Source organism: Kaistella sp. CFF1-2 (genome assembly GCF_059509915.1).
In genome coordinates, this window is record NZ_JCAKLF010000001.1 from 1 (window position 1) to 230,686 (window position 230,686).

Annotated in this window: 216 protein-coding genes, 1 other RNA gene and 1 riboswitch; of the genes, 141 read left to right on the forward strand and 76 right to left on the reverse strand. The window is 35.3% G+C overall.

The window, feature by feature from the left end:
- The 4 genes from AC5XHR_RS00005 to AC5XHR_RS00020 all read left to right on the forward strand — a co-directional run.
- A partial coding sequence (locus AC5XHR_RS00005; protein ID WP_495948711.1) for a phosphatase PAP2 family protein occupies nucleotides 1–244 on the forward strand: 244 nt, incomplete at its 5' end.
- 50 nt (nucleotides 245–294) lie between these two features.
- Nucleotides 295–711: an EamA family transporter gene (locus tag AC5XHR_RS00010; RefSeq protein ID WP_495948712.1), complete on the forward strand. Its 417-nt coding sequence runs from the start codon at nucleotides 295–297 to the stop codon at nucleotides 709–711.
- 119 nt (nucleotides 712–830) lie between these two features.
- On the forward strand, nucleotides 831–2,627 hold the full coding sequence (locus tag AC5XHR_RS00015) for an ABC transporter ATP-binding protein (protein ID WP_495948713.1): 1,797 nt from the start codon (nucleotides 831–833) through the stop codon (nucleotides 2,625–2,627).
- A 66-nt stretch (nucleotides 2,628–2,693) separates the two neighbouring features.
- The gene (locus tag AC5XHR_RS00020; RefSeq protein WP_495948714.1) at nucleotides 2,694–3,335 is read left to right on the forward strand and encodes a hypothetical protein; all 642 of its coding nucleotides are present in this window, start codon (nucleotides 2,694–2,696) and stop codon (nucleotides 3,333–3,335) included.
- Between the two features lie 2 nt (nucleotides 3,336–3,337).
- Here the strand turns inward: AC5XHR_RS00020 and AC5XHR_RS00025 are convergent, their stop codons facing one another.
- Nucleotides 3,338–5,533 (reverse strand): B12-binding domain-containing radical SAM protein, encoded by a 2,196-nt coding sequence (locus AC5XHR_RS00025; RefSeq protein ID WP_495948715.1) that lies wholly within the window; start codon nucleotides 5,531–5,533, stop codon nucleotides 3,338–3,340.
- A 1-nt stretch (nucleotide 5,534) separates the two neighbouring features.
- Between AC5XHR_RS00025 and AC5XHR_RS00030 the strand changes: the two genes are divergently transcribed.
- From AC5XHR_RS00030 to AC5XHR_RS00060, 7 genes are all read left to right on the forward strand, one after another.
- Nucleotides 5,535–6,572, forward strand: coding sequence for a M20/M25/M40 family metallo-hydrolase (locus tag AC5XHR_RS00030; RefSeq protein WP_495948716.1), 1,038 nt, complete (start codon nucleotides 5,535–5,537; stop codon nucleotides 6,570–6,572).
- Between the two features lie 281 nt (nucleotides 6,573–6,853).
- Nucleotides 6,854–7,498, forward strand: a complete 645-nt coding sequence (locus AC5XHR_RS00035) for a hypothetical protein (protein ID WP_495948717.1) — start codon at nucleotides 6,854–6,856, stop codon at nucleotides 7,496–7,498.
- Between the two features lie 142 nt (nucleotides 7,499–7,640).
- Nucleotides 7,641–8,534, forward strand: a complete 894-nt coding sequence (locus tag AC5XHR_RS00040) for a hypothetical protein (RefSeq protein WP_495948718.1) — start codon at nucleotides 7,641–7,643, stop codon at nucleotides 8,532–8,534.
- Between the two features lie 64 nt (nucleotides 8,535–8,598).
- Complete coding sequence (locus tag AC5XHR_RS00045; RefSeq protein ID WP_495948719.1) at nucleotides 8,599–9,420, forward strand: hypothetical protein; 822 nt, start codon at nucleotides 8,599–8,601, stop codon at nucleotides 9,418–9,420.
- A 19-nt stretch (nucleotides 9,421–9,439) separates the two neighbouring features.
- A complete protein-coding gene (locus AC5XHR_RS00050) occupies nucleotides 9,440–10,294 on the forward strand; it encodes a hypothetical protein (RefSeq protein WP_495948720.1) in 855 nt (284 codons plus the stop codon).
- Nucleotides 10,295–10,619: 325 nt separating this feature from the next.
- Entirely contained in the window at nucleotides 10,620–11,036 is a 417-nt protein-coding gene (locus AC5XHR_RS00055; RefSeq protein WP_495948721.1) for a transposase, read from the forward strand.
- Entirely contained in the window at nucleotides 11,012–11,344 is a 333-nt protein-coding gene (locus AC5XHR_RS00060) for a helix-turn-helix domain-containing protein (protein WP_495948722.1), read from the forward strand. Before AC5XHR_RS00055 ends, AC5XHR_RS00060 begins: the two co-directional genes overlap by 25 nt.
- Before the next feature lie 143 nt (nucleotides 11,345–11,487).
- On the opposite strand, the gene AC5XHR_RS00065 is transcribed toward AC5XHR_RS00060, so the two are convergent.
- The 5 genes from AC5XHR_RS00065 to AC5XHR_RS00085 all read right to left on the reverse strand — a co-directional run bounded on the left by AC5XHR_RS00065 (nucleotide 11,488) and on the right by AC5XHR_RS00085 (nucleotide 16,387).
- Entirely contained in the window at nucleotides 11,488–12,330 is an 843-nt protein-coding gene (locus AC5XHR_RS00065) for a hypothetical protein (protein ID WP_495948723.1), read from the reverse strand.
- A gap of 18 nt (nucleotides 12,331–12,348) precedes the next feature.
- Nucleotides 12,349–13,194, reverse strand: a complete 846-nt coding sequence (locus AC5XHR_RS00070) for a hypothetical protein (RefSeq protein WP_495948724.1) — start codon at nucleotides 13,192–13,194, stop codon at nucleotides 12,349–12,351.
- Between the two features lie 49 nt (nucleotides 13,195–13,243).
- Nucleotides 13,244–14,068 carry a hypothetical protein gene (locus AC5XHR_RS00075; protein WP_495948725.1) on the reverse strand — a complete coding sequence of 275 codons (825 nt, stop codon included), beginning with the start codon at nucleotides 14,066–14,068 and terminating at the stop codon, nucleotides 13,244–13,246.
- 39 nt (nucleotides 14,069–14,107) lie between these two features.
- The gene (locus tag AC5XHR_RS00080; protein ID WP_495948726.1) at nucleotides 14,108–14,707 is read right to left on the reverse strand and encodes a hypothetical protein; all 600 of its coding nucleotides are present in this window, start codon (nucleotides 14,705–14,707) and stop codon (nucleotides 14,108–14,110) included.
- Between the two features lie 153 nt (nucleotides 14,708–14,860).
- The gene (locus AC5XHR_RS00085) at nucleotides 14,861–16,387 is read right to left on the reverse strand and encodes a helix-turn-helix domain-containing protein (RefSeq protein WP_495948727.1); all 1,527 of its coding nucleotides are present in this window, start codon (nucleotides 16,385–16,387) and stop codon (nucleotides 14,861–14,863) included.
- A 373-nt stretch (nucleotides 16,388–16,760) separates the two neighbouring features.
- Here AC5XHR_RS00085 and AC5XHR_RS00090 point away from each other — a divergent pair, with 373 nt between their 5' ends.
- The 6 genes from AC5XHR_RS00090 to AC5XHR_RS00115 all read left to right on the forward strand — a co-directional run bounded on the left by AC5XHR_RS00090 (nucleotide 16,761) and on the right by AC5XHR_RS00115 (nucleotide 24,083).
- Nucleotides 16,761–17,306, forward strand: coding sequence for a hypothetical protein (locus tag AC5XHR_RS00090; RefSeq protein ID WP_495948728.1), 546 nt, complete (start codon nucleotides 16,761–16,763; stop codon nucleotides 17,304–17,306).
- Nucleotides 17,307–17,351: 45 nt separating this feature from the next.
- Nucleotides 17,352–17,447: riboswitch (SAM-I-IV-variant riboswitch) on the forward strand.
- Between the two features lie 44 nt (nucleotides 17,448–17,491).
- Nucleotides 17,492–18,811 (forward strand): Na+/H+ antiporter NhaC family protein, encoded by a 1,320-nt coding sequence (locus tag AC5XHR_RS00095; protein WP_495948729.1) that lies wholly within the window; start codon nucleotides 17,492–17,494, stop codon nucleotides 18,809–18,811.
- A gap of 122 nt (nucleotides 18,812–18,933) precedes the next feature.
- On the forward strand, nucleotides 18,934–20,409 hold the full coding sequence (locus AC5XHR_RS00100; protein WP_495948730.1) for an ankyrin repeat domain-containing protein: 1,476 nt from the start codon (nucleotides 18,934–18,936) through the stop codon (nucleotides 20,407–20,409).
- A gap of 6 nt (nucleotides 20,410–20,415) precedes the next feature.
- Nucleotides 20,416–20,907 carry a DUF2271 domain-containing protein gene (locus tag AC5XHR_RS00105; RefSeq protein ID WP_495948731.1) on the forward strand — a complete coding sequence of 164 codons (492 nt, stop codon included), beginning with the start codon at nucleotides 20,416–20,418 and terminating at the stop codon, nucleotides 20,905–20,907.
- Nucleotides 20,908–20,910: 3 nt separating this feature from the next.
- Nucleotides 20,911–23,097, forward strand: a complete 2,187-nt coding sequence (locus tag AC5XHR_RS00110) for a PepSY domain-containing protein (protein WP_495948732.1) — start codon at nucleotides 20,911–20,913, stop codon at nucleotides 23,095–23,097.
- Between the two features lie 14 nt (nucleotides 23,098–23,111).
- Nucleotides 23,112–24,083 (forward strand): FAD:protein FMN transferase, encoded by a 972-nt coding sequence (locus AC5XHR_RS00115; protein WP_495948733.1) that lies wholly within the window; start codon nucleotides 23,112–23,114, stop codon nucleotides 24,081–24,083.
- A gap of 6 nt (nucleotides 24,084–24,089) precedes the next feature.
- Here the strand turns inward: AC5XHR_RS00115 and AC5XHR_RS00120 are convergent, their stop codons facing one another.
- The 6 genes from AC5XHR_RS00120 to AC5XHR_RS00145 all read right to left on the reverse strand — a co-directional run bounded on the left by AC5XHR_RS00120 (nucleotide 24,090) and on the right by AC5XHR_RS00145 (nucleotide 30,635).
- Nucleotides 24,090–24,830, reverse strand: a complete 741-nt coding sequence (locus tag AC5XHR_RS00120) for a hypothetical protein (RefSeq protein WP_495948734.1) — start codon at nucleotides 24,828–24,830, stop codon at nucleotides 24,090–24,092.
- A gap of 10 nt (nucleotides 24,831–24,840) precedes the next feature.
- Complete coding sequence (locus tag AC5XHR_RS00125; protein WP_495948735.1) at nucleotides 24,841–25,527, reverse strand: hypothetical protein; 687 nt, start codon at nucleotides 25,525–25,527, stop codon at nucleotides 24,841–24,843.
- Between the two features lie 9 nt (nucleotides 25,528–25,536).
- A complete protein-coding gene (locus tag AC5XHR_RS00130) occupies nucleotides 25,537–26,229 on the reverse strand; it encodes a hypothetical protein (protein WP_495948736.1) in 693 nt (230 codons plus the stop codon).
- 201 nt (nucleotides 26,230–26,430) lie between these two features.
- Nucleotides 26,431–28,008, reverse strand: a complete 1,578-nt coding sequence (locus AC5XHR_RS00135) for a tetratricopeptide repeat protein (RefSeq protein WP_495948737.1) — start codon at nucleotides 28,006–28,008, stop codon at nucleotides 26,431–26,433.
- Nucleotides 28,009–28,171: 163 nt separating this feature from the next.
- Nucleotides 28,172–30,202: a TonB-dependent receptor domain-containing protein gene (locus AC5XHR_RS00140; protein WP_495948738.1), complete on the reverse strand. Its 2,031-nt coding sequence runs from the start codon at nucleotides 30,200–30,202 to the stop codon at nucleotides 28,172–28,174.
- Between the two features lie 73 nt (nucleotides 30,203–30,275).
- Nucleotides 30,276–30,635, reverse strand: coding sequence for a hypothetical protein (locus AC5XHR_RS00145; protein WP_495948739.1), 360 nt, complete (start codon nucleotides 30,633–30,635; stop codon nucleotides 30,276–30,278).
- Nucleotides 30,636–30,819: 184 nt separating this feature from the next.
- Between AC5XHR_RS00145 and AC5XHR_RS00150 the strand changes: the two genes are divergently transcribed.
- The 24 genes from AC5XHR_RS00150 (at nucleotide 30,820) to AC5XHR_RS00265 (ending at nucleotide 52,508) form a co-directional block, all read left to right on the forward strand.
- The gene (locus AC5XHR_RS00150; RefSeq protein WP_495948740.1) at nucleotides 30,820–31,251 is read left to right on the forward strand and encodes an RrF2 family transcriptional regulator; all 432 of its coding nucleotides are present in this window, start codon (nucleotides 30,820–30,822) and stop codon (nucleotides 31,249–31,251) included.
- Nucleotides 31,252–31,305: 54 nt separating this feature from the next.
- Nucleotides 31,306–31,791 carry a hypothetical protein gene (locus tag AC5XHR_RS00155; protein ID WP_495948741.1) on the forward strand — a complete coding sequence of 162 codons (486 nt, stop codon included), beginning with the start codon at nucleotides 31,306–31,308 and terminating at the stop codon, nucleotides 31,789–31,791.
- 1 nt (nucleotide 31,792) lies between these two features.
- Complete coding sequence (nirK, locus tag AC5XHR_RS00160; protein WP_495948742.1) at nucleotides 31,793–32,833, forward strand: copper-containing nitrite reductase; 1,041 nt, start codon at nucleotides 31,793–31,795, stop codon at nucleotides 32,831–32,833.
- A 56-nt stretch (nucleotides 32,834–32,889) separates the two neighbouring features.
- On the forward strand, nucleotides 32,890–33,708 hold the full coding sequence (locus AC5XHR_RS00165; protein ID WP_495948743.1) for a formylglycine-generating enzyme family protein: 819 nt from the start codon (nucleotides 32,890–32,892) through the stop codon (nucleotides 33,706–33,708).
- A 10-nt stretch (nucleotides 33,709–33,718) separates the two neighbouring features.
- Nucleotides 33,719–34,297 (forward strand): SCO family protein, encoded by a 579-nt coding sequence (locus AC5XHR_RS00170; protein ID WP_495948744.1) that lies wholly within the window; start codon nucleotides 33,719–33,721, stop codon nucleotides 34,295–34,297.
- Nucleotides 34,298–34,323: 26 nt separating this feature from the next.
- Complete coding sequence (locus AC5XHR_RS00175; protein ID WP_495948745.1) at nucleotides 34,324–34,731, forward strand: c-type cytochrome; 408 nt, start codon at nucleotides 34,324–34,326, stop codon at nucleotides 34,729–34,731.
- 83 nt (nucleotides 34,732–34,814) lie between these two features.
- Nucleotides 34,815–35,543 (forward strand): iron-sulfur cluster repair di-iron protein, encoded by a 729-nt coding sequence (ric, locus tag AC5XHR_RS00180; protein ID WP_495948746.1) that lies wholly within the window; start codon nucleotides 34,815–34,817, stop codon nucleotides 35,541–35,543.
- Nucleotides 35,544–35,554: 11 nt separating this feature from the next.
- On the forward strand, nucleotides 35,555–37,798 hold the full coding sequence (locus AC5XHR_RS00185) for a nitric-oxide reductase large subunit (RefSeq protein WP_495948747.1): 2,244 nt from the start codon (nucleotides 35,555–35,557) through the stop codon (nucleotides 37,796–37,798).
- 298 nt (nucleotides 37,799–38,096) lie between these two features.
- On the forward strand, nucleotides 38,097–38,549 hold the full coding sequence (locus tag AC5XHR_RS00190) for a hemerythrin domain-containing protein (RefSeq protein WP_495948748.1): 453 nt from the start codon (nucleotides 38,097–38,099) through the stop codon (nucleotides 38,547–38,549).
- Between the two features lie 72 nt (nucleotides 38,550–38,621).
- Nucleotides 38,622–39,005 (forward strand): hypothetical protein, encoded by a 384-nt coding sequence (locus AC5XHR_RS00195; RefSeq protein WP_495948749.1) that lies wholly within the window; start codon nucleotides 38,622–38,624, stop codon nucleotides 39,003–39,005.
- Nucleotides 39,006–39,131: 126 nt separating this feature from the next.
- Entirely contained in the window at nucleotides 39,132–40,724 is a 1,593-nt protein-coding gene (locus AC5XHR_RS00200; RefSeq protein WP_495948750.1) for an ABC-F family ATP-binding cassette domain-containing protein, read from the forward strand.
- A 70-nt stretch (nucleotides 40,725–40,794) separates the two neighbouring features.
- Complete coding sequence (locus AC5XHR_RS00205) at nucleotides 40,795–41,475, forward strand: response regulator transcription factor (RefSeq protein WP_495948751.1); 681 nt, start codon at nucleotides 40,795–40,797, stop codon at nucleotides 41,473–41,475.
- Nucleotides 41,475–42,824, forward strand: a complete 1,350-nt coding sequence (locus tag AC5XHR_RS00210) for an ATP-binding protein (RefSeq protein ID WP_495948752.1) — start codon at nucleotides 41,475–41,477, stop codon at nucleotides 42,822–42,824. The genes AC5XHR_RS00205 and AC5XHR_RS00210 overlap by 1 nt, the downstream gene beginning before the upstream one ends.
- Nucleotides 42,825–42,895: 71 nt before the next feature.
- Complete coding sequence (locus AC5XHR_RS00215) at nucleotides 42,896–44,149, forward strand: TolC family protein (RefSeq protein ID WP_495948753.1); 1,254 nt, start codon at nucleotides 42,896–42,898, stop codon at nucleotides 44,147–44,149.
- Between the two features lies 1 nt (nucleotide 44,150).
- Nucleotides 44,151–45,242, forward strand: coding sequence for an efflux RND transporter periplasmic adaptor subunit (locus tag AC5XHR_RS00220; protein ID WP_495948754.1), 1,092 nt, complete (start codon nucleotides 44,151–44,153; stop codon nucleotides 45,240–45,242).
- Between the two features lie 3 nt (nucleotides 45,243–45,245).
- Nucleotides 45,246–48,362, forward strand: a complete 3,117-nt coding sequence (locus tag AC5XHR_RS00225) for an efflux RND transporter permease subunit (RefSeq protein WP_495948755.1) — start codon at nucleotides 45,246–45,248, stop codon at nucleotides 48,360–48,362.
- Between the two features lie 113 nt (nucleotides 48,363–48,475).
- Nucleotides 48,476–49,075: a TlpA family protein disulfide reductase gene (locus AC5XHR_RS00230; RefSeq protein ID WP_495948756.1), complete on the forward strand. Its 600-nt coding sequence runs from the start codon at nucleotides 48,476–48,478 to the stop codon at nucleotides 49,073–49,075.
- 57 nt (nucleotides 49,076–49,132) lie between these two features.
- A complete protein-coding gene (locus AC5XHR_RS00235) occupies nucleotides 49,133–49,558 on the forward strand; it encodes a hypothetical protein (RefSeq protein WP_495948757.1) in 426 nt (141 codons plus the stop codon).
- Nucleotides 49,559–49,588: 30 nt separating this feature from the next.
- Nucleotides 49,589–49,960: a VOC family protein gene (locus AC5XHR_RS00240; protein ID WP_495949700.1), complete on the forward strand. Its 372-nt coding sequence runs from the start codon at nucleotides 49,589–49,591 to the stop codon at nucleotides 49,958–49,960.
- 11 nt (nucleotides 49,961–49,971) lie between these two features.
- Nucleotides 49,972–50,529 (forward strand): DUF5655 domain-containing protein, encoded by a 558-nt coding sequence (locus AC5XHR_RS00245; RefSeq protein ID WP_495948758.1) that lies wholly within the window; start codon nucleotides 49,972–49,974, stop codon nucleotides 50,527–50,529.
- 9 nt (nucleotides 50,530–50,538) lie between these two features.
- On the forward strand, nucleotides 50,539–51,132 hold the full coding sequence (locus AC5XHR_RS00250) for a YdeI/OmpD-associated family protein (RefSeq protein ID WP_495948759.1): 594 nt from the start codon (nucleotides 50,539–50,541) through the stop codon (nucleotides 51,130–51,132).
- A gap of 17 nt (nucleotides 51,133–51,149) precedes the next feature.
- Nucleotides 51,150–51,578 (forward strand): DUF1801 domain-containing protein, encoded by a 429-nt coding sequence (locus tag AC5XHR_RS00255; protein ID WP_495948760.1) that lies wholly within the window; start codon nucleotides 51,150–51,152, stop codon nucleotides 51,576–51,578.
- Nucleotide 51,579: 1 nt separating this feature from the next.
- The gene (locus AC5XHR_RS00260) at nucleotides 51,580–52,038 is read left to right on the forward strand and encodes a DUF1569 domain-containing protein (RefSeq protein ID WP_495948761.1); all 459 of its coding nucleotides are present in this window, start codon (nucleotides 51,580–51,582) and stop codon (nucleotides 52,036–52,038) included.
- A gap of 20 nt (nucleotides 52,039–52,058) precedes the next feature.
- Nucleotides 52,059–52,508 carry an SRPBCC family protein gene (locus AC5XHR_RS00265; RefSeq protein ID WP_495948762.1) on the forward strand — a complete coding sequence of 150 codons (450 nt, stop codon included), beginning with the start codon at nucleotides 52,059–52,061 and terminating at the stop codon, nucleotides 52,506–52,508.
- Here AC5XHR_RS00265 and AC5XHR_RS00270 read toward each other — a convergent pair whose 3' ends face one another.
- The 3 genes from AC5XHR_RS00270 to AC5XHR_RS00280 form a co-directional block, all read right to left on the reverse strand.
- Nucleotides 52,509–53,456 carry a serine hydrolase domain-containing protein gene (locus AC5XHR_RS00270; RefSeq protein WP_495948763.1) on the reverse strand — a complete coding sequence of 316 codons (948 nt, stop codon included), beginning with the start codon at nucleotides 53,454–53,456 and terminating at the stop codon, nucleotides 52,509–52,511.
- A 123-nt stretch (nucleotides 53,457–53,579) separates the two neighbouring features.
- The gene (locus AC5XHR_RS00275; RefSeq protein ID WP_495948764.1) at nucleotides 53,580–54,908 is read right to left on the reverse strand and encodes a sensor histidine kinase; all 1,329 of its coding nucleotides are present in this window, start codon (nucleotides 54,906–54,908) and stop codon (nucleotides 53,580–53,582) included.
- The gene (locus AC5XHR_RS00280) at nucleotides 54,908–56,245 is read right to left on the reverse strand and encodes a sigma-54-dependent transcriptional regulator (RefSeq protein ID WP_495948765.1); all 1,338 of its coding nucleotides are present in this window, start codon (nucleotides 56,243–56,245) and stop codon (nucleotides 54,908–54,910) included. The genes AC5XHR_RS00275 and AC5XHR_RS00280 overlap by 1 nt, the downstream gene beginning before the upstream one ends.
- A gap of 167 nt (nucleotides 56,246–56,412) precedes the next feature.
- On the opposite strand from AC5XHR_RS00280, the gene AC5XHR_RS00285 reads away from it, so the two are divergent.
- From AC5XHR_RS00285 to AC5XHR_RS00315, 7 genes are all read left to right on the forward strand, one after another.
- Nucleotides 56,413–57,657 (forward strand): efflux RND transporter periplasmic adaptor subunit, encoded by a 1,245-nt coding sequence (locus AC5XHR_RS00285; RefSeq protein ID WP_495948766.1) that lies wholly within the window; start codon nucleotides 56,413–56,415, stop codon nucleotides 57,655–57,657.
- Entirely contained in the window at nucleotides 57,658–59,070 is a 1,413-nt protein-coding gene (locus tag AC5XHR_RS00290; RefSeq protein ID WP_495948767.1) for a DUF4932 domain-containing protein, read from the forward strand.
- A 216-nt stretch (nucleotides 59,071–59,286) separates the two neighbouring features.
- The gene (locus AC5XHR_RS00295; RefSeq protein ID WP_495948768.1) at nucleotides 59,287–60,006 is read left to right on the forward strand and encodes an ABC transporter ATP-binding protein; all 720 of its coding nucleotides are present in this window, start codon (nucleotides 59,287–59,289) and stop codon (nucleotides 60,004–60,006) included.
- Nucleotides 60,007–60,100: 94 nt separating this feature from the next.
- Nucleotides 60,101–62,530, forward strand: coding sequence for an FtsX-like permease family protein (locus AC5XHR_RS00300; protein ID WP_495948769.1), 2,430 nt, complete (start codon nucleotides 60,101–60,103; stop codon nucleotides 62,528–62,530).
- 91 nt (nucleotides 62,531–62,621) lie between these two features.
- Nucleotides 62,622–65,042: an ABC transporter permease gene (locus AC5XHR_RS00305; RefSeq protein ID WP_495948770.1), complete on the forward strand. Its 2,421-nt coding sequence runs from the start codon at nucleotides 62,622–62,624 to the stop codon at nucleotides 65,040–65,042.
- An 82-nt stretch (nucleotides 65,043–65,124) separates the two neighbouring features.
- Entirely contained in the window at nucleotides 65,125–67,539 is a 2,415-nt protein-coding gene (locus AC5XHR_RS00310) for an FtsX-like permease family protein (RefSeq protein WP_495948771.1), read from the forward strand.
- A gap of 197 nt (nucleotides 67,540–67,736) precedes the next feature.
- Complete coding sequence (locus AC5XHR_RS00315) at nucleotides 67,737–69,029, forward strand: TolC family protein (protein ID WP_495948772.1); 1,293 nt, start codon at nucleotides 67,737–67,739, stop codon at nucleotides 69,027–69,029.
- Nucleotides 69,030–69,031: 2 nt separating this feature from the next.
- Here AC5XHR_RS00315 and AC5XHR_RS00320 read toward each other — a convergent pair whose 3' ends face one another.
- Nucleotides 69,032–69,640, reverse strand: a complete 609-nt coding sequence (locus tag AC5XHR_RS00320; RefSeq protein ID WP_495948773.1) for an alpha-ketoglutarate-dependent dioxygenase AlkB family protein — start codon at nucleotides 69,638–69,640, stop codon at nucleotides 69,032–69,034.
- 327 nt (nucleotides 69,641–69,967) lie between these two features.
- On the opposite strand from AC5XHR_RS00320, the gene AC5XHR_RS00325 reads away from it, so the two are divergent.
- The 4 genes from AC5XHR_RS00325 (at nucleotide 69,968) to AC5XHR_RS00340 (ending at nucleotide 76,890) form a co-directional block, all read left to right on the forward strand.
- On the forward strand, nucleotides 69,968–74,275 hold the full coding sequence (locus AC5XHR_RS00325; protein ID WP_495948774.1) for a S8 family serine peptidase: 4,308 nt from the start codon (nucleotides 69,968–69,970) through the stop codon (nucleotides 74,273–74,275).
- A 246-nt stretch (nucleotides 74,276–74,521) separates the two neighbouring features.
- Nucleotides 74,522–74,653 (forward strand): hypothetical protein, encoded by a 132-nt coding sequence (locus AC5XHR_RS00330; RefSeq protein WP_495948775.1) that lies wholly within the window; start codon nucleotides 74,522–74,524, stop codon nucleotides 74,651–74,653.
- Nucleotides 74,654–74,787: 134 nt separating this feature from the next.
- A complete protein-coding gene (locus AC5XHR_RS00335; RefSeq protein ID WP_495948776.1) occupies nucleotides 74,788–75,171 on the forward strand; it encodes a GreA/GreB family elongation factor in 384 nt (127 codons plus the stop codon).
- 135 nt (nucleotides 75,172–75,306) lie between these two features.
- Nucleotides 75,307–76,890, forward strand: a complete 1,584-nt coding sequence (locus tag AC5XHR_RS00340) for a S8 family serine peptidase (protein WP_495948777.1) — start codon at nucleotides 75,307–75,309, stop codon at nucleotides 76,888–76,890.
- Nucleotides 76,891–76,995: 105 nt separating this feature from the next.
- On the opposite strand, the gene AC5XHR_RS00345 is transcribed toward AC5XHR_RS00340, so the two are convergent.
- On the reverse strand, nucleotides 76,996–77,445 hold the full coding sequence (locus AC5XHR_RS00345) for a methylglyoxal synthase (protein ID WP_495948778.1): 450 nt from the start codon (nucleotides 77,443–77,445) through the stop codon (nucleotides 76,996–76,998).
- Nucleotides 77,445–79,745, reverse strand: a complete 2,301-nt coding sequence (locus AC5XHR_RS00350; protein WP_495948779.1) for a GH92 family glycosyl hydrolase — start codon at nucleotides 79,743–79,745, stop codon at nucleotides 77,445–77,447. The genes AC5XHR_RS00345 and AC5XHR_RS00350 overlap by 1 nt, the downstream gene beginning before the upstream one ends.
- A gap of 124 nt (nucleotides 79,746–79,869) precedes the next feature.
- On the opposite strand from AC5XHR_RS00350, the gene AC5XHR_RS00355 reads away from it, so the two are divergent.
- The 4 genes from AC5XHR_RS00355 (at nucleotide 79,870) to AC5XHR_RS00370 (ending at nucleotide 83,413) form a co-directional block, all read left to right on the forward strand.
- Nucleotides 79,870–80,214, forward strand: a complete 345-nt coding sequence (locus AC5XHR_RS00355) for a phage holin family protein (RefSeq protein ID WP_495948780.1) — start codon at nucleotides 79,870–79,872, stop codon at nucleotides 80,212–80,214.
- A gap of 3 nt (nucleotides 80,215–80,217) precedes the next feature.
- Nucleotides 80,218–80,616: a hypothetical protein gene (locus AC5XHR_RS00360; protein WP_495948781.1), complete on the forward strand. Its 399-nt coding sequence runs from the start codon at nucleotides 80,218–80,220 to the stop codon at nucleotides 80,614–80,616.
- A gap of 18 nt (nucleotides 80,617–80,634) precedes the next feature.
- Nucleotides 80,635–82,629, forward strand: coding sequence for a S9 family peptidase (locus AC5XHR_RS00365; protein WP_495948782.1), 1,995 nt, complete (start codon nucleotides 80,635–80,637; stop codon nucleotides 82,627–82,629).
- 121 nt (nucleotides 82,630–82,750) lie between these two features.
- Nucleotides 82,751–83,413 (forward strand): hypothetical protein, encoded by a 663-nt coding sequence (locus AC5XHR_RS00370; protein WP_495948783.1) that lies wholly within the window; start codon nucleotides 82,751–82,753, stop codon nucleotides 83,411–83,413.
- Here AC5XHR_RS00370 and AC5XHR_RS00375 read toward each other — a convergent pair.
- Genes AC5XHR_RS00375 through AC5XHR_RS00385 form a run of 3 tightly spaced genes read right to left on the reverse strand, consistent with a single transcriptional unit; the run spans nucleotide 83,389 to nucleotide 86,700 of the window.
- Nucleotides 83,389–84,420: a phosphotransferase enzyme family protein gene (locus AC5XHR_RS00375; protein ID WP_495948784.1), complete on the reverse strand. Its 1,032-nt coding sequence runs from the start codon at nucleotides 84,418–84,420 to the stop codon at nucleotides 83,389–83,391. The two genes, AC5XHR_RS00370 and AC5XHR_RS00375, sit on opposite strands and share 25 nt — an antisense overlap.
- Nucleotides 84,411–85,319, reverse strand: a complete 909-nt coding sequence (locus AC5XHR_RS00380; RefSeq protein ID WP_495948785.1) for a nucleotidyltransferase family protein — start codon at nucleotides 85,317–85,319, stop codon at nucleotides 84,411–84,413. Before AC5XHR_RS00380 ends, AC5XHR_RS00375 begins: the two co-directional genes overlap by 10 nt.
- Nucleotides 85,306–86,700 carry a Gfo/Idh/MocA family protein gene (locus AC5XHR_RS00385; protein ID WP_495948786.1) on the reverse strand — a complete coding sequence of 465 codons (1,395 nt, stop codon included), beginning with the start codon at nucleotides 86,698–86,700 and terminating at the stop codon, nucleotides 85,306–85,308. Before AC5XHR_RS00385 ends, AC5XHR_RS00380 begins: the two co-directional genes overlap by 14 nt.
- Before the next feature lie 182 nt (nucleotides 86,701–86,882).
- Between AC5XHR_RS00385 and queA the strand changes: the two genes are divergently transcribed.
- From queA to AC5XHR_RS00440, 11 genes are all read left to right on the forward strand, one after another.
- Entirely contained in the window at nucleotides 86,883–87,932 is a 1,050-nt protein-coding gene (gene queA / locus AC5XHR_RS00390) for a tRNA preQ1(34) S-adenosylmethionine ribosyltransferase-isomerase QueA (protein WP_495948787.1), read from the forward strand.
- A 127-nt stretch (nucleotides 87,933–88,059) separates the two neighbouring features.
- Nucleotides 88,060–89,097, forward strand: coding sequence for a dual-specificity RNA methyltransferase RlmN (rlmN, locus tag AC5XHR_RS00395; protein WP_495948788.1), 1,038 nt, complete (start codon nucleotides 88,060–88,062; stop codon nucleotides 89,095–89,097).
- A 9-nt stretch (nucleotides 89,098–89,106) separates the two neighbouring features.
- A complete protein-coding gene (locus tag AC5XHR_RS00400; protein WP_495948789.1) occupies nucleotides 89,107–90,012 on the forward strand; it encodes a hypothetical protein in 906 nt (301 codons plus the stop codon).
- Nucleotides 90,013–90,377: 365 nt separating this feature from the next.
- Nucleotides 90,378–91,355 (forward strand): polyprenyl synthetase family protein, encoded by a 978-nt coding sequence (locus AC5XHR_RS00405; protein ID WP_495948790.1) that lies wholly within the window; start codon nucleotides 90,378–90,380, stop codon nucleotides 91,353–91,355.
- A gap of 289 nt (nucleotides 91,356–91,644) precedes the next feature.
- Nucleotides 91,645–94,074 (forward strand): alpha-ketoacid dehydrogenase subunit alpha/beta, encoded by a 2,430-nt coding sequence (locus AC5XHR_RS00410; RefSeq protein ID WP_495948791.1) that lies wholly within the window; start codon nucleotides 91,645–91,647, stop codon nucleotides 94,072–94,074.
- 219 nt (nucleotides 94,075–94,293) lie between these two features.
- The gene (locus AC5XHR_RS00415; RefSeq protein ID WP_495948792.1) at nucleotides 94,294–94,809 is read left to right on the forward strand and encodes an RNA polymerase sigma factor; all 516 of its coding nucleotides are present in this window, start codon (nucleotides 94,294–94,296) and stop codon (nucleotides 94,807–94,809) included.
- A gap of 18 nt (nucleotides 94,810–94,827) precedes the next feature.
- On the forward strand, nucleotides 94,828–97,239 hold the full coding sequence (locus AC5XHR_RS00420; protein ID WP_495948793.1) for a vWA domain-containing protein: 2,412 nt from the start codon (nucleotides 94,828–94,830) through the stop codon (nucleotides 97,237–97,239).
- A gap of 87 nt (nucleotides 97,240–97,326) precedes the next feature.
- Nucleotides 97,327–98,718 (forward strand): dihydrolipoyl dehydrogenase, encoded by a 1,392-nt coding sequence (lpdA, locus tag AC5XHR_RS00425; RefSeq protein ID WP_495948794.1) that lies wholly within the window; start codon nucleotides 97,327–97,329, stop codon nucleotides 98,716–98,718.
- A gap of 78 nt (nucleotides 98,719–98,796) precedes the next feature.
- Complete coding sequence (locus AC5XHR_RS00430) at nucleotides 98,797–99,573, forward strand: patatin-like phospholipase family protein (protein WP_495948795.1); 777 nt, start codon at nucleotides 98,797–98,799, stop codon at nucleotides 99,571–99,573.
- Nucleotides 99,574–99,681: 108 nt separating this feature from the next.
- Entirely contained in the window at nucleotides 99,682–99,954 is a 273-nt protein-coding gene (locus AC5XHR_RS00435) for a hypothetical protein (RefSeq protein WP_495948796.1), read from the forward strand.
- A gap of 43 nt (nucleotides 99,955–99,997) precedes the next feature.
- Nucleotides 99,998–100,573 carry a hypothetical protein gene (locus AC5XHR_RS00440; protein ID WP_495948797.1) on the forward strand — a complete coding sequence of 192 codons (576 nt, stop codon included), beginning with the start codon at nucleotides 99,998–100,000 and terminating at the stop codon, nucleotides 100,571–100,573.
- A 91-nt stretch (nucleotides 100,574–100,664) separates the two neighbouring features.
- On the opposite strand, the gene AC5XHR_RS00445 is transcribed toward AC5XHR_RS00440, so the two are convergent.
- Nucleotides 100,665–101,498: an ion transporter gene (locus AC5XHR_RS00445; protein WP_495948798.1), complete on the reverse strand. Its 834-nt coding sequence runs from the start codon at nucleotides 101,496–101,498 to the stop codon at nucleotides 100,665–100,667.
- A gap of 70 nt (nucleotides 101,499–101,568) precedes the next feature.
- Between AC5XHR_RS00445 and AC5XHR_RS00450 the strand changes: the two genes are divergently transcribed.
- The gene (locus tag AC5XHR_RS00450; RefSeq protein ID WP_495948799.1) at nucleotides 101,569–102,666 is read left to right on the forward strand and encodes a Nif3-like dinuclear metal center hexameric protein; all 1,098 of its coding nucleotides are present in this window, start codon (nucleotides 101,569–101,571) and stop codon (nucleotides 102,664–102,666) included.
- 2 nt (nucleotides 102,667–102,668) lie between these two features.
- On the forward strand, nucleotides 102,669–103,451 hold the full coding sequence (locus tag AC5XHR_RS00455; protein WP_495948800.1) for a zinc ribbon domain-containing protein: 783 nt from the start codon (nucleotides 102,669–102,671) through the stop codon (nucleotides 103,449–103,451).
- 52 nt (nucleotides 103,452–103,503) lie between these two features.
- Here the strand turns inward: AC5XHR_RS00455 and AC5XHR_RS00460 are convergent, their stop codons facing one another.
- Complete coding sequence (locus AC5XHR_RS00460; protein WP_495948801.1) at nucleotides 103,504–105,279, reverse strand: AMP-dependent synthetase/ligase; 1,776 nt, start codon at nucleotides 105,277–105,279, stop codon at nucleotides 103,504–103,506.
- A gap of 145 nt (nucleotides 105,280–105,424) precedes the next feature.
- On the opposite strand from AC5XHR_RS00460, the gene AC5XHR_RS00465 reads away from it, so the two are divergent.
- On the forward strand, nucleotides 105,425–106,567 hold the full coding sequence (locus AC5XHR_RS00465) for an acyl-CoA dehydrogenase family protein (RefSeq protein ID WP_495948802.1): 1,143 nt from the start codon (nucleotides 105,425–105,427) through the stop codon (nucleotides 106,565–106,567).
- A 30-nt stretch (nucleotides 106,568–106,597) separates the two neighbouring features.
- Nucleotides 106,598–106,966 (forward strand): hypothetical protein, encoded by a 369-nt coding sequence (locus AC5XHR_RS00470; protein WP_495948803.1) that lies wholly within the window; start codon nucleotides 106,598–106,600, stop codon nucleotides 106,964–106,966.
- Nucleotides 106,967–107,008: 42 nt separating this feature from the next.
- On the opposite strand, the gene rdgB is transcribed toward AC5XHR_RS00470, so the two are convergent.
- Both rdgB and AC5XHR_RS00480 read right to left on the reverse strand, forming a co-directional pair.
- Nucleotides 107,009–107,590 (reverse strand): RdgB/HAM1 family non-canonical purine NTP pyrophosphatase, encoded by a 582-nt coding sequence (gene rdgB / locus AC5XHR_RS00475; RefSeq protein ID WP_495948804.1) that lies wholly within the window; start codon nucleotides 107,588–107,590, stop codon nucleotides 107,009–107,011.
- 11 nt (nucleotides 107,591–107,601) lie between these two features.
- Nucleotides 107,602–108,444, reverse strand: coding sequence for a CPBP family intramembrane glutamic endopeptidase (locus tag AC5XHR_RS00480; protein ID WP_495948805.1), 843 nt, complete (start codon nucleotides 108,442–108,444; stop codon nucleotides 107,602–107,604).
- Between the two features lie 79 nt (nucleotides 108,445–108,523).
- Between AC5XHR_RS00480 and AC5XHR_RS00485 the strand changes: the two genes are divergently transcribed.
- The 4 genes from AC5XHR_RS00485 (at nucleotide 108,524) to AC5XHR_RS00500 (ending at nucleotide 112,636) form a co-directional block, all read left to right on the forward strand.
- Nucleotides 108,524–110,119, forward strand: coding sequence for a peptide chain release factor 3 (locus AC5XHR_RS00485; protein WP_495948806.1), 1,596 nt, complete (start codon nucleotides 108,524–108,526; stop codon nucleotides 110,117–110,119).
- Nucleotides 110,120–110,174: 55 nt separating this feature from the next.
- A complete protein-coding gene (locus AC5XHR_RS00490; protein WP_495948807.1) occupies nucleotides 110,175–111,104 on the forward strand; it encodes a ribonuclease Z in 930 nt (309 codons plus the stop codon).
- 4 nt (nucleotides 111,105–111,108) lie between these two features.
- The gene (locus tag AC5XHR_RS00495) at nucleotides 111,109–111,882 is read left to right on the forward strand and encodes a TIGR02757 family protein (RefSeq protein ID WP_495948808.1); all 774 of its coding nucleotides are present in this window, start codon (nucleotides 111,109–111,111) and stop codon (nucleotides 111,880–111,882) included.
- 112 nt (nucleotides 111,883–111,994) lie between these two features.
- On the forward strand, nucleotides 111,995–112,636 hold the full coding sequence (locus AC5XHR_RS00500; protein ID WP_495948809.1) for a DUF1003 domain-containing protein: 642 nt from the start codon (nucleotides 111,995–111,997) through the stop codon (nucleotides 112,634–112,636).
- Here the strand turns inward: AC5XHR_RS00500 and rsmA are convergent.
- Nucleotides 112,633–113,403, reverse strand: a complete 771-nt coding sequence (gene rsmA, locus AC5XHR_RS00505; RefSeq protein WP_495948810.1) for a 16S rRNA (adenine(1518)-N(6)/adenine(1519)-N(6))-dimethyltransferase RsmA — start codon at nucleotides 113,401–113,403, stop codon at nucleotides 112,633–112,635. The genes AC5XHR_RS00500 and rsmA overlap by 4 nt on opposite strands.
- A 91-nt stretch (nucleotides 113,404–113,494) precedes the next feature.
- On the opposite strand from rsmA, the gene AC5XHR_RS00510 reads away from it, so the two are divergent.
- From AC5XHR_RS00510 to AC5XHR_RS00530, 5 genes are all read left to right on the forward strand, one after another.
- Complete coding sequence (locus AC5XHR_RS00510; RefSeq protein ID WP_495948811.1) at nucleotides 113,495–114,394, forward strand: cell division protein FtsX; 900 nt, start codon at nucleotides 113,495–113,497, stop codon at nucleotides 114,392–114,394.
- Nucleotide 114,395: 1 nt separating this feature from the next.
- Nucleotides 114,396–114,707, forward strand: a complete 312-nt coding sequence (locus AC5XHR_RS00515; protein WP_495948812.1) for a DUF3098 domain-containing protein — start codon at nucleotides 114,396–114,398, stop codon at nucleotides 114,705–114,707.
- A 72-nt stretch (nucleotides 114,708–114,779) separates the two neighbouring features.
- On the forward strand, nucleotides 114,780–115,598 hold the full coding sequence (locus AC5XHR_RS00520) for an undecaprenyl-diphosphate phosphatase (RefSeq protein ID WP_495948813.1): 819 nt from the start codon (nucleotides 114,780–114,782) through the stop codon (nucleotides 115,596–115,598).
- 28 nt (nucleotides 115,599–115,626) lie between these two features.
- Nucleotides 115,627–116,325 (forward strand): tRNA pseudouridine(55) synthase TruB, encoded by a 699-nt coding sequence (truB, locus tag AC5XHR_RS00525; protein ID WP_495948814.1) that lies wholly within the window; start codon nucleotides 115,627–115,629, stop codon nucleotides 116,323–116,325.
- Nucleotides 116,326–116,883 carry a hypothetical protein gene (locus AC5XHR_RS00530; protein WP_495948815.1) on the forward strand — a complete coding sequence of 186 codons (558 nt, stop codon included), beginning with the start codon at nucleotides 116,326–116,328 and terminating at the stop codon, nucleotides 116,881–116,883.
- 7 nt (nucleotides 116,884–116,890) lie between these two features.
- On the opposite strand, the gene AC5XHR_RS00535 is transcribed toward AC5XHR_RS00530, so the two are convergent.
- Together AC5XHR_RS00535 and AC5XHR_RS00540 are read right to left on the reverse strand one after the other, a co-directional pair.
- Complete coding sequence (locus AC5XHR_RS00535; RefSeq protein WP_495948816.1) at nucleotides 116,891–118,198, reverse strand: helix-hairpin-helix domain-containing protein; 1,308 nt, start codon at nucleotides 118,196–118,198, stop codon at nucleotides 116,891–116,893.
- A 76-nt stretch (nucleotides 118,199–118,274) separates the two neighbouring features.
- Nucleotides 118,275–118,616, reverse strand: coding sequence for a MerR family transcriptional regulator (locus tag AC5XHR_RS00540; protein WP_495948817.1), 342 nt, complete (start codon nucleotides 118,614–118,616; stop codon nucleotides 118,275–118,277).
- A gap of 65 nt (nucleotides 118,617–118,681) precedes the next feature.
- On the opposite strand from AC5XHR_RS00540, the gene AC5XHR_RS00545 reads away from it, so the two are divergent.
- The 3 genes from AC5XHR_RS00545 to AC5XHR_RS00555 all read left to right on the forward strand — a co-directional run bounded on the left by AC5XHR_RS00545 (nucleotide 118,682) and on the right by AC5XHR_RS00555 (nucleotide 120,817).
- Nucleotides 118,682–119,566 (forward strand): SMP-30/gluconolactonase/LRE family protein, encoded by an 885-nt coding sequence (locus AC5XHR_RS00545; protein ID WP_495948818.1) that lies wholly within the window; start codon nucleotides 118,682–118,684, stop codon nucleotides 119,564–119,566.
- 100 nt (nucleotides 119,567–119,666) lie between these two features.
- On the forward strand, nucleotides 119,667–120,203 hold the full coding sequence (locus tag AC5XHR_RS00550) for a hypothetical protein (RefSeq protein ID WP_495948819.1): 537 nt from the start codon (nucleotides 119,667–119,669) through the stop codon (nucleotides 120,201–120,203).
- Between the two features lie 2 nt (nucleotides 120,204–120,205).
- Nucleotides 120,206–120,817 (forward strand): OmpA family protein, encoded by a 612-nt coding sequence (locus tag AC5XHR_RS00555; RefSeq protein ID WP_495948820.1) that lies wholly within the window; start codon nucleotides 120,206–120,208, stop codon nucleotides 120,815–120,817.
- A gap of 49 nt (nucleotides 120,818–120,866) precedes the next feature.
- Here the strand turns inward: AC5XHR_RS00555 and AC5XHR_RS00560 are convergent, their stop codons facing one another.
- Nucleotides 120,867–122,174 carry a DEAD/DEAH box helicase gene (locus AC5XHR_RS00560; RefSeq protein ID WP_495948821.1) on the reverse strand — a complete coding sequence of 436 codons (1,308 nt, stop codon included), beginning with the start codon at nucleotides 122,172–122,174 and terminating at the stop codon, nucleotides 120,867–120,869.
- 251 nt (nucleotides 122,175–122,425) lie between these two features.
- Between AC5XHR_RS00560 and rpsA the strand changes: the two genes are divergently transcribed.
- The gene (gene rpsA, locus AC5XHR_RS00565; RefSeq protein ID WP_495948822.1) at nucleotides 122,426–124,213 is read left to right on the forward strand and encodes a 30S ribosomal protein S1; all 1,788 of its coding nucleotides are present in this window, start codon (nucleotides 122,426–122,428) and stop codon (nucleotides 124,211–124,213) included.
- A 177-nt stretch (nucleotides 124,214–124,390) separates the two neighbouring features.
- Nucleotides 124,391–125,353: an EamA family transporter gene (locus AC5XHR_RS00570; RefSeq protein WP_495948823.1), complete on the forward strand. Its 963-nt coding sequence runs from the start codon at nucleotides 124,391–124,393 to the stop codon at nucleotides 125,351–125,353.
- A 137-nt stretch (nucleotides 125,354–125,490) separates the two neighbouring features.
- On the opposite strand, the gene rplS is transcribed toward AC5XHR_RS00570, so the two are convergent.
- Nucleotides 125,491–125,844, reverse strand: coding sequence for a 50S ribosomal protein L19 (rplS, locus tag AC5XHR_RS00575; protein ID WP_495948824.1), 354 nt, complete (start codon nucleotides 125,842–125,844; stop codon nucleotides 125,491–125,493).
- 306 nt (nucleotides 125,845–126,150) lie between these two features.
- Between rplS and AC5XHR_RS00580 the strand changes: the two genes are divergently transcribed.
- Together AC5XHR_RS00580 and AC5XHR_RS00585 are read left to right on the forward strand one after the other, a co-directional pair.
- Nucleotides 126,151–126,852: a CoA transferase subunit A gene (locus AC5XHR_RS00580; protein WP_495948825.1), complete on the forward strand. Its 702-nt coding sequence runs from the start codon at nucleotides 126,151–126,153 to the stop codon at nucleotides 126,850–126,852.
- A 1-nt stretch (nucleotide 126,853) separates the two neighbouring features.
- Nucleotides 126,854–127,510, forward strand: a complete 657-nt coding sequence (locus tag AC5XHR_RS00585) for a CoA transferase subunit B (protein WP_495948826.1) — start codon at nucleotides 126,854–126,856, stop codon at nucleotides 127,508–127,510.
- 42 nt (nucleotides 127,511–127,552) lie between these two features.
- Here the strand turns inward: AC5XHR_RS00585 and AC5XHR_RS00590 are convergent, their stop codons facing one another.
- From AC5XHR_RS00590 to AC5XHR_RS00600, 3 genes are all read right to left on the reverse strand, one after another.
- On the reverse strand, nucleotides 127,553–128,572 hold the full coding sequence (locus tag AC5XHR_RS00590) for a zinc ribbon domain-containing protein (RefSeq protein WP_495948827.1): 1,020 nt from the start codon (nucleotides 128,570–128,572) through the stop codon (nucleotides 127,553–127,555).
- A 41-nt stretch (nucleotides 128,573–128,613) separates the two neighbouring features.
- Nucleotides 128,614–129,120, reverse strand: a complete 507-nt coding sequence (locus tag AC5XHR_RS00595; RefSeq protein WP_495948828.1) for a helix-turn-helix domain-containing protein — start codon at nucleotides 129,118–129,120, stop codon at nucleotides 128,614–128,616.
- 152 nt (nucleotides 129,121–129,272) lie between these two features.
- Nucleotides 129,273–130,364 (reverse strand): TerC/Alx family metal homeostasis membrane protein, encoded by a 1,092-nt coding sequence (locus AC5XHR_RS00600; RefSeq protein WP_495948829.1) that lies wholly within the window; start codon nucleotides 130,362–130,364, stop codon nucleotides 129,273–129,275.
- Between the two features lie 352 nt (nucleotides 130,365–130,716).
- Between AC5XHR_RS00600 and AC5XHR_RS00605 the strand changes: the two genes are divergently transcribed.
- The gene (locus AC5XHR_RS00605) at nucleotides 130,717–131,829 is read left to right on the forward strand and encodes a M14 family zinc carboxypeptidase (RefSeq protein WP_495948830.1); all 1,113 of its coding nucleotides are present in this window, start codon (nucleotides 130,717–130,719) and stop codon (nucleotides 131,827–131,829) included.
- 50 nt (nucleotides 131,830–131,879) lie between these two features.
- On the opposite strand, the gene AC5XHR_RS00610 is transcribed toward AC5XHR_RS00605, so the two are convergent.
- On the reverse strand, nucleotides 131,880–132,386 hold the full coding sequence (locus tag AC5XHR_RS00610) for a DUF4920 domain-containing protein (RefSeq protein WP_495948831.1): 507 nt from the start codon (nucleotides 132,384–132,386) through the stop codon (nucleotides 131,880–131,882).
- Between the two features lie 161 nt (nucleotides 132,387–132,547).
- On the opposite strand from AC5XHR_RS00610, the gene AC5XHR_RS00615 reads away from it, so the two are divergent.
- The 6 genes from AC5XHR_RS00615 to AC5XHR_RS00640 all read left to right on the forward strand — a co-directional run bounded on the left by AC5XHR_RS00615 (nucleotide 132,548) and on the right by AC5XHR_RS00640 (nucleotide 137,950).
- Nucleotides 132,548–133,960: an APC family permease gene (locus AC5XHR_RS00615; RefSeq protein ID WP_495948832.1), complete on the forward strand. Its 1,413-nt coding sequence runs from the start codon at nucleotides 132,548–132,550 to the stop codon at nucleotides 133,958–133,960.
- A complete protein-coding gene (locus AC5XHR_RS00620) occupies nucleotides 133,960–134,172 on the forward strand; it encodes a putative signal transducing protein (RefSeq protein ID WP_495948833.1) in 213 nt (70 codons plus the stop codon). Before AC5XHR_RS00615 ends, AC5XHR_RS00620 begins: the two co-directional genes overlap by 1 nt.
- A gap of 99 nt (nucleotides 134,173–134,271) precedes the next feature.
- A complete protein-coding gene (locus AC5XHR_RS00625; RefSeq protein ID WP_495948834.1) occupies nucleotides 134,272–135,111 on the forward strand; it encodes a 1,4-dihydroxy-2-naphthoyl-CoA synthase in 840 nt (279 codons plus the stop codon).
- Nucleotides 135,112–135,208: 97 nt separating this feature from the next.
- Nucleotides 135,209–136,138 (forward strand): 1,4-dihydroxy-2-naphthoate octaprenyltransferase, encoded by a 930-nt coding sequence (gene menA / locus AC5XHR_RS00630; protein WP_495948835.1) that lies wholly within the window; start codon nucleotides 135,209–135,211, stop codon nucleotides 136,136–136,138.
- A gap of 312 nt (nucleotides 136,139–136,450) precedes the next feature.
- Nucleotides 136,451–137,131, forward strand: a complete 681-nt coding sequence (locus tag AC5XHR_RS00635; RefSeq protein WP_495948836.1) for a metal-dependent hydrolase — start codon at nucleotides 136,451–136,453, stop codon at nucleotides 137,129–137,131.
- Nucleotides 137,132–137,164: 33 nt separating this feature from the next.
- The gene (locus AC5XHR_RS00640) at nucleotides 137,165–137,950 is read left to right on the forward strand and encodes a hypothetical protein (protein ID WP_495948837.1); all 786 of its coding nucleotides are present in this window, start codon (nucleotides 137,165–137,167) and stop codon (nucleotides 137,948–137,950) included.
- A gap of 1 nt (nucleotide 137,951) precedes the next feature.
- Here AC5XHR_RS00640 and ffs read toward each other — a convergent pair.
- Nucleotides 137,952–138,049, reverse strand: an RNA gene (gene ffs, locus AC5XHR_RS00645) — signal recognition particle sRNA small type.
- Nucleotides 138,050–138,124: 75 nt separating this feature from the next.
- Here ffs and AC5XHR_RS00650 point away from each other — a divergent pair.
- From AC5XHR_RS00650 to AC5XHR_RS00690, 9 genes are all read left to right on the forward strand, one after another.
- The gene (locus AC5XHR_RS00650; protein WP_495948838.1) at nucleotides 138,125–138,706 is read left to right on the forward strand and encodes a DUF4199 domain-containing protein; all 582 of its coding nucleotides are present in this window, start codon (nucleotides 138,125–138,127) and stop codon (nucleotides 138,704–138,706) included.
- Between the two features lie 63 nt (nucleotides 138,707–138,769).
- The gene (locus tag AC5XHR_RS00655; protein WP_495948839.1) at nucleotides 138,770–139,723 is read left to right on the forward strand and encodes a glycosyltransferase; all 954 of its coding nucleotides are present in this window, start codon (nucleotides 138,770–138,772) and stop codon (nucleotides 139,721–139,723) included.
- 143 nt (nucleotides 139,724–139,866) lie between these two features.
- Nucleotides 139,867–140,586 (forward strand): GIN domain-containing protein, encoded by a 720-nt coding sequence (locus AC5XHR_RS00660; RefSeq protein ID WP_495948840.1) that lies wholly within the window; start codon nucleotides 139,867–139,869, stop codon nucleotides 140,584–140,586.
- Between the two features lie 17 nt (nucleotides 140,587–140,603).
- A complete protein-coding gene (locus AC5XHR_RS00665) occupies nucleotides 140,604–142,316 on the forward strand; it encodes a phospho-sugar mutase (RefSeq protein ID WP_495948841.1) in 1,713 nt (570 codons plus the stop codon).
- 171 nt (nucleotides 142,317–142,487) lie between these two features.
- Complete coding sequence (locus tag AC5XHR_RS00670; protein WP_495948842.1) at nucleotides 142,488–143,741, forward strand: pyridoxal phosphate-dependent aminotransferase; 1,254 nt, start codon at nucleotides 142,488–142,490, stop codon at nucleotides 143,739–143,741.
- Nucleotide 143,742: 1 nt separating this feature from the next.
- Nucleotides 143,743–144,315, forward strand: coding sequence for a hypothetical protein (locus AC5XHR_RS00675; protein WP_495948843.1), 573 nt, complete (start codon nucleotides 143,743–143,745; stop codon nucleotides 144,313–144,315).
- Between the two features lie 6 nt (nucleotides 144,316–144,321).
- Nucleotides 144,322–145,065, forward strand: a complete 744-nt coding sequence (kdsB, locus tag AC5XHR_RS00680; RefSeq protein WP_495948844.1) for a 3-deoxy-manno-octulosonate cytidylyltransferase — start codon at nucleotides 144,322–144,324, stop codon at nucleotides 145,063–145,065.
- Nucleotides 145,066–145,129: 64 nt separating this feature from the next.
- Complete coding sequence (locus AC5XHR_RS00685; protein ID WP_495948845.1) at nucleotides 145,130–145,792, forward strand: histidine kinase; 663 nt, start codon at nucleotides 145,130–145,132, stop codon at nucleotides 145,790–145,792.
- 11 nt (nucleotides 145,793–145,803) lie between these two features.
- Complete coding sequence (locus tag AC5XHR_RS00690) at nucleotides 145,804–146,379, forward strand: glutathione peroxidase (RefSeq protein WP_495948846.1); 576 nt, start codon at nucleotides 145,804–145,806, stop codon at nucleotides 146,377–146,379.
- 30 nt (nucleotides 146,380–146,409) lie between these two features.
- On the opposite strand, the gene AC5XHR_RS00695 is transcribed toward AC5XHR_RS00690, so the two are convergent.
- A complete protein-coding gene (locus tag AC5XHR_RS00695; protein ID WP_495948847.1) occupies nucleotides 146,410–147,063 on the reverse strand; it encodes an NAD(P)H-binding protein in 654 nt (217 codons plus the stop codon).
- Between the two features lie 45 nt (nucleotides 147,064–147,108).
- Between AC5XHR_RS00695 and AC5XHR_RS00700 the strand changes: the two genes are divergently transcribed.
- The 8 genes from AC5XHR_RS00700 to AC5XHR_RS00735 all read left to right on the forward strand — a co-directional run bounded on the left by AC5XHR_RS00700 (nucleotide 147,109) and on the right by AC5XHR_RS00735 (nucleotide 152,603).
- Nucleotides 147,109–147,477: an MmcQ/YjbR family DNA-binding protein gene (locus AC5XHR_RS00700; RefSeq protein ID WP_495948848.1), complete on the forward strand. Its 369-nt coding sequence runs from the start codon at nucleotides 147,109–147,111 to the stop codon at nucleotides 147,475–147,477.
- Nucleotides 147,478–147,695: 218 nt separating this feature from the next.
- Nucleotides 147,696–148,010 carry a hypothetical protein gene (locus tag AC5XHR_RS00705; RefSeq protein ID WP_495948849.1) on the forward strand — a complete coding sequence of 105 codons (315 nt, stop codon included), beginning with the start codon at nucleotides 147,696–147,698 and terminating at the stop codon, nucleotides 148,008–148,010.
- A 10-nt stretch (nucleotides 148,011–148,020) separates the two neighbouring features.
- Nucleotides 148,021–148,350 carry a hypothetical protein gene (locus AC5XHR_RS00710; protein WP_495948850.1) on the forward strand — a complete coding sequence of 110 codons (330 nt, stop codon included), beginning with the start codon at nucleotides 148,021–148,023 and terminating at the stop codon, nucleotides 148,348–148,350.
- A gap of 3 nt (nucleotides 148,351–148,353) precedes the next feature.
- Nucleotides 148,354–148,761: a GLPGLI family protein gene (locus tag AC5XHR_RS00715; protein WP_495949701.1), complete on the forward strand. Its 408-nt coding sequence runs from the start codon at nucleotides 148,354–148,356 to the stop codon at nucleotides 148,759–148,761.
- A gap of 309 nt (nucleotides 148,762–149,070) precedes the next feature.
- Complete coding sequence (locus tag AC5XHR_RS00720) at nucleotides 149,071–151,149, forward strand: glycoside hydrolase family 2 protein (RefSeq protein WP_495948851.1); 2,079 nt, start codon at nucleotides 149,071–149,073, stop codon at nucleotides 151,147–151,149.
- Between the two features lie 37 nt (nucleotides 151,150–151,186).
- Nucleotides 151,187–151,705 carry an alpha-L-fucosidase gene (locus AC5XHR_RS00725; protein ID WP_495948852.1) on the forward strand — a complete coding sequence of 173 codons (519 nt, stop codon included), beginning with the start codon at nucleotides 151,187–151,189 and terminating at the stop codon, nucleotides 151,703–151,705.
- 117 nt (nucleotides 151,706–151,822) lie between these two features.
- Nucleotides 151,823–152,167, forward strand: coding sequence for a hypothetical protein (locus AC5XHR_RS00730; protein ID WP_495948853.1), 345 nt, complete (start codon nucleotides 151,823–151,825; stop codon nucleotides 152,165–152,167).
- On the forward strand, nucleotides 152,073–152,603 hold the full coding sequence (locus AC5XHR_RS00735; RefSeq protein WP_495948854.1) for an alpha-L-fucosidase: 531 nt from the start codon (nucleotides 152,073–152,075) through the stop codon (nucleotides 152,601–152,603). Before AC5XHR_RS00730 ends, AC5XHR_RS00735 begins: the two co-directional genes overlap by 95 nt.
- Before the next feature lie 85 nt (nucleotides 152,604–152,688).
- Here the strand turns inward: AC5XHR_RS00735 and AC5XHR_RS00740 are convergent, their stop codons facing one another.
- Nucleotides 152,689–153,615, reverse strand: a complete 927-nt coding sequence (locus tag AC5XHR_RS00740) for a bifunctional riboflavin kinase/FAD synthetase (protein ID WP_495948855.1) — start codon at nucleotides 153,613–153,615, stop codon at nucleotides 152,689–152,691.
- A gap of 99 nt (nucleotides 153,616–153,714) precedes the next feature.
- Here AC5XHR_RS00740 and atpD point away from each other — a divergent pair, with 99 nt between their 5' ends.
- The 4 genes from atpD (at nucleotide 153,715) to AC5XHR_RS00760 (ending at nucleotide 160,722) form a co-directional block, all read left to right on the forward strand.
- On the forward strand, nucleotides 153,715–155,226 hold the full coding sequence (gene atpD / locus AC5XHR_RS00745; RefSeq protein WP_495948856.1) for a F0F1 ATP synthase subunit beta: 1,512 nt from the start codon (nucleotides 153,715–153,717) through the stop codon (nucleotides 155,224–155,226).
- A gap of 89 nt (nucleotides 155,227–155,315) precedes the next feature.
- Nucleotides 155,316–155,597: a FoF1 ATP synthase subunit delta/epsilon gene (locus AC5XHR_RS00750; protein ID WP_495948857.1), complete on the forward strand. Its 282-nt coding sequence runs from the start codon at nucleotides 155,316–155,318 to the stop codon at nucleotides 155,595–155,597.
- 296 nt (nucleotides 155,598–155,893) lie between these two features.
- Nucleotides 155,894–158,806: a SusC/RagA family TonB-linked outer membrane protein gene (locus AC5XHR_RS00755; RefSeq protein ID WP_495948858.1), complete on the forward strand. Its 2,913-nt coding sequence runs from the start codon at nucleotides 155,894–155,896 to the stop codon at nucleotides 158,804–158,806.
- A gap of 14 nt (nucleotides 158,807–158,820) precedes the next feature.
- Nucleotides 158,821–160,722 (forward strand): SusD/RagB family nutrient-binding outer membrane lipoprotein, encoded by a 1,902-nt coding sequence (locus tag AC5XHR_RS00760; RefSeq protein ID WP_495948859.1) that lies wholly within the window; start codon nucleotides 158,821–158,823, stop codon nucleotides 160,720–160,722.
- A 90-nt stretch (nucleotides 160,723–160,812) separates the two neighbouring features.
- Here the strand turns inward: AC5XHR_RS00760 and AC5XHR_RS00765 are convergent, their stop codons facing one another.
- From AC5XHR_RS00765 to AC5XHR_RS00775, 3 genes are all read right to left on the reverse strand, one after another.
- A complete protein-coding gene (locus tag AC5XHR_RS00765) occupies nucleotides 160,813–161,589 on the reverse strand; it encodes a 3-keto-disaccharide hydrolase (RefSeq protein ID WP_495948860.1) in 777 nt (258 codons plus the stop codon).
- 110 nt (nucleotides 161,590–161,699) lie between these two features.
- Nucleotides 161,700–162,974, reverse strand: coding sequence for an aminotransferase class I/II-fold pyridoxal phosphate-dependent enzyme (locus tag AC5XHR_RS00770; RefSeq protein WP_495948861.1), 1,275 nt, complete (start codon nucleotides 162,972–162,974; stop codon nucleotides 161,700–161,702).
- 107 nt (nucleotides 162,975–163,081) lie between these two features.
- Complete coding sequence (locus AC5XHR_RS00775; protein ID WP_495948862.1) at nucleotides 163,082–164,122, reverse strand: PLP-dependent cysteine synthase family protein; 1,041 nt, start codon at nucleotides 164,120–164,122, stop codon at nucleotides 163,082–163,084.
- 207 nt (nucleotides 164,123–164,329) lie between these two features.
- Between AC5XHR_RS00775 and AC5XHR_RS00780 the strand changes: the two genes are divergently transcribed.
- From AC5XHR_RS00780 to AC5XHR_RS00800, 5 genes are all read left to right on the forward strand, one after another.
- Nucleotides 164,330–167,833 carry a glycosyltransferase family 117 protein gene (locus tag AC5XHR_RS00780; protein WP_495948863.1) on the forward strand — a complete coding sequence of 1,168 codons (3,504 nt, stop codon included), beginning with the start codon at nucleotides 164,330–164,332 and terminating at the stop codon, nucleotides 167,831–167,833.
- Between the two features lie 93 nt (nucleotides 167,834–167,926).
- Nucleotides 167,927–168,463: a DUF1697 domain-containing protein gene (locus tag AC5XHR_RS00785; protein ID WP_495948864.1), complete on the forward strand. Its 537-nt coding sequence runs from the start codon at nucleotides 167,927–167,929 to the stop codon at nucleotides 168,461–168,463.
- Between the two features lie 43 nt (nucleotides 168,464–168,506).
- Complete coding sequence (gene kdsA, locus AC5XHR_RS00790; RefSeq protein ID WP_495948865.1) at nucleotides 168,507–169,316, forward strand: 3-deoxy-8-phosphooctulonate synthase; 810 nt, start codon at nucleotides 168,507–168,509, stop codon at nucleotides 169,314–169,316.
- A gap of 18 nt (nucleotides 169,317–169,334) precedes the next feature.
- Entirely contained in the window at nucleotides 169,335–171,560 is a 2,226-nt protein-coding gene (locus tag AC5XHR_RS00795) for a TonB-dependent receptor plug domain-containing protein (RefSeq protein ID WP_495948866.1), read from the forward strand.
- Nucleotides 171,561–171,595: 35 nt separating this feature from the next.
- On the forward strand, nucleotides 171,596–172,375 hold the full coding sequence (locus AC5XHR_RS00800) for a hypothetical protein (RefSeq protein WP_495948867.1): 780 nt from the start codon (nucleotides 171,596–171,598) through the stop codon (nucleotides 172,373–172,375).
- 128 nt (nucleotides 172,376–172,503) lie between these two features.
- Here AC5XHR_RS00800 and AC5XHR_RS00805 read toward each other — a convergent pair whose 3' ends face one another.
- The 3 genes from AC5XHR_RS00805 to AC5XHR_RS00815 all read right to left on the reverse strand — a co-directional run bounded on the left by AC5XHR_RS00805 (nucleotide 172,504) and on the right by AC5XHR_RS00815 (nucleotide 175,876).
- Nucleotides 172,504–173,874: an MATE family efflux transporter gene (locus tag AC5XHR_RS00805; protein ID WP_495948868.1), complete on the reverse strand. Its 1,371-nt coding sequence runs from the start codon at nucleotides 173,872–173,874 to the stop codon at nucleotides 172,504–172,506.
- Nucleotides 173,875–173,954: 80 nt separating this feature from the next.
- The gene (locus AC5XHR_RS00810) at nucleotides 173,955–175,139 is read right to left on the reverse strand and encodes a sigma-54-dependent transcriptional regulator (protein WP_495948869.1); all 1,185 of its coding nucleotides are present in this window, start codon (nucleotides 175,137–175,139) and stop codon (nucleotides 173,955–173,957) included.
- Between the two features lie 68 nt (nucleotides 175,140–175,207).
- Nucleotides 175,208–175,876 carry a YggS family pyridoxal phosphate-dependent enzyme gene (locus AC5XHR_RS00815; protein ID WP_495948870.1) on the reverse strand — a complete coding sequence of 223 codons (669 nt, stop codon included), beginning with the start codon at nucleotides 175,874–175,876 and terminating at the stop codon, nucleotides 175,208–175,210.
- Nucleotides 175,877–175,979: 103 nt separating this feature from the next.
- Here AC5XHR_RS00815 and AC5XHR_RS00820 point away from each other — a divergent pair, with 103 nt between their 5' ends.
- Genes AC5XHR_RS00820 through AC5XHR_RS00835 form a run of 4 tightly spaced genes read left to right on the forward strand, consistent with a single transcriptional unit; the run spans nucleotide 175,980 to nucleotide 178,582 of the window.
- Nucleotides 175,980–176,495 (forward strand): hypothetical protein, encoded by a 516-nt coding sequence (locus tag AC5XHR_RS00820; protein ID WP_495948871.1) that lies wholly within the window; start codon nucleotides 175,980–175,982, stop codon nucleotides 176,493–176,495.
- Nucleotides 176,496–176,509: 14 nt separating this feature from the next.
- Nucleotides 176,510–177,154, forward strand: a complete 645-nt coding sequence (locus tag AC5XHR_RS00825) for a hypothetical protein (protein WP_495948872.1) — start codon at nucleotides 176,510–176,512, stop codon at nucleotides 177,152–177,154.
- Nucleotides 177,154–177,951 carry a sensor histidine kinase gene (locus tag AC5XHR_RS00830; RefSeq protein ID WP_495948873.1) on the forward strand — a complete coding sequence of 266 codons (798 nt, stop codon included), beginning with the start codon at nucleotides 177,154–177,156 and terminating at the stop codon, nucleotides 177,949–177,951. Before AC5XHR_RS00825 ends, AC5XHR_RS00830 begins: the two co-directional genes overlap by 1 nt.
- Nucleotides 177,938–178,582 (forward strand): response regulator, encoded by a 645-nt coding sequence (locus tag AC5XHR_RS00835; RefSeq protein ID WP_495948874.1) that lies wholly within the window; start codon nucleotides 177,938–177,940, stop codon nucleotides 178,580–178,582. The genes AC5XHR_RS00830 and AC5XHR_RS00835 overlap by 14 nt, the downstream gene beginning before the upstream one ends.
- A gap of 185 nt (nucleotides 178,583–178,767) precedes the next feature.
- Here AC5XHR_RS00835 and AC5XHR_RS00840 read toward each other — a convergent pair whose 3' ends face one another.
- From AC5XHR_RS00840 to AC5XHR_RS00855, 4 genes are all read right to left on the reverse strand, one after another.
- Nucleotides 178,768–179,445, reverse strand: a complete 678-nt coding sequence (locus AC5XHR_RS00840; protein WP_495948875.1) for an SIR2 family NAD-dependent protein deacylase — start codon at nucleotides 179,443–179,445, stop codon at nucleotides 178,768–178,770.
- 24 nt (nucleotides 179,446–179,469) lie between these two features.
- Nucleotides 179,470–182,322: a heavy metal translocating P-type ATPase gene (locus tag AC5XHR_RS00845; protein ID WP_495948876.1), complete on the reverse strand. Its 2,853-nt coding sequence runs from the start codon at nucleotides 182,320–182,322 to the stop codon at nucleotides 179,470–179,472.
- 85 nt (nucleotides 182,323–182,407) lie between these two features.
- Nucleotides 182,408–182,968 carry a helix-turn-helix domain-containing protein gene (locus tag AC5XHR_RS00850; protein ID WP_495948877.1) on the reverse strand — a complete coding sequence of 187 codons (561 nt, stop codon included), beginning with the start codon at nucleotides 182,966–182,968 and terminating at the stop codon, nucleotides 182,408–182,410.
- 3 nt (nucleotides 182,969–182,971) lie between these two features.
- Entirely contained in the window at nucleotides 182,972–183,364 is a 393-nt protein-coding gene (locus tag AC5XHR_RS00855; protein WP_495948878.1) for an acyl-CoA thioesterase, read from the reverse strand.
- Nucleotides 183,365–183,516: 152 nt separating this feature from the next.
- Between AC5XHR_RS00855 and AC5XHR_RS00860 the strand changes: the two genes are divergently transcribed.
- Complete coding sequence (locus AC5XHR_RS00860; RefSeq protein ID WP_495948879.1) at nucleotides 183,517–184,386, forward strand: aldo/keto reductase; 870 nt, start codon at nucleotides 183,517–183,519, stop codon at nucleotides 184,384–184,386.
- Nucleotides 184,387–184,422: 36 nt separating this feature from the next.
- Here the strand turns inward: AC5XHR_RS00860 and AC5XHR_RS00865 are convergent, their stop codons facing one another.
- The 4 genes from AC5XHR_RS00865 to AC5XHR_RS00880 form a co-directional block, all read right to left on the reverse strand.
- Nucleotides 184,423–185,031: a DUF4230 domain-containing protein gene (locus AC5XHR_RS00865; RefSeq protein ID WP_495948880.1), complete on the reverse strand. Its 609-nt coding sequence runs from the start codon at nucleotides 185,029–185,031 to the stop codon at nucleotides 184,423–184,425.
- 6 nt (nucleotides 185,032–185,037) lie between these two features.
- Nucleotides 185,038–185,595, reverse strand: a complete 558-nt coding sequence (locus AC5XHR_RS00870) for a TlpA family protein disulfide reductase (protein WP_495948881.1) — start codon at nucleotides 185,593–185,595, stop codon at nucleotides 185,038–185,040.
- 12 nt (nucleotides 185,596–185,607) lie between these two features.
- Complete coding sequence (locus AC5XHR_RS00875) at nucleotides 185,608–186,075, reverse strand: pyrophosphohydrolase domain-containing protein (protein ID WP_495948882.1); 468 nt, start codon at nucleotides 186,073–186,075, stop codon at nucleotides 185,608–185,610.
- Between the two features lie 88 nt (nucleotides 186,076–186,163).
- Nucleotides 186,164–187,306 carry an acyl-CoA dehydrogenase family protein gene (locus AC5XHR_RS00880; protein WP_495948883.1) on the reverse strand — a complete coding sequence of 381 codons (1,143 nt, stop codon included), beginning with the start codon at nucleotides 187,304–187,306 and terminating at the stop codon, nucleotides 186,164–186,166.
- A gap of 214 nt (nucleotides 187,307–187,520) precedes the next feature.
- On the opposite strand from AC5XHR_RS00880, the gene AC5XHR_RS00885 reads away from it, so the two are divergent.
- The 4 genes from AC5XHR_RS00885 to purF all read left to right on the forward strand — a co-directional run bounded on the left by AC5XHR_RS00885 (nucleotide 187,521) and on the right by purF (nucleotide 191,142).
- Entirely contained in the window at nucleotides 187,521–188,126 is a 606-nt protein-coding gene (locus AC5XHR_RS00885) for a SatD family protein (RefSeq protein WP_495948884.1), read from the forward strand.
- 1 nt (nucleotide 188,127) lies between these two features.
- Complete coding sequence (locus tag AC5XHR_RS00890; RefSeq protein ID WP_495948885.1) at nucleotides 188,128–188,826, forward strand: DUF3307 domain-containing protein; 699 nt, start codon at nucleotides 188,128–188,130, stop codon at nucleotides 188,824–188,826.
- A 64-nt stretch (nucleotides 188,827–188,890) separates the two neighbouring features.
- Nucleotides 188,891–189,613, forward strand: a complete 723-nt coding sequence (gene purC, locus AC5XHR_RS00895) for a phosphoribosylaminoimidazolesuccinocarboxamide synthase (protein ID WP_495948886.1) — start codon at nucleotides 188,891–188,893, stop codon at nucleotides 189,611–189,613.
- Between the two features lie 35 nt (nucleotides 189,614–189,648).
- On the forward strand, nucleotides 189,649–191,142 hold the full coding sequence (gene purF / locus AC5XHR_RS00900) for an amidophosphoribosyltransferase (protein WP_495948887.1): 1,494 nt from the start codon (nucleotides 189,649–189,651) through the stop codon (nucleotides 191,140–191,142).
- Nucleotides 191,143–191,216: 74 nt separating this feature from the next.
- Here the strand turns inward: purF and porV are convergent, their stop codons facing one another.
- The gene (gene porV / locus AC5XHR_RS00905) at nucleotides 191,217–192,377 is read right to left on the reverse strand and encodes a type IX secretion system outer membrane channel protein PorV (protein ID WP_495948888.1); all 1,161 of its coding nucleotides are present in this window, start codon (nucleotides 192,375–192,377) and stop codon (nucleotides 191,217–191,219) included.
- 16 nt (nucleotides 192,378–192,393) lie between these two features.
- Entirely contained in the window at nucleotides 192,394–196,305 is a 3,912-nt protein-coding gene (gene porU / locus AC5XHR_RS00910) for a type IX secretion system sortase PorU (RefSeq protein ID WP_495948889.1), read from the reverse strand.
- A 152-nt stretch (nucleotides 196,306–196,457) separates the two neighbouring features.
- Between porU and gldJ the strand changes: the two genes are divergently transcribed.
- Together gldJ and AC5XHR_RS00920 are read left to right on the forward strand one after the other, a co-directional pair.
- Nucleotides 196,458–198,068 (forward strand): gliding motility lipoprotein GldJ, encoded by a 1,611-nt coding sequence (gldJ, locus tag AC5XHR_RS00915; RefSeq protein WP_495948890.1) that lies wholly within the window; start codon nucleotides 196,458–196,460, stop codon nucleotides 198,066–198,068.
- Between the two features lie 61 nt (nucleotides 198,069–198,129).
- On the forward strand, nucleotides 198,130–199,398 hold the full coding sequence (locus tag AC5XHR_RS00920; RefSeq protein WP_495948891.1) for a UDP-N-acetylmuramoyl-tripeptide--D-alanyl-D-alanine ligase: 1,269 nt from the start codon (nucleotides 198,130–198,132) through the stop codon (nucleotides 199,396–199,398).
- A 9-nt stretch (nucleotides 199,399–199,407) separates the two neighbouring features.
- Here the strand turns inward: AC5XHR_RS00920 and AC5XHR_RS00925 are convergent, their stop codons facing one another.
- Entirely contained in the window at nucleotides 199,408–200,010 is a 603-nt protein-coding gene (locus AC5XHR_RS00925) for an NUDIX hydrolase (RefSeq protein WP_495948892.1), read from the reverse strand.
- 38 nt (nucleotides 200,011–200,048) lie between these two features.
- On the opposite strand from AC5XHR_RS00925, the gene AC5XHR_RS00930 reads away from it, so the two are divergent.
- Nucleotides 200,049–200,435: an SRPBCC family protein gene (locus AC5XHR_RS00930; RefSeq protein WP_495948893.1), complete on the forward strand. Its 387-nt coding sequence runs from the start codon at nucleotides 200,049–200,051 to the stop codon at nucleotides 200,433–200,435.
- A 30-nt stretch (nucleotides 200,436–200,465) separates the two neighbouring features.
- On the opposite strand, the gene AC5XHR_RS00935 is transcribed toward AC5XHR_RS00930, so the two are convergent.
- The 3 genes from AC5XHR_RS00935 to bamG are packed head-to-tail and all read right to left on the reverse strand — an operon-like array spanning nucleotide 200,466 to nucleotide 203,393.
- Nucleotides 200,466–201,512 carry an anhydro-N-acetylmuramic acid kinase gene (locus tag AC5XHR_RS00935; RefSeq protein WP_495948894.1) on the reverse strand — a complete coding sequence of 349 codons (1,047 nt, stop codon included), beginning with the start codon at nucleotides 201,510–201,512 and terminating at the stop codon, nucleotides 200,466–200,468.
- 17 nt (nucleotides 201,513–201,529) lie between these two features.
- Nucleotides 201,530–202,117: an LPS export ABC transporter periplasmic protein LptC gene (lptC, locus tag AC5XHR_RS00940; RefSeq protein WP_495948895.1), complete on the reverse strand. Its 588-nt coding sequence runs from the start codon at nucleotides 202,115–202,117 to the stop codon at nucleotides 201,530–201,532.
- A gap of 4 nt (nucleotides 202,118–202,121) precedes the next feature.
- A complete protein-coding gene (gene bamG / locus AC5XHR_RS00945) occupies nucleotides 202,122–203,393 on the reverse strand; it encodes a BamG family beta-barrel-assembly machinery protein (RefSeq protein ID WP_495948896.1) in 1,272 nt (423 codons plus the stop codon).
- A 160-nt stretch (nucleotides 203,394–203,553) separates the two neighbouring features.
- On the opposite strand from bamG, the gene AC5XHR_RS00950 reads away from it, so the two are divergent.
- Complete coding sequence (locus AC5XHR_RS00950; protein WP_495948897.1) at nucleotides 203,554–204,681, forward strand: DNA polymerase III subunit; 1,128 nt, start codon at nucleotides 203,554–203,556, stop codon at nucleotides 204,679–204,681.
- Between the two features lie 187 nt (nucleotides 204,682–204,868).
- Here AC5XHR_RS00950 and rplI read toward each other — a convergent pair whose 3' ends face one another.
- The 7 genes from rplI to AC5XHR_RS00985 all read right to left on the reverse strand — a co-directional run bounded on the left by rplI (nucleotide 204,869) and on the right by AC5XHR_RS00985 (nucleotide 210,074).
- Nucleotides 204,869–205,387: a 50S ribosomal protein L9 gene (rplI, locus tag AC5XHR_RS00955; protein ID WP_495948898.1), complete on the reverse strand. Its 519-nt coding sequence runs from the start codon at nucleotides 205,385–205,387 to the stop codon at nucleotides 204,869–204,871.
- A gap of 166 nt (nucleotides 205,388–205,553) precedes the next feature.
- A complete protein-coding gene (rpsR, locus tag AC5XHR_RS00960; protein ID WP_495948899.1) occupies nucleotides 205,554–205,856 on the reverse strand; it encodes a 30S ribosomal protein S18 in 303 nt (100 codons plus the stop codon).
- Nucleotides 205,857–205,884: 28 nt separating this feature from the next.
- Entirely contained in the window at nucleotides 205,885–206,226 is a 342-nt protein-coding gene (gene rpsF / locus AC5XHR_RS00965) for a 30S ribosomal protein S6 (RefSeq protein WP_495948900.1), read from the reverse strand.
- Nucleotides 206,227–206,312: 86 nt separating this feature from the next.
- Nucleotides 206,313–207,656: a chloride channel protein gene (locus tag AC5XHR_RS00970; RefSeq protein ID WP_495948901.1), complete on the reverse strand. Its 1,344-nt coding sequence runs from the start codon at nucleotides 207,654–207,656 to the stop codon at nucleotides 206,313–206,315.
- Nucleotides 207,657–207,670: 14 nt separating this feature from the next.
- Entirely contained in the window at nucleotides 207,671–208,150 is a 480-nt protein-coding gene (locus AC5XHR_RS00975; RefSeq protein ID WP_495948902.1) for a GNAT family N-acetyltransferase, read from the reverse strand.
- Nucleotides 208,151–208,189: 39 nt separating this feature from the next.
- On the reverse strand, nucleotides 208,190–208,684 hold the full coding sequence (locus AC5XHR_RS00980; protein WP_495948903.1) for a SixA phosphatase family protein: 495 nt from the start codon (nucleotides 208,682–208,684) through the stop codon (nucleotides 208,190–208,192).
- A gap of 88 nt (nucleotides 208,685–208,772) precedes the next feature.
- Complete coding sequence (locus tag AC5XHR_RS00985) at nucleotides 208,773–210,074, reverse strand: dihydrolipoamide acetyltransferase family protein (protein ID WP_495948904.1); 1,302 nt, start codon at nucleotides 210,072–210,074, stop codon at nucleotides 208,773–208,775.
- Nucleotides 210,075–210,301: 227 nt separating this feature from the next.
- On the opposite strand from AC5XHR_RS00985, the gene AC5XHR_RS00990 reads away from it, so the two are divergent.
- The gene (locus AC5XHR_RS00990; protein ID WP_495948905.1) at nucleotides 210,302–210,592 is read left to right on the forward strand and encodes a putative quinol monooxygenase; all 291 of its coding nucleotides are present in this window, start codon (nucleotides 210,302–210,304) and stop codon (nucleotides 210,590–210,592) included.
- A 46-nt stretch (nucleotides 210,593–210,638) separates the two neighbouring features.
- Here the strand turns inward: AC5XHR_RS00990 and lipB are convergent, their stop codons facing one another.
- The 8 genes from lipB to AC5XHR_RS01030 form a co-directional block, all read right to left on the reverse strand.
- A complete protein-coding gene (lipB, locus tag AC5XHR_RS00995) occupies nucleotides 210,639–211,361 on the reverse strand; it encodes a lipoyl(octanoyl) transferase LipB (RefSeq protein WP_495948906.1) in 723 nt (240 codons plus the stop codon).
- 34 nt (nucleotides 211,362–211,395) lie between these two features.
- Nucleotides 211,396–212,127, reverse strand: a complete 732-nt coding sequence (gene trpA / locus AC5XHR_RS01000; RefSeq protein ID WP_495948907.1) for a tryptophan synthase subunit alpha — start codon at nucleotides 212,125–212,127, stop codon at nucleotides 211,396–211,398.
- 75 nt (nucleotides 212,128–212,202) lie between these two features.
- A complete protein-coding gene (trpB, locus tag AC5XHR_RS01005) occupies nucleotides 212,203–213,390 on the reverse strand; it encodes a tryptophan synthase subunit beta (RefSeq protein ID WP_495948908.1) in 1,188 nt (395 codons plus the stop codon).
- Nucleotides 213,391–213,462: 72 nt separating this feature from the next.
- Nucleotides 213,463–214,116: a phosphoribosylanthranilate isomerase gene (locus tag AC5XHR_RS01010; protein WP_495948909.1), complete on the reverse strand. Its 654-nt coding sequence runs from the start codon at nucleotides 214,114–214,116 to the stop codon at nucleotides 213,463–213,465.
- A gap of 1 nt (nucleotide 214,117) precedes the next feature.
- The gene (gene trpC, locus AC5XHR_RS01015; protein ID WP_495948910.1) at nucleotides 214,118–214,897 is read right to left on the reverse strand and encodes an indole-3-glycerol phosphate synthase TrpC; all 780 of its coding nucleotides are present in this window, start codon (nucleotides 214,895–214,897) and stop codon (nucleotides 214,118–214,120) included.
- A gap of 11 nt (nucleotides 214,898–214,908) precedes the next feature.
- Nucleotides 214,909–215,895: an anthranilate phosphoribosyltransferase gene (gene trpD / locus AC5XHR_RS01020; RefSeq protein WP_495948911.1), complete on the reverse strand. Its 987-nt coding sequence runs from the start codon at nucleotides 215,893–215,895 to the stop codon at nucleotides 214,909–214,911.
- A 21-nt stretch (nucleotides 215,896–215,916) separates the two neighbouring features.
- Nucleotides 215,917–216,483, reverse strand: coding sequence for an anthranilate synthase component II (locus tag AC5XHR_RS01025; RefSeq protein ID WP_495949702.1), 567 nt, complete (start codon nucleotides 216,481–216,483; stop codon nucleotides 215,917–215,919).
- A gap of 23 nt (nucleotides 216,484–216,506) precedes the next feature.
- Nucleotides 216,507–217,925, reverse strand: a complete 1,419-nt coding sequence (locus AC5XHR_RS01030) for an anthranilate synthase component I family protein (protein WP_495948912.1) — start codon at nucleotides 217,923–217,925, stop codon at nucleotides 216,507–216,509.
- Between the two features lie 457 nt (nucleotides 217,926–218,382).
- Between AC5XHR_RS01030 and AC5XHR_RS01035 the strand changes: the two genes are divergently transcribed.
- The 4 genes from AC5XHR_RS01035 to lysS all read left to right on the forward strand — a co-directional run bounded on the left by AC5XHR_RS01035 (nucleotide 218,383) and on the right by lysS (nucleotide 221,779).
- Nucleotides 218,383–218,610, forward strand: a complete 228-nt coding sequence (locus AC5XHR_RS01035) for a hypothetical protein (protein WP_495948913.1) — start codon at nucleotides 218,383–218,385, stop codon at nucleotides 218,608–218,610.
- A gap of 7 nt (nucleotides 218,611–218,617) precedes the next feature.
- Complete coding sequence (locus tag AC5XHR_RS01040) at nucleotides 218,618–219,004, forward strand: c-type cytochrome (protein ID WP_495948914.1); 387 nt, start codon at nucleotides 218,618–218,620, stop codon at nucleotides 219,002–219,004.
- A gap of 84 nt (nucleotides 219,005–219,088) precedes the next feature.
- Complete coding sequence (gene rlmF, locus AC5XHR_RS01045) at nucleotides 219,089–220,021, forward strand: 23S rRNA (adenine(1618)-N(6))-methyltransferase RlmF (protein WP_495948915.1); 933 nt, start codon at nucleotides 219,089–219,091, stop codon at nucleotides 220,019–220,021.
- Between the two features lie 63 nt (nucleotides 220,022–220,084).
- Entirely contained in the window at nucleotides 220,085–221,779 is a 1,695-nt protein-coding gene (lysS, locus tag AC5XHR_RS01050) for a lysine--tRNA ligase (protein ID WP_495948916.1), read from the forward strand.
- A 66-nt stretch (nucleotides 221,780–221,845) separates the two neighbouring features.
- Here the strand turns inward: lysS and AC5XHR_RS01055 are convergent, their stop codons facing one another.
- From AC5XHR_RS01055 to AC5XHR_RS01065, 3 genes are all read right to left on the reverse strand, one after another.
- Nucleotides 221,846–222,532, reverse strand: a complete 687-nt coding sequence (locus tag AC5XHR_RS01055) for a DUF2490 domain-containing protein (RefSeq protein ID WP_495948917.1) — start codon at nucleotides 222,530–222,532, stop codon at nucleotides 221,846–221,848.
- 81 nt (nucleotides 222,533–222,613) lie between these two features.
- Nucleotides 222,614–223,621 carry a cytochrome d ubiquinol oxidase subunit II gene (locus AC5XHR_RS01060; RefSeq protein ID WP_495948918.1) on the reverse strand — a complete coding sequence of 336 codons (1,008 nt, stop codon included), beginning with the start codon at nucleotides 223,619–223,621 and terminating at the stop codon, nucleotides 222,614–222,616.
- Nucleotides 223,618–224,961: a cytochrome ubiquinol oxidase subunit I gene (locus AC5XHR_RS01065; protein WP_495948919.1), complete on the reverse strand. Its 1,344-nt coding sequence runs from the start codon at nucleotides 224,959–224,961 to the stop codon at nucleotides 223,618–223,620. Before AC5XHR_RS01065 ends, AC5XHR_RS01060 begins: the two co-directional genes overlap by 4 nt.
- A 221-nt stretch (nucleotides 224,962–225,182) precedes the next feature.
- Between AC5XHR_RS01065 and gyrB the strand changes: the two genes are divergently transcribed.
- The 3 genes from gyrB to AC5XHR_RS01080 all read left to right on the forward strand — a co-directional run bounded on the left by gyrB (nucleotide 225,183) and on the right by AC5XHR_RS01080 (nucleotide 228,848).
- The gene (gyrB, locus tag AC5XHR_RS01070) at nucleotides 225,183–227,117 is read left to right on the forward strand and encodes a DNA topoisomerase (ATP-hydrolyzing) subunit B (protein ID WP_495948920.1); all 1,935 of its coding nucleotides are present in this window, start codon (nucleotides 225,183–225,185) and stop codon (nucleotides 227,115–227,117) included.
- A 70-nt stretch (nucleotides 227,118–227,187) separates the two neighbouring features.
- Nucleotides 227,188–227,976, forward strand: coding sequence for a DUF3298 and DUF4163 domain-containing protein (locus AC5XHR_RS01075; protein WP_495948921.1), 789 nt, complete (start codon nucleotides 227,188–227,190; stop codon nucleotides 227,974–227,976).
- A gap of 17 nt (nucleotides 227,977–227,993) precedes the next feature.
- Complete coding sequence (locus AC5XHR_RS01080) at nucleotides 227,994–228,848, forward strand: diacylglycerol/lipid kinase family protein (RefSeq protein WP_495948922.1); 855 nt, start codon at nucleotides 227,994–227,996, stop codon at nucleotides 228,846–228,848.
- 75 nt (nucleotides 228,849–228,923) lie between these two features.
- On the opposite strand, the gene ggt is transcribed toward AC5XHR_RS01080, so the two are convergent.
- Nucleotides 228,924–230,612 (reverse strand): gamma-glutamyltransferase, encoded by a 1,689-nt coding sequence (ggt, locus tag AC5XHR_RS01085; RefSeq protein ID WP_495948923.1) that lies wholly within the window; start codon nucleotides 230,610–230,612, stop codon nucleotides 228,924–228,926.
- Nucleotides 230,613–230,686: the final 74 nt, after the last annotated feature.

The following is a 230,686-nucleotide window of genomic DNA, read 5'->3' on the forward strand; positions in this document are numbered from 1 at the left end:
ATTGAGTATTTCAGGCTATTCTTTTGCTGTTTTTACGGCAATTTATCGGATGATTAATAACAAACATTGGTTCGGAGATGTCGTTGGTGGTGCCGGTTTTGGTATTCTTTCTACGGAATTGGCCTATTGGTTATATCCGAAAATTCAAGGTCTTTTTACAAAAAAATCAGCCAATTCCACCACGATGATAATGCCGATGTATCAAAACAAAACTTTTGGTTTTGGATTGGTGAAAACTTTCTAACTTTAATTCATTCGTTCACTTTTTTCAGTGAATATTTAAATTTCGTTACCATGTGGATTGCTTACGCCTTACTTTCGGCTTTTTTTGCTGCGTTAACTGCTATTTTTTCAAAAATTGGAGTCGCAAATGTCAACTCAAATTTAGCTACGGCTATTCGTACCATTGTTGTTCTATTCATGATTTGGGGAATTGTTTTAACTAAAGGTGAAGCCAAAGAATTAGGAAGTTTATCCAAGCAGAATTTACTTTTCTTAGTGATTTCTGGCATTGCTACTGGACTTTCGTGGATTTTCTATTTCAAAGCCTTGCAAATCGGAAATGTCTCACAAGTGGCAGCAGTTGATAAATTAAGTATTGCACTCGGAGTTGTGTTTTCAATTATTTTTTTGAAGGAAGAACTAACTCTAAAAACCGCTATAGGAGCAGGTTTAATTGTAGTTGGGACCATAGTATTGGCTCTTAAATAAATCGCAAAAAGAGTTTTAATCTACAAACATAATCACGATTGTTTCATTCTATCGATTTTCAAAAATTCTGTGCTTTCTGCTGAAAATATATCTCTACTTTTGCAGCATTATTTTTGAAAATGAAAACGCTTTTTAAATATTTAAAACCATATAAATGGCTGATTGTATTGTCTTTACTTTTGGCAACCATCAACCAAGTTTTTTCTTTGTTTTCGCCTGCGATTACGGGGAATATCCTCGATCATTTGGTGACGCATCCTAATTTTTTTGATAAAGAAAATACACTTCCAAGAAATCTAAATCAATATTTGTACGGCGACGGAATTTACCACGGTGTCTTTTATTTCTTGCTTTTATTGATTGGAACCGCGATGGTAAGCCGAATTGCAAAAGCATTCCAAGATTATGTTGTGAATGTGATTACGCAAAAATACGGTGCAAAAATTTTCACTGATGGTTTGAAACATTCTATGGCATTGCCTTTTCAAGAGTTTGAAGACCAAAGAAGTGGCGAAACGCTTTCTATTTTAACCAAAGTTCGCGAAGATTCGGTGAAATTTATTACCAGTTTTGTGAACATCTTTTTCGGGATTTTGGTGAGCATTATTTTCGTTTCCGTTTACGCGCTGCGCTTGCATTGGTCGATTATGCCAGTTTACATCGTCGGGATTTTCTTCATAGCGTTTGTCACCAATTTATTGAGTAAAAGAATTAAAAAAATCCAGAAAAATATCGTTTCGGAAACGACAGCTTTGGCTGGAAGCACCACAGAAAGTCTTCGAAATATTGAGATTGTAAAAAGTTTGGGTTTAACGAATCAAGAAGTGAATCGTTTAAACAATAATACGTACAAAATTCTAGGTTTAGAACTGAAAAAAGTAAAAAGCATCCGTTCTTTAAGCTTTGTGCAAGGGACTTTGGTGAATTTTCTTCAACAAGTCATTACGTTCACGCTTTTGCTTTTAATCTTTAAAAATATTGTGACTCCAGGTCAATATTTGTCGCTGATGTTTTATGGTTTCTTTATTTTTGGGCCGATGCAGGAAATTGGAAACATCATAATTTCGTATCGCGAAGCGGAAGCATCTTTGAATAATTTTGATACATTGATGAAAAAACCTGCAGAAGAAAAACCGGTTCATCCAAAACACATCGGAAGCATTGAAGAATTGGAGTTTAAAGACGTTTCCTTCAAACATAAATCGGCTCAATATAAAGCTTTGAACGGAATTTCTTTCGATGTTAAAAATGGAGAAACCATCGCTTTTGTTGGACCAAGTGGTTCTGGAAAAAGTACGCTCGTAAAACTTCTTGTTGGTTTGTACAGACCGCAAGAAGGAAGTATTTTCTACAATGACATCAACGGAAAAGATTTTGATTTTGATGAATTACGTAATCAAATTGGCTTCGTAACTCAAGACACGCAACTGTTTTCTGGAACGATAAAAGAAAATTTACTTTTCGTAAATCCTAACGCAACAGAAAAAGATTTGCAATTGGCATTGAAAAAATCCAGTTGTACAGCACTTTTGGAACGTGCAGAAAAAGGAATCGAAACCGTAATCGGCGAAGGTGGATTAAAATTAAGCGGCGGCGAAAAACAAAGAATTGCAATAGCAAGAGCTTTATTAAGAAAACCACATTTATTAATTTTTGATGAAGCAACTTCTGCGTTAGACAGCATCACAGAAGAGGAAATCACGACAACAATTAAAGATATTTCTAAAAATAAAGAACAAATCACCGTTCTCATCGCGCACCGATTAAGTACGATTATGCACGCCGACAGAATTTATGTTTTAGAACGCGGAAAAGTCATCGAAACTGGCTCTCACGAAAACTTACTTGCCGAAAACGGCTTATATTACGCAATGTGGCGACAGCAAATTGGGGAAAGGAAAACGCTCTCATCTTAATTAAAATTGATGAGCTTATTTCGTTGAATAATATTATTTTTAATTGATAAATATTATATCCAAACAATGAATTCCAAATCAATTATACTGCTATTTCTTGTTGTAATTTCTTTCTATTTCTCATTTAGAATTACTAAGAAAATAGTTTCAAAAAATGATAAAGGCAAAATTTGGCAAACAGGATTTTTGTTTTTTTTCACGTTTTTAATTGTTGGAAGCTTAAACTTATTCTCAATTTTCTTTTCTTATACATTCATTTGGGAAAAAGGATTTCGTGCGGTTGTTGAACAAAAACATGAAGCTGTAGTTGTCGATTATGTGATTGAAAAATCTTATCGTAAAAGTACCACAGGATCTGGATCGTACCCAATACTGCTTTATTTTCCAGTAGTAAAATTTAAAAATGACAAAGGAATTGAAACTAATAAGAAGCTGGATTTAACAAGTAATCATCCCTATAAAATTGGACAAACCATAAAGATAAGCGCTAACGATGTCTCCAAAAACGCCAACAGCATTGAGTTTGAACCCTTATTCAGTGTTATTGCAATTTCGTTAACTAGCGTTGCAATGTTCTTTTTTGTGTTGGTAGCGAGTTTCGGGTTTAATAAAACAATGAAAGAGCGGGTTAAAATAGCAAGAAACATAAGTGTTTTACTGTTGCTAATCAACGGAATTATATCACTTTGGATGTATTTCGTTATCTAAAATTACACCACTAACAACGCCACTTCTTTCAACTTTTCTGCAGGTTTTGAGTAAATGAAAACGTCAAAATCCATTTGCAGGTTTTCTTCGAAATCGGATTTCATTTGTTGGAAGGTGATGCTTTTCGGATTCTGTTTCAAATCTTTGATAAACTGAACAAACCATTCTCCAATTTTCTTTTCTACACGAATTTCAACTGCTTCATTTTTGGTGTGGATTTCAAGCATTGCGTTTTCGTACGTGATTCCTTTTTTGGTTTTGGTCGTCATTTTAAGATTTGGAATTCCGCCAAGCCAAACGATTTTTTGATTCGGTTTATGTCCAGAAAATGTTTCGTTATTGAGAACATCTTCAATATAAAATTTCGGAACCGTTGTTCTCGGAACTTTAAAATCAAACCATTCTTGGAGCGACAAATCAAAGCCAACGCCATGCATATAATTGAACAAAGATTTCTTCAATCCATACGAAAATTGTTGATGATCCATTCCTGATTTCTCCTCGTGAATCATATCGTTATTCGCAAAAGCACCAACTTCTACGCTGTGATTGATGACGTTATATTTTTCAGGATTAATTCCCACTGGACTGTGAGCCGTCATCGCAAATTGATGCCAAAATCCAGACTGTAAAATTCCAATTTCAAAAAGTTGACGAACCATTTCTAAGCTGTCAATCGTCTCTTGCGCGGTTTGCGTCGGAAATCCGTACATCAAATATGCATGAATCATAATTCCAGCTTCGGTGAAATTTCGGTTGACAATCGCCACTTGATCCACAGTTACGCCTTTATCAATCAATTTTAATAATCTGTCCGAAGCCACTTCCAAACCACCTGAAACTGCAATACAACCTGAAGCTTTTAATAATCGACATAAATCGTAAGTGAAACTCTTTTCAAAACGGATATTCGTCCACCAAGTAACACTTAATTTGCGTTTTAAAATTTCTAAAGCTACTTCGCGCATTAAAGCTGGTGGCGCCGCTTCATCCACAAAATGAAAACCTGTATTTTGAGTGGATTCTATCAATTCTTCCATTCTATCAACGATTTGCTTCGCCGCAATTGGCTCGTAAACCTTGATGTAATCGAGGGAAATGTCGCAAAATGTACATTTTCCCCAATAGCAACCATGTGCCATCGTCAATTTATTCCAACGTCCATCGCTCCAAAGTCGATGCATTGGATTTACGACTTCAATCACAGAAATATATTGATTGAGCTTTAAATCCGAATAATCGGGCGTTCCAACTTCCGAAAATTTATAATCTCGAATTGTTGAATTGTTGATGTAAACAACTTCATTATTTTGAAGAACAAAAGTTCGTTTCAAATCTGAAATTTCGATTTCGTTATTGACGTATTTTAAAACTTGTTCGGTTGGCGCTTCACCATCATCCAAAAGAATAAAATCAAAAAATTCAAACACACGAACATCGCTCAAAGAACGCAATTCCGTATTTGGAAAACCGCCGCCCATGCTGACCTTTACGTTCCGATAAGTTTGTTTGATGTATTGCGCACATCGAAACGCAGAATACAAATTCCCTGGAAAAGGCACCGAAAATCCGACCATTTTTGGATTGGTTTTCTGAATTAAATCTTCCAATTCCGAAAGTGTAATTTGATCAATATAAGTCGGTTCTTTTTGAAGTTCAGCATACATTTCATCAAAAGAATTTGCAGAACGTCCCAATCTTTCGGCGTATCGACTAAAACCGAAGTTTTCATCCACAGCTTCGATAATTAAATCAGATAAATCCTCCAAATATAAAGTCGCCAAATGTTTGGCCTTATCCTGAAACGACATTGCTCCAAAAGCCCATTCCAAATCATCCAACTGCGAAAAGCGAGAAGCTTCGGGCAAATAACCATCTTGAACAATAGAATCCGCCAAAGTCGAGTTTTTACCTTGCAGAAAGTGAATCACGGCATCAATGCTCGAAATATAATCGTCTTTCAACATTAACATTCGTTGTGCGTTTTCACTTAATTGAACGTCTTGAAATTCAACATAACTGAATAAATCGGCCAAACCTTTTTTGGAAAACAATTTCAGAATCACATCCAAACCTAAATCCGCCTGAAACACCTTGTAGGAAAGCGTATTCAAGAAACCTTTTAGATAAACCGTGCCCGGATAAGGCGTGTTAAGTTGCGTAAAAGGCGGCGTAATAAGGACTAGATCGGTTTGCAATGTGAAATATTTGCTGCAAAAATACGGAGGATTTTTACGATGGCAAAAATCCGATTATTTCACTACTTTTGTTTTTATGACATCTACACTCTATAAAGGTCTTCTTTTATTAAGTTTCCTATTATTTGCTTCAAAAATTTCTGCGCAAAATATCGAAGTGAAAAATCTCAAAAAGCATGTGTATTTTCTTGCGGATGATGCTATGAAAGGTCGTGGAACAGGAAGTAAGCAGAATTTGAAAGCCGCAAAATACATACGAAAGGAATTCAAAAAATATAAGTTGCAGCCTTTAGGGACAGAGGGTTATTTTCAAGAATTCGATGCCAAAATTAGAAAAGTGAAAGTTCCAGACAGCATTCGAAAAGCTCGAAATGTTATTGGATTTCTTGATAATCACGCTGACAAAACGATAGTGATTGGAGCGCATTACGACCATATTGGAGAAGGTAAGCAAGGAAGTTCTTTAGCAAAAGATAGTTACGGAATTATTCATAATGGTGCGGATGACAACGCTTCGGGAGTTGCTGGTTTGTTAGAATTGGCGCGCTTTTACACTCAGAATAAGACTAAAGAACCCGTTAATTTCCTGTTTATTGCTTTCGGAGCCGAGGAATTAGGTTTAGTTGGATCTCGATATTTTGTTAAAAATCCAACATTTGACTTAGCTAAAGTTCATTGGATGTTAAATATGGATATGATTGGTCGACTTAATAAAGAATCAGGAGTTTCCATAATTGGTTATGGAACTTCGCCGTCTTTTGAAGCTATTTTTAATTCAATTCAACCAAAGGATTTTGTGAAATTTTATACGGGTTATGAAGGTCGTGGAGGCTCGGATCAGACCTCATTTTATGAGAAAGACATACCGGTTTTGTTTTTTCATACAGGTGGCCACGATGATTATCATAGACCAACGGATGATGCCAACAAAGTAGATTATGAGTCTTTGAAGGGAATATTAAAATTAGAACAAGCTGTTATTGAAGGTAGTTTTAAACAACAAGAAATGCTTTTTCGAAATACGGATAAAAAGAAGTAGAACTTCAAAACTAAAATCGCTAAATTTTAGTTTCATTATGCATCAGACTTTTCATTTCTTTTTTACTTTTCGTAATAAAAAACTGCTTTTTAGTTTTTCTATATATAGTATGGTTTTGATTTTGGGTTCACTGATTTTACAAAAATACACAATTGTAAATCAGTATGTTATCGATTTTTATTGTTTTGGGTTTAACCGTCTAAACAAAATCCTTTTTCTTTTTTCTGTTCCTACTTTTAAATTTATTTGTGTTGTCAATTAGATATTGATTTAAAACACAAATGAAGGAATTGAAGAAAAAATCAGGAAAATTCTATCCTCTCTTTTTTATTCAGAGGATAGTTTTGTTTTTGTTATTTTTCTTAAGCTCACTAAGTTATTCTCAAATTTATGTTTCTTCTAGCGATGCTTTATTTATATCTGAGGAAACGGAAGTGTATTCATGTGATTCAAATGTTGATAAAGTAAATGTTGAAGATCGAAAAGTAAAGGAAGGAGAAATTTTTATTATTGGAGATGTTGAAATTTTCGATATAGAACATCAAGTTTTTGCAAAAGAAGCTGTTGTTTTGGCAGCAGAAGATATAAATAGGTCGCAAATTCATAGAAAAAAGGTTAGAAATTTAAATGAAAACCTTTCGTTAAAAAAGTCCTCTACAGTTAAGGAACCTAAACCAGAATTTACACCAAAACTTAATTCTTCGGAATCTTCTTTTGATTTTTTATTAAGTTCAAATTCATATAAAGCAATAGCCAGTACAAATCCTGATATATTACTGAATGGTTTGTTACTTAGTTCTTCAGAACTATTTCTTCCTTTCACCACTATAATAAGCAAGGTTCAAATTTTTTATAATACAAATTATCAAGGTCGAGTTTCTAATTATTATTTTTCGATCCGTCCACCGCCTTTTTCTATTGGTTAAAACACTATGTAAGTTATACTTACAGAATTTTCACTAATGTAATTTCCTATCGCTTATATAGTGCATTTTTTTAAGAATCAATTATTGTTCTATTGTATTGTTTATAGGGCATTACAAATGCTAATTTATTAAAACAGAAAAAATGAAAAAAATACTATTTACGGTAAGTTTTTTAACTTTTATTTTTCAATCCTATGCGCAGGTTGGAATCAAAACACAAAAACCAATTGGAGTTTTTAATATAGATGGAGCGAAAGATAATAATGGATCGATGAATCCTGCAGCCAATCTTCAGGTAAATGATGTAACTGTTTTATCAACAGGATTTACGGGAGTCGGTGTAACAGCACCTACGCATAAACTGCATATTAATACGGGCGGAACCGCTGCTTCACCTATTAAAGGAATAAAAATAGTAGATGGAAGTCAAACCGCTGGATATACAATGACAAGTGATGCTAATGGTGTCGGTTCATGGAAATATCTTGATCAAGGTGCAAGTGCAAAGACCGCTGCAATTACAAGTTTTGGAACAACAGTTATCACATCGGACAATACTAATGTAGGTCTAAAAAACTCCGGTTTAATGTTACACGTGTCACCAGGAAGATGGATTCTAAATATTGGTATTAAAGTGAATTTTACGGCATCTAGTAATACGGTTGGACAGCCTTCAGCCAATACAATTCCTTATCAAACCAGTTATTTTTTGGAAGGTTATGTATCTTCTAGCCAAACAGCGAATCAGCAAGTAGGCTTTACTGCAGAAAACATTTCAGGAACCACTGAAGTTAAATTCGGTGGAGTTGTAATGAGAGGTCCTGGAGCAAATGACCCTACACTTGTTAACAATAATTCAGGAAACTATATTTCAGGTTCTGCAATAATTAATGTACCAAATGGTCCTGGAGTAGATTTGTACCTACTTATTCAAAATGTTGCTAGTCCTTCAGGAACTAAAAGTGGTGAAGCATGGTCTTTTGATCCTACGAGTATTGAGAATACATTTTATGCAGTTCCCATCAATCCTCAATAGAATTTAACTTAACATCAGATGTTTAAATAAGGTAAGAAATTACCTAATAAAATAATTTAACAAAATGAAAAATAACATAATACTATTGTTTTCTTTTATTTTTTGCGGAAGTTTCTATTCGCAAGTAGGAGTAAACACACCAAACCCACAAGGCGTTTTTAATATTGATGGAGCGAAAGACAATCCAAAAACAGGAACAGCGCACACTGCAGCACAGCAGTTAAATGATGTTACAGTTCTTGCCAATGGAAATGTTGGTTTAGGAACTATTAACCCGTCCGCAAAACTTGAGATCCAAACTGGCGGAACAGCTAGCGCACCAGTTGCAGGATTTAAACTTGTAGACGGCTACCAAGCAAACGGAGCAGTATTGGTAAGTGACGCCGCTGGAGCTGGACTTTGGACTATTCTTGGAAGTGCGAAAGGTACCATTAATGGAACGATAGACGGTGGAGGAACTGTGGCTTCGGATCAGTCTGGTGGGACTAAATACACAATGTACAAATTAGACTTAACCCAAGGAACTTATATTGTAAACATGGGACTTGTTCTACATAATACAATGAATGCTCCTATTGGAGATGGAACTTGGTTGCATGGTTACATATCATCTGATCCAGGATCATGGGTGAAAAATGGTTTTAAATTGGATGGTCCTGCTGGAGGTGTTACTGGCTACGCAAGTGTCCAAGTAAAAAATAGCACACCTAATTCACCCAATTTCTTTTCAGGAACAATTAACCTAACAGTATTAAATCCCACTATTACTCTTTATCTACTTATTGAAAATATCGGACGAGGTGGTGGTGCGACAACAGGCTCTTTATGGGAGCATAACACAGCAAGGTCGGGTAATTATTTTTACGCTATTCCAGTAAATAAGTAATATTAAAATTAGAATTATTATGAAAAAAAACATATTAGTAGTAATGTCACTTATTTCATTTGGCATGGCTTACTCTCAGGTAGGTGTTAACACAAACAACCCACAAGGGGTCTTTAATATAGATGGAGGAAAAGATAATCCCACAACAGGTGCGGGAAGTACTTTTACACCCCAACAACAATTGAATGATGTTGTCGTGCTTCCCAATGGAAATATGGGAATTGGAACAATAAATCCTAACACAAAACTTGATATTAGAATTGATACGACGCCACCGCTTCCTAATACACCTGTGGCAGGTTTTAAATTAGTAGATGGAAATCAAGGTACGGGAAAAGTTTTACAAACGGATGCAACAGGACTTGCCACTTGGGTTGATGTTGGTAAACGAGATGTTGTCCTAGGTAAATACACTAATAGTGTTATTTATTCAGACAATGTGGTGACATCAGCAAACCAGTACAAATATTCGGGTGCTTATATTCAGCTAAAGCAAGGAAAGTACGTGATTAAAGCTGGGTTAACAACCTATATACCTGTTGATTACCCAACTGGATACAGTTATTATTGGTCTATCTATTTAAGTTCATCAAATTCAGATGTACAACAAAATGGGTTCAGTTTTATAAATGGAGCTCCAGCAGGTACAGCTGCATTTGGTGCGAGAATGATAAAAAACCGAGGAAATACCAGTCCAAATCTTTTTCAAGGTTCCGTTGTGGTAAATGTAACAAATCCTGCGGGAGTTACCTTATACCTAATGTTGCAAAATATTCCATTATATACCGATGTACCTACGACTAACGGACTTACAAGCTTTAGATATCACACCGGTAATTATGAGAATTATTTCTATGCTTTACCAATAAATTAATAGAAAAAATAAAGATTAACAAACGAAAGTTGCTTCGAAAGGAGCAACTTTTTTATTTACGTTAAGCAACGTAAAGTTACAAAATTGAGGATCTTAGTAATCCTATATTTCGCATTACAGTGTAAACTTTAAGTCCAAAAATTATTCTATTTTAAAATTGATGTATGATTAAGTAGGTTGTTGAAAATCAATTCTTTTTTTGTTTTTTCTATTATCGTTTAAGCGTCCAAACAAAACCCTTTTTCTTTTAAAAATCAATTAATTTTAGTATATTTGTTGACATATAATAGAAGAAAGGTATAGCAATTTGTAGCACGATATTAAAATGAATTTTAAAGAAATCCATATTGGAAAATTAATAAAAACCAAAGTAGAGGAAAGTTCTATTGATTCTGAAAGATTAAGTAGGTATTTGAAATGTTCTGAAGAAGATTTGGAAACGTTTTATAAAGCTAAAAACTGTACAACTGAAGAATTATTAAAATGGAGTAAGATATTGGAATATGACTTTTTTAGGATTTATTCGCAGCATCTCATTTTTTATTCACCTGCATCGGCGATAAAAGAGAGCAAAAAGCAATCTTCATTACCCAAATTTAGAAAAAACATTTATACGCAAGAGGTTATCGATTTTATTTTAGAATTAGTTAAGGAAGGCAAAAAAACAAAAAAGGAAATTATCACGGAGTATCATATTCCCAAAACGACTTTATACAAATGGATCAGCAAACATCAAAAATAAACCCGAATTATCACAAAATTTATCGTGACCTTATTGCGTCTAAATTTCCAGATCGAGTAGAAGAGTTTAGATCGTTTTTACTAAAAGAGGTTTTGTCGGCAATAGATATCATTATGATTAATCAGCGTTTGTTTGGTGTTTCAGAGGAAACGAATAATCAACGATTGAGATCGTATTCGACGAATGATATTATACAGATTTTAGAATATCAAAAAAAATCTAAAATGAATAATTCAGAATTGGCAGCTCATTATAAATTGAGTAGAAACACCATTAGCAAGTGGAAAAAGAAATTTTTAATTTCATAACTAGGCGTTTTTTTTCTTTTTAATATCTTGTTCCCTTCCAGAGCTTTCTGTGAAGGGAATTTTATAATAAAGAAAAACCTCAAAACATAGTTTTGAGGTTTTTTCCATTTGTGAATTTGGAATCTTATTTTAAAGAAAATTGTTTAATTAATTGGCATTGCATATAAATAGTTTTCCCAATTTCCAGTGGAGAAAAACCAAGATAAGGTTGTTGCTCCTACATTGCTAGGAAGTGGATATGAACCCTCTCTTTTTATTAAAACCTTTAAAGTTTGCCCTTCTGGTTTCGTTACATCAACAATGTTTGAACCATACATAAATGAAGGACCACTTCCTGCCGTATTTCTAATCATTTGACCTTGAAAAGAGTTTGCTCCAATAAAAGAAAAACCATCTTGAACTAATGCAAATTCATCTGTAGACAAGAAGGCTTTGATGCCATAGTTTGTTCCTAAAGGAGCACTACCATCATGATGCAGCGTATAACCAAGGTTTACAAGCCATTTCCCAAAAGGTAGGAAGATGTAAACATTAGAATATTGGTAAGGATATACTGCAGGATCTTGGTCTTTCGCATGTACAACAGTATTGGCACTAGGGAAAACGCCTTTCTTTACACTTCTTGTAATATTGATATCAGACCAAAAACCAATTCCATTTCCTTCACCATTATCTTTTAAAACGCGGCCATTGGATTGGGTTCCATCAACAAGTTTAAACCCTGGTACTTGTGTTGTTGCCGTACCATTTGTGATAATTTCTAGTTTATTTGTAGGAGACGTTGTTCCTATACCCGTATTTCCATTCGGTAGCACAATGACATCATCCGCTTGCTGAGCAGGTGTTGGTGCGCCGGTATCGGCGTTTTTTACTGTTCCTCCATCAATATGAAATGCACCTTGTGGGTTTTTAGTGTTAACACCCACTTGAGCTGTTAAATAATTTGCAATACTTAAGACTAATGCAAATGTGATATGTTTTTTCATTTTTAAATCTTTTGGTATTTATGAATTAACTGGTATTGCGTAGCAAAAGTTTGCAGGATCAAGAGGATCTACCTTCCACATACTATTTGTGTCAGTTTGTGGAAGTATAGTACTATCTGTGCCATTTGTTAGGTTATAATTCTCTAAAAATATATATACCGTCATGTCTTGAGCAAAAGTAGCCAAGATTGTTCCTGTGAAAAAATTACGATTTCCAGAATTTGGATCTTTTAAAATTGCTCCCGCATAACAAGTTCCGCCACCAGCAGGTCCGTTTAAGGTAATTCCAGCTCCTGAGTGGGATGTTTCACTGCTTGAAATATAGCCATGCAGCCAATAAGGTCTAGAATCTGAAGAAGAATCTGTATTGTATTGAACTACGAGTCCTACTGAAATTAGCCATTGACCTTTTGTTACATTTACTTTAACCTTGGTATACGTTCTACTTGTGTTGCTGGAGATAACGCTTCCCGCGGGTCCAAAAACGCCCGTTGCTAGTCCTTTTGCTGCATTTAATGCATACCAACTTCCAACACCTTGTGCATCAGATTGTAAAACTCTGTTTTGTTTTTGGTTTCCATCAACCAACTTAAAACCGCTTGGTGCTACCGTTGAAGATGCTGCAGGCGCCACAATATGCACTTTGTGAGTGGGAGAGATTGTTCCAACGCCTACATTACCATTTGCTAAAACCGTCACGTCATTCATTTGCTGCGCAGCTGTATGCGCAGATCCTGTTTTTGGATTGTCTTTTGCACCATCTATATTGAAAACTCCTTGCGGATTTGGGGTGTTTACACCAACTTGTGAGAAAAGTGCTCCTGAAATTAATAGAGCAACTAATCCTATGATATTTTGTTTCATCTTATAATTAATTAAATGATTGTACTTTGTAAGAATAACCTAAGCAATCTTACTCGTTTACAGGAACACCTGTGAAATAATTTGATGTAATTTGAGGATCAAATTTCCACATCGAACCAGTTGTTCCAGCAATTCTGGCCTTATTCTCTACAAGTACATAAATAGTAGCAGCAGCACTAGTTACGTTGACAATTAAAGTCCCGCCCATAAAATTATGAGAGCTATTAATATTTCCTTTCATCATTCTAGCAGCATAAGAAGAATCTGGGGTGTTAATACCTTGTGTTCCTACGATATTAAATCCAGATTGCGTCACACTTGTTGGGCTAGACGACAAATAACCTTTTAGCCAATAAATAGAATTATCGGGTAAGTCAGCAGTTATTTCTAGGTCTATTCCAAGATTTAAAAGCCACTTTCCTTTTGTTAAATTAATGGCCATTGTTGTGTTTTTATAGGATACAGAAGTCTCATCAGATGAAACTGCAGCTTTAGCAGATGATCCATTAATAATTGATTTAGTAGATCCTAATTCCTTCCATGTCGCAACTCCATTGTCATCACTTAATAAGTATTTGTCTTTACCTTGGTTACCATCCTCCAGTCTAAACCCTGGAACTGGAGCGTCACCTGGTTTTACGGATTGTATGTTTAGTTTTTGAGTTGGTGAAATTGTTCCAACTCCAACATTTCCGTTTGGTAAAACAGTTACATCGTTTAATTGTTGGTCAGGCGATGGCGTTAATGAACCTGCATTATCTTTTGCACCGTCAATGTTAAAAACCCCAATAGGTGTATTCGTTCTAATTCCTACTTGACTGAATCCCAAGCTGAACAGACAAATTGAAAATAGGGTGTATATGTTTTTTTTCATTTTTCTATAATTTAATAATTTTTGAAATTTTTGTCGACTTTAAACTAAAAATGGAGGAGGACGAATAGAATTTGTTTGAATTGTCCAATTAGAAAAAGGTTGACTATTAAAAATTATTCTAGTAGTTTTTTCCTCGAAATGAGTTCTAAGAGGAAGACCAACTTGCGTAATTATAGTTCCGAAATACGTGCTATTGCTTGAACCAAGCGCTACAGTGTTCTGATTTTTAGGATTACTAGCGAATGTACCGCTTTCTTCAGTAGAAACCTTTGGTGTGTATTTTACAGTTAGCTTCTTCAGTTTTTTCTGAAAAGCTTGTCCATCATTTTTGAACTTTATTTTTGTTGCTTTAGACGAACCATTTTTTGAAGTTATTGTTTGTTCGTTTAACTGTTCACGGGGAAGAGTCTTTGCACTTATTAAACTTTCCTGATCAGTTTCGCTTTCATGTATTATTTTTCCTGAAACAATTTGTCCTTCATTAAAAATTTGAGCACCATCACTAACATAGATTTGTCCCTGAATTTGAATGGAACCACTCATCAGAATAAAAAACAAGCTCACCCATAAAATTTCTAGTATAGAAAATTTATTAGAAAAGGATGTTTTTGATTTAGTAAAAAAGTCGTTTTTATTCAATGTTGTGAGTATGTTTCTAGGTTTTTATAACGCGATGCAAATTTAGATAGAATTGATGGTACTTAATAAGATTAAACTATCGTTTGGGTGCTTAAAGTAAAATGTTTTATATAGTTTATTGTATTGATTATCAGTTGTGGAAAATTGTAAAATCTATTTTGGCTTAAAATGTGAGTTTTCTGAGGTATTTTCCTCTTTTAAATAGTTGATATATTGTGATGGAGAAATTCCGTTTTTTGCTTTAAAGTTTATTGCAAATTGCGTGTGCGAACTGTAGCCAGCCATTTCCGAAATCACAGCAATTTTGTACTTAAATAGTTGCGGGTTTTTCTTTAGCTCTTTTGATATGTAATCGATTCTAACCGAATTTAGATAGCTGTAAAAATCTTCACCTCGATATTTTTTTAAAAAGTAACCTAGATTTCTTGGCGTAATTTTTAAAATAGTTGCCATTTTGGTTGCTGAAAAATTGAGCGCTGTAAACAAAATTTCCCTTTCAAAAGCTTCCAATCGTTGCAAGATTTCAGCTTCATTATCGAGCTCTTTCTTGAGATTTGTTTGTGTCGTTAGTGTTTTTTCTTTTTCTGAGATTGTATTTTCAGAACTATGATTTTCTTCTCGATTAAGGCGATCTCGCAAGTCTTCGTAGCGCTTTCTTCTTTTTCTAGCAGTGCGAGTTTTATAAAGAATATAAATGGATATCAGAACTATGGATGCAATACAATAGACCATCCATCCCGTGATTTTTGTTTTTTGGCTTTGTAATTTTTTGAGTTCTTTTTTTGATTCATGTAAGGTCAAATCTTTCGAAACCTCCGATTCTTTGTTCGTTAAATCGTTAATTTCATGCAGGATTTTTGTTTGTATAGATGCAGGATCAATTTCGGACTTTAAACGTTCTTCTAAAATTTGTTTTGTCAGAGCTTTTGTCCCGTTCTTTTTTGATGTTTGATACGCTTTATTAAAGAGTTCTAAAGCTTGATCTTTTTGATTTTCTTCAACTAATACTAACGCTTTAGAAAGCTCTAAAATTTCGGATAGTGTTGGATTTTTAGATGGTATCTGACTTATAAGCTGATCAGCTTTGGAAATTGTTTTTTTAGCTTCTTCCGTTTTTCCGCACTTTAATTGTGCAAAAGCCAATTGCGCATAGACCGCAAAAATAAAATTAAGGTCTTTCTTGCGTACTTGGGGTGGAATTAAATTCAAATATTTTTCTTTTTGGATGGCGGATTGGCAATACTTTTCATCAATATCATTAATTTTTGAAAGTATATAATGGGTTTCTGCTTCTTTATAAGGATCATTTGATTGGCCAATTAATTTCTTTTCGCGATCAAGCGCCTCATTAGATTGCATTATAAGTCCTGCTCTTCGATAGGCCAAAAGTAAGGTTAGAGTATAATCGCGTTTTAATCGTGTTGAGTCTGTTTGGTTTCCAAAATGCTCTGCAGATTCCAGTAAATTTACGGCATTTGCATATTCCCCTTGACGAAATTTATTAACTCCTAAAATATAGTACGAATAAGAAAATTCATATGGAGTTTGCGCGTTTTTTAAAGCTTGTAAGCCGTTGTATTCTAAATTTAGATTACTCTCTTTTGCTTGTTTTTGGTGGAACAGAAATCGCTGATGTTTTTCTTCATTAGGATTGCTTTGGCTATATATAGGTATAGCCATTATAAGTAAGAATACTATAATGGGAGTTCTAAGGCACATATTAACACAGATACAAAGAGAAAGATACTCTTTGTATTATGCAAAAATATAGTATTTATTTTGGGAATATTCAATTATTAAGTTAAGATTTGTTCTAAATAATTAATTTAGATTGCTATTATTTTTGATTTCTTGCAATGTAATGGATGTTTCATCTTATAAACTTTGACATTATTCTATTTATCACTTAAATGTAGATTTGTAGTAGACTTATTTTATTGTCCATATTTCGGTGTAGGAATCTGCTTTTTAGAATATAAGCATAATTGATAATTGTGTACTATTTTCAAAATATTTTAATTGTATCTTGCTTGCAGAACGAAAATATAGATTTATGAAAAAGGGATTAGTTCTAATAACCAGTTTGTTTTTGTTGCAATCGTGCGTCGTTTCTACGGCAGCCAAAGTTGTAAAAGGTGCTACAAAAGTGGCTTATAAAACCGTTAAAGGAACCGTTAATGGAATAAGTTGGGCGGTCAAAAAAGCTGAAGGCAAAATTAATGAAGATGGCTTGGATGGAACTTGGAAAATAGTTGGAGTGTATCATGGTACTTTCGACGATTTTCAAAAAGATTCAAATCCAGCAACATCCTTTGAAAGTGAGTGCGGAGAAGCTTTTGATCAGTTAGTTTTTAAAACCAATAAATCCAAATTCAAACAAGCTCATTGTTCATCCGAAGATCAAGATTGGACAAAATATAAATTGAAATTTGGAAAAAATCCGTTAACTAGAGATAAAGAAAATTTTATTGAATACGGGAATAATTCTTATATTTCGGTTATTGATGTTTCTAACAAAACGTTAGTTTTAGAAGGAAATGTGCTTCCCAAGCTTTATTTTTCTGGAGCCAAACTCTATTTATTAGAAAAAGTAAAATAGGTAAGAAAGGTGTTTTTTTCATCTTTCTAATTTTTTATATCTTTGCGGCATTATCAAGAACCCCGAAAGTCGGGTAGCAACCTGCAACAACAAGCAAGGTGCTAAAAACGATAAGCCATTTCTGGAAAAAACGTTGATGCTTCTCTGAATTGTGTTTATCGGATTGATGTAAGAATTACTGATGCATGAACACAATTTTTAAAAATCCTATTTGGGCTTTATTTCCATTTTTCGTTTTTATCCTGGTTTTTCTAGGAGCTGGTATTTATTATAATGATTTTTACGCAATGCCTTCCCCAATCGCAATTATTGTGGGAATTATCGTGGCGTTTATCATGTTAAAAGGTTCCATGAAAGAAAAAACAACTACTTTTTTGGAGGGTTGTGGCGACCGGAATATATTAACAATGTGCATCATCTATATTTTGGCGGGTGCTTTTGCAGCAGTTTCCAAATCCATTGGTAGTGTTGATGCCATTGTGCAATTGGGAATTCAGACGCTTTCCCCTCAATATTATCCCGCGGGAATATTTCTTATAGCTTCATTTTTATCTATTGCCTCAGGAACATCGGTCGGGACAATAGTGGCTCTTGGTCCAATAGCAGTTGGACTTTCAGAGGCTGGAGGTTGCGATATTAATATTGTAGGAGCGGCGCTTTTAGGGGGTGCTATGTTTGGGGATAATCTTTCCATAATATCAGATACAACGATTGCGGCAACTCAAATTATGGGTTGTGATATGCGAGATAAGTTCAAGAATAATTTCAGTTTTGTATTTCCAGCAGCGGTTATTGCGTTTCTAATCTATATTTATATTGGTTCAGGGAATACGGATGGTGTTCAAAATACATTGAGCTCGGAGGCTCAGTCGCCCATACTTATTATTCCTTATCTCGCCGTAATTTTATTGGCTTTCTTTGGATTGGATGTTTTTCTCGTTTTACTTATAGGTATTGCTTTAAGTGGAATTTTCGGTTTTATTTATCATGATTTTAGCTTTTTGGAGTTTGGGAAGAAGGTGTATGAGGGTTTTACAAGCATGACGGAGATTTTTCTTTTGTCGTTATTAACAGGTGGTTTAGCGGCATTGGTTGAAAAAGCTGGTGGAATTGACGCTTTATTAGGTTCAATTCGAAAGAAAATTTCAGGACCAAAGTCCGCTTTATTAGGAATAGGAACTTTTGTGGGATTAACAGATGCTGCAACAGCGAATAATACAATTTCTATTGTCATTACAGGTAAGGTTGCCAAAAAAATTACTGAAGAATTTAATATAAAGCCTAGAGTTACAGCTTCTATTTTAGATACATTTTCGTGTTTTGTACAAGGGATTATTCCCTATGGAGCACAAATTTTAATACTAACGGGTTACAGTAAAAATTCGATTAGTTATCCTAGTTTATTACAAAACAGTTTCTACTTGTTTCTATTACTTATTGCTGTTTTCATATATATAGGAGTCGCTAAAATCCGTAATTCGGATAATTTTACAGCCGCTGAATAAATTTATTTCCTGCATTTTATCACTTTTTTAATATTTCTTTTGGAGGTGTTATTTTTATTCTTAATTTTGTTATTTATAATTATTATAAATAAAATTAACGAATCAATCATACCATATACCTTATGAAAAAGATCTTTTTTGCTGCTGTTTTTTTAGTAGCTGTTGCTTTCGGGAAAGCTCAAAAAAATACCTTATTAGATGGTGCTTTTTGGAAAAATAACCCAACTTTAGAGACTGTAAAAGCAGAAATCGCAAAAGGAAATAGTCCGTCACAACAGAATGGAGGATTCTTTGATCCCGTTGTAATGGCGATTAACAATAAGGTTTCAACGCCTGTTATTCAATTTATGATCGAGCAGGAAGGAAATTCGATTGATAAAAAAACGCACCATTCAAGAACGTATTTGCAGTGGGCTGCGGCTTCTGGAAATTTAGAATTGGTAAATTATCTTTTGGCGAAAGGTTCGGATGTGCATTATAAAGACAGTCATGGTTCGTCTGTTATCGAGTATGCAGCCGAAGCTGGAAACAAAAATACGGCAGTTTTTGATGCGTTAATTAAAGCTGGAGCCAATCCAAAATTGAAGCATGAAGACGGTTCAACTTTAATCATGATGAGCATTGCGAATGATGACGATTTAAAGTTGGCGAATTATTTCGTTTCTAAAGGTTTGTCGCTTCAAGATAAAGATGCAGCGGGAAGAACGGTTGCAGATTATGCAATGAAGTTGGGGAATTTCAAAATTTTGGATCAATTAATTGCGAAAGGTGTAAAACCAACCGACCAAGCTTTGTTTTTTGCAACTCAAGGTTCGCGCGCAAAATCAAATGGATTGGATGTTTTCCAAACTTTAGTAGAAAAATATAAGTTGAATCCAAAGGCCTTAAATCCAAATGGAGCAACGATTTTAAATTCATTGATGAGAAGACCAAATCTTGAGATTATTCAATATTTCTTGAACAAAGGTGTTGATGCAGGAATTGCCGATAAAGAGGGAAATACAGCGTTAATGATGGCTTCTCAAGGAAAAGATGCGAAAGTAATTGAAACACTTTTAGCAAAATCTAAAAACGTAAACGCAGCCAATGCAAAAGGCGAAACTGCGCTAATGAAGGCTATTGAAAGCGGTTCTGCTGATGTTGCAAGTCTATTAATTAAAAACGGAGCCAACGCAAAAGCGACTGATAAAGCTGGAAATTCTTTAGCGTATTATTGGTTTAATTCCTATAAATCAAATCCAGAAGCGATTGCCGATTTCGCAGCGAAACAAGCTTTGTTGCAAACGGCTGGCGTTGATTTTAAATCGACTCCAAAAAACGGAAACTCGTTGTTGTTATTGGCGGTTGACAAAGGCGAAATCGATTTAGTGAAAAAAGCAGCGGAATTGGGTGTTGATGTAAATGCTCAAGATGCCGATGGAAACTCAGCTTTGCACAAGGCGGCGCTGGTTTCTAAAGACGATAAAATGCTAAAAACTTTGGTGGATTTAGGCGTTAAAAAAGATTTAAAAACAGAATTTGAAGAAACGGCATACGATTTGGCTAAGGAAAACGAATTCTTAACAAAAAATAAAGTGTCAATCGACTTTTTGAAATAAAAGATTATGAAAAAGAAATGGAAAGTTATGGTTTTGAGCGTGTTTGCATTGGTTTTGTCCAATTCAATTTTCGGTCAAACAACGAAGTACAAAACAATGATTCAGATGAATGCGTATTCGGGGAAAGAAGCCTATGTGGTGATTTCGCTAATCAATCCGAAAGGGCAGTACGAGCAGACTTTGGGCGTTTTAGGAACCGATAATGAGTGGTACAACACGCTGAAAGAATGGGACAAATTTCAAAAAGTTAAAAAGCAAAAATTAAACGGAATTACAGGCGCTTCGGTTGCTGGTGGAGCGAGAGCAACACGTTTAATTGAATTTGACACAGCTAAACTAGACAAAGGTTACAAGCTTCGTTTCGAATCTGCCGTTGAAACTCAAAAATACTACGCAAAAGATGCTGAAGTTGCTTTATCATCGGCGGTTTTAGACAATAAAGCGGGCGTTACAGGCGGCGGTTACATCAAAGCGATTCGATTTTTAAAAGTTCAGTAAAAAATGACCGTATCCATTTGGCGGTATGCTCATTTGGCGTTGGCGATTATTTCGTCCGCTTTCCTTTTGATTTTGTCGGTTACGGGCGTTATTTTGGCGTACGATGAGATAGATGAAAAAGCTCCGGCGTACCGTGTAGAAAATTTTCAAGAACTCAATCTGGGACAGGTTTTGCCCACACTTCGTGACTCATATTTTGAAGTGATTGAAGTGAAGGTGGATCACAACGATTTTGTGACCATCGATGCTTTGGACGAAAACGGAAATCCCGTAAAATCCTATATTGATCCCAATTCTGGAAAGAAAATTGGTGAAATAAAACCCAAAAGCGACTTCATCAATTGGACGACTGCTTTGCACCGTTCTTTGTTTTTAAAAGAAACTGGAAGAGCGATTGTCGGCGTGGTTTCCTTCATTTTATTTTTGATTTCGATTAGTGGTTTTGTCCTTATTTTAAAGCGTCAGCAAGGGCTAAAACATTTTTTTACCCGAATTCGAAAAGATTTTTTCTCCCAATATTTTCATGTCGTTTCGGGACGATTGTTGTTGATTCCGATTTTGATTGTTGCCTTAACGGGAACCATTATTTTCATGGTTCGATTGGACTTTTTCAAAGGTGAAAATCAAGAGATAAAACATACTGCAAAAGCTGGTGAAGCCAAGCATTTAAAAGATATTCCTTTCTTTAAAAATACGGCTTTGGATGATGTCGAACGCATCGAATTTCCTTTCGTTCCCGATGATGAAGCCGAACCGTTTATCGTTCATTTAAAAGATCGTTCGGTGTCGGTAAATCAAGTCACAGGCGAAATTATTTCCGAAACTAAATATCCATATTCCGCAGTTTTAGAAAAGATAAATCTTGATCTTCATACTGGGAAAACCAGCCGTGTTTGGGCATTTATCTTAGGTTTAGCTTCATTGAATATTATATTTTTTATTTACACAGGTTTCGTGATTATGTTCCGCAGAACACGAACTAAAATTAAAAATCAATACAAAAGTAAAGACGCCGAAATCATCTTATTGGTCGGCTCTGAGAACGGAACAACGCTAACTTTTGCCGATAATATTCATAAACAATTGTTGGGACAAGGGAAAAAATCCTTTTTGGCTCAAATGAATCAATACGAAGCCTATCCAAACGCCCAACATTTGGTGATTTTTACATCAACCTACGGACTTGGAGAAGCGCCAACCAATGCCAATCGTTTTGAAAATTTGGTTAAAAAATTAGCTCAAGATCATCCGATTTCGTTTTCGGTGGTTGGTTTTGGTTCAAAATCCTATCCCGATTATTGCGAATTTGCAGTTTCGGTTAATCGACTTCTGAACGAGCAATCTTGGGCAACCAAATTGGTGAATTTATGCACAGTAAACGATCGGTCAACGCAAGAATTTGTCCATTGGGCGCAACTTTGGAGCGAGAAAAGTTTATTGGCTTTAGCAACAGCGCCAACGGTTTATGAAGCTAAAATTCCAAATCTTAAAGAGTTTGAAGCGGTTGAAAAATCAATTCCAACAGAAGAGAATTCGACTTTTAAAGTCATTTTAAAATCAACTAATAAACAAAATTTTGAATCTGGAGATTTGCTTGCGATTTATCCTGAAAACAATAATAAAGAACGTTTTTATTCGGTTGGAAAAGTTGGACAAAACATTCAATTGCTGGTTAAATTATTTCCTGGTGGTTTAGGTTCTGAATATTTGAATCAATTAAAAATCGGTTCCTTAATCAACGGTCGAATCATGGAAAATGCAAAATTCCATTTACCGAAAGATGTTCAGAAAGTAGCGATGATTGCAAACGGAACTGGGATTGCACCGTTTCTAGGAATGATCGATGAGAATTCGAGCAAGAAAAATATTCGATTGTATTCTGGTTTTAGATTTGATAATTCGCAAGCCAAAGAATATCAAAAATTCGGTCAAGAACAGCAATCGAAAGGTCATTTAGAAAGTTTGCACTTGGCTTTTTCTCGTGAAGAAAATAAGCAATACGTCATGGATTTAATTAGAAATGATGAAACTTATTTCGCAGATTTATTGAAAAATGGCGGAATTATCATGATTTGCGGCGCTTTAAAAATGCAACGCGACGTTGAAAAAGTTTTAGAAGAAATCACTTTAAAATACCATCAACAGCCGCTAAGCTCCTACGAAAACCAAATTCTAACGGATTGTTATTAAATAAAAAATATAAAATGTACCAAAACAGAATCGTTCTTGCGCTTCTGTTTTTGGTTTTTTCAAGCAACTTTGTTTTCTCTCAAAAACCAGTTGTAGTCGAACGTCAAGTAACTTTGATGGGTTCGGTTTTTAATATTACTTTGGTGGATAAAGATTCTGCAAAAGCGAACAAAAACATCGATTTAACCATTGAAGAAATTTCTCGAATTGAAAATTTAATTTCGGAATGGCAACCTCATACACAGATTTCACAAGTCAATCAAAATGCGGGAATCATACCTGTGAAAGTTGATAAGGAGGTTTTTGATCTTACAAAACGTGCTATTGATTATTCTAAAATGTCGAATGGTGCGTTTGATATTTCTACGGTTTCGATGGATAAAATTTGGCGTTTTGATGGTTCAATGACCGAAATGCCAAATCAGGAATCCATCAAAAAATCTATAAAAAATGTTGATTACCGAAATATTATTTTAGATTCCATAAACTCTACTATTTTCCTGAAAAATAAAGGCATGAAAATCGGTTTTGGCTCGATAGGAAAGGGCTATGCTGCGGACAAAGGTCGAGAATTAATGCAAAAAAGAGGCATCAAAGCAGGAATTGTCAACGCTTCTGGAGATATTGCGACTTGGGGAACGCAACCCAACGGAAAACCTTGGGCAATCGGTATTCGAAATCCTTTTAAGCGTCAAAAAGTTGCTAAAATTTTAAAACTTAAAAACTCCGCCGTTGCCACTTCGGGAAGCTATGAAAAGTACGCCGAAATCGATGGAGTGCGTTATTCTCATATCATCAACCCGAAAACGGGATTTCCCGCAACGGGACTAACAAGCGTCACAATTTATGGACCTTCATCTGAATTTTGTAACGCGCTAAGCACTTCCATCATGGTTTTAGGCGAAAAAGAAGGACTGAAATTAGTCCGAAAATTCCCAGAGTACCGTTATTTGTTGATAACGGATGAGGGGAAAGTTCGGCGATAATTTCCTCTAGAAATTCATCGGATACGCGATAATAAAATTCTCTGGTACGAGTTCTTGGGTTACTCCAAAATTTACTATTTGCACATTAGAAGCTATCGGCGAAAAATAATCATAATGATATTTTAGAAAATATGTTTTTGGCGTATCGGAAGTTTGATTAATAAAAAACTCCCCTGTAATTAATCCACTTGGATTTGGTCCTATGATGGAAGTACTTGAGAATACAGCGTTTGTAACGATATCTGCAGTTGGTGTCGGAGTTATATTGTCTGAATTATCGTCATAAAAACTAGCTCTAATCCAAATATTTCGTCCATCTTGAAGCGGATAATAATTAACTTCTGTTGTTTTCTTATTTTGAACATACACACCAATTGAAGCGACTACTAACCATTTCCCTTTGGGTAAAGTCAACGTAGTTCCTGTATTTCGAGCGTTACTTCGTCTTACGGTGAATGGATATGAGTCAAAAGTTTCCGTTTTCGTATAAGCGGTTTGATTAAATTTGGCTAAAATAGAAGGTTTAGAAAGATTTATATTTTGCCAAGTTGCATTTCCTAAATTGTCAGAGACCAAGGTTTTGTTAGCTGCAGGGAGATAATTAGGATCGGTTGCTTCGAATCGTATTTTTCCCTTTACATGAAGTCTTTCTTGTGGATTTTTTGTGTTAATTCCCACATTTCCTTTTTGAGCAAAGACAAGCAAAGAGGAGCTTAAAAATAGATATGATAGTAGGTGTTTTTTCATCGATTTTGTATTAAAAAATGGGTAAAGCAAAAATTTGATTTTCAGGTTCTGAAGCAGATCCAAAATTTGTGAATCCCGCTGAAGAATTATTGATTCGATTAATATTTGCAATAAAATAATAGATTTTGGTTGACCCTGACGAGTTGGATACAAAAATATTTCCTTTCATCATTTGATAGGTCGAAGGCGAATAGTATGAACCATAAAAATAGCCTTTTCCAGATGTCGCGCCAGTAAGAATATCTTTGGAAGGTACTAAGCCCGTTGGAGAATCAGCCACTGAAAATTGACAGTTTAAGACCGTATTTGAATTTTTTGATAAATCTATAGTGGGACGTAATACGACGGCGCCCGTTATTTGCCATTTTCCAGGTGGAAGTGCAATTTGTATCAAGGTTGATTGCCATCCTGGACCAACTTGATTAATAGTAGAACCAGCTGTAGGTAGCTTAACAATTTGGATTCCTCGAAACACATCCGTCGGAACTTTTTTAAATGTTCCAAATTCATCTTCGCTTTGTACCGTATAAAAGCTTGTGGAGGTATTTACACCATCTTCTTGTCTAATAATGTATTTGGCATCTCCTTTTACGTGAAGCGTTGTTGTAGGTGATGTGGTTCCGATTCCAACATTTCCGGTTTGTGCGTAGGTACTAAAAGCCCAAGCAAGAAAGACTATTGTAGATAATTTTTTCATGAATTTGGTTTAATTCGTTGTAGAAATAGGGTAGGCATAAATTCGGTTTTCCCCCCAGAAAGCTGACAGTTTGAACAATGGTAGAATATTGGGATCGCTCGTTACTGCAGTGCGATCTGATTTTCCCCATAAGTAATAGGTTTTATTTTGTGTCGATGCATTTTCTAGTAATGCATATCCTTCAACCATACCGTACATACTTGGCGTAATTAATGAACCTGTAATTTTGGTTGCTCCTCCTGGAATGTAATCACTAGTAGCGTTTGCATTGGTATTGGAATCTGTAAAATACGACGAAACCCGATTAACAATATCATCATATCGAAGAGAAGATGATGTGTTGTTGGTTGCATTGGCATTATAATCGGTTGGGATCAGTAATGAAACCTTAACCAACCATTTTCCAGGTGAAAGTGTGATGTTTCCATTCAAATAGGTATTTGTAGGGATATCACCACTATAACCAGTCGAATTTCCGATAGAACCCATTACAGCGTTTGGAATTAATGGCGACCATTTCATGGAACCATTATCAAATACTTGCAGTAAATAGCCATTTCCTTTCGAAGGATGATCAAGTCGTAAACTTCCTTTAATGTGAAGTTCAGATTGAGGATCGTTTGTTCCAATCCCAACTTTTCCAGTTTGAGAATAGAGAATCGAAGAAAATAAAAAAGAAGAAATAAGGAAAATTATTTTCATCATTTGTGTTTTTAAAAGTATAGAACAACTGTTTTTTTGTTCGAATTAAATTTTAAGAACAATGCTTGAAATGTTGAGAAGCACTGTTTTTATTTCGAATCAAAAATACATGCTCTTTGCCTTTAAAAACAAAGGTTTACCTTGCCAAATCTTAAAAAAAGATAGTGTGAATTAATACGTAAAATATTTATAATCAATGTTTTAAAGCGGATTGTTTTCTTTTGCGTTGGCAATGAAAACGGAAGGTGAAATGCCTGTTATTTTCTTGAATATTTTAGCAAATGCGGTGTGTGAAGGGTAGCCCGTTAACTCGGCCAAATGACTAATTTTATAATTTTGATAGACCGAATTTTCATAAATTTTCTTGCAGATGTAATCTATTCGAAGTTCGTTGATATACTGATTAAAACTTTTTCCACGAGACGCATTTACCAATTCTGAAATATAACTTTGGTTAGTCCCGAATTGAGAAGCCACATAAGAAAGGCTTACTCTCGGACTCAAAAATGCTTCCGATTTTTCAAACTTTTCTAATTTTTGGAGCAGTTTATTTTCCGTGTCTTCGGTCGCAGACGAAGTTGTCTTTTTGATTTTTACATGAGGAATGTCAACTTCACTTTCTTTACGTTTGGTATCGTCTATCGTGTTTTGAAGCTTGTTTATGGTTATCTGGAAAAGACGTTTTTCTTCTTTCCTTTTCCGATGTAACTTCATATTGACAAATAATGCCAAGGAAATAATGAAGCTCACAAGAACACCAGAGATAATGAGGTTGATTTTTTTGCTTTTTTCTTGCTCCTGAACGATACGCATTTCATTTTTAATCGATTCGGAAAGCGCATTTTTTTCTTCGTTACTTATTTGATTTTTTAGTGCAAGATATTTTTCATTATAAAGCGTATAATTCTTTGGCTGGTCAATTTTAGAATACGCTTGAGCTAAAGTATAGTTTATCTCAGCTTCGATGTACGAACGATTGTTATCATTGAATTTGGCTGCTTCTTTTAGGATTTTTATGGCTTTTTCATAGTCACCTTGATGAAAGTAGATTTTCCCCAAAAAACTATAATTGAAGGCGCGTTCAAAACTATAATTTTCTTTTTTTTGCGCCGCATAGCTCAATGCTTTATTAAAAGCCACTTCGGCCTCTTTCCAACTGTTATTGTTGTATAATGTTTCGCCAATAGATGAATAAATCATGGAATATTCACCATGCACACTTCCTTCTTTTCTAATCTTTTCGTAACGATCGGTGTATTTTAGAGCTTCTTGATAGCTATGTAAGGATTCATCGTATCGAAGTTGCAGATTGAGATTTTGCCCTAATTGTGTAGAAATTCGCATGGCACTAAAAGTCCGAATAACCTCATTGGGTTCATGCTGTATTTCCTCTTTTGCCTTCAAAATGTAATGGTAGGATTGCTCATGCAAATTCATTTTGGTGTACAAATTGGCCAAGGCAAGGTTCGAGTTCACACGAAGTTCATAATTGGTGGTCTTTTCAGCAACTTTAATGGCTTGCGTAAGATAGGGAATCGCTTTCGAAGATTTTCCCATAATGGAATACGAAGTTCCTATCCCTATTAAAGCATACGATTGTTCAAGAGGACTTGCATTTGGATATTTCAGGATTTTGTTTCCTAAATCAACTGCTTCCTGAGGAGAATCGAATTGAATTTGAAACAGTTTTCCAACCCAATCAAAGGCTTCGGATTTTTGAGAAAAGGCAAGGTTGGTAGTTAGTATAAAAACTAATATGAGCAATCGATTTTTGATCATCTTTGATGGAGATTCTTGTGTTTTTGTTTTTTTTGAAAAATGTAGGCCGCATTTTTCGCTTGTAAAAATACTAAATATTTGATTAGTTTGAATTTAGAATTATCCAGAAAAAACGAATCCAAATTTAAGGTTACAATTTAGATTCGTTATTCTGCTGTTGAATTTAAAAATTCACAAAAACGCCAATATAAAAACTTCGTCCGCGTTCTAAAATTCTTTGTTGATTATTGCTGCTCAAAGTTCTGCTCAAATGTTCTGCGTATGCTCTGTTAAATAAATTACTGACTTCCACTTGAAATTTAATATTCTCTTGAATTTTAAAATTCGTGTACAAATCAACTACTGAAAAATCAGGCGTTTTCAATTCTTTAAAATCGGTATTCACACGGTTTTGAGCGCCCGAAAAACGGTAATTAATTCCGTATGAAAATTGTTGATACTGACCTTCAACATTCCATTTTAGGTTGAGTGGTGCGATTTCTGCCAAAGGCGTTTTTTTGTCCAAATCCTCGGCATAGGTGTAGGCAACGGCAACATCGGTTTTGTAATTCGGTAAGAATTGCCATTGCAAACGAGCTTCAACACCAGCTTTCATTGCTTTTTTAATATTTTGAATTTGTCTTACACCAGGACTTTGCATGGAATTCGATTTAATATCAGGATTGACAACAGCCCCAATATAATTTTTCATAAAAGCATAAAAGAAATCCGTTTGAAAATGGAAATTCGAGGTATGAAAGGTGTAAATTAAATCTGCTTGATTGTTAGTTTCTGGCTTTACTAAAGGATTTCCGACCACATCATAATTGTCATTTCCAACGGGGAAACGGTTGATAAATCGCTCTGTCAAACTTCCGCTTCGCTGCGCACGTCCTAGCCAAATCGCCAAATCTGAATGTTTTCCAAATTTTTGTTGATAACCCAAACTAAAACTGTGATTCAATTGCTCGCTCTTCATTCCGCCGTACAATTGTTCAAATAGTTTGGACATTTCGCCAGCGTTTGCTGTGTTATAATCCATTCGATAAGAAGCTGTAAGTTTTGACGTTGCGAAATTCTTTGAAAATTCATTAAACCAACCAATTTGTTCGATGTGAGAATCTTGCCACGAACTCCCATCTTTTGGCATCATCATGGGCGAGCTCATCGTCATGCTTTCGTTTTCGGCTTGCTCATGCTTGTAATCGAAACCCGAATAAAGATTCCACGAATTTTTCCCCCATTTGCTTTCAATTCTTCCGCCATAGGTTTTGGAAGCGACGTTACTTACCATCATTCTTTTGGGATCGCCCATCGAGTGGTGAACCTGTGTGAAATAAGCATTGTAAGCCATTTCTTTTAAAAGCGAATTTTTATAAATGCTTTGATGGTTCAGTTGCGCCATCCAAGTTTTATCGTAAATTAAATCCATTTTTAAAGCCGCAAATTCAACATTTCGACCTTGATTTGTGTTCACTTGCAAACTTGTCATTTTGTCATCCGACCATTTGTATTGAATTTTCGAACCTATCGAATAACGTTTAAATGCGGAACGAACTTCGTCTCCGTTTCCGTCTTTGTATCGGTCGCCATCGTTGTAACTTCCGAACAAATCAATATTGAATTTTTTAGAAGTTAATTGCGACATCAATTCATTTCTGAAAATAGATCCATTGCTATCATAACTGCTAGAAAATCTGTTTTTTAGCTTAGTTTTATTCGTAAAAATTGGTTTTTCTGAAACGAAATTAATCGTGCCGCCCAAAGTCGAACCAAAGCGAAATTGATACGGTCCTTTGTAGATTTGAGCTTCGGCAACGCTGTTCATATTAATTTGCGAAATCGAAGGATCCATGCGACTTGGACAAGCATTAATGACATAAACAGCGCCGTCGGTAACGATGTTGAGTTGTTCATATTTAAAACCTCGTAAAACGGGATCTGTACCGAAATTTCCAGCTTTTTTGATTCCTGAAATTTCAGGTAAAGTTTTTAAGAAATTTCCAGCATCGTGATCGAGAAGTTGGGTTGAACTTACCTTTATTTGCTTTGAATTTTGATGATTTTGAATATTTATTTTCGTGATTTTTACGACTTCGATATTCTGAATTTTTATGCTGTCTTGGTCTTGAGCTTGCGCAAAATTAAAGCTCGCCACCGAGCAGAATAAGCCTAAACCTATTTTGCAAATAGCTTTTTGATGTTTTAGTAACATGATTTTTGAATTGTTGAATGATTACTTTGCTGGATTCATTGTAAATCCAACTTCGAAAAAATAATTTTAAAAATTATCCAACAATAGGAGGCTCGTCCAACAATTTTGCGGTTGGAGATTGGTAATGTGAGGTTGTTATTTCATTAATTTTTGTTGAAATAGAACAAGTCTTTTTTTCAACGGAAAACTGTGATTGAATAGGTTTTGTAAAACTAAATCCACAGCAAATAAGAAGTAATTGAGATTGCGGTTTTTGGTTCTCTGGTTTTGTTACTTGACATTTTCCATGGCACTCTAATTCCGGTTTGCTTTTGTTTTCACAATGCAATTCGTAGAAATCTTTGTTTACATAATAGTCCATCCAAACCAAAGTGGATTGGTTACTACATAATAGTAACATGGATGAATAGAGTATGGATAACCAGATTTTCATGTTTAGGAATTAGAAGACAGATTTCTGTTAATTATGTACAAGAAGAAATTCCAACCAATTTTAGGGCAAAATTAGAGATTCTTACTTGGGATTTCCAATATGATAGAAATCAGTATTAAATAAAAGACTAAAATATCTTTTATTAAAAATTACTTTTTATCTTTGTCAAAGAAATATATGAAAGATGTTTTCCAAAACTTGTGAATATGCTTTACGCGCCTTGATTTACATCACCCAACAAACGAAGGATGGTGGAAGAGTGGGGATTAAAGATATTGCAAACGGAATAGATTCTCCAGAATATTTCATCGCAAAAATTTTGCAAGATTTAAGTAGAAAAGGATTTGTACAATCGTTGAAAGGCCCCACAGGGGGGTTCTATTTGGATAATGAAAGTCTTAATAGATCGTTGATCGAAGTGGTTCGTGAAATTGATGGAGATAAAATTTTTTCAGGTTGTGCTTTAGGTCTGAAGTCATGTTCAGAAACACATCCTTGTCCGGTACATAACGAATTCAAGCATATTCGAGATAATCTTAAAGAGATGCTTGTAGAAATGAAAATTGGTGATTTTGTGAATCAACTTGATGAACATAAAGCATTCTTAAAAAGATAAATAGAATAGTCGATTTATTATATAATAAGATATAAAGATATTAAAGTATTTAATATGAAAACTCAGATAAAATATCTTGCAATTTTCGCCATCAGTTTTTTCTGGTTGGGATTGGTTTTGGCAATAAGTTTTTTAGAAACGCCTTTAAAATTTCAAGTGCCAGGAATGACGCTTCCAATTGCATTAGAATTAGGAAAAATCATGTTTGGAGTTTCAACAAATATTCAACTGGTTTTACTGCTTTTGATCGGAGCTTGTATCGCTTATGATTGGGAAAAATGCACAAAGAAAATTCTTGTCACCGTGGTTTTACTAGCAACTTTAGTTGCTTTAGAAAAATTTTGGATGCTACCAATTTTGGATGCTCGAGCAGATGTTTTAGCTTCAGGAAAAGGGCTTCCACCAACGCCTTTGCATGACTATTTCATCTATGCAGAAGTTTTGAAACTTATTTTATTAATCGCGCTTCCGATATTTCAATTAGAACGAAAAAGACAAGATAAAACACACGTATTTAACACTTTAAAAATAACCAATTAACATGAAAAAGTTCCTTTTTCCAGTAGCAATTGTCCTTGCAGGACTTACAGTAAGCGCTTGCAAACAAAATTCAACAGAGAAACCTTCAAACGGTTCTGATACCGAAAATATAGCAGTTTCTGGTGCTGCCGAAGAAGCAAAATTAACTTCCGCACCCAATGTTCCTGCACCAATCGGTGATCGTGCGGCTAAAAAATTAATCGTTCGTATGGAAACCATCGAAAAAGTTGGTGAATTAGCCGATGGTACTCAGTATAATTTCTGGACGTTCGGTGGAACAGTTCCTGGGAATTTTATCAGAGCAAGAGTTGGCGATGAGATAGAATTTCATTTAAAAAATAATGAGAACTCGGTTTTCCCGCACAATATTGATCTTCATGCAGTAAATGGTCCCGGTGGTGGAGCAGAAGCAACTTTCGTAGCTCCTGGAAAAGAAGCGGTATTTAATTTTAAAGCTTTGAATCCTGGTCTGTATGTCTATCATTGTGCGACGGCGCCTGTGGGAATGCACATTGCGAACGGAATGTACGGTCTAATTTTAATTGAACCAGAAGGTGGACTTCCGAAAGTGGATAAAGAATATTACATTATGCAAGGCGATTTCTACACGAATGGGAAATTTGGCGAGAAAGGAATGCAGGAGTTTGACATGGATAAAGCCATTGCAGAAAATCCAGATTATGTTGTGTTCAACGGGCATACAGGAGCTCTTTTAGGAAAAGGCGAGTTGGAAGCTAAAGTCGGGGAAACGGTACGATTCTTTGTTGGAAATGGTGGACCGAATTTAACATCATCCTTCCACGTTATTGGTGAAATCTTCGATAGAGTCTATATAGAAGGTGGTTCTAAAGTAAATGAAAACGTACAAACAACGGTAATTCCGCCTGGTGGTGCAGCGATTGTTGAATTTAAAGCGACAGTTCCTGGTGAATACGTTATCGTGGATCACGCCATTTTCAGAGCCTTCAACAAAGGAGCATTGGGTAAAATAAAAGTTACCGGTGCTGATAACCCTAAAGTTTATAAATCAATTAAAAAATAATCCATAGTAGTAGTTTTTTGAACTTTTGGTTCATCATTGAGGATTCAATTTTAAAAATGAAAAATCTCGTTTACATATTAAGTTTGATTTTAGTTTTTAGTTGTAGTAAAAAACAATCTATAACAAAAATTGAAAGTGAAAAACCATCAATCATTCGTATTACAAGCCATAAAAAAATGATGAAAGTGGATGGTGGACAGTACAGAGCTTTTGTAGGAAAAGAAAGTGATAGCTTGACGACTGTAGAATCTTTTATGCTAGACGAGACTGCTGTTACTAATTTTGAATACCTCGAATTTTTAAAAGCAAATCCTCAATGGACCAAAAGTAAAGTTCTGAAACTCTACGCAGATAGCACGTATTTAAAACATTGGAAAAGTGATTTTGAAATTCCCGCCGATGTAAGTCCAGATGCGCCAGTAACCAATGTTTCTTGGTTTGCAGCGAAAGCCTATGCAGAAAGCGTAGGAAAGCGTTTGCCAACCGTTGATGAATGGGAATATGCCGCTCGTGCCAATGAGAATCTAAAAGATGCTACCAAAGATCCCGAGTTTACAATACATATTTTGAATTTGTATCAAGAAAAAGGAAAGTATAAACAAGCCGTAAAGCAACACCAGCCGAATGCTTGGGGAATTTACGATATGTACGGAACGATTTGGGAATGGACGGAAGATTTCAATTCGGTGATGATTACAGGAGAATCTCGAAAAGACAATGCAGCAAACGAAACCTTGTTTTGTGCAGGCGCTTCGGTAACGTCTTCGGATTTGAGAAATTATGCCGCCTTTATTCGTTTCGCGATGCGTGGAAGTATGAACGCCGATTATACCGTTAACAATCTCGGATTTCGTTGTGCAAAGGATTTAAATTAAAATTTTAAAAATGAAGAACCTACTAAAAATTATCGCAACCGCTTGTTTAAGTTTGATCATTCTCAATAGTTGTCAAGAAAAATCAAGCGAGAATCTGGACCCGAATTCCATATTTAATTTGTCGTCAAAATGGGAACAAGCAGACGGAACCAAAATAAAATTGGAAGATTTAAAAGGAAAAGTCTTAACGATGGTGATGGTTTACACTTCTTGTAAAACGGCTTGTCCAAAGTTAACTCTTGATATGAAGGCGATTGAAGCGAAAGTTGGACATGAAAATCCTGAAGATTTGCGCTATGTTTTGATTTCTATTGATCCCGAACACGATACGCCAGAAAAGATGCAGGAGTTTTTAAAAACCTATCAACTTAACGGCAAGCAATGGTTGTTTATTCGAAGCAGCGAAACCAATACCAGAGAATTAGCCAATGTTTTGGCGATGAAATACAAGCAAATTTCGCCAATGGATTTTTCGCATTCCAATATAATTAGTGTGTTTTCGAAGGAAGGATTGTTGGTTCATCAAAAAGAAGGCATCAACATCGATATCGATAAAACCGTTTCAGCCGTGAAAAATGAACTTAAATAAATTAAAAATAAACAAATAAATCAGCTATGAAAAAATTAGTATTAACAGCATTAGTAGCATCATTAGCCATCGTTTCTTGTTCTAAAAAAACAGAACCTGTTGTAGAACCAGAATCTAACGTAATGTTACCAGAACCAAGTGAAAAAGCAGCAGAAAGTGCACCAGTAGCAGCTTTGACTCCTGAAGAGGAAGGGAAAAGTTTAGTTGAAGGAACCGATTGTCTTTCTTGTCATAAAGTGGATGCGAAATTAGTTGGTCCGTCGTATCAAGAAGTGGCAGCAAAATACACCGAAGCCGACATCGATCATTTGGCAACGAAAATTATTGAAGGCGGAAAAGGTGTTTGGGGCGAAATTCCGATGACGCCGCACGCTGGATTGAGTCAAGACAATGCTAAACTGATGGTGAAATATATTTTAGCACAGAAAAAATAGAAACTAATGCCTCATTGGTTGAATTTCCAATGAGGTTTTTTCAAAAAAAATTACAACAATAAAGGATAAAAAAGTATTTTATTATGAACACGAGAACAGATTTAATAGGAGATATGGTTGCAGAAGATTTCAGAACGGCAGCTATTTTTAAAAAATTTGGAATTGATTTTTGTTGCAAAGGTGGGCGAACCATCGAAGATGCTTGTGATAAAAAGGATTTGGACCCAAATAAAATTTATTCTGAATTAGAAAATCTTCCAACTTCAGGAGCAAGCGGAATAGATTTTAAATCTTGGCCATTAGATTTATTAGCAGATTATGTAGAGAAAACGCATCATCGTTATGTTGAAGAGAAAACACCGATTATTCAGGAGTTTTTAGACAAACTTTGCAAAGTACATGGCGATAGACATCCCGAACTTTTTGAAATTCGAGACTTGTTTAATGCTTCTGCACAGGATTTAGCGGCGCATCTTAAAAAAGAAGAATTGGTTTTATTTCCATTTGTTCGAAAAATGATGAACTCTAAAATTTCAGGTCAACCGATTGAGCAACCTCATTTCGGAACGGTAGAAAATCCTGTTGAAATGATGAAACATGAACACACTGTTGAAGGCGAAAGATTGGAAAAAATCGCACAGTTGACCAATAACTACAATCCTCCAGCAGATGCTTGCAACACGTATCGAGTGACGTTTGCAATGCTTCAGGATTTCGAAAACGATTTGCACACGCACATTCATTTGGAAAACAACATTTTGTTCCCAAAATCTATCGAATTGGAGAAGGAATTCTCTGTGGTTAACAACTAAAAAGCAAAACTATGACACCTAAAAAACTATGGGGTTGGCTGGCGTTTGTCATTATTGCCTCCTTTGCAGTTCTCATTTTTTACGGCGTAGACATCTATCGTAAAGTCCCGCCAATTCCCGAAAAAGTGGTTACTACGGATGGAAAAGTACTTTATACAGGGCAAGATGTAAAAGATGGACAAAATGTTTGGCAATCGATTGGTGGACAAACGGTTGGAAGTATTTGGGGACATGGCGCCTACATTGCTCCCGATTGGACTGCCGATTATCTGCATCGCGAATCCACACTTTTACTGGATGAATTGGCTAAAAAAGATGGAAAAGTTTACAAAGATCTTCCAGACGAAGAACAAGCGAAATATCAAACTTTATTAAAGAAAGAACTTCGTACCAATACGTTGGATGAAGCTACGCAAACCATTACGATTTCACCTGAACGAGCTAAAGTTCAGGTGAAGTTGGCAGATTATTATTCTAAATTATTCATGGGAGATCCGTCGATGGCAAAACTTCGAGATGCGTATGCTATCCAGAAGTTTACTGTTAAAGATCAAGCAAGAATGGATAAAATGAACGCTTTTTTCTCTTGGACAACTTGGGTTTGTATCACGAATCGACCAAATGATAATGTTTCGTACACCAACAACTGGCCTCATGATCCAACTGTTGGGAATATTCCGTCGAGTTCGTTGCATTTATGGTCTGGATTTAGTGTTTTGATGCTGTTAGTGGGCGTTGGCGCATTGGTTTTCTATCATGCTAAAAATAAAGAAGAAGAAATCGCAGAAGCTTTGCCTTTAGATGATCCACTTCGAAATATGAAACCAACGGCTTCCATGCGAGCAACCTTAAAATACATTTGGGTGGTTGCACTTTTAATTTTGGTTCAAATGTTAGCGGGCGTTATCACAGCGCATTACGGTGTGGAAGGAAGCGCATTTTACGGAATTCCGTTGGATGAAATTTTACCACAATCCGTATCTCGAAGTTGGCACGTACAATTAGCCATTTTTTGGATTGCAACATCTTGGTTAGCAACAGGATTGTACATTGCACCAGCTGTTTCGGGCTACGAACCAAAATATCAAAAATTAGGTGTCAATATTCTCTTTGGTGCTTTGTTAATCGTTGTTTTCGGTTCTTTAGCCGGACAATGGTTAGGAGTAATGCAAAAGTTGGGTTATGTTGATAATTTCCTTTGGGGACATTCTGGTTACGAATACGTTGAATTGGGAAGAGTATGGCAAATTTTGTTATTAGTAGGCTTAATTCTTTGGTTGATTTTAATGATTCGTGCCTTGCTTCCAGCCTTGAAGAAAAAAGACGAAAACCGGCATATGCTTACGCTTTTCGTAATTGCATCAGTAGCTATTGCGATGTTCTACGGAGCAGGACTAATGTACGGAAGACAAACGCACATGGCAATCGCCGAATATTGGAGATGGTGGGTTGTTCACCTTTGGGTAGAAGGTTTCTTCGAAGTTTTTGCTACCGTTGTTGCCGCATTCTTGTTCACAAGATTAGGTTTGTTACGATTAAAATCAGCAACGATTTCAGTATTATTTTCAACGATAATTTTCCTTGCAGGAGGAATTTTAGGAACATTCCATCACTTGTATTTCTCGGCAACACCAACTGCGGTTTTGGCTTTGGGAGCGACGTTTAGTGCATTAGAAATTGTTCCGTTGGTGTTAATTGGTTACGAAGCCTATCACAACTATCAAATCAGTAAATCTACAAAATGGATCAAAGCCTACAAATGGCCAATCTACTGCTTCATTGCGATGTGTTTTTGGAACTTTTTAGGCGCAGGAATCTTCGGATTTGCCATCAATCCACCAATTGCATTGTATTACATTCAAGGTTTAAATACAACCGCAGTTCATGGTCATGCCGCATTATTTGGAGTGTACGGAATTCTCGGAATTGGTTTAATGCTCTTCATTTTGAGAGGTTTGTATCCAGATAGACAATGGAATGACAAATTAATTGGTTGGGCATTTTGGTTGACGAATATCGGATTGTTTGTGATGACGACGATCAGTATTCTCCCAATCGGAATTATGCAAGCTGTAGCGTCAATTCAAGAAGGCTATTGGTACGCAAGATCCGCAGAATTTATGCAAACCGAAATCATGCATTTCCTACGATGGATGCGTGTGCCGGGAGATATTCTTTTAGCTGTTGGTGAATTGTTATTGGTGATTTTCATCATCGGATTAAAATTCGGATGGTCTTTAAAAGAAAAGAGATAAACTAAATTTAATAGTGTTGCCTCATCAGTTTTTTCTAAAATTGGTGAGGTTTTTAGTTTTTCCTATTAAAAATGTTTATTGTTAAATTAATGACCTAGAAAACGGAAGCGTTAAGAAAATTTGAATTAAATCCGCTAAAAATTTCTAGTGTTTGAGCAAGGATGGGATTGTATTGGAGCGAGTTTTAGAAATTTTAGGATTTCATTTGAATTTTTAGCTGAGTTTTCAAGTCTTGATTTTTTGGTTCTTTTTTATCAAGAAAAAAGAATAATTAACAGTAATTTAAAAAATAAAAAACATGAAACGTAACGAAAACATCATTCCACTTTCACACGACCATCATTTTGGTTTGCTGTGTTGCTGGAAAATCCGTCAAGGTTTAAAGAAAGAAGTTGAACTTTCTCGAATTCAAAAGTATGTTGATTATTTCTGGAATCAGCATTTGAAGGAGCATTTCAAAGAAGAAGAGGGAATTTTATTTCCGTATTTAAAAGACGAATTCTCAACTAGAGTAGCCAAAGAACATCAAGATTTGGAAGATTTATTCAACGAAATTTCGAAAGATCTTAGCATTCAAAATCTTGAAGCATTTGCGAATTTATTGGACAATCATATTCGATTTGAAGAACGACAATGGTTTCCACATTTAGAAGAAAATTTAACTGAAAATCAACTTTTAGAAATCGGAAAAACGCTTGCAGAAGTTCATTCCGACGAAAAAGATAATTTTGAGGATGAGTTTTGGAAATAATTATTTCTAGATTAAATTTCTATTAACCGCCTTTAATAGCACCATTTTTGTTTGTTCAAAGAAAATTTGAAAATGAAAAATACAATCTTATTAGTAGCTATCGGAAGTTTAATGGCTTGCAACGCACCGCAAAAAATGGTGGGAAATGATCAAGATAGACATGGATGTAAAGGTTCTGCAGGACAAACTTGGAGCGTTTTAAAGAACAATTGTATTCAGGTTTTTAATGAAGGAACTCGTTTGAATCCTATCGAAACCAAAGAAGGTGAAGCCATTATCAGCGCATTTGTTTTAATGAATGACGATAAATCCAAAGCTGAACTTTTCCTAGGAAACGAAGCGAATATTATTTTGGAAAAGAATTCGGAGGGTAATTTCGCTTCTAAAAAATATGTGTACAAGCCATCGGAAGCTACTTTGTATGTTGATGGTCATGCACTTTATCAGAAAGATTAATTGTCAAAAAATAATATTCCTATCTTTGTAATTCAAAATTAACGCGTAAACATGTAGAATTCATTTTCTTTCAACGACTTTTCAGAGCCCAATTCAGGGCCTCAAGTTTCATTTTAAAGAAAAAACATGTTTACGTTACACAATATTACCTATCTGCATCTAGATAAAGAGATGCTGTTTCATTCCCTTAATTTTACGTTGAACAAAGGCGAAAAAGTCGCTTTAATTGGTCAAAACGGCGTTGGGAAATCCACTTTATTAAAACTTATTTCGGGCGAAATTTCACCTTCTGACGGTGAAATTAGTTCCGATGAAAAAATCTATTTTGTTCCACAGATTTATGGTCAGTTGGATGAAATTTCGGTGGCTGAAGCTTTAAAAATTGATTCTAAATTAAAAGCCTTACACGCAATTTTGGAAGGCGATGCTTCCGAAGAAAATTTTGAAATTCTAAATGACGATTGGGATTTAGAAAATCGAGTAGTAGAAGCTTTTTCCAAGTGGAAAATTGAAAATATTTCGCTTTCCGATTCAATGAAAACCTTGAGTGGCGGACAAAAGACCAAAGTTCTTTTGGCGGGAATCGATATTTGCGAAGCCGATTTCGTGATTTTGGACGAACCCAGCAATCATTTGGATTTTGAAGCTCGACAATTGTTGTACAATTTCGTTTCTGAAACTTCAAAAACCTTATTGGTGGTGAGTCACGACCGAACGTTACTCAATTTATTGGATAAAGTTGCGGAGCTTACTCCTAAAGGAATTCAAGTTTTTGGTGGAAATTATGAGTTTTATAAAGCGCAGAAAGAAGGTTCGGATTTGGCTTTATCAAACGAAATTAAAAGCAAAGAGAAATCTTTGAAAAAAGCCAAAGAAATAGAGCGTGAAACAGTGGAACGCCAACAAAAATTGGATTCACGAGGAAAGAAGAAGCAAGAAAATGCTGGCGTTGCCCGAATTATGATGAATACGCTTCGCAATAAGGCTGAAAATTCAAGTTCGAAAATGAAAGACGTTCACGCAGAGAAAATTGGCGGAATTTCTGAGGATTTGTCGAAGTTAAGACGAGAAGTTTCGCAACTGCAACAAATGAAATTTAATTTTGATGATTCCGCTTTGCATCAAGGAAAAATTTTGTTTGAAGTGAAAGAACTTAATTTTAAATACAATCAAGATTTTTTGTGGAAAGAAGATTTAAATTTCCAGATTTTAAGTGGCGAACGTTGGGCAATTAAAGGAAATAATGCTTCTGGAAAATCAACGTTGGTAAAACTTCTTCTCGGCGTTTTAGAACCATCAAAAGGAACTATTGAAAAAGCAGATTTCAAATCCATTTATTTAGATCAAAATTATTCGATTTTAAATGAAAATCTTAGTGTTTTAGAACAAGCTGAATCATTTAATGAAACTCCAATTCCCGATCACGAATTAAAAACAATTTTAACTCGATTTTTATTTCGAAATGAAGTTTGGGACAAAAAAGTATCGAGTTTAAGCGGTGGCGAAAGAATGCGATTGTTGCTCGCTTGTCTTTCAATCATGGGAAAAGCGCCTGATTTAATCGTTTTAGACGAACCAACCAACAACCTCGATTTAGAAAATGTTGAAATCCTAACTTTCGCTTTGCAAGAATACAAAGGAAGTTTGCTCGTTATTTCACACGATCGAGAATTTTTAAAGGATTTGAAAGTTGAAAAAGAGAGCATTCTTAAAGGTTAAAAATTCATTAGAAATTTAAAATTATAGTACTCAAAACGAGGGTTTTGAATAATTTTGTAAAAAAAGAAACATGCAAATATTGGTTGTTGAAGATGATAAGCGAATTAGTGATTTTCTAATTAAAGGGTTAGAAGAGCAAAACTATTTGGTTACGCTTTGCAAATCAGGAGAAGCAGTTGTTGAAGGTTTTTTAAACCTTCAATGGGATTTAATTATTTGCGACATTATGCTTCCCGGAATGGACGGTTTTCAGTTGGTACAAACGCTTCGTTACAAGAAAATTTATTCACCAATATTGATGCTTAGTGCCTTGAATGCTGTTCAAGACAAAGTTTCGGCGTTAGATTATGGCGCTGATGATTATATCACGAAACCATTTCATTTTGATGAGTTATTGTCAAGAATAAAAGCGTTAACTCGAAGAAATCAATATTCGCAGAAACAAATTCCCGATAATAAATTAGATTTGGGCGAATTGGTTTTGGATCTTGATCAATACAAAGTTTTTTTGAAAGGGGAGGAAATTGAACTGTCACCACGAGAATTTAAGCTTCTAAATTATTTGATTGACAATGCTGATAAAGCGGTGACTCGCTTCCAAATTCTAAATGCTGTTTGGGGAATTACTTTTGACAATCACACCAATGTTGTGGACGTTTACATATCGTATCTTCGTAATAAAATAGAGAAAAACACCAAATATATTCACACCGTAAAAGGCGTTGGTTATATGTTTATGAAAGAAAAATAATGAAACTTAGAAATCGATTATCGCTTTATTCATCAGCTATTTTCAGTGTAATCATTTTGGTTATTTCTGCGATTATCTATTTTTCATTTTACGAGTCGATGGAGCGTAAAGAGATGCAAGCCCTTCACAGCAAATCCCTTTTGGCTGGCGTTTTTTATCTGGATCAAGATGAATTGTCTGCAATCGAACATAATCAAGTTAAAAATCAACTACTAAAAACAATTTCGAGAAAGAATATTGCGATTTATAATGATGCTAATCAACACATTTTGGGCAATATGGTTCAAGATTCGTCTATTTCTGTATCGTTTTTAAAGAATTCTAGAACTCAACAATCGGCTTCGTTTACGACAAAAGACTATTTCTACAACGGGATTTTTTACAAAGATAATCAAGGTGATTTTGTGGTGGTTACTCGCGAATCCAAACGTGATTTCAACGATCAAATGAATTCGCTTTTGACGATTTTAATTTTGGCTTCGTTGGGTGGTTTGGTGGTTATTTATCTGTTTTCCCAGTATTTGGGTTTTATCGCATATAAGCCGATTATGCAAATGAATGAACAGATTAAAAAGAGAAATTTAGAGAATTTTAGCACGCCTTTGGAAGTAAAAAATTCTTATTCTGAAATTGAAGATTTACTTAAAACATACAACCATTTTATCGAACAAATTTCTCGGACTTTTGGTGTACAGAAAAACTTTATCGATTACGTTTCCCATGAGTTGAGAACACCAATTACGGCTCTCTTAGGGACTTTAGAAGTTACCGACCATAAAAAACGAAGCTTAGAAGAATATGAAGGGGTGATCCAGAATTTGAAACAATACACCAATGATCTTCAAGAAACTTTAGATCAAATGATGTTGTTGTCCGGTGTTAAAACCAATTTTGATTTGAAACCAATACGGATTGATGAAGTTGTTTGGCAGGTTATTGAGAATTCTGTTTTGTACCATCATGCCCAAATTGAAGTGGATTTACAGGTGGAAGACGATCGTTTATTGACCATTCAAGGAAATGATAAATTACTGGAAGTTGCGATCGGAAATATTATTGGAAACGCAATTAAATATTCTAATAATCAGAAAATTAGAGTTGTGTTTTTACAAGTCAAAGACAAACTTCAAATTCAAATTATTGACCAAGGAATTGGAATTCTTCAAGACGATTTGGACCGAATCAAACAAAGTTTTGTGCGTGGAAACAACACGCAGAATTATCAAGGAAAAGGAATTGGACTTTCCATTGCCAATATCATTTTTAAACTTCATCACATCGAAATGGCGTTAAAGCCCAACCAGCCTAAAGGAACGGTCGTTTTACTCGATGTTTCCTCAGCTTTTTAATCCGTTTTTAATCTACTTTAACCTTAGCCTTAATCTTTGAAAGATAATTTTGGCGCTTGAAAATGAATCAAGTGAAAAATTATTTTTTACCCATTTGGGCGTTATTTAGTGTCGGTTTTATTCAAGCGCAAGAATACAGCATTCAAGATCTTGAACATCAATTTATCACCAAGAATACCCAAATCATCGCTCAGAAATATAATTTGGACATTGCTGATGCCGAAATTATTCAAGCTAAATTTTTACCCAATCCAACATTAAGCGTTTCGGAAGTCAATCTTTGGAAAACCTATAAAGTGGAGGAACAACCCAACTTATTTTCCAATTACGGGAGAAACCAACAGGTTGCTGTCGAATTGGAACAAGTATTAGAAACTGCTGGCAAAAGAAAGAAGCGTGTTGCTTTAAAAGAGGTTGAAAAAAACTCCGCAATTCTAGAATATCAAGAAACGGTTTTGGAGTTGAAAAAAGAATTGCGAACGCAGTATTGGAACCTTAATCGAATTTCTCAGCAAGAAATTTCGTTGCAAGAAACGATTTCCGTTTTTGAAGAATTGAAAAATCAGTATCAAAGACAATCTCAGCTTCATAACGTTTCTAGAGCTGATTTTTTTCGAGTTCAAACGGAATTAAGTCAACTTCAAAAAGAGTGGATTACTCTTCAAAACGAGAAAGCTCAAGTTCTAACGACATTGCGAGTTTTAACGAACAATGAATCTTTAGAAACTAATCAAATTAAATTCCCAGCGGAAACGAGGGTATACAGTTCTTTGGTTCCTCTAGATATTAAGCAAACCGCTTTGTCTCAAAATATTGGTTTGCTTCAAAATGATAATCAATCCGTTGTTGCGAAGAAAAATTGGGAATTGCAATACGCTACTCGCGTTCCTGATTTGGAATTTAGCTTGAATTATGATCGAGGTGGAAATATCATGCGTGATTTTGTTGGTTTTGGAGTTCAAATGGATCTTCCGGTTTTCAACAAGAACAAAGGAAATATTAAGGCTGCCGAGTATAAAATGCAGCAAGAAAAAGCGAAACGGAATGTTTTAGAATTCAATTTACTTCGATCGATTGATCATCTCATCGAACAGCTAAAACGTTTGGAAAGTTCAATAAAAAATGAAGAAAGTATTCAGGAAGCTGAACATCGCAAAATGATTGAAACCTACCGCCGACAAATGCAAAATAAGCAAGTGACGATGCTGGAATTTATTGATTATACTCAGGCGTTTCGAGAATCTCAAAAAGCATCATACGAAATTCAAGAACTCTACAATTTAACCTACGAAGAGTTGCAATACATCACTGGAAAAGATTTTTAAGATGAAAAAAAACAAGTTACAATACCTTCTACTTCCGATTTTGCTTTTAAGTTGTTCTAAAGCAGAAGTTCCAACAACACAAGAAAAAAAAGAAAAATATTGCGTTAATGCCGAGTTGAAAAAAGCAATGCAAATGCAATTAGTGAGCGAGCAACCAATTCAGGAACAACTCATGTTGTCTGGGAAAATTGAGTACAACGAAAACGACTTAGTTGGATTCAAAAGTTTATTGCAAGGCGTTGTAGATCGTGTGTATTTTGAGCAAGGCGATTATGTGAAAAGAGGGCAAGTTCTGGCGGTGGTTCAATCGGCTCAAATTCAAGATTTGGCCTTACAGAGACGATATTTTCAAAATCAGATTACGTTACTTCATAAGCAAATTAAAACTAAAAAGGAACTTTTATTGGATGGAATGGCTTCGTTACCTGAAGTGACCCAGTTAGAGCACGAATTAAACTCTAATAAAATTGAAATTGACAAGATTAATGCGGCTTTGCAATTGTATAAAGCCGTTGGGAATGGTCAGTTTCAAATTTTAGCTCCAAAAAACGGCTATATCGTTCAGAAAAAGATTAGTGTTGGACAAACAATTACGGATAATGAAGATGAAAAGCTGTTTTCGATTTCCAATTTGAAACAAGTTTGGGTGATGGTCAATATCTATGCAAGTAATCTTCAATATGTTCATTTAGGAGACAACGTGAAAGTACGTAGTGTAGCTTATCCAGATAAAATTTACGCTGGAAAAATTGATAAAATTTACAATGTTTTTGATGATAACGAACATGTGATGAAAGCGCGTGTTGTTTTGGATAATCAGAATTTGGATTTAATGCCTGGTTTGAGTTCGGATATTATTATTGACAAAAAGAATGTTCTGGGGCAAGGTTATGCCATTCCTAAAGAAGCTAAAATATTCGAAAACAATAAAGAATACGTCGTTGTATATCGTAACGATTGCGATATGGAGGTTCGTAGAATTACGCAAATTGGTCAAAATGAAGAATATATCTACGTTCAAGAAAATTTTAAGCCGAATGAAAAAGTGGTGACTAAGAACGCCCTTTTGTTGTATGAAGAATTAAATAAATAAGTAATGAAAAAGTTAGTACAATCTTTAGTAACCTTTTCGTTACGTAACACAACGGCCGTACTTTTTGCCACGATGGCGCTGTTTTTCGGCGGTTTGTATGCTTTGAAAAATACACCCATCGAAGCATTTCCTGATGTTACCAATACTCGAGCACGAATTATCACGCAATGGCAAGGTAGAAGTGCGGAGGAAATGGAAAAAATGGTCACGCTGCCCATCTCAAAAGTGATGAATAGCATCCCAAGAAAAACCAATATTCGCTCTATTTCTTTGTTTGGTTTGTCTGTTGTGACGGTTCAGTTTGAAGATGGTGTTTCCGATTTTTACGCGCAACAATATGTCTCAAATAAACTAAATGGAGTTGATTTGCCATCTGGTGCTGACGCGGATATAGAGCCGCCTTCTGGAGCGACAGGAGAGATTTTTCGCTATGTGATAAAAAGTGATTTGCCATTGAAGGAAATCACGGCAATCCAAGATTGGGTTATTGAGCGGGAATTGCTTTCGGTTCCTGGTGTTTCTGATGTGGTGAGCTTTGGTGGCGAAGAGAAAACCTACGAAATAAAAATTAATCCGACGGAGCTTAAGAACTTCGACCTTTCGCCTTTGGATGTATATGAAGCGGTTTCCAAATCGAATATTAATGTTGGTGGAGATATGATTCAGCAAGGAGATCAGGCATATGTTGTGCGTGGCGTTGGTTTGTTGGATAAGATAGAAGATATCGGAAACATCACAATTAAACTGAACGGTTCTACACCAGTGTTAATTAAAAATGTTGCTGAAGTTGTGGTTTCACATAAACCAAGATTAGGTCAAGCTGGATTTAATGAAGCGGACGACTTGGTGGAAGGAATTGTCGTGATGTTGCGAGGGGAAAATCCATCTGCTGTTGTTGAAAGTTTAAAAGCAAAAATTGAGGAACTTAATACGCGAACGCTTCCTGATAATGTGAAAATTGAAACGGTTGTCGATCGTACGAAATTAGTTGATAATACCGTAAAAACCGTTGCTAAAAACATTATTGAAGGGATTCTTTTGGTTTCGTTGATTGTATTTATCTTCTTATACAACTGGAAATCCACGTTTATTGTGGCTTCCGTGATTCCGCTTTCGTTTTTGTTTGCGATTATCATGCTGAAAATTCAAGGCTTGCCAGCGAATTTAATTTCGATGGGAGCACTAGATTTTGGACTTTTATTGGAAGGGACTTTGGTTATCGTGGAAACCGTATTTGTAGCACTTGCAAGCATGCAACATCGAGTTGGTCCAGAACGTTTTGCGAAAATGAGCAAAATGGGTGTTATCAAGAAAAGTGCAGGAAGCGTAGCTTCGTATATTTTCTTCGCTTTAATTATTCTAATCGTTGCATTACTTCCTATTTTCTCGTTCCAAAAAGTCGAAGGGAAAATGTTTACACCTTTAGCTTTTACGCTTGGTTATGCACTTTTAGGCTCGTTAATTTTGAGTTTAACGTACGTTCCGGCGATGTGTAAATTGCTTTTCACGAAGAATATTGAAGAAAATGAAAATTTTATTTCTCGCTTCTTTTCAAAATCTATTTATGCTCTGTATTCGATTTCATTTCGATACAGAAAAACAACAATAATCGGGTTTTTAGGAATTTTGACTATTTGTGCCGTTAAATTCATGCATTACGGTTCTGAATTTCTTCCCCAGCTGAATGAAGGCGCAATTTATGTTCGTGCAACCTTACCAAATAGCGTCAATTTAAAGGAATCTGCGAGGTTAACAAAGGAAATGAAAGTTTTGTTGCAGAAAGATTGTGACGAAATTGATTTCATATTAACACAAACGGGTCGTCCAAACGATGGAACCGATCCTACGGGATTTTTTAATATCGAATTCAACATTCAGCTAAAAGATGAAAGTGATTGGAAACGGAAGATTTCGAAAGACGAAATTATCCAAGAAATGCGTCAAAAACTGAATCACTATCCGGGAATTACATTTGGATTCTCCCAACCGATTCAAGATAATGTGGAGGAATATGTGGCTGGGGTAAAAAGTTCGCTTGTAATCAAGATTTTTGGAGACGATTTGTACGACTTAGAAAAATATGCATCAAAAGTCGCGACTTCCATTGAAAAAGTGAATGGAATTACGGATATCAATGTGTATAAAAATATTGGTTTGCCAGAACTTAGAATCATGTTACATGATACCAAAATGGCTCGATATGGTATTAGTACAGCCGATGTTCAGGCGGTAATCGAAATGACAATTGGTGGACAAGCCGCAACCAAATTTTACGAATCCGATCGTCAATTTGATGTTATTCTGCGTTTCAAAGAGGAATATCGAGATTCTCCAGAAAAAATTGGAACAATCTTAATTCCAACAAGTAACGGACAAAATGTACCACTTCAAGAAATCGCTTCAATTGGCTATCAAACGGGACCCGCGTTTATTTATCGTGAAGGAAATAGCCGCTACATTGGGGTTGGTTTCAGTATCGAAGGTCGAGATTTAGGAAGTACAATAGAAGAAGCGAAAAAAGTGGTCGCCAAGGAAGTAAAACTTCCAAAAGAAAACTATATGGAATGGGCAGGGGAGTTTGAGAGCAAGGAGCGTGCTTCAAAGCAATTAATGATGGTGGTGCCCATTTCTTTAGTCTTAATTTTAATCTTGTTGTACAGCAATTTCGGAAACGTAAAAGACACCGCAATTGCAGCGATAACCATTCCTTTTGCCTTTATTGGTGGATTTATTTCACTTTGGATAACCAACACGATTTTCGGAATTTCAGCGGGAATTGGACTCATTATTTTGTTTGGGGTGAATACAATTAACGGGATTATTTTGATCGCGGTGATGAAAGAAAATTTACATCAACATTCTCTAAAAGAAGCGCTTGATTTAGGGGTTAAAAGTAGAATTCGATCCATCGTCATGATTGCATTAATGGGCTCTATGGGACTTTTGCCAGCCGCTTTATCTACGGGAATGGGATCCGAAATTCAAAAACCATTAGCAATTATGATTGTCGGTGGATTGTTGATTTGTTTGGTGTTATCCTTCACCGTTTTACCAGCAGTATTTTATTATGTGTATCGCAAAGACAAGCGATATCTAAAAAGGATAAAAAAAGAAAGTTAGTTTCATTGTTATTTTATTTTTTTTTCATTTTGGGAGTTGTTTCAACCTAGTTGAAGCAACTCTTTTTTTATAGTATCTTTGAGACTAATCTAATTCAAAAAAGATTTCTATTTATGGAGAAAGTAACAATGTGGCTTAAGAAAAATTGGCAAAATGTAATCGCATTTGTTTTTATTGCGATGTTTATTTTTAGTCCCGATGCCAAAGCTTGGTTTATTCGTCAAGTGGCTTCAACTGGACTTTTTAATTCAAAAATTCAAGAAAAATCAACCGAAACTGATGCGAAAAAAATGACCAATGCATCTCAAATGACGGTACTTAATGAAAAAGGTGAATCTATAAACCTGGAACAACTTCGAGGAAAAGTTGTTTTTATCAATTTCTGGGCATCGTGGTGTCCGCCTTGTCGTGCCGAATTTCCTTCTATTCAGAAGTTTTATAAAGATTACAAAGACAATCCAAACATCGTGTTTCTATTGGTTAATCTGGATGAAAATCAGAAACTTGGAAAAGATTATTTTCTAAAGGAGCATTTCAGTTTACCATTTCACGTTCCGCAAGGTGCAATTTCAGAGACCTTATTTTCTGGCGCACTTCCTACGACTTTGGTTTTAGATAAAAAAGGACAAATCCGAATGCAACATACCGGTTTCGCAGATTATGGAAAAGCTTCGTTTTATAAGCAAATTGACGACTTACTTGCTGAAAATTAATTGGAATTTTTTAAAAAAAACTATTGTAGAATTTAGAGAGAAATTTTAAATTCGAATATGGAGAAATCAAATCAAGCCCCAAATCTGTTTATCACGAATTTGGATGAACCTTTTAGATCGGAGTTTCAGGTTTTGGATGAGATGATTTCAAAACATTTTCCGAATCACGAAAAAATCCTTTGGACAGGTAAATTTTGGGGTGGAAGTGAACAAAATATAATTGGATATGGAACATGGTCGTACACCAATTCCGCAAAGAAGAAGGTAGAATGGTTTCTCATCGGATTGGCTTTGCAGAAAAACTATATTAGTTTGTATGTGAATGCGGTTGAAAACGGAAAATATGTTTCCGAGATTTATGGAAACGATCTTGGAAAAGTTAAAATTGGAAAGAGTAGTATTAGTTTTAAAAGCATTTTAGATTTAGATATTTCTAAACTTAATGAGTTCCTAAAGTATACTTCAACTATACTACAAGCTTAAGTAATAAATACAAAATATATAATGGATTCAATAAAATTAGGTGCTTTTTCTGTGAGTCTTGCGGTGAAGGATATTCACGTTTCGAAAGAATTTTATGAAAAACTAGGTTTCACAACTTTGGGTGGAGATATCAATCAGAATTGGTTGATCTTAAAAAACGGCGATACGATTATCGGTTTGTTTCAAGGAATGTTCCAAGGGAATATGCTTACGTTTAATCCAGGTTGGGATCAGAATGCTAAAAATGTAGATCCTTTTGATGATGTTCGAGACATTCAAAAACGTTTGGTTGAAGCTGGAATTGAGCTTTCTGTAAAGGCAGACGAATCTACACAAGGTCCCGCTCATATTACGATTACGGATCCGGATGGAAATGTTATTTTAATTGATCAACATCGTTAATTTTTCGAAAAATGGATGTAGATAAAGCCTTACAAACCATGATTGAAAATCTTCAAAAGAATACAGGGAAATCTTTGGAAGAGTGGATTGCAATTGTGAAAAGTGAAAATTTGGCTAAACATGGTCAAATTGTGAAGTTTTTAAAGGAAACTCATTGGTTTACTCATGGTTTTGCAAATATGGTGGCGCATCGAGCGAACGAGTCGGATGCCTCTTCTATACCCGATTCAGTTGATTTAATTGCGGAACAATACAAAGGAAAAGAGAATCTTAAGCCAATTTATGATGCATTAATTAAAGAAATTAATTCATGGGGTGAAGATTTTGAAATTGCACCGAAAAAAGCAAACGTAAGTCTAAAGCGGAAAAAACAATTTGCAGTTGTTGGTCCAGCAACCAAAACACGATTTGAAATTGGTTTGATGTTGAAAGGAGAAGAAGCAACAGCGCGTCTTGAAGCCGAAAAACCAAATGCCATGTGTACGCACAAAATCAAGATTTCTTCTGTAGACGAACTGGATGCGGAAGTTTACACTTGGTTGCGAAAATCGTTTGATAAATCTATTTAATTTCAGATTATGGCCGAAAAGAAGAAAACATCTGCAATGATGCAACACGAGGATAATTTGTGGAACAACGAATTGGATCGTCTTGCTGCAATTCTCAACAAAACGAATTTGGATGTTGCAGTAAAATGGGGAGCTGATGTGTACACCTATAAAGGAAAAAATGTGGTTAGTTATGGTGGTTTCAAGAATTATTTCACGATTTGGTTTTACAACGGCGTTTTTTTGAGCGATCCAGATTCCGTTTTGGTGAATGCGCAAGAAGGAAAAACCAAGTCTCTCCGTCAATGGAGAATGACTTCAATGGATGAAATTGATGAAAAGAAAATCTTGAGCTACGTTAATGAGGCCATTGAGATTGCGAAAAAAGGATTAAAATTAAGTCCAGAAAAATTTCAACCATTAGAAAATCCTGAACTACTTCAAAATGTATTGAACGAAAATTCTGATTTAAAAGCAGCTTTTGAAAAACTAACTCCAGGAAAGCAAAAGGAATACATTCTGTATTTGAATGAAGCGAAACAAGAAGCAACGAAACTCAAGCGTTTGGAAAAAATTGTTCCGATGATTTTGGATGGAAAAGGGTTGAATGATAAATACAAATAAAGACGAAAAACACCAATATGGCTAAAAATAAAACAACGACCACGGAAGCGAATGTTGACGAATTTATTCGTTCGTATGCCAATTCTGAACAGAAAATTGAAGACAGTTTTGCATTGATGAAAATGATGCAAGAAGTCACTGGAGTCGAAGCAAAAATGTATGGCCCAACGATTGTTGGATTCGGAAATTACCATTATAAATATGCAAGTGGACATGAGGGCGACGCTCCATTATTAGGATTTTCACCTCGAAAAGCAGAGTTTTCATTGTATGTTTTTACAGGTCTTGAAGAGCACGAACCTTATTTGAAAGATTTAGGAAAATTCAAAATGGGGAAAGCGTGTATCTATGTGAAAAAACTATCGGATCTTAATTTGGATGTTTTGAAAAATCTGATGAATGAATCGGTTGCTTATTTGTCAAAAAAATACGAAAGAACATACTAATATGATAAAAGATCTTTTTTCTGAAAACGTTTCTAAAGAAGTGATTGCCAGAATTAATCAACTAAAACCCACGGACAATCCAGTTTGGGGAAAAATGAGTGTTGATCAAATGTTGGCGCATTGCAATGTGATGTATAAATACACGTATCAACCGGAACAATTTAAAAGGCCAAGCGCCTTCAAAAAGTTTTTGTTGAAAACATTTCTCAAAGGTTTTGTGGTCAGTCAGAAACCTTATAAAAAAAGCAGTCCAACCGCGCCAGAGTTTGTCATGACGGGACAAAAGGATTTTGAAAAGGAAAAATCAATGCTGATTGAGAACATTCAGAAGACCCAAAAATTAGGAAGTTCTACGTTTGATGGAAAGGATAATTTCTCTTTTGGAAAAATGTCTAGCGCAGAATGGAATACCTTATTTTATAAACATTTAGATCATCATTTAACTCAATTTGGAGTTTAATATCCAAACCAAATTTTGATATGAGTACCAATTTTGCAAAAGCAGAAATGCTGATTAGAAAAGACATTGTTGAAGTTTTTAATGCATTTATCAATCCGGAAGTAACAACTAAAATTTGGTTTACAAAAAGCTCTGGGCCACTTGTCCAAGGAGAGAAAGTGGTGTGGACTTGGGAAACGTACAACCATTCTGTTGATGTGAATGTTTTGGAAGTTATTCCAAATAAATCCATCAAAATTGATTGGGGAAATTACGATAACCCTTCGTTGGTAGAGTGGACTTTCAAACCCATGAAGGAGGGAACTTTTGTGTCTATTTCAAATACGGTTTCTAATGAAGATCCTGAAAAATTGATTACCGAAGTGCGTGATAGCACGGAGGGATTTACTTTAGTTTTAGCTAATCTAAAAGCTTTTTTGGAGTATCAAATTGAACTCGGTTTGGTTGGCGATCGCTTTCCGAATGAATAATTAATTTTTTCGATCTTTTTTCACCCAATCGCTCTCCAGCACTATGTTTTTGATGGCTGCTTCGTTATAGCTCCAAAATTCACTTTCTTCAGGCATTTGATTTTCCATAACAATCAAACTTGTTTTTGATTTTGGAAAATAACAATTAAGTAATGTGAACCCGTCACATAGTCCCGTGATAGCGTAATAATGATAGCCTTTTTCCTGAATTAATCGCACCGAATATCCGAACCCCATTTCTTCCGTTCCAAAAACTTGATGTTGGGATTTTGTAGATGGAGCAAGTAACATTTTCAAAGATTCCGACTTTAGAATTTTCCCTGTAAACAAAGCTTGATTCCATTTATTCAAATCTTCGGGTGTAGAAATAATTCCAGCTGCAGAACGAATATCGTTTGTTAAAAATGATTTTATAACAAGATTTAATTGGTTTTCTAAATTCATAAATCCTGTAATTGCCTTATTCGGTTCATTTTCAGAAAAACAATAGCTTTTTGTCATTCCTACCTCTTTAAAAAGTTGATTCACCAATTCCAAATAGGATTTTTTGTAAACATTTTCAAGAATTTTTCCCAGCAAGGCATACGAAAGATTTCCATATTTAAACTGACTTCCAGGCGTAAAAAGTAAGGCGTCATCTACGCTTTTTATTCCATGGGTATGATTCAATAATTGATGGATTGTCACCTGGTTTTTCCAATCCAATTTCAAATCTTTTAAATACAGATCAATTGCGTCCGAAACCTTTAGTTTCCCTTGTTCTTGTGCCTTTAGTATCAAAACTGCGGTAAATTGTTTAGAATTGGACATGATTTTAAAGGCATCCAAAGTTGTAATCTTTTTGGTCTTTGTTGAGTCTGAAAAACCTTGTGTATTTTGATACAATATTTTGTCGTTATTTTTCACCAAAACGGATCCAGTAAATAGAATAGGTTTTGTTGAAATCAAGATTGAATCTAATTTTTTTATGTTTGAATCTTGCCCAAAACAGATTTGAATCCAAAGGAAGAATAATAGAAACAAATGGATTTTTGATTGGTTTTTCATAGGTATAAACCGAGATAATTTTAATTACACAAACCACATTTCAAACGCGGAACCTTTTTCCAATCGTCGATAGATAAGATAACCATTGTGCGCTTCCATAATGCCTTTGGAAAGCGTTAAACCAATTCCAGAACCGTTTTGACGCGTGGTGAAAAAAGGTAGAAATATTTTGGATTCAATTTGCGGATCAATTCCCGAGCCGTTGTCTTCCACAGAAAGTAAAATCCGATTATTGACTTCCGAGATTTGAATGTTTATTTTCTTTGAATCTTGCTTTTGTAAAGCCAATTGGGCGTTGGTTAAAAGATTCACCAAAACGCGTTCAATCATGCTTTCATCGGCTTGAATGAAATAATCTTGCGCTGAAATTTCCAACTGAATGTTGTTTGTTTTAAACTCCGTTTCAAAAATTTTTGTGGCTTTTTCAATCGTAGTTTTAAGATTGATTTTCTCTTTTTTAGGTTTCGGAAGTTCTGCAATTTGTCGATAACTATCAATGAAATGGAGCAATTGCTGCGATTTAGAATTGATAATTTTCAACGAATCTTTAATTTCTTCCTGATCTTCTTGCGTTAATTCTTCTTGCGCCGTCAAATATTCTAAATTATAAATCAGGCTATTCACGGGCGTTAGCGTGTTGAGAAGCTCATGCGAAATCACTTTCATCAAATTATTCCACGCTTGTTTTTCCTTTTTGTCGATAATTCGTTGGATGGATTCCAAAGAAATAATACAAAATTCATTTCCGTAAGTTGTAATTCGAGACGTACGAATCGAGTAGGATTGCGCCGTACTTTCTTGAATGGAAATATCGATAAACTCTTGCGAATCCTGAAATTCAGAGCTTTCAATTAATTGAAAAAAATCGGGCGATTTGTCTTTGTAAAAACTCCATTCATTATATTTTGGGACTTTCAAAATATTCGAAAAACTGGGATTGGAATAGAATACTTTCCAATTTTCTTCTTGCTGATTTTTATTCAAAATCAAAAAGCCGATTTCCATTTTATTTAGAATCGATTCGTACAGATTTTTATAGGAATAAAGGTCTTTGTGCTCTTCTTTGGCCTGATAATACAACTTAACCACGTTGGCTTTTAAGTCATTTTTCGCATCCATTTCAGGGAAAAGTGAAAAATCTTTATTTCTGATAGAACTAATGATTTTTTCGGTGTCATTCATTTGAGTCGAAAACTTCATCCAACAAGCGATTTGCAAGGCAATAGCAACTGCAAAAAAGATAACAGATGTGAAATATTTTTGATGAAAATAAGCATCAAAAGCAGCGAAGCACGCGACCAAACTCAGAACACTAAAAATCAGCCACAGAAAATTGAAATTTTTAAACATCATTATAAGCCAAATTTTTCCATTCGACGGTACAAAGCAGCACGCGAAAGTCCCAAAGCATCAGCCGCTGCCGAAATATTGCCTTGGTATTTTTTAAGCGCATTTTTGATGAGTTTTTCTTCCATTTCTTCCAAATTTAAAGACGATACCGTTTCGTTTTCTGGTTTTGAAGAATCAAATTTAAGTTGAATTTTCGAAGAATCCGACAAAATAATTTCACGTTCAATGCTGTGTTCTAATTCGCGAATATTCCCCGGAAATCCGTAATTGACGAGCTCTTCCATATTATCGATTTCCAGATTTTCTTTGCTATATTTCTTTTCAAATTTAGTCAAGAAAAATTTGGTCAAAGCGGGAATATCTTCTTTTCGATTGCGAAGTGGTGGCAGATTAACTTCCACTGTATTAATTCTAAAATATAAATCTTCTCTGAACTTCCCTTCAGCAACCAGTTTTCTTAATTCGGCGTTGGTTGCAAACAAGAAGCGAACATTTGGAAAACGTTCTTTGGTTTCGCCAATTCTCGAAAGTTTTTTAGTTTGAATTAAAGTCAACAATTTTTGTTGCAGAGGCAAAGATAAATTTCCGATTTCGTCTAAGAAAACCGTTCCGCCATCGGCATTTTCAATCTTTCCTGCTTTGTCAGTTTTTGCATCTGTGAAAGCACCTTTGGCGTAACCAAACAATTCGGCTTCGAACAAATTTTCAGAAATAGAACCCAGATCAATATGTACAAAAGGTTCGTTTTTCCTTTGCGAATGCTGATGAATATAATCCGCCATTACATATTTTCCGGTTCCGTTTTCGCCCAAAAGTAGAACGTTAGCGTCAGTTTTTGCTACTTTTTGTAAGGTGTTCATCACCGAAATCATTGGAGGCGATTGACTTTCCAAACGATAATTCTGCGAACTTTCTTGCAAGTTTTCCCATTGCGATAATTTCTTATTTTTTCGAGAAATATCAACCGCAAGATTTACGGAAGCGTAGAGTTTTTCGTTGTTCCACGGTTTCAGAATAAAATCGGTAGCGCCTTTTTTTAGGGCTTCCACAGCTAATTCTACTTCGCCATAAGCCGTCATCAAAATCACAGGAATATTGGGATTCACCTCTTTGATTTCGGAAAGCCAATACAAACCTTCTTTGCCATCTTCGAAACCACGACGGAAATTCATGTCGAGCAAAATCGCGTCGATTTCGTTTTCATTTAATGTTGATAAAATCTTTTGCGGAGCACTAATTCCGATCACATTGGTGAAGAATTTTTTAAGCCACACGCGAGCCGAAAACAAAATATCTTCGTCATCATCAACAATCAAAATTCCGGCTTCTTTTTTTCTCATAGCTTCTTTCTACGTTTTTGAATGTTCGTTTTCGGACAACAAGTGTTCATTTTCGAACAGTTTTAAAAGTGCATCTTTTCAATGGGATTCTCATTATCAGTGTTTTACAAGATTATAAATTTTATGGCATTATCTTCGTGTAATAAACTGTGAATCAATTTGATATCATGGATACGAAAGTAGAAAAAAAACAATCAAAAATCAAAATTATACTTATTGCATTTTTGGCGGTAATCGGAATGGGGGCTTTTGCGACCTATTTTTTGCAGCAGAAGAAAACCTATAATGTAAAAACGGAAGACCTTCAATTTGGGGATGTAACGGAAGGGAAGTTCGAAGATATGCTCATGATTACCGCACAAACGCAATCTCTAAACTCATCTTTGGTGAATGTTTTGGAAGGCGGAATGGTGAAGGAAATTTATACGGAAGATGGACAAATGGTGACGAAAGGACAACCTTTGGCGCGTGTGTACAACCCGAATACGGAATTCAATTATCTGAATCAGGAAACGGGAATTATGCAGCAAATTAGTCAAATGCGAAGTTCACTTTTGGAATTAAAAAATCAGGAATTCAATCAAAATAAAGAATTATTGCAAAGTCAAAACGATTACAATACAGCGCAACAAGCTTTTAATCTTCAAAAACGTTTGTATGATGCTGAAATCGGGAAAAAATCGGAATTTGAATTGGCTCAACAAAATTTGAATTATCAAACCAAACGTAAGCAGATTACAGAACAAGGCATCGTGAATGAAAATCGTTCTCGAAATCAACAAATTTCGGCGATCAATACATCGATCAATCAAATGGAAAAAAGCCTATTGGTTTTGAAGTCCAATAAGAATAATTTTCTCATTATGGCGCCTGTTTCTGGGAGATTGTCGTCTTTCATTTTATCTTTGGGACAGAATCTAACGTCGGGTGAAAGTATCGGGAAAATCGATTTGATGGACGGCTACAAACTCATTGCAAAAGTGGATGAATATTACATCAACAAATTGCAAATCGGGATTAAAGGAACTTTGGATAACAACGGAAAAAATTACAATGTAATTGTCACAAAAGTCCTCCCAGAAGTTAAAGACGGACAGTTTTCTGTTGAGTTGAATTTCTCGGATGATGAAAAACCTAAAAATTTAAAAATCGGGATGACTTTCGGTGTGAAATTGAAATTGTCAGCAGACACGCAAAGTGTGATGATTCCGAAAGGAAGTTTCTACAAAGACACCAACGGAAAATGGATTTTTGTGGTCAATGGAAGTAAAGCAGAGAAACGAACTATCAGTTTAGGACGTGAAAATCCGATGTATTACGAAGTGACGTCGGGCTTGAAGAAAGGAGAGAAAGTCATTGTTTCCGATTACAGCGATTACAAAAAATATGAAATTTTAGACCTTAAAAAGTAAATGAAAATTACAAAACTATATGCCGCTTTTAGCTTGATCGCTCTTGGAAATTTGGGACAAGCGCAAAGTAAAATTGTACCTTATGTGGATGAACGTGTGGAGTTGTTGAGTTCGATTTTTAGGCTGATAGAAGCCGATGAATACAGCGATAAGAACAATGCGTTGTATGCGGAAGATATCGAAAAACACTTTGGGTCTTTTAAGAATTCTGAGTTTTTTACGAAGCTTAAAAAAGAGCGTAACGAAGATGGTTTGGGTTATGATGCGGTAATGTCGATGGCGGTAAATTTAAAAATCAAAAACGGAACTTTAAGTTTACTTGATCCCAAAAGAAAAAGTCTCGACAAACGTTGGAAAACAGAGAAGTTGCCTGCATTTTTAAAAGATTTGAACCAGTTTTACAAAGCATCGAAGTTTAATCAGTTTTATAAAGATCATCAGGCGGATTATCAACAAGCTGGGAAAGCTTTTAGTGATTCGGTTTTGGTAAAATTAAATCAGGAATGGTATCCGAAATTTTACGGAAAACAGCCTAATGAAGATTTTAAAGTGGTGATTGGTTACGGAAATGGCGGCGGAAATTACGGTCCACGAGTGAGCCAAGATAACGAAAAAGATCAAGTCTATGCGATTGTAAGCGGTGGAAATTTTGATGGAAGAACTTTGACTTATACAAGTAGTTACGCACCAACTTTGATCCATGAATTCAACCATTCTTTTGTTAATTATTTGTTGGAAAATCCACAGTATCAAAGGAAATTGGAGAAGCCCGGAAATCAGATTTTGGAAGCGGTTCGAAAGCCGATGAAAGACCAAGCTTATGGAGACTGGAAAACGCTTATTAACGAATCGATTGTACGTGCTGCGGTGATTGTTTATATGAAGGAAAATCATTTTTCGGAAAAGGAAATTAAAGCCGAAATGAAAGAACAGTTGAAACGTAGATTTGTTTGGACGCCTGAATTGGTCGAACTTCTAGAGCAATATCAAGCCAACAGAAAGGAATATCCAAGTTTGGAATCTTTTTACCCAAACATCGTTGCGTTTTTTCAATTGGTTGCGATGAATGTCAACAAAATGGTCAGCAATTATGAAGTAAAACTTCCAAAAGTGAAATCCGTTTCGCCCGTTATTAATGGTAAAAATGATGTGGACCCGAATTTAAAAGAAATGATTATTTATTTCGACAAAACCTTAATCGGAAATCAAATGTCGATCAATATCGGAAGTTTGGGACGAGAAGGCGTTCCGATAAAAAATAGACCTGTTTACATTGACAATAATAACGCATTAAAAATTGAATTAGGAATGAAACCCAACACCGAATATGAATTTATCCTTGTTGGTAAAAAGTTCGAATCTATAGACGGTTATCCGTTGCAAGATTATGTGATAAAGTTTAAAACGAAATAATTTCTAATTATCAATTATGAATTTTAAGAAGTCGTCAGTTCGAGTAGATTTCGCAGAAATCGTATCGAGAACTTTTATTTATTAGAAATGACGAAACTTCTCGATACAAAATTTTTAAAATTTTTACTCGAAGTGACGACGGTAATTAAATGAAAAAAAACCTGAAACAAGAAACAAACAAAATACAAAAATATAAAACAACAAAAAAATAAAAATATGATCACAACAACTCAATTATCGAAAATATACAAGACGGAGGAAGTACAAACTACAGCGCTTAACAAAGTCGATTTGAAAATCGTAGAAGGCGAATTTGTAGCTATTATGGGACCTTCAGGTTGTGGAAAATCAACATTGTTAAATATCCTTGGACTTTTGGACGACGCTTCACAAGGTTCGTACAAGTTTTTAGAGCACGAAATTGTGGGAACCAACGAGCGTGGAAGAGCGCAACTTCGTAAGAAGAATATTGGATTCATCTTCCAAAACTTCAACTTGATTGATGAATTAACGGTGTACGAAAACATCGAACTTCCTTTAATCTACAACGGTGTTTCTTCTGCAGATCGTAAGAAAAGAGTAGAAGAGATCATGGAGAAAATCAACATAAGTCATCGTGCGAAGCATTATCCACAACAACTTTCGGGTGGTCAACAACAAAGAGCAGCCGTGGCAAGAGCTTTGGTAACGAAACCAAAATTAATTCTTGCCGATGAACCAACAGGAAATTTGGATTCATCCAACGGTAACGAAGTAATGAACCTTTTGGCAGAGCTTCACAGAGAAGGATCAACGATTGTGATGGTAACGCATTCGTCGTACGACGCTGGTTTTGCTTCACGAATTGTGAACATGAAAGATGGCGAAATTTTCAGCGAAGAACACGCAACGCAACGAAAAGATGTTTTTGAAAAATCTGCAGTAATAGAAGGCTAGGACGGAAAATCAAGAACCAAGAATCAAAAATCAAGAATCAAGTTCTAGAAAAAATCTAGAATCTAGAATCTCGGTTCTAATATCTAAAAAAGTTATGTTTAAAAATTGGCTTAAAATAGCATTTATCAATTATAGAAAGAATTGGCTTTCGACCTGCATTAATCTTTTGGGTTTGTCCTTGGGATTATCGGCTTTCTTGTTGGTTTTTCTGAATTGGCAAGACGAAAAATCTTATGAAAAGTGGATTCCAGAAGGCGATAATGTTTTTTATATTGAAAGGATTTTAGGTCCAAAAAACTACAATTCGGTTAGCAGTTATCCGTTTTTAGATACGTCTAAAAAGTTGTTTCCAGAAATTCAGAATTTTTCCGTCATCAATTATTGGGACTCTAGTAAATCGAGGTTGCTTGCGGATGGACACTCCAGTTACGCTTCTTACGCGGATGTTTCGGAAGACTTTTTCAAAGTTTTACCGTTTCCGTTAGTTGCTGGAAGTTATGATAATCTTTTTGTGGATGAAAACTCGATTGCGTTGTCCGAAGATGTTGCAAAGCAATTGTTTGGAGAAGATTACAAACAAAGCATCGGAAAAACAATTACCAAAGATGATACAGGTAAAAAAGTAGTCGTGCAAGCGATTTATAAATTGCCGTCGGAGTCGGAAAATACCATTTTCAGACCAGGTTATGCGATGCGTCATGAAGGGATTAAGTATGATAAAAACAATTGGAGCAATCACGGTTTTTTCGGGTTTTATCGATTGAAACCAAACACCAACATTGCAGAATTAGAAAATAAATTATCGGCACTACAAAATAAAGAACTGAATATTGCGCTAAAAAAAGAAGGTTGGCCCTTGTTGCAGCAACCGATTCAGATTCGGTTGGTGAATGTAAAAGAAATGCGCTTGGAGTCAAAAACTGGCGGTTTACAAGGTGTTGACAAAAAATCAATTGTTATATTGTTATCCTTGGCTGGATTGATTTTACTTCTTTCAGGAATTAATTTCATTAACTTGAATACCGCTCAAGCATCACAAAGAGCGAAAGAAGTTGGCGTTAGAAAATCGTTAGGCGGTTCAAAAAAATCCTTGGTTTTCCAATTCCTTGTCGAGACTTTTATACTGTACTTTTTGGCGTTCATCATTTCCATCGTTTTATTGGAATATTTACTGCCATTCTACGGAAAGTTTTTGGGAAAAACCATCAAAATAGGAAGTCCGATTTTGTATTTGTACACGTTTCTAATTGTCGTAGTATTCGCATTTGTTTCGGGGATTATTCCGTCGGTTTATTTGTCCAATTTTAAACCAAAAGAAACTTTAAAAGGGAATTTTTCAAGAAGCAAACACGGTATTTGGCTACGAAATTCAGTATTGACGATACAAATTATCATTTCCTCATTTTTCATTATTTCTTCATTGGTCATCAACAAACAGGTGAATCACATGATGGAAAAAGATTTAGGATTTAATGGTGAACAAGTGTATCAATTGGATTTTATGAAAGATTCTTGGGCGAATGATTTTAACTATCGAAAATACAATTTGTATAAAGAAAAAATCAAGCATTTTCCTGGAGTAATCGATGTTACGGGTTCTTTCCAAACTATTGGTAATGGCGTGCAAGGATCAACAGCTATTAAATACAAGCGAGATTCCACCAAATATGTGGATGCTGGCGTTGGCGCTATTGATTTAAACTTTATAAAATTCTACAAAATAAAATTTGCGGCTGGACGAGATTTTAATCCAAAATTAACAAGCGATACGACTCGTGGAATTATCGTTAACGAAGCTTTTGTGAAAGACATTGGTTGGACTAATCAGGAAGCGGTTGGAAAACAAATGAGCAGCGGAACCGACGCCAAAGCGAAAGATTTGGAAATTATCGGTGTGGTGAAAGATTTCAATTTTGGAGATGTGCAGCGAGAAGTAACTCCAGTGATGTTTTTCAATTACGATCGATTTTGGACAAAAAATGCGTTAATGAATCTTCAGATTAAACTTGCGCCAGAAAATATGGAGGAAAATTTAGCAAGAATCAAAAAATATTGGGAAACCGAAGTTGAAGCTGGCTATCCGTTGCAAGGTGAGTTTATCAATAAAACTTTTGCAAAAACTTTTGATAAATATAAAAAGCAGCAAACCTTATTTTCAGTTTTAAATATCATGGTTTTAACGGTTGCTTTGTTGGGATTATTCGCGTTGTCATCACTAATGATTGAACAGAAATTAAAAACTGTTGTCATCCGAAAAACCCTTGGTGCGAGCGACTCTCAGTTGATAATGGTTTTAACGAAACAGTTTTTAGTCATCACGTTGGTGGCGGTTTTAATAAGCGTTCCGATTTCGTATTTCTTTATGAATGAATGGCTAAAAGACTTCGCTTTCCGAATCGATATGCCGTGGTTTCCGTACGTTGTGAGTTTGATTTTATTACTGATTTTGACCTTTGTTGTAGTCAGTATCAAAGCCTATCAAGCAACCAAAGTAAATCTTGTGAAATATTTGAAATACGAGTAATAAAGATTCTAGAACCAAGAAACAAGAATCAAGAAAAAGTTAAAAATCTAGAATCTAGCGTCTCGGTTCTAGTATCTAAAACAGAAAAGTTATGTTTAAAAATTGGCTTAAAATAGCATTCATCAATTATAAAAAGAATTGGCTTTCCACCTGCATTAATTTGTTCGGTTTAACTATTGGTTTAACGGGATTTATTTTAATCCTAATGCATTGGAATGACGAAGAATCCTACGAAAAATGGAATCCTAAGAAGGATGATATTTATTCATTTCAGGCATATTTCGATGCGCAAAAAGGCTATGGAAGCACGATTTCGTATCCAATGGCGGAAGAAGCTTTAAAGCGAATTCCAGAAATCAGTCATTTCGCATTGCAAAACGGCGCTGGGTATTCAACAAAAATGATCGCCAATGGAAAATCCGTTTTTCAAGATGGTGGATTTCAAGTTTCAGAAGAGTTTTTCACTTTTTTTCCATTCAAGTTACTTTCTGGTAGTTATACAAACGCATTAAAAAATGAATCCTCAATTGCGCTGTCTGATAAAGCCGCAAAAAATCTTTTTGGACGAACCAATGTCGCTGGCGAATCTTTAACAATTAATGGTAAAAACTTTGTGGTAACGGCTGTTTATCAGCTTCCAAAAGAAAATACACAGATTAATCCTGATTATGTTGCTTTGGCGTATGACCAAATTAAAAATGATAAAGATCAATGGGGAAATTTCAATTACGGTTGTTTTTTCATGTTGAAAAAAGGTGCGGATCCTCGATTGGTAGAAGAAAAATTTAAAAATGAAGTTCTGAAACTACGAGCGCAACTTGGCGCTAAAGAAGCTGGAATTTCAGTAAAAGAGTACCAAGACAAATACGGTCCAAACGATGTTTTATTAACGCCTTTGGATAGAATGAAATTGCATGCGAAAGCGTCGTGGTTTGGTGCTCCAGATTTTAAAACAATTTTGATTTTGTTTGTATTGTCGGTACTTATCGTTGTTTTGTCCGCTATTAATTTTATCAATCTTAAAACCGCTCAAGCGTCTCAACGTGCGAAAGAAGTGGGCGTTAGAAAAGCGATTGGAAGTACAAAAGCGAGTTTGATTTTTCAGTTTTTATTAGAAACTTTTTTAATCTGTTTGGCGGCATTTATTTTTGCTTTAGGGCTTACAGAACTCGTTTTACCTTCATTTAATAAATATCTGGGAAAAGAATTGAAAATGACCGATCCAATGATTTTCATTTATTCTTTTGGAATGATGGCGTTGGTAAGTTTAATCGCCGGGATTATTCCAGCCTTGTACTTATCCAATTTTAAAGCGATAGAAACCTTAAAAGGAAATTTTGCAAGAAGCAAACACGGTTCTTGGCTGCGTAACGGGATTTTGACTTTACAATTAATCATTTCATCCTTTTTTATCATCGGTGGACTTATCGTCAATTCTCAAGTGAATTATATGATGAATAAAGACTTGGGCTTTAATGGAAACCAAATTTTATTAATCAATTTTAATGAATTTCCTGATAAACCTTGGTTAAAATATGAACGTCTGAAAACCGAAATGAAAAAAATACAAGGTGTTGAAGATATTTCATTCGGAGAAGTATTTCCAGGAAGTTATAACTACAGCAGCTCGAATATGGATTACATGAAGGAAAGTGTCCAAGTTCAGCATGGATCGATGGATTTTAATAACCTTCAATTTCTTGGAGTTAAATTATTGAAAGGTCGTTGGTTAAACCCAAATTTGGCTTCAGATACCATTACCAACATGATTGTGAATGAGGCTTTTGTACGAAAGTTTGGAATGACGGATCAGCAAGCTTTTGATCGTACTTTTCATCCAGGTTTCGATTATGAAGGGAATTACAAAATTGTTGGAATTGTAAAAGATTTCAATCTCCGAGGTTTAAAATCCGAGATTGAACCTGTTTCCTTCTTTCATTATAAAGAAACGCAATGGAAACGCTATAATGTCAACAATATTCAATTAAAATTAAGTGGAAACGACATTGATGGTACTTTGAATAGAATTAAAAAATATTGGACAACAGAAGTAGAGGTGGGTTATCCTTTTGATGATTACTATTTCATTGATAAACAGTTTGCAAAAACCTACTTAAAATATCAAAAGCAACGCACCTTATTTTCGGTATTAAATATTATGGTTTTAACGGTTGCTTTATTGGGGTTATTCGCTTTGTCATCGCTAATGATTGAACAAAAGTTAAAAGCAGTGGTCATCCGAAAAACCCTTGGTGCAAGCGATTCTCAGTTGATTATTGGGTTAACAAAACAGTTCTTAATCATCACTTTGGTTGCGGTTTTGGTGAGCATTCCGATTTCCTATTATTTTATGAATGAATGGTTGAAAGATTTCGCTTTCCGAATTGATATGCCTTGGTTTCCGTATGTGTTGAGTTTGGTTTTATTACTGATTTTGACATTTGTTGTTGTCAGCATCAAAGCCTATCAAGCAACCAAAGTAAACCTTGTTAAATACTTGAAATACGAGTAATCAATTATCAATTACCATTAACCATTAACCATTAACCATTAACCATTAACCATTAACCATTAACCATTAACAATTAAGAGTTATGTTTAAAAATTGGCTTAAAATAGCATTCATCAACTATAAAAAGAATTGGCTTTCCACGATAATCAATGTATTTGGGTTGAGCCTTGGTTTGTGTATTTTCTTGTTGGTATTTATCAATTGGCAAGACGAAAAATCCTATGAACAATGGATTCCGAATAAAGAAAACATCTATTTGGTGGAAAATTCGGGGAAGATGTTTGGTACCATGTCCGTTTCTAGTTTTCCCGAATTGTCTGTAACTACCCAGAAATACGATGAAATTGAAGACTACACCATTTTAAATGATTGGGGGAAAATTAAAATTTCTTCCGAAGGAAAATCGGTGTATGTAAGATCGGGAATGAGTGTGAGTTCTATTTTTTCCTTTTTGGCTATTGAAAAAATTGCGGGTGATCTCACTCATGCCTTGGACAATGAAACCCAAATTGCACTTTCCGAACAAATTGCAAAGCAACTTTTTGGTGACGAATATTTGAAATCTTTAGGGAAATCCATTAAAAAAGATGATGATGGAAAAGTGTTTACCGTAAGTGCGATTTATAAAATGCCCAATGAAAAAACAGTTTTTCATCCTGAATTTTTAATCAGAATGCCAGGTTTGAAGGAAGCCAATCAGTGGACGAATTATAGTTACACAGGCTTTTTTAGGCTGAAACCTGGGACAGATCCTAAAATTGTGGAGGATAAAATAACCAAAGATATGCTGCGTGAAGATGCAATAACAGCCAAAAAATGGGGTTATGAAGCCGATAATAGTTTGAAAGTTATTTTGACACGAATTGATAAAATGAGATTGGACGCAGCTGGATTTGGAGTAGAAAAAGGCGACAAAAAATCCATCCTAATTATGCTTGGACTTTCCGTTTTGATTTTGATTTTATCCGCGATTAATCTGGTTAACTTAAAAACAGCACAAGCAGCGCAAAGAGCGAAAGAAGTAGGTGTTAGAAAGGCTTTAGGAACTTCAAAAGGAAAATTGGTTTTTCAATTTTGGTTAGAAACCTTCGTTATTTGTTTGGTGGCTTATTTTATCGCTTTTTGCATGATCGAGTTGCTGTTGCCGAAGTTCAATACATTTTTAAACAAAGAAATTAAGTTAGACGATTACAGAATATTTCACTTATCAGGATTGTTTTTATTTGTTTTTTCCTTGTTTGCTGGGATTTTGCCAGCCTTGTATTTGTCCAATTTTAAACCCATTAATACGCTTAAAGGAAATTTTGCGAGAAGCAAAAGTGGTGTTTGGTTGCGAAATTCAATTTTGACTATTCAATTAATTATTTCTTCATTCTTTATTATTTGTTCCATTATCATTCATTCTCAGGTGAAACACATGATGAATAAAGAGTTAGGCTTTAAAGGTGATCAAGTGCTTTCGGTGCAATTTAAAAAGCAAAATCGTCAAGAAAAAGACTTCAATCTCAAAAAATATCTGCGAACGAAAGACGAACTTAAAAGAATTGCTGGCGTTGTGGATGTTACAGGATCGATTTCTGAAATTGGAATTGGTGTGAGAAATACGTCGATTACAAAATATGCGGCTGATACAACAAAAATGTTGGAAAATGTGATGGTTGGTGGAATTGATGAAAATTATTTTAATTTCTATAAAATAAAAATGGCTTCTGGGCGCGATTTAGATTGGAAAAAAGCTTCTGATACCATTAATGGAGCGGTTGTAAACGAAACTTTCATTAAAAAAATGGGTTGGAATGATCAACAAGCCTTAGGAAAAGAACTGAAAACAGGTTGGGAAGAAAATAAAAATTATAAAATTATTGGCGTTGTCAAGGATTTTTACATTAATGGCGTCAATGAACCAGTTACACCGGCGGTTTTCTTTAATTACAATAGAAATTGGGCGAAAAATCAAATGTATGGCGTTCAAATCAAGCTTTCTAAAAATGATATTGATGGAACGATTACTAGAATTCGTGATTTTTGGATGAAAGAAGTGGATGAAGGTTATCCGTTTGACTATTCATTTGTAGATAAGAATTTCCAAAAAACTTTTCAAAAATTCGAAAACCAAAAAACCTTATTTTCAGTCCTAAATATCGTTGTTTTGGCGGTTGCTTTATTGGGGTTGTTCTCCTTATCATCTTTGTTAATCGAGCAAAAATTAAAAGATGTTGCTATTAAGAAAACGCTTGGTGCAGATGAAAAAACAATCGTTTGGGATTTAACAAAAAAGTTTTTAATCATCACGGTTATAGCAGTTATTTTGAGTTTTCCTTTGGGATATTACGCCATGAACGAATGGTTGAAAGATTTCGCGTATCGAATCGACATGCCGTGGTTTCCTTACGTTTTGAGTTTGATTCTTTTGCTCTTATTAACCTTTGCTGTTGTGAGTATCAAAGCCATCAAAGCAACAAAACTTAACCTTGTTAAATTCTTGAAATACGAATAAATAGAATTGTTAATTGATAATTATGAATTATCATTTTAAGGAAAAAGAAATCTAGTAAATTAAATAATTCGTCAGTTCGAGTAGATTTTGGAGAAATCGTATCGAGAACTTTTTAATTACTAATAAGGACGAAGCTTCTCGAAACAATATTATTTAAATTTTTACTTGAAGTGATGAAATAATTAACAAAAATAAAAATGAAAAAATATTCATTCCTACTAATTTTACTTGTTAACCTTTTTTCTGCACAAGAAAATTGGACTTTGCAGCAATGTCTGGATTACGCCCAAAAAACGAATCCAGACGTGCGACAAGGGCTTTTAGAAGTCAACAAAAACATCCGTGAGAAAAACATGGCGACTGGGAAATTATTGCCTTCGGTTAACGCAAACATCGGTCACAGCTACAGTTTTGGATCGACCATTAATCCCAGCAACAATGCGAGGGAAGCGCTGAATGTTCAATACGATCAATTTTCGGCGCAAGCAAATGTTGATTTATTCAATTGGCGAAATTATTTGAATATCGGTTTGTCAAAACTCAATAAAGAAAGCTCAGAATACCGTTCGCAAAGCATTTTGAATGATGTAAAATTGAATATTATCAATCTGTTTTTTCAGTATCAAAAAAGCAAATCTTGGTTGGAAGTTCTAGAACCGCAAGTTGCGGGGATGAAAGAGCAAATCACAAGAACGGAAAAAGAAGTGGAAATCGGAAGTCGTGCAAAAAGCGATGTTTACGATATTAAAGCCAATTTTGGAACGATTCAAGAACAGTGGATTTCGGCGCAGAACGATGTCAATATTTCAAAAATAAATCTCCTTTCGGCGTTAAATATCAATCAAGATTCCATCAATTTTGTGATGAATGGAAGCGAAGCCGAAGCTTTTCCTTTTATTTCAAAGGAGAATTTAATTGAAGAATTGGTGAAGAAAAATCCAGTTTATGCTGAAACGCAAAAGAATATTGAAATCGCTAATCAACGTTTAAAAATTGCCAAATCTGGTTATTTACCATCGATTTCAGGGCAATATCAATGGTCAACGTTTTATTCTAAAGTTTTGAATTCAGGAAATGTTGCTCCCAATTTTTCCGATCAATTTTCGCAAAATAAAAATCAACAAGTGTATTTAGGATTGAATATTCCAATTTTTCAGCAATTTCAAGTAAAAAATAATGTTGAAATCTCAAAATTAGATAAACTCAACACCGAATACGACAATCAAAAAAAGATAACCGAACTTTATAAAACATTGAATATCATTGCGGAACAATATGCCAACGCGACTGAAAAGAATCGACTTCTCAACGAGAATTTTGAAAATCAAAAGTTGTCTTTTGAACGTTCCGAAGAAAAATACCGTGAAGGTTTAATTGATGCGTATAACTTTTTCGTAGTTCGAAATAATTGGTTACAAGCGAATTACAATCTTATCAATAGCAAATTTGAAGTCATTCAACAGACCGAATTGTTGAAGGTTTTTGAATAATGTTATCGAACAATTGTTCGGAAAGTAAGATTTATTCGAGGAGTATTAATTTTTTTAGTTGGAGGAAGGCGATGCAGCCAATGAGATTGCGTCGTGCCTTTCATAATTAACAAGCTTCCATGTTCAAGATGGATTTCAACTTTCTCCTTGGTTTGCTTATGCTTAAATGCAAATTTTCGTTCGGCACCAAAGCTTAGAGAAGCAATGGCACCATTTTTTTTAAGATCGGTTTCGCCGTCGCTGTGCCACGCCATTCCTTCGTCGCCTGTATGATATAAATTGAGCAGACAAGAATTGTACGTTTCACCGCTTTGTTCTTCGACAAGCTTTTTTAAAATTAATAGATTTTCCGTCCAAGGAAGCGCCATTTTGGTGACTTTAGAATAGGTATATTCAAAGGGCAAATCACCGTACCAAGCAACTTTTCGTTTGGTGAGAATCCGTTTTCCGAAAATTAGAGCTTCGTCATTTCGCCATTCAATTTCCTGAAATAACGATTCATAAAAGCGCGTTGCTTCTTCAATAGAGAGTATTTTACCATGGTAATTTACTTCGCCATCTTTTGGAAGCCAATTTCGGGAAGGTTCTTCTAAAAATTCAAATAAACTCATTCTGCATTTTCGTAAATCAAAGTTCGGAAAATTTAAAAATAATATTACTAGTTTTTTCTACAAATCTTTAATTTAAACCAGGTTGTATGCGAAGCATAATTTATTAGTAATGAATTTATTATCTAGTATTTAGATATGAAATTCTTAATTGCGATAATTCAATTATTGGGATAAAATTTCTAATTTTTATAGACAATACATAACATTATTACTAATAATTTGATAATTTATCATATCTTAGGCCGGAATTATTAAATGTTATTTATGAAGAAAAATTACTTTAAAGCATCATCAAAGCTTTTTTTGACGGCAGGTTTTTTTGCCTTATTGTCAATTTCTGCGAATGCACAAACAGCATCTGATGCAAAAATTCTGAAAAGTAAAACCAATGATGCAATCTTGTCTAAAGCTCAGGCAGTAGCTCAAAAATTGGTAGTATCAGAAGCTACGCTGAAGAAATTTGCGAAAGAAAAAGATGTTCCTTTTAGATTTGAGGCCAAAGATGGACGGATTATGCAACTTGCCGCAATTGATGGAAGTGGAAATCCAATTTACCTAATTACTGACAACGAGAAAGCTGCAATTACTTCTGGGGTAAACCTATTACAGTTTGGTGGCGCAAGCGGCTATGATCTATCTGGAAAAGATGTGAAAATTGTTGAATGGGATGGAGGTAGAGTTCGTGCTACGCATCAGGAATTAGTTGGGAAAATCATTGTTGGTACAGATACAGGTTCAATTGTAACTACCTTAAGTGACCATTCTACACACGTAGCAGGGACTATTCTTGCAACAGGAATCAACACTAAGGCCAAAGGAATGGCACCTGATTCTAAGATTGTTTCATATGATTTTAATGATAATTTTAATGAACTAAGCGCTTCTCTAGCTAAGCAAGAAGGAATACTATCAACACATTCTTACGGTTATAATGCTGGGTGGACTTTAAATTCTGCAGGAACAGCGTGGACATGGAGTGGTAACACCAGTGTAAGTCCAACAATTGATTATCGTTTTGGATATTATTCGGAATATGATGCTGCAACCGATGTTTCTTTATTGGCTGCTCCATGGCATACTTTAGTGAGATCTGCAGGAAACCATAGAGGAGATGGACCAAGTAACGCAGGTACAACTGCAGAGCCAAGAGAAAAAGATGGAGGTGCAACGGGATATGATTGTGTATCTTTTGGTAGTTTACCCAAAAATGCTATTATAGTAGGTGCCGTAAATCCTGTTTTGGATTATCAAGGACCTCAAAGTGTTACGATGACTGCATTTAGTTCTTGGGGACCAACAGATGATGGAAGGATTGTACCAACAGTAGTTGCGGATGGAGCAGGTGTCTATTCTGCATTTAGTTCAGGTGATAGTGCATACGGAACCATGAGTGGGACATCAATGGCAACACCAGCTACTACAGGTGCTTTAACTTTAGTTCAAGAGTTTGCTAAAAAGAAAACTGGGAATTACTTTACATCGCCTTTAATTAAAAGTATCATTACAAATACTGCGAAAGAAGCTGGAAATTTAGGACCAGATTATATTTATGGATTTGGATTAATTGATGCAAAAGCATCAGTTGATTTAATTGAAAACAAAGGAGGTATTTCTGATTATCAAGAAGGGGTACTTAAAAATGGTGAAACAGTAACGTTAACTTTTAATGTTAAAGCAGGAAAACCATTTAAAGCAACCCTAGCTTGGTTGGATAAGCCAGGTGTTCCTAAAGCAAATATTTCGTCGTCGGCCCCTAAAGATCCAACATTTCTTAATGATAGAACTCCGAAGCTTGTTGATGATTTAGATTTACGAGTTGAACAAAATGGAACAGTATTTTTACCTTACATTTTAGATCCAGCAAATCCAGCAAATGTTGCAACTACTGGTGATAATGTAGTTGATAATATTGAACAGATTTATATTGAAAATCCTCAAACAGGTACAGTAACATTATCTTTTACCCACAAAGGAACTCTAACTGATGATGTTTATTACGGTCTTAGCGTTACAGGAATGCCTGCCGATACAGATTTAGAGGTGAGTAATATTGAGCCAAATGTTGCTAAAGAAGAAATAGGCATGGCTACACCAGTAAAAGTTATTGTTAAAAATAATGGAGTACAAGACTTTACAAGTCCAATTAATGTGATTCTTACTGTAAAAGATCAGAGTGGTGCTGTTGTGTCAGAATCCACCCAACCAGTTGCTAATATTGCTGGTGGTCAAACAGCAGATGTGTTGTTTACGGCAGATTTTCCAAAACTTTTTGCTGACTATGTTGTAGGAGCAAGGGTGGTGGCATCGGGAGATTTAGTTTCTACAAATAATTATATGCAACGATCCATTGTGCCTATCAAAGCAGATTTGAGAGAAGGGAACTCTACAATGCTTGAGAATTTTGATACAACATTTGAACGAGATGGTTGGAAGGTTGTAGACGCTAATAATGATTCATATGTATGGGGATTAACGGCAGATGCTACTTTTAATAGAGATGGTTCGCAAGTGGCATACAGTTCTCAAAATAATGTTGCGTCTGTTAATGACTGGTTATTATCAAACCCTGTGGTACTAAAAGCTGGATCTAGATACAAAGTAAGTTATTATGTAAAAAGAAATTCAGCCAATGTGAATCGTGGAGAGATTTTAGAAACATTTGTAGGAAATTCGCAAGCTGTTTCCTCTATGACTACTTCACTAAATCTAAATACATTACTGCAAACAGATCCTATTGCTTGGGCTAAGAAAGAATTTGAATTTACCGCAACGGCAGATGGAGTTCAGTATTTTGGTATTCAGCATAGAACTCAAGCCGGAAAAACTAGTTGGGCAGCTGCAATAGATGATTTTACAGTATCTAATTTAGAAGCGGGAATTCCTAATGTGGATATTTCGTACACTATTTCTGATGGGTCTAATGTTATTTCAACTTATACGGATGTACAATTAAACACATCACATACAATAAGTCCTGCGGTAACTGCTTGGAACTGGTCATTTACTCCAAACACGGTAACTTTTGTTAATGGAACTTCAGCTACAAGTGAGAAACCTCAAGTACGATTCAATACTAAAGGAAAATATTCAGTAAAACTAAATATGACTAATGCTTTAGGAAGTGGTGAAAACACGAAAGAAGATTTTTTTAATGTTGTTGATGCTTCGTTTAGTAATCAGTTCTCAATTGATAGAGGTTATGTTTATCCAGGAGAAAATGTTCAATTTAGTAACCTTAGTTCAGGATATCCTATTCCATATCAATTTGAATGGACCATTACTCCAAATACTCCTGGTGCTTTTGAATTTTTACAGAATACATCTCTTACTTCTGAGCATTTGAATGTTAAATTTATTAAAGGAGGAAATTATACGGTTTCATTAAAAACAAAATCAGCTTTTGGTGAAAATACAGTTTCCAAACCGAATATTGTCAATGTTTTTGCCAACACAAATGCACCTAAAGCAGTTTCAGCAACTAATAATGGAGGTTCTGTTTCTCTTACTTGGGCAGCGCCAGACGCAGGAACACCTTATGCTTATATTAATGAAATGTTTACTGCAACAACATTCCCTCCAACTGGATGGCAAGTTATAGATGCTAATAAAGATGCAAATACCTGGAGAAGAGCTAATTTTGTTGTTGGAGGACCAACAGCGGCTGTATATTCATACAATACAACTACGCAAACAGGTGTACAAACGGATGATTATTTAGTAACGCCAATGCTTACTTTACCATCAACTTATTCAGAATTAGTTTTTGATTCACCAGCTTATGACCCAGATTTCTTAGATAATCTAAAAATTTATTATGTAAAAGTTGCAAACAATACAGCATTAACAGCAGCTCAAGTACAAGCAGGAACTTTAGTTTATGATGGTGTGACAGTAAAAAATGACAGTAGCTTTAATAAAGTAGATTTAGCTTCTGTACAGGATGGTACACCATTTAGATTAGCATTTTACAGTAATAATAATGACCAATATGTTCTAACATTAGACAATATTAGAATAAGTACTCCTGGGTTTATTACTAATGCAGCTTCCTCATCACAAGTATCCACAGAGAATAAAAATTCAATTACTTTAGAAGAGCGTAATGACTATGGAGATGTTAGTACGAATGCGACAGTTAAGCCGACATGGCCGCAAATTACTACAGGACCATCTAATACAATCAGTTCTTACGAAGTACAAAGAGACGGAAGCACAATTACGACACTAGATTCATCGGACATGGTTTATGTTGATAATTCAATTGTAACACCTGGTAATTATTGCTATGACGTTGTTGCGGTATATAATGGAGTAAACAAATCAACTCCTTCTACACCTGCATGTGTACAAGTAGATACAGTTCTTAGTACAGTAGATATGAAGAAGTTTGGTAACGTAGCTGCATTCCCGAATCCAGTGGTTGATAAAGTGAAAGTGAAATTCGCTCAATCTTTCTCTGGAAAGGCAGATGTAGAAATCTACAGTGCGGATGGAAAAAAAGTATCGCAAGTTTCATTAACTGAACGTGAACTAGCTGATCAAGGAACTGACATGTCAAAACTTTCTTCAGGAATGTATGTATTAATTGTTAAAACTAACGGTAAATCATACTCAACGAAAGTAATTAAGAAATAAATTTTAGTTTTATTTTTAACTAAGCCCTCATTATTTTGAGGGCTTTTTTATTATCATTTCCTCAATTTTTTACGGTTAAATTAGAGAAAGGCTAAACTTTCCTTGTTTTCCTTTAAGGAAAGCTACTTTTTGTGAGTTAAAATTCCATTTAATGGAAAGTTTTAAAATATAAACAACTGATTTTCAGTACTTTTTATTTGGTTTTATGCATTATATTGGTTATGTTTGTCATTCAAATACGAAAAAATGCGACATTATTTTGATGGCTTATCACCCAACGATTCTCCAAAGGCTCTGCTTTCTGGGAATCTGTCGTATTTGTTAGATGACATCTTTCTTCAAGATTCCAAAGAGTTTATCTCAATCGCCCTGCTTTAAGTTGTAGCGGGGATATTTCAAAAACAATTTTCAATTCATACGATTTCTCAAGAATAGGTGATGGCTTTGTGCTATCGCAAATTTCTTGCGAAGTCTCAAATCAAGCGATATACATAACATTAAAATTTTATAAAATGGAAGATCAAATTATTGTAACAACAGGTATTTACGACGTTATTAAAGATCATTTAAGAAGAAAAAGAACGACGATTCAGGAAGAAGAAATTCTTTTAAATCAATTGAAAAATGCAAAACAAGTTCTAAGAAAAGAGCTTCCTGAGGATATTGTAACTGTAAACAGAAAAGTGTTGATTAAGGATCATGCGACGAATGAAGAAGAAGAATATATTTTCGTTTCTACAAATCGTGCAAAACCTAAGAAAAACAAATATTCTATCCTTTCAAATATGGCACTTGCTACTGTAGGAATGCCAGTAGGTTCTGTTATTGAATGGCCATTCCCAGAAGGAGAAAAGAAAATTGAAATTCTGAAAGTTGAGCCTTTCGAACAGCTTTAAAATACTAATCCCGAATTTGATTCGGGATTTTTTTATTTCTAATATCAATTGAGAATTGAACTGTAATGGATAAATTCTATGAAATCTGTAACATTTTCTATAAAAATGCGACTTATGGCGCAAAGATTTTAGTTTATGAAAAGAATAGTATTTAGTTTGGCTTTGTTAGCTTCTGTAGCTAATTTTCAAGCACAAAATAAAGTTGAAGTTAAAACCGATTCTACGTTCTTGAAAAACTGGATGCATTCTGATTTTGAAGCAACCGGTGTTTATGGGGTAAATACCTTAAAAGCGAAAGAATTTTTAAAAGAACACAACAGAAAACCGAATAATATTGTTGTCGGCGTTTTGGATAGCGGTGTGGAGTATTTCCACGAAGATCTGAAAAACGTAATGTGGGTAAATCCTAAAGAAAAAGGAGATGACAAGAAAGACAATGATAAAAATGGTTTCGTTGATGATATCCACGGTTGGAATTTCGTTACAGACAAAAACGGAAATAACTATTCAGAAGATTCGTATGAATTAACACGTCAGTTTGCAAAACTTCATCGATTTTTTGAGACTTCTTCTAAATCGAGCAATCCAAAAGAATATCAGCGTTATTTAACGCTTGCCAATGAGTTTTATCCTACAAGATCAAAGTTTGAATTGAATAAAGCCGTTGCTCAATCTCGTTTGGATTATATGACGCCACGTTTAAATGCGTTAAATTCTGTTGCAGGTGATGTCGTTGCTTCAAAAGCGGCTTTGGCAGCATTGAATACTGACAATGCGATGGCATTAGAAGGTTTGCAGATTTTCAATGATATGAATGAAAAGGACTATCAAGGAAAGAAAGTTTCGCAAGTAACAAAAACGTATTTGAGTAGATTAGAAGCTCAAATTAAAGGAGCTGAAAATTCATTGAAATATAGTTATAACGTTGATTACAATCCACAAGAAGGAATTGGTAAAAAATACGGAAATAATGATGTGAATGGATTGGCTTCTTTCCACGGAACACACGTTTCTGGTATTATCGCTGCCGAATGGGATAATGGAAAAGGAATGATGGGAACTGGTGGAGGTTCTAACGTTAAAATTATGGGAGTACGTGTTGTTCCTGATGGAGATGAGCGTGACCAAGATGTTGCTAATGGAATCCGTTATGCGGTTGACAATGGAGCGAAAATCTTGAATATGTCTTTCGGGAAATTGGTAGATGATAATTCACCATTGGTGATGGATGCCTTCAAATATGCAGAATCTAAAAATGTGTTAATCGTAAAAGCGGCTGGAAACAACAATTTAGATGTTGACCAAACCACGTTGTATCCCTTGACTTTAGTTAATGGAAAGCAATACAGTCCAACAACGATTACTGTTGGAGCTAATACCAGAAAATCAGATAATTTAAGAGCTCGATTCTCGAATTATGGGAAAGCTGCAGTAGATGTTTTTGGGCCAGGAACTGAAATTTATTCAACAGCTCCGGGAACAACGAAATATCAGTTTGCACAAGGAACATCTATGGCATCGCCTGCTGTGGCGGGAGTTGCTGCGTTAGTTTGGTCGCATTATCCAAAGCTAAAGGCAAAAGATATCAAACAAATTTTGATTGAAACGGTAAACAAAAACGATCAGTTAAAAGATTTTGCGGTTTCTGGTGGCGTAGTAGATTCGTACAAAGCGGTTCAAAAAGCTGAAGAAATCTACAAGCAAAGAAAATTAAAATAGGAACTAATTTGTATTTGTTATAGCGTTTTTTAAACGCAAAATTTGAGAATCAGATTCAGAATATTGGTTTTAGCCAATTTCAAAAGAATCTGATTCTCAATTTTTTTATTTATCAATTTTTCGATTTAAATATTCGGAGTAATCTGTACTTTCTTTCGAGTAATCAATGTCCATCAAAGGCGAAGAAATTACGAAATCTGCAGTGGAAGGATCACTAGCAATCACAATATTCCAAACCACACATAAACGTAAAAAAGCCTTAACGTCGGAATCATGAGGTTGCGCTTCCATTGGATCCCAAAAGAAAATCACGACATCAATTTTACCTTCGGCTATTAATGCTCCCAATTGCTGGTCGCCTCCTAAAGGCCCGCTCATCACGCGTTTTACTTCAACACCAATTTCATTTTCAATGAGTTTTCCCGTTGTTCCCGTTGCAATTAATTGATGCTGAGAAAGTATGGCCTTATGCTTTTTCACCCATCGTAAAAGCTCGTCTTTCTTGTGATCGTGAGCGACTAAAGCAATGGTTTTTAATTTTGGAATGATGTTCATTAGAGTTTTTTATTTGGTTTAGGTCCCATAACGAAAACTAATTTTCCACCATTCATAATTTCTTGATGCTTCAATGTAAATTGATTTAATGGTTTTCCATTCAATTCCATTTTTTGAATGTAGATGTTTTTATCGCTTTGATTTTTCGCTTCAATATTGAAGGTTTTTCCATTTTCTAAATGCAATTCTGCGGTTTTTACCAACGGACTTCCAATCGAATAGTCATCGGAACCAGGAGCAACAGGGTAAAAGCCTAAACTAGAGAAAATGTACCAAGCACTCATTTGGCCACAATCATCATTTCCACCCAATCCATCAGGCCTTGCTTGGTACTGCATTTTCAAAATTTTACGAATAATTTCCTGCGTTTTCCAAGGTTGTCCAGCAAAATTATACAAATACGGAACGTGATGTGCCGGCTCATTTCCATGAACATAACCGCCAATAATTCCTTCTCGGGTGATGTCTTCTGTGTTGGCAAAAAACTCGTCTGGAAGATGCATCGTAAACAATTCATCTAGTTTTTTTGAGAAGGTTTCTTTTCCGCCCATCGTTTCGATTAAATCTTTAGGCTGATGTGGAACAAAAAAGGAATAATTCCACGTATTTCCTTCGATAAAGCCTTGTCCATGCGTGTCTAAAGGATCAAATTCTTTTTTGAATTCACCATTGGCAAATCGTGGACGCATAAATCCTATATTCGAATCGTAGACATTTTTCCAATGCGATGCACGTTTCATGTATTCGTTATAAATGGCTGTTTTACCAAGTTTTTGAGCAATTTGAGCAATCGCCCAATCGTCATACGCATACTCTAACGTGTTAGAAACCGAAGTTCCATTTTTGTCAGCCGGAACATAACCTTTGTCTATATATTCGCCAATTCCTTCATACATACGTTTGTTGGACGTTTCGATACACGCTTTTAACGCTTCTTCAGGATTTCCCGTATAAACCCCTTTAATAATGGCATCGGCAACAACAGAAACCGAGTGATAACCGCTCATACACCAGTTTTCATTGGCATAATGCGACCAAATCGGGAGCATTTTCATCGAGAATTGATTGTAATGCGCCATCATCGAACGCACCATGTTGTTATTTCGTTTGGGTTGAATAATATTGAAAAAAGGATGCAGCGCACGATAGGTGTCCCAAAGGGAAAATGTCGTGTAATTGGTGAAATCTTTGGCTTGATGAATGTTTTGATCTAAACCTTTATACTCGCCATTTCCGTCCATATAAACAGTTGGACTTATAAAGGAATGATACATCGCTGTATAAAAATTGGTTTTGTCTTCTTCGGAAGCCGTGATTTGAATTTTATTGAGTTCCGAATTCCATTGGTTGTACGCATTTTTACGAACTTCATTAAAATCCCAATTCGGAGTTTCATTTTTTAAATTTGCTTCTGCATTGGCTTGTGAAACGGGAGAAATAGCAAACTTGATTTGAATTTTTTCTTGTTCTTGGGTATCAAAATCAAAGTGCATTCTGATTTTTCGACCTGCGATTTCAGGGAAGTTTTCGTTTTGATTAAACTTTCGCCAAAAGCCTTTATAAACCTGGTTGGTTTCAAAATTCTTTTGTCCGTAAGATTTAAATGGCTTTGAAAACTCCATGGCAAAATAAACAGTTCTTGTTCTAGCCCAACCTGAAGTTTGCCGGTATCCGGTTATTAATCGATCGTTAACAACACGAACGTAGGTCCAAACATTTTTATCATCATAATTATAAATTCCAGCCATCAAATCCAAAATAACATGGGCATCATTCGATTTTGGAAAAGTGTATTGATGAAAACCAACTCTTGAGGTCGCTGTAAGTTCAGCAAGAACGTTGGGTTCATCCAATTTTACTCTGTAATAACCAGCTTCAGCATGTTCATTTTGATGGGAAAACTTTGATCGAAACCCTTTTTCTGGATTCTGAGCCGTTCCCGGATTCATTTGCAGTTTTCCAACGGTTGGCATGATGAGAAAATCTCCAAGATCAGAATGTCCAGTCCCACTAAAATGGGTATGGCTAAAACCAACAATCGTTTTATCTTCATAGCGATATCCAGCGCAATATTTGTACACATCAGGATTGTATTTTCCATTCAGTTCGTACGAAAGCGAATCGGTTTCTGGACTCAATTGCACCGATCCAAACGGAACGGTCGCTCCCGGATAGGTGTGGCCCATTTTTTCTGTTCCAATAAAAGGATTCACGTATTTGGCTAGGTCTTTTTTTTGTTGGGCAACTATACTACAACTCATTGCGATGGTTACTATACTTAGGAGATTTTTAATCTTCATTGAATTAATTTTAAAGCAATTTATAAAAATATTTCGCTTCATTACTTCACTTTTCTGATTAGTTGTGTGGATTTTCGGGAATTCGTTCAACTAAAATTTTGTAATTTTGATGAAAACGTATATTATGAATTTAATAATAAGACTTCTTATTACAGCCGCCGTTGCTTTTGGATTAACCAAAGTGCTTAGTGGCGTACACTTAGAGGATTTTGGTTCTGCCATAATTTTCGCAATTGTTTTAGGTTTGGTAAACACGTTTATCACACCTATTTTAAAGATTATTGGTTTACCAATTACGATTTTAACGCTAGGGATTTTCTCTTTAGTAATCAACGCTTTGATGATTCTTTTGGTTGATTATTTTATGGATTCTATGACTGTTGATGGGTTTTGGTGGGCATTTATCTTTAGTATTTTACTATCGGTGCTAACATCGTTGCTTAACGGAATTTTTGGTGGCGAAGAGTAAACCATGAAACTACGAGAGTTACAAACAATTCTGGACGGGCAACCATCCGTAACCGGCAATACATTTATTGTCGGTTTTCTATATGTTGTTGCCATACTTTTAGCAGCGCTTTTTCTTATTTTAGGAATTGGATTATTCTTAGAAGGCTGGTTTGATTTTAAAATATTTCTAGACTGGGTTTCAAGACAGTTTAATTTGGTTTTAAATGACGATCAAAGAGCAGTAATTGCGAAAAGTTTTGGAACATTTTCTTTTATTTTAGCGGTTATTTTTGGTGGATTCATCTATCTGTGTAAAATGGTTTTGAGTCGAAATAATTTCATCATTCAAATGGAAGAATGGATATTCCAGAATTTAAGTGAGGTGAGAAAACCCGTTCGGAAGACAAGAAAATCTAAATAAAAAGTATAATTTCTTATAATGAAACTGACAAAAACGTTATTAGCGCTAGCAGCGCCATTGCTTATGAATGCACAACAAGTAATGACACCCGAAATTTTGTGGTCATTAAACAAGTTAGGAGTGCAAGCAGTTGCTCCTAATCAAGCGAGTTTGCTTTATAAAGTGAGCAAAACTGATTTGAAAACCGAGAAAAACAATTCTAAATTCTTTGCTTTGGATCTTTTGAAAAGGCAAACGCAAGGAATTGATCTCGGAAAAAAATCAGTAATTCAATGGGATAAAAATGGATTGTATGCAGTCGAAGCAGGTGAAATTTTTATTTCAAAAGACTCTGGAAAAACGTGGACTTCGTTCTATAAAATTGGTGAAGTAGATAATATTGTGATTTCACCCGATGGAAAAAAAGTGGCTTTCAGCAAAGAGGTTTTAGTAGAAAATTTACTAGGGAAGGACAAATACAAAGATCTTCCTAAAACGACCGCGCATATTTATTCCGATCTTAATCATCGTCATTGGGATTATTTTAATGAAGGGAAATACAACCATGTTTTTGTAGTGAATACATCTCAAAACGTAGATCAAGCAAAGGATTTATTGGAAGGAAAAACGTGGGATTCGCCTCAAAGACCTTTTGGCGGGAGTGAGGATTTCGTTTGGAGTCCAGATTCCTCTCAATTACTTTATGTAACGAAGCCTTTAAGTGGAGCTGAGTACGCAAAATCAACAAATACAGACATTTTTGCTTATAATTTAGCTTCTGGTGAAACAAAGAACCTAACGAAAGATAATAAAGGCTATGATGTTGGTCCTAAATTCTCACCTGATGGAACGACTTTGAGTTGGCTTAGTATGGCTCGCGATGGTTATGAAGCCGATAAAAATGACATTAAAATCATGAGTTGGCCATCTGGAAAAACCACGAATCTTACGCAAGGTTGGGATGATTCTGTTTCTGGAGCAACGTTCTGGGCACCAGATTCGAAAATGATGTATTTCACAGCGGCGTATCGTGGTACGAAGCAGCTTTTTTCTTTGGATCCAAAGTCTAAAAAAATCAATCAAATCACAAAAGGAGATTTTGATGTAAATGAAATCATAGCTCAAAATAAAAACGAATTAATCGTTGGTAGAGTAGATATCAATCATAATTCAGATTTATTTGCCGTTGATTTGAAAAGTGGTAAAATGAGTTCGGTTACCGAAGTTAACAAAGAAAATTACGCAAAGATTACTACGGGAAAATCCGAATTGAAGATGGTGAAAACCTCGGATGGAAAAGAAATGGGAGTTTGGTTCCATTATCCGCCAAATTTTGATCCGAACAAAAAATATCCAACCCTGTTGTATTGCCAAGGTGGACCGCAATCTGCATTAACACAGTATTTTAGTTTACGTTGGAATTTTGCATTGATGGCCGCAAATGATTACATTGTTGTTGCTCCAAACCGCCGTGGAATGCCAGGTTGGGGAACGAAATGGAATGAAGATATTTCTAAAGATTGGGGAGGGCAAGTGATGAAAGATTATCTTGCAGCAGCTGACTTTGCAAAAACATTGCCCTATGTAGATGGTGATAGAATGGGAGCTGTAGGTGCTAGTTACGGTGGTTATAGCGTATTTATGTTGGCAGGAATTCATGAAAATCGTTTCAAAACATTCATCGCTCATGATGGACTTTTTGATATGAAATCATGGTCTTTAACAACGGAAGAGTTATGGTTCGCTAACTGGGATATTGGTTCACCATTTGAAAAGCCGGTTCCAAAAGCATTTACAGATTTTAATCCAATCAATTTTGTTGATAAATGGAATAAGCCAATCATGGTTATCCAAGGTGGAATTGATTTTAGAGTTCCCTATGAGCAAGGTCAAGAAGCGTTTCAAGCGGCTCGATTGAAAGGTTTGAAATCGAAATTCTTATATTTTCCAAATGAAAATCACTGGGTTTTGCAACCGCAAAATGCGCTTGCTTGGCAACGTGAATTTTTTGAATGGTTGAAAGAGACTTTGTAGAAGAAGTTGAATTTATATTTTATAGTTTCGGCGGGCCAAAGGCCCGCCGAAACTTGTTGTAAAGCAGAAAATTAAATACGCTTCGTTACGATTTATTTTCTATCTTTTCAAAAATAAATTCATGAGAATAAATTCTATCCTTGCTTCAGCTTTTTTACTTTGTTCAAGTTTATATTTTGGACAAACCGTTACTTTTGATTATCTCGCAAAATACCAATGGACCTGTTGTAATAAGAAAAGTGGGGTTGAAGAAAGAGTGGTGTATTTAAGCCAAGATCCTAATTATTTTCTATTGGTTTATAACGCTCCTTACAAAAAATTAATAGGACGATTAGTAGATATAAATAATAAAAAAATTCATGAATATGACGTCGAACAGCTTACAGAAAACGGACAAACGACGTTTAAATTAAACTATAAGAATTCGCAGAATGTTATTAATACAAAAGCGAAAAACATGGATTTTACATTTTCTAAAAAAGAATCCGGATATGATTTTTTAGTTTTCTCGAATTCGAAGAAAAAGAAAAAACTAAGAACCTATGATTTAGTGACCGAGCCCACGGATCGAAACTATTTTAAAGCTTTTCAACTTATTGGCATTCATCCTTATGAAAATTGGAAAGAGCTCCAACCAAAAGACAATTTTAAAGTTAAGGAAGCCACATTAAAAGTAGGTTCTAAAGAAGATACCATGCACTACAAATTAGTGCAGGATAAAAATGCGACCTTGGTTGTAACTATTCCAGAAAAACCCAATTATACAGGAACTGTATTTTGGTAATCCTGTAGGTTTTTCAATAATTGAAGTTGATTTTTAGTTCGATCCAAATTATGATCTGGATAATTTGTGTGGTAGTAACTGTCGTTGTTTAAATAATCGGAAAGGAAACGAACCGCTTGAATATATATCACCACCTGAGCGGCGTAATCTAGATTTTCTTTTTCGGAATCCGTTAATAAATCTTCTAATTTCGATAAGAAACCTTGTTTAATAACTTTATAAATTTCACCATCGAAATTTTCTTGTAACGTAGCATCGTCCTCATCTGTTTTGTTGCAATACGAACGAACCATATCCCCGAAATCATATAAAATACTGTCTTCCATGATGGTGTCCAAATCAATGACTGCGGTAGCTTTTTCATTGCAGTCAAACAAGATATTACTGATTTTTGGATCAGCATGAATAATTCGTTTTGGAAGTTTTTCTTCCTCCAAAAGTTGCAACCATTTTTCAGGAAGCTGAAGTTGATCATTTATGGCTTTAATTTCTTCTGAAGCTTTTATTTTACGTTCTTCCGAAGCATTTTCTAAAGCTGAAATAAAATCGTCTGTCCGTTTTTTGAAGTTGATAAATCCAGGAAGCGGATCTTGAATCAATAATTGTTTTTCGTTGATAATACGATAAAACTCACTTAAACAAATGGCTGCTTCCAAAGCGATTTCCTTATTGGGAACTTTAAGAAAAGTTTTTGCATTCTCTACAAAACGCGTCATTCTCCAAAAATGTTCTTGGGAATCTTTCAATAGTAAACCGCCTTCCAAAGTCGGAATAATATCGATGATTTCTCTTTGATAATCGGCATTTTTTAGAACCAAATTAATTTGCAAATGATTATTTACTAAGGCTTCTGGTTCTAAAAATACGCCATGATTTATTTTTTGAAGAATGTATTTTTCTCCATTTTTTTCAATAAGTAGTGTGGTGTTAATCAATCCACTTACAATTTCTGAAGATTGAAAATCGCCAATACCAAGGTATTGTTGAACAATTTGGTTTAGCTCCATAAATATTCTGGATAATGATTTGCTTGAGTCTGAATAGTTAAGAATTCTTGCAATTCTATCTTGTCTTCAGGGTAGGTTACGCCTTTCCAAAGTGCATTTGTCGCCGAAGATTGTACTTCAACTTTTCCTGCTTTTACCAATTCATCTACCAAACTTGGTAAGAAAAATTCCGCCTTTATTGCGGGTGAATTTTCTAGAAACTTCTGAAATCCAGCTTCTAAATAAGGAAAAATAGAAGGATGAAAAATCCAAAAATTCATCGAAACTAGTGACTGAGCAGGAAGAACATGTCTTTCTTCATTTTTTAAGAAAAAGATTTCATCATTTTCAGCTAAAATATCGGTAATTTCCTCGATATCATCAAGCTTTCCTGATGCATCAAATTGACATAAACCACGAGAAACGCTACCGTTTTTACTCAATGTATTTTCCAGAGAAAATGGAATTAACGCATATTTTGTTTCCGAAATTTCTTTATCAATTAATGTTGATGCCTTTTGATAGGCATCTTCCCCATAGAAATCATCGGCATTGATAACAATGAAAGGTTCTTTGACAACTTCTTTTGTACATAAAACGGCATGACCAGTTCCCCAAGGTTTTTCTCTATTCTCTAGTAAACTTGGGATGGTCACAAACTTGTCCAAATCTTGAACAATCCAGTGATATTCGTATTTTAAATTGTCAAGAATTCCAGAAACTTTCTCAATGAAAGTTTCCGGAATATGTTTGTTGATGATAAAAACAAACTTGTTGAATCCATTTCGTATTCCGTCATACATTGAGTATTCAAGAATTGTCGAATTATTGGGAAGGATTCCGTCAATTTGCTTTAGTCCTTTATATCTGCTTCCTAGGCCACCTGCCATGATGACCATCGTTTTTTTAGTATTCGTCATTTAATCCAAAAACGGGTTTTCTGTTCTTATATTTTCCTTTTGTGAAATCTGGGATATCCACAACTTGTCCATTTTTCGCAATAGATTGCTCACTTAATGGAGTGATTGCATACCACGTTGCCAAGTCATAAACATCCATTGGGAATTCCACATTACGCTTAATACATTCCACAAAAGTATTAATTAAGAACCAGTCCATACCACCGTGGCCAGAACCTGCAGCTAAAGATTCGTATTTTTTCCACATTGGATGATCGTATTCTTCCATCCATTTTTTCGTGTTATCCCACTGATGAGAGTGTTTCATTAGATTTTCAAAATAAATGAATCCTTGATCAAATCCACCTGAACCGAAATCTTCCCAAAGTCCTTTTGTTCCTTGAACTTTGAAGCCTAAGTTATACGGTCTTTGTAAACTTGTATCGTGAGTTAATAAGATTGTTTCTCCATTTTCACATGCAATTTGTGTTGTAACAATATCGCCTTGCTTGAATTTTACTTTTGCATTAGGGTGGTTTGCACCTCCTTTCTCATGATTAACGATGTATTCATGCAAGCCTCTCGCTTTGGATGAAAATGAAGAAAGACGTAATAATCTATTACCACGGTTGATATCCATAGTCATCGCCACTGGACCTAAACCGTGAGTAGGATACAACTCACCATTACGTTTTACATAATGATCGGTTCTCCATTTAGCTTCACTGAATCCTTTTTCTCCAAACTCAGCTCCTGAATTATATGGTGTAACCCCATCGTTGAATAAAACTCCACGTAAATCATGCATATAACCACCTTGTCCGTGGATAATTTCACCAAACATACCTTTACGGACCATATTTAAAATAGCCATAACGTCGCGTCTGTAGCATACGTTTTCCATAGCAAATACAGGCATTCCTGTTTGTTCGGATGCTTTTACATAATCCCAACATTCGTCAACCGTTAAGGCTCCTCCAACTTCCATTCCAACGATTTTTTTCGCTTTCATGGCCTCCAAACCTTGGATTTTATGCCATTCCCACGGTGTTGAAATTATTACCGCATCTACATTCGCAAGTTTCAGAAGGTTTCTATAATCGTGGTCGCCATTTCCGAATTCCTTGGCCGTTGCTTTTTTATTTTTAGTTAAAATATTTTGAGCAGACTTCATCATTCTTGGGTCTGGATCCGCCATTGCAACAATTTCTACATCGTCTCTTTTTGCTAAAATACTCAAGTTACTTTGTCCTCTCATACCGACACCAATCATTCCAATTCTAACTTTTTTGGAAGGATTAAAGTTATAATTGAAGCCAAATAACGTATTCGGCATTAAGGCTGCTCCAAGGCCAGCGGCACTTGCTGTCCTAATGAAATTTCGTCTGCTAATATTTTTCATAAATCAAATGATTTGGTTTTTTGTTTTACAAATCTAATAATTTTGACTTTAAAATACGTGTTTTGTAGATAATTTTTCTTTTTATTTAAAACTTGACAAAGGCCTTTTTATGTTGTATATTTGCAATCTCGAATTTTAGGCTACTAAAGCTTATTTTTTAACTTATAAAATCCGTAAATTTTATGAAAACTTCAGATTTCAATTTTAATTTGCCAGAAGAACTATTGGCAGAGTATCCAGCACCAAACAGAGATGAATCTCGTTTAATGGTTTTAAACCGTAAAGACGAAACAATTGAGCATAAACTTTTCAAAGATGTGATCGATTATTTTGATGAAGGTGACTTAATGATTTTCAACAACACCAAAGTGTTTCCTGCTCGTTTGTATGGGAATAAAGAAAAGACTGGTGCAAAAATCGAGGTTTTCTTATTAAGAGAGTTAGATAAAGAAACTCGTGTGTGGGACGTGTTAGTAGATCCTGCAAGAAAAATTAGAATTGGTAACAAACTTTTCTTTACGGAAGACGAATCTTTAGTAGCAGAAGTTATTGACAATACAACGTCTAGAGGTCGTACGTTGCGTTTCCTTTTTGACGGGCCTTACGATGAATTTCGTTCGAAATTAAAAGAATTAGGAGAAACTCCACTTCCGAAATACATTAAGAGAGAGGTTGAAGCAGAAGATGCGGAACGTTATCAAACAATCTATGCGAAAAATGAAGGTGCTGTTGCAGCTCCTACAGCAGGTTTGCATTTCTCTAAGCATTTAATGAAACGTTTGGAAATTAAAGGAATTGATTTCGCTGAAATTACACTTCACGTTGGTTTGGGTACGTTTAACCCAATCGAGGTTGAAGATCTTTCAAAACATAAAATGGAAAGTGAAGAAGCGATTATCGATCAACTAAATGTTGATATTATCAATAAAGCAGTTGAAGAAAATAGAAGAATTTGTGCCGTTGGAACAACAACGATGCGTGCTTTGGAAACTTCTGTTTCTTCAAACAAGAAAATTGGTCCGTATCATGGTTGGACGAATAAATTCATTTATCCTCCACATGATTTCGGGGTTGCAAATACGATGATTACTAACTTCCATACACCAAAATCAACATTAATGATGATGATTGCAGCGTTTGCAGGAAAGGATTTCTTAATGCATGCGTATGAGGAAGCAATCAAAGAAAAATACAGATTCTATTCGTATGGTGATGCGATGTTAATCATCTAATTCATTTAGAAAATCAAATAAAAAAAAGCACGAAATTTTTCGTGCTTTTTTGTGCTAAAACTTTAAAATAAGAGCGGTTTCCAAAATTTGGAAAAGCCGTATCTTTGCAACTTAAATTACTATTGTTTTGAGGGATATTCGTACTTTATCATTAGATCAACTAAAAGATTATTTTGTTTCTGTGGGTGAAAAAGCTTTTCGCGCCAAACAAGTTTACGATTGGTTGTGGAGCAAAAATATGCATTCATTTGACGAAATGACGAATCTTTCAAAAAGCCTTAGAGAACATCTTTCAGCAGATTTTGTCATTAACCCAATTGCGGTTGATTTATTACAAAAATCAACGGATGGAACAATTAAAAATGGGGTAAAATTGCATGATGGTCTTTTAGTGGAATCGGTTCTGATTCCTACAGAAACACGTACTACGGCTTGTGTTTCGTCGCAAGTTGGATGTTCTTTGAATTGTGAATTCTGCGCAACGGCGAAGCTAAAACGTATGCGAAATCTTGAAGTTGCCGAAATCGTTGATCAAGTGGCTTTAATCGATCGTCAAAGTAAATTGTATTTTGATAGACCGTTATCAAACATCGTTTTTATGGGAATGGGTGAGCCGATGATGAACTACAAAAATGTTGTAGAAGCCATTCGGAAAATTACCAAACCAGAAGGCTTAGGAATGGCAGCACGCCGAATTACCGTTTCTACATCGGGAATTCCGAAAATGATTAAAATGCTGGCTGATGAAGAGTTGAAGGTGAAATTAGCTTTGTCTCTACATTCTGCAATTGAGCATAAACGAAATGAGATTATGCCTTTTTCAGAAAAGTTTCCATTAACTGAAATTATGGAAGCGTTGCAATATTGGTATGAAAAAACAGGTTCTGTGATTACGTTTGAATATTGCGTTTGGAAAGGGATTAACGATGGTGATGAAGATATTAAGGCTTTAATTCGATATTGTCGTCAAGTTCCTTCAAAAGTGAATTTAATTCAATACAATCCGATTGGAGAAGGAAAATTTGATCATCGAAGTATTGCTGCAGAAGAGAAGTACGTTCGCGAATTGGAAAAAGCAGGCGTTACGATTATGGTTCGTAAAAGTCGCGGTGGTGACATTGATGCAGCTTGCGGACAGCTTGCTAATAAAACGGCTGATGCTTAATTTTACAACTTGAACGGAACGTTTTCATATAGAAATCAAATTGTACAAACATTTCTTTTTGTGTTTGTCGTTAGCTTTTCACTAGTCTCGGCTCAAGCAAAGCGAATTCCTTTAAAGAAATATCAGATTACGCAATTATCAGATTCGTTGAATGAAAATTCGGGATTAACTTTTTTTCAAGGAAACTTAATAACCATCAATGATTCGGGGAATTCTTCTGAGATTTTTCAATTGAATACGAAAAACGGAAAAATTGAAAAAGTGTATCAAACCAAACTCCGAAATATCGATTGGGAAGCTATTTCGGCCGATTCGACTTCAATTTATATAGGAGATTTTGGAAATAATTTAGGGACTCGAAAAGATTTGAAAGTATTCAAGATTCCAGTTCAAAATCAAAACTTAGATTTAAATTCTGTACAAGAGTTTCCATTTCAGTTTCAAAATCAGACTGATTTTACGCCTAAAAATTTGAACACCGATTTTGATGTTGAAGCCATGGTTTATCACAATCAGAAAATCCAAATTTTCACTAAGGAATGGGCTTCGAAAAACATTTCTAGATATGAATTGGCTCTAAATTCAATTGAAAATCAAAGTTTAGAAAAAAAAGAAAGTGCACCGATTCAGTTTTCGGCAACGGATTCGTATTTCTATGAAAATCAACTTTTTGTTGTGGGATATACCAAAACATTGAAAGTGTTTTTAGCGATTTTTAATGTAGATGAACTTGGAAATTGGTTGTCTTCAAAATTCCGAAAAATTAAACTTGGAAATGCATTGAAAGTAGGTCAAGTAGAAGGAATTGCAGTAAACGAGAAAGGGGTATTTATCAGTGCAGAACGTTTTATTTTTCCTATGAAAACGGTTCCATCAAAATTGTATTTCATTCCGCATCACATATTAAAAAAATAACACAGCTGCAGAAATAGGATTCATCTTTAAGAAATTAAAAGGAGCTTAATTCCTACAGCAGTGTTAAAAAAAATCAATTATTCAACCTGTATCTATTTGATTGTCTTTTTGTAATCTCCCATTTTCTTTCCTGAAAATCCACTTTCACTAGAAATGAAAAATTTTAGAAGATTTTTACTATTTTGATTAAAGAATAGATTGCGTATTGGTAGAAGCAGCAAAGGAAATACTATTTTTTCATGGCATTTGTTTTTGTTGTCTTTCAAAATTAGTAATTTATCCAATACAAAAATCATTTCGGCTTTAATTTCTGCAAATTAAAAACTATATTTGTCCGATTTTTCAACACTTAGTTCCCTTATTTCGTGGCAAACATCGTAGAAGAAATAAAACGTCCTATCAATTCGGAGATGAAACTTTTCGAGCAAAAGTTTTATGAATCGATGAAAAGTAACGTGGCTTTATTAGATAAGGTTACGCGTTTTATTGTGACGACAAAAGGGAAGCAAATGCGCCCCATGTTTGTATTTCTTTGTGCTAAATTGGTGGGCGATGTCAATGAAAAAACCTTTCGTGGTGCGTCTATGATTGAGTTGATTCACACGGCGACTTTGGTTCATGATGATGTTGTGGATGAAAGTTTCAAGAGGCGTAATTTTTTTTCTATCAATGCGCTTTGGAAAAACAAAATTGCCGTTCTAGTTGGCGATTATCTTTTAGCAAAATCGGTTTTACTTTCCACTGATAACAAAGATTATGATCTTCTTTCGGTGATTGCAAGAACGATTCGTGAAATGTCAGAAGGAGAGCTTTTGCAATTGGAAAAAGCCCGTAAATTGGACATTACTGAAGATGTTTATTATGAAATTATTCGTCAAAAAACAGCGACGTTAATCGCTGCTTGTTGCGAAATCGGCGTTCTTTCGAACAACGTTGATGAAGCGATGGCGAAGAAAATGATGGATTTCGGAACGTACACAGGAATGGCTTTCCAAATTAAAGATGATTTGTTTGATTATTTGAGTTCTAATGTGATTGGGAAACCAGTAGGAATCGACATTAAGGAGCAGAAAATGACGCTTCCATTGATTCATACGTTAAAAATCGCTTCGGAGAAAGATCGCGCATATTATTTCAACACGGTAAAGCGGTATAACAACGATAAAAAACGTGTTAAAGAGTTAATCGAATTCGTAAAATCGTCTGGTGGATTGGAGTATGCGATAGGCGTCATGAACGATTTTCATACAAAAGCAAAGAGTATTCTGAACGAATTTCCTGATTCCGAAGCCAAACAAGCGTTACACTTAATGCTTGATTATGTCATCGAACGTAAGTTCTAAGGCTTATTTTTTACTCATTTATGAGTGTAAAGTCTATTTTTAAATTTCATTATTCGTATTTTATTTTATTTAAATTGTTTTTCATTCAATTTTGAATGTCCATTTTCTATTTTGATCAAGCCAAATTCTTTATTAAATTTTAAATGTTTTACATTGCTTTTTGAGTAAATCTAAGTTTAAATGTGTTTTTATTGAATTATTAAAATAATATTGAATTATTTATGATATTTATAAATTAAACTTTTCAAATTGGTTAATTTTATTATATTTGTAAAAATCCTGTTTTAGCATGGAAGAAACATATTTAGAAACACAACAAATCTCATTCGAAGATTTCAAAAAAAATATACTTGATGATTACCGTCTTGGGAGAATTTCCCGAGAAATGTCATACTTAGGTAGGCGAGAAGTGCTTACGGGTAAGGCAAAATTCGGAATTTTTGGTGATGGTAAAGAACTTCCTCAGATTGCAATGTCCAAAGTCTTTAGAAATGGAGACTGGCGTTCAGGATATTATCGTGATCAAACTTTTGCAATGGCAATTGAGGCATTAACGGTGGAAAGCTTTTTCGCGCAATTATATGCAGATACAAATGTAGAGCGTGAGCCAGCTACAGCAGGTCGCCAAATGAATGGGCATTACGGTACACGAAGTTTGAATGAAGATGGAAGTTGGAAAGATCTTACGCAGATTAAAAATATTTCAAGTGATATTTCGCCTACTGCAGGACAAATGCCACGTTTGCTAGGATTGGCTCAAGCATCCAAAGTGTTCAAAGAAGTTTCATTTCCAGGTTCTGAAAAATTTTCGAATGGAGGACGTGAAGTAGCTTTTGGAACAATTGGTGATGCTTCTACGGCAGAAGGTCACTTCTGGGAAACATTGAATGCCGCATGTGCATTGCAAGTTCCGATGATTGTTTCGATTTGGGATGATGGCTATGGAATTTCGGTTCCTACTCAAAATCAAAGAGCGAAAGCAGATATTTCAGAGATGCTTTCGGGTTTCCAAAGAAAAGAAGACGAAAATCAAGGATGCGAGATTATCCAAGTGAAAGCTTGGGATTATCCTGCTTTATTAGATGCATATGCAAAAGCAGAGCAATTTTCAAGAGAGCAAGGAATTCCGGTTGTGGTTCACGTAATTGAAGTGACTCAGCCGCAAGGACATTCCACTTCTGGTTCACATGAAAGATATAAATCGGAAGAGCGTTTGGTTTGGGAATCAGAACACGATGGTTTGGTGAAATTTAAAGAATGGATTTTAAATTATTCTGTGGAAATCGACGGGAAAACGGAAACTCTTGCGACAGAAGAAGAATTAAATGCTATTGATGCGGAAGCGAAAAAAGCAACGAAAGACGGTCAAAAAAGATCGTGGGAAGCATTTCAAAATGCAATTAGTTCGATAAAAAATGAGATTTTACCGCACGTTCAAGCATTAGCTGAACAGAATACAGAAGTAAAATCGTATTTAGATAAATTCAATAAAATCGTTTCAGTTGGTAAAAAAGATTTGTTCCATGTTGGGCGTCAAGCTTTAATTTTTACGCAAAGTACACCTTCAGAAACGAGAACAAAATTGAAAGCGGTTTTAGAGCAACTTTCAGAAATTGAAAAAGATAATTATTCATCCCATTTATATTCGCAATCGCAATGGAAAGCGACGAATGTGGAAGAAATTGCTCCTGTTTTCTCGTCAGAATCTCAAGAAGTAGATGGTAGAGTTGTGGTGCGAAATAACTTTGATAAAATCTTCGAAAAATATCCTGAAACCTTAGTTTTTGGAGAAGATGCTGGAAATATTGGAGACGTAAACCAAGGTTTAGAAGGACTTCAATTAAAATATGGAGCAACTCGAATTGCCGATACTGGAATTCGTGAAGCAACGATTTTAGGTCAAGGTATTGGATTGGCGATGAGAGGACTTCGTCCAATTGCTGAAATTCAGTATTTAGATTATATTTTGTATTGTTTACAAGGAATGAGTGATGATTTGGCGACGTTGCAATATCGTACTAAAGGTGGTCAAAAAGCACCTGTAATCATCAGAACTCGTGGACATCGTTTGGAAGGAATTTGGCATTCAGGATCACCGATGGCTGGGATTTTAAACTTGGCGAAAGGAATTAATATTTTGGTTCCAAGAAACCTTACAAAAGCAGCTGGATTCTATAACACGATGTTGAAAACGGATGAACCTGCTGTTATTGTAGAATGTTTGAATGGATACCGTTTGAAAGAAACGCAACCCGATAATATAGGTGAATTCACCGTTCCAGTTGGAAAAATTGAAGTAACTAGATCAGGTAGTGATGCAACCGTTGTTACCTATGGTTCTACTTGGAGAATTGTGATGGAAGCCGCTGAAGTGTTGGCGAAACTGGGAGTTAACATCGAAGTAATTGATGTTCAATCGTTAATTCCATTTGATATTTCGCATGAAATTTCTGAAAGTTTGAAAAAAACCAATCGTCTTATTGTAATCGATGAAGATGTAGAAGGTGGAACATCCGCGTTTATCGTTCAACAGATTTTAGAAAAGCAAAAAGCATTTAGATATTTAGATTCGGCTCCGTTGACAATCGCGGCGAATGATCACCGACCAGCGTATGGTTCGGATGGTGATTACTTCTCCAAGCCGTCTGTAGATGATATTGTAGAAAAAGTGTATGCGTTATTTAACGAGGTTAATCCACAAAATTATCCATTGATTTAATAAAGTATCACTTCAAAATATAAACTCCTCAAGATTTTTCTTGAGGAGTTTTTTTATTTTTCTAAATTGCTTTTTAGAGTTACTTTTGGAGCGGTATTGCTTTATATTGTTACGTATTAATTTTTATAACATATGTTTTCCCAATAATTATTTTATTTTTAGTTCAACATTTTACAACCCTATTAAACCTTATTGCATCTATATTAAAAAATCACCACTATGGAATACGACTTATTCAATAGATGCAAAAATAAAGACCGTAATGCGCAACGGAAACTTTACGAGATGTACGCAGCAAAGTTGTACGCAACATGCAAGCGTTATCTGAAAAACGATGAAGATGCCGAAGAAGTTCTAGCCGATTCGTTTTACATTATTTTCACGAAGCTCGATCAACTTCAAAATGTTCAAGTTTTTGAAGCTTGGGCAAAGAAAATTGTGGTAAACGAAAGCCTACAGAAACTTCGTAAAAAGCAAGTGTTTTCCATTTCTTTGGACGATTCCTATATGGAAATTCCACAAGAAGAGATTATCCCAACGCACGAAAAAGAAATTTTATCCTTACTAAACTTTCTTCCTGAAGGTTGCCGAACGATTTTTAATCTTTTTGCGGTGGAGGGTTATCCTCACAAAGAAATTGCACAAATGCTTTCTATCACGGAAGGAACGTCTAAATCTCAGGTAAGTTTTGCAAGAAAAAAATTGCAAGAAATGCTCAAGTTTCAAAATGTTTAACGACTAAAGGTTTAAAAAATGGAAAATCAAGATATTGATAAAATGTTCAACGAAGCAGGTAAAATCGCGGAAGAAAACACCAACTTTCCTTCTTTTGAAAAAGTGTGGACGAAGGTGGAGAATAAACTAGACGCCAAAGAAAAGAAGAAATCCATACTTCCTTTTCTCCCTTACGGAATTGCGGCTGGTTTAGCATTTACTTTTGGTGTTTGGTATTTTACAAATGATGCCAATCCAATCGTTCAAAGCAACGTTGCGACTAATAAGACAAGTGTTTCTCAACCTTCAACAGAAGATGTTGTAACGACGGAAGAGGAAGATAGTTTGAAAAAGAAGTATGAAGAATATCAAGCGAAGCCAAACGAAATCATCGCTTATCAATCAACAAGACCAACACCTGCGATTGCTCCTGATGTAGCGCCTGTTTATGAAGTGCATACTGGTGTAAATGCAGATTATGTTGCGCCACCTCCGCCTCCGCCGCATACTTCTGCTAATACGTTTCCGCAAAATGAGATTGACGCGGTACAAATTGCAGGATATAAAGTGGCAAAAAAAGAAAGTTATGTGGCTTCGACTTCAGTTATTAACTCGCTTAGTGGTTCTGTACAAGGAGTTACGGTTGCTCCTCAAAATAGTTCAGTACGTATTCGTGGTGCAGCGACAATGCCTATGGCATCAGAATCAAAAAATATTGATGAAGTAGTTGTTTTAGGATACGGAGCAAAAGGAAAGACTAGAAGTAAAAGTAATGAATTAGTACTTTCTGAAGTTCAGAATGCAACTTCAAATCCGATGAATCAACCTTTGTATGTGATTAATGGAGTTCCTTATGAAGATTTGGATCTAAGTAAAATAGATCAGTCCAAAGTTAAAAAAGTTCACGTTTTAAAAGCGGAAGCAGCGACTGCTTTGTATGGTTCTAAAGCTTTGAATGGAGTTATCGTTATTGAAGGAAGAAAGTTGAAGGAAAAAGATATTCAAAGCTTAAAAAGAGTTCAGACTCCTGTAGAACAAGATAATGAGGAGTATGATCAATGGCAAGAAAACCAGTTTGAATCGGTGAAAAATGAACCACTTTCCACGTTTTCAATTGATGTTGATAAAGCTGCGTATTCTAACATTAGAAGAATGATCAACAATGGCCAGAAAGTGGATAAAAATGCGGTGCGAATTGAGGAAATGATCAATTATTTCAAATACGATTATCCTCTACCCAAAAACAATGATCCGTTCTCGATTAATACAGAATACGGAGCAAATCCATGGAATCCGAAGCATCAACTTTTGAAAATAGGTTTGCAAGGAATGACTTTGGACGAATCTAAACTTCCAGCTTCGAATTTGGTTTTTTTAATTGATGTTTCAGGCTCGATGAATTCTGCTAATAAATTGCCGTTATTGAAGTCCTCATTCCGAATTTTATTAGATAAACTTCGTGCACAAGATAAAGTGACTGTTGTAACGTATGCCGGAAGTGCGGGTGTTGTTTTGCAACCAACTTCGGCTGCTAAAAAAGAAATTATTCTCGAAGCAATTGATAAACTAGGTGCTGGTGGAAGCACTGCTGGAGCAGAAGGAATTGAAACAGCGTATAAATTAGCCAATGAAAACTTCATCAAAGGCGGAAATAATCGGGTGATTTTGGCTACGGATGGTGATTTTAACGTAGGAATTAGCGATAATAATAAGTTGGAAGACTTAATTGCGGAAAAAAGAAAATCTGGAATTTTTCTGACTTGTTTAGGTTTTGGAATGGGCAATTATAAGGACAATCGTCTCGAGTTGTTGGCTAACAAAGGAAATGGAAATTATGCTTACATTGATAATCTTCAAGAATCGAATAAGTTTTTAGGAAAAGAATTCGCTGGAAGTATGTACGCGATTGCGAAAGATGTGAAAATTCAAATAGAATTCAATCCTAAATACGTTCAATCCTATCGTTTGATCGGTTACGAAAACCGAAAATTGAGAAATGAAGATTTCGTTAACGATAAAATTGATGCGGGCGAATTAGGAATTGGACATACGGTAACAGCAATTTACGAGATTATCCCAACAGGAATTGCTTCCGATTTTTCACCTAAAAATATTCCGTTGAAATATTCTCAAAATTCTACTCAAACAAGCGGAAGTGATGAATTGGCAACAGTGAAATTCAGATACAAAAAACCTGATGAAGACGCGAGTAAAGAAATCGTTCATCCAATTAAAAAACAAAATGCAACGAATTCTCAAACGTCAGCTGATTTTAAATTTGCAAGTGCAGTTTCGTGGTTTGGTTTGGTTTTGAGACAATCCAATTTAATTTCCAACAAAAACCTTACTGAAATTGTAAACCTTGCAAAACAAGGAAAAGGCAAAGATGAAGAAGGCTACAGAGCCGAATTTGTAAGGTTGGTAGAAACGTATGAAACAAGTACCAAGTAACATGATACAAAGCAACTCCACGAGTTGCTTTTTTCATGATCGCCCTTCCAATAATTTTCATTAAATTCGCAGTAAATTTTTAATCGAATGAACTACGATATTATTGTTATTGGAAGTGGACCTGGTGGTTATGTTACAGCAATTAGAGCTGCGCAATTAGGTTTCAAAACAGCGATCATTGAAAAAGAAAATTTGGGTGGAATTTGCCTTAACTGGGGATGTATTCCAACGAAAGCTCTTTTAAAATCGGCGCATGTTTTCAAATATTTAACACATGCAGAAGATTATGGGTTGAATAAAGTAGAAAATCCAAGTTTTGATTTCTCAAACGTGATCCAAAGAAGTAGAGGAGTTGCCTCTAAAATGAGCGGTGGAATCCAGTTCTTGATGAAAAAGAACAAGATTGATGTGATCATGGGAACGGCTAAAGTTAAACCTGGAAAAAAAGTTTCGGTAACTGATAAAGATGGTAATGTAACGGAATACGGAGCTAGCCACATCATAATCGCTACTGGTGCTCGTTCTAGAGAACTTCCTAACCTTCCTCAAGACGGTAAAAAAGTAATCGGTTACAGACAAGCGCTTTCTCTTCCTGAGCAGCCAAAATCAATGATTGTTGTGGGTTCGGGAGCAATCGGAATTGAGTTTGCAGATTTTTATCACACGATGGGAACGAAAGTGACGGTTGTTGAATTTATGCCAAATATTCTTCCAGTTGAAGACGAAGAGGTTTCAAAACATGTTGAAAAATCATTGAAGAAGGCAGGAATTGAAATCATGACAAATTCTTCTGTTGAATCGGTTGATACTTCAGGTGCTGGAGTGAAAGCGAAAGTGAAAACAGAAAAAGGAGAAGTTGTTTTAGAAGCGGATATTTTACTTTCTGCGGTTGGTATCGCTGCGAATGTTGAAGGAATTGGCTTGGAAGAAGTAGGTATCAAAACAGATAAAGGCAGAGTTTTGGTTAACGAATGGTACGAAACTTCAGTTCCAGGATATTACGCAATTGGAGATATTATTCCAACGCAAGCTTTGGCTCACGTGGCTTCTGCAGAAGGAATCACTTTAGTTGAAAAACTAAAAGGTCTTCACGTAGAAAAAATTGATTATTCTAACATTCCAGGATGTACCTATTGCCACCCGGAAGTTGCATCTGTAGGTCTTACAGAAAAGCAAGCGAAGGAAAAAGGCTATGAATTGAAAGTAGGTAAATTCCCGTTTTCGGCTTCAGGAAAAGCGACTGCAAATGGAGATACAGACGGATTTATCAAAGTAATCTTCGATGCAAAATACGGAGAATGGTTAGGATGCCATATGGTTGGTGATGGAGTTACAGATATGATTGCAGAAGCGGTTGTGGCTAGAAAATTAGAAACAACAGGTCATGAAATCATTAAAGCGATTCACCCGCATCCAACAATTTCAGAGGCTGTAATGGAAGCAGCAGCCGCAGCTTACGGAGAAGTAATTCATATCTAAAACTTGAATTTCAAACATAATAAAAACCACTGCAATCGCGGTGGTTTTTTGTATTTTTGATTCGATATCAAAATCAAAATGGAAAAAATAGGAATGGTTTTATCGGGCGGCGGAACCAAAGGTGTTGCTCATGCCGGCGCTCTGAAGTTTTTAAATGAAAAAGGGATTGAGCCAACTTTATTAGCCTGTTGTAGTGCTGGTTCTATCGTTGGTGCTTTGTATGCGGTAGGAAAAAGTCCTCAAGAAATTAAAGATTTCTTCAAGTCGGTTTATTTTTTCAATTGGAAACATTTCACTTTTAATCAACCAGGATTGGTTTCTTCCAAAATTTTTAGAGTGTATCTGGATCCAATTTTTGGAGATATGAAAATTGGCGATTTAGACAAAGAAGTGCGTATTGTTGCAACGGAATTGGTTTCAGGAAAACAAAAGATTTTTGATCAAGATTTCAAAATTATCGATGCAATTATTGCTTCGTGTTCCGTTCCGGGAATTACAACGCCCTACATACTTGGTGACGAAATTTATAGCGATGGAGGAGTTCTGAACAATTTTCCTGCCGATATTATCAAAGATGATTGCGAAAAAATGATTGGCGTTTTTGTTTCTCCGCCTCAAGATATTGATATTTCGCACCTTAAAACGCTAAAATCAGTGGTAACGCGTTCTTATGATTTATTATCTTATCGAACCGAATTATATAAATTTTCCTTTTGTGATTGGTTTATTACGTCAAAAAAATTAGCAAAATTTGGAATGTTCGAACGTAAAACCGAAGTTTTAGATGAAATATTTGAAATCGGTTATTCTGCCGCGAAAGACTCATTTGATGAGGATTTTCTTATTTTCTCATAACGAATAAATAGACACCCAAAATTTCACTTTCGGGTGATATTTTACTGTTTTTTAGTTTGGTTGGTGTAGTTTTTTAACTTTAAGGTACAAAAACTAATACCAAACACAATGAAAAAAAATTATTTTCTAGTCTTCTTTGGGCTAATGTTCCCTTGCATATTTAAATCGCAAGTGGGAGTAAACACCACTTCACCAACGACAACTTTAGAAATTATAGGAAAATCGCCTTCTACCAAAGTTGAAGGAATTCTAATTCCAAAATTTACGGGTGACGAAATTTTTACGATGCCAATTCCTGCAAATGCAGCAGAAGGAAATTTAGTTTATTGTACAGCTGCAGCATCTACGGCAAATCAAACGGGAAAAAGGAGTCAATCTTAAGGGAAAAGGATTCTTTTATTGGGATGGCTCTGTTTGGACGAATATGGTCAGCAGTAATACAACAAACAACTATTATTCGGCTCATATTAAGCCTATGAATATTCTTTTAAATGATTCGGATACCTATCAGCAAGGGATAACAGGGATTACATCTCCTTCTGGGAATAATTTAAAGCAATTTCGTTGCAATTATTCAGCTTCAGAAACTACAGAAAGTAATCCACTAAATAATTTTGTTATTTGGGATAATACGACTAATAAAATTAATATCCCTCAGCAATTATTGGGACATGCGATTACCATCAATATTTCATTGAAATATCCTATCAATACATCCAACGCCGCTTCTACAAGATTTGCAGCTTATACGGGGGATGCAAGTGTTAGTTCTACCTTTTTGTATCAGTCAGGTGGAACAAAAATTAAGGATTTGTTTTTTAAAGTATCTAAAGCATCTTCTGGTCCTGCCTATGTTAGAGATGAATTGGTCCTTGCTCCAGTAATAGTTACTCAAGCAATGATTGACCATGGTATTATGCTATTTCTTGGCGAATCATCTGAAACGTATTATGAACCTGTATTAACCATTGATTTTGGTGTGGTAGATGATACGCTTTAATTTCACAGACTATAGAATCGTAATTTTATAGGTTATTAGTTATTTCTCTTCTATGAGATTACAGCATCCAAATTTCTTGGGTGCTGTTTTTTTAAACTAATTTCTCACCGCATTTTTTACAATAACGGGCATCACCATCCACTTCCTCATTGCCACATCGATTGCATGGTTTTTTAAAATTTCTTCGGGAATATTTCAATTCTGAAGTGACAATTCCCGTAGGAACAGCAATGATACTATAACCACAAAGCATTACAATGATAGAAATGAATTTTCCTAATCCCGTAGTTGGAGAAACGTCGCCATAACCAACCGTTGTAATGGTAACAACCGCCCAATAAATACTCTGTGGGATACTTGTAAAGCCGTTTTGGCCGTCTTCTACAACGAACATGATACACCCAATAAAGATGATGAATACTGAGATGAATAGAAGGAAAATGTAGATTTTCCTTGAACTATTTTTCATGGCGCTCATAATATATTGCGAGTCATCCATATAATCAGCCAAGTTGAAAATTCGGAAAATTCGCAACATTCGGAACATTCGAATCACAGCAAAATAATGCAATACAGGAAAGAAAATACTAAGTAAGAAAGGTACAATGGCAAGTAAGTCTAGAATACCCAGTGTGCTGAAAATATATTCTCGTTTGTCTTTTACCGTAATTATCCTGAGGAAATATTCTATTGTGAAAAGTATAGTAATGAAAAATTCAATTCTGAAAATGTAAATATGATATTTGGCTTGAATCCACGGAACGGTTTCTATCATTACCATGGAAGTTGATATCACGATTAAAACCAACAAAAAGATATCGAAAAGTTTCCCCATTGGGGTATCCGCAAAGTAAATAACTCTGTAAATTTGCTTCAGAAAAGGGTTCTTTACGGGTCTTAAATTATGTTCGGGCCTAATATGCATGATCGATCTTTCTGCGAATTTTCGGTAAAGTAACTAATAATTTGTTAAATTGTGAAAAAATAGAGTAATAATGGTTCTAAAGGAAGTTGTATCTCAACTTAATCATCTTTTTAAAATTGCAACAGCAGAGGATTTTGATAATGTAGGCTTGCTGTGTGGCGTTCCTGATCGCGAAGTTTCGGGGATTTTAGTTTGTCATGATGCGTTGGAAAATATAGTTGATGAAGCAATTGAACAAAATAAAAATTTGATTGTTGTTTTTCATCCAATTATTTTTTCAGGTTTAAAGTCTATAACGGGAAAAAATTATGTGGAACGTGCGGTTTTGAAAGCTATTGAAAATAAAATTGCCATTTATGCCGTCCACACAGCATTTGACAACGATTATTTTGGTGTAAATTATGGAATTTGTGAAGCGTTGAAATTGGAAAATCAACAAATTTTAATGCCCAAATCTAATAATCTTAAAAAATTAGAAGTCTACGTTCCCGAACAACAGGCAGGAATGTTACGCGATGCTTTATTTGAAGCAGGAGCGGGGAATATTGGTTTTTATGAAGACTGTAGTTTTAGTATTTCTGGAAAAGGAAGTTTTAAACCAAAATCGGGAGCAAATCCATTTTTAGGAAATATCAATGAACGAGAATATGTTCAAGAACAATTGATTTCCGTGGTTTTTGAAAGCCATTTAGAACATCAAATTGTTCACACGATGAAGAAAACGCATCCTTATGAAGAAGTAGCGTATCAAATTTATGCTTTAGATAATACATCAAATTATACGGGTTTAGGTAGATTTGGTGAACTTCCCGAAGAAATGGATGAAGTTGATTTTCTTCAAATGGTGAAGGATGTTTTTAAAATTCCAATTATTCGACATTCTAGTTTATTAGGAAAGAAAGTGAAAAGAGTAGGTGTTTTGGGCGGAAGTGGAGCATCAGGAATTTCAGCAGCAAAAGCAGTTGGTTGCGATGTTTATCTTACAGGCGATCTGAAATATCATGACTTTTTTCAAGCAGAAGGAAAAATCATTTTAGGCGATATTGGCCATTTTGAATCCGAACAGTTTGTGTGTCAACAATTATTTGACTTATTGTCGGAAAAATTTCCTAAATTTGCAATCTCAAAATCTATTTTGGATACCAATCCTGTTAATTACTTTTTATAAATATGGCTAAGAAAACCACAGAAATTTCAGTAGAAGATAAACTAAGAGCTTTATACGATCTTCAGATTATTGATTCTAGATTAGACGAAATCCGAAACACAAGAGGGGAACTTCCTGTTGAAGTGGAAGATTTGGAAATCGAAATCGAAGGCCTAGAAAAAAGAGCAGATAAGTTTCGTGAAGAAGCAAAAGGCTTGAATGACGATATCAATACGAAAAACGAGGTGATTAACCACGCGAAATCTCTTATTGAAAAGTACAAAACGCAACAAGACAACGTACGTAATAACAAAGAATACGAGGCTTTGGAAAAAGAAATTGAATATCAAGATCTTGAAATTCAATTATCTGAAAAAAGAATCAAAGAATTCGGAGTTAATATCGAGCATAAAAATCAAAAGTTAGAAGATCTTGATACAAAGATTGATGAGCTTAAGAGCCACCTAAAATTCAAAAAAGAAGAATTGGATGGTCTTATCGCTGAAACTCAGAAAGAAGAAGATTTCTTATTAGGAAAATCAGACGAGTTTGCTTCATTAATCGATGAAAGATTATTGGCTTCTTATAAGAGAATCCGTGAAAACTCAAACACAGGTCTTGCGGTTGTAGGATTAGAAAGAGGAGCTCCAAAAGGATCTTTCTTCACAATTCCGCCACAAAAGCAAATGGAACTTGCGCAAAGAAAGAAAATCATTATTGACGAGCATTCTGGGAAAATCCTTGTTGATGACGAATTGGTAATGGAAGAAAATGAAAAAATGAAATCGGTAATTAAGTTCTCTTAATTTTTGATTGATTTGAAATAAAAAAGACCGCAATTTGCGGTCTTTTTCTTTGTTAGTCTTTGTGATATAACTTGTTGTACAAGTCCATATATTTTTCTTTAATCGCTTTACGTTTTAGTTTTAGAGTTGGTGTTAATTCGCCACCTTCAATAGACCAAACTTCTGGCGATAATTCTATTTTCTTAATCTGTTCCCAGTTTCCTAAGCTCTTGTTCATCGTTTGAATTTCTTTTTCAATACGATCTTTTAGAACTTGACTTTGTGCCATTTCTTGAGGCGTGTCTCCAATTTTATGACCTTTCAAAGCAGCCCAATTCTTAGCAAATGCAAAATCTGGTTGAACGATGGCGCATGGCATCTTTTCACCATCACCAACAACCATAATTTGTTCAATAAATTTTGAAGCTTTTGCTTGGTTTTCGATCATTTGCGGCGCAATGTATTTTCCACCTGAAGTTTTGAACATTTCCTTTTTACGATCGGTGATTTTCAAGAAACCTTCTTCATCAATATGGCCAATATCACCAGTTCTAAAGAAACCATCTTCGGTGAAAACTTCTTTGGTCATCTCTTCATTTTTGAAATACCCTTTGAATACCGATGGTCCTTTAACAGTAATTTCACCGTCTTCTTGAATTTTAACTTTTAAATTGTTAAGAACATGACCCACGGTTCCTACTTTGATTTTTCCAAACGAGTTCACCGAAATTACGGGTGATGTTTCTGTCAAACCATAACCTTCTAGTACAGGGATTCCCGCATTTTGGAAGATTAAATTCAAACGTGATGATAAAGCGGCAGATCCAGAAACCAAAGTCACCAATTCACCACCTAGTCCTTCACGCCATTTTTTGAAAACCAATTTATCCGCAATAATTTCCTTCAAACCTGATGGTTTTGAAATTTCTTTTTTAGCCTCATTAACGCTTAATGCCCAAAGGAAAATTTTTGCCTTCAAACCACCAGCAGAAACACCTTTGTCGTAAATTTTATCATATACTTTTTCTAAAAGTCTAGGAACAACCGTCATGTAATGCGGTTTAACTTCCTTGATGTTTTCACCCATTTTTTCGATACTTTCAGCAAAATACAATGAAAAACCATTGGACTGATATAGGTAGAATAACATTCTTTCGAAAATATGACAAATCGGCAAGAAGCTTAATGCGCGTGTCTCTTTATAATCTAAACCTTTTCTTACAGGAATACGTTCCATAGATGCCAATACGTTGGAAACGATGTTGTCATGCGTCAACATAACTCCTTTTGGTCTTCCTGTTGTTCCTGACGTATAAATAATTGTTGCTAAGTCTTCTGGACTAATTGCTTTAGATAGATCGTCCACTTCAATTTGTGTAGCTTCTTCTTCGCCAAGACTTAGAATTTCTTTCCAGTTTGCAGCTCCCGTAATTTCATCAAAAGTAAAAACACCTTCTAGTGAAGCAACATTGGCTTTAATTTCATTGACTTTATCCAAGAGTTCTTTGTCTGAAACAAAACAATATTTTACTTCCGCATTATTGAAGATGAAATCGTAGTCTGCGGGTGAAATAGTTGGATATACAGGAACGGTAATCGCACCAATTTGAAGACTTCCAAAATCGACAACAGCCCATTCTGTACGCGTTGCAGATGTAATCACTGCGATTTTATCTCCAGGCTTGATTCCTAGTTTTAATAAACCTCTTGAAAATTTATTTCCAGTATTAATAAATTTTTGAGTTGACGTTTTCTTCCATAGACCTTGATATTTGGTCGCAAACATGTCCGTTTTGGGGAACTTTTCATGCGCATAGTAAGCAACATCAAATAATCTTTTAATATTCATATACGTGATTTAATTAAAAATATTTAAGTAAAACTGCAAAAAACAGCTTTTTTGTAAATATAAAATTATTTATAACACCAACAAATAAATAATTTTTCCAACTTATCGAAAAACCTTAAATTAGTGCGATAATTATTTAAGTGATATGGATTTCAATTTAACAGAAGAACAATTAATGATTCAGCAGGCTGCAAGAGATTTTGCGCAGACCGAGCTTTTACCAGGCGTAATCGAAAGAGATCGTGACCAAAAGTTTCCTACAGAGCAAGTTAAGAAAATGGCTGAGCTTGGATTTTTGGGTATGATGGTTGATCCTCAATACGGTGGTGCTGGTTTAGACGCTGTTTCATACGTTGTTGCTATGGAAGAAATTGCGAAAGTAGATGCTTCTGCTGCCGTAATTATGTCTGTAAATAACTCATTAGTTTGTGCTGGATTAGAAAAATATGCAAGCGAAGAGCAAAAAGTAAAATACTTGACGCCACTTGCAAAAGGAGATGTTATTGGAGCTTTTGCACTTTCTGAGCCAGAAGCAGGTTCTGATGCGACTTCTCAAAGAACAACTGCCGAAGATAAAGGCGATTATTATTTATTAAACGGAACAAAAAACTGGATTACCAATGGTGGTAATGCAACGTATTATATCGTAATCGCGCAAACTAATCCTGAGAAAAAACATAAAGGAATTAATGCTTTTATCGTTGAAAAAGGATGGGAAGGTTTCGTTGTTGGCGCAAAAGAAGATAAATTAGGAATTAGAGGAAGTGATACACATACGTTGATTTTCAATGATGTTAAAGTTCCAAAAGAAAACAGAATTGGGGAAGACGGATTTGGTTTCAACTTTGCGATGGCTGTTTTGAATGGTGGACGTATCGGGATCGCATCTCAAGCGTTAGGTATTGCTTCTGGAGCTTATGAATTGGCTTTGGCTTATGCTAAAGTGAGAAAAGCATTCAATACAGAAATTATCAATCACCAAGCGATTGCATTCAAATTAGCAGATATGCATGTGAATGTTATGGCTGCAAGAATGTTGGTGTACAAAGCGGCTGCGGAAAAAGACGAAGGAAAAGATATTTCAGAATCGGGTGCTATGGCTAAATTATATGCATCTCAAGTTGCTATGGATACAACGGTAGAAGCGGTTCAAATCCACGGTGGTTACGGTTATGTGAAGGAATATCACGTAGAAAGAATGATGCGTGATGCGAAGATTACGCAGATTTATGAAGGAACTTCAGAAATCCAAAAAATTGTGATTTCTAGAGCTATTTCTAAGAAATAATATGTAGCTTTATCTAACTACTTTTTAATTATGAAATACGTTTGGATTATTCTAGTAGCCGTTGTTTTAGGCTTAGCAGGTTTTGTTTGGTACAAATTCTATTTTGTTTTTGGTGAAGGTGTAAAATCAGGAGATCTGAATTACGCGGTTTACAAAGGAAATGTTTTCAAAACCTACGAAGGAAAGTTGATTCAGCGTGGTTTTGGTGGAAATCCTAAAACAGGGAATTTAACAAGCTACGAATTCGAATTTTCAATTGAAAATGAAGAAGTTTTCAAGCAACTTGAACAGAATAGCGGAAAGTATTTTGAACTTCACTACAAAGAATATCATGGTACATTGCCATGGCGAGGAAACTCGAAATATGTAGTGGATAAAGTAGTTAATATGAAAGAATAATAAAAGAAAATCCGAAGCTTTGCTTCGGATTTTTTTATGGTTTTATGATTCAGAGGATGTTTTATAAAATTCTAAAAACTTATCCAATGCATTTTTTCGGTGGCTGATTTTGTTTTTTTCAGCGGGATCCATTTCGGCAAACGTAATGCTCTCACCATTTGCAACGAAAATTGGGTCGTATCCAAATCCTTGATGTCCACGATTTTCTTCTAACAAATTTCCATGAACTTTTCCGTCAAAATAAAACGCTCCTTGTTCATTATAGAAACATAAAACCGTTGTGAAATACGCCTTTCGATTAGATTCATTTTGCATTTCTTCTAAAACTTTTTCAATGTTCTTTGCAAAATCGTGATCACCTGCATAGCGCGCAGAATAGATTCCAGGACGGCCATCCAAAGCTTCAACAACCAATCCTGAATCATCGCCCAAACTCGGAATTCCTGTTTTTTCGTAGCAGTATTTGGCTTTAATTAAAGCGTTTTGTTCAAAGGTGAGTCCATCTTCAACAATTTCATCATGTAAATCGTAATCGCGCAAGCTTTTTACAGTGTATTCGCTTCCTAAAATTTGCTGAATTTCCTCTTTTTTATGTTCGTTATGTGTTGCAATAAGCAATTCCATGGTAAAAAATATTAAGATAAAGTTGTTTTAATGCTTTGAGAGGGGTATTTCTTCTCAAGTAAATACGATGTTAAAACTACAATACAGATTCCAATACTCAAAATGACAAGCGGCGAAACTTCAAAATAATTTGCATAGCTATCTGTCCCAATATATTTAATCATCAACGTTGCCATCAAATTGTTGAATAGATGCAGTAAAATAGGCAACAATAACGACTGCGTTTTCTCGTAAACAATTCCTAAAACGTACCCTAGAAGAACGGCGCCACCAAACTGCCACAAATTTCCATGAACAAGTCCAAATAGAACAGAGGTTATCCAAATCGCTTTGTTCGCTGAAACACCATTATTAATCATCCCTTTTTGAATAATCCCGCGAAATACAATTTCTTCGAATATAGGCGCCATAATGACCGCCGTGAAAATCATAGTTGGAACATCGAGCGTCAATCGGGACATGAGATATTCAAATTGCTTATATAATTTTCCAAAAACTGGTCCTGTAGTTGGAATAAAATTCGTTAAAACTTCAGCTATAAGACCCATTCCAAAAATCATGGGGAAAATAATAAGCCAAGTCGTCGCATCTTTTGGAGAAAAATTAAAATTCAATTTTTTCTTGGTTTGATTTCTACAAATAATAAAATCAAAAGCCGCAATAGCTCCTAACCACAGTAATAAATTTGAAATTACAAGAAAGCTGTCACTTTCTAGGATTTCTGTATCGGTCATCATCCCATATCCGACACCAATAAGGGTAACAATAATTGATGGGACGATTCCACCAGCCGCCAAAACAACCAAGCCTAGCCAATCAAATTTGTACTTCGGAAGTGTATTTATAGAATTCATTATTCAGATTTAGAAAACAAATATAAATGATTTTCCAATCTCGCTAAAATTCACGATTTTTGCACCCATAATTTACGATATGTCAGATTTAGTAAAAGAAATACAAAAACGTAAAACCTTTGGAATTATCGCACACCCAGATGCTGGTAAGACGACGTTAACGGAGAAATTGCTACTTTTTGGAGGAGCGATTCAGGAGGCTGGAGCGGTAAAATCCAATAAAATTAAGAAAGGAGCAACGTCCGATTTCATGGAAATTGAGCGCCAAAGAGGGATCTCGGTAGCGACATCTGTACTGGCTTTCAACTATAAAGGATTCAAAATTAATATTCTCGATACGCCTGGTCACAAAGATTTTGCAGAAGATACCTACCGAACTTTAACAGCTGTGGATTCTGTAATTGTCGTGGTAGACGTGGCAAAAGGGGTAGAGGAGCAAACGGAAAAGCTTGTTGAAGTGTGCCGTATGAGAAATATTCCGATGATTGTCTTCATTAATAAATTGGACAGAGAAGGGAAAGATGCCTTCGACTTATTGGATGAAGTTGAACAAAAATTAGGTTTGAGAGTTGTTCCACTTTCGTTGCCAATTGGTATGGGAAGCGACTTTCAAGGAATTTATAATATTTGGGAAAACAATATTCAGTTATTTTTAGAAGAGAAAAAACAGAAAATTGGAGATTCCATCAAATTTGATGATGTGAACGACCCAAAAATTGATGAATTAATTGGTTCTAAAGCAGCGGAAACGTTAAGAGAAGAATTGGATTTAATTCAATCCGTGTATCCAGAATTTAATCGTGAAGATTATGTAGATGGTTTGCAACAGCCCGTTTTCTTTGGTTCTGCTTTGAATAATTTTGGTGTTCAAGAATTATTGGATGCGTTTATTGAAATTGCGCCAATGCCTCAACCAAAGCAATCCGATGAACGTATTGTAAAGCCGGAGGAAAAGAATTTCTCTGGATTTGTATTTAAAATTCACGCCAATATGGATCCGAAACACCGCGACCGTTTGGCTTTCGTGAAAATCGTTTCGGGAACATTCAAAAGAAATGAAAACTATCTTTTGGTTCGTGAGAACAAGAAAATGAAATTCTCATCACCCAATGCCTTTTTCGCAGATAAAAAGGAAATTGTGGATGAAAGTTTCCCTGGAGATATCGTAGGATTGCATGATACAGGGAATTTCCGAATTGGAGATACGCTAACCATGGGTGAAAAATTGAATTTCCGTGGAATTCCGAACTTCTCGCCAGAACATTTCCGATATATAAATAATGTGGATCCTTTGAAAGCAAAACAATTAGCAAAAGGAATTGATCAGTTAATGGACGAAGGAGTTGCGCAGTTGTTTACCATGGAAATGAATAACCGTAAGATTATTGGTACGGTAGGAGCGCTTCAGTTTGAGGTGATTCAATACCGTTTGGAGCATGAATACGGAGCAAAATGTTCGTATGAGCCTATTTCAATTCACAAAGCATGTTGGGTTGAAGCGGATGAAAAATCAGAAGAATTTAAAGAATTTGCACGATTGAAACAGCGTTTCTTAGCTCGTGATAAATACGATCAATTGGTGTTTTTAGCCGATTCTTCTTTTACGATCACGATGACTCAAGAGAAATTCCCAAATGTAAAGCTGCATTTTATTAGCGAATTTGTGAATTCCTAAAATTCGGTTTACTTGTGTATATTTGAGTTTTTACTAATTTCAAAACAGCAATCTTGTGAGTTCATACATTACTATATTGGGTTTTAATTCGGCTATTCCAACGGTGAATACGGCGCCTACAGCGCAATTCCTAGAAATGGCAGAACGCTCTTTTTTGATTGATTGTGGCGAAGGAACTCAAGTGCAATTACGCAAAGCGAAAGCGCGTTTTTCCAAGATTAATCATATTTTTATTTCGCACTTGCATGGCGATCATTGTTTTGGTTTGCCAGGTTTAATTGCGTCTTTCCGCTTGTTGGGAAGAGAAACTCCGCTGCATGTTTTTGGTCCGAAAGGCATCAAGAAAATGTTAGAAACCATCTTTGATATTACGGAAACGCATCGTGGTTTTGAAGTTGTTTATCACGAATTGGAAGGCAATGAATCTCAAAAAATTTATGAAGATAAAGCGATAGAAGTTTATACAATTCCGCTAGATCACCGTATTTATTGTAACGGGTATTTGTTTCGAGAGAAGGAAAAACCAAGACATCTTAACATGAGTGAAATTTGTAAGTATCCCGAAATTGAAGCATGTGATTATCATAATTTGAAAAACGGAAAAGATTTTGTTTTGGAGGATGGTTATGTTTTGAAGAACGAAGCATTAACATTAGAGCCAACTCCAGCTGTTTCGTATGCATTTTGTAGTGATACGCGCTATCGAAAAGAAATTATTCCAATCATTAAAAATGTGGATGTTTTGTATCACGAAGCCACTTTCCTACATGATTTAAAGGAAATGGCCGATTATACAGGTCATACAACGGCTTTAGAAGCAGCAATGATTGCTAAAGAAGCTCAAGTTGGAAAACTCATTTTAGGGCATTTTTCGAATCGTTATTCGGATCTGAGTGTTTTCACCGACGAAGCTCGAAAGATTTTTCCAAATACATTCTTACCAAAAGCATTAGAACCGGTTTTGCTAGAAAGCAGAATGCCGTAAACCTATGAAATTTTCAGAATTAAAAGTTTATTTAGATGAAAAAGCAGATCAATATAACGATCCCAATTTCATTGTGAATGATCCAATTCAAATTCCGCATCGTTTTAGTTTGAAACAAGACATTGAAATTGCAGGCTTTTTGGCGGCAACAATCGCTTGGGGGAATCGAAAATCTATTATTTCAAGTGCAAATAAAATGATGGATTTTATGGGGAATTCTCCCTACGATTTTGTTATGAATGCACAAGATTCGGATTTTGAAAAACTCGGTTCAAAAGCCGTTCATAGAACATTTTCAGCGGGAGATTTTCAATTTTTTTTAGAAGCTTTAAAGCGTTTGTATTCTAAAGAAGAAAGTTTGGAATCATATTTTTTACTTCAAGAGAATGAAACCAATTTTTACCATGCTTTAGAACGATTCCGAAAGTCATTTTTTGGTTCGCAACCGAAACATCGAAGTTTCAAGCATGTGAGTTCAACCTATAAAAATTCTGCTGCAAAGCGTTTGGTGATGTATTTACGTTGGATGGTTCGTCAAGATAAACGTGGTGTTGATTTTGGAATTTGGAAAAACCTTGATCAACGTTATCTTTCGGTTCCGTTGGATGTGCATACAGCGAATGTCTCTCGAAGTTTAGGAATGGTGAAGCGAACTCAAAACGATTGGAAAACAGTGGAGGAAATGGACGTTTTCCTTCGAAATCTAGATTCTACTGATCCTGCTAAATATGACTTCGCACTTTTTGGGATAGGAGTTTCAAAAGATTTGTTAATCTAAATGAAACAATTTATCCGTTGAAAGTCGCTATTTTTGCAATTCGGAAAAAGAGATTTTTCAATCGGCAAAATAGAACTTATACTATACTTGTAGTATACTAATTGAAGAAAAGATGGAAGAGAAAGCAAAAGAAAAGATTGATTTTTTAGAAAGAATTGCCAACGGAATTATGTGGTGGATTGGGTCGATTCCGTCACTTGTTGCCCATACGTTGATTTTCTTAGCGTGTTTTCTTTTGCCTTTATTTAACCTCGTGCCTTTTGACAAAATGTTGTTAACATTGACAACCATATTGTCTCTAGAAGCCATTTATTTGGCGATTTTCATTCAGATGTCCGTTAATAAAAGTCAAGAACATATTGAAGATATTCGTGAAGATGTAACCGAAATCCAAGAAGACATCGAAGATATCCAAGAAGATATTGAAGATATTAGCGATGACATTGATGAAATCTCCGAAGATATTGAGGATATCCAAGAAGATTTGGAGGATATTAGTGAAGATATAGACGAAATTTCGGAGGACATTGAGGACATTCAAGAAGATCTAGAAGAAATCAACGAAGATGAAGAGGATGAAGATCACACAGAACGTGCAAAAAATGTGATTTTGAAAAGCAATGTCAACAACAATAAATCGGAGATCAAAAACCTCAAAGAAAAAATAGCTCTTCTAATGGATGAATTAGAAAAGCTAAAGCGTGATGAGGAAGACGATTCTGAAGAAACAGATACCGAAGAGGAAACGTATTAACTCAACGCTTTCCACTCTTGGGTAAATGAAATAAAATCGACTACCGACAATTCTTCTGCTCTTTTATCCAAAAACGGATGCTCTTTTAAACCTTCAGGAATACCTATTGGTTTCAAAGCATTAGAAAGTTTTTTACGTCTTTGGTTGAAGCCTGTTTTTACAATACTTTTGAAAAGGACTTCATTTCCAGCCAATCCTTCTTTCGGATTTCGCGCCATTCTGATAACGCCCGATTTTACTTTTGGTGGAGGATTAAAAACGTTCTCATGAACCGTAAACAGATATTTAACGTCATAATACGCTTGAATCATCACCGATAAAATTCCGTAATCTTTGGTTCTCGGAACCGCTGCCGTTCGCTCTGCTACTTCTTTTTGGAACATCCCAACCATTTCAGGAATTTGCTGATAATGATCGATAATTTTAAATAAAATTTGAGACGAAATATTATACGGAAAGTTTCCAATAATGGCCAATTGTTGGTCTTTAACAAACTCAAAATCTGTTTTTAGAAAGTCACCAACAAAGGTTTCGTCAGTAATTTTTTCGTAATTATCTTTCAAATAAGCGATAGACTCATTGTCGATCTCCGCCAAAAATACTTTCGAAGGCTGATCCAGCAAGTATTTGGTAAGAACTCCCATACCAGGACCAACTTCCAAAACGGCTTGATATCCTTCTATAGATAGTGAATTGACGATCTTTGCAGCGATGTTCTCATCGGTGAGAAAATGCTGTCCTAAATGTTTTTTGGCTTTTACTGACAATGTATTTTATAATTTTATTAACACCTAATTTTCCATGAATCGTGGCAAATTTCGGAAGATTTTTTCTATTTTAGCCAAAATTTTTAGATGAATGGCTAAGACAGCGGATGAATTTGATAGAAGTAGGTTACGATCCAGTAATATTACCGTGGTTATTTCTATCGCTCTCGTACTTTTTCTTTTAGGTTTAATTGGGCTTATTTTAATCAATGCACAAAAATATTCCGACTACATCAAGGAGCAGTTGGTTGTGAATGCGTATTTTGATGAAAACTACGATCCCAAAGATTCTGCAGCGATTTTTAAGCAGGAACAAGAAGCATTAACAAAAATCAATGCACTGACTCCTGTGAAAAAAGCGACGTACATCAGCCGTGAAATGGCTTCTCAAGAAGCTAAAAAGAGTATGGGTATTGATTCGGAAGCGTTGTTTGATACCAATATTTTTCCATCTTCAGTAGAAGTTGCGCTGAAACCAGAATATGTGGATCCAGCAAAAATTGATGGAGCAATCAAAGAATTAAGTAGCATTCCCGGTATTGTTGAAGTAAAAAATAACAGTACGTTAATGGTGGAAGTATACAATAACTTGAACCGAATTTTGAAATGGATTTTAGGATTCTCTGTTATTTTCCTAATTCTTGCAGTCGTTTTAATTAACAACTCGATTCGTTTAAAGATTTTCTCCAAGAGATTCATCATCAAAACGATGCAGTTGGTGGGCGCAAAACGTCGCTTTATTTTGAAGCCGTTTATTAAAGAAGCCGCTATTTTAGGAACAATTGGAGCTCTAATTGGTTCTGCAGTGTTGTTCGGAGTTTGGTTCTATTTTACAAAAGAAATTGGTCAGGATTTCATTCAAGATGATCCGAAATATATTTGGTTGTTGATTTTGATTTTTGCAATCGGAATTTTAATTACGGTTTTAAGTTCAATTTTTGCAACGTGGAGGTATCTAAAATCGAATGTAGACGACTTATATTATTCATAAAATGGCAAAGAAAAAAAATCAAGGATTCAGCTCGGAACAGTTTGGTGAGAGCAAATCTACAGCACCTGCGGAAAACCAACTTTTCTATTTCGGAAAGGAGAATTATAAGTGGATGCTTATTGGTTTGGGGTTAATTGCTTTGGGATTTGCACTAATGCTTGGAGCAGATGCCAATACACGCCCTGATGGAACGTTTGATCCGAATTATTGGAACGAAGACATCTTTTCCATCAGACGAATCCGAATCGCGCCTTTACTTGTCGTAGCGGGATTTGCAGTGGAGATTTACGCCATTTTGAAAAAAAGTAAATAAGAATTTAGAATTAACTTAAAATACAAGACTTTGTCGCTCTCTATCGACAAAGTTTTTTCTTGAAATACAACTATGGATTTAATAAAAACAATAATCATCGCCATTGTAGAAGGACTTACGGAGTATCTTCCGATTTCGTCAACGGCGCACATGGGATTTGCAGCCAACTTAATGGGAATGGAAGAAACAGAGTTTCTGAAGATGTTTCAGGTTTCGATTCAGTTTGGTGCTATTTTATCGGTAGTTGTTGCTTATTGGAAGAAATTTTTTGATTTAAATAATCTCAAATTTTATCTGAAATTAGGTTTTGCTGTAATTCCAGCCTTAGTTTTAGGATATTTATTCGATGATAAAATTGAAGCTGTTTTAGGAAATCAAATCGCTATTTCTGCGGTGTTGGTTTTGGGTGGTGTCATTTTATTATTTGCAGATTCTTGGTTTAAGAATCCAAAAATTACCGATGAAAAAGAAATGAGCATTAAAACGGCCGTTATTATTGGATTTTGGCAGTGTCTTGCCATGATGCCAGGAACAAGTAGAAGCGCCGCTTCTATTATTGGAGGGATGACGCAAGGGCTTTCTAGAAAAGCAGCTGCAGAGTTTTCATTTTTTCTAGCCGTTCCTACCATGCTTGCTGTAACAGTGTATTCCGTTTTTGTGAAAACTTGGGGTAAAGGAACCGCGAATGCCATGAAAGGGTATGAAATGATCTTGTCTTCATCTGAGAACATTACAGCATTTGTCATTGGAAATATTGTAGCCTTTGTTGTTGCTTTAATAGCGATAAAAACCTTCATCGGACTTCTAAACAAATACGGTTTCCGTCCTTGGGGTTGGTATCGTATTTTCGTGGGTATCGCTTTGTTAATCTACTTTTATTGGTTCCAATAAGATTTTCAAATTCTAAATATTCGTTTTGATGACAGCAGAAGAGTTGCAAGCAGGTTGTGTTTTCCTTGTTGATAAACCATTGGATTGGACATCTTTCCAAGCGGTAAACAAGATGAAATACAAGTTGAAAAGAGAATTCAAAACGCTTCCGAAAAAGTTTAAAATTGGGCATGCTGGAACATTAGATCCTCGGGCAACCGGTTTGTTAATCGTTTGTACAGGAAAATCAACCAAGACCATTCCTGAAATTCAAGATGCACCAAAAGAATATATTGCTGAAATTAAAATTGGAGTTCAAACAGAATCCTACGATACCGAAAAACCAGAAATTTTAGCGCAAGATTGGTCTCATATTACGATTGAAAACGTGAATGAAGCATTAGCAAAGTTCATCGGGGAAATCGACCAAAAACCGCCCGTTTTTTCGGCTTTGAAGATTGATGGCGATCGTGCATATGATTTGGCTCGAAAAGGGGAAGTGGTAGAAATGAAGTCTCGAAAAACAACCATTCATTATATTCAAGATGTGATCATTAATTTTCCTTTAGTTACGTTTACGGTAGGTTGTTCCAAAGGAACGTACATCCGAAGTTTAGCTCACGATATTGGTCAAGTACTTGGTGTTGGAGCGTATTTAACACAGCTTCGGAGAACCAAAATTGGAGATTATTCCATTGAAAATGCATCCGAAAAATATCTTTCTAACGAGTATCTATTTTCCGAATAAATGAAAAAAAACTATTGGCTTTTCTTTTTTGCGGTGATGAGTTTCAGTGCTTTTGGGCAAGAAAACTCTAGTCTAAAATTGGGAACGCACGTTTCCCTAGACGCCAATATAGGCTACGATTTATTAGATGTCATCAAAACTTCTATTCGTGACGAAAATTCTTTTACAGAAACGGAGGAACCTGGAAGGTTCAACTATGGATTTCATTTTCAGTATGGAATTCAGCCATTTAATCGCTTTTCCTTGGCTGCCGGAATTCGATACAGTTATGTGACGCCGTATTATCATATTTTGTATGCAACAGGGCAAGCAAATGTGTACATCGGAAACATTGATCAAGACGAGTTTTCCTTTGTTTTTGCTCGCGGTGGAAAAATGTTTAATAGATCGGCCGTTTCCGAAGCTCAATTTTTCGGTGTTGGCTACACAAATGTTCAACCTATTTCTAAAAATTTCGGTCAAACTTTCCAAGTGTATTTAGAGGGTCAACATATTGATAAATCAACCTTATTCATAGGTTTTTCGTACGGAATTATCTTATTCAATCGTAAGAACTAATTCGTTTTTATTTCAAATATAACTTCATTCTCGTTTCGTATTCGGGTTTCAACTTTAAGAATTTCCAAATCTTCTTTTCATCCGGATACGTTGTTCGATAATAGATGATTTTATCTGCTGAATATTTGAAATAGGGATGATTTTTCAACCAATCTTCAGGTGCTGTAACCAAATCGTATTTTATAATTCCCGTTGGGTCTAATTGAATAGTTGCTAGTAATTTGGAGGTCAGTTCTTTATCGATATTATAGGTTTCTAAAACTTGATTTTTCGTTACAAAACCGCCCAGTTTTTTCCGAAATCCAACTAGTGATCCCGCCGCTTTTTCATCAAAACCATATTCAATAAGCTGTTTGTAGGTGATTGAATTGATATCCAATTTCGAATAATCGGTTTCTTGAATTGTAAGTATTTGATTGGTATTATCGGGTTTTTGAATTCGAATATAGGGTTGTATTTCAGCAAATTTTTCGTGTGAAATTGCATAACACTTCTTGAGATCTTCAGGAGATTTAAAGCTTCCTTTCAAAACTTTCGATTTGTAATTAAGTATGGTCTGCGCTTGTTTTTCGGAAAATCCTAAAGCAATCCAATCTTCTATAGAATTCGCATTAGGATCAAAAGATTTTAGTTGTGATTTTGAAGTTGTGGAAGCAAATTTTTGTGTGGTTTTCCTTTCTGGAAGAAGTAAAAAAGGTGCTAGTTGATTATAATTTTCATCGGATATAACAAAGCATTCTTGAATTTCTTCTTTCGATGAAAAGCTTCCGCCAAGGAATTTTTTATATTTCAAAATACTTTCCGCTTGTTTTTCTGAAAATCCAAGTTTTACCCAATCACTTTCTACATACGAGTTTGGATTGAATTTTTGGTTGATTTTTAAACCTTTTGAATGATAATTAGATTTAAATCCAACATTTGATTTTTCATTGTGATTTGACGTATTTTCTAGTCTAATAAAGGGTTTGAGCTCTTCAAATTTTTCATCGCTGATGACGAAACATTTCTGAATTTCTTCTAAACTCGAAAAGTTCCCACCCAAAATCGACTTGTATTTTAGAATACTTGCAGCTTGTTTTTCTGAAAAGCCTAATTTTACCCAATCTTCTTTGGATAAAGCATTAGGATTAAACTCAGCAAGGAAAATTTCAGGTTTGTCAATGGTTGATGTTGTGAAATGAACAGGCGAATTGTTTGGTGTATTATTTCTTTTCAGGAAATACATTACCAGCTGCAAACTGCTGATTAGTAATGCGAAAGCAAATAGCCCAAAGATTTGCTTTTTCCGCATGGAAAAAACCAATTGAGATTTCATAGCATTTGTGTTTATTTAAATGTACGAAATATTTTAATTCAATACTTAAAATAAAAAAACCTGCTTGAGCAGGTTTCTATTCGGGTTTTTCCGCGAGTGTATCTTTTAATTTCTCCAATTCGGCTCGTACAAATTCCAGTCGATCGATCATGGAAATGGTCTCTGAAATTTTAGAATTGGTGGTTAACGCAATTCGTGCTCCATCCAAAGTATAGCCTTTTTCTTTAACTAGATGATAGATTATTTTTAGGTTTTTAATGTCTTCTGGAGTGAAATAACGATTGCCTTTTTTGTTCTTTTTAGGTCTTAAAATAGGGAACTCTTGCTCCCAATAACGAACTAATGAGGTGTTTACATCAAACGCCTTGGCAACTTCACCTATCGAGTAATATAATTTATCCGGTAATTCTATCTTCATATTCGCCCAAAGATAAAAAAATCTTTTCAGATAATGTTTTTGTAAATTGCCAAGAAATATCAGAAATGAAAAAGTGGTTTTTACTTTGTTTTGGTGTAGGTTTGATGGCGAGTTGCCAAAGTCAGAAATCTGAAATTCGAGATCAAAATGCTGCAATACAATCTGTTTCCAATTCGTTTGCATTTACGGAAGGTCCGGCAACGGCACCCGATGGAAATGTCTATTTTACGGATCAACCGAATAACAAAATTTATTTTTGGGATTGGCGTTCAAATGAAATATTGATGTTTTCTAATCAAACTGGTCGTGCTAATGGAACGTATTTCGACGCCAACGGAAACCTAATTACATGTTCTGACGAAAATGGCGAGATTTGGAAATTCGCAAAAGATGGAAGTCATGAAGTTTTACTTTCAAAAGTTGATGGAAAACGATTAAATGGTCCCAATGACTTATGGATAGACGCTTCTGGAGGAATTTACTTTACGGATCCTTTGTATGAACGCGATTATTGGGAGAATTTTAAACAAGAGATTCCGACTCGAAATTTGTATTATCGAGATGCAAAAGGTGTAGTTACTGTTTTAGATCAATTTACGCAACCCAACGGAATTGTTGGAAATCCAAAATCCAAAAAGCTGTATGTTTCTGATATTGATGCTGGAAAAACCTACGTCTACGATATTTTAGGAAATGGAAAAATTGGGAATAAAAAGGAATTTGTCGCGAAGGGATCAGACGGAATGACCTTGGATGAAAATGGGAACTTATATTTAACGGGAAAAGGAGTTTATGTGTATAATTCCAAAGGTGAATATTTAGATCATATTCCCGTTCCTATGGATTGGACGGCGAACCTTACTTTTGGTGGAAAAGATCGAAATATCCTTTTTATCACGGCTTCGCAGTCGGTTTACACTCTCCAAATGAAAGTAAAAGGTTTGCAATAATTATTAGAATTGTTTATATTATTACAAGGTTTAGTTTTTTCTGAACCTTTTTTTTATTAATTTAAACTTTTACAAATTCTAAACACAAAAAAATAAAAATATGAAAAAGTTAATTTTTGCAGCCTCGTTACTGGCAATTGTTGCTTGTAAAGAAAATACCAAAACTTCAGAATCCGTTTCGTCGGAACCTACAACAAGCTCTTCAACGGACAATTCTACAGGAGTTACTATTGAAGAAAGTAAGAAAGATGAACCAAGGATAATAAATAGTATTCAAAAGAAAAGTTTGAATGACGTTGTTGCTAATATCACAAAAGTGAGAGTAACGGGTGATATTTTAACCGTTGAAATGATTGTTGAAAATATAGGAAAGGAACGTATTTCATATTATTTACCATTAAAAGAAGTAAGTTATATCGATGATGCAACTTCTAAAAAGTATAGTTTGCTACAAGACGATGAAGGAAAGTATATGGCAGACCCAATTACCAGTACAAATAGTGATATCGCGTTTTACGGTGAGCAAAGGGAGCATTTAATTTCGATGAAATTTCCAGCACCGCCTGCAGAATCTAAAACCATTAGCTTGAACATTCCAAAATTTGGATCGTTTGACGTTTTACCAGTAAGTAGATAGTTATGAAATGTAAAATTGTAATCGCTTCTATTTTGGTTTTTAGCCTGGTTGCTTGTTCTAAATCTAACTCAGAAACTTCGTCAACATCTACGGAAAGTACAAGTTCAACAGAAAATGCTACGGCTGCGTCTTCAGATTTGAGTGCGACTTCCACGGAATCTAGCTCTGCTTCGGGAGCTACAGCAAGTTCTAGTAATCTTTCAGCCAAAGGAAGCAGTTTGACGGGAAATCAAAGTAATTTGAACTTAAATATCAATTTATCCGCAGATCAATTATTTGATTTTGATAAAGCCGTTTTAAAACCTCAAGCGGATACTGAACTTCAGAAAGTATTTGACGATATTAATGGAAAAACGGATGCAAGCGTCAAAGTTATTGGTTACACCGATGCAAAAGGTTCGGATACATACAACAAAAGATTGTCTGATCAACGAGCGATGGCAGTGAAAAAATGGTTGGGAGATAAAGGTTTGAAAAATCCAATTTTAACAGAAGGAAAAGGCGCAGCTGATCCAATTGCACCCAACACCAATTCCGATGGATCTGATAATCCAGAAGGTCGAGCAAAAAATCGCAGAGTAGAAATTAAAGTTAGTGGAAAAACATCCTTATAAAAACAAAAATCGCCTTCTTGAAGGCGATTTTTTTATTTTGAACAGGAAATTAATAAGCAATTTCCATTTTTACTTTCTTGCCTTTGAGTTTTTCGTTGGCTAATTTTTTAATTAAATCTTTTATTTTCTTTCTAGAAATCGCAACATACGAAGTCGTGTCTTTCACTTCAATTAAACCAACATCATCTTTCTCTAATTCACCTTTCTTCATTAAATATCCAACGATATCTACTTTGTTGATCTTATCTTTTTTCCCTGCGCTGATGTACAAAGTTTCAAACTTTGTTGCCGCTGGAATTCGAGTTTCATCATTGACATTAACCACTGGAATAGCTTTCTCTAAAAAAGGAAAATTATCACCTTCTTTCATAATTAAATAGGCAAAACCTTTCGCATTCATACGGGCTGTACGTCCGTTTCTGTGGATGAATGCATCTTCTTTCGCTGGAAGTTGATAATGAACAATAGATTCCACTTCAGGAATATCCAAACCACGAGCAGCCAAATCTGTAGTGATTAAAATTCTTGCCGAATCGTTTCTGAATTTCAACAAAGAACGTTCGCGCTCATCTTGCTCCATTCCACCGTGGAAAGTTTCTCGTTCGATTCCTTTTTCACGTAAAAGCTCAGAAATTCTATCGACAGCTTCACGGTGATTACAAAAAATTAAGGTTCTTTTGTTTCCGATTTTGCAAATTAAATGGAAAAGTGTATCCAATTTATCTTCAGCTGTTGTCATCACTTTTTTGAAATGAATATCAGGTTTTGCTTCACCCAATTTCAAAAAGTCGATGTATTTTTCGTTCTGCAAACCCGTAAATTCAGGAATCTCTTCCATTGCAGTTGCGGAAGTCAAAATTCGTTGTGAAAGGTTTTCTAACGTCGAAATAATAAAACTCATTTCTTCTTGAAAACCAAACTCCAAAGATTTATCAAATTCATCCAAAATCAAGGTTTTAATGCTGGATGGATCGAAATTATTTTGTCTTAAATGATCGGCAACTCTTCCTGGAGTTCCAATTAATAAAGCCGGAGCTTCAATAAGATTATTAGCTTCTATTTTTTTATCATGACCTCCATAGCAAACGGTAACTTTAAAATCTGTTTTCATGGCTTTAAAAACTTGCTCGATTTGCAAAGCCAATTCACGTGCAGGAACCAAAACTAAGGTTTGAACGCCTTTGGTTTTCGGCTTTAGATTTCGAAGAACAGGAAGTAAAAAAGCCAGAGTTTTCCCTGATCCAGTCGGAGAAAGCAAAACCGTGTCCTGATTGTTTTCGGTTGTTTTATACGTGGATTTTTGCATTTGATTCAGTTCCTGAATCTGCAAGTTTTTAAGAATAGATTCTAAATTCATGCTGCAAAGATAAGATTTCGGGTTTAGTTTTAAGTTTAAGCTTGAAAGTTTATTGTTTTCAAAGCGAAATAGAAAAACTTAAAACATTAAATAAATATATTCTTATGTCAATAAAAAATTGTATTTTTGCACCACTTTTTATGGAGTCATTTCAGCGAGGTAAATAAGTATAAACTAACAACTTCCGAATTTCTTTAGTCCATTTTAGCTGAAACTAAAAAGAAATAGGAATACAAATTTTATTTAGAATTATGTCAAAAGAGACAAATTCAGCAGAGGTTTTATTAAACCAAAACGTAGCACCAGAACAATTTGATTGGGATTCATTCGAATCAGGTCTTGATGCAGAAGCTAGAAAAGAAAAATCTGATCTTGAAGAAATCTACAAAGGTTCTTTGAATGATCTTGAAGACAATGACGTACTTATCGGGAAAGTTGTAAGACTTACAGATAAAGAAGCTATTGTTGACATTAACTTCAAATCAGAAGGTGTTATTTCTCTTAACGAATTCCGTTACAATCCAAGCCTAAAAGTAGGTGATGATGTTGAAGTAATGGTTGACAGAAGAGAAGATAAAACAGGACAATTACAATTATCTCACAGAAAAGCTAGAACGCTTAAAGCTTGGGATAAAGTTAACGAACTTCACGAAACTGGAGAAGTGGTTAACGGTTTTGTTAAGTCTAGAACGAAAGGTGGTATGATCGTTGACGTTCACGGAATCGAAGCATTCTTACCAGGTTCTCAAATCGATGTTAAGCCAATCAAAGATTACGATCAGTATGTTGGTAAAACAATGGAATTCAAAGTTGTTAAAATCAACCCTGAGTTCAAAAACGTTGTTGTATCTCACAAAGCACTTATCGAAGCTGATATCGAAGATCAGAAAAAAGAAATCATCGCTCAATTGGAGAAAGGACAAGTTCTTGAAGGAACTGTTAAAAACATCACTTCTTACGGTGTATTCATCGATCTTGGAGGTGTTGATGGACTTATCCACATTACAGACCTTTCTTGGTCTAGAGTTAACCACCCATCAGAAATCCTTGAAGATGGACAAACAGTTAAAGTGGTTATCCTTGACTTCGACGATGAGAAAACAAGAATCCAATTGGGTATGAAGCAATTAGAAGCACACCCTTGGGATGCTCTAGATGCTAACCTAAAAGTTGGTGATAAAGTAAAAGGAAAAGTGGTTGTTCTTGCTGACTATGGTGCTTTCGTAGAAATCGCTCCAGGTGTAGAAGGATTAATCCACGTTTCTGAAATGTCTTGGTCTACTCACTTGAGATCTGCAGGAGATTTCGTAAAAGTTGGTGACGAAGTAGAAGCTGAAGTACTTACTCTAGATAGAGAAGAGAGAAAAATCTCTTTAGGTATGAAGCAACTTTCTAACGATCCTTGGGCTGATATCGATACGAAGTATCCAGTAGGTTCTAAGCACGTTGGAACAGTAAGAAACTTCACTAACTTCGGAGTATTCGTAGAATTAGAAGAAGGTATCGACGGTTTAGTTTATATCTCTGACCTTTCTTGGACTAAGAAAATCAAGCATCCATCTGAATTCTGCGCTGTAGGAGACAAGTTAGATGTTGTTGTTCTTGAGTTAGACAAAGAAGCTAGAAGAATTTCTTTAGGTCACAAGCAATTGCAAGATAATCCTTGGGATGTTTTCGAATCTAAATATGCTGAAGGAACTGTACATTCAGGAGTTGCTACAGAAGTTTTCGACAAAGGAGCGCAAGTTCAGTTCGAAGATGCTGAAGTAGAAGCTTTCTGCCCTTCAAGATTATTAGAAAAAGAAGATGGTTCTAAAATCAAAAAAGGAGAAACTGCTGACTTTAAAGTAATCGAATTCAACAAAGAATTCAAGAGAGTAGTTGTATCTCACACTGGAATCTTCAGAGATGAAGAGAAAAAAGCAGTAAGAGAATCTAAAGCTGTTGTAGGTGGATCTTCTAACAACGAAGAGAAATCAACTCTTGGAGATATCGATGCTCTAGCAGAATTGAAAAAGAGAATGGAAGAAGGTAAATAATCCTTAATCCACTTTTAAATACGAAGCCGCTTCTTTTGAAGCGGCTTTTTTTGTGCATTGTGAAAAGGTTTCGATTTCCATAAAAGTCATAGACAAACTACAACGATTTACTTGACTAATTTCCGTATTTTTGCACCCTTTGTTTTAGTTCAGAAACAAAGAAATGAAGAAGAAATCATGCAACAGAATTCAGTTTTAAAAGGTGTTTTGCTCGTAGGTTTAGGAGCAAGTTTTTATGGAATGCTGGCCACTTTTGTTAAGATGGCTTATAAAGAGGGTTATACAACAGCCGAAGTAACGACATCACAATTCGTTTTGGGAATTTTTGGGTTATTTATTTTGAATATTTTTCAAACGAAGTTTTCAAAGAAATCATTTCCGCCAATAACGACCACCGATAAAAAGAAATTAATTTTTGCAGGTTCGTCCATGGGATGTACCAGTTTATTTTACTATTTATCCGTACAATATATCGATGTTTCGGTGGCGATAGTCTTGTTGATGCAATCCGTTTGGATAAGTGTGGTGATCGAAGCGATACTCAAAAAAGAAATGCCTCATTTAAGAAAGATTATCTCGGTACTAATTGTTCTGGCGGGGACGCTTTTTGCGACTAATATTATTAATCAAGAAATTGATTTGGATTGGCGTGGAATCATGTGGGGACTTCTTGCAGCGGCTTCTTTTGCCACAACAATGTTTGCTGCCAACACGATTGCAACCTATGTGTCACCACTTCGTAAGACGTTATTTATGCTGTTTGGGGGTTCTGTTATCGTAAGTCTATTCTTGTTTTTTGGACAAATTGGTCCGTACAATTTTGATGGTTTAAAATCAATCTATTCAACCTTTTCGGACAATCCGGCTAATATTCGAGCCTTTGATTTTAGTATTTTCATTAAATACGGTTTAATTTTATCCTTATTTGGAACAATTTTGCCGCCCATCCTATTTAATTCAGGCTTTCCGAAAGCGGGATTAGGTTTGGGAAGTATCATTAGTTCTATGGAATTGCCGGTTTCAGTAGCGATGGCATTTTTCCTATTGGATGAGAAAGTAGTAGGGATTCAATGGCTCGGAATTGCCATGATTCTATTTGCCATTGTATTAATGAATTTACCAAGCAAAAAGAAAGTCTAATTTTTTTAGTTTAATGTTTCTTGTTTAAAGTTTACACAACTCACAGACTTTAAACCTGAAACTCGAAACAACCTAAAACATAGTTCAACAAAAAAACCACCCAAAATTTGGATGGTTTTTTTGTATCATACGATCTCTTACTTCTTGTAAGCAGCATCTTTGATTCTTGCTTTCTTACCTCTAAGTTGTCTGAAGTAGTAGATTCTTGCTCTTCTAACTTTACCTCTTCTGTCAACTTCGATTTTCTGAAGTGCAGGCATGTTGATTGGGAATACTCTTTCTACACCTACATCACCACTCATTTTTCTGATGGTAAATGTTTTTGTAGCTCCAGTTCCTCTTAGTTGGATAACAACACCTTTAAAGAACTGAGTCCTTGTTTTGTTACCTTCCTTAATTTCTGTGTACACAGTAATTGTGTCACCCGCTTTGAATTCAGGGAATTCTTTCTTAGCGATGTACTTGTCTTGTACGTACTTTACTAAATCCATGTTAGTTATGTAAAAAAAATAGTTTAAGCCAAACAACGTTCACGTCTATCGTCAGAGGTTGATTAACAGGTTGCAAAAATAAAACAAATTATTCTAACAAACAACACTTTATAGAATATTTTAGAAGATAGCTTGCAGAACTTCAATTGATTAAATAGGAATTGAATTTAATGTTGATTTTAATTTGAATTAAACCGACCAAAAAGCCTTTCTATAGCTTAAAATTCTTGAAATACTAATTGAAAATGAAGCTTTTAGAATTCACAAAAAAGTGCTAATTTAATAAGCTAAAATAAGTAGCTAAATATGATTGATAAAAGAGTAAAAAACGCTCAAGAAGCAATCCAAGGAATAGAATCTGGGATGACGTTGATGGTGGGCGGTTTTGGATTGTGCGGAATTCCCGAAAATTCAATTAATGCTTTGGTGGATAGTGATGTTACCAAGCTAACGTGTATTTCTAATAACGCAGGGGTAGATGATTTCGGTTTGGGATTGTTGCTTCAAAAAAAGCAAGTAAAAAAGATGATTTCTTCCTATGTTGGAGAAAATGCAGAGTTTGAACGCCAAATGCTTTCCGGAGAACTTGAAGTAGAATTGACGCCGCAAGGAACTTTAGCAGAGAAATGCCGTGCTGCACAAGCAGGAATTCCTGCTTTTTATACGCCAGCAGGCTACGGAACAGAAGTAGCAGAAGGTAAAGAAGTAAAAGATTTTAAGGGAAAACCACATATTTTAGAGCATGCTTTCGAAGCCGATTATTCCATTGTTAAAGCGTGGAAAGGCGATCACGCAGGGAATTTAATATTTAAAGGTTCAGCGCGAAATTTCAATTTCCCAATGGCTGGAGCTGGAAAAATAACCATTGCTGAAGTCGAAGAATTGGTTGCTCCTGGCGAATTGGATCCTAATGAAATTCACATTTCAGGAATTATGATTCAGCGTATTTTTCAAGGCGAAAAGTTTGAAAAAAGAATAGAACAACGTACAACTAGAAAAAGAGATTAACATGCTTACGAAAGAACAAATTGCGAAAAGAATTGCAAAAGAAGTGCAAGACGGAATGTATGTTAATTTGGGAATTGGGATTCCAACGTTGGTTGCCAACTACGTTCCTGAAAATCTTAATGTAGAATTCCAAAGTGAAAATGGCGTTCTCGGAATGGGTCCATTTCCTTTTGAAGGTGAAGAAGATGCGGACGTTATTAACGCAGGAAAACAAACGATAACGATACTTCCGGGAGGTTCCTTCTTTGATTCTGCGTTTAGTTTTGGAATGATTCGCAGTCAAAAAGTAGATTTAACGATACTTGGCGCTATGGAAGTTTCAGAGAATGGAGATATTGCCAATTGGAAAATTCCAGGTAAAATGGTGAAAGGAATGGGCGGCGCAATGGATTTAGTAGCTTCTGCAGAAAATATTATTGTAGCGATGATGCACGTAAATAAAGCGGGCGAATCCAAGATATTAAAGCAATGTACACTTCCTTTAACTGGAGTTAATTGTGTCAAGAAAATTGTAACCGAATTAGCGGTTTTAGAAGTGACACCAAATGGTTTCAAACTTTTAGAACGTGCTCCTGGTGTTTCTGTAGAAGATATCATTAAAGCAACCGAAGCTGATTTAATGATCGAAGGCGAAATCCCTGAAATGCAAGTTGACTAATTAAAAATGAATAAAAAAATGCCGAATTAATCGGCATTTTTTTTATTTTAAACTTTTTACATTCTTAATGTAGATTTTCAAAAACTCGATATTTCGGTCGAATAGCTTGGTGTCGAATTTTTTAATATCAAACTTCTGTGGAAAGGCTTTATGTAAAATTTCATTCGCTTTTTCCCATTCTTCATCATTATAAAAGATATAACGCCACTGATACTGCTCGCCAATACTCGTTCGGATTCCATTATCAGCAAAGCGAATAGGAGAGTTCGGATCTTGATTAATGAAGTCTAAATTCTTCTCTTTAGCAATTTCAAATTTCTTCAATTCAAACTGAAAAAGTTGTAAAATTTTGGTTTTTAACTGAGCGTCTGTTAAAGGAGCTTTAGGTTTTAAACGCCAATTACTTAGGCCTTTTTCATACAGGCCAATAATGGGATCTTTATCAAATCGTTTAAACTGCAAATCCTCTCCATTGATAGAATTTAATCTTAGTGGTTCTAGATTAAACTTATTAGAAATACTTTGATTGCTTCCTACATCAAAAATAATATTGGATCCATCAATATGGTATTTTCCGTAAAATAAGGTATCTGTACTAATGAAAGTCACATTTCGATCGGGATAAATATACATGGTGTACGAGTCGAATTCTTCTTCCCAACGACCTTTCATTTTTCCATCAATAGGAGACAGGATGTTAATAAAGAAGCTTATAATAGCCCCCATAAACACCAAGCCTAAAACTAAAATACTTCCGAAAAATAGGAATGTTGGTAACTTATGGCGAAATGGCAATTTGGTTTCTTTAAAATAACGAGCTATTTTCGGCGGAACTTCATCGAGATTTGATTCACTGATTGGTGTATCACGACCACATTTCTTACAAACAAGTATTGCTTTTTTATCGGACGACCACCATTTGAGTGGATAAAATAGTCCAAAGTGGAAAGCTTTTGCATAGATTTTCAAAAGATGTTCGGTGTTTTCTTTACATGCCGAACACGGAATATCTAAAATTTGTTTTTCGAGTAAAAGAATCGTTTTGTTTCCTATATAAATCATGGTTAAGATTAAGGCAAGGAAATTACTATTTTTTTTGAATCCTAAGGCTCAAAACTTTCAAAACGACCGTTTTCGTACAATAAAATAATTCGTTTCAATTTAGATCCTTGATTTTCAGTATTTTGAATAGGAATGGGAATTTCCTGAGATTCTAATCGCTGAGAATCGTTTAAATTTTCATTCAGCTTACTCTCAATGGGAATAGGAAAATCTCGAGGTACTTCATAGTGGGCGCTTTCAGCCTTTCCAAAATTTTCGTTATCAACGATACTAAATAAATCTGGTATCGGTTCACGGTTCTCTTGTCCTAATTGAGCTTGTTGTTCTTCGGCAGAGAAGATCATTTCGCCTTCGCCATTAATCAACCAGTCCCAAATAAGTTCGGGAAAACGTTCTTTAACTTTAATCAAGAAATCCAAAGACGGTTTGTTTCTCCCAGAAGTGATGTGGGAGATGGAAGAACGTTGCACTTCAATTTCATCTGCAAATTCGGAAGAGGTCAATTGAGAGTATTCAATTATTTTAGAAATTCGATCGTTGAGCGTCATGATTTTGTTGCTATTTGTAAATTACAAATGTAATAATTATCAAAACAAAAGTAAAATACAATTGTAAACATGTAAATTTACAATTGTTTACAAAAATAAAACCAGCTACTAGAGCTGGTTTCAAAGGTTTTATGTGAATTAATTACGTTTAATTAATATCGTTTTGTTGGATCTTTTTCAGGATCGTATTCCAATTTACGCTCTTTTGTTTTTACTGGATTCAATAATGAAGCAACAACACTTGTTCCTAAAATACCAATGATAATCATTAATGAATGCGTTGTTTTGAATCCCATTTCATCTAAATATCCGTGGAATAACATTTTAACACCAATGAATACAAGTAGTGCAGCAAGTCCGATTTTTAGATATCTCAACTTATCAATAAAGCCTGCTAGTAAGAAAAACATCGATCTTAGCCCGATAATTGCAAAAATATTCGAGAAAAAGACAATGTACGGGTCTTTCGTTACCGAGAAGATTGCTGGGATACTATCTACAGCGAAAATAAGGTCTGTAAATTCAACAATAATTAAAACGATGAATAAAGGTGTCATCATTTTAACGCCGTTGATATTAACCCAGAATTTTTCACCTTCAAAATGATTGTGAACTTTAAAATGTTTGTTGGCAAATTTTACAACAGGATGCTCATGCGTGTCGATTTGCTCATTCTTATTACGATCCAAATACATCTTAATTCCTGAATAAACTAGGAAAGCTCCAAAGATTAATAAGATCCAATCGAACTTTGCGATCAAAGCTGCGCCAACAAATATAAAGATGAAACGCATCACAATAGCTCCTAAAATACCCCAAAAAAGAACGCGGTGGTAGTTTTCCTTAGCTACATTAAAAGAACTGAAAATAAGAAGGATAACGAAGATGTTATCAACGGACAACGCATATTCAACAATATAGCCTGTAAAGAACTCTACAGCTAAGTTTTGATTATACAATTCCTTCGCATGTTCAAAAGAGAGTCCTTTAATATTAATAGGATGATGGTGCTTTTGCACAACCCGAGTCAGGGACTCCATATCCGTAATATTATGCATGTAGTCTCCGAAAGAGAGTAGGAGGAAGTAAAATACTCCAGCAAGTGAAACAACTAAAAAACTCATGATTCCCGCCTGTTTCATAGAAACGGCTCCTTTGGATTTTCCAAAAATACCTAAGTCGAAAGCGAGAATTAAACCAATAAATACTAAGAATCCTGTTAGGAAAATAAGTTCGTGTGACATAGAATAAAAAATTACGCAAAGATAGGCAAAAAAAGGTTTTTGACCATCTTTACACACTTGTAAACACGTTAAATACTATTAAAATTGTAAACCATGATTTGTTTGTAAATTTAGCCGTCAATTGGGGAATAAAGTAATGTTTTACACTTAAAGTAATATTAAGAATATACTTTATTTGAAATACGTAAATTACTGATTTTAAAATATATAAAAAATTATTTTAAAATTAATGCAATCCACATTTTTTTCAACAGACAAAATGACTTTTCCAAATGTTTAATACTGGTTACAAAAGTAAATTTTAATAATTCGTGGTTTTGAATTATTTTTGAGGACTGTAAACTAATTCACAATGAATTTCGAAGATTATTACGCAAGTCATCCTAATTTCCCAAATCGCTATATCCTGCCCCAAAACCTGTTCAATTTTCTACAAGAGAATCTCAGCGATTCTATTTCGGAAATTGGAAGGTCGTATTTGGATAAACCCATCTATAAATTATCTTGGGGAAAAGGTTCTATTAAGGTACTGGCTTGGTCTCAAATGCATGGAAATGAGAGTAATGCTACATTAGCAATGTTGGATATGCTTTACGTTTTCGAAACGAATCCAGAACTTCAAGAAGCGCTAATAGATAAAATTCAGCTTGATTTTATTTTTATGCTAAATCCTGACGGTTCGGAAGCGTGGACACGTAGAAATGCGTTGGATATTGATATGAACCGTGATTTCCTGAAGGAATCGAGTAAAGAGTTTCCTATATTAAAGAATATTGCAAAGGAGAACTCTTATGATTATGCATTGAATTTGCATGAGCAACGAACTTTATTTAGTACAGATGGAATTCATCCAGCAACCTTATCGTTTTTGGCGCCTGCAGAGAATGTTGCTCGTGATGTTACCGAAACACGTAAGAAAAGTATGGCGGTTATTTCTCACATTGTGAATAAAATGGAAAAACTGATTCCAAATCACATTGCGCGTTATAATGATGAGTTTTATCCTACTTCGACGGGTGATAATTTCACAAAAATGGGAATTCCGACGATATTATATGAAGGTGGACATTATGAAAATGATTATTTCCGAAAAGAAACGCGTAAAAACTACACCATTGCTTTGTATGAAGGTTTGTTAGCTATCGCTGATTTGAATGGTTCTACAGAAGGCTGGGAACTCTATTTTGAAATTCCAGAAAATAAAGAAGATCACTATGATGTTATTTATCGAAATGTCAAATTGAATACCAATTTCCCTTGCATTTTGGATGTAGCTGTACAATATAAAGAAGAAATCAAAAATGGAGAATCCGAAATTTCTTTTGTTTCTATGGTTGTTGAAGTAGGAGATTGTGGTAAAAAGAAAGGTTGGAAAGAAATTGATTGTACTGGAAAGATTTTTAAATCAAATACGAAATATCCTAAATTGGATGCTCCGCAAGAATTTGAAATTCTAGATGCATAAAAAAAACGAGTCCAAAGCGGACTCGTTTTCCTTTTGTATGTGATAATGATTTAGTTTACAACTTTAATTCCTGAAGCCATAAAACGAATTTCTTGCTCAGGTTTTGTAATTTTTGCAATTTCTTCAGGCGACTTTTTTGCATCTTCTGCATAATGTTTTAGTTCATCAACAGAAATTGTTTTTTCTTCAGCATTCCCTTCTAAAACAACATTTTTCCCCTTCAAAGCGGTTGGAACGAAAAATGCATAATCTTTCATTTTAACGAAGAAACGCTCTTTGTTAGCGGTTTCCACAGTAATCCAACATCCTTTTTTATCGCAAACATCGACAACTTTACCTTTTACGGCTACGTTTTCAACTTTTTTCGCTTTTTTTAGTTTTTTATCTAATTTACTTGTAGTAATTGCATTTTGCTCCGCATTAGCCGAGATTCCACCTCCGTAAACGTCTCCAACTAAGGCATTTCCTTCTGGTGGACCTACTTTAGCTTTCCCCATTTCTTGAGCGAATGTAAAAGCAGATACGCAAATCGCTACACCTAACAGTACTTTTTTCATAACATGAATATTTTCATCAAAAATAACAAATTATTATGAAAATTTCTACAATTTGATCATTTTGAAGCTAATTTAGAATGGAAAACTGGTAACATTTTATTTTTGTGTAATATTTTCTACTGTGAAATCGGTTTTTTTCTATATTTGGTTGAAGATAATTTATGGGAAAAAAATTGAAACTTTGGGATGCAGTCATGTTGGTGGCGGGTTCCATGATTGGTAGTGGAATTTTTATTGTAAGCTCGGACATGATGCGGAACTTAGGTTCTGGATTTTGGCTCATTATTGTGTGGTTAATTACTGCCGTAATGACTATTGCTGCAGCAATTTCGTACGGTGAACTTTCATCAATGTATCCGAAAGCGGGTGGCCAATACACATATGTGAAGGAAATTTACGGTAAAATGACCGGTTTTCTTTACGGTTGGGGTTTATTTACAGTAATTCAAACCGGAACGATTGCCGCCGTTGCCATGGCTTTTGGAAAATACACGGCTTACCTTGTTCCTGCGCTTAACGATGCTGCGCCAATTTTTCAAAGTGGAACATTTCAAATTACGTGGATTCAAATTTTATCTATTGCTGTTATTTTGATTCTAACCTTGATCAACACACGCGGAATTCAAAGTGGAAAACTTGTTCAAGATATTTTTACAGTTTCTAAAATAGCTGCCTTATTAGGAATTATCTTTCTGGGATTTATTTTAGTTAAGAATTCACAGTGGACTTCCAATTTTTCGTTTGGGACAGAAGCTTTTTCAAATTTAGATAAAGACAGTTTAGGAAACTTTCTAAAAACAGGTTGGACTTCAATTTCGGGAATGACCTTATTGGGAGGAATTGCGGCTGCAATGGTAGGAGCCGTGTTTTCCAGCGTGGCTTGGGAAAACGTAACTTTTGTATCGGGTGAAATTGAAAATCCAAAGAAAAATGTGGTACGCTCAATGATTATCGGGACAACATTGGTAATGACATTATATATTCTGATTAATTTGGTGTATTTAAATGCTTTAGATCGCGACCAAATTGCGTTTTCGACCAACGATCGGGTTGCTGTAGCCGCTTCACAGCAGATTTTTGGAAGTTTTGGAACTATTGTTATTGCAATTTTAGTGATGATTTCAACGTTTGGTTGCAACAATGGAATTATTTTGGCTGGAGCGCGTGTTTTCCAAACGATGGCAAAAGATGGCATGTTTTTTAAAGCTGCGATTGAAAATAATAAGAATGGCGTTCCAGAAAAGTCACTTTGGATGCAAGGGATTTGGGCAAGTCTGCTATGTTTGTCTGGTCAATACGGAAACCTACTCGATATGATTTCGTTTGTAATGGTTATTTTCTACATGATTACGGTTTTTGGGGTGATTTATTTACGTTTCAAACAGCCTAATGCAGAGCGTCCTTATAAAACGTGGTTGTACCCAATTACACCTTTAATTTATCTAATTTTTGGAACTGCATTTTGTGTATTACTATTAATATACAAACAGCAATACACGTGGCCCGGGCTGATTTTAGTGTTAATAGGACTTCCTGTTTATTACTTTATTAATCGAAAAGAAAAGATGGGGTAATGGTAGAGTTTGTTCGAGTTTATGAGAGTTATTATCTGTATCAAGTGGAAATTGTAAAATCCAAGTTGGCTTCAGAAAATATTGAAAGCTACATTAAAAATGAATTTTTAAATAATATCGTTTTGATGCCTGTCAATCAGTTTTACATTCTGTATGTTAATAAAAATGATGCAAAACGTGCATTTGAAATTATTGATGGAACGGAAATGTAAGTTGATAAATATGAATTTAAGTAAAATCTAAAGGGGGAGCATTTTTTAAACTCTCCCTTTTTCTGTATCTTTACGCTCTTAATTATTCTTTATTTCACTATGAATATTGACTGGACAACTGTAAAAGAGTACGAAGATATTACGTACAAAAAACATAATGGGGTAGCTCGAATTGCTTTCAACAGACCTGAAATTCGCAACGCTTTTCGACCAAAAACAACATCCGAATTATACGATGCTTTTTATGATGCTTCCGAAGATCCTTCGATTGGCGTGGTTTTATTAACGGGAGAAGGGCCAAGTCCTAAAGATGGTGGTCACGCATTCTGTAGTGGTGGCGATCAAAAAGCGCGAGGTCATCAAGGCTATGTTGGTGATGATGGGAGACATCGTTTGAATATTCTTGAAGTGCAACGTTTGATTCGCTTTATGCCAAAAGTGGTTATCGCTGTGGTAAACGGTTGGGCTGTTGGTGGAGGACATTCTCTTCATGTGGTTTGTGATATGACTTTGGCAAGTAAAGAACATGCTATTTTTAAGCAAACCGATGCTGATGTTACGAGCTTTGATGGTGGTTACGGATCCGCTTATTTAGCGAAGATGGTGGGGCAGAAAAAAGCGCGTGAAATTTTCTTTTTAGGAAGAAATTATTCGGCGCAAGAAGCTTTTGAAATGGGAATGGTGAATGCTGTTGTTCCTCATGCTGAGTTGGAAGATACCGCTTACGAATGGGCTCAAGAAGTTTTAGGAAAATCTCCGATGTCTATCCGAATGCTGAAATTTGCGATGAATCTTACCGATGACGGTATGGTTGGGCAACAAGTTTTTGCGGGTGAAGCTACTCGTCTTGCGTATATGACCGACGAAGCGAAAGAAGGTCGTGACGCGTTCCTGGAAAAGAGAAAACCGAATTTCGGTGATAAAAAATGGATATCTTAAATTGGATATTGTACAATGTATAATGTACGATGTAAAATGATTTTTACTAATTTAATTTAGTACACTGTACATTGTACTTTGTACGTTTTACAAAAATATGATTGATTGGATTCAAGCAGCGAGATTACGGACACTTCCTTTGTCCATAAGTGGAATCATTATGGGTTCTTTTATCGCTCGTTGGAGAATGACTGAAAATGGTGATGTTTGGGATTGGAAAATATTTGCATTAGCCTTGTTAGTAACGCTTTGCTACCAAGTTTTGTCCAATTTCGCAAATGATTATGGCGATGGTGTTAAAGGAACCGATCAGTTACGAAATCAAAATGCCGAAGCACGTGCTGTAGCTTCTGGGAAAATTTCGGCAAAGCAAATGAAAACGGCTGTGCTAGTGATGTCTGTCATTTCGCTTATTGCAACGGTGGCTTTATTGTATGTTGCCTTCTTTCCTACCTTTATCAAAGAGTTTTGGATGTTTATCGGACTTGGAGTTGCGTGTATTTTAGCGGCAATTGGGTATACCATGGGAAAAAAACCTTATGGATATATGGGATTGGGCGATATTATGGTTTTCCTATTTTTCGGTTTGGTTTCGGTTGGTGGAAGTTATTTTCTTTTTACAAAAACGTGGAGTTGGGATATTCTTTTGCCAGCTGCAGCAGTTGGTTTAATGAGCGCTGCCGTCTTAAATTTGAATAACATGCGTGATATTGAAAGCGATGAATTAAGTGGTAAAAAAACATTGGCTTTACGTCTAGGTTTCAAAAATGCGATGTTATATCAAATGTTTTTACTTCAAGCTCCTTTGATTTTAATTTTAGCCTTTCTTGGGTTGAATGAATTCTTTCAAAATGGGAAATATTATGCATTTATTGTGATGATTTTAATGTTTCCAATGACGGGATTACGCCGCAGAATTCTAAATGTAAAAGAGCCTAAAGAACTCGATCCTTTCTTGAAACAGGTAGGAATGTTTACTTTGATTATGGCTGTTTTACTCGCTTTTGGTTTGAATTATTTCAATTAAAATATGTTCCTCAATAAGGGAGATACCGTTGTGGAATGGCGAAGGTAAAATAACAAAAGGTTTTTAAGTAAATACCTTATAATTATGTAATTTTCGTTTAATTCTAATTCCCTATATTTGTTCGGAAATTAAGTTTCAGCAAGGAAAAAATAAGGATTTTAACTCTTTTTTATCCTTGCTGAATTCAAAAAACAAAACGCACATATCGAAATTGGTTATTGATGAAAATAAGGGTGTAGAGAATTTTACATCATTATTTTCTGATTTTAAAAGGTCTAATAAATTTAATAATACAATCAAATTTCAACATTTATGAAACTAAAATTTCTTGGTCAAAATTGTTTTTTAATTACGATTAGTGGAGTCACAATCTTGACCGATCCGTTTTATAAGTATCAACAAGACAAATCGGGTTTTGATATTCAAGCTCAAAAAATAGATTACATTTTAATCACGCATGCGCATGGCGATCATATTGCAGATGTTGCTGAAGTATTAGCAGCTCATCCCTATGCAACCATTATTGGTCAACCTGAGATTTGCGGTTATTTTAAACATAAAAACAATATTGATATTAATTTCGGAGGTTCTGCAAAAATGGAAGGTCTGAAAATTTCAATGGTTCCCGCTTCGCATACCAGTTCTTTTCCCGATGGAACATATGGTGGCGAACCGTGTGGATACATTTTCCGAATGGAAAACAAAAATGTTTATTTAGCTGGTGATACGGGTGTCATGGCCGATATGGGATTATTTCCAAAGCTTTTTGGAAACATCGATGTTTCTATTTTGCCAATCGGTTCGCATTATACCATGTGTCCTCGAAAGGCGAGTTTTGCTGCTTCAGAATTATTGAAAACGCCTAAAGTGGTCGGTTGCCATTTTGATACGTTTCCACCGATAACAATAAATCATGAGGATGCTTATGCATTGTTTCAAGAAAAAAATATCGAATTGTTGCTTCCTGAAGTAGGACAAGAGTTCGAACTTTAATATTCATACAAACCAATTAACGTTTTGAATCTAATGAAGAAGAAAGAAATTTGGAAAGAATATCCTATCGATGTTGATTTTGAGGGAAATTTCAAAATTGAAGTTTCCAATTTGGGAAGAATGAAAACCTACAATCAGTTGACTCCTGAAGGAAAATTGGTAGGAGGGAGCCAGCAAGGTGGTTATCCATGTTTGCGCTCGAAACTTCGTAAAAAATGGAGCGATCGCGATACCAACGCGTTGCAAGAACTGAAAGACAAAGTGGATACTTTGAATACACAGATCAAAGAAACATCCAAGTCTAAAGAAAACGAAAAGTTGATTGCCGATCTTAGAAAAGAGCGTGATCAATGGGTTCAGAAACGTAAAAAATTGAATCATAAATTAACGACCAAGAATACCATTAACTTCAATTTGCTTTTTCATAAAGCGGTTGCCGAATTATTCTTGGATCCACCGGCGAAAAAAACGCAGAAATTCATTATCCATAAGGATTTTGATAAGACGAATAACGATGCGGATAATTTGGCTTGGGCTTCTCAAGCGGACATCAGTAAACGTGTAAAAAAGCATCCTAAAATGATTCTTTGGGAGTTCAATAAGCAATTTATTGATACTTCTGTAAAGGTGAAATCCTCGAAATTGACGGAAATGGATGTCTTAACTATAAAAAAAAGATTGAAGAGAGGGTATTCTTTGAAGAAATTAGCAAAACAATTTGAAGTGTCTGATATGCAAATTCACCGTATAAAAACCGGGGAAAATTGGGGACATGTTCAGTTGTTGGAGGATATCAGAAACGAAAATTCTGAGAAATAAAAAATGGCAAGCTACCTAAATCACACCGCTACAACCGATTACCTTTGCTGCGTTCCCACCCTGGAGGATTCTCAGGAGCTGGTTGTTTAGGACTTGCCGATGCAAAGATAAGGTTTTAACTTTATATTTTCAAAATAGAAATACAGTAAAAATTAAAAATGAGTTTTATATACTATGGCTAAAAATGTTTATGCAGTTGGTTTTGTGGCGTTTATTGTGATTATGATTGCCTTTTTTGTGACCAATATTTTTTTCAGAGATGTCAATTATTATCGTACTTCAATCGTTTTAAATGCATTTTTAGTCCCGTTAGTGCTTGCAATTGGTGCTTTTTTCTCCGTGACGGCGTACAGTCGATTCAAAAAAGAGATTAGTTTCAAAGAAGCATTTGGTCGGGCTTTTCTTCCCATGTTTGTTGGCGGATTACTTTCTGTACTTTCTATTTTCATCTACATTTCCTTTGTAGATAAAGACACGAAAGACTTGTTGAATTATCAATACATCGAAAGTTACCAGCGTTCTTTAGAAGAAGAATATTCGAAGGCGAAACAAATTACGAAGCCTAATTCTCCAGAAATGCAGGATTTAGAAAAAAATTATAAAGAAGCAAAAATTAGAATTAAAGCAAAAGAAGATAAGAAAGAAGATATGTTTTCTTTACAATACTTTGCGTATGTTTTTGCTGGTTTTTGTGCTTTTTTCATCATTTTATCGGTGTTTTTCGGAAGTTTTTTCAGAACTCGAAGAGCCGAATAAGAAATCCCATTTTTCCATTGGAATTTTGTAATTTTGCACGAATTTAATTTACGACAACCTTAGATGAATCTTTCCATCATTGTACCGCTTCTAAACGAGGAAGAATCGTTAGAAGAACTTTTTAACAGAATAGACAACGTTTGCAGAAAACACCAGTATTCCTACGAGGTGTGGTTTGTGGATGATGGAAGTACCGATCTTTCTTGGTCGATTATTGAAAATCTACGTGTGCAGTTTCCGCAAGTTCATGGAATTAAATTTTCTAAGAACTACGGAAAATCACAAGCGTTACATGCGGCTTTCGAAAAGGCTCAAGGTGATGTTGTTATTACGATGGATGCCGATCTTCAGGACTTTCCAGAAGAAATTCCGGAGTTGTATGAAATGATTAAGAATGAAAATTACGACATCGTTTCGGGTTGGAAAAAGAAGCGTTTTGATAACGTAATGACCAAAAATCTTCCGTCAAAGTTATTCAACGCGGCGGCTCGTAAAGTTTCGGGTGTTGAATTGCATGACTTTAATTGTGGATTGAAAGCCTATCGTAAAAATGTCGTAAAATCAATTGATGTTTATGGCGATATGCACCGTTATATTCCGGTTCTAGCGGCGAATGCGGGATTTAGAAGGATTACAGAAAAACCAGTTCAGCATCAAGCAAGACCATATGGAACTTCAAAATTTGGCACTGAACGTTTCGTTCGTGGCTTTTTAGATTTAATTACGTTATGGTTTGTAAGCCGTTTTGGTGGTCGTCCTATGCATTTTTTCGGTGCTGCAGGAACCATTATGTTTATCATCGGTTTGCTTTCTGCAGTTTGGTTGGGAGTTTCCAAATTAATCGACGTTTATGTGTACAAAGTCTATGGAAACATGATTGCAAATAATCCGTGGTTTTTCATTGCATTAACCATGATGCTAATGGGAACATTGCTTTTCGTTGCAGGCTTCTTAGGCGAGTTGATTGTTCGTAGCAAGCGTGATCACAAGAATTACAATATCGAAGAAATTATTTAGTTTTTAAAATAATAGTTAGGAGAGTCCACCTTTTTTTAAGGGTGGATTTTTTGTTTTAAAAAGTCTCTTTTCCTGCAAAATTTCATCTTTAACATGAGAAGCGTATCTGAAATTTATTGTAAATTGCCTTGATATTTTATGACATGAATTTAAAGAATAGAATCTCGTATCTTTTTGGTTTTCCTCTGATGTTGGGCATTTTGGTAAGTTGCGGAAGACTAGAGCCTAAAGGCGAAATCGAGATGAAAGAATATAAAATCGGGGATTTTAAAGGCATCGATGCAAAAGGAAAATTTCGAGTTTTTTATATTGAATCCGATTTAAATAAAGTGGAAGTTGAGTCCTATCCCAATTACATTAAAAATTTGGATGTTGATGTGGATAACGACCAATTGAAGTTGATTGAAAACCGAGCAACGAAAGGACAAGAATTTTACACGGTAACGGTTTATACCAAGAATAAAACCGACTTTTTGAAATTAGCAGATTCGGTGGAATTTAATGTTTCAGGAGAAATGAAAGGCCAAGATTTGAAGGTAGCGATAAAAGACAACGCAAAATTCATTGGTTTTGTTCGTTCACCAAAAGTTTCTTTGGAAATGTCCAACGGAAGTTTGGCGAACTTTTCAGGAGTAACGAATAGAGCAGATTTGAAAATTCAAGACACAGCAAACATTATTGCAACTTATTGGCAAGTGAATTCCTTGAATTTGAATGCGAAAAACGGTTCCTATACCGAGATTTCAACAAAAGATACGTTGAAAGGTGTTGTTGATAACACCGCAAAACTAACTTATTATGGTGATCCTGTCCGAGCCATTAAAATCGGAAAAGACACCAAAGTAGAAAATGTAGAACTTTAAAAATTAGAAAAATACATATGACAACAGTAGACAAAGCAAAATTGTGGCTAAACGATACGTTTGACGAAGTAACACGAAACGCTGTTCAAGAGCTTATCGATTCAAATTCTCCCGATTTAGAAGATTCTTTCTATCGTGAATTAGAATTCGGAACCGGCGGTATGCGTGGAATTATGGGGGTTGGAACAAATCGTTTGAATAAATATACCTTAGGACAAGCAACGCAAGGTCTTGCCAATTATTTGCATCAATCGTTTCCTAATGAGGAGATTAAAGTTGCGATTGCATACGACGTTCGAAATAACTCCAAAGAGTTCGGAAAGCTAGTTGCAGACGTTCTTACAGCAAACGGAATTAAAGTATTACTTTTCAAGGAGCATCGCCCAACGCCTGAGTTGTCGTTTACCGTTCGTGATAAAAAATGTAATGCTGGAATTGTTTTGACGGCTTCGCACAATCCGCCAGAATATAATGGTTATAAAGTATATTGGAATGATGGGGCGCAAGTGGTTCCACCAGACGATGAAAACATCATCAAAGAAGTGTATTCAACGAAATTTGAAGAGATAAAATTTGATGGAAATGATGATTTAATCGAGTGGATTGGACCAGAACAAGATGATGTGTATATTGATGCGTGTATTGAAAACTCCATGTATCAAAATGTAGGTCGCGATATGCTGAATATCGTGTTCACATCGATTCACGGAACTACCTATACAACGGTTCCAAAAGCCTTGAAAAAAGCAGGTTTCACTAGAATTGATTTGGTTACAGAACAGATGATTCCTAGTGGGAATTTTCCAACGGTAGATTCTCCAAATCCAGAAGAACCAGCGGCGTTGTCTATGGCAATGGATTTGGCTCGAATTACCAACGGCGATATCGTTATTGGTACAGATCCAGACGGAGATCGCTTGGGAATTGCGGTTCGTAATTTAGATGGCGAAATGCAATTACTGAATGGAAATCAAACCAATACGATTTTGACGTATTACATTCTAGATCAGTGGAAAAAAGCAGGAAAAATTACAGGAAAAGAATTTATTGGTTCTACGATTGTAACTTCCGACGTTTTCTTTGATGTTGCTGAGAAATTCGGTGTTGATTGCAAAGTTGGATTAACAGGTTTCAAATGGATCGGAAAAATGATTCGTGATTTCGAAGGCAAAGAAAAATTCATTTGCGGTGGCGAAGAAAGTTTTGGATTTATGACGGGAGATTTCGTTCGTGATAAAGATTCTTGTGGATCAATACTTACAGCTTGCGAAATCGCTGCTTGGTGTAAAGCCAATGGTACAACGATGTATCAGTACATGATCGATATTTACAAAGAAGTCGGAATGTATTATGAGGGCTTAATTAATGTAGTGAAAAAAGGTAGAGAAGGGGCAGAAGAAATTCAAAATATGATGAAGAATTTCCGCGAAAATCCACCAAAAGAAATCGCTGGATCGCTAGTGGAAGAAGTAAAAGATTTCAAAGAACAAACGTGTTTTGTAGTTTCTAAAAATGAGAAAAAGGTGATGGATGATATTCCAAAATCCAATGTTTTGATTTACTATACGCAAGACGGAACCAAAGTTTGTGTTCGCCCTTCAGGAACCGAGCCTAAAATTAAATTCTATGTTTCGGTAAAAGACTCTATCAATTCAGAAGCTGATTTTGTTGCTAAACTTCCTGTTTTAGAAGCAAAAATAAATCAAGTAAAACAAGACTTGAATCTGTAATTAACAAGATAAATAATCATTTCAACAATAGAAAAGCTTTCCTTTTTTGGAAAGCTTTTTTTATGCTTACGCAGAAGTAAAAAAATACCAAATTTTGTCTTTTAAAACAGTCCAAAGTCATTATTATTCAATAATTTTGTTGTTTTAATCAACGAAAATAATACGTAAAAAGTGAAAGTTTCAAAGTTAGCAACCAACCTGATCGGTTCTGAAATTGTGAAAATCGGAAATGAAGTCAATGATTTAAAAGCACAAGGTGCTGAAATTGCGAATTTGACGATTGGAGATTTGAATTCGAATATCTATCCAATTCCAGCGGAATTGAAAGAAGAAATTCAGAAAGCCTATCAAAATAATTTAACAAACTATCCACCAGCAAATGGTTTGGCTACGTTGAGAAAATCCGTTTCTCAAGACTTGAAACTTCGTTGGAATTTGGATTATACACCAGATGACATTTTGGTTACTGCTGGTTCTAGACCGTTAATTTATGCTGTTTTCAAAACGATTGTTGATGAAGGCGATAAAGTGGTTTACCCAATTCCTTCGTGGAATAACAATCATTATGCGTACATGACGGGAGCTAATGCGGTCGAAGTGAAAACGACTCAAGAAAACAATTTCCTGCCAACAGCTGCGGATTTAAAAGATCACCTAAAAGGAGCTGTTCTTTTATGCTTGTGTTCACCTTTGAACCCGACAGGGACGATGTTTTCTAAAGAACAGTTGACTGAAATTTGTGAATTGGTTATTGCAGAAAATAAATCTCGTGGCGCTGATGAGAAACCGTTGTACATCATGTACGATCAAATTTATTCGAATTTAACATTTGATGCCAAACACGTTGATCCCGTTTCGTTGTTTCCAGAAATGAAAGATTATACGGTGTATATAGAGGGAATTTCAAAATGTCTTGCCGCAACGGGAGTTCGTGTAGGTTGGGGATTCGGTCCATCACATATTATCAAGAAAATGGCGGCTTTGTTGACGCATGTTGGTGCTTGGGCGCCAAAGCCAGAGCAAGAAGCTACCGCGAAATATTATGAAAGTAAAGAACGTGTTGATTCGTTTGTTACTGATTTTAAAGGAAAGTTAGAAACGAGTTTGAAAGTCCTTCACCAAGGAATTCAAGATATGAAATCCAAAGGAATGGCTGTAGAAAGCATTCAGCCGATGGGCGCTTTGTATTTAACAATTAAGCTTGATTATATTGGAAAAACAAAACCGGATAGTTCTGTGATTGAGAATTCTTCGGATTTGGTGTTTTATCTAATTAAAGAAGGTGGGGTGGCTTTGGTGCCGTTTTCAGCGTTTGGAGATGATGCTTCAGCGCCTTGGTTCCGTGCTTCTGTTGGTGGACTTTCTTTGGACGAAATCAAAGTAATGTTGCCGAAATTAGAAAATGCTTTAGCTCAATTGAAGTAACATGAGATTAGCCCTAATTGGACTTGTGTTAGCGGGTTTGTTGTCGTGTAAAAAAGAATCGACAATAGAAAATTCATCTAATCAAGATTCGTTATCAACGAAAACAGTCAGTGAAAACAAGCCAATAAATCCGAATTTTGAAACGATTATAGAGAAGTTTCCTTTGAAATCGATTCCGGTGGTTGATTCTACTAATTTTGATAATGAAAATCTTTTAAAGCCTTTAACAGAAGCTGATTTAAAAGAATTGAAATTGGATAAATTGTTTACGGATGGAAGTAATTTTAAAATCAATTCGAGATATGATTTGAGTCCGGATTTTAAAACCATTAGTGTTTCATTCAATAAAGGTGATATGGAGATTTCAACAGAATTATTGAATTTCAATCTTCAGGGAGAAGTAATTGATCACATAGAAGTGGCGTATGATGAGATTGCTGAATCAGCGTTCAGAAAATCAAGCCATATTTCAAAAGATAAAATCGTATTAACTGACGAAAATTATCTAGAAGATCCGGCTAAAATTCAGGAGTTTACGTATAAAATTCTTCCTTCGGGAAAAATCCAAAAATAAGCGATTATGAAAATTATAGCGGTTATTCCGGCACGATATCAAGCAAGTCGTTTTCCAGGAAAATTGATGCAAATTTTGGGTGAAAAAACGGTGATTTCAACAACCTATCAAAATGTTGTTGAAACAGGTTTGTTTGACGATGTTTTTGTTGCTACAGACTCGGAAATCATCTTTAACGAAATTATGGATAATGGCGGAAACGCTGTGATGACGGGCGAACATGAAACGGGAAGCGATCGTATTGCGGAAGCGGTTCAAAACATCGATTGCGACATTGTTGTTAATGTTCAAGGTGATGAACCTTTCTTGAAAAAAGAACCTTTGAAACAATTGATTTCGGTTTTTCATGAAGATCATCAAAAAGAAATTTCTTTGGCTTCGTTGAAGATTCAACTTTCCAATTTTGAAGATGTTGAAAACCCAAATAACGTCAAAGTAATTACAGATAAAGAGGGTTTTGCCTTGTATTTTAGTCGTTCCGTAATTCCTTATCCTAGAGAGACTTCGGTGGAAACGCTATACTACAAACATATTGGTGTTTACGCGTTTCGAAAAGAAGCCTTGATTACGTTTGCTCAACTGGCGATGCGACCTTTGGAAATAGCAGAAAAAATTGAATGCATCCGCTATTTGGAGTACGGAATGAAAATTAAATTAATTGAAACCGACTTTGTTGGAGTGGGAATCGATGTTCCAGAAGATTTAGAAAAAGCGAAAGAGATTTTAAACAATGCGAAATCTCATCTGTAGAAAATAAGTTTCGATACTACTCGTTTAAAAGAAAAGAGATATATTTGAATTTCAAATTGAACTAATGAAGAACGTTTTTTTGGTAGTAACCATCCTTTTTGCACAACTATTTTTTGCTCAAACAGCAAAAGAAATTATAGATAAAAACATTGAAAATACAGGAGGATTAACGAATTGGAAATTATTGAATTCCGTGATTCTTACTGGAAATGTGAGCTTGGGAATTAAAGATCAATATCCGATTAAAATTTTCCAACAAAGACCGAATTTAACCAAAACGGCAATAACCATTAACCGTAAAGAAATGCCTATTGAAGGCTTTGACGGTAAAAAAGGCTATGCCATGAATTATGCGACCAACAAGTTGCAGGAATACGCAAGTTATGTTCCCGAAAGTTTTGATAATGATTTTATCGATTGGGAAAATAAAGGTTTTGAAGCCAAGTATTTAGGAAAAGAAAAAATTGGGGAAATCTACTGCCATAAAGTAGAATTAACCAAGAATGTGAATAAAACCATGTATTATTTTGATACCAAAAATTACATGTTGATTAAAGAAGAGAAAAGCGATGAAACCTTAATCTACTCCGATTATAAGCCTGTTGGAAGCTTGAAATTTCCTTTCAGAATTGAGAGTTCTAGCGATAAAAAAGATGGTGATTATGTGATTTTGCTTTCGAAAATCGAGACCAATAGAGTATTGCCCGAGAATACATTTAAATTTTAAATCGAATTAAAATGAAAAAATTATTTATCGTTTTTCTTTCTGTAGTAGCGTTTTTTCAAAGTTGCGCTCAAAAGAAATCCGACGTTTCTAAATCGAAAACCAAAGAACTTATGGGAAAATCTATTTACGACTATAAAGTGGAAGCTTTAAACGGAGGCGAATTGAATTTTGCAAATTATAAAGGAAAGAAAATCCTGATTGTAAACACCGCATCCGAATGTGGATTTACACCACAATACAAAGATTTGGAGGAGATTTCTAAAAAATATGCAGGAAAATTAGTGGTTGTCGGGTTTCCAGCAAACAATTTTGGTGGTCAAGAGCCAGGAAGCAATGCAGAAATTGGAGCTTTTTGTGAGAAAAATTTCGGTGTAACTTTTCCTTTAGCAGCGAAGGTTTCGGTGAAAGGTGACGACACAGCGCCAATTTTTAAATTCCTAACTGAAAAAGAATTGAATGGAGTAAAAGACACAAGTATTCTATGGAACTTCACGAAATTCTTAGTAGACGAAAATGGAAAATTAATTGATTCCTTTGTTAGTACAACAAAACCAACAGACGAAGCGATTACAAAATATTTGAACTAAAAAAGAATCCACTCATTTGAGTGGATTTTTTTAATTTGTTTTTTTCGCAAAATTCGAAATCGTGTTCAGTTTTATTTGAGAGATTCCGTTTGATTTTATTTTGGAAGCCTTGATCATGGCTTGAGCCAAAACATCGGTAGGCAAAGGTTCTTGGCTTTTGAATAAACCTAATTTATTTGCAAACCGAATCACTTTTCCGCCCAAAACTTCGCCTTGACGATCGCTGTCTTTACGCTCCAACATTACGGGGTTAAAAATTGTTAATTTGTTAAAATGCAATGCTTTTACGGCTTCTTCAAGTTCACCTTTAATGCGTGAATAAAAGAGTTTAGATTGAGGTGATGCACCATACGCCGAAACCAAAACATAATCATCCACCTGATTTTCTTTTGCTGCTTGTGCAAAATGATATTGATAATCATAATCTACTTTTCGCTGCGCTTCTTTGCTGCCCGCCGCTTTAAGAGTGGTTCCCAGGCACGAAAACGCAACATCTCCTTGAATCAAATCCTTCCAATCTTCAGGTTTTTCAAAATCAACGACATGATTTGTCAATTTCGGATGCTGAAAATCCAAATCCTTACGCGTAAACGTATGAACTTCTGAGAAATTAGAATCAGTAACCAGTTGTTTTACCAACTCTTTTCCTGTAGCGCCTGTTGCGCCAATGATTAAAGCTTTCATAAGATTAACTCAAATTTTCTAGTTAAAAATACTACTTTTACAAGTATGGAAGCAAATGATATTCGAGATTATTGTTTAAAGAAGAAAGGTGTTCGTGAGGATTTCCCTTTCGATAATGAAACCTTAGTTTTTAAAGTCGGAGAAAAGATTTTTCTCTTAATGAGCTTAGAAAAACATCCTTTATTAATAAATGTAAAGACCGATCCCGAGTGGAGCGATTCCTTACGAGAAGAATATCCTCAAATTACGGGCGGTTATCATATGAATAAAAAACATTGGAACTCGGTACAATGTATCGGCATCAAATCCGATTTGATTTTGAAACTCATCGATCATTCGTACGATTTGGTTTTTTCGTCGCTAACAAAGAAAGTAAGAGAGGAAATTATGAGTGAAATTAAATGGCGATTGTAATTTTTTATTTATAGTAAATTTATAGTGTTTTGATTGATTTTGCATAATTATATTGAATATTTAAAATAATTATTTAGTGATTTCGCAACTAAATCAATTTAATATAATAAAAAATTCAAAAAAATACTTGCTTTGTGTTTTTTTTTTTTACGTTTGAAAAATACCAAATCAGTGCACGCATTTGGTAGAAAAAACCAAAATTTTTAAAACAAAACATTATGAAAAAGATTATTTTAGGACTGTGTTTCACAGTTGGATTTTCAGCAGCTTCTTTTGCAAAAACTGAAGTAAGAACTAATAGCCAAGTTAGTGAGTTTAAGGACTCTAAAGAATTTAATGTAGAACTATGTGGTGTAGCAATTACCTATTATGACAAGAATGGTTTTGCTTATGATGTTGATTATAAGTTTTCTGATCAGCCTACATTAGCATCATGTCAAAGTTGGCAAAGTAATGTGATTAACAGTTTAATTGCTCGAGGGTACATAGTTACAAGTGAAAGTTCGGCTCCTATTGATAGTACTCAGCCTTAAAACATTAATTATGATTAAGTACATATTTTTAATATTTCCTTTTTTATTTTATTCTCAACAGGTGAAAGTAGAATATTTGAATATTAGGTCAGCGATTGCAAATGTAAAGGAGTATCTTTATCTCAAAGAAAATAATGCAATTTCTATCCAAGATTCTATTGTGTCATTTAAGTACCCAAATGACATTTCTGCAAAAACTAAGAATGTAGGTTTTTCAAATCACTATATTTCAAATAATATAAATTCTGATGAAAATCGTTTTTTTCATTTTATGGAAGTGATTGGTAATGACAGTGAACATTTTTATTTAGTAAAAGACAATGTTCCAAAGATTAATTGAACGATAGACTATAAAAATACCAAAACTTTATTAGGTTACAAGTGTTTTAAAGCAGAAGGTGAATTTAGAGGACGTAATTATGAAGCATATTTTACTCCCGATTTGAAGTTTGATGCAGGACCTTATAAATTTTATGGTTTGCCAGGATTGATTCTGGAAATAAAAGCAAAAAATTTATCTTTTTTTTGGTGGAAAGCAACTAGTGTAGAAACTAATAATAAAGAAGTTGTAAAATTTGTGCCACTTTATAAGAACTACAACGAACTTGAAAATAAAGATTTCATTTCGCTTAAAGATGCGGATAGAGCAAAATTTTCAAAACAAATTGCTGATATTAGAATGCCTGGTGTTATTAGGCAAGAGATCAAAGAAAGGCCAGGTATTGAAGCAATATTTGAATGGGAAAAGTAAAAAAATAATCATAACTTAATTATGAATCTAGCAAATAATTTTGCTAGATTTTTTATTTAATCATCATACAGATTATTAAGGCTAATTGGAGATATTGTTTTAAAACTATAGATTTCATCGAGCTACCCATTAAACAATAATATATAACTGTTTTTTCAAATTTGACAAATATTTTTTTTAAAAACATATCAAATTATCAAAAAAAAATCTATTTTAGTGAACGTTTATTGAATTGACACCTAATTTCAATTATACTATTGAATTGTCAATCGAAAATAGCTTGTATTACCCAAATATAAATAGATTTTAATGAAAAGAAATTTTAAAAGTGGAATGGTGTTAGCTTACGCTTTGGGCTTTACTTTTTTTTATGGACAACGAAAAGTAGAAAGTTTCAACCAAGATTGGGCATTTTTTCAGCCTAAAAATGATACCTATAATTTTAATTTTGAAAATGGTCAAGATTTAAAATTGACATCCATCGATTTATGGGAAAAAGTGAATCTTCCGCATACATTTAATAAAGATGATATGCAGAAGGATAGAAACTTTTATACGGGAACGGTGGTCTATCAGAAAAAACTAAAATTAGCTCTTGAACAAGCCAATAAACGAATCTATTTAAAATTTGAAGGCGTTGGTCAGGTTGCTCAGATTTATGTAAATAATAAATATATTGGAGCTCATAAAGGCGGTTATTCTCAATTTGCTTTTGAAATCACACATTCATTAAATAAAGAGACAGAAAATGTAATTACGGTTCTTGCTAACAATCAGGCGAGAAAAGATGTGATTCCGGTTAATCAGTTTTTATTCCCTATCTATGGGGGAATTTATCGTCCAGTTTCATTAATAACAACTGATAAAACGAACTTTACGGTAACCGATGATGCCGCGCCTGGAATTTTAATAAAACAGAAAAATGTTTCCAAACAATCAGCATTAGTTGGAGTTTCAGCTAAATTTACAACCACAGAAACACAAACTCAAAATTTAACTTTAGAAACTTCAATTGTTGATTCTAAAGGGAAAGTTGTAACAACTAAAAAATCTCCAGTAGCTGTTTCACCTCAAGGAACAACTTATCTTACAGAAGAATTTCAAATGAAAAATCCGCATTTATGGGATGGTGTTCGCGATCCGTATTTGTATTCTGTAAAAAGCAGGTTGTTAAAAGGGAGTCAAGAAATTGATGCTGTAACCCAACCTTTAGGAATTCGAAAAGTGGAAGTAATTCCAGGAAAAGGGTTTATTTTAAATGGAAAGTCGTATCCAATGCATGGCGTGTCTAGACATCAAGATTTATGGGGCTACGGTTCGGCTTTAAGTGTTGAACAACATCGAGCGGATATGGAGTTAATGAAAGAAATGGGCGTGACAACGCTTCGTTTGGCTCATTATCAACAAGCGCCACAAATGTATGAACTGGCTGATGAGTACGGATTTTTGGTTTGGGCAGAAATTCCGTTTGTGAATGCCGTTTCCTATCAAGAATCTGAGAATGCAAAGCAACAAATGACCGAGTTGGTGAAGCAAAACTACAATCATCCCTCCATTTATGTTTGGGGAATTCATAATGAAGTATACTCCAAAACACGAGATGAGCAGGTGCCAACGCTCTCTAAACAGCTCAATGAAATTGCAAAACAGTTGGATCCAGGTCGTTTCACAAGTGCTGTAAATGGATATAGCGAAATTGATCGCCAAGAAAATTTGACAACCGATATTCAAGGAATTAACCACTATTACGGTTGGTATTCGGGTGAAATTATGGATTTGGAAAAATGGGCAAAAAATCTTGAAGAAAAATTCCCGACCTATAAAATTATTTTAAGTGAATATGGTGCGGATGGTAATATGGATCAATCTTCAGAAATGCCTCAGAAACCCGCCAATGTTGTTAATGGAACCTTCTTTCCAGAAAATTATCAAACGGAAACCCACATTCAGCAATGGGCGATCATTGAGAAACATCCAATAATTGCGGCGTCTTATGTTTGGAATATGTTTGAATTTGCAGTTCCCATGTGGAATCGTGGCGGCGTGAATGCTCGAAACTTGAAAGGCTTAATTAGTTTTGATCGTAAGCGTAAAAAAGATTCTTTTTATTGGTACAAGGCAAACTGGAATCCTGAACCAATGCTTTATTTAGCAAATCGACGTGATAATAAACGAACAACTTCAACGGCTAAAATCCAAGCATTTTCTAATCTGAAAAATCCAAAATTCATCATTAATGGACAAGAATTTACTCCGAAAAATGGAGTTAATGCAAAACATTGGGTTTTGGAAAATGTAAATCTAAAAAAAGGAGAAAACATCATTAAAGCAAAGGCTACAGATGGAAAACAAAATTTCTCAGATGAAATGATTTGGACTTTAGAATAATATGAAAAAAAAAATCAAAATAGGAGCTTAAGGTTTGATGTTAGCTTCAGTCGGAATTAATGCGCAAGCGTGGAAAGGTGAAAAAATAGAAAAGCCAAAAGAAAGGAAAACATTGAAGTATGGTCCGATAACACCTGCAAACAGAACGGATACGGACAAGGAGAAATTCCGAGATTACGGTTTTGGAGAGTTCATCCATTGGGGCGTTTATGCAATTCCAGGAAACGAATGGGAGGGTGTTAGTGCACGTAAAGGAGCTGCTGCTTCGGAGTGGCTTCGTACTTGGAAAGGGCCAACGGCTCACAAAGATTGGGAAAAAACGTACGATAATCTGTATAAGCAATTTAATCCCAAAAATTTTGACGCCAAACGTTGGGCAAAAGAAGCCAAACAAATGGGAGCAAAATACACTATTTATACAACTAAGCATCATGATAGTTTTGCTTTGTGGCCAACCAAGTATTCGAATTATAATATTACAAAATCACCTTATAAAAAGGATATTGTACAAGAAGTTGTAGATGCCTATACCGCAGAAGGAATTGATGTATTCTAGTATTTTTCAGTTTTAGAGTGGAACAATCCGGATTATATCCATACGGAACCCAAAACAGCTGAAGAGAAAGCAAAATTCAATACATTTTTGAAGTATACATGAAATCAGCTTTTAGAATTGTTGAAAAATTATCCGCAAATAAAAGGATTTTGGTTTGATGGCACTTGGGACAAAAGCTGGGTTTCCTATGCAGAATTTACCTATAACTTAGAAAAAGAACTTCGTGAGAAACATATCGGCTTAATTATTCGAAGCCGTTTTAGAAATGATGAGTCTGGAAAACGATATTTCGATTCGAATGGCGATTTGCTAGGAGATTATGAACAAGGTTGGGAGCGTAAGCTACCTAAAACCTACGAATCTCTTAATGGGAACGATTGGGGGTGCGGTAATGACAATTCCGCCAAACGGCTGGGTTTATGTGATAGATTGGAATGGGTTTTATACAAAAAACACCTATGACCTTCTTGATATGTTGATGAAGTCACGATCAATGGGTGGTAATTTTGTGTTGAATTTTGGTCCGGACGGTAATGGTAATTTCCACCAAGAAGAAGATAAAATTAGAATTCAAATAGGGGATTGGATGAAAATAAATTCGGAAGCAGTTTATGGAACAAGACATGCGGATGTACCACTTTCTGATTACGGAAATTTCACTCAAAAAGACGATACCTTATATTTAACGGTTTTCAACAGACCTGTAAATAACGTTTTACGATTGGTTATGGAGAAAAAAGCCAAAAAGATCCATGGAAGTGCTTCTTTATTGCAAAACGGAAAGGAACTTGCGTTGAAACATAGCAATATTGAACTCGATCTTGATAAAAACATCCATTTTGATGTGATTCTTCCTAAAGATTTTCAAAGTGAGCAACCATTTGTTGTAAAAAAATAATTGAAAAAAGGAACTGTAGCCGGCGAAAAGTTAATGGACGCTAAAATGTAAATAAAAAACGGAGGCTACTAGCTTCCGTTTTTGTTTATGATTTACTAAAAAACTTTTCTGTTTTTATTTTATCCTCATTCAATTTTTCAATCAGTTTTTCCAGACTTTCGAATTTAATTTCGTCATGAAGAAAATCGCGAAATTTAACGGTGATTTCTTTCCCATAAATATCTTGGTCAAAATCAAGAATATTTACTTCAACAGTTAGTTGATCTCCGTTCACGGTTGGATTGGTACCAACGCTTAGCATTCCTTTGTGGAAAATTCCATCTACAAAAACGTCAACAATATAAGCGCCTTTTTTAGGAAGAAGTTTAATGGTTTGATAATCAATATTAGCTGTTGGGAAACCAATCGTTCGTCCAATTTGCTTTCCTTCAATCACCTTTCCAGAAATTGGATACGGGTATCCTAGCATTTCGTTGGCTTCTTCGATTCGGCCTTCAGCAAGCACATTTCTGATTTTTGTTGAAGAAATGTGATCATTATGAATATTAACGGCTTCCATTTGGATTACTTCGTAACCTAATTCGGGAGCTAATTGCTTTAACAATTCAAAATTTCCGCTTTTGTTTTTTCCAAAAACATGATCGTAACCAACAATAAGGTATTTTACATTCAATTTTTCAACTAAAATCTGTCGAATAAACTCTTCACCCGAAAGATTTCGAAATGCCTCATCAAATTCTTTTAAAAATAAATTCTGAATTCCGAACTGCGCTAAAAGCTGCGCTTTTTCTTCAACGGTATTCAATAATTTAAGATCATCATTTGGGTTAAACACCAAACGTGGATGCGGCCAAAAAGTTAAAATAGAAGGTTCTAAGTTTTTTTCTTGGGCAACTTGCGTTAGTTTTTCGATAATACTTTGGTGTCCACGATGCACGCCATCAAACACTCCAAGGGACAGTGCAAGGGGATTTTTAGAAGAAAATGATTCGAAATCTCGGTAGATTTTCAATGTGAAATAATTTGAATACAAATATGATAAAAATCTTTCTTTTAACCAATTGCAGATTTAGGAAGTTTCCTTATATTTGCAAAACGAAAATTTTTAGCAATGGCAAACCAAATAAAAGGTAAAATTTCACAAATTATCGGTCCTGTTATCGACGTTATCTTCACAGAAGTTGAAGAGCTTCCAAAAATCTATGATGCTTTGGTTATTAACAAAGAGAATGGCGATAAAGTAGTTCTAGAGGTAGAACAACACATTGGAGAAGATTCAGTAAGATGTATCGCAATGGATGCTACAGATGGTCTTAAAAGAGGTCAAGAAGTTGTAGCTCAAGGAAGACAAATCACTATGCCAATCGGAGACGGTGTTAATGGTAGATTGTTTAACGTTGTTGGTGATGCTATCGATGGTCTTCCAGAATTATCTAAAGACGGCGGTTTGCCAATCCACAGAGAAGCGCCAAAATTTGATCAATTATCAACTTCAGCAGAAGTTTTATTTACAGGTATTAAAGTAATCGACCTTATCGAGCCTTATGCAAAAGGAGGTAAGATTGGATTGTTCGGTGGTGCTGGTGTAGGTAAAACAGTATTGATCCAGGAGTTGATTAACAATATTGCAAAAGGTCACGGTGGTCTTTCTGTATTCGCGGGAGTAGGAGAAAGAACAAGAGAAGGAAACGACCTTTTGAGAGAGATGTTGGAATCTGGAATTATTAAGTACGGTGAAGATTTCATGCACTCTATGGAAAATGGAGGATGGGATCTTTCTAAAGCGAATCTTGAAGAAATGAAAGATTCTAAATGTACTTTCGTATTCGGACAGATGAATGAGCCACCTGGTGCAAGAGCTAGAGTTGCCCTTTCTGGACTTACGATTGCAGAATATTTCCGTGATGGTGATGGACAAGGACAAGGAAGAGACGTATTATTCTTCGTAGATAATATCTTCCGTTTTACACAAGCAGGTTCAGAGGTGTCGGCACTTTTAGGTCGTATGCCATCTGCAGTAGGTTACCAACCAACATTAGCTTCTGAGATGGGAGCGATGCAGGAAAGAATTACATCAACTAAAAACGGATCTATTACTTCAGTACAGGCAATTTATGTACCTGCGGATGACTTAACTGACCCGGCTCCAGCTACAACGTTTGCTCACTTAGATGCAACAACGGTATTGGACAGAAAGATTGCTTCATTAGGAATTTATCCAGCAGTAGATCCACTTTCATCTACTTCTAGAATCTTGAATCCTGAAATTTTAGGAAACGAGCATTACGACTGTGCACAAAGAGTAAAAGAAATCTTACAAAGATATAAAGCATTACAAGATATCATCGCGATTCTTGGTATGGAAGAACTTTCTGAAGAAGATAAATTGGTTGTTTACCGTGCAAGAAAAGTACAGAGATTCTTATCTCAGCCTTTCCACGTAGCAGAACAATTTACAGGTATTCCAGGTGCGTTGGTAGATATTAAAGATACCATCAAAGGATTTAATATGATTATCGACGGACAGTTGGATCACCTTCCAGAAGCTTGTTTCAACTTGAAAGGTTCTATCGATGAAGCGATTGAAGCAGGAGAAAAAATGCTTGCTGAAAACAACGCTTAATAATTAGACATAAAGATACCAGATACGAGACATGAGACTTTAAGGTTGTCTGAAATCTGAAATCTGAAATCTTCAAATCTAAATTTAAAATGAACATTAAAATATTAACACCTGAAACGGTAGTATTTGAAGGAGAAGTAAAATCTGTTTTGCTTCCTGGAAAAAATGGGGAATTTCATATTATGAAAAGCCACGCTGCTATCGTATCATCACTTAACTCGGGAAAAGTAAAACTTTTTACGGACACTATTGATGCTAAATACGCTAAAAATTTTACGCAAGAAGTAGATAAAGAACCGTTTTTCTCGTACCCAATTGCAAGTGGTGTGGTAGAATTCAACAATGAAAAAGGAATTATATTGGTAGAGTAATACGTCAATATTGATATCCATAAAAAAAAGCTCAGCAAATTTTTGCTGAGCTTTTTTATTTTACTTCTATTTTAATCAATTTTTGGACAAAAACAATCTGAAGATTGGTTTATCAATATAAAATATTTCTTAACAATTGTTAATTATTAGTTAATATTTTTAGTTGTTTCTAAAATTATGTAATACAAAATATGTAAAAAACAGTCGTTTTTATTTAATTTTCTAAAAGGTATTCTTTGAATGGATAAAATATTTATATTTAATTCCGTAAATACAAGAAAATTCTAAATTAGATTATGAAAAAAACTTATGTTAAAATTCTAAGTTTAGCGGCACTGTTTCTTTACGGTGGATTGCTGAAAGCTCAAGAAGATTCTTTAAAATCAAAAACGATTGAAGAAGTAGTTCTTACAGCTTACGGAATTAAAAAGGAAAGAAAATCTCTTGGATACGTGTATCAAGACATTTCCGGTGATGCCATTAAAAATGCCCGCGAAACCAACGTAACCAATTCTCTTGTTGGTAAGGTTACGGGGCTTCAGCTTGTGAAATCTACGATGGGACCAGCTGCGTCATCGAAAATTATCTTAAGAGGTTACAATTCAATTACCGGGGACAACCAGCCTTTAATTGTTGTTGATGGAATTCCGCTAAACAACTTCGTGGGAACCAAAAATAACGATTTCTGGAATCCTGATATGGATATGGGAAATGGTTTAAGCGACATTAACCCGGAAGATATCGAAAATGTCAGTGTTCTAAAAGGTGGAGCAGCATCAGCCTTGTACGGCTCTCGCGCGGGAAATGGGGTTATCATGATTACGACAAAAAGCGGTAAACGTGGAAAAGGAGCTGGAATTACTTACTCGAATACGCTAACGATTAGCGATCTTTTTATGACGCCTGAAGTTCAAAATCAGTTTTCTCAAGGTAACGGTGGCGAGTATGGTGCAACTTCTGGTTCAAGCTGGGGAGCTCGTATTACTGGACAAAAAGTTACGGATTGGAGAGATAGAGAGGTAAGTTTGCAAACGTATAACAACCTTAGAAACTTTTTTAATACAGGAATTTCGAATCTTAATACGTTGACTTTTCAAAATGCGTTAGGAGAAAATTCGCAATTATTTTCATCGGTAAGTTATTTGTCTGATAACAGTATTGTACCAGAATCCAAATACAAAAGATTGAACTTTACAACGAGAGTTTCGTCTCAATTTGGAGAAAATAAAAAATGGAATTCCGATTTAAAGTTTCAATATATTAATTCCGAAGCTTCTAATAGACCAATCAGTGGTGGAAACAATGGAAATTACTATTCAACATTAGTATCCATGCCTAGTACCGTAAATATCCTTGATTTAAAATCAGGAATGGATGTTTTAGGCGCAAAGCAAAACTGGTATATTAAAGATGGGAATAACCCATATTGGAACGTGCATAATCGTTTAAATAACGACTTTAGAAATCGTTTTTTAGTTAATGCAAATCTTCGATACTCTTTTACGGATTGGTTGAACGCGAATGCACAAGTAGGAACGGATATGTATTTCTCCAAATTTGAACAAAAAGTATATAGCGGTGGAAATATAGATAATCAATATTCAACAGGGCAAGATCGTAGTTTTGAAAATAACTACATTTTGAGCTTAAATGCGAAGAAAGATAATATCGTTGGGAAATGGGGAGCATCGCTTTCTGTTTTTGGACAGATCATGAAAACAAGCTATAATAGAACAAATATCGGTGGAATCCTTGCAATCCCGAATTATTTTGTTGTTAAAAATATTAAGTTATCATCCGGAAATGTCAACGAAGATCGTACAGAAAAGCAAATTAACTCCGCATTTGCAACTGGAGAAATTAACTATGATGGTTTCTGGTTCTTAAATGGAACATTTAGAAATGACTGGGCCTCTACCTTAATCGAATCAAACCGTTCGTATCAATATTATTCAGCAAGTACATCGTTAGTTATAACGGATATGATTAAAAAGTTGAATAATACCGAAACGCTAGGAAATTTTTTAACTTTTGCTAAAATTAGAGCTTCTTTTGCGCAAACGGGTAACTCTTTAGATCCGTACAAGCTGCACAACATTTATAATGTTCAGTTGGATCCAAACGGGAATTTCGTTGCGAATAGTGGTGATGTTTTATTTGATCCGAATGTTGTTAGTGAGAAATTATCTACCTATGAATTTGGAACGAATTTGAGATTTTTCAATAGAATTGATTTAGATGTTAACTATTACAATACGAAAGCAAAAAATCAATTGTTAGAACTTCCTTTAAATGATTTTTCTGGGTATAAAAGAAAAATGATTAATGCGGGGGAGATTTCAAACGAAGGTATCGAAGTAATGCTTGGAGCCGATATTGTTAAAAACAATAATTTCACTTGGAATGCCAAGGCAAATTTCTCGAAAAATATCAACAAAATTAACAATCTTGATGGTTCTTTGAAAACGTATTTATTACCAAATGGTGGTTTTGATGCATTCGGAGTTTATGCTAATGTAGGAAGCCGGTATGGTGTTCTTATGGGAACGTCTTACCAAAGAGTGGAAGACCCAAACAGCGAATTCTACGGAAAAATTATTGTGGATAATAGTGGCTTGCCATTAGCAAACAGTACACCTAAAGAACTGGGAGATCAAACTCCAAGAGCAATTGCATCATTTATCAATACGATTAATTATAAAAATTTCACATTGTCTTTCCAAGTTGATGGACGTTTTGGAGGGAAATTCTTCTCAGGAACACAGCATTCACTTGCCGCTAGCGGAAGATCAGCACAAACGGTTATGAACGGCGGACGTGAAGATTTTATTGTTGATGGTGTAAAGCAAAACGGAACTACATATACTGCTAATACGGTGGCGGTTTCGCCAGAAGACTATTGGGGAGCTGTGGTATCTAGAGGAAGTTCTAATTTAGGGATTAACGAAGCATTTATCTACGATGCTACAAATATTCGTTTGAGAAACGTTTCGGTAAGTTACAGTATTCCAAAAACGATGTTAGAGCGTACATTCATTCAAAATGCGAGATTAACTTTATCAGCAAATAATGTATGGATGATTCACAGTAAAGCCGATGGGATCGATCCTGAATCATCTTTCGCGGTAAATACGAACGCTTCAGGCTTTGAATATTTCTCATTTCCTACGTCAAGATCTTTCAACTTTAATTTAACAGTAGGATTCTAAAAAACAAAAAAGACATGAAAAATAACATATTTAAAATTATCGGACTTTCTATCTTACTAGTTGGAGCTACGGGATGTAGTGAGTTTGATGAAATGAATGTAGATCCCAACGCAGTAGAAACTGAAAAGGTTTTACCGGAATATTTTCTAAATAATTCCATTATTGGTGCGCAAATGAATCCTGAAGTTGCAGAAAGAGCATTTGTATTGTATTGGAAAACAGCAGGAAGACAACAGTATTCAACTGGTATTGCCGGTGGTTCATACGATGATGGTTGGTCATCCAATTACTGGGGCTATGTTTCGACCTGGTTACGTAATGCTAATAACGCAATTAATATGGCGGATGAGCGCCAAGAAAAAGGTACAGCACAAGTTCACAATGAAAACATTAAGCAAGTCGCTAGAATCTGGCGAGTGTATTTAATGAGCGAATTGAGTGATAATTTTGGTTCTATTCCGTTGGATGGATTCAAAGGATATAATCCGGAATTCAATTCAACAAAGGATGCTTATTATTTCTTCTTGGCTGAGTTAAAAGACGCGGTAGGCAAAATTGATACCTCGGTTGCTAGGTCAGAAGAATTGAAAAAAGAAGACCCCGCATATGGATACGATTGGGATAAATGGATTCGTTATGCAAATTCGATGCGAATGAGGCTGGCAATGCGTTTATCGGAAGTTGATGCGGCTAAAGCTAAGTCTGAATTTGAAGCAGCTGCAGCTACTAATAAATTTATATCAACAAGTAGCGAAAATTTTTCGGTGCAAGAAAAAGATGGTTGGGACGATTTAACGGGAGTTATGTCTCGTGGATGGAACTCTCAAATCATTTCTTCGACACTTAATAACTTATATGTAGGTTTAGGTGGAGTAAATTCAGCTGATCAAGTTTCTGCAGAAATGAAACCTTATGTTAAAGCAGAAGATTATATCGGACTTTATTTTCCAGACCAACTTCCGCTTTTAACTAATGATCCTTCAACAGGGTATTGGCTTGACGGAATTCCAAATAAAATGGATCCAAGAGCGTTTGCAAATTTCTTTGTGGTAGGTGATACCAACAATGCAAATTATCCTGCTATGTATAAATATACGGATGCAGAGTACGTTAGAAATTTCGTTTATGCAGATGGTAGCATAGAGAAAGTAAATGTGAAAAATTCATGGAATGCTTATACTATCGGATCTTGGGGCGCTAAGCTCAGTAGAAATGGAGCTCGAGGTGTAGCAGGATATACGCCTTCTGTAGTTCAAAAATACAGAAACAGTACCCAAAAAAGAGTTTTCTTTGGTAGCTGGGAAAGTTATTTACTTATTGCTGAGGCTTCTTTAAGAGGATGGGCGACACCAATGTCTGATGAAGCTGCTTACAATAAAGGTGTAAAAGAAAGTATTGATTACAATGGGGTTGGACAATATTATGGATCGTACATTGCTTCAAATACATTTAATAGAAACGGTACTTCTGCAGCCTATTCACATACGACAGAACCTGGTGCTTCGCATACCATGAATTTTGTTGATGGAAGAACAAAAGTTGCGGGAACGGCTCAAATAAAATATCCTGTAAATACAATTTATAAAAACGGTAGTGTAAAAAATGATAAGCTTACTAAGATTATTACTCAGAAATTTATTGCAAATACACCTTGGTTGCCTCTTGAAGGTTGGAATGATCATAGACGATTGGGATTACCATTCTTTGAAAACCCAGCTGTAGAACAACCTTTACCTAACATACCAAATCTTAATTCATCAAATTATATGACAAACTCGGTGAAAAACTTCCCTCAAAGATTGCCATATCCTAGTACATTTAGAAATAGCGATCCTGTGGGTTATGCTCAGGCTGTTTCTTTATTAAATGGTGAAGATGCCGTATTAACACCGCTTTGGTGGGCGAAGAAGAATTAATTTTTTCAAATACTATTTAAATGAAACTCCCTTCTAAATTTAGAAGGGAGTTTTTATTTAAAATGATCATTAAGAATAAGTATATCAATATTATAATTCTCGTATCCATATATTTCGAAAGCTAATGGGTTTACTTGGATCATTGTGAGCTTGCAATTTGATAGGAGAAGCGCCGTGAGAAATTGCATATGAAGATTTACCAATATATTGAGTAGGGCCTTCTAATTCAATATTGTTCTGAATTAAAATGCCATTAAGATAAACATTAACTCGTGCTTTGTTAAGAACTATTCCATCTTTGCTAAAAACAGGTGCAGTCCAAACAATATCATAGGTTTGCCACTCGCCAGGAGGAAGTGTAGGATTGCAAAGTGGAGGGAATTGCTTGTAGATGCTTCCTGCCATTCCATTTACGTACGTTTTATTCATGTAAGAATCCAAAATTTGCAATTCGTAACCAGGATCGCCTTTGCCTAGAGATGCTAGAAAAACACCACTATTTCCTTTTAATTGTCCATTTTCAGAGATGTTTTTAGGTATCATCCATTCTAAGTGAAGTTGATAATTCGAAAACTTTTTCTTTGTTTCAATATTTCCTGCTTTTTTATTTACAGTGAGAATTCCTTTGTTCACAGTCCAATTTGCTGGTTTGCTGTTGTCATTATTAGAAACCCATTCGTTCAGGTTTTTTCCATCAAAAAGAATGTAGGCATCGGAAGGTGGTTTTTGATAGACAACATTTCCAGGAGTTACTTTTGGCGGTTCTGGCGTCCATATTTCAGTATCTTCAGGTTTTGCATTCTGAGCTGCAATGCTGACACCAAGGAATACAAAACAGAAAACAGGATAGGTGAATTTATTTCTCATTTGTGATTTTGCTTTAAGTAACACGAAAATAGGAATATTTTTCATCAAATATTTAAAAAAAAAGGGATGCAAAATTTGCATCCTTTAATATTTTTTTGAATTGTAATCTATTAAATAGGCTTAAATTCTAAATTTTGATCTGCTAAAAGCTTTTCTGCAGCTTCTTTGTAGAAACCGTTGACCAACTTATCGTGGATTGCTTCAAATGCCGCAAGTGTTTCGTTGATTTCTGCATCGGTGTGCGACGCTGTTGGAATTAATCTCAACAAAATCATTCCCTTAGGAATTACTGGGTATACTACAACTGAGGTGAAAATTCCGAAGTTTTCACGAAGATCTTTAACAAGAAGTGTCGCTTCAACTGGTGATCCTTGCATCATTACTGGTGTAACACATGTGTTGGTATCTCCAAGGTTGAAACCTCTTTCTTTCAATCCGTTTTGCAGTTTGTTTACATTTTCCCACAATTTCGCTTTGATTTCTGGACGACTTCTTAGAAGTTCCAATCTCTTTAAACCTCCGATTACCATTGGCATTGTCAAAGATTTAGCAAAAATCTGAGAACGTAAGTTGAACTTCAAATAACGAATAATCTCTTTATTTCCAGCGATGAAAGCTCCAAAACCAGCCATAGACTTCGCAAATGTTGAGAAGTATACATCGATTTGATCTTGACAACCTTGCTCTTCACCAGCACCAGCACCTCTTTCTCCTAAAGTACCGAAACCATGAGCATCATCAACTAATAATCTGAAGTTGTATTTGCTTTTAAGCTCGCAAATTTCTTTTAGTTTTCCTTGTTGGCCTCTCATTCCGAAAACACCCTCAGTGATTACTAAAATTCCACCTCCGTTTTCTTCCGCAACTTTTGTCGCTCTTTGAAGATTTTTCTCTAAACTAGCGATATCATTATGACGGTAAGTAAAACTTTTACCCATGTGCATTCTAACACCATCTACGATACAGGCGTGAGAATCTACATCATAAACAATCACGTCGTGACGGCTAACCAATGCATCAATCGTTGATGTCATTCCTTGGTAACCAAAATTCAATAAATACGCTGCATCTTTTTCAACAAACTCTGCCAATTCTTTTTCTAATTGAAGGTGCTGATCTGTTTCACCAGACATTGCACGAGCTCCCATAGGGTAGAACATTCCGTATTCTGCAGCGGCATCCGCATCTGCTTTTTTTACTTCGGGATGGTTACAAAGTCCTAAATAATCATTAGCACTCCAGAAGATTACTTCCTTACCTTGAAAGATCATTCTCGGTCCTATAGGTCCTTCTAATCTTGGGAAAATAAAATAACCTTCACCGTAATCAGCAAATTGCCCTAATGGTCCAGGATTTTGCTTGATTCTGTCAAAAATATCTACCATTGTATAGTTGAGTTGTTTAAATAATTGTTAATTAGGTTGCAAAGGTAATTAAATTTACCTTAAAACAGAAACCTCCTGATAATTTTCAGGAGGTTAAAGAATTTGATTTATTGTTTGCAATATTCTACGTAAATAGCGTCGTCGTACTTGCTGTGTTCACCTTCGGTGAAACCTTGTTCCGACATCCATTCGTCGCTATAGACTTTGGTCATGTAACGAGAACCATGATCTGGATAAATAAGAACGACCACATCATCCTTTTTAAAAGGATTTTCAGCAGCATATTGAAGTAATCCTTGAGTAACTGCTCCAGTAGTATAACCTCCTAAAATTCCTTCTTTCAAAGCGATTTCACGAGTTCTATAAGCTGCGTCTTCATCATTTACTCGGACAAATTCATCGATTTGATCAAATAATAACGCCGCTGGGATAAGATTTTTCCCCATTCCTTCAATTTGGTAGGAATGAATATCGTCTTCGTTGATTTTTCCTGTATCAAAATAGCCTTTCAAAATAGAACCATCTGCATCAACACCGATGATTTTAATATCTGGATTTTTCTCCTTTAAGTATTTTGCTGATCCTGATAACGTTCCACCTGTTCCTGTACAAGCAAATAAATGTGTTACTTTACCTTCCGTTTGATCCCAAATTTCAGGACCTGTCGTTTGATAATGTGCATCAATATTTAATTCGTTAAAATATTGGTTGATGTAAATAGAATTCGGAGTTTCAGAAGCAATTTTTTTCGCTACTTCATAGTATGATCTTGGATCATCTGCTGGAACTGACGCTGGACAAACATAAACTTTAGCTCCTAAAGCTTTCAAATAGGAGATTTTTTCTGGTTTGGTCTTATCACTTACGGCTAAAATACACTGATATCCTTTTAAAATAGAAACCATGGCAATAGAAAACCCAGTGTTTCCTGAAGTTGTTTCTACGATAATAGAACTGGGGTTAAGAAGGCCTTTTTTCTCGGCATTCTCTATAATGTGAAGTGCGATTCTGTCTTTTGTTGAATGCCCTGGATTAAAACATTCCAACTTGGCATACACCTCTGCAGGAATGGATTCGGTAACCGAATTTAGCTTTACTAAAGGCGTATTACCAATTAATCCAAGAATATTATTGTAAACATTCTTCATCTTTATTACTAACTCTTAAAACGACTGCAAAAGTAAGAAAATTTTTACTTTTATGTGTAACTATTCATAATTAATTCAATATGCAACGATTTATATCAACAATTATGTTCGTTTCAATCTAAACCAATTTTTCCGTATCAAATTTTTCATAAAACGCCGATAAACTGATTATAAAGTATTATTTTTGGCCTCAAAAGTTTTAAATTTATGAAAGACTGGACATTCAAGAAGTGGAATACGATCTTAGGATGGGTGATTTTTGCGATTTCATTTATTGTTTATCTCTCCACCATTGAGCACAATTTTAGTTTTTGGGATACTGGAGAATATATTTCTTCGGCAGTAAAACTAGAAGTAACTCACGCTCCTGGTGCAGCTTTATTTCAACTCGTTGGTGCAGTTGCAGCGATGCTCGCTTTTGGAGATGGACAAAAATATGGACTAATCATTAATGCTCTATCTGCTTTGTGTAGTGCGTTTACCATTTTGTTTTTGTTCTGGATCATCACGCATTTAGTTAAAACTATTTACGGAAATATTAAAGAATCACTAACTAAAACAGATGAATGGGCTATTTTCTTCTCGGGAGTTGTTGGAGCTTTGTGTTTTACATTTTCGGATACGTTCTGGTATTCAGCTGTAGAAGGAGAAGTATACTCGATGGCTACGATGTTTATTGGACTTTTAGTTTGGTTAATCACAAAATACGAAGATGAATTCCATACGGAACATAATGAACGTTGGATTATCTTAATCTTCTTCTTAGTTGGATTATCTGTGGGGGTTCACATGATGTGTATGTTGGCGATTCCAGCAGTTTGTTTGATTTTCTACACCAAGAATTACGAATTTTCTTGGAAATCTTTCATTTATGCGAATCTCGTTACGCTATTGATTTTAGCATTAGTTTTCAAATTTATTTTCCCATTAATCATGTCGTTATTTGGGAAATTGGAAATATTTGCCGTTAATGGTGTTGGTTTACCATTTAACTCAGGAACTATTTTAGCATTCCTAATCCTTTTAGCAGTATGTTATTTTGGTTTGAAAAGAGCTAGAAAAACAGGAAAAAGAATCTACCAGACGATTGCTTTATCTTTGATTTTTATGATGATTGGTTTCTCTTGTTGGTTGGTGATTCCGATTCGTGCTAACGCAAATCCGCCAATGAACTTAAATAATCCAGATAACGCCATTGGTATGTTGGATTACTACAACCGTGAACAATACGGTGATTGGCCAACTACCTACGGACAAAACTATACGGCGCATTTGGATAACAATGGTATCGAAAGAAATGCAGATGGAAGTTATAAAACTCAAAAAGATGGTGGTCTTCTAAAGTTTGGTGATATCTACGAAAAAGATGAGCAAACAGGTGAATATCGTAAAGTAGGAGAGCGTTTCAGCTATGTGTATAACCAAGCGCATGTAAGCTTTATGCCAAGAATGTTCAACGAGGACAAGCAAGTCATGGCGAATTATATTTCCATGTATGGTGCACCAGATTTTACGTTCAACTATGGAAATACAGAACTTGCAGATAATCCTCAAGCACAGGAAGTTTTTGATCAACTTCGTAAAAAGTACGAAGATAAAACCATTACCATTGATGATTATTTAGAAGCTAAAAAATACGATTTAATCAATGTTCAGAGACCTTCATTTGCTCAGAATTTAGATTATTTCATTACCTTCCAAAACGGATATTATTTCGTTCGTTATTTGATGTGGAACTTCGTTGGAAGACAAAATGACTTAGAAGGACAAAACGAAAACACGCGTGGAAACTGGATTTCTGGAATTTCATTTATTGATAATGCATTGTGGGGAAATCAAAAAGATATGCCAGCGATGTATTCTAATGAAAGTACGGTGAAGTTTTTCTTCTTACCATTAATTTTAGGTTTAATCGGATTGTATTTCCAAGCGAATAGAGATTTCGGAAGATTTTACGCCATTTTATCGTTGTTCATTATTACCAGCGTCGGAATTATCTTTTATACAGGTGTGAAACCATTTGAACCTCGAGAACGAGATTATGCGATGGTTGGTTCCTTTTTTGCCTTTGCCATTTGGATTGGTTTAGGAGCGGGCGCTGTTTTATATTTCCTTTATTCAAAAGTGAAGAAAAGCACGGCTGTTTTAATTGGTGGAGTCGCTTTATTGGTTGTTCCTTTGATGATGGGCTTCCAAAACTACAATGCTCATGATCGTAGTAAGCGATATGCGGCGTATGATTATTCGTATTCGGTATTAAAGTCATTAAACAAAAACAATATTTTGTTTGTTTACGGGGATAATGACACGTATCCAGTTTGGGCGATTCAAGAAACGGAAAACTTTAGAGATGATGTTAAAGTCGTGAATTTCACATTAGCATCAACGCCTTGGTATATTGATCAAATTAAGAGACAAACGTATTCTGGTCCTCCAGTTCCGTCCATACTTGAACATAAAGATTACCGTGATGGAACGAATGATCAGGTGTATGTTTTCAAAAAATCCGATTGGGAAGGTCTTTTTGGATCTTTAAAAGAAAGAGGATTACCAGAAAACTCATTTTCATCATTTAGAAAGTATTTAACACAAGATTCTATGTCTATCAAAGACGCGGTGAACTTCTTGAAAATAAAATCTACAGAAAAAGATGATATTCTTAAAATGCTTTTTGGTGAAGACAAATACGAGCGTTTTAACTTCTTACCAACAAGTAAACTTGTTATTCCGGTAAACAAAGCCAATGCAATTCAATCAGGAATTATCAAAGCTAAAGATGCAAATCTTGCGGTTGATCACATTACGATCGATTACAGAAGACAAAGCATGTTTAAAAACAATTTGATATTAATGGATATTTTGGCCAATTTCGATTGGAAACGTCCTATTAATTTCTCTTCTGGTGGGGTTTACGATGATGAAAATATCTTCTATCTAAACGATTATTTGCAGTTTGATGGATTTAGTTATCGATTAGTTCCTATCGAAACTAAAGAAAAAGAAAGTGGTGAAATGGGACGTGTTGATGGTGAAGATTTGTATCGAATTGTGAAAAATTATCGATGGGGTAATTTCAAAGATTTGAATGTTCACTTTGATGAGACGTGTACCCAAAATATTGTGAGCTACAGAAGTTCTGTAAGTCGAGCGGCAGATGCTTTAGCATTGAGTGGTCAAAAAGGAAAAGCCGTAGAATTACTAGACCTTGCAAGTCGTGAAATTCCGATTGCGAAATACGATGATGCTCGTTCATTAAGTTCTATGGTGTATGGATATATCATTGCAGGACAAGAACAGAAAGGTTTGAAACTTGCTGAAGACCTTAAAAAAGGAACTTTTAGAGAATACGATTATTACAGCAGTCTTTCAAAAGATGAACAACGCTTTGCAGGAAGACTATTACGTTCAAAACCTTTTGAATATTCATTGATTGTAAGTTCTGTTGTAGAAGCATATACGAAGCTAGGTCAGAAAGACAAAGCGTATCAGTACATTGTTTCTTCGATTGAGCCTATTGATAAACGGTATAATGAGTTTATCAAAAATCTTGAAGCAATGGGGAAAGAAAAAGCATTAATTGAGTCGGAAAACGTTCAAAAAATTGCGCCTTTCTATCAGTATTTGTTCGAAGTGATGAAGCCTTTTGATTCTACGTACGAAACGGAAAAAATGGATCAAATTACAACTCAAGTCATGAAAGCAACTCAATAAGAAATACATAAATTAAAGCGGACTTCGGTCCGTTTTTTTTTGCAATTTTTTCACCTTATCTTTGTATTAGAAATTGAAATAAGAAATCAATCAATGAACGAATCTGCTAAATATTGTGCGTTTTTACGTGGCGTAAATGTCAATGGAATGGCCATGAAAATGGCGGATGTTTGCAATGTTTTTTCAAAAGCAGGTGTTGAGAATGTATCTTCGGTTTTGGCTAGCGGAAATATTCTTTTCCAATCTGAGAAAACCGTATTAGAATTAAAAACGACTTTAGAAAACGCGATGTCAAAAGCTTTCAATTATGAGGCTTTTCTTTTTGTAAAATCGGAAAAGGAGCTAAAGAAAATATTAGAGAATAGCCCATTCGAAAAGAATAAAGAGTGGCATTCCTACGTTTTTATTGCGGAAGAAAAAGAAAGCCAAGAAATTTTGGAGGAATATGAACTTTGCAGTCATCAAGAAAATGAAAAGGGAAGTCGTGTTAACTCAACATTTTATTGGCAAATTCCAAAACAAGAAACGCTAAACTCTGAATTTGGAAAAATTTTGGGTAAGAAAAAATTTAAAGATAAATTTACTTCTCGAAATATAAACACGATTGAAAAGATTGTGAAGAAGTTTTAAATAAGAAAAAAATATAGTTTTAACAATATATAAATGAATTAAAATGCTATTAAACGTAGATAAAATACATCATCGCGATTCTAAGAATTTTTTCTTAATCGCTGGGCCTTGCGCTATTGAAAATGAAGAAACGCCTTTTGAAGTTGCCGAAAAAGTAGTGGCTTTGTCCAATCAGTTCAACATTCCGTACATTTTTAAAGGATCGTTCAAAAAGGCTAATCGTTCTCGTGTAGATTCGTTTACGGGAATTGGAGATGTAAAAGCTTTAGAGATTATCAAAGCGGTTGGTGAAAAATACAATATTCCAACGACGACGGATATTCACGAAAATGAACATGCAGCTTTAGCGGCTGAATATGTTGATGTTTTGCAAATTCCAGCTTTTCTAGTTCGTCAAACCGATTTGTTAATCGCTGCTGCTAAAACAGGGAAAACGGTAACCTTGAAAAAAGGACAGTTTCTTTCGCCAGAATCCATGCAATTTGCGGTTCAAAAAGTGATCGATTCAGGAAATGATAAAGTAGGAATTATCGAACGTGGAAATTCGTTTGGATATACGGATTTAGTCGTAGATTTTAGAGGAATTCCGGTGATGCAAAATTACGCTCCTGTGATTTTGGATATCACGCATTCTTTGCAGCAACCTAATCAAAGTTCTGGCGTTACAGGCGGACGTCCTGAACTTATAGAAACCATCGCAAAAGCAGGTATTGCAGTAGGAGCGGATGGACTTTTCATCGAAACGCATCCTGATCCAGCACATGCGAAATCAGATGGTGCGAATATGCTTAGTTTGGATTTGCTAGAACCACTTTTAGAAAAACTAACCCGTGTTAGGGAAGCCATTATTTAATATTATATTTTTTCCGCATTGAAAAAAATTAGCTTTTTAGTTCTCGCGTCGCTTCCCATCGCATTTTATGCGCAAAAGGATAGTACGAAAGTTCATAATATTCAGGAAGTCGTTTTCCAAAAAAAGACGAATGCATTTAAATCAAACGATCTTACGACGGTTAAGATATCCGCTAAAGATGCGCAGCAAGTGGCTTCAATTTCTGGTGGTGTAGAAGGTTTGTTGAAATCACTTCCTTCTGTAAATTCCAACACAGAACTTTCCTCTCAATACATGGTTCGTGGCGGAAACTATGATGAAAATCTAATTTACATCAATGATATTGAGTTGTATCGTCCGTTTTTAATTCGAAACTCGCAGCAAGAAGGTTTAAGTATCATCAATCCAGATATGGTTTCGGTGGTGAATTTTTCGGCTGGTGGTTTTGAAGCTCGATATGGCGATAAAATGGCTTCGGCACTTAATATTTACTACAAGCAACCGACCAAATTTGAATTGGCTGGTGAAGCGAGTTTAATTGGCGGACGTTTATCTACTGGTTTTGCAACGAAAGATCAGAAATTATCTGCTATGATTTCGGGACGGTATCGAAACACGAATCTCATTCTAAATACAATGAATGAAGATACCGATTTCAACCCGAGATATATGGATTTCCAATCGTTTATTAATTATCAAATCAACGATAAATGGAAAGTCTCATTCTTAGGAATTTATTCGAAGAACGATTATGAGATGATTCCGAAACAAAAGGACATTGATTTTGGAAGTTTGCAACAGCCTATTCGTGTAAGTGTTTTTTATGATGGTAAGGAAGATGATAAGTACCGAAATATGATGGGTACGGCGTCAGTTCACTTCAAACCGAATGAAAAATGGAGTTTTAGCTTGGACAATTTCGCGTATCATAATAGAGAACGAGAATATTATTCGATTGCTTCGGCGTATTTAATTCAAAAATTTGATCCTCAATCGGGTGATCCAATTCCAAATTACGATGCCGGTGGACAAATCGATCATGCTCGTAATGATTTAATGGTAAAAACCTACGGCTCACAACTTCGTGCCCGTTTTTCACCAGATGTAAATACCGATATTGAAGTAGGAGCAAAGTTTGAAAAGGAAAGTCTAAGTGATTTAACCAATGAATGGCAATTAATAGATTCCATGGGCTACAGCACACCTAAAGATTTTGTTTTGCCTGGTGCTTTGGATTCTTCAGATTTAAGTTTAAAATATCATGTTTCTGGGGCAAATAAAATTAATCCTACTCGAATTTCAGCCTATGCGCAGTTTTCCAAGAAGTTTTTCTGGGGAAGTTCAAAAGCATTTTTAAATGCGGGAGTTCGTGCGCAGCATTGGGATTTTAATGATGAAACATTGGTAAGTCCGAGAGTTCAATTCGCGTTAAAACCAGATTGGAATGCAGATATGCTTTTCAGAATTGCCGGTGGCGTGTATTATCAAGCTCCATTTTATAAAGAAATAAAAGATCTTTCGGGGGATTTTAATTCGAATATCAAGGCGCAACGTTCGTATCAATTGATTTTAGGAAACGATTATGAATTTGAAATGGCTGATCGGCCGTTAAAATTAACAACAGAGGCATATTACAAGAAAATGGATCGTTTGATTCCGTATTATATGGATAATGTTCGAGTTCGGTATTCGGGCGAAAATAATGCGGAAGGATATGCCTACGGAATTGACACAAGATTGTTTGGACAATTCGTTCCTGGAGTTGATTCTTGGATCAGTGCAAGTTATGCACGTGTTTATGAGAATATCAACAAATTAGGAAATATTCCTAGACCTACCGATCAACGCTTGAGGTTATCGATGTTTTATCAAGATTATATGCCGAAATTTCCTAGTATGAAGGTGAATTTAACTTTGGTTTATGCAAGTGGATTACCAACGGGAACACCGATTACGATTGATCCTTTGACACAGCAACCTGATTTCACCGCGCATTATAACTATCAAAAACGATTACCATCGTATAAACGTGTTGATATCGGAATGTCCAAAGTTTTTATCGATCAAGATGAACATAAAGCGCATGGGAATTTCTGGGGTAATTTTAAAGAATTGACGTTAGGAGTTCAAATATTTAATGCCTTTAACATCAACAATACCGTTGCGAATCAATGGATTTCGGATGTAAGTTCGGATGCTGTTTATGCAGTTCCAGTTCGATTAACAGGACTATTTTTTAATGTTAAATTAGAATTCAAACTTTAATCAAATTCATTGTAAAACAAGTTAGACAGCATTATATGACAAACCTACTTTCACAAGGGGAAAAAGATTTTATTATTGAGGATTCTAAAAATCCTGATTACAAAAAAGATAATCTTATATTTCATGGTTTTCGTAAAACAGATGTAATGCAAGTTTCACCGAGTACAGGGCTGATTTTATTTTTTGGAGATGAAAATACTGGCTTTAAACATTTTCATGAAAGGCACTCAAACACTAGTTTGAAGCCATTTTGGAATGAAAAAAAGAAGCTAGATGTACCTTCAAAATTTAGCAATAGAATTATTCCTTTTTTCCATTATTTAAAAATTGCAGATGAAGTATTTAAGAGTGAGAATTTAAATTTAGAAAAGAATACAAGTAAGAATAATTTTGATCTATACATTGGAGAATGTCGCATATGTGGCGAGGTCCAAAAATATAGATTATTACTGTACAAAGAGACAACAATAATTCACAACTTATATCCTGAAACTAATATAAGTAATCTCAAATTAAATACAAGTAGTTATGCACGAGGTGCAGTTTCTTTCGAATATGATTTTGACAATTGTAAAACAAGTTTAACTATTCCCTATAAAAACTCTAGTAATGAGATTATTTTTGAAATAGTAATTATATTCCTAGAATATGACAATGAAAAAATAGTTCTAATTAGAAAATATGATAATGGAGTAATTATTAAAGAAAAACAGATTGAAAAATCTAAATTCGATCATTCAACGAATCCTATCCAATTATTTTCAAATCAATATGCAGATTTAAGTAAGTATGAATCAAAGTTCGGAAAATTATAATCTGGAAATATGTAGAATTTATTTTAAATTAGAAAACATAGGCACATATATAAGCTGTCGATCTCATTATATTTTTTTGCTAAGTTATTTATATAAAACAAAAAGCAGAAGTTTAACTTCTGCTTTTTTTATGTGTATTTTTCTGAATTTTCGATTCGTCGTTTGGTTAAATCATGGAAACGTTTCACCAATAAAACGGCAGAAATGGAAAGTCCAATTCCTAAACCAATCCACATTCCAATAGCACCCATTCCTTGGATATAACATAGGTAATATCCTAGCGGAATCGTAATAATCCAATACGCTATAAACGTGATTACGCTCGGGATTTTCACATCTTGAATACCACGTAAACATCCTAAAGTAACCACTTGAATTCCATCTGAAAGTTGAAATAAAGCAGCAATAATCAATAATTGAGAAGCCAATTCAATAACATGAACTTCTGAAGAATCGGTAAAGAAAGTGGGCAGAATATTCCGAGCAACGATAAAAATAAGTCCAGCGAAAATCATCCCAATAAAAACAATTTTAATATTGTTTACACCCACTTTTCGGAGCTCTACAAAATTTCGTTCGCCCATTTTATTTCCAATTAAAACCGTTGAAGCAACACCCAACCCAATACATAAATTAAAGGTAAAAGACGCCATGCTTAAGGCAATTTGATGCGATGAAATATCTTTAGCGCTGACCAAACCACAAATGAAAGCTGCTGCTGCAAAAGCCGTTACTTCAAAAAACATTTGTAGGGAAGTGGGGACTCCTATTTTAATCATTTTGTTGAATAATGCTTTGGAAAACAAACTGATTTTTAAGCTAAAATTCTTGAGATATTCTTTTGTTTTGGCTTCTTTTTGCATGACTAAAAATAGAAATACAACCATGAAAACTCGAGCGATAAAGGTTGCCCAAGCTGATCCTGCAACGCCCATTTTCGGGAAACCAAATAATCCTTGAATTAAAATATAGTTTAAAATAATATTAATAATGTTTGCAATGATAGTCGCTTTTGTGACTCCAATAGTGTAGGATAGACCTTCCGAAACCTCCCGAAGCGTTTGAAATCCCATAAACGGAATAATACTAAATGCCATAATCGTTAAGTACGTAATGGTATCGGGAATAATTTCTTTGGGTTGATTCATGTGATTCAACAAAGGCATTGCCGCTAAAAGCAATAACATCAATAAAAAGCCAACCGTCATATTAATCACAAAACCGTGACGAAAAATACTATCAATTTGTTTTTTGTTTTTCTGAGAATTCGCCTCTGAAACAAGCGGTGGAATCGCAAGTGACATTCCCAATCCAAAAATGAATACACTAAAAAACACTCCGTTTCCAAGGGAAACAGAAGCTAACGCATCGGGACCTAAAAGTTTTCCAACAATAATATTATCGAATAAGTTTACTGATACTTGCCCTAATTGGGTAAGCATTACAGGTGCAGCTAAAGTTAAGGTTCGTTTGGTGTATTCGGGGTCTAAAAATGCCATATAAAATGTTTCAATCTTTCCAAAAAGAAAGTTTGCGGCAAAATTACCGCAAACTTTCCATTTAGTATGTTATGTTACTATTATTTTCTTACAAAATTTGCAACATCCTCTGCAGATACAGGAGAACTTCCCAAAATAATTAAACGCTCAACCACATTTCTAAGTTCACGGATATTTCCCGTCCAAGAAAAGGCTTGAAGTGCTTTAATTGCAGCAGTATCAAACTGTTTCATTGCCGTTCCTTGCTCATCTGCAATTAGCTTTGAGAAATGCTCAACAAGCAACGGAATATCCTCTTTACGATCATCCAATGGCGGTACATAAATCTCAATAACAGAAAGTCTGTGGTACAAATCCTCACGGAAACGTCCTTCATCGATTTCCTTTTTCATATTCTTGTTAGTTGCAGCAACTACACGTACATCAACACGGATTTCTTTATCACTTCCAACTGGCGAAACTTTGCTTTCTTGTAATGCTCTAAGAACTTTTGCTTGTGCAATAAGGCTCATATCACCAATTTCGTCCAAGAAAATAGTTCCGTTATTAGCTAACTCAAATTTTCCAGATTTATCTTTAATCGCTCCTGTAAAAGAACCTTTAACGTGTCCAAATAATTCGGATTCAATTAATTCTGAAGGAATTGCCGCACAGTTTACTTCAACCATGGGACCTTTAGATCGCTCACTTTGCGCATGAATTGCATGAGCAACCAATTCTTTTCCGGCACCATTCGGGCCTGTAATTAAAACTCGAGCATCCGAAACCGCCACTTTATCAATCATATCCTGGATTTTCTTAAGCGCGGGGCTTTCTCCAATCATTTGATATTTCTTGTTGACTTTTTTCTTCAGATTTTTGTTTTCTGATTGTAGATTTTTGTTTTCACTTCGAAGATTTCCTTTATCTAAAGCGTTTTTAACACTCGTAATCAATCGATTAATATCAATTGGTTTCGAAATAAAGTCGTAAGCGCCTTCTTTAAGACAATCAACTGCCGTATCAATATCTGCATGACCAGAGATCATTACAAACGTTTGATCTGGTTTTAAAGCTAAACTTTGCTTCAACAACTCGGTTCCTGAAAGTTTCGGCATTTTAATGTCTGAAATAACCAAACTAAAATCGTCTTTTTCTATATTTTTATAGCCTTCTAAACCATCTTCGGCAATGATGAATTCGTAATCGGGAAGTTCATCACTTAAGATGCTGTGTAAGACTCCTGAAATTGCTTTTTCGTCTTCTACAATCAGTATTTTCTGCATAATATGTATTGGGATAGTATTATTTTCAATGTTGCTATGAAGCAGCAAAAATTGTTCCTAACTGTGTTTTAGAGGTTTTGATAGTTACGTTGACCAAAAATGGCAGAACCAACTCTGACAGAATTGGCACCGCATTCGATTGCTAAAGGAAAATCATCACTCATACCCATGGAAAGAACGTCTAATTTTTTCTGAATGGAAAGTTGATCAAAAAGTCGTTTTAGAAATTGAAATTCTCTTTTCACTTGCTCTTGATCATTGGTGAAAGTAGCCATGCCCATTAGACCTATAATTTCAACGTTTGGAAATTCACCTTGAAGATAGTTTAGAAATAATTCTTTGGTTTCTGAAACTTCCAATCCTGTTTTCGAATCTTCTTCCGCAATTTTTACTTGCAAAAGAACGCTTATTTTTCGTTGATTTTTCTCTGCATGTTTATCTATTTCACGCAAAAGTTTTTCAGAATCAACACTTTGGATCACACTTACAAAGGGCGCAATGTATTTTACTTTATTCGTTTGCAAATGTCCAATTAAATGCCATTGAATATCTTTAGGAAGCAGTTCATACTTTTCAACCATTTCCTGAACTTTGTTTTCGCCAAAAACTCGTTGTCCAGCATTGTAAACTAATTTTACAGCTTCGGCGGGATGCGTTTTAGAAACAGCAACTAATTGAACGTTAGCGGGTAATTGATTTTTTATCTGATGATAATTTTCAATTAAATCTTGTGACATAAACCTATAATTTTTTCAAAAACAATAAAAAGGGTGAAAATCCCTATTCATCTTTTCAAATATATGTTAAATTTGATAAAAACTAACTATAAAAACAAATACTATGAATGCAAAAATCCATGTAAAATCCATGTTGAGTGTAGCATTGTTATCTTGTGCTGTTATTTCATGTGCAAAAGCAGAAAAAAAATCGCAAAGTGAAGAAAAACCGGAAGTTTCAGCAGCTTATAAAGAACATCTAATTGATCGAAAATTAGCTAAAACTTTGTCTACAGAATACGAAAATGGAAACTACAAATTAATTAATGCAACTCGAAAAGAACCAGATTCTAAGGAAGTATATTATGATTTGGAAGTGTTAGAAGGTTACATTGCCTTTGTCAAGGCAGAAGCCGCTAAGAAGGGAATTAAAAATCCAGGAATTAAATTCGTAATGGGGCAATATCCAAAAGATCAAATTATTGATCGTAGACAAGAAGAAATCTACAAAGGGTATCAAACCTCCTATTTAAAACCGGTAGAAAATATTAACGTTGCAAAAGCACAATCGGGAGGCGACGATGATGGAATGGGAGATGTACCAGGATTAAATTTTGGAACTATTTGTCCTCCTAGATAAATTTAAATGAAATAATGTCAATACAATGGGGGTTATTGGTCAATTTAATGGAGATTCTCTTATTAATTGGCGTCATACATTTTAGAAAAAAATTAGGTAAGGAAATTATATTTTTTATTATTTCCCTAGTATTTATCGTCATAACCGAAACAATTTCAAGTTATATTGGAATTATTTTACATAAAGACACGATACTCGTTTTTAAAATAGGTATTTTTTTACTCGCCTTTTTCTTTCTATTTTATTATTACTATCAATTATTTGAGACTCCTCTGGCTAAAAAACTACAAGGCATTGTATTGGTATTATTCGCACTGAATTATTTTTTATCAATCCTTTTTGTGCCCAATTTTTTTAAGGTTTTTCCCAACTTTACTTATTTTATTGAGTGTATATTACTGTTGGCAACCTTCGGAATTTTTCTCTATGAAACATTTCAAACGGAAAAAATTCTGAGTATTACAACCTATTATCCTTTTTGGATTACGGTTGGATTGTTTATTATTTATATCTGTTTGTTACCTTTATTACTCATAAGTAGTGTCGCGCAGGATGCTATGGATATAGGAATTTTTAGAGGAATTTTGTTGTCAATCAATATAATTGGTTATTCAACAATGATTATAGGTCTCTTTGTGACAAAAAAAATAGATGCTTGATGGCTTTTGGAAACGTCGAAATCTTAATCATTTACTCTACCATAATCTTTTTTATGGTCGTGTTAATGTTTGTCTTGGTGTATCTTTTTTTCATTAAAAAGAAGTCGCAATTACTTTTATCAAAAGTTGCTCAGAAAAGTAAATTTGATAAAGAGATTTTAAGCACGGCAAGGGAAGTTCAAGAGCAAACCTTATCGAATATTGGTCGTGAATTGCATGATGATTTAGGCCAAAAATTATCGGTAGCCAAAATGCTGAATAGTCAGTTAATGAGTAAGTCTGAACCCAATCTTCATCAAGATTTAACCGAGATTAATGAGATTATTGGGGAATGTATTCAGGATATTCGGAATCTATCGAAAATTTTTATTTCGGAAAATGTTGAAAGTTTTGGCTTAGTTGAGTCACTTCAATTGGAAGTAAACCGCATCAATAAACTCGATCATGTGAAAATTGAATTTCAACATCCACATGAAGAAATCAGCTTGGATCCTAAACATTCTTTAATTCTTTTTCGTGTAATTCAGGAGCTTTTGAACAATTCTTTGAAACATTCTCGAGCGCGAAGAATAGATTTATACATCAAGGATTTGCCATCAAAACTCGAAGTTTTTATCAAAGATTATGGTAAAGGTTATGATATGGAGTCAAAGAAGAATGGATCGGGATTAAACAATATTCAGAATCGTATGCATTTAATTAATGCGCAGATAACCACAAGTTCTGCCGAAGGTTCGGGAACTGAAAATGTAATTATTTATCCAAAACGTACGGAAGAATCACATGGAAACAATTAAAATAGCCATAGCCGACGATCATAAGTTGGTGTCGAAAGCCATTGAAAATATGATTTCGTCTAATGAAAAATTAGAGGTGTTAATTAATGCAAATAATGGAGAAAATCTTTTAGAAGAGATTGAAAAGGCGGAAGTTAAACCAGAAATCGTTCTAATGGATATCAACATGCCTTTTAAGAATGGCATTGAAGCCACCGCTGCACTTTCCAAAACGCATCCTGATATTAAGGTAATTGCATTGACTATGGAAGATCAAGAAACGACCATTATTAAGATGTTAAAGGCTGGAGCTAAAGGATATTTGTTAAAAGATATGTCGCCAGAAATCCTTTTTGAAGCCATTGAAATGGTGCATAGTAAAGGGATTTTTTATACCGATATTGTTACACAAACCTTATTAAAACTTAGAACTGAAGAGATTTCTTCGGATAAGTTAATTGCGGAATTAAAAGATCGTGAACTCGAATTTATTCGTTTTGCATGTTCAGAATTAACGTATAAAGAAATCGCAGATCGCATGAATTTAAGTCCAAAAACCATTGATGGGTATCGTGATTCTGTTTTTGTAAAACTGGACGTAAAAAGTAGAGTAGGATTAGTCCTTTTTGCCGTGAAGCACAACATGTGCTAAAAAGGGTGTTTTTCCTCTTTTTTGGTGAAGGCAAAAAGATCAAATTTGTATTGAAAATGTAAACGAACTCTTAAAACAAGTTCAACACAAATGATGAATTTATAAAACTAAAACCTGAAAACCAGACAAATCATTCAGCCAAAACTGAATGATTTGTGTTTTTATAGGATTTAATATCACTTAGTTTATTTTGAAATTAATTCTTTAAGTTTTTTCATTCCTTCGGTTGCACTCAACTTAAAAAAGCGAGAATCGTCGGTATAGGTGTTTTCTAAATGTGGGTCAATCACAAACAACTCGCACGAATCAGGAGTGTAATTTAAAAGTCCAGCCGCAGGATAAACTTGTAACGAGGTTCCGATAACCAATAAAATATCGGCGTCAGAAACTTGTTCTATTGCTTCATCCATTTTAGGAACCATTTCGCCAAACCAAACAATATGTGGACGAAGTTGATTTCCATTTTCATCAGCATCACCCAAATTCAAATCTTCAGTCCAAGGAAGTACCGGTTCATCTTGATTGTGAGGTCGAACTTTTCTTAATTCGCCATGTAGATGAATGACATTCGTAGAACCAGCTCTTTCATGCAAATCATCCACATTTTGAGTAATAACCGTAACTTGAAAGTCTTTTTCAAGTTCGGAAATGATTTGATGCGCCAAATTGGGTTGAACTTCATTCAACTGTCTACGTCGCGCATTATAAAAATCCAAAACCAATTGCGGATTTCTTTGGAAACCTTCGGGACTCGCTACATCTTCGATTCTGTGGTTTTCCCATAAACCGTTGCTATCTCGAAAGGTGCTAATTCCACTTTCTGCCGAGATTCCGGCACCGCTTAACACAACTAATTTCTTCATTTAAAATCTGATTATGCCATAAAATTAAGCATCTAAATCCAATTTAGCCGAATTTAATCGAAGTGAATTTAATATTACGGAAACCGAACTCAAACTCATTGCTGCTGCAGCAATCATCGGACTTAATAAAATTCCAAATGTACTGTATAAGACTCCCGCTGCAATTGGAATTCCAACTACGTTGTAAATGAACGCAAAGAATAGGTTTTCTTTAATATTTCGCAACAATTTCTCACTAAGAATTTTCGCTTTTGCGATTCCTAAAATATCGCCTTTAATCAAGGTGATTTCAGAGCTTTCAATTGCGGCATCACTTCCTGTTCCCATCGCAATGCCTACATTAGATTGCGCCAAAGCAGGGGCGTCATTTATTCCGTCTCCCGTCATGGCAACCACTTTTCCTTCATTTTGAAGATTTTTAATGGCATTCATTTTATCTTCTGGAAGACAAGAGGCTTTGTATTCATCAATGTTTAAGGTTTGAGCAACGGTTTTTGCTGAAACTTCATTATCTCCCGTCATCATGATTACTTTTACGCCTTTTTTATGTAAGAAATCGATGGCTTGTTTTGAAGTGGCTTTTAGTTGATCTTCAAAACTGATAATTCCAATAATCTCTTTTTCATTGGCTAAGAATGAAATGGTTTTACCAACAAATTCAGGTTTAGCTAATTCAGCTTCGATTTGAGAAGAAAAAGCAAGGTTTTGAGCCTTCATCAAACGATCGTTTCCAAGGAAATATTTGATATTGTTAATGAATCCACTTACTCCATTTCCTGTAATGTTTTCAAATTGATCAACAGCAAGGCTTTCGCTATGATTTTCTTCAACTTTCTTCATAACCGCTTTTGATAACGGGTGATCCGAATGCGCATTCAATGACGCTGCAATTTGTAGAACTTCATTTTGGTTGGAATTTCCGCAAGCGTAAACTGCTTTTACACTTGGTTTTCCTTCCGTTAATGTTCCTGTTTTATCGGTAATCAACGTATCAACTTTGTTCATTTCTTCGAGAGCTTCCGCATTTTTAATCAAAATTCCATTTTTCGCTCCTTTTCCAATTCCGACCATTAAACTCATTGGTGTTGCTAATCCTAAAGCACATGGACAAGCTACTATTAACACGGCAATGGCGTTTGTAATTGCATAAGCAATTCGGTTTTCGCCTCCGAAAATAAACCATAAAACAAAGGTTAGAACAGAGATTGCAATTACGACAGGTACAAAGACACTCGAAACTTTATCGACCAACTTTTGAATTGGCGCTTTCGAGCGACTTGCTTCATGAACCATTTTAATAATATGCGCTAAAACCGTTTCATCACCCACTTTTTCAGCTTCCATCAACATAGAACCGTTCTGATTCAATGTTCCTGAAGTCAAAGGGTCGCCTTTTTCTTTGTGAACAGGCATAGGCTCACCAGAAATCATACTTTCATCAACACTTGAAGTTCCTTCAAGAACTTTTCCATCCACCGGAATTTTTTCACCCGATTTAATACGTAAAATAGCTCCTTTTTTAATTTCAGAAACCGCAACCACCTTTTCCTTACCATCAATAACTAAATTAGCCTTTTCTGGCGCTAGATTCATTAATTCTTCAATGGCTTTTCCTGTTCTCTGATGTGCTTTCGCTTCTAACATTTGACCCATAATAACCAAAGTTAAAATCACAGCAACAGACTCAAAATAGAGTGGTGCTTTGCCTCCATGTTGTAATTCGTGTGGTAAAGCGTTTGGAAATACTAATGCGAAAATACTGAACAAAAATGCCGCTCCAACTCCTAAAGCAATTAGGGAGAACATGTTGAGTTTCCAATTTTTAAATGATCGCCAGCCACGAACCATGATAAACCAACCTGCATAAAACAATACTGGAAGTGTCAAAACGAGTTCGATATATCCTTGTACTTGGTGGGAAAACGGCCAATCAATCCACATGCCACCCATTGAAATAATGAACAAAGGAACCGTAAATACGAGAGCAATTAAAAATTTGTTTCGTAGATTTTTATAGGTTTCATCTTCCGCTGAGTTATTTTTGGAAGCCATCGGAACCAAATCCATCCCGCAAATAGGACAATCACCAGGATGATCTTGCACAATTTCCGAGTGCATTGGACACGTGTACGTCGTTTTTTGCTTCTCCGGAATTTTCACTAAATCCATTCCACAAACTGGACAACCAACATTAGAATCATAGACTTTATCGCCCTCACAAAACATCGGACAATAGTATTTCCCAGCATTGGATTCGTTTTGAACTAGTGCATCAGACACGTGATTTTGTTCATGTTCATGATGATGTGTATGTGAGTGTCCGTGCGAATATCCGTTTTTTACTAAATCCTCGCTAATTGGTTCTAAATGCATGTGACATATCGGGCAATCTCCATGTTCTTTGTAGGTTTTATCACCTTCACAAAACATTGGACAATAATGTTCGCCAATTTTGGTTTTGAAACTTTCAGGGAGATTGGTTTTTGAAAATGTTGCCGTTTGCTTGCTTCCTTTCTTTTCTTCAATAGGAACCAAATACATTTTACAAACCGGACAACGCTCACTTTGTTTAAAATAGACCTTTTCGCCTTCACATTCCATTGGGCAATAATATACTGAACTTGGCGAAACGCGATCTTGTGGCTTCACAAATGTGTTGGGAGCCGCAACACTAGGATCTACCAATTGATAGTTTCCTATTTTTTTAATCTCTTGATTCAAAAATTCGACATCGATAGGATACTCCGAGTGGATGGTTGCTTCATTTTTTTCTAATGAAACATGGGCATGTATATTGGGTAGGGAGTTGAGGGCTTCGGTGATTTTCTTTTGACATCCCGAACAACTCATTCCTTGAATTTGAAGTGTTTTTTCCATAGTATGAAATTGATTTAACAAAGTTCGGACTTTGTAAGGGAAGCAACTTATACAACTATGGAAAAGATTTGCAAAATCTAGAAAACTAAATTTGATCTAACGGTTTTCGGTTTTTAACTTTTAATTTTTGAAACTGAGTTGGCGAAAAACCAGTTACTTTTTTGAATTGATTAGATAAATGTTGAATGCTATGATAGCCTAACATATGAGAGATTTCCGTTAAAGTGAATTGATTGTAAACCAACAGTTCTTTCACTTTCTCAATCTTTTGTAGAATAAAAAATTGTTCTAAAGTGAGATTTTCAATTTGAGAGAACAGTTTGGAAATTGAGCTGTAGTCTTTGTTTTCGTTTTCTGAAATAAATTCGGATAAAACAAAATGACCTTCAATATCAAGTTGTGCGATTTTAGAAATCAACAGCTTTTTGATGTTCTCGATTCTAATTTTTGTCGGTTCTTCCAGAATTTCGAATCCAACTTCTTGAAGCTTTTCTGTAATAAGCTCCAATTGCTCGTTAGTAAGAGATTTTTCTAGTTGAACCTCACCAAGATCAATGTTTTTTAGGGAAATTTTATGCGCATCAAAAATCTGCTGTACTGAAAGAATACAACGATTACAAACCATATTTTTGATGCTTAAAATCATGGATTAGTCATTTTTTAGACGATCGTCGACGTATTCAATTTCCGTTTTTCCGTGACGAGTTGGGTTACCATTTTCATCAAGAGCCACGAAAACAATTTTATCAATGGTAATGATGGGTTGACGCGTCATTTTGTTACGAACTTCACATCGCAAGGTTAGGGAAGTATGTCCATAACCTGTTGGTTCAATCCCGATTTCAATAATATCACCTTGTTTTGCAGAACTAACGAAGTTAATTTCTGACATATATTTCGTTACGCAACGCGGATTTTCTAACTGAATTATCGCATATAATGCTGCTTCTTCATCAATCCATTGCAAAAGCCTTCCTCCAAATAAAGAATGATTTGGGTTCAGATCTTCCGGTTTTATCCATTTACGTGTATTGTAATTCATGTTCGAAAATTTATACAAAGATAGAGGATTCTTTCGTGATAAAGCCTAATTAGAAAGATAGACGTTATCAATTTATTTTTAGAAGATTGTAATTCTAAGTCCATATTTTGCTAAAAATATCTGTAATTTTGATTTCTAAATTTTAGAAAAGAATGAAATTTTCACCTTTGATAATTGGTTGTATGCGTTGGGGAACTTGGGGCGCGAACTATACTACAACTGAATTGAAAAGCCTGATTAATGGCTGTTTAGAAAATGGTTTATATACCTTTGATCATGCCGATATTTACGGAAATTATACCACAGAAAAACAGTTTGGTGATGCGTTGAAAGAAATGGAATTGGATCGAAGCGATTTTCAATTGATTTCCAAATGCGGTATTGAACTTCCTGGTGGAGAAGCTCCTTTTACGTTGAAAGCTTACAATTATTCAGAAGATTATATTCTTAAAAGTGTTGAAAAATCCTTACAAAATCTACGTACGGAGTATTTGGATTTGTTTCTAATGCATCGTCCATCGCCTTTGTTAGATCCCGAAATTATTGCTACCGCTTTTACCAAATTAAAAGACCAAGGAAAAGTGAAAAATTTTGGGGTAAGCAATTTTTCAAAATCGCAAGTGGATTTGGTTTCAACTTATTTTCCATATTTGTTGACCAATCAAATTGAAATTTCGGTAAATCAAATTCAATCGTTTTATGATGGAACGTTGGATCAAATGATGATTCGAAAGATGACTCCAACGGCTTGGTCTGTGATGGGAACGTATTTTACGGAACCGGAAACGGAGCAAAATAAACGAATTAAACGTGTTTTTTCCGACTTGCAAGAAAAGTATCAAGCAAGTGAAAGTCAACTCATTTTAGCCTTTCTATTAAAGCATCCTGCGAAAATTGTCCCGATTATAGGAAGCACGAAATTAGGCAATATTTTAGATGCAAAAAAAGCGTTAGAATTGGACTTAGACCGAAAAGATTGGTTCTTAATTTTGGAAGCGATCCAAGGAAATGAAGTTCCTTAAAAAGAAAAAAGACGGAAAAAATATCCGCCTTTTTGTTTATAATTGAGTCACGTCTATTAAGCCCGTTTTATCTTCAATTTTATAGTTTAAAGCTTTCGCTAAGACAAAAATCTGATTGAGATTTTCCTTCAATTGCTTTCGCCCTTCAGCGATTAACAATTGTTGGTTAACTTCTTTAAAAGCTTTGTCTTTTGCATTTTTTTGGATACGTTTAATATCCGACTCATCAAAACGATCAATAATAGAATCGTCCATAGATTGGATTTCAACGCTAGGAATAATCTTAATTTCTGGTTCTGGAAGTTGCTTAATAATCAACTTTTTATTGATAGAATCTACTTCCATTTCCATTTTATTGAGATCGTACGAAACCTGTGCATTGGTTTTCGTGTACATAATTAGGGTTTTGGTTGTAGAAACCGGCACCAAACCGCCCAACAAATCACTCGTTACTTTGGTTTTATGCATTGACGAACTTTCTTGCTCCATCACCACCATTTTGTTCATCCTTTTAATCTGATTCGTGATTACATAATAATCATTCGTCATCGTCCCACTCGTTTTTTGTAGGATTTTATAGATTAAAAAAGAGAGTAGTATGGCTGCTAAAAAACCAATGAGTATTCCTATTCCTGTTCTTTTCAAAATGTTTTATTTTTTTAATAAACCTTCGGCATTATCTTTTTGTAAGATTTGTAATAAATCTTTTTCGATAAATCCAGATTGAGTATGTTCAACAATTCGGCCAATCTCTTTTCCATATTTTTTTACGATAATCGTTGGCACTCGAGAAATGTTGTAAATACCTTCTTCACCATTTGGAGATTCTTTTTTACGGTTTACCGCGATGATTGTCAACTTTGATTGTGGAAACTTCGTAGCGTCTAGAATCTTCATAAAACGTGGAAAATCTCGGTGGCTATCGCCGCACCAAGTTCCAAGAAAAACTACAAGTTGATAGGAATTAAATTTTTCTTTTTTTAATCCAGCTAAAGCTTCCTGATCGATTTGATAATTGTCGTATTGAGGCTGATACCAAGATGTGAAAGGTTCTTTTTTAAATTGATCTGCTGTTTGAGTTCCCAACAACATAATCCCTTCATTAGGCGTTTCTACTTGTCTGTTGACAACTACTTTTTGCGCTTGGCAAGATTGTAAACCTGCGATAATGCTTAATGCAAATGCAAATTTGAAAATATTCTTTTTCATTAGTGTGTTAAATTATTTATCTAAAATTGTTTTTAAATCAGCTGGAGAGTATTTTACACTTTTTAATACTTTATTATCCTCAATTCGGTGAACATTGATTTTGTCTCCTGAAACTTCTGAATAGGCATCTTGCCCTTTTTCTTTATAATGCTGAATGGTTGCATCTGCTTCTTCTTGTGTTGCACAAGCTTTTGACATATTGGAACGTTGAACTTCATTAAAAAGTTCCACAAATTTATCGCCCAATCCAAATTCCAAAACCGCGCCTGAAAGTACGTATTGCAAATCGCAAAGTGCATCAGCAACTTCTACCAAATCGTTATTGGCAATTGCTTCCTTAAGCTCGTCTAATTCTTCTTGTAAAAGTTTTACCCTAAGCTCGGCTCTATCAGAAGATGGAATCGTTGGGGTAGGTAGGATAGGTGCATTAAATGTTTTGTGAAATTCGGCTACTTGATTCAGACTATCTATTTTCTCCACGCTTTTATAATATTTTGAACAAAGATAAAAAAATATCAATCTTGATGAGTCAAAAAAAATAGACCGCCTTAGCGATCTATTTTCTATTTTATGATTTGGTGATGTCTCTTCCGATAACCAATCTTTGGATTTCTGAAGTTCCTTCTCCAATAGTACATAGCTTGGAATCTCGATAGTATTTTTCTGCTGGGAAATCTTTGGTATAACCGTAACCACCGAAAATTTGTAAAGCATTATTCGCAATACGAACGCATGCTTCTGACGCGTACAATTTTGCCATGGCACCTTCACGAGTCATTTTTTGCTTAGCGTTTTTCAATGTAGAAGCACGTTGAATAAGCAATTCAGCTGCATCAATTTCCGTTGCCATATCTGCAAGCATGAAGTTTACCGCTTGGAAATTTGCAATCGGTTGACCAAATTGATTTCTTTCTTTAGCATATTTCAAAGCTGCTTTGTAAGCACCACGAGCGATTCCTAAACTTAACGCTGCGATAGAAATTCTACCACCGTCAAGAATTTTCATCGCTTGTTTGAAACCTTCACCAACTTCACCTAAACGATGAGAATCAGGAACGCGAACATTATCAAAAATTAATTCTGCTGTTTCAGAAGCTCTCATTCCTAGCTTGTTTTCTTTCTTTCCAGACGTGAAACCAGCCATTCCTTTTTCTAATACAAAAGCGGTTGAGTTATTTTTAGCTCCTTTTTCACCAGTTCTTGTCATTACCACCGCAATATCTCCTGAAATTGCATGCGTGATGAAGTTTTTCGCTCCGTTGATAATCCAATCGTCACCATCTTTTACAGCAGTTGTTGACATTCCACCCGAATCAGAACCTGTGTTGTGTTCTGTAAGTCCCCAAGCTCCAATTACTTTTCCAGAAGCCAATTGAGGAAGCCATTTGTGACGTTGCTCTTCGGTTCCGAATTCGTAAATATGGTTGGTGCATAATGAATTATGTGCTGCTACAGATAGACCGATAGAAGGATCTACTTGCGATATTTCGTCTAAAACGGCAACATATTCATGATATCCCAGCCCAGAACCGCCGTATTCTTCAGGAATTACAATTCCCATAAATCCCATTTCACCTAATTGATGAAACAAATCTTTAGGGAATGTTTGGCTTTCGTCCCAGTCCATAATATTGGGTCTGATATTTTTTTCGGCGAATTCTTTTGCCGTTTCAGCTATCATTTTTAAGTTGTCGATTTGTGCTACGTCCATTGAGTTTTTAATTTTCTCAAATATAAATATTTTTTAGATATCCTTTTTCACTGAATTTTTTCGTTAAAATCAAGTTTTTTTATTTATTAGCTCTTTACCTTATATTGATAGAATATTAGCTTTTAAACTTATAAAAAGAAACGCCTATTTTTTATATTAGCCGAAATCCTTATAATTTTGATTTATTAGTAAAAATGCTTATTTTTGTAGCATCATGATCGCAGTTATCACCGGTGACATTATCAACTCTCAGCAATCAGAAACTTCTCTTTGGCTGAATGATCTCAAAACGCTTCTAACAACTTGGGGAGAAGCACCCAAAACTTGGGAAATCTATCGTGGCGACGAGTTTCAAATAAAATGTACAATTGACGAAGTTTTTCAGAAGTTTTTAGCGATAAAATCGTTGATAAAAACGCATGAAAACCTCGATGTTCGCATCGCTATCGGAATCGGAGAGGAGCAATATGCTTCAGAAAAAATCACCGAATCTAACGGAACAGCGTATGTAAACTCAGGACGTTTGCTCAATGATTTGAAATCTTTAGGAAGAAATCTTGCCATACAAACACCTGATGAAAAGCTCAATCGAGACCTAAACATGGTTTTTAAATGGTGTTCTACCGATTTTGATACATGGACTGTAGCGACTTCTGAAATTATCCACGAACACATGACTTGCCCTGATATTACGCAGGAAGATTTGGCTAAGAAGTTAAATATTACGCAATCTTCGGTAAGCCAACGTGTAAAGAGAGCCAATCTGGACCTCATCAAAGAAACCGACCAATATTTCCGCAAAAAAATAGTAGAGTTGTAGTATGATCATCACCCAACTCATATTGGCCCACCTTTTAGGAGATTTTATCTTGCAGCCCACATCATGGGTAAAAGATAAAGAAGCTCGAAAGGGGAAAAGTCCCTATTTTGCAGCGCATATTTTGCTGCATTTTGTACTTGCTTGGGTTTGTCTTTGGGATCTCAAACTTTGGTGGATTGCCGCTATAATTGCCATAACTCATGCGATTATTGATTGGTGTAAACTCAACTTTCAAAATGTAAAAACCAAAAGAGCTTGGTTTATTTGGGATCAAATAGCGCATTTGTTGGTTATTCTAGCCGTTGGATTAGGCTATCAATATTTTGAATATTCTTATACATTTTCGATACAAGAATACATCCCAATTATTACAGGAGCTTTGTTTTTAACCATACCTTCTTCTATAATCATCAAGAATTTAATTACGTATTGGACTCCGATGAATCATCCCAAAACGGATATGGAAACCGATTCTTTGGCCAATGCAGGAAAGTATATTGGGATTTTAGAACGGTTATTGGTTTTTGCCTTTATCGTGGTTGATCATTGGGAAGGTGTTGGTTTTATGATCGCAGCAAAATCGGTTTTCCGATTCAGTGATCTGGCTCAAGCCAAACAACGAAAATTAACAGAATATGTATTAATTGGGACGCTTCTAAGTTTTGGAATCGCCATTATTACAGGGATTTTAGTGAAATAAATTAATAATAAATAGTAAAAATTGAAACCCGCTTGTCCGGAGTTTCTATCTAAAAAGGAAAATTATGAGTGAAAAGAGAGAGATGCTTTATGAAGGAAAAGCAAAACAAATCTACCTAACAGATAACCCAGAAGAAGTTGTCGTATACTTCAAAGACGATGCAACAGCCTTCAATGCGCAAAAGAAAGGACAAGTACAATTAAAAGGTGAGATGAACAATGCCATTACGACTTTAATTTTTGAATATTTGAAGGAAAAAGGAATCGATACACACTTTATCAAAATGCTTAACGAAAGAGAACAATTGGTGAGAAAAGTATCAATTATTCCTTTAGAAATGGTTGTTCGTAACTATTCGGCTGGAAGTATGGCGCAACGTTTAGGCGTTGAAGAAGGTATTAAATCTCCAGTGACGATTTTTGATATTTGCTACAAGAAAGATGAGTTGGGAGATCCGTTAATTAATGATCACCACGCTGTTTTCTTAGGTGCAGCAACCTATGAAGAATTAGACGAAATGTATGAACTTACGGACAAAATTAACGAAGCTTTGAAAGAGCTTTTTGATCGTATCAACATCATTTTGGTTGATTTTAAAATCGAATTAGGAAAAACTTCGGATGGTAAAATTGTTTTGGCAGATGAAATTTCGCCAGATACATGCCGTCTTTGGGATAAAGATACGTTGAAGAAATTAGACAAAGACCGTTTCAGAAGAGATCTTGGCGAAGTTACGGAAGCGTATGTTGAAATCTACAACCGATTGAAAGACGAATTAGCAAAATAAAATTCACTCGATCATCAGTCGAAAGAAAAAGAAAAATGAAAACACCAGATATTTTAAAAGAAGAGTATTTACAACAATTCCAAACGCAACCTTACGGTAGAAATATGTTCCGTACCCAAGAGGAAGAATGTTTGGATGCGCCCAATGAAGAGTGTGGGATTTTCGGATTGTATTCTGAAGAAGACATTGATACTTTTTCGCTTTCCCAATTTGGTCTTTTTGCATTGCAGCACAGAGGTCAAGAAGCGTGTGGTATTTCCGTCATGAAGGAGGGAAGAATCAACAATTATAAAGATGAAGGTTTGGTTTTGGATGTTTTTAAAAGCATTCGTGAACCCGAAATGTTTATGGGGAATTCTGTTATCGGGCATACACGTTACACAACCGCAGGAGATAAGAAAAAGTATAATTTTCAACCGTTTTTTGCTAAAAATGAATGGGATCAAATCATCCTATCCATCGCGCACAACGGAAATCTTGTAAACGCTGTTGAATTGCGTAACGAATTGATCGCTGAAGGCGTAACATTCAGAGCGACTTCGGATACGGAAGTTATTTTGAGATTAATTCAGAAAAACCTGGATCTTGGTTTACGTGGAGCGATAAAATATACCATGGAACGTATTGAAGGAGCGTATTCCGTTGTTGGAATGACTCGTAATAAATTCTTCGCTTTCCGTGATTTTAATGGAATTAGACCTTTAGTTTTAGGAGAATTGGATGACAAAACATTTGTCGTAACATCGGAAACTGCGGCTTTAGATGCAGTTGGAGCGAAATATGTTCGTGATGTTGAACCTGGTGAAATTATCTACACCAACGAGAACGAAAAAGGTTTAAAATCCTATAAAGTAAAAGAAGATTGTACGAATAGAATTTGTTCTTTCGAATACATTTATTTTGCTCGTCCTGATACCGAATTAGAAAATGTAAACGTTTATAAAATTCGTGAAAAATCTGGGGAGAAAATTTGGGAGCAAGCACCCGTTGAAGCCGATATTGTGATTGGTGTTCCAGATTCTGGAGTTCCGGCAGCAATTGGTTTTTCCAAAGCTTCGGGAATTCCATTCAGTCCAGTTTTGATTAAGAATAGATATATTGGTAGAAGTTTCATCGTTCCAACTCAAGAAATGAGAGAACGTATTGTAAATCTAAAACTAAATCCAATTATCTCTGAAATCAAGGATAAAAAAGTCGTGATTATCGATGATTCTATCGTACGTGGAACAACGTCTAAACGTTTGGTGAAAATTCTAAAAGATGCAGGAGTGAAGGAAATTCACTTCAGAAGTGTTTCGCCACCAATTATTGCGCCTTGTTTCTTAGGAATTGACACGCCAACAAAAGACGATTTAATTTCGGCCAATATGACGAAAGATGAATTGAAAGATTATTTAGGAGTTGATTCCTTAGAATTCTTAAGCCTTGATAATTTGAAAACAATTTTAGGTAGTAGTGATCATTGTTTCGGATGTTTTACAGAGAAATATCCCGTTGAAAACAAAGAAAATAGATTACCAGCTAACTAAGAATTTTCGAAACTTAGATACAAAAAACTCCGCAACTAGCGGAGTTTTTTGTATTTAATATCTACTTAAAGAAATTAATAATCTGCATTAGATGATGGTCCACCAATATTCCATGTTAAACCAAAACGCAACGTGTTATCCAACGCTGAATTGATTTTTGATGTATTAATTAAGTACGAAAGATCAAGTCCAAAAGATTGGTATTTGAAACCAACACCAACCGTTGCATATTGTCTTCCTCCTTGTTCTGCACTTTCATGGAAATACCCTGTACGAACCGCAAAAGCATCATCATACGAATATTCTACAGCACCACTAAGCATGACACTTTTCTTATTGTTAAATGATTTCCCCATACCTTCCATAACACCAACATTCGGTACATCATAGATCGGTTGATCATCTACATCATGACCTACGATTTCTGGACCAGGAACTAAAAGTTTAGATGCTTCTCCGGAAACACTAATTCTATTCATATCATCCAAAAACAGATCGTATCCAACTCCTAAACGAGCTGTTGTTGGAAGATACGAACGAGATTCTTCATCACCTGTATAATCTAATCTTGGACCGATATTTTGTACTGCCCAACCTGCTTTTACACGACCTTCGTAATCTCCAAAACTCGTATGTTTTTCAGATTGGAAATAACCTGAAACGTCTACTGCAAAAGAGTTTGCTGCTTTTAATGTGTTATCCGAGTTAAATCCTCCTGATAAATCCGATCTCAAGAAACGACCTGTAACCGCCATAGAGTAGGTGTCTGATAATTTCAAACCGTATGCGACGTCGATTGAGAATTCATTGGGCTTTGCAATACCATCACTTACAACTTCAGATCCAGAAATACGAGTAAGGTCAACCTCACCCATATTAAAGTAGTAAATACTTGCGGAGATTGTCGATCTTTCATCTTGATCTAAGTACTGATGATACGCACCATACAATAAGAAAACATCGTTTGTAAGCTTACTCATGTAGGGAGTATAGCTAACACCAATTCCTGAAGTGGTCTTGCTGAACGGGTACTTTGCGGCATTCCAAAACTGAGAAAAGGCATCGGTAGAGGTTACCACACCTTGATCTCCCATACCTCCAGCTCTTGCATCTGGCGAGATTCTCAAAAAGGGAGCCCCGGTAAGAACGGGACGAATGTCGTTTAAGTTTTGTGCTGATGTTGCTACACCTAGTCCTAATCCTAGTCCTAAAAATAGTTTAGCTCTTAATTTCATATCTGTTTTAAATGTGTTACTTCAATAGTACCAGTTTTTCTACACCGCTAGCGCTGCCTTTGCATTTTTCTTGATTTTGACTTCTTGCAAGAACTTTATAAATATACGTTCCTTTTGCAACAGTGGCTCCAAAATCATCTTTTCCGTCCCATTCAATCGCTTGTCTTGGCGTTCGGAAACCTTCTCTAAAAGGTTCTGCCGTTACGCTATTGGTCAAGGTGCGCACCAGTTTCCCAGTGATGGTATATATCTGTACATTCACGTCCAAAATATCGTCACAATTATGTTCGAAGTGAATGTATGTTTTATCAGTAAAAGGATTCGGCCAATTCAACAATCGATTAAGAACCAATTTGTTTTCCGATTCATCTTTTACTACAAAGTTTAACGTAGCAGTTGTTGAATTATTGTTGATATCCCAAACTTTAAATGTTAATTGATGTGGACCTGGAGTTAAATTTCTAAAAGGGTAGCTTACATTCCCTTTTTGATAATCCGCAAGGGTGGTATTAACACATCCATTTCCTTCGCCTGGAGCAAAAAAATCGTTCAAAACCGTTGTATTTACAACTTGTCCGTCCAAAATTACAGTAATATCGTGACCTACACCAGAACCTGTGGAATTAATTCCCGTATCATCGGTGATACACGCTAATAAATTTGGATTCTGATCGGTAATTCCACCATCTGCAAAATTGGTATTATTCATAAACAATTTTACCGTTGGAGGCGTGGAATCATTCAGACCGTTCGGATTAATTTCCCCGACAGGATAGGGTTGATTGAAAAAAACATCTTGTGCATTGGTTTTAGCCGTTTCAAAATTATCGGCATAAACCAAAATTCTACCATCTCCTAAATCATAATTAATATCTTTGGGAACGTAAAATTCAACCACATAATTTCCATTAACAACTTTTCCTGAAGCTTTTACAATTGGTCCATTTTCTTCTTTATATGTAAGAAGAGGAGTCATTCCTCCTGATTTGTCGTTATTTAAGGTTGTCTTAGTCAATTTTTTATCAAAAATATTCACAATCACACGACCCGTATAGTTCGCATCAATAGTTCCTCCAGCGTTTAGAACCTTACCCGAAATTTTCACAAAATCTAAAGCTCGGATTTTCCCTGGAACAGGTGAATCTATCTGATCAATCGTCATTTTTTGTTGTGGTCGGCTTAACTTCATGGCCGGATCGCCCAAGAAATTTACTTTAAGATGATTGGAATTGGCTCCGTACGCTAATTTCGCTTTTAAATGAGCATCTCCCAAAGTATTGAAATCGTTGTTGGAATTTAACTCAAAAAGGGCATTCGTGAAATCACCGGTAAAACCACGTCCGAAACTTACTCCAATCGCTCTACTTGACGTAATCATGGTAGCTGCGCCACCTGTGGGATGTTTGATAACTTGTTCTCCCGTGGACAAAACTTTAGGTTCGTCCCAAAGTGTAAATTCACACGTAATTGTTGATACTAATGGAAAACGGCTGTAAACCGACGTATAATTATTGAAATTTTTGACTTCATCAACAGCCAAAACACGTTCCTGAGCCCAACCGTTGATTCCACCATGTCCGAAATAGAATAAATACAAGGAATTTCCAACATCATTGGAAATCGCTTGATTGACTTGCGGATATCTTTGTCCACCCGCCGAAACTTCTTGTGGGAACGCATCTAAATACAATTTTCGAATGTTATATTCGTTTCGAACGGTTCCAACTTCAAAATTATCAGCAATACTTTTTTCTACCAAGTTGTGGAATGGCACACCACCGTCAAAATCATCATCGGCAACGAAATCCATCTTCATACGCCATTCTCCAAATGGAGACGATTGATTTGGTAAGGCGTTGTAATAAGCGAGTGTTTTATCAACAAGTAATTTGGCTTCCGCAACATTGGATGCGGGTAATCTACCAATAGGAATTGTTGGAAGGTTATTGGAAATATTCGTATCCGTTTGAGGATTTGTTAAAACGATATAATCATCGGTAACAAACGAACTACTATAATCACTACTAAATTCACTTTGATAGGCGCTTACAATATTGTCATTTCCAGATGTTTTATCTTTAAAATCGTAACTCGCATCACCTAAAATCAAAACATATTTTAGCCCTCCTTTGTTGTTTTTTAAATCGGAAATAAAATCTCTAATTCCCGTTAAATCTTTACTTCCCGAAGCATATTCGTTAAAGATTTTCGCAACATCAACAACTGCTGTATTATAGCCACTTTTTGTTTTATGATAATCGGCAATACGTTGTGCTTGTCCAAGCATATCAGCACGTGTAATCACCAAATAATCGATGTTTTGAAGACTTGCTAAATCTTGATTTTCAACTCGACTTACAAATTGAGGATTAAAAGCTTCTTCTGCTTTAAATGCTACAAACTCGTTATTAAAATCCTGGCTATTGGCATTATATCCAAAAGAATACATTCCTGTATTTGAACTCGCATTTTTCTTTCGTTTAACATTCGTAATGTCTGAAACATCCCATATTTGATCTGTTGCAGAAGTATTGCTCATGGTAAAACCATAATTGTCTCCAGAACCTTCGTAAATATCGAAAACGCGAAAGTTCATTTGAGTTCCATTAAAACTCAAATCTTGTTTATACAAAACTTCGGCATAATCAAAATACCAACTTCCATTAGGATTAGCAGCCGTACTTGGAACTAATTTCAAGTCAATTGAATTTCCAGGAATATTGGTTATTATACTTTCAGGATTCTGTTTATAATAGGTTCCTTGACTAGAAGGCGTTGTAATCGTCATTGAATTTTGTCCATTTATAGATGATTGCAATGTATTATTACTCCCATTAAATGATACGACAGAATAGCGATATCGAACCGGATCGGTTGCCAAAATTGGCGTTCTTGTTTTGAAACTAACCGTTTTTTCTGTTGAAAAACTATCATCAACCCAAACTTTTCCTAATTTTAAAAGGTTGAATTTGTCTTGATTGATGTACTGATATTCGTCAAAACGAGTAAAGTTTTCTCCTGTAATTGGCGTATTTTCTTCTGTAATTCGTTTTCCTGGACCTTGATCAAAACTGATGAAATAATACGAATAATCATCGTAGATATTCTGAACGTGTAAAGAGCGATCATTACGATAATCACGTTGCGCATTTCCATATCCAACGCGTCCAAACAGATTATATCCAGTCGGTCCTTGAGCATAAAACAAGGCGTAATCTTGATCATTCCAAGTTCCGTCTTCTTCACCAACCATTTGGATGGCTACTTCTTGCAATGCATTGTAACGTGAATCTCCATTAAATTCAGGAAGCAATACGCCACCATTTCCGTAAACTCTAAAGTTTTGTGGATTTACAGAATTTACATTAATTCCATTATCGGATAAAAATTTCTTGGTGATTCTAAAAACTCCAGACTTATCAACTTTAATTTTATAGAAAGTTCCGCTTTTTAAAGGATTGTTTGTCGTTCCAGTTTTAGAAGCGATTCCGCTTTTTCGAGCAATATTCTGTACATCAGGAACAATTTCAAAAGATTCTAAACGATAAAGTTGGTTATTTTCACGTTTCAGCGTTGCGATTTTCGCTTGATAGATTTCACCATCTTCCTTTGTATTAGGAAAATAGGATACCCCTTTTATTTCGTAATCACCAATCGCGTTGATGTCGGTTTCAAAAATATCCGAAGAATTTACTTTCGTCCATTGCAGCTTATCAACTTTGACTTTACTGCCAATGGATTTATTTTTTACATTAATAAAAACGTTGCCGTTTTCTACAGAATAGCCTTCATTTGAGAATTTAGGATATATACGTTTTTCAAAACCGTAATCTACCGTTTCTGTTCCTTGCCATTGCAAGTTCACTATTTGTGCGTAAACGCCTGTCGATAAACCTAAAAATAGAAATGCTCCAATACTAAATTTCATACATTTGAATTCGTGGTACAAAATAAACGAAAAAAATATAAGAATGGTGTATACAATAAATTTTAATTATGTTCGTTAACCAAAAAAAGTAGATAGCTACTTGATTAATTGGATAATTTATATTTTCTTTGTACGAAATTTTAATAACTAAGATGAAAAGAATTCGAAATATTTCTTTTTTAGCCTTAAGTTCTGCTCTTGTGTTAGTTAGCTGCGGCGGTAACAATACCAAGAAAGGGGGAGGAACTAAAAAATTTACCAGCCAAGCAGGTTGGAAAGCGAACGACCAAAAAGGTTGGTTCTTTTCTGCTAAGCCTCAGAAACAAAAAGGTTGGCCTAATATGGTGTATGTAGAAGGCGGAACATTTACCATGGGATTGGTAAAAGATGACGTGATGCATGACTGGAATAATACACCAAGAAGAATGCAAGTAAGTTCTTTTTTCATCAGTGAAACAGAAACAACCAATTACGATTATCGTTCGTATGTTACTTGGTTGAAGTATGTATTTCCACCATCAGATCCAAGTTTTTCTAATATTTATAATGGTGCTTTACCAGATACTTTAGTTTGGGTAAACAACCTTTCAAGAAACGATTTTTCTGAAACGTATTTTAGATCTTCAGAATATGATTATTATCCTGTAGTTGGAGTTTCTTGGTCTCAGGCTTCAAAATATTGTGAATGGCTTACCGATAGAGCAAACGAAAAAGCTCTAATGGAAAAAGGAATTATTGATAAGAATTTATACGTAAATGATAGTAACAACCAAGGGACTTCATCATTTACTTTAGATAAATATCGTGCTAATGATCCTGAAATGCAGTCATACCTTAATATGCAGCGAGCACAAAAAGCGACAGGAATCAAAACGTCAAATGAAAGAATTTTAGCAGCAAACAGAAACGCCACGGCAGGAGTTGTAGAAAAATTCAGACTTCCAACAGAAGTTGAATGGGAATTTGCAGCTTTAGGAATGCAAAAAAATCGTGAGTACAATATGTACTTAGGAAAAGAACCTAAAATAGAAGATCTTCGTGGCCAGAAAGGTAGAAACAGAGGGATGTTCCTAGAAAACTTCAAATACGGACGTGGAGATTATTCTGGTCCTGCAGGTTGGAAGAATGATGGTGCAGCAATTACTTCAGACGTAAGACAATTTCAATCCAATGACTTAGGGATCTTCGGAATGTTCGGTAACGTTGCAGAATGGACTGCGGATGTCTATCGTCCAATTATCGATGATGAAGGAAACGACTTCAACTATTATAGAGGAAATGTTGTTCAGCAGAAAGTTAAAAATCCTGATGGAACCTACAAAATGATCCAAGGAACTGAGGTTAAATACGACACTTTGGCTAATGGAAAAATCGTTTATAGAGGTTTACCAGGACAATACGAAAGAGAAACTGTTGCAGATTACAGAAATTTCCGTGATGGTGATTTCATGTCGTCTTTAGAGGCTGGTTACGGAAGAGAAGTTGATAGTACAAGTGCAAACTTTTCCATGTATAACTCTCCTAAGAAACGTTTCAGAGTGGATGAGCATGGACGTGTAATCATGGAAAAAGATCGTTCAGTAAGAACAAGTGAGGTTTCTGATGAAGTTCGTGTTGTAAAAGGAGGTTCTTGGAAAGACACAGCATATTGGCTTGATCCAGGACAAAGAAGATTCAAAAATGAAGGTAAAGGTTATGGTTGGATTGGTTTCCGTGTAGCGCAAGATGCAAAGAGCCAAGGAAAAGCCAGATCAAAAAGATAAGCTTTCTTAAAATAAACACAAATCCTTTCTAAGTTTAGAAAGGATTTTTTATTTTTGACGTATGAATGTAAGCGAGTTTTACGCCCTGTATCAAAAGGCGAATAAAGTAACGATTGATAATAGAAAAATTGATCAACAAGATATTTTCTTTGCCTTTAGTGGTGCTAATTATAATGCAGCAACTTTAGCGGAGAAAGCCATTGAGCAAGGTGCATTGGCCGTTATTGTCGAGCAAAAAGAATATGAAAATACAGCTAAAAATATTTTCTATGTTCCCTCGACTTTGGAGTTTCTGCAAGATTTAGCCAAAGAACATCGCAAACACCTTCAAATTCCCATTATTGGGTTGACAGGAAGTAATGGCAAGACCACCACAAAAGAGTTGATTAGTGCCGTACTTCAAGAAAAATTCAAAGTTCAGTTTACTCAAGGAAACCTTAACAATCATATCGGAGTTCCTTTAACGATACTTTCCATCAAACCAGAACACGAAATTGCGGTGGTAGAAATGGGAGCCAATCATCAAAAAGAAATCGAACTTTTATGCAGTATTTCACAACCTGATTATGGCTATATTACGAACTTTGGTAAGGCTCATTTAGAAGGCTTTGGAGGTTTTGAAGGGGTAATTAAAGGGAAATCTGAATTGTATGATTATTTGATTCAAAATAACAAAACAATTATTGTCAATGATCAAGATGCTATTCAAGTTGAAAAAACGGAAAATTATAGCAACAAAATAAGTTTTGGAACGGACGATTCTAATTATCAGTTTCAAGAATTTTCGGATGATCATCGAGTTGGAATTCAATATAGAAATGAATCGGTTTTATCCAATTTAACGGGGAATTATAATTTTACCAATCTTTGTGCAGCAGCGACTTTGGGAATGCATTTCGGAATTTCTTTCGAAGATTGTATGGATGCTTTTCAGAACTATGTTCCTACTAATATGCGTTCGCAAATCATGAAAAAAGGGGAGCATACATTGATTTTGGATACCTATAATGCCAATCCAAGTTCCATGCAAGCTTCGCTTCAAAATTTCGCTTCTTTTGAAGGTTCTAAAACCATTATTATTGGTGATATGCTAGAATTAGGTGACGAAAGTAAAAAAGAACATCAATCCATTTTATTACTGGCTAATAGTTTCGGATTTGATCAAATTTTTACGGTTGGACAGCATTTTAAAGAAATTAATCATGATGATTCTTTCAATTCAACAGAAGAGTTTTTAGCGTACTTAAAAGACAATCCAATAACCTCGAAAACAATCTTACTGAAAGGTTCTCGAGGAATTGCATTAGAAAAAATTATAGAGGCTTTGTAGCCTCTATTTTTATTTGATTCCTTGATCGTTTAAAATCAACTGTATATTTTTAAACGTATTTGGGAAAACCTGATTTCGAATTTGATCTTCATTCAACCATTGCACATCGGTAATACCTTCTTCCACTTGTGGGACCGGATTTTCGGCTCCAAAGAAATCCATTTTAAACCAATGCGTCATTTTCAAAACTTGATCACCATTACGTTCTGTATAAACGTGGTAGGTTGTTGTAATAAAATCTTGCAATGTAATATTCGTTAAAAGCGTTTCCTCGGCAACTTCACGTACAGCTGCATCTTCCAGAGATTCTCCTTTTTCGATCTTACCTTTAGGAAGATCCCATTTGCTTAAACGATAAATGAAAAGAATTTTATTCTCCAAATTTCGCACGATTCCACCAGCGGCTTCAACGATTCTAAAAAGAGATTTGAAATCGTCCCAAATCACATCGGTATGCTCTCCATACAGATTTATATCGATAGTCGAGGTGTTTTGTAGCTGATCAATAGCCATTTCTAGCGAGTGCGTCCCATCAAATTGTATGTGTTTTGCTGCATCAATACGATCTTTGCTCAAAGTGAGTCTTTTTTCATTAATAAAAACTTTATACATTTGTAGGGCTTTTGAATATTAGATACAAAAATATAAAAATGAATTTAGAAGGAAGAAAAATAGTCGTAAATAAATCGGTTGCCGAACTTAAAGAATTGTTGAAAAAACCTCAAGATTACGAGCAATTGATGCCAGAAAGTTTACAAAAATTCGAAGCTCGTGAAGACGGATTCAAATTTAGCTTGAAAGGAATGCCTGAAATTGCTTTGAAAATCGAAGATGTTACCGATCAACAAGTGGTTTTAAAATCGGCAAGTTCTAGTTTGGATTTTGCTTTGACAGGAACTATGAATCCTATTTCTGAGCAACAAACTGAAGTTCAGTTATTGTTTGAAGGAAAGTTTAATCCATTTATCAAAATGATGGTGGAAAAACCTCTTCAAAACTTCATTAACTCGTTAACCGATCAAATCGAGAAACTTTAAAATAAGAATCCTGCAATAAGCAGGATTTTTTTATGCAATGACACCAGTAGAATGATCTTCGGAACTTCCCGTTGCCGATGATAAAACGTTGACTTCATTTCGAAGTTTGAGTACGCCCATCAAAGCGAATATCAATGCTTCTTTGTAATCGGTTAAAATCGGTGAACCTATTTCTAATGAAGTATTCGTTTTCTTTTCGATGGATTGAATCAAAAATCGATTGTACGCGCCGCCACCTGTACATAAAACCTTTTTCAACTGAAATTGATTGATAACTTTCGCCATTTGTATAGCGCAATGTTCTGTAAATGTTGCTAAAGCATCTTCAGATTTCAAACCTAATAATAAAGGAAAACAATGCTCTTGAACCCATTCTAATCCTAAAGATTTCGGTGGATTTTGAGAATAGAATGCTAAATCATTTAGCTGAGATGAGATTTCAGGTTGAATTACGCCGTTTTCAGCGAGTTTTCCATCTTCATCAAAGTCTTTTCCCAATTGATTCGCAAAATGGTTTAAAACAATGTTTACAGGGCAAATATCAAAAGCGATTCGTTTTCCAGAATTTTGAAAGGAAATATTTGAAAATCCACCAAAATTAAGACACGAATCGTAATCTGAAAATAGCAATTGATCTCCTATAGGAACGAGTGGAGCGCCATTGCCGTCTTTCAACACATCTTGCGTTCGGAAATCATAAATCACGGGAAGTTTGGTCACTTCTTTAATAGCGCGACCATCTCCAATTTGCGTCGTAAATTTCAAATGCGGTTGATGAAAAATGGTATGCCCATGACTCGCAACAACATCAACGTCTGATATTTGATGCATGTTGATAAACTCTAAAACTTGATTTCCTAAATAAAATCCATAATCGGAATGCAATTTCATTAAATCCATCGCTGAAAAATGAATTGCATCTTTCAAATTGGATTTCCAATCCGATGAATAGGGAATTGTTTGAGCTTTTAAAATTTCAAAATTCCATTTGGAATTGTAATCGAAACAAACATAGCAAATATCTAAACCATCCAAGCTGGTTCCCGACATTAATCCTATGGCGTGGTAGGTTTTCATGGATATAAGAGCAGGATTTATTTCCCAAATTTAGGAATATCTCCTGAAGTAGGCATTTCTCCGTGATTGTTATAGAATGTATATTCTGAGAAATCATCGTTTGCAATCATTCCATTAACACCAATGAGCGTTCTTCCAACATTATCTCGCACAAACACCGTGTCTTTCGTGTACATTTTCTTTTTATTGCGATCCCAAAAGATGGTTTGAGTAGCGAAAGACGTTCCTTCATTAGTTAAAATTTTCACATCACCTTTGGCTTCGTAAAAATTCTTTTTCTCGAACATAATGGCGTGATTAGCCCAGATTTTTCCTGGAATTTCAGGTTTTTTCTTATCAAAATATTCCAGGTAAATTCCTTTTTTAGCAACGACGTAAGGTGAGTCAATATGAGAGAATTTTTCAATAATGGGAGCTTTAAATCGCAAACTCACTCGCCCAGAATCATGCTGAATGATATTAGCATTGAAAATAATCTCCGATGCAAAATTTGTTTTTTGCTTAGAGTCATCCTTTACCTCGGCATCATCACATGAGGTAAAAACAAAAAATACAGCGCAACACAAGATTGCAGCCGTATTTTTATATGGTAAAAATTTTATCAATTTTTTAATCGTATTCTGTCTTTCTGAACCAAAGATCAGCAAAGTTTAATCCAATCTTAAAGTTAACGAAAGTTTGGTTAATTAAATTATTCTGTATTGTTCCTCTTTTTCCAAGTTCCAAACCAAGATCAACATAACTCATACGGTTGATATTTGAGTTTGCAAATGGAAGAGAAGCACCAACGGTTAATGCGTATTCGTTGATGTTTTTGTTGTTCAGTTGTAAGTTTCCTTTTTCGTAATACGCACCAAAACGGTAGATTACTCTTGAGAAATAATTTCTAAAGTTATTGTAGTTCGGCAAATACCAACCACCGGCAGAAACTCTGTACGAATCTTGGTAGTTAAAAGGTTTTCCTAAAAACTGAATATCTTGTCCTTTTTTGAAATCAAATTGAGTTGAGGCAAACCATTTTGCATCATGACCGTAACCAACTCCTAATGAACCTTGCATTGGAATTAAGTTTTTGTCTTTACTCTTTGTTTCTTCAATAACATTTTCGTTGAAACGATCTTCGCTTGTTACAAAATAATATGTTGAGTTTTTATAACGCGTTTCCATATCTCCCGTTGTTCCGAACGTATAGGTTGCTCCCAACGTTAATTTACGATCGTTTTCGTATTTCTTTTGATAAACCGCACCCGTCGTAAAGTTGAATGCTTTGATGACGTTTGTTGTTTCAAAACCATTCACCAAATCTGCATCAGTAAACGAAATCTCTTGTTTATCGCTCAATTTTCCAAAATAGAAATTGGTACGGAAACCTAATGAAAAATTCGGGTTAATTTGGTACGATAAAGCTCCTTGTACATTAGAAAGTGTTCCGTTTCCTGAAAAACGATTGACTTTCGTTGTACCATCAACATCTTGCGAGCTTACAATTTCATACGCTTTCGAGCTGTACGGCTGATATCCCAAACCAAATTTCACTTTCTTAGCCAATGGAAATGCCATTGAAATATTCGAAAGATAAGTAGAATGTTTAGTTGATTTGGTATCTAAATAATCCGTTTTGAAATAGTTATTTTCATTGGTTGCCTCAATCGTAAACGATGTTAAACCAAAATTTTGGTTGGCAGCTGGATTAGAAAAATTAAACTTGTTGTTAAAGTCATTTACATACGCTGTGGAAACTCCACCCATCGCAGAAATGTCCACTGTATTGTCATATTTTACATCACCAATTCCAAATGCAGCGTACGGAGAGTTTCCTATAGTTTGCGCGTTGAGGAAATACCCCGCTGAAATGAATGACAGCACTACGATTTTTTTCATTCTTTATTTAAAAAATTGAGTGGCAAATATCTAAAAATATTAGGACTTTTGAAAGTAACATTGGTTAAAGTTTGTTAAGTACTTCAAATTCATAAAATATTCTTGATTTTCGAAGGTCTATTTTCGAGATTCTAGGGTAATTTTCCTATTTTTGAAGAATATGAATTGGGACGAAGTTATTGGTCAGGATGATCTGAAAAAGCAGCTACAGCAAAGCATTGATGATACTAGAGTAGGGCAAAGTTATCTTTTTGTAGGACAAGAAGGTCACGGCGTTCTTCCCTTAATTTTGGCATTTAGTCAAGAAATTCTAAAACGTGAAAATCCGACCGCCGAACACAAGATGGAAACCTTAAATCACATGGATTTCCATTTTAGCTTCCCTTCCTATGTTGTAAATAAGATCAATTTAAGCGCAAATTTCATTGGTGAATTTCGTGATTTGGTTTTAGAAAACCCATATTTCAGCATCAATGATTGGGGCGAAGTAATCGGTGTTGAGAAGCAATTAAGTATTTCCGTTGCTGAAATGAGCAGCATTATGGAAAAAATGACGCTTAAAAGCTACGAAGGTGGACATAAAATCTTAGTAATTTGGCGAGCCGACAAAATGAATACGGAATCCGCTAATAAATTTCTGAAACTCCTAGAAGAACCACCACAAAAGACGATTATTTTCTTAACAGCAGAATCTTTAGATGGTTTTCTACCAACGATAATTTCAAGAACGCAAGTTTTTGAAATCCCAAGAATTGCGGATGATAAAATTAGAGAAGGCCTTGATAGTTTTGTTGATCTAAATGAAAATCAAAAAGAAACCATTGTTCATAAAGTTCAGGGAAATTGGAACGACGCTTATAAATTAGCAATACACGATCCTGCTGGAGAAGAGTTTGAAGATTATTTTATTAAGTGGGTTCGCGATGCCTTTATGGTAGTGAAAAGTCCGTCTAAATTGAGGGAAATCATGCAATGGGCAACGGAAGTTTCTAGTTGGAGTAAGGAAAAGCAAAAGAAATTTTTAGAATATTGCGGTGAAATTTTCAGAATGGCTTTATTTCAAAACTATGCTGCAGAGAATTTAGTTTATACCAAAATTGATGAGCAAAAATTGAAATGGGAAAAGTTTGCACAATATATTCATGGAGCCAATATTGAGGATATTTTAACCGAATTAAGTACAGCAAATCTTCATATTACTCGAAATGGAAATGTGAAAATAATTTGGACGGATTTAGGTATTAAAATGTCTCGATATCTGCATAGACCAGCCGCATCGAAAGCTTAGTAAAATAATATAAACTTTGTTCAACTCTAGCGCGTTGTCATTTCGACTCAAGGAGAAATCTCTTTGTTCAGAACAAGATTTCTCACCTCGCTTCGCTCCGTTCGAAATGACAATGAGTAGATAATAATTAGAAACAAAAAAAACCTTCGAAAAAATCGAAGGTTTCTTTTTTAGTATGTTATAACTCTTATGCTTCTTCAGCTGGAGTTTCTTCAACTTTTTTAGGAGCAGGAGCTGCTTTTGGAGCAACTTCAACTGGTGCATCAGATACGATATCGAATTCGTAGTTGTACTCAACATTTCTGTGAAGTCTGATAAGCGCAGCAAATTTACCTGTTCTCTTAATTGTGTTACCAGGGATTTTAATGTATTTTCTGTCGATATCAACACCTGCTTTAGCCAATTCTTCAGAAAGGTTTGCGTTGTTGATAGAACCGAACAATTTATCACCAGTTCCCACTTTAGTAGCGATAGTGATAGAAGTTTTCTTCAATTGCTCAACTTTAGCGTTAGCTTCAGCAACCAATTTAGCTTCTTCTTCTTTTCTAGCTTCTAAAGTAGCTTCTAGAGCTGTTTTATTTTTAGGTGTAGCCAAAACTGCAATTCCTTGAGGAATTAAGAAGTTTCTTGCATAACCTGGCTTTACGTTTACTGTATCAAACTCAAGTCCTAAGTTTTCTACGTCTTTTTTTAGGATAATTTCCATTTTGTTGTTGTCTTGTTTAGATTTTAGAAGTTAGAGGTTAGAAATTAGAATTTAGACCTAAGTCTGCTATCTGAAATCTGTTGTCTAGTATCTAAAACAGTTAGAATTTATAATAATTTATTCAGCAACAAAAGAAGAGATTGCTCTCTTCTTTTATTAATTTTTCTTATTTCAAAAGGTCTGCTACGTAAGGTAGTAAAGACAAATGTCTTGCTCTTTTAATCGCTGCAGAAACTTTTCTTTGGTATTTCAAAGATGTACCTGTATATCTTCTTGGTAAGATTTTACCTTGCTCGTTAACGAACTGCAATAAGAAATCAGCATCTTTATAATCTACATGCTTAATTCCGTATTTTTTGAATCTACAGTATTTTTTTTCAGTTTTTGTATTGATATCAAGTGGTGTAAGGAACTTTACTTCAGATTCTCCACCAGCTGATGCTTGTTTTGCCATATCATCGATTGCCATAACTTTTAATGTTTTTAAGGGTTAATAATTAAGCTTTAGCTGATTTTAATTTTGCTCTTCTAGTAACAGCATAATCTACAGCGTGCTTATCCAATTTTGTAGTAAGGTAACGGATAACTCTTTCATCACGTTTGAAAGCAAGTTCTAATTCCGATACAACAGTTCCTTCACCTTTGAATTCGATCAAAGTGTAGAATCCGTTCTTTTTCAATTGGATTGGGTAAGCTAATTTTTTTAGTCCCCAGTTTTCTTTAGCAACGATTTCGCAATTGTTAGCCTTTAAAAGGTCTTCAAATTTTTTCACTGCTTCCTCCACCTGAGCATCAGATAGAACGGGAGTTAAAATGAAAACAGTTTCGTAGTTGTTCATAAGGTTTAATATTTAATATAAATAATTCGAGGTGCAAAAGTACATCAATTTTTCCTTTCGCACAATAGAAATTCGAAATAATGCATTTATTTCCGCAATTCTCGGAGAAATCCCAATTTCAGTTCTTCATAAAGAGAATGTCGACTTACTAAAATTGAAGCCAAAGAGGACACCATTCCGGCCAACATTAAGTAGAATATTAATGAATGTCGATCCGTCATCTCTAAAACAATAATTGCTGATGTAAAAGGCGCTCGAGTGATTCCTGTCAAAAAAGCAACCATACCACAAAGCCCAATAACATTGGTTTCTTGAGGCGAAAGTTTGATAATCCCGCTAATCACGGAACCAATACTAGCTCCCGCAGAAAGGGCAGGAGCGAAGATTCCACCTGCACCGCCTGAAGTAAAAGCGACGGCTGGACCAATCATCCGTAAAATAGGGACATACCAATCTTCTTGTTTATTATCGGTAAATAAAATTCGTTCCATAATTTCCTTACCCGAACCTAAAATTTCGTTATTTAGAAAAAAGGCGATACATGCGATAAATAAACCTGAAAATGCAAGAAAAATAATATTGGCTTTATCTGTTTTTAGACGCTTTTTCCATTTATTAATTTTAAGCATAATCACCGAAAGTTGACTCGCTAAAATTCCACATAAAGAAGCAACAAGAATCGCTGGAAAGATAATACTGATGGAAACATCATGCGTTTTTGGATATCCTAAATAAAGATACGAACCCGCAAGCGTTTGAGCAGTAAGTCCAGCAACGATAACCGCCGTAAACAAAGCCGTTTTGAAGTAATTGATATGCGTTTTAGCTAATTCTTCAACGGCAAATACAATTCCACCCAAAGGCGTATTGAAGGCTGCCGCCAAACCAGCCGCCGCGCCCGTCATAATCATGTTTTTCTTAGAGATTTTCGGCCACCAAGACGGAAGACGTTCATTCACGGCACGAAAAACAGAACCTGCAATTTGAATTGTTGGACCTTCACGACCCACAGCGCCACCGCCCATCACTAATATCACGGAAGAGAGAATCTTCAACAATAAAATCTTAATGCTTAGTAATTTCGAAATTAAATAATGTTCTTTCGGATTAGCTAGTTCGACCGCTGCCATCACTTGTGGAATTCCACTTCCTTTGGCGTAAGGTGCTGCCTTTCGGATGATGTACCATGACAAAACAAAACCTGTGGGCGCCATAATAAAGATCATCCAATTGTTCCATGCTAGGATAAAATGTAAGGACTTTTCACCCCATTCGAAGATTTTCGCATACATCACCGCAAAAAAACCTGTTATCACCGAACCAATCCAGAAGGGAATCGCTTGAAGCAAATTGTGTTTCAAACGTTCATTTCGAATATTATCAAATGATTTTTTTAAGCTTTTTCGAATGGCAAATACGATTTTCTTCATCTATAAAATGGATATTAAGCTTGTTGAGAAAGGGAGTCTATTCCTTGTTTTGTTAAACGAAATACGGTCCATTCGTCCATTGGAGTTGCCCCTAAAGATTTGTAAAATTCGATTGAAGGCGTGTTCCAATCTAAAACACTCCATTCCATGCGGCCGCAATTACGTTCTTTTGCAATTTTAGCCAATTCAATTAACAACTTCTTTCCATAGCCTTTGCCACGGCAATCAGGTTCTACAAAAACATCTTCCAAATACAAGCCAGGTTTTCCTACAAACGTTGAAAAATTAAAGAAATATAAGGCGAAACCAACTGGTTTTTCGTCTTCTTCAGCAATGATTACTTCCGCAAAATTTTTATCAAATATGTTTTCACGCAACTCTTCAACACTGGTTATCATTTCGTTTTCTAGCTTTTCATAAATCGCTAGTTTGCGTATTAAATCATAAATTGTAGCGGCATCCTGAGGGACCGCTTTGCGAATCGAAAATGTCATTTTTGGGTATTTTTGTGAATAAAATTCAAAGTTAAGAAATTAGTATTGCTTTGTCGAAAGACTTACTTTATTTCTTTTCAATTTAACAACAATATAGGTAGAGTAGTCTGTTTCGGGGATTTCAGAATCTGAATTTTCAACACCCAATTCTTTTGCTAAAGGAAACATCGTGTTAGAATGTCCGACAACGATTAGGTTTTTCCCTTGATATTGCGTTGTGATTTTTGAAGCTAAAGCTTTTAAATTTTTAGCATCGTATTTTTGAACAGAAAGCTGATGCGTTTCCGCTAAAGGTTTTATCGTTTGTTCCGTCCTTTTGTACGATGTAGAAAACACGGCATCAACTGATTTATTTTTAAACATTTTATCCAAACGAGCGGCTCTTTTGTGCCCTTCCATATTCAAATTTGGGTTTCGATCTTTTGGATTTTGCATTTCTTTTTCGGCATGTCGAAACAAATAAACCGTTGTTGTTTGTCCAAAAAGCGTGGCATTGAACATCAACATTAGTAAAATCAATATAACTATTCTCATAAAATTTTCTTTTAACAACTTCAAATATACATGTAACCAAAGAAAAAACCTCCAGAATTTCTGAAGGTTTTTGTGCGTATTTATAGGATTATACTTCTGTATTTAGATCCCAGTTTTCAAGATAATCGTGAACATGCTTCAAGAACATTCCTCCCAAAGAACCATCTACAACTCTGTGGTCGTATGAATGCGACATGAACATTAAGTTTCTAATCGCGATTACATCACCATCCGGAGTTTCAAGAACCGCAGGCTTCTTCACAATTGCACCAATTGCTAAAATTGCAACTTGAGGCTGAGGAATAATCGGTGTTCCCATTAGGTTTCCGAAACTTCCCACATTCGAAATCGTGTAGGTTGCTCCTTGCGTATCTTCTGGACGCAATTTTTTATTTCGTGCGCGGAAAGCCAAATCATTAATCGCTTTAGCTAAACCTGAAAGCGAAAGCTGATCTGCATTTTTAATTACAGGAACAATTAAATTTCCGTCTGGTAAAGCCGTAGCCATACCAATATTGATGTTTTTCTTTTTGATGATTTGATCGCCATTCACCGACACATTAATCATTGGATAATCTTGAATCGCTTTCACAACCGCTTTCACGAAAATAGGCATGAATGTAAGTCTTTCACCTTCTCTTTTTTCAAAAGCGCCTTTGTTTTTATTTCTCCATCGCACGATATTCGTTACATCCGTTTCGATGAACGACGTTACGTGTGGCGCAATTTGCTTCGCTTTCACCATGTTTTCAGCGATAATCTTACGCATACGATCCATTGGGATAATTTCGTCACCTGCCGCTGTAACCGTAGCTACTGGCGTTGCCGTTGCTGCTTTTGCAGCTGGTTGTGCTGGAGTAGAAGCTGCTGCTGGAGCCGCTTGTGGAACTTGACCTCTATTTTTTACAAAAGTTAAAATATCTTCTTTTGTTATTCGTCCTTCTAGTCCGCTTCCTTGGATAGAATCCAATTCCGCTTGGGTAATATTTTCTTCAACAACAATTGATTTCACCAAAGGAGAAAGAAATTTGTCACCACCAATTGCTGCAGCTGAAGCCGCTTTCAAAGGTTGTTCTAGTGTTTGAACTACTTCTGGAGCTGGAGTCGATGCAGGTGTTTCCGCAACTTCTGTCGTTGCACTTCCTTCACCTTCAACCTCTAAAATAGCAATCGCTTCACCTACTTTTGCTACTTCATCTTTCTGCTTTAAGATTTTGACAATTTTACCAGAAACTGGAGTTGGAACATCAGAATCTACTTTATCGGTTGCAATTTCTACTACAGAATCATCTTCTTTAATTTGGTCTCCTTCGTTGTACAACCAACTGATAATGGTAGCTTCCATTACACCTTCTCCCATAGAGGGAAGTAACAATTTGTATTCGGCCATTTTTTATTTTTTGAACTTTTACAAATATATACAATTTTATAAAATCGACAATATTAAACAAAAATTTTACGAATTTGATAATTTTCGAGATGCTGATAGCTTGAGTTTGAGGATTTAAAAATAGAGAAATGCCTTTGATTTATTTTTAATTTGAATGAAATTTTATGATTTTATTTACACAGAAAATAAACTTGATTATGTATTTTCGCTACTTCGAAAAATACATTATGAACTTACATATTATCGCTCTATTCCGTTTTAAGGAAAATTATTTGATTGACGCAATCGAGTTGCTTAAAAAATTGGCTAACGAAACTCGTAAAGAAGAAGGTTGCTTGCAGTACGATATCATTGAAGATAAAGAGCAAAAAGGAATTTTCTTTATCGTGGAACTTTGGGAATCTGAAGAGCATCATTACAAACACAGCACTACAGAGCATTTGGATGAATTTAGAATTCAAGCATCCAAAATTTTAGAAGAAAAGACAGAAGTTTATAAAGGTTTTAAAGTTTTTTAAAAACATCATAAAAATAAAAATCACCTTTTGAAAGGTGATTTTTTTATTAGATAAACTCAGCGCCGAAGACGTCTAAGAAATGCTTTTTGATTTTTTCTTTTACTTCCTGAACTTCCGCTTCAGAAAACTCACGTTCCAATTCACGTTTTAGTGAAGTCACCGATTTGTCTTTTATTCCGCAAGGGATAATGTATTCAAAATAACGCATATCGGTATTCACATTCAATGCAAAACCGTGCATCGTCACCCATTTAGACGTTTTTACGCCCATCGCACAAATTTTACGTGCATACGGCTTCCCAACATCCAACCAAACTCCCGTTTCGCCTTCACTACGCTCGCCTTTCAAACCGTATTCAGCAATAGTTCGGATGATAACTTCCTCCAAATTTCGCATATACAAATGAATATCTGACTTGAAATTATCCAAATCCAAAATAGGATAGCCCACGATTTGTCCAAAACCATGATATGTAATATCGCCACCGCGATTGGTTTTCACGAAGGTTGCGTCGATTTGTTTTAGCTTTTCTTCGTTCGCCAACATATTATGCTCGTCGCCTGATTTCCCTAACGTATATACATGCGGATGCTCTACAAATAAGAAATAATTCGGTGTTTCTTCGTAAATTTCATCGGTACGATCACGGTTCTTCAATTTCAAATCGATAATGCTTTGCATCAACGATTCTTGCTTTTCGAACGCTTTTACATAATCAGTAACACCTAAATCTTGAAAGTGCAATTTTTTATTTTGGGTAATGGTCATATCTTGAATTTTGAAGGTGTAAAAATAAGGAATTTTAATTTCTTATGCTATGAATAAATTCTTTTGCTTTTTCCAAACTTGGATCTTCGAAAAGTGTCTTTACAAAAGCCGTTCCAATGATTCCGCCCGCTGCTTTTTCCGTTACCGATTCAAAATCAGCTTGATTTTTAATTCCAAATCCGATAAATACTGGGTTTTTCAAAGGTAAATTTGCTAATCGATTCAGATAGTTTTCGTTTTTCAATTCTGCATTTTCATTTCCGGTTGTAGATGAAGAACTTACAGCATACAAGAATCCAGAACTCAATCCATCCAAGTACAAAATACGTTCATCAGACGTTTCTGGAGTCACTAAGAAAGAAAAATTCAGTCCAAATTTAGCTAAAATGGATTGATATTTTCTTTCAAATTCAATCGGTGGAAGGTCTGGAATAATCAATCCAGAAACATCAACTTTCTGACAGTTTTCGCAAAAATTTTCAAATCCAAATTGAAGAACGGGATTCAAATAGCCCATTAATACTTTTGGAATGGTTACTGAATCTTTAATTTCAGATAATTGTTGAAATAAAATTTCAATGCTCATCCCGTTTTTTAAAGCCAATCCATGCGCATCTTGAATTGTCGGACCATCAGCAACTGGATCGGAATAGGGAATCCCGATTTCCATCATATCTGCACCCGAATCTTGAATCGTTTGCGCAATTTTAGGCATATCAGTTAAACCAGGAACGCCCGCAGTGAAATAAATATTTAGTTTTTTCATTTTGTTGTAAAAAGTAAAATGTACAAAGTACAATGTATTTATATAATTCTTTTTCTGTGTAATCTTTTGTACATATTACATTGTACTTTGTACACGAAGATATGTTTCCATATCTTTATCTCCACGACCACTTAAACACAACACAATAACATCGTTTGGATCAAATTTTTTCTTATCAAAAACAGCCAAGGCATGTGCGCTTTCCAAAGCTGGAATGATACCTTCCATTTTGGTCAAATTAAATGCTGCTTTCAAAGCATCTTCATCGTTGATACTTAAAAATTCGGCTCTATTTTGATCAAATAAATTGGCGTGCATGGGTCCAATTCCAGGATAATCCAAACCAGCAGAAATAGAATGAGGCTCGATTACTTGGCCATCTTTGGTTTGCATTACTAAACTTTGACTACCGTGCAAAATCCCTAATGTTCCCAAGAACGTCGTTGCCGCAGATTTTCCCGAATCTACACCCAAACCACCGGCTTCTGCGGCGATAATTTTTACTTCGGGTTCATTCACATAATGGTAAAACGTCCCAGCAGCATTGCTTCCCCCACCAACACAAGCGATGATATAATCTGGATTTTTCCGTCCTAATTGTTCTTGAAGTTGCTCTTTAATTTCTGCAGAAATCACACTTTGAAAACGTGCCACCAAATCCGGAAAAGGATGTGGACCAACCACGCTTCCAATGATATAATGCGTTGTTGTTGGATTGTTTATCCAATCTCGAAGCGCTTCATTTACGGCATCTTTCAATGTTTTGGAACCTGACGTTGCCGGAACCACAGTCGCTCCCAACATTTTCATTCGTGCTACATTCGGAGCTTGTCTTGCAATATCCACTTCGCCCATGTACACGATGCATTCTAAACCTAAAAGCGCACACGCCGTTGCTGTTGCCACGCCATGTTGTCCAGCTCCAGTCTCTGCGATGATTCTATTTTTCCCTAACTTTTTCGCTAACAATGCTTGTCCTAAAGCATTGTTGATTTTGTGAGCACCTGTATGGTTCAAATCTTCACGTTTCAGATAAATTTGAGTTCCATATTGTGCACTCAGTTTTTTAGCGTGATACAATGGCGTTGCCCGACCAACATAGTTTTTTAGTAAGTCTTGAAATTCTGCTTGAAACTCATCCGACTCAATGATTTCAAGATATTTTTTTTGTAATGCGTCAACATTTGGAAAAAGCATTTCTGGGATAAATGCGCCTCCAAATTCTCCGTAATAACCGTCTTTATCTGGGTTTTGATAGTTCATTATATTTGTATTAATATATTAAAGTAAAAAGTAGAATTGATGAATTCGTAAATACATTTTACATGGTACTTTTTAAAATACGTAATTTTTTAAGTTTTTTATTTTTTCTAAATTCTTTACACCGGGTTCAGTTTCAAATTTCGAATTTACATCCAATGCAAAAGGTTTGTTTCCAATATTTTCAATTTCATCAACATTTTCTAGTGAAATTCCTCCACTTAAAAAATAGGGAAGTGGAATATCCAAAACGTCTAAAATCTTCCAGTCAAATGATTTTCCGGTTCCACCAAAAGCGGAAGAATCGGTATCAAATAAAAGATAGGAGATAGGAGATACAAGATTTGAGACTTTTTCCAATTGAGATTTTAAGTTAAAAAAATCAGTACCAATTCTGATTACTTTAATTATTTTTATGTAATCAGGAAGTTTAGTTTTTAATTCAATAATAAAATCTTCATTTTCGTCGCCATGTAATTGAATAAAATTTAGCTTTGCCGTTTTCGAAATTCCAACGATGTTTTCAACTGTCTCATTCACAAAAACGCCTACTTTTCCAAAATGCGGAATTTCTGCAATTTGGTCTAAATTCAAATGATTCAAAACAAATCTTGGTGATTTTTCGTAGAAAATAAAACCCATATAATCAATCGAAAGATTGATTAACTCGGTAATTTCTTCCAAACGAGTCATTCCGCAAACTTTCAATTTTGGCTTCGTAATTTCCATTTTAAAACTGGGTATTTTGAATAAACGTTTCAAATTGTTCCTCTGGAGAATAGGCCTTCATGAAGTATTCACCCATTAAAAAACCATCGAAACCTTGTTCCTTTAAGAATCGAAAATCCGTTTCATTGTAAATTCCACTTTCAGCAACCGATAAAATGCCTTCTGGAAGCTTATTCTTCAGATCAATTGAATGCTGAAGATTAACTTTAAAATCTTTCAAATTTCGATTGTTAATACCAACAAAATCAATTTTTGAATTAACATGTTTGAGCTCTTCTTCGGAATGAATTTCCAGTAAAACTTCCAAATTTAGTTCATGAGAAAGTTCAGTAAATTCCTCAACTTGAAAAGGAGAAAGACAAGCGGCAATCAACAAAATTACATCGGCTCCCAATGCTTTTGCCTCATAAAATTGATACGCATCAATCATAAAATCCTTACGCAGAATAGGAATATTGATGTGTGGACGTACATTCACTAAATCTTCAGAAGTTCCTCCAAAATACGGATAATCGGTCAAAATAGACATGGCGCTAGCTCCAAATTTTTCGTACGCTTTACCAACCGAAACAAGATTTGCAATATCGTTGATAATTCCTTTGCTAGGCGACTTTCGCTTAAATTCGGCAATAATTCCAGTTCTGGATTTCATTGTTTCTTTTAAGGAAAAAGTCGGTCTACTGAAAAATGGTTTTTCTCGCAATTCATCGATAGAAATTAAGCTTTTTGAATTGCTAATTTCTGCTTTTTTATCTTGAATAATTGAATCTAAAATGGTCATTTTAAAAGGTTTTAATTTTTAATCTTTTCAAGACTTTGCAACGCTTTTCCTGAAAACAAACTTTCCTTTGCTAACTCTAAACACGACGAATAATCTCCATATTTTTGTGTATTCATCAATGCTATCGCGGCATTGGCTAAAACCACAGAGTTTTGAGCATCGCTTCCTTTTCCTTGAAGAACATCCATGAAAATTTTAGCAGTATATTCTTTTGTATTCCCTCCAAAAATTAATTCGGATTGGATCGTTGGGAATTTCAAATCTGAAGTTGAATAAATCTTTTCACCATTTTTATTGATGATTTTAGTATCGCCCGTTAACGAAATTTCATCGTAACCATCCAAAGCATGAACCAACATGAAATCGTGATTTTCTTTCTGCAAAACGTATTGATACAAACGTGCAATTTCCAAATTAGCAACACCAATCATGGAGAATTTCGGTTTTGCCGGATTAACCAAAGGGCCTAAAAGATTAAAAAATGTTTTCAAACCTAGTTGCTTTCGCATCGGGGCAACCGATTTTAAAGCTGGGTGGAAAAGAGGAGCGTGAAGAAAACAGATATTTCCTTTGTCCAAATCTCGTTTTAAATCCTCCGCATTATCTTTAAATTGATAGCCAACTTCTTCCAAAACATTGGATGAACCGCTAATCGATGAAGCTCCGTAATTCCCTTGTTTTGCAACTTTTTGACCGGTTCCGGCAACAACAAAACTCGCTAAAGTAGAAATATTGAAGGTGTTTTTTCCATCACCACCAGTTCCTACAATATCCACCAAATCCTCGGTTTCTAAGTCAATTGGTGTACATAATTGCAGTAAAGCCTCGCGAAAGCCTTGTAATTCGCCCATTGTAATGCTACGCATCAAGAAAACCGAAATAAACGAAGTCACCTCACTTTCGTTAAATTTATTATAGGAAATCTCCGTTAAAATTGCTTTTGCTTCAGCTTTTGTTAACGTTTGATGGTTGAATAAGTATTGTAAAATTTCTTTCATTTTTTCTAGTAAAAAAAGGAATTAGTTTTTAAGAAAATTTTCGATGATTTGTCTCCCAGAAGGTGTTAAAATACTTTCAGGATGGTATTGAACTCCGTGTACATCGTATTGTTTATGTTTCAAAGACATAATCATTCCTTGATTATCCACCGAAGTCACTTCTAACTCTTCCGGAAAGCCTTCGGGATTTACCGCCCAAGAATGGTATCTCCCAACTTCTAAAGTTTCAGGGAGATTGTTGAACAATAGATGCGCTTTCGTTTGTTTTGCATCGGTTGCTACACCATGGAAAATTTCAGAAAGATTAATTAAATTTCCTCCGAAAGCTTCGGCAATCGCTTGTTGACCAAGGCAAACTCCAAAAATAGATTTTGTAGGAGCGTAGGTTTTTATTAAATCCAATAAAATTCCCGCTTCTTCTGGAATTCCAGGGCCAGGTGAAAGAAAGATTTTATCGTATTTTTCTATTTCCGCTAAAGGAATTTGATCATTTCTAACGACATCTACTTCATGGCCAACAATTTCTTCAATCATCTGAACCAAATTGTACGTAAAACTGTCGTAATTATCAAAAACTAATATCATAATGGTAAATTTTCAATGGTTAATTATTAGATTTTTTCGGCTTTTTTAATTGCTTTTTTCAAAGCTCCTAATTTGTTATTCACTTCTTGCAATTCGTTTTCAGGAACCGAATGAGCAACCAATCCAGCACCAGCTTGATAAAACAAGGTGTTATTTTTACTTAAAAAAGTACGTATCATAATAGCTTGGTTGCAACTTCCGTCAAAACCTACAAAACCAACGCAACCACCATAATAACTGCGAGACGTTTTCTCATACAAATCAATAAGTTCCATGGCTTTATATTTTGGTGCGCCGCTTAATGTTCCTTGCGGAAACGTAGTTGCCATCATGGAAAAAGGATTTTGATTGGGTTTTAAATCAGCGGTAACTTCACTGACCATGTGAATAACGTGGGAGAAAAACTGAATTTCTTTCAATTTAGTCACTTTTGTATTTTTACCGTAAATGCTTAGGTCATTTCGAGCCAAATCAACAAGCATTGTATGTTCGGCATTTTCTTTCGGATCTTTTTTAAGCTCTTCTGCAGCTTCTAAATCTTTTCCAATGCTACCGGTTCTTTTAAAAGTTCCTGCAATTGGGTGAATAATCGCTTTATTATCCTTAATGATCAATTGACTTTCTGGGCTTGATCCCATCAATTTATAATCGCCATAATCGAAGAAAAATAAATAAGGAGATGGATTGATATTTCGCAAAGCACGATACACATTAAACTCGTCACCAATAAATTTTTGTTCGAATCTTCGGCTTAAAACCAATTGAAAAACATCACCTCGGAAACAATGTTTCTTAGCCAATTCAACCGAATTTCGATATTCTTCATCGGTTAAATTAGACGTTTCATTTCCAGCAGTTTCAAAAGGAAAAATAGGCGCATTTTTTTGATTAATCAAATCTTCAATTAACTTTCGTTCTGATTTTAGTCCAGCAATATGATTTTCAATTAAAAACATTTCATCATTAAAGTGATTAATAGCAATCACATACTGATAAAAACGGTAGCGCATCAGTGGAATTTCATTTTCAACAGACGCTTTTTTGAATTTAATATTTTCAAAAAACGGAATCGCATCGTAACTTGTATATCCAAAAAATCCTTGCGCATGTTTTGCGATTGTTTCGTTATTTTCTTCAGTGATAAAACAAGCTGAAAACTCTTGCAAAAGATCCGTAAGAACTTCATTCTCTAGAGAAATGGTTTCTGGATCCCCCAATGGAAACTTGAATTCAGCTTCTTGATAATTGGAAATTTCGATACCAGCAATCGCATTAATCGCAATGAAAGAGTAGTTGTTTCCCGAATTTTGATTTCCTGCACTTTCGAGCAAAATCGTATCGCGAAATTTATCACGTAATCTCAAGTAAATTCCGATGGGAGTAAAAAGATCGGCAACAGAAGATTTTACGGTTGTTTTTATTTGTATTTTTTCTTTGAATTTCATTTTTGTAAGGGTTTCCAAAGGTGTTTTTATTTTAAATTTTGAACAAAAAAAAGACTTTAACACAAGCGTCAAAGTCCATTATATAGTTTTCTTATACTTCTTTTCCATACAAAAAAGGATAATGCTTCAAGACCTTGAACAAGATTTTGAATGCCACCACCAATTTTTGTTTGTTATTCTTAACATGATGGCAAATGTATAAAGGATTTTTCAATTAACAAAATTCTTTTTTGCGAATTAGGAAAACAATTGAATTAGTATCGTCTTTGTTTTCAAAGTTTTACCAATTTCTGCATGAACATTCTATAAAGCTTCTATTTAATTTTGAAAATATCTAAAGAAACAACTCAAATAGGGAATGAATTTATATTCTTGTTTAAAAAACGTTTAAATAACGGTTTTTTAAATTCTAATTAGGAATATATTTTCTATTTTTGTGAAAAATAATTTAAATAAAATGAAAAAAATAGTATTCAGTATCTTAGTAGGAGGATTAGCATTTGTAAGTTGTTCAAAAAACAATGATAATGCTTTGCAAGACAGCAATACCATGATGGAGGAGCCAGAAGTAAAGGTGAACGATTCTGCGGCTGCGAAAACATTACCAGACCTAGGAGCTGAAAAAGCACAAACACCAACCGTGCAAGAAGCTGCTGTAAAAGTAGATTCGGCACAAGCAAAATAATAGTAGTATGAAAAGAATATTCGCAATCGTTGCCGTAGCGATTCTTGCGGTACAATGTTCGAAAAAAGAACAACAACCAGAAGTTGAAGAGCAATCTGCATTTACGCCGCCGAAGCAAGAAGTTGCTGTTGTTGAAGGTGATAAATCGTTACCTGGTTATGCATTAATCAATGGTTCCGATTGCTTGAGTTGCCATAAAGACAGCGAAAAGTTTATAGGACCTTCATACGCCGAAGTGGCTGCTAAATATACCGCTGCTGATGCGGATTTGTTAGCTTCAAAAATTATCGACGGAGGAAGTGGAGTTTGGGGACAAGTTCCTATGCAAGCGCATCCCAACATCACTAAAGAGGAAGCCAAGAAAATGGTAGAGTATATTCTTTCTATGAAGTAATCATCAACTTGAAAAAAATATAAAAAGGACAGCAACTATGTTGTTCTTTTTTGTTTTCAACTGTATAGATTCAAATAAAAATTTATGTCTGAAAAATCAAATTTGCATCCACGAAATCTCCATCGTAATTCGTACAATTTCGAGGAACTCATCTCTATAGTTCCTGAATTGAAACATTATGTTTTTACGAATGCGTTCGAAACAATGACGATCAATTTCAGCCTTCCACAAGCGGTGAAATTACTTAATAAGGCATTGCTTTTGAAGTATTATGAGGTTAAAAATTGGGACATTCCTGAAGGAAATCTTTGTCCGCCAATTCCTGGTCGTGCAGATTATATTCATTATTTAGCAGATTTATTAGCGGAGGAAAATGGGGAAATTCCAACTGGAAAATCCGTAAAAGGTTTGGATATTGGAGTAGGAGCCAATCTCGTTTATCCTTTATTAGCACATCATTCGTATAGTTGGGAAATGATGGGAAGTGATGTAAATCCAAAATCGTTGGATAATGCACAAAAGATTTTAGATCAAAATCCGCAATTAGAATCTAAAATTCATTTGAAACTTCAACCCAATTCTGATTACATTTTTAAAAATATTATTTCACAAGAGGATCGATTTGTATTTTCAATGTGCAATCCACCTTTTCATGATTCTGAAGAAGCAGCAATGCTTGGAAATCGAAGAAAAAATAATAATCTTCGGAAATCAAAAGTTCAGAAAAACAATCTCAATTTTGGAGGTCAACATTCCGAACTTTGGTGCGAAGGTGGCGAAATGACGTTCATTAAAAAAATGATCAATGAAAGTGTTCAGTTTTCCTCACAAGTACTTTGGTTTACAAGTTTGGTTTCTAGGAAAGATCATTTACATCAGTTGACAACTCTTTTAAAAAACATTAATGTTTTAGAATTCAAAATTATTGATATGGCGCAAGGTCAGAAAGTAAGTCGAATTTTAGCATGGACTTTTATTCCGAAAGAAAATAGGAAAAATTGGTTTTTAGGTAGCTGAAAATTTAAGTTTCATAACGACTTAAAAATCCGTATTTTTGCATCTTTAAAAAATTTAACAAAAATGTCATTATCAGAACAGGAAATCATCCGTCGCGAGAAATTGCAAAAACTGAATGCTCTTGGAATTGACGCATTCCCAGCCGAAGAATACAAAATTACAGATACTACTGCATCTATAAAACAGAAATTCGAGGAAGGGAAGAAGGTGAAGCTTGCCGGAAGATTGATGTCTAGACGAATTCAAGGGAAAGCAAGTTTTGCAGAATTGCAAGATTCGGCGGGGAGAATTCAGGTCTATTTCAACCGTGATGAAATCTGTACTGGTGAAGACAAAGAAAAATACAACGAAGTTTACAAGCACCTTTTAGACATCGGTGATATCATTGGAATTGAAGGTGAATTGTTCCAAACTCAAGTTGGCGAAATGACGGTTATGGTAAAAGATTTTACACTTCTTACCAAGTCGCTTCGCCCATTACCACTTCCAAAAGTAGATGCTGATGGAAATATTTTTGACGCATTTAACGATCCGGAATTAAGATACAGACAACGTTATGCTGATTTGGTTGTAAACCCGAATATTAAAGAGATTTTCGTAAAAAGAACCAAGTTATTTAATGCGATGCGCTCGTTTTTCAATGACGCTGGTTATTTCGAAGTAGAAACACCGATTCTACAATCAATTCCTGGTGGAGCAGCTGCAAAACCTTTCATCACGCATCATAATGCTTTAGATATTCCTTTATATTTGAGAATTGCAAACGAACTGTATCTAAAAAGATTAATTGTTGGTGGTTTTGATGGTGTTTATGAATTCTCGAAAAACTTCCGTAACGAAGGGATGGACAGAACGCATAATCCAGAATTTACGGCCATGGAAATCTATGTTGCGTACAAGGATTATAACTGGATGATGGATTTCACCGAGAAATTATTAGAATTCTGTGCAACTCAAGTTAATGGTTCGGCAGAATCTACATTTGGTGAACATCAAATTAGCTGGAAAGCGCCGTATCCAAGGGTTTCGATGACAGAAGCTATCTTGAAATTTACAGGTTTTGATATCACAGGAAAGTCGGAGCAAGAATTATTTGATTTTGCTAAATCTATCGGAATCGAAGTGAATGAAACAATGGGTAAAGGAAAATTAATTGATGAGATTTTTGGTGAAAAATGTGAAGGAAACTTCATCCAGCCAACGTTCATTACAGATTATCCGATTGAAATGTCGCCTTTAACTAAAAAACATAGAAGTCAAGAAGGTCTTACAGAGCGTTTTGAATTGATGGTTTGTGGAAAAGAAATCGCGAATGCATATTCGGAGTTGAATGACCCAATCGATCAACGAGAGCGTTTTGAAGCACAAATGGCGTTGTCAGAAAGAGGTGATGATGAAGCGATGTTTATCGATCAAGATTTCCTCAGAGCGTTGGAGTACGGTATGCCGCCAACTTCTGGCTTAGGAATTGGAATGGACCGATTAATTATGTTTTTAACGAACAATCCTTCGATTCAGGAAGTTCTATTTTTCCCTCAAATGAGACCTGAGAAAGTAACACCACAAGTGGAACTTGGAGAAGATGAAAAATTGATTCTTGAAATTCTAAAGTCTGGTGCAACCTTACCGCTAAATGAGGTTAAAGAAAAATCTCAATTATCAGGTAAAAAATGGGACAAAGCGTCTAAAATTTTAACCAAGAACAATTTGGTGAAAGTGGAAAAAGTGGACGATGTTTTATTGATTAAGTTGGTTTAATACCGAAGTATATACAAACAAAAAGCGAACTATATAGTTCGCTTTTTTTATTCTTAAAAACTGTATTTAAAGATTGGATTCTTCCTTTTTTAAACCAAAAACATCGTTTAAATAAAACCCAATTTGAAGTTGATTTCGACTCACGGAAGCTGTTGATTGATTCATATAGCCAGCTTCTAAACGCATTTTATCATTAATGACATAACCAATTCCGCCATACAATCGATTTCTGTCGTATGCATCCTTTTTTGCGTTAATAAAAATCTCATCATAAATGTTCGCGTACCATGTATTTTTAATCAAAGATGTATTGTTGAAAGGAATGTTCACACTCAATTGATAACGAAAACGAACCTCCATTTTCGGTTCCAAAAAACGTTCTTCAATTCGATAACGATGATTCAAACTAACTCTTCCAAACTTTTGTTTGGTAATAAATTGTTGAAAAATTCGATGTTCTTCTACCGATTTTACATTTTGATCACCATCATAATTTCGAGAATGAACATAGGCGTAACCAAGTAAAACATTGTTGTTATTTTCAGCTAAATTATAGGCAATTCCCGTTCGTAAAAGTAATTGATTGAGGTCTCCTAAAAATTCAAAATCACGATACTGAACTTCATAATGAATATTGAATTTATCATTCATCTTTTCGTTTCCAAAAAGCATCAACCAATTTCCAGTGTCCGATTTTTGTGCTTTAATTGAACCAATTCCTAAGAGTGTAAAAAACAAAAATTTCAGCTTCATATTTTCAATTTACACAAATATAGATAAAAACTATCAAATAATTGTTTTTGAAAATTAAAATCTATAAATATAAAGATTAGATCAACTCTCGACTTTCCGCCTCATCGTGTAGATTAAATAAAACAAAAACGGAAGTATAAATATTGAACCAATTAAAAGTGCCCAAGCCAATGCATTGATAGTTGCTTCTGGAGCAGCGTGTTCTATCAAAGAATAATGGTTACCATTTCCTAGTAAAACAATATCTGGATAATGTTGATAGGTTGCTGCGACCAATATCAAAACTACTTGCAACCCCGCAAATAATCGGATCGGAAGGAGTTTTCGGATTTTCATGCAGTAAAAAATTAAACCTAACAAAATCGTTGCTACAACAACAGCTGCAATTCCCAACGGTTTCGAAAATATCCACTGAAATAATGGGATTCCAGAATAATTAGCGGCTCCAAAAACCAATATTCCTGTTAAAATAACTAATACCATTGCTTTTTTAGATTTCCCAATCATCATCGTTACTTCGTCATCACTTCGGCTTTCTCGGATGGAAAGAATACACGCCAAATACGAACAAATCGCAATCGTGAAAAGTCCTACAGCGACGCCAAAAAGATTGAGCCAACTAAAAATATAGAGGTCCAAAAAGTTGGTTGCATCGGGATTAATTGATGATGAAACGGTTGCTGCAGCAATAATGCCTAAAAAGAAAGGCGTCAACAAACTTGCTGCATAAAATATTCTCGAGTACAAAACCTGCCATTGATCTTCTACTGCATCGTAATTTCTAAATGTAAAAGCCGTTCCACGCGCGATAATTCCCACCAACATCAACACCAAAGGAATATGAAGATAAGTTGAAATTCCGGCGTAAATCTGCGGAAAACCAACAAATAAAACCACAATTGCGATAATCAACCACATGTGATTGGCTTCCCAAACGGGGGCAATCGCATCGTGCATAATATCGTGAACTTTCTTTTTTGTGTTTTTTCCAGCGAAAAGTTCAACAATTCCACCACCGAAATCCGCGCCGCCAAAAACGACGTACAAACAAACGGAAAGCCATAAAAAGGCGATAACTACGTAGATCATGACTTTTTAGTTTTAGGTGAATAATTCGGATCGGTTGGGTCGTATAATTTCGGAACCATTTTAATTTGTCTTGACAATAAAAAAGCTAAAATCATTGCTAAAGTCACAAATATAAACGTGAAAAAGTAAAAAGAATATTGGATTCCTGGCATTGGCGTTACGGCGTCAATGGTTTTCATGACACCATAAATTATCCACGGTTGTCGCCCAACTTCGGTGACAGTCCAACCAGCTTCTAGAGCGATATAACCAAATGGTGTCGCAATAAAAAACATTTTAAGAAACCATTTTTTGGTCATCCATTCTTTCTTTTTGTATAAAGCGAAAAGATAAATACCACCCATCAACATCATCACAACACCAAAGAAAATCATAATCTGAAAAGCGTAGTGAACAACGGCAACTGGCGGCCACAAATCTCTTGGGAAATCATTTAATCCTTTAACTTCACCATTAAAATCTCCTGTTGCCAGAAAACTTAAAACTTTTGGAACTTTAACGGAATATTTTACTTTACCCGTTTTTTCATCAGGAATCCCGCCCAAAACGAAAGCAGCCCCTTTTTCAGTTTCAAAATGAGCCTCCATCGCGGCTAGTTTAATTGGTTGTCTTTTAGTAACTGATTTCGCAGCAATATCACCGCTTAACGGAGCTCCAAAAGCGCCAATCAACGCAAATCCCATCGCAATTCGGAATGCTTTGGTGTGAAACTCGACATTTTTCTTTTTTAAAATTAAATAGGCATGAACACCTGCAACCGCAAACCCAGTTGCACAAAATGCAGCAACAGTCATGTGAAAGGCTTGTGGAAACCACGCTTCATTAAACATCGCTTTGATGGGATCAATGTTGATGTATTCACCATTAACAAAATCAAAACCAGCAGGACTATTCATCCAAGCATTGGCGGCTACAACAAGGATTCCTGATGCCAAACCACTAATCCCAACAATTAATCCGCAAACCCAATGAAACCATTTGTTTAATCGTTCCCAGCCGTACAAGAAAAAACCTAAAGCAATGGCTTCAATAAAAAATGCCGTTCCCTCAAGCGAGAATGGCATTCCGAAAATGGGACCTGCATGTTCCATAAATTTTGGCCACAATAAACCTAACTCGAAAGAAAGCATCGTCCCTGAAACCGCGCCTGTTGCAAAAAGAATTGCAACACCTTTACTCCAGGCTTTGGTGAGTCCTTTGTAGATTTCGCTTCCCGTTTTTAGATATTTCCAATGAGAGTAGGCCATAAGAAAAGGCATTACCATCCCAACACAAGCGAATATGATGTGAAAACCTAATGATAGAGCCATTTGCGACCGAGCCGCGATAAAATCATCCATCCTATAAAAAATTAATGAGAGTAAAGTTAGGGATTAGAAGTTGCTTATACTTACATAATTGTGGATTATTTTTAAACAAAATTTTTAAATTATTGAATACTATTTTTCGGTATTTTTTTATCAAATCTTTAACTAATTTTTGGATGCTAAAAACTTTCAAAACCCGAAAATTTTCACGATATTTGTAGGTCTTTGCACAGCGCAAAAATTAAAAATTTTATATGAGTCAAAAACAATATACAGCAAGTAGTATTCAGGCATTGGAAGGAATGGAGCACGTACGTATGCGTCCTTCGATGTACATTGGTGATGTGGGCACTAGAGGTCTTCACCATTTGGTTTATGAAGTAGTGGACAACTCTATTGATGAGGCTTTGGCAGGTTATTGTGATACAATTACGGTAACCATCAAAGAAGGCAACGGAATCGAAGTGACCGATAACGGTCGTGGTATTCCGGTTGACTTTCACGAAAAGGAGCAAAAATCAGCTTTGGAGGTTGTAATGACCAAAATTGGAGCAGGAGGGAAGTTCGATAAAGATTCGTATAAAGTTTCGGGAGGTTTACATGGTGTTGGGGTATCGTGTGTTAACGCGCTTTCTAACGACATGATTACAACGGTTTTCCGTGACGGAAACGTATACCAACAACATTATCAAAGAGGGAAAGCTCTAGAAGATGTTAAGCAAGTAGGAAATACTGACAAGCGTGGAACAATGCAGTTCTTCCAGCCGGATGATAGTATTTTCACTGAGTTGGTGTACAATTACGATACATTAGCAAATCGTTTGAGAGAACTTTCTTATTTAAATAAAGGAATTACAATCACTTTAACAGACGAAAGACAAGTTTTGGAAGATGGAAGTTTCAAGCATGAAGTTTTCCATTCTGAAGGTGGTCTTAAAGAATTCGTTGAGTATATCGATGGAAATCGCGAATCGATCATGGAGCATGTTATTTACATGGAAGGTGATCGAGAAGGGATTCCTGTAGAAGTGGCGATGCGTTATAATACGTCGTTTAACGAAAACCTTCACTCGTATGTTAACAATATTAATACACACGAAGGAGGAACGCATTTAGCTGGTTTCCGTAGAGCACTAACAAGAACTTTGAAGAAATATGCTGATGAACTTGGTTTACCAGCAAAAGAGAAAGTAGAAGTTACAGGAGATGACTTCCGTGAAGGACTTACAGCGGTTATTTCTGTTAAAGTTATGGAACCTCAATTTGAAGGTCAAACCAAAACAAAATTAGGTAACTCAGAAGTTTCGGGTGCGGTTGATAAAATCGTTGGTGAAATGCTAACGAACTTCCTAGAAGAAAATCCTTCTGAGGCTAAAACAATCGTTCAGAAAGTGGTGTTGGCAGCGAAAGCGCGTCAAGCAGCTAAGAAAGCGAGAGAAATGGTTCAACGTAAATCGCCAATGGGTGGTTCTGGACTTCCAGGGAAGTTATCCGATTGTTCTTCAAAAGATCCAGCAGAATCAGAATTATTCCTAGTGGAGGGAGATTCCGCGGGTGGTACGGCAAAACAAGGTCGTGACCGTCATTTCCAAGCAATTCTTCCTTTGAGAGGTAAGATTTTGAATGTTGAAAAATCTATGCTTCACAAAGTATATGACAACGACGAAATCAAAAATATCTATACAGCATTAGGTGTAAGCGTTGGAACAGAAGAAGATTCAAAAGCTTTGAATTTAACAAAACTTCGATATCACAAAATCGTAATTATGACCGATGCCGATATCGATGGATCTCACATTTCGACGTTGATTTTGACATTCTTCTTTAGATATATGAAAGAATTGATTGAGAATGGATATATCTATATCGCTCAACCACCTTTATATTTATTGAAAAAAGGAAACAAAAAAATCTACGCATACAACGAAAAAGAGCGTGAAGAAATTACGCTAGAAATGTCACCAGACGGAAAAGGAGTAGAGGTACAACGTTATAAAGGTCTTGGGGAAATGAATCCTGAACAGCTTTGGGATACAACGCTTAACCCAGAACACAGAACCCTGAAGCAAATCACGATTGAAAATGCGGTTGAAGCAGACAGTACATTCTCGATGTTGATGGGAGACGAAGTTCCTCCAAGAAGAGAATTTATTGAGAAGAATGCAATCTACGCAAGAATCGACGTTTAAGAAGCGTTTATATAAAATATAGGAAAGCCGCCATGTTGCGGCTTTTTATTTAACAATAAAGTACTACGATATGAAAAAGTTTATAGTAAGTTTAGTTGCCATTACCGCTTTGGTAAGTTGTAAAAAAGATAAAGAAACCGTTACAACAGAAAACAACGAATTAAAAATTGATTCGGTTGTGGTGAAGGATTCTTCGGTGCTTAATAAAAATCTTACTTTAGAATATTCAACATCGTTGTTGGTTTTCCCAACAATAAAGGAAAAACCATTGCAAGACAGTATTTATTTTTGGATTGATTCGTTGCAAGATTTTTCTAAAACAGGACTTCAAAAACATGCTGATAATGCCAAAAACAAATTCTACAAAGGCATTGAGAAAGATTGGGTAGAAGATCAAGATCATCCAGATCGTTGGTACGAAAACTCTAAAATGAAAGTTCTTTCTCAAGAGCATCAGTACTTGCAATTGGAATATTTTGTGGCTAGTTATATGGGCGGTGCGCACGGAAATTACGGGTTCTTCAACCGAGTTTTCGATCTTCAAAACAAGAAAACGGTTGTTCTTTCTGATATTACAACAATGTCCGAAGACAAACTTTCAGCTTTGTTGATGCAAAATATTGATACCAAAACTTCTGCAGCAACAGACCAAGACGGTGAAGTGAAAAATTCTGAAATGCTTTTGGTGGAGAAAATTCCAACAACACGAAATTTCTATTTTGATCAAAATAATTTGTATTTTCATTACAGTCCGTACGAAATTACTGCGTATGCAGCAGGTGATGTTTTGATTCCGATTTCTTGGCAAGAATTGGCATCAACATTAACTCCTGAATTCAAAAAAAGAATGGGATTATAGAAAATTAAAGCTCAGAAATGATTGACAACTGCATTTTTATTATCAACCCAAACTCCGCAAAAGGGAAGTACGACGGCTTCGTAGCAAGTTTACAAAAGCTGCATCCGAATGCAAAATATTTTGTTTCTGAAAGTAAAGAACATACGACAGAAATTATTCAAACACATTTTGAAAATACGGATATTTTTGTTGCTGCAGGAGGCGATGGAACGATTTCGTCTATTGCGGAACATTTGATTAATTCGGATAAAATTCTTGCAGTGTATCCGATGGGATCGGGGAACGGATTTGCTCGCGAAAATGATTTCACCAAAGATATTGAAGATCTTCTTGCTAAAATTAAAGTAGGAAAAAGTATGAAAATCGACACGGTGAAAATTGATTCTCATATTTCTTTAAACGTTTCTGGAGTAGGCTTTGACAGCATTGTTGCCGATTCTTTTGAAGGAACAAATCGAGGTTTTCTTAACTATATTAAGACGACTATTGGAACGTATTTTAAATATGAAGGAATTGAAGTTTCTTTCAAAACCGAAGAACTGAAAAAGTATAATGGGTCGTATTTAATGTTGAATATTGCCAATACACGCCAGTTTGGAAACAACGCTTACATAGCACCGCAAGCGGACATGGCAGATGGTTTAGCCGAATTAGTTTTGGTAAAACACTTCCCAAATACACATATTCCGATTTTTGCAAAGCAATTATTTTCAAAAGAATTACATTTGAATCCGTACGTTGAGTTTATTCCGTTCAAAGAACTTGAGTTGGAAGTCAACCAAGATATTTGGCATATTGATGGCGATGTTCAGAAGATTAATTCTCCGGTTCAGCTTAAAGTGCAACCTGCAAGTTTGAATATTTTGATTTAAAAATCAGCTCAATAAAAACATAAAAAAATCCAAGAACTAATTTCTTGGATTTTTTATTTTATCGAGTTAAAACTACTATTGAACAGCTACAGAGTCATCTCCGCGACCATCAGCTACCGCTGTAATTTTGCCATCTTTATCAATTTGAATGTATTCCATTTTACCAATCATTGAACGGTTTTCAGCTTTATAACCCATTTTTTCTAATTGCTGAATCGTTTCTTTAGAAAAACCTTTTTCAAAATCTACCGTTTCTGGTAGCCATTGATGATGGAATTTCGGTGCATTAATCGCCATGTTTGGTGTTAATTTAAAATCAATAATATTCACCAAAGTTTGGAAAACCGATGTGGGAATCGTTGTTCCGCCCGGTGTTCCTACAACCATAAACGGTTTTCCGCCTTGAAGTACGATTGTTGGCGCCATAGAAGACAACATTCTTTTCCCAGGTTGTATGGCATTGGCTTCTCCCCCAACGGCACCAAACATGTTTGGAACACCTGGTTTTACAGAGAAATCGTCCATTTCGTTATTCAAGAAAAATCCAGCCCCTGCAACAACGACTTTACTTCCATAAAGTCCATTCAAAGTTGTCGTAATCGATGCCATATTTCCTTCAGAATCAATAATTGAAACATGGGTAGTTTCTGTTGATTCTTTTCCTTGAGAAATAATTTTTCCAACTTCCGCACTTGGGGTTGCTTTACTGCTGTTGTATGATTTCCAACGATCCTTTAAATACGAATCTGAAATCAGTTTTTGCGTTTGATCTTTAATAAAATCGGGGTCGCCCATATATTCGGCACGATCGGCGTAAGCGCGTCTTTCGGCTTCCGTCATAATTTGTACGGCTTCAACCGAATTATGTTGATACTTTTCTAAGTTGGCGAAAGAGGTCATACGAAGCATTTGCGCCATCAAAATACCGCCACTAGAAGGCAACGGCATGGTAACAATATCATTTCCTTTATAGCTGAATTCTAAAGGTTTTCTCAAGCGAACTTGATAGTTTTTTAAATCTTGAAGGCTAATAATTCCGTTTCCACGCTTCATTTCAGAAACAATTAGTTCGGCAGTTTTACCTTCATAAAAGCCTTTTGCTCCTTCTTTTTGAATACGTTTTAATGTTTCCGCTAATTCTTTTTGAACTAAAAGATCGCCTTCTTTCCATTTTCCATCTTTTACAAAAACAGTTTTCGCTTTGTTGAATTTCACAAAATCGGCACGTTGCGAATTCAATAAATTAGCCTCATGTTCCGATATAGCAAAACCTTTTTCTGCCAAATCAATTGCGGGCTGAATTAATTGTGTCATAGGAAGTTTTGCATGTTTTAATGTTTCGTAAAAACCTGCAATAGAACCTGGAATTCCAACAGCTAAGTGTCCATTTTGAGAAAGATCGGTATTGGCATTACCTTTCTTATCTAAATACATATCGCGATGGGATTTTGCAGGAGCAGTTTCCCTAAAATCAATTGTAAATTTTTCTCCGTTCTGTTTTACACCAACCAAAAACCCACCACCACCGATATTTCCAGCTTGAGGATAAACAACAGCAAGTGCATATTGTGTTGCAATCGCGGCATCATAGGCATTTCCACCATTTCGCATCACCAAAGCTCCGGCTTCGCTCGCTAAAGGATGGGCAGAAACTACGACTCCTTTTTTCTTCACTTGAACCTCTTTTACCGTTGCATAATCGGTGTATTGAGCATCAACAACCTGAAGACTTACTAACGCCAAAAGGAGAACTAATTTTTTCATATCTAGAAAGTTTATACTATTAATTTTAAACGCATAAATGTAAAGAATTATTAAGGAAGTACGGGCAAAAATGG

What these genes read in the sequence shown, in the direction of transcription:
- nirK (WP_495948742.1), top strand. Translation starts at nt 31,793, where the DNA reads ATGAAAAAGTTCCTTTTTCCAGTAGCAATTGTCCTTGCAGGACTTACA.
- kdsA (WP_495948865.1), top strand. Translation starts at nt 168,507, where the DNA reads ATGCTATTAAACGTAGATAAAATACATCATCGCGATTCTAAGAATTTT.
- purC (WP_495948886.1), top strand. Translation starts at nt 188,891, where the DNA reads ATGAGTGAAAAGAGAGAGATGCTTTATGAAGGAAAAGCAAAACAAATC.
- AC5XHR_RS00015 (WP_495948713.1), top strand. Translation starts at nt 831, where the DNA reads ATGAAAACGCTTTTTAAATATTTAAAACCATATAAATGGCTGATTGTA.
- AC5XHR_RS00365 (WP_495948782.1), top strand. Translation starts at nt 80,635, where the DNA reads ATGAAACTGACAAAAACGTTATTAGCGCTAGCAGCGCCATTGCTTATG.
- AC5XHR_RS00340 (WP_495948777.1), top strand. Translation starts at nt 75,307, where the DNA reads ATGAAAAGAATAGTATTTAGTTTGGCTTTGTTAGCTTCTGTAGCTAAT.
- AC5XHR_RS00805 (WP_495948868.1), bottom strand. Translation starts at nt 173,874, where the DNA reads ATGGCATTTTTAGACCCCGAATACACCAAACGAACCTTAACTTTAGCT.
- AC5XHR_RS00090 (WP_495948728.1), top strand. Translation starts at nt 16,761, where the DNA reads ATGAAAAAGGGATTAGTTCTAATAACCAGTTTGTTTTTGTTGCAATCG.
- AC5XHR_RS00320 (WP_495948773.1), bottom strand. Translation starts at nt 69,640, where the DNA reads ATGAGTTTATTTGAATTTTTAGAAGAACCTTCCCGAAATTGGCTTCCA.
- AC5XHR_RS00665 (WP_495948841.1), top strand. Translation starts at nt 140,604, where the DNA reads ATGACAACAGTAGACAAAGCAAAATTGTGGCTAAACGATACGTTTGAC.
- AC5XHR_RS00375 (WP_495948784.1), bottom strand. Translation starts at nt 84,420, where the DNA reads ATGGAGCTAAACCAAATTGTTCAACAATACCTTGGTATTGGCGATTTT.
- AC5XHR_RS00110 (WP_495948732.1), top strand. Translation starts at nt 20,911, where the DNA reads ATGACCGTATCCATTTGGCGGTATGCTCATTTGGCGTTGGCGATTATT.
- AC5XHR_RS00065 (WP_495948723.1), bottom strand. Translation starts at nt 12,330, where the DNA reads ATGAAAAAACATATCACATTTGCATTAGTCTTAAGTATTGCAAATTAT.
- AC5XHR_RS00780 (WP_495948863.1), top strand. Translation starts at nt 164,330, where the DNA reads ATGAAAGACTGGACATTCAAGAAGTGGAATACGATCTTAGGATGGGTG.
- gyrB (WP_495948920.1), top strand. Translation starts at nt 225,183, where the DNA reads ATGAGTCAAAAACAATATACAGCAAGTAGTATTCAGGCATTGGAAGGA.
- AC5XHR_RS00120 (WP_495948734.1), bottom strand. Translation starts at nt 24,830, where the DNA reads ATGAAAAAACACCTACTATCATATCTATTTTTAAGCTCCTCTTTGCTT.
- AC5XHR_RS00710 (WP_495948850.1), top strand. Translation starts at nt 148,021, where the DNA reads ATGATTAAGTACATATTTTTAATATTTCCTTTTTTATTTTATTCTCAA.
- AC5XHR_RS00220 (WP_495948754.1), top strand. Translation starts at nt 44,151, where the DNA reads ATGAAAAAAAACAAGTTACAATACCTTCTACTTCCGATTTTGCTTTTA.
- queA (WP_495948787.1), top strand. Translation starts at nt 86,883, where the DNA reads ATGAAAACTTCAGATTTCAATTTTAATTTGCCAGAAGAACTATTGGCA.
- AC5XHR_RS00185 (WP_495948747.1), top strand. Translation starts at nt 35,555, where the DNA reads ATGACACCTAAAAAACTATGGGGTTGGCTGGCGTTTGTCATTATTGCC.
- trpC (WP_495948910.1), bottom strand. Translation starts at nt 214,897, where the DNA reads ATGACCATTTTAGATTCAATTATTCAAGATAAAAAAGCAGAAATTAGC.
- AC5XHR_RS00500 (WP_495948809.1), top strand. Translation starts at nt 111,995, where the DNA reads ATGGAAGAGAAAGCAAAAGAAAAGATTGATTTTTTAGAAAGAATTGCC.
- AC5XHR_RS00355 (WP_495948780.1), top strand. Translation starts at nt 79,870, where the DNA reads ATGAATTTAATAATAAGACTTCTTATTACAGCCGCCGTTGCTTTTGGA.
- AC5XHR_RS00310 (WP_495948771.1), top strand. Translation starts at nt 65,125, where the DNA reads ATGTTTAAAAATTGGCTTAAAATAGCATTCATCAACTATAAAAAGAAT.
- AC5XHR_RS00225 (WP_495948755.1), top strand. Translation starts at nt 45,246, where the DNA reads ATGAAAAAGTTAGTACAATCTTTAGTAACCTTTTCGTTACGTAACACA.
- AC5XHR_RS00465 (WP_495948802.1), top strand. Translation starts at nt 105,425, where the DNA reads ATGGATTTCAATTTAACAGAAGAACAATTAATGATTCAGCAGGCTGCA.
- AC5XHR_RS00385 (WP_495948786.1), bottom strand. Translation starts at nt 86,700, where the DNA reads ATGAAAAATATTAGCAGACGAAATTTCATTAGGACAGCAAGTGCCGCT.
- AC5XHR_RS00515 (WP_495948812.1), top strand. Translation starts at nt 114,396, where the DNA reads ATGGCAAAGAAAAAAAATCAAGGATTCAGCTCGGAACAGTTTGGTGAG.
- trpA (WP_495948907.1), bottom strand. Translation starts at nt 212,127, where the DNA reads ATGAAAAAACTAAATATTTATTTCACTGCGGGCGTTCCTGGTTTAACT.
- AC5XHR_RS00580 (WP_495948825.1), top strand. Translation starts at nt 126,151, where the DNA reads ATGATTGATAAAAGAGTAAAAAACGCTCAAGAAGCAATCCAAGGAATA.
- AC5XHR_RS00275 (WP_495948764.1), bottom strand. Translation starts at nt 54,908, where the DNA reads ATGATGTTTAAAAATTTCAATTTTCTGTGGCTGATTTTTAGTGTTCTG.
- AC5XHR_RS00975 (WP_495948902.1), bottom strand. Translation starts at nt 208,150, where the DNA reads ATGACATTTTCGATTCGCAAAGCGGTCCCTCAGGATGCCGCTACAATT.
- AC5XHR_RS00685 (WP_495948845.1), top strand. Translation starts at nt 145,130, where the DNA reads ATGAAGAACGTTTTTTTGGTAGTAACCATCCTTTTTGCACAACTATTT.
- AC5XHR_RS00445 (WP_495948798.1), bottom strand. Translation starts at nt 101,498, where the DNA reads ATGCATATTAGGCCCGAACATAATTTAAGACCCGTAAAGAACCCTTTT.
- AC5XHR_RS00755 (WP_495948858.1), top strand. Translation starts at nt 155,894, where the DNA reads ATGAAAAAAACTTATGTTAAAATTCTAAGTTTAGCGGCACTGTTTCTT.
- lipB (WP_495948906.1), bottom strand. Translation starts at nt 211,361, where the DNA reads ATGACCATTACCCAAAATAAAAAATTGCACTTTCAAGATTTAGGTGTT.
- AC5XHR_RS00290 (WP_495948767.1), top strand. Translation starts at nt 57,658, where the DNA reads ATGAAAATTACAAAACTATATGCCGCTTTTAGCTTGATCGCTCTTGGA.
- AC5XHR_RS00150 (WP_495948740.1), top strand. Translation starts at nt 30,820, where the DNA reads ATGTTTTCCAAAACTTGTGAATATGCTTTACGCGCCTTGATTTACATC.
- AC5XHR_RS00210 (WP_495948752.1), top strand. Translation starts at nt 41,475, where the DNA reads ATGAAACTTAGAAATCGATTATCGCTTTATTCATCAGCTATTTTCAGT.
- AC5XHR_RS00825 (WP_495948872.1), top strand. Translation starts at nt 176,510, where the DNA reads ATGTCAATACAATGGGGGTTATTGGTCAATTTAATGGAGATTCTCTTA.
- AC5XHR_RS00720 (WP_495948851.1), top strand. Translation starts at nt 149,071, where the DNA reads ATGAAAAGAAATTTTAAAAGTGGAATGGTGTTAGCTTACGCTTTGGGC.
- AC5XHR_RS00175 (WP_495948745.1), top strand. Translation starts at nt 34,324, where the DNA reads ATGAAAAAATTAGTATTAACAGCATTAGTAGCATCATTAGCCATCGTT.
- AC5XHR_RS01060 (WP_495948918.1), bottom strand. Translation starts at nt 223,621, where the DNA reads ATGATCTACGTAGTTATCGCCTTTTTATGGCTTTCCGTTTGTTTGTAC.
- AC5XHR_RS01065 (WP_495948919.1), bottom strand. Translation starts at nt 224,961, where the DNA reads ATGGATGATTTTATCGCGGCTCGGTCGCAAATGGCTCTATCATTAGGT.
- AC5XHR_RS00785 (WP_495948864.1), top strand. Translation starts at nt 167,927, where the DNA reads ATGAACGAATCTGCTAAATATTGTGCGTTTTTACGTGGCGTAAATGTC.
- AC5XHR_RS00055 (WP_495948721.1), top strand. Translation starts at nt 10,620, where the DNA reads ATGAATTTTAAAGAAATCCATATTGGAAAATTAATAAAAACCAAAGTA.
- AC5XHR_RS00420 (WP_495948793.1), top strand. Translation starts at nt 94,828, where the DNA reads ATGGAAAATCAAGATATTGATAAAATGTTCAACGAAGCAGGTAAAATC.
- AC5XHR_RS00315 (WP_495948772.1), top strand. Translation starts at nt 67,737, where the DNA reads ATGAAAAAATATTCATTCCTACTAATTTTACTTGTTAACCTTTTTTCT.
- AC5XHR_RS00700 (WP_495948848.1), top strand. Translation starts at nt 147,109, where the DNA reads ATGGAAGCAAATGATATTCGAGATTATTGTTTAAAGAAGAAAGGTGTT.
- AC5XHR_RS00265 (WP_495948762.1), top strand. Translation starts at nt 52,059, where the DNA reads ATGAGTACCAATTTTGCAAAAGCAGAAATGCTGATTAGAAAAGACATT.
- AC5XHR_RS00345 (WP_495948778.1), bottom strand. Translation starts at nt 77,445, where the DNA reads ATGAACATCATTCCAAAATTAAAAACCATTGCTTTAGTCGCTCACGAT.
- AC5XHR_RS00115 (WP_495948733.1), top strand. Translation starts at nt 23,112, where the DNA reads ATGTACCAAAACAGAATCGTTCTTGCGCTTCTGTTTTTGGTTTTTTCA.
- AC5XHR_RS00245 (WP_495948758.1), top strand. Translation starts at nt 49,972, where the DNA reads ATGGATGTAGATAAAGCCTTACAAACCATGATTGAAAATCTTCAAAAG.
- bamG (WP_495948896.1), bottom strand. Translation starts at nt 203,393, where the DNA reads ATGAAAAAAATCGTAGTGCTGTCATTCATTTCAGCGGGGTATTTCCTC.
- AC5XHR_RS00410 (WP_495948791.1), top strand. Translation starts at nt 91,645, where the DNA reads ATGGAAGAAACATATTTAGAAACACAACAAATCTCATTCGAAGATTTC.
- AC5XHR_RS00600 (WP_495948829.1), bottom strand. Translation starts at nt 130,364, where the DNA reads ATGTCACACGAACTTATTTTCCTAACAGGATTCTTAGTATTTATTGGT.
- truB (WP_495948814.1), top strand. Translation starts at nt 115,627, where the DNA reads ATGACAGCAGAAGAGTTGCAAGCAGGTTGTGTTTTCCTTGTTGATAAA.
- AC5XHR_RS00705 (WP_495948849.1), top strand. Translation starts at nt 147,696, where the DNA reads ATGAAAAAGATTATTTTAGGACTGTGTTTCACAGTTGGATTTTCAGCA.
- AC5XHR_RS00470 (WP_495948803.1), top strand. Translation starts at nt 106,598, where the DNA reads ATGAAATACGTTTGGATTATTCTAGTAGCCGTTGTTTTAGGCTTAGCA.
- AC5XHR_RS00520 (WP_495948813.1), top strand. Translation starts at nt 114,780, where the DNA reads ATGGATTTAATAAAAACAATAATCATCGCCATTGTAGAAGGACTTACG.
- AC5XHR_RS00545 (WP_495948818.1), top strand. Translation starts at nt 118,682, where the DNA reads ATGAAAAAGTGGTTTTTACTTTGTTTTGGTGTAGGTTTGATGGCGAGT.
- AC5XHR_RS00615 (WP_495948832.1), top strand. Translation starts at nt 132,548, where the DNA reads ATGGGAAAAAAATTGAAACTTTGGGATGCAGTCATGTTGGTGGCGGGT.
- lysS (WP_495948916.1), top strand. Translation starts at nt 220,085, where the DNA reads ATGTCATTATCAGAACAGGAAATCATCCGTCGCGAGAAATTGCAAAAA.
- menA (WP_495948835.1), top strand. Translation starts at nt 135,209, where the DNA reads ATGATTGATTGGATTCAAGCAGCGAGATTACGGACACTTCCTTTGTCC.
- AC5XHR_RS00260 (WP_495948761.1), top strand. Translation starts at nt 51,580, where the DNA reads ATGATAAAAGATCTTTTTTCTGAAAACGTTTCTAAAGAAGTGATTGCC.
- AC5XHR_RS00800 (WP_495948867.1), top strand. Translation starts at nt 171,596, where the DNA reads ATGACAAACCTACTTTCACAAGGGGAAAAAGATTTTATTATTGAGGAT.
- purF (WP_495948887.1), top strand. Translation starts at nt 189,649, where the DNA reads ATGAAAACACCAGATATTTTAAAAGAAGAGTATTTACAACAATTCCAA.
- AC5XHR_RS00100 (WP_495948730.1), top strand. Translation starts at nt 18,934, where the DNA reads ATGAAAAAGATCTTTTTTGCTGCTGTTTTTTTAGTAGCTGTTGCTTTC.
- AC5XHR_RS00595 (WP_495948828.1), bottom strand. Translation starts at nt 129,120, where the DNA reads ATGACGCTCAACGATCGAATTTCTAAAATAATTGAATACTCTCAATTG.
- AC5XHR_RS00085 (WP_495948727.1), bottom strand. Translation starts at nt 16,387, where the DNA reads ATGGCTATACCTATATATAGCCAAAGCAATCCTAATGAAGAAAAACAT.
- AC5XHR_RS00990 (WP_495948905.1), top strand. Translation starts at nt 210,302, where the DNA reads ATGAACTTACATATTATCGCTCTATTCCGTTTTAAGGAAAATTATTTG.
- AC5XHR_RS00230 (WP_495948756.1), top strand. Translation starts at nt 48,476, where the DNA reads ATGGAGAAAGTAACAATGTGGCTTAAGAAAAATTGGCAAAATGTAATC.
- AC5XHR_RS00850 (WP_495948877.1), bottom strand. Translation starts at nt 182,968, where the DNA reads ATGATTTTAAGCATCAAAAATATGGTTTGTAATCGTTGTATTCTTTCA.
- AC5XHR_RS01030 (WP_495948912.1), bottom strand. Translation starts at nt 217,925, where the DNA reads ATGAAATTCAAAGAAAAAATACAAATAAAAACAACCGTAAAATCTTCT.
- AC5XHR_RS00255 (WP_495948760.1), top strand. Translation starts at nt 51,150, where the DNA reads ATGGCTAAAAATAAAACAACGACCACGGAAGCGAATGTTGACGAATTT.
- AC5XHR_RS00295 (WP_495948768.1), top strand. Translation starts at nt 59,287, where the DNA reads ATGATCACAACAACTCAATTATCGAAAATATACAAGACGGAGGAAGTA.
- AC5XHR_RS00450 (WP_495948799.1), top strand. Translation starts at nt 101,569, where the DNA reads ATGGTTCTAAAGGAAGTTGTATCTCAACTTAATCATCTTTTTAAAATT.
- AC5XHR_RS00750 (WP_495948857.1), top strand. Translation starts at nt 155,316, where the DNA reads ATGAACATTAAAATATTAACACCTGAAACGGTAGTATTTGAAGGAGAA.
- AC5XHR_RS00280 (WP_495948765.1), bottom strand. Translation starts at nt 56,245, where the DNA reads ATGAGAAAAAAAGAAGCCGGAATTTTGATTGTTGATGATGACGAAGAT.
- AC5XHR_RS00610 (WP_495948831.1), bottom strand. Translation starts at nt 132,386, where the DNA reads ATGAAAAAAGTACTGTTAGGTGTAGCGATTTGCGTATCTGCTTTTACA.
- AC5XHR_RS00855 (WP_495948878.1), bottom strand. Translation starts at nt 183,364, where the DNA reads ATGAATTACAATACACGTAAATGGATAAAACCGGAAGATCTGAACCCA.
- AC5XHR_RS00430 (WP_495948795.1), top strand. Translation starts at nt 98,797, where the DNA reads ATGGAAAAAATAGGAATGGTTTTATCGGGCGGCGGAACCAAAGGTGTT.
- AC5XHR_RS00285 (WP_495948766.1), top strand. Translation starts at nt 56,413, where the DNA reads ATGGATACGAAAGTAGAAAAAAAACAATCAAAAATCAAAATTATACTT.
- kdsB (WP_495948844.1), top strand. Translation starts at nt 144,322, where the DNA reads ATGAAAATTATAGCGGTTATTCCGGCACGATATCAAGCAAGTCGTTTT.
- rplS (WP_495948824.1), bottom strand. Translation starts at nt 125,844, where the DNA reads ATGGATTTAGTAAAGTACGTACAAGACAAGTACATCGCTAAGAAAGAA.
- AC5XHR_RS00460 (WP_495948801.1), bottom strand. Translation starts at nt 105,279, where the DNA reads ATGAATATTAAAAGATTATTTGATGTTGCTTACTATGCGCATGAAAAG.
- AC5XHR_RS00070 (WP_495948724.1), bottom strand. Translation starts at nt 13,194, where the DNA reads ATGAAACAAAATATCATAGGATTAGTTGCTCTATTAATTTCAGGAGCA.
- AC5XHR_RS00640 (WP_495948837.1), top strand. Translation starts at nt 137,165, where the DNA reads ATGAAGAAGAAAGAAATTTGGAAAGAATATCCTATCGATGTTGATTTT.
- AC5XHR_RS00370 (WP_495948783.1), top strand. Translation starts at nt 82,751, where the DNA reads ATGAGAATAAATTCTATCCTTGCTTCAGCTTTTTTACTTTGTTCAAGT.
- AC5XHR_RS00095 (WP_495948729.1), top strand. Translation starts at nt 17,492, where the DNA reads ATGAACACAATTTTTAAAAATCCTATTTGGGCTTTATTTCCATTTTTC.
- AC5XHR_RS00660 (WP_495948840.1), top strand. Translation starts at nt 139,867, where the DNA reads ATGAATTTAAAGAATAGAATCTCGTATCTTTTTGGTTTTCCTCTGATG.
- AC5XHR_RS00535 (WP_495948816.1), bottom strand. Translation starts at nt 118,198, where the DNA reads ATGAAATCTCAATTGGTTTTTTCCATGCGGAAAAAGCAAATCTTTGGG.
- AC5XHR_RS00870 (WP_495948881.1), bottom strand. Translation starts at nt 185,595, where the DNA reads ATGAAAAAGAATATTTTCAAATTTGCATTTGCATTAAGCATTATCGCA.
- AC5XHR_RS00020 (WP_495948714.1), top strand. Translation starts at nt 2,694, where the DNA reads ATGAATTCCAAATCAATTATACTGCTATTTCTTGTTGTAATTTCTTTC.
- AC5XHR_RS00485 (WP_495948806.1), top strand. Translation starts at nt 108,524, where the DNA reads ATGTCAGATTTAGTAAAAGAAATACAAAAACGTAAAACCTTTGGAATT.
- rpsR (WP_495948899.1), bottom strand. Translation starts at nt 205,856, where the DNA reads ATGGCAATCGATGATATGGCAAAACAAGCATCAGCTGGTGGAGAATCT.
- AC5XHR_RS00820 (WP_495948871.1), top strand. Translation starts at nt 175,980, where the DNA reads ATGAATGCAAAAATCCATGTAAAATCCATGTTGAGTGTAGCATTGTTA.
- AC5XHR_RS00190 (WP_495948748.1), top strand. Translation starts at nt 38,097, where the DNA reads ATGAAACGTAACGAAAACATCATTCCACTTTCACACGACCATCATTTT.
- AC5XHR_RS00950 (WP_495948897.1), top strand. Translation starts at nt 203,554, where the DNA reads ATGAATTGGGACGAAGTTATTGGTCAGGATGATCTGAAAAAGCAGCTA.
- AC5XHR_RS00250 (WP_495948759.1), top strand. Translation starts at nt 50,539, where the DNA reads ATGGCCGAAAAGAAGAAAACATCTGCAATGATGCAACACGAGGATAAT.
- AC5XHR_RS00555 (WP_495948820.1), top strand. Translation starts at nt 120,206, where the DNA reads ATGAAATGTAAAATTGTAATCGCTTCTATTTTGGTTTTTAGCCTGGTT.
- rplI (WP_495948898.1), bottom strand. Translation starts at nt 205,387, where the DNA reads ATGGAAATTATCCTAAAAAAAGACGTAGAAAACTTAGGACTTGAGTTT.
- AC5XHR_RS00155 (WP_495948741.1), top strand. Translation starts at nt 31,306, where the DNA reads ATGAAAACTCAGATAAAATATCTTGCAATTTTCGCCATCAGTTTTTTC.
- AC5XHR_RS00050 (WP_495948720.1), top strand. Translation starts at nt 9,440, where the DNA reads ATGAAAAAAAACATATTAGTAGTAATGTCACTTATTTCATTTGGCATG.
- AC5XHR_RS00885 (WP_495948884.1), top strand. Translation starts at nt 187,521, where the DNA reads ATGATCGCAGTTATCACCGGTGACATTATCAACTCTCAGCAATCAGAA.
- AC5XHR_RS00300 (WP_495948769.1), top strand. Translation starts at nt 60,101, where the DNA reads ATGTTTAAAAATTGGCTTAAAATAGCATTTATCAATTATAGAAAGAAT.
- AC5XHR_RS00930 (WP_495948893.1), top strand. Translation starts at nt 200,049, where the DNA reads ATGAATTTAGAAGGAAGAAAAATAGTCGTAAATAAATCGGTTGCCGAA.
- AC5XHR_RS00075 (WP_495948725.1), bottom strand. Translation starts at nt 14,068, where the DNA reads ATGAAAAAAAACATATACACCCTATTTTCAATTTGTCTGTTCAGCTTG.
- AC5XHR_RS00620 (WP_495948833.1), top strand. Translation starts at nt 133,960, where the DNA reads ATGGTAGAGTTTGTTCGAGTTTATGAGAGTTATTATCTGTATCAAGTG.
- rlmF (WP_495948915.1), top strand. Translation starts at nt 219,089, where the DNA reads ATGTCTGAAAAATCAAATTTGCATCCACGAAATCTCCATCGTAATTCG.
- AC5XHR_RS00060 (WP_495948722.1), top strand. Translation starts at nt 11,012, where the DNA reads ATGGATCAGCAAACATCAAAAATAAACCCGAATTATCACAAAATTTAT.
- AC5XHR_RS00510 (WP_495948811.1), top strand. Translation starts at nt 113,495, where the DNA reads ATGGCTAAGACAGCGGATGAATTTGATAGAAGTAGGTTACGATCCAGT.
- AC5XHR_RS00890 (WP_495948885.1), top strand. Translation starts at nt 188,128, where the DNA reads ATGATCATCACCCAACTCATATTGGCCCACCTTTTAGGAGATTTTATC.
- AC5XHR_RS00810 (WP_495948869.1), bottom strand. Translation starts at nt 175,139, where the DNA reads ATGCAGAAAATACTGATTGTAGAAGACGAAAAAGCAATTTCAGGAGTC.
- AC5XHR_RS00035 (WP_495948717.1), top strand. Translation starts at nt 6,854, where the DNA reads ATGAAGGAATTGAAGAAAAAATCAGGAAAATTCTATCCTCTCTTTTTT.
- AC5XHR_RS00570 (WP_495948823.1), top strand. Translation starts at nt 124,391, where the DNA reads ATGCAACAGAATTCAGTTTTAAAAGGTGTTTTGCTCGTAGGTTTAGGA.
- AC5XHR_RS00440 (WP_495948797.1), top strand. Translation starts at nt 99,998, where the DNA reads ATGGTCAGCAGTAATACAACAAACAACTATTATTCGGCTCATATTAAG.
- AC5XHR_RS00970 (WP_495948901.1), bottom strand. Translation starts at nt 207,656, where the DNA reads ATGAAGAAAATCGTATTTGCCATTCGAAAAAGCTTAAAAAAATCATTT.
- AC5XHR_RS00305 (WP_495948770.1), top strand. Translation starts at nt 62,622, where the DNA reads ATGTTTAAAAATTGGCTTAAAATAGCATTCATCAATTATAAAAAGAAT.
- AC5XHR_RS00845 (WP_495948876.1), bottom strand. Translation starts at nt 182,322, where the DNA reads ATGGAAAAAACACTTCAAATTCAAGGAATGAGTTGTTCGGGATGTCAA.
- AC5XHR_RS00455 (WP_495948800.1), top strand. Translation starts at nt 102,669, where the DNA reads ATGGCTAAGAAAACCACAGAAATTTCAGTAGAAGATAAACTAAGAGCT.
- rpsA (WP_495948822.1), top strand. Translation starts at nt 122,426, where the DNA reads ATGTCAAAAGAGACAAATTCAGCAGAGGTTTTATTAAACCAAAACGTA.
- AC5XHR_RS00590 (WP_495948827.1), bottom strand. Translation starts at nt 128,572, where the DNA reads ATGATTTATATAGGAAACAAAACGATTCTTTTACTCGAAAAACAAATT.
- AC5XHR_RS00480 (WP_495948805.1), bottom strand. Translation starts at nt 108,444, where the DNA reads ATGAATTCTATAAATACACTTCCGAAGTACAAATTTGATTGGCTAGGC.
- AC5XHR_RS00550 (WP_495948819.1), top strand. Translation starts at nt 119,667, where the DNA reads ATGAAAAAGTTAATTTTTGCAGCCTCGTTACTGGCAATTGTTGCTTGT.
- AC5XHR_RS00760 (WP_495948859.1), top strand. Translation starts at nt 158,821, where the DNA reads ATGAAAAATAACATATTTAAAATTATCGGACTTTCTATCTTACTAGTT.
- AC5XHR_RS00675 (WP_495948843.1), top strand. Translation starts at nt 143,743, where the DNA reads ATGAGATTAGCCCTAATTGGACTTGTGTTAGCGGGTTTGTTGTCGTGT.
- AC5XHR_RS00560 (WP_495948821.1), bottom strand. Translation starts at nt 122,174, where the DNA reads ATGAATTTAGAATCTATTCTTAAAAACTTGCAGATTCAGGAACTGAAT.
- AC5XHR_RS00735 (WP_495948854.1), top strand. Translation starts at nt 152,073, where the DNA reads ATGGGAACGATTGGGGGTGCGGTAATGACAATTCCGCCAAACGGCTGG.
- AC5XHR_RS00165 (WP_495948743.1), top strand. Translation starts at nt 32,890, where the DNA reads ATGAAAAATCTCGTTTACATATTAAGTTTGATTTTAGTTTTTAGTTGT.
- AC5XHR_RS00330 (WP_495948775.1), top strand. Translation starts at nt 74,522, where the DNA reads ATGCGACATTATTTTGATGGCTTATCACCCAACGATTCTCCAAAGGCT.
- AC5XHR_RS00815 (WP_495948870.1), bottom strand. Translation starts at nt 175,876, where the DNA reads ATGTCACAAGATTTAATTGAAAATTATCATCAGATAAAAAATCAATTA.
- AC5XHR_RS00135 (WP_495948737.1), bottom strand. Translation starts at nt 28,008, where the DNA reads ATGATCAAAAATCGATTGCTCATATTAGTTTTTATACTAACTACCAAC.
- AC5XHR_RS00235 (WP_495948757.1), top strand. Translation starts at nt 49,133, where the DNA reads ATGGAGAAATCAAATCAAGCCCCAAATCTGTTTATCACGAATTTGGAT.
- AC5XHR_RS00840 (WP_495948875.1), bottom strand. Translation starts at nt 179,445, where the DNA reads ATGAAGAAATTAGTTGTGTTAAGCGGTGCCGGAATCTCGGCAGAAAGT.
- trpB (WP_495948908.1), bottom strand. Translation starts at nt 213,390, where the DNA reads ATGAACTATCAAAACCCAGATAAAGACGGTTATTACGGAGAATTTGGA.
- AC5XHR_RS00540 (WP_495948817.1), bottom strand. Translation starts at nt 118,616, where the DNA reads ATGAAGATAGAATTACCGGATAAATTATATTACTCGATAGGTGAAGTT.
- AC5XHR_RS01035 (WP_495948913.1), top strand. Translation starts at nt 218,383, where the DNA reads ATGAAAAAAATAGTATTCAGTATCTTAGTAGGAGGATTAGCATTTGTA.
- AC5XHR_RS00105 (WP_495948731.1), top strand. Translation starts at nt 20,416, where the DNA reads ATGAAAAAGAAATGGAAAGTTATGGTTTTGAGCGTGTTTGCATTGGTT.
- AC5XHR_RS00835 (WP_495948874.1), top strand. Translation starts at nt 177,938, where the DNA reads ATGGAAACAATTAAAATAGCCATAGCCGACGATCATAAGTTGGTGTCG.
- AC5XHR_RS00130 (WP_495948736.1), bottom strand. Translation starts at nt 26,229, where the DNA reads ATGAAAATAATTTTCCTTATTTCTTCTTTTTTATTTTCTTCGATTCTC.
- AC5XHR_RS00935 (WP_495948894.1), bottom strand. Translation starts at nt 201,512, where the DNA reads ATGAAAACCTACCACGCCATAGGATTAATGTCGGGAACCAGCTTGGAT.
- trpD (WP_495948911.1), bottom strand. Translation starts at nt 215,895, where the DNA reads ATGAAAGAAATTTTACAATACTTATTCAACCATCAAACGTTAACAAAA.
- AC5XHR_RS00170 (WP_495948744.1), top strand. Translation starts at nt 33,719, where the DNA reads ATGAAGAACCTACTAAAAATTATCGCAACCGCTTGTTTAAGTTTGATC.
- AC5XHR_RS00980 (WP_495948903.1), bottom strand. Translation starts at nt 208,684, where the DNA reads ATGAGAATAGTTATATTGATTTTACTAATGTTGATGTTCAATGCCACG.
- AC5XHR_RS00985 (WP_495948904.1), bottom strand. Translation starts at nt 210,074, where the DNA reads ATGGCCGAATACAAATTGTTACTTCCCTCTATGGGAGAAGGTGTAATG.
- AC5XHR_RS00530 (WP_495948815.1), top strand. Translation starts at nt 116,326, where the DNA reads ATGAAAAAAAACTATTGGCTTTTCTTTTTTGCGGTGATGAGTTTCAGT.
- AC5XHR_RS00655 (WP_495948839.1), top strand. Translation starts at nt 138,770, where the DNA reads ATGAATCTTTCCATCATTGTACCGCTTCTAAACGAGGAAGAATCGTTA.
- AC5XHR_RS00200 (WP_495948750.1), top strand. Translation starts at nt 39,132, where the DNA reads ATGTTTACGTTACACAATATTACCTATCTGCATCTAGATAAAGAGATG.
- AC5XHR_RS00585 (WP_495948826.1), top strand. Translation starts at nt 126,854, where the DNA reads ATGCTTACGAAAGAACAAATTGCGAAAAGAATTGCAAAAGAAGTGCAA.
- AC5XHR_RS00770 (WP_495948861.1), bottom strand. Translation starts at nt 162,974, where the DNA reads ATGGTAGATATTTTTGACAGAATCAAGCAAAATCCTGGACCATTAGGG.
- AC5XHR_RS00205 (WP_495948751.1), top strand. Translation starts at nt 40,795, where the DNA reads ATGCAAATATTGGTTGTTGAAGATGATAAGCGAATTAGTGATTTTCTA.
- AC5XHR_RS01010 (WP_495948909.1), bottom strand. Translation starts at nt 214,116, where the DNA reads ATGGAAATTACGAAGCCAAAATTGAAAGTTTGCGGAATGACTCGTTTG.
- AC5XHR_RS00495 (WP_495948808.1), top strand. Translation starts at nt 111,109, where the DNA reads ATGAAATTTTCAGAATTAAAAGTTTATTTAGATGAAAAAGCAGATCAA.
- AC5XHR_RS00920 (WP_495948891.1), top strand. Translation starts at nt 198,130, where the DNA reads ATGAATGTAAGCGAGTTTTACGCCCTGTATCAAAAGGCGAATAAAGTA.
- AC5XHR_RS00435 (WP_495948796.1), top strand. Translation starts at nt 99,682, where the DNA reads ATGAAAAAAAATTATTTTCTAGTCTTCTTTGGGCTAATGTTCCCTTGC.
- AC5XHR_RS01080 (WP_495948922.1), top strand. Translation starts at nt 227,994, where the DNA reads ATGATTGACAACTGCATTTTTATTATCAACCCAAACTCCGCAAAAGGG.
- AC5XHR_RS00650 (WP_495948838.1), top strand. Translation starts at nt 138,125, where the DNA reads ATGGCTAAAAATGTTTATGCAGTTGGTTTTGTGGCGTTTATTGTGATT.
- AC5XHR_RS00635 (WP_495948836.1), top strand. Translation starts at nt 136,451, where the DNA reads ATGAAACTAAAATTTCTTGGTCAAAATTGTTTTTTAATTACGATTAGT.
- AC5XHR_RS00880 (WP_495948883.1), bottom strand. Translation starts at nt 187,306, where the DNA reads ATGGACGTAGCACAAATCGACAACTTAAAAATGATAGCTGAAACGGCA.
- porV (WP_495948888.1), bottom strand. Translation starts at nt 192,377, where the DNA reads ATGAAATTAAGAGCTAAACTATTTTTAGGACTAGGATTAGGACTAGGT.
- AC5XHR_RS00690 (WP_495948846.1), top strand. Translation starts at nt 145,804, where the DNA reads ATGAAAAAATTATTTATCGTTTTTCTTTCTGTAGTAGCGTTTTTTCAA.
- AC5XHR_RS01040 (WP_495948914.1), top strand. Translation starts at nt 218,618, where the DNA reads ATGAAAAGAATATTCGCAATCGTTGCCGTAGCGATTCTTGCGGTACAA.
- AC5XHR_RS00380 (WP_495948785.1), bottom strand. Translation starts at nt 85,319, where the DNA reads ATGACGAATACTAAAAAAACGATGGTCATCATGGCAGGTGGCCTAGGA.
- atpD (WP_495948856.1), top strand. Translation starts at nt 153,715, where the DNA reads ATGGCAAACCAAATAAAAGGTAAAATTTCACAAATTATCGGTCCTGTT.
- AC5XHR_RS00360 (WP_495948781.1), top strand. Translation starts at nt 80,218, where the DNA reads ATGAAACTACGAGAGTTACAAACAATTCTGGACGGGCAACCATCCGTA.
- AC5XHR_RS00010 (WP_495948712.1), top strand. Translation starts at nt 295, where the DNA reads ATGTGGATTGCTTACGCCTTACTTTCGGCTTTTTTTGCTGCGTTAACT.
- porU (WP_495948889.1), bottom strand. Translation starts at nt 196,305, where the DNA reads ATGAAATTTAGTATTGGAGCATTTCTATTTTTAGGTTTATCGACAGGC.
- AC5XHR_RS00145 (WP_495948739.1), bottom strand. Translation starts at nt 30,635, where the DNA reads ATGAAAATCTGGTTATCCATACTCTATTCATCCATGTTACTATTATGT.
- AC5XHR_RS00040 (WP_495948718.1), top strand. Translation starts at nt 7,641, where the DNA reads ATGAAAAAAATACTATTTACGGTAAGTTTTTTAACTTTTATTTTTCAA.
- lpdA (WP_495948794.1), top strand. Translation starts at nt 97,327, where the DNA reads ATGAACTACGATATTATTGTTATTGGAAGTGGACCTGGTGGTTATGTT.
- AC5XHR_RS00125 (WP_495948735.1), bottom strand. Translation starts at nt 25,527, where the DNA reads ATGAAAAAATTATCTACAATAGTCTTTCTTGCTTGGGCTTTTAGTACC.
- AC5XHR_RS00415 (WP_495948792.1), top strand. Translation starts at nt 94,294, where the DNA reads ATGGAATACGACTTATTCAATAGATGCAAAAATAAAGACCGTAATGCG.
- rdgB (WP_495948804.1), bottom strand. Translation starts at nt 107,590, where the DNA reads ATGGAATTGCTTATTGCAACACATAACGAACATAAAAAAGAGGAAATT.
- AC5XHR_RS00925 (WP_495948892.1), bottom strand. Translation starts at nt 200,010, where the DNA reads ATGTATAAAGTTTTTATTAATGAAAAAAGACTCACTTTGAGCAAAGAT.
- AC5XHR_RS00350 (WP_495948779.1), bottom strand. Translation starts at nt 79,745, where the DNA reads ATGAAGATTAAAAATCTCCTAAGTATAGTAACCATCGCAATGAGTTGT.
- ric (WP_495948746.1), top strand. Translation starts at nt 34,815, where the DNA reads ATGAACACGAGAACAGATTTAATAGGAGATATGGTTGCAGAAGATTTC.
- AC5XHR_RS00775 (WP_495948862.1), bottom strand. Translation starts at nt 164,122, where the DNA reads ATGAAGAATGTTTACAATAATATTCTTGGATTAATTGGTAATACGCCT.
- AC5XHR_RS00335 (WP_495948776.1), top strand. Translation starts at nt 74,788, where the DNA reads ATGGAAGATCAAATTATTGTAACAACAGGTATTTACGACGTTATTAAA.
- AC5XHR_RS00605 (WP_495948830.1), top strand. Translation starts at nt 130,717, where the DNA reads ATGAATTTCGAAGATTATTACGCAAGTCATCCTAATTTCCCAAATCGC.
- AC5XHR_RS00765 (WP_495948860.1), bottom strand. Translation starts at nt 161,589, where the DNA reads ATGAGAAATAAATTCACCTATCCTGTTTTCTGTTTTGTATTCCTTGGT.
- AC5XHR_RS01055 (WP_495948917.1), bottom strand. Translation starts at nt 222,532, where the DNA reads ATGAAGCTGAAATTTTTGTTTTTTACACTCTTAGGAATTGGTTCAATT.
- ggt (WP_495948923.1), bottom strand. Translation starts at nt 230,612, where the DNA reads ATGAAAAAATTAGTTCTCCTTTTGGCGTTAGTAAGTCTTCAGGTTGTT.
- rpsF (WP_495948900.1), bottom strand. Translation starts at nt 206,226, where the DNA reads ATGAACAACTACGAAACTGTTTTCATTTTAACTCCCGTTCTATCTGAT.
- AC5XHR_RS00860 (WP_495948879.1), top strand. Translation starts at nt 183,517, where the DNA reads ATGAAATTTTCACCTTTGATAATTGGTTGTATGCGTTGGGGAACTTGG.
- AC5XHR_RS01075 (WP_495948921.1), top strand. Translation starts at nt 227,188, where the DNA reads ATGAAAAAGTTTATAGTAAGTTTAGTTGCCATTACCGCTTTGGTAAGT.
- gldJ (WP_495948890.1), top strand. Translation starts at nt 196,458, where the DNA reads ATGAAAAGAATTCGAAATATTTCTTTTTTAGCCTTAAGTTCTGCTCTT.
- AC5XHR_RS00625 (WP_495948834.1), top strand. Translation starts at nt 134,272, where the DNA reads ATGAATATTGACTGGACAACTGTAAAAGAGTACGAAGATATTACGTAC.
- AC5XHR_RS00695 (WP_495948847.1), bottom strand. Translation starts at nt 147,063, where the DNA reads ATGAAAGCTTTAATCATTGGCGCAACAGGCGCTACAGGAAAAGAGTTG.
- AC5XHR_RS00725 (WP_495948852.1), top strand. Translation starts at nt 151,187, where the DNA reads ATGTTAGCTTCAGTCGGAATTAATGCGCAAGCGTGGAAAGGTGAAAAA.
- AC5XHR_RS00045 (WP_495948719.1), top strand. Translation starts at nt 8,599, where the DNA reads ATGAAAAATAACATAATACTATTGTTTTCTTTTATTTTTTGCGGAAGT.
- AC5XHR_RS00830 (WP_495948873.1), top strand. Translation starts at nt 177,154, where the DNA reads ATGGCTTTTGGAAACGTCGAAATCTTAATCATTTACTCTACCATAATC.
- AC5XHR_RS00140 (WP_495948738.1), bottom strand. Translation starts at nt 30,202, where the DNA reads ATGTTACTAAAACATCAAAAAGCTATTTGCAAAATAGGTTTAGGCTTA.
- AC5XHR_RS00195 (WP_495948749.1), top strand. Translation starts at nt 38,622, where the DNA reads ATGAAAAATACAATCTTATTAGTAGCTATCGGAAGTTTAATGGCTTGC.